The following is a 223,592-nucleotide window of genomic DNA, read 5'->3' on the forward strand; positions in this document are numbered from 1 at the left end:
GTATCACCGCCGAAGACCTGGGCCTGTGGAACGACGCACAGATCGCCCCGCTGCAACGCATCACGCGCTTTATCGCGGCCCAGGGCGCGGCGGCCGGGATTCAACTGGCCCACGCCGGGCGTAAGGCCAGCACCCATCGGCCGTGGATCGGCAAGCACGGTAGCCTCAAGCCGGAAGACGGCGGCTGGGTGCCGGTGGGGCCGTCGCCGATTGCCTTTGACCCGAACCACACGCAGCCCCGTCCGCTGGACGACGCGGGGATCGAGCAAGTGATCGCTGACTTTGTCGCCGCAGCCAAGCGCGCGTTGACCGCCGGTTTTGAAGTGGTGGAGATCCACGCCGCTCACGGTTACCTGCTGCATCAATTCCTCTCGCCCATCAGCAATCAGCGTCAGGACCAGTACGGCGGAACCTTTGAAAACCGTATCCGCCTGGTACTGCGAGTCACCGAAGCGGTGCGCGAAGTCTGGCCGCAAGACCTGCCGCTGTTTGTGCGGGTGTCGGCCACCGACTGGGTGGAAGACGGCTGGAACCCCGATGAAACCGTGGAGCTGGCGCGCCGCCTGAAAGACTTGGGCGTCGACCTGATCGACGTGTCCTCCGGCGGCACCGCCGCCAACGCCGAGATCCCCATCGGCCCCGGCTACCAGACGCGGTTTGCCGAGCGCGTGCGCAAAGAGTCGGGCATCGCCACCGGCACCGTGGGCATGATTACCGAGCCGGCCCAGGCCGAACACATCCTGCGCACCTGCCAGGCCGACATCATCTTCCTCGCCCGAGAACTGCTGCGTGACCCTTACTGGCCGTTGCATGCCGACGATGACCTGGGTGGGCGCAAGGCGACCTGGCCGGCCCAGTACCAGCGGGCGACCCATCGGGATCAGCCGATTCATGAGTCTGATCTCAGGGATTGATCCTTCATCGGCTCCAACAAAACCCACCCTGACCCGGTGGGTTTTTTTTGCCGGGAGCTGTGGGATATGGCTGTAGGTATTTATTCCTGACCCAATTATTTAAGTGAATACTCTAAAAAAATCCCACACGTCACGAGATTGTTTCTACGCTTAGGGTAAGTCTGATTTCTGGCCCAGGGAGTCAGTCGGTTTGTCTACCGAGGCATTGCGCTTCACGGCAGGCGGGTAATGGGCACACGGAGTTTTTGATCGATATCAGGAGAAACAGTCCATGGCCAAGTCCTATGGTGTAGCGGGTGTGGTGGCGTCTTTTCTGAACCGCGGGGTGTCCTTGCGCGCCCGAAGGTTGAGTTCCGATGAGGCTGAATTGGTGGCGCAGTATCGCGCCCTGACCGAGAACGATCAGGTGGCGATGCGCTATCTGATTGGGGCGATGAAAAGTGTGTCGCGGTTCTGAGCGGTCTGTGACCCATGGGGGGGCGGGCAAGGCCGCCCCCACAGTGAGGGTCAGGGTGTCAGGTGTATTTGCGCAGCGCCGGTGCCGGCGGGAAGTACTGGTACAACCAGGTTTCACTCAAGGTGCGGTCCTGGGTGCGGATAAACAGGCGCAGCTCCACCGGCTCCACGCTGTCGCTGGTTGGGTACCAGTCGAACAGGATGCGATAGCCCTTGATGTTGTCCAGCACCAGCACGCTGAAGTCTTTCACTTCACCGTTGGAGCAGGTCACCACCGGCTCGATACCGGTGCCGGGTGGCAGGCGATCCAGGCCGCCGCCCTTGAAGTCCACGGCAAACCGGCGCGCCCAGACGGGCGGGTAATGCTCGCCCGGTGCCCAACCCTCGATGAAACCGCCCATGCCTGAACGCGTGGCGTCGACTTGCGCCAACGATGTGCTCACCGGCGGCAGGGCGCTCCAGTACAACTTGTAGCCATAGTTGAGCGAATCCCCCGCGGCCACGGGTTTTTTCGGGGTCCAGAAGGCCACGATGTTGTCCAGGGTTTCACCGGTGGTCGGGATCTCCAGCAGGTCGATCGAGCCTTCGCCCCACGCGGTGGTCGGTTCGACCCACAGGCTTGGGCGCTTGCTGTACCAGTCGACGGTGTCCTGGTAGCTGGCAAATTCATGGTCGGTCTGCACCAGGCCGAAGCCTTTCGGGTCGGTGTCGGCGAACGCATTGAATTGCAGCTTGGCCGGGTTGTTCAGCGGACGGCAGATCCACTCGCCGTTGCCGCGCCACATCGCCAGGCGGTCCGAGTCATGGATTTGCGGGTGGAGGGTGTCGCACATGCGTCGTTCGTGGGTACCACAGCTGAACATGCTGGTCATCGCGGCAATGCCCAGTTGTTCGATGGCGGTGCGCGCATTGATGTTCGCGTCGATGGCCATCACCACCTGGCTGGCCTGGCAGTCGATATCGAAACGGTAGGCGCCGGTGGCGCTCGGCGAGTCGAGCAGGGCGTAGACCACAAAGCGCGTGGCGTTTTTGTCCGGGGTTTCGAACCAGAACTGCGTGAAGTCGGGGAATTCCTCGCGTTTTTTCGCGTAGGTATCAATCGCCAGGCCGCGTGCGGAAAGGCCGTACTGCCCGGTGGAATCCACCGCGCGGAAGTAACTGGCGCCGAGAAACGACAGCACGTCATGGCGATCCAGCTCCGGCGCCTTGAACAGCTTGAAGCCGGAGAAACCCAGGTCGCCGGTCAGTTGTTGGGTGTCGACCGTGGATTTTTCATAGTTGAACAGCGAAGGGCGGAAATGCACTTCGCGCGCTTCACGGGTCTTGGGGTCGACGCTGTGCATGCGCACGGGCGTCTTGAAGCCCATGCCGACGTGGAAAAACTGCACGTCCAACTGGCCGTTCAATTCCTTCCACAGCGAATGGTTGCCGTCGTAGCCGATGGCATTGAAGTTCTGCGGTGTCATGGTCGCCAAGGTTGGCGGCAGCACCTGTTTGGTGTCTTTATACGCGGTCCCGGCGAGTTGCTTGGCCTGGGCCTTCAGCGTTTCGAAATCGAACGCCACGGCCTTGCCGTCGGCGGCGCGGTTCCCGGCCCAGGCCTGCGCGGCCAATAGGCCGCTGGCCGATAAACCGGTGTAAGCCGCAATGGCCATGGACGCTTTGAGCAAATTCCTGCGGTGCATAGAGACAACCTGTCGTGAGCAAATCCCGCGCCGGCCCTGGCACGTGCTGGATCAGAAATAACGGTTCGGACCTACCTTCGGCCAAACGCAACGGACATTAAACAGACGCCGCATAGCTTAAGCGGTTCGATGGCGTAGGAAAAATGATTGATAGCGGGATGATGGCTTGGCAAATGCGACAAGACATTTCCGGGCCGTGAGTGAGCACATTACCCGGGAATTATGAAGGTCCGATGTGGGAGGGGCTTGCTCGCGACAGGCGCCTGGACACCGCGTTTAATCGGATGCCCCGCATTATCGTTGGCGTTCTTCGCGAGCAAGCTTGCTCCTACAGTCAAGGCATCAGGGCGAGGTTCAGTGCTTGAACATCACATGGCGCACGGTGGTGTAGTCCTCCAGCCCATACATGGACATGTCCTTGCCATACCCCGACAGTTTCTGACCGCCGTGAGGCATTTCGCTGACGAGCATGAAGTGGGTGTTCACCCAGGTGCAGCCATACTGCAAGCGCGCAGCCAAGCGATGGGCGCGTCCCACGTCGGCGGTCCATACGGATGACGCCAGACCGTAGTCCGAATCGTTGGCCCAGCCCAGCACCTGTGCTTCATCGGCGAACTTGGTCACCGACACCACCGGGCCGAACACCTCGCGGCGCACGATCTCATCGTCCTGCTGCGCATCGGCCAAAACCGTCGGTTCAAAGAAGAAACCGTTGCCTTCCACCGCTTTGCCGCCGGTCACCAGGCGGATGTGCGGCTGCGCCACGGCGCGTTCGACGAACCCGGCCACGCGGTCGCGGTGTTGCGCGGTGATCAGCGGGCCGAGCTCGGTGGTCGGGTCATCCTGCAAGCCGTACTTGATGCTGGCGACTGCGGCGCCGAGTTTCTCGACGAACGCGTCGTAGATCTCCGCTTGGGCATAGATGCGGCAGGCCGCGGTGCAATCCTGGCCGGCGTTGTAGAAACCGAAGGTGCGAATGCCTTCCACCGCCGCCTCGATGTCGGCGTCGTTGAAGATGATCACCGGTGCCTTGCCGCCCAGCTCCATGTGCATGCGCTTCACGCTGTCGGCGGTGCTGGAGATGATATTGGCGCCCGTGGCGATGGAGCCGGTCAGCGACACCATGCGCACTTTAGGATGGTTCACCAACGGGCTGCCCACGGTAGGCCCACGGCCGAAGACCAGGTTGAGTACGCCAGCCGGGAAAATCTCCGACGCCAGTTCGACCATGCGCAAGGCGGTCAGCGGAGTTTGTTCCGACGGCTTGAGCACCACGGTATTACCGGCGGCCAGGGCCGGGGCGATTTTCCAGGCGACCATCATCAATGGGTAGTTCCACGGGGCGATGGAGGCGATCACGCCCACCGGATCGCGGCGGATCATCGAGGTGTGGCCCGGCAGGTATTCACCGCCGGCCGAGCCGCTCATGCAGCGGCTGGCGCCGGCGAAGAAGCGGAACACATCGGCAATCGCCGGGATCTCGTCATTCAGCGCAGCGCTGTAGGGTTTGCCGCAGTTGTCCGACTCCAGTTTGGCCAGCTCTTCGCCGTGGGCTTCGATCACGTCCGCCAGTTTCAACAGCAGCAGCGAGCGATCCTTGGGCGCGGTTTGCGACCAGCTTTCAAACGCCGCATCGGCGGCACGCACGGCGGCGTCGACCTGGGCTTCGCTGGCTTCCTTGATTTCCACCAGCACACGGCCCAGCGCCGGGTTGAACACCGCTTGTGCCGGGCCTTCGCCTTCGACCAGTTGGCCGTTGATCAAAAGTTTGGTTTGCATGGTTCATTCCTCCAAAAAACTATTGTTATTGCCCTGAAGAAACCGGGTTCAATGGAAAAGTTACTTACCGCCACTGCCTGCCACGCTTTCACCGCCGCGGGTCAGGTAATAGGCACCCAGAATCGGGAACATCGTCACGATCATCACCAGCATCGCCACCACGTTGGTCACCGGCACATCCCGCGGGCGACTCAACTGGTTGAGCAGCCACAGCGGCAAGGTGCGCTCATGCCCGGCGGTGAAGGTGGTGACGATGATTTCGTCGAACGACAGTGCAAACGCGAGCATGCCGCCGGCCAGCAGCGCCGAGCCCAGGTTGGGCATGATGATGTAGCGGAAGGTCTGCCAGCCGTCGGCGCCCAGGTCCATCGAGGCTTCGATCAGGCTGTGGGAGGTGCGGCGCAGGCGGGCGATCACGTTGTTGTAGACGATCACCACGCAGAAGGTCGCGTGGCCGACGATGATAGTGAACATCCCGGGCTCGATGCCCAGCGTCTTGAAGGTCGCCAGCAGGGCGATCCCGGTGATGATCCCCGGCAGCGCGATCGGCAGGATCAGCATCAGCGACACGCCTTGCTTGCCGAAGAACTCGCGGCGATACAGCGCGGCTGAAGCGAGCGTGCCGAGGACCATGGCGATCAGGGTGGCAATGGCTGCGATCTGCAGCGACAGCTTGATCGCTTCGAGTACGTCGGGGCGGGCGAAGGCCACGCTGAACCACTTCAGGGTGAAACCCTGGGGCGGAAAGCTGAACGCCGCTTCTTCGGTATTGAAGGCATACAGGAAGATGATCAGGATCGGGAAGTGCAAAAACACCAAGCCGCCCCAGGCCGCAATCTTCAAGCCGAGTGATGATTTCTCAGAGTGCATCGAAGGCCCCCAGGCGTTTGACGATGGACAGGTAAACCGCGATCAGCACGATCGGCACCAGGGTGAACGCCGCGGCCATGGGCATGTTGCCGATGGCGCCTTGCTGGGCGTACACCATGCCGCCGACGAAGTAACCCGGCGGCCCGATCAGTTGCGGCACGATGAAGTCGCCCAGGGTCAGCGAAAACGTGAAGATCGAACCGGCCGCAATCCCCGGCACCGACAGCGGCAGGATCACTTGCATGAAGGTCTGGCGCGGCTTGGCGCCCAGGTCCGCCGAAGCCTGCAGCAACGACGGCGGCAAACGCTCCAGCGATGCCTGGATCGGCAGGATCATGAACGGCAGCCAGATATAGACGAACACCATGAACCGCCCCAAGTGCGAGGTGCTCAAGGTGCTGCCGCCCACGCCGGGAATCCCCAGCACGAACTGCAACACCGGCTCCAGGCCCAGGTGCTGCACAAACCATTGCGCCACGCCGCCCTTGGCCAGCAGTAAGGTCCAGGCATAGGCCTTGACGATATAGCTGGCCCACATCGGCATCATCACCGCGATATAGAAAAACGCCTTGGTCTTGCCCGTGGTGTAGCGCGCCATGTAATAGGCGATCGGGAAGGCGACGACGGCACTGGCGATCGACACCACAATCGCCATGCTCAGGGTGCGCAGGATGATGTCGAAGTTCGACGGCTGGAACAGCGCGGCGAAGTTGGCCAGGGTCAGGTCCGGTGTGACCGCCATGGTGAAGTCGTCGAAGGTGTAGAAGCCTTGCCACAGCAGGGTCAGCAACGAGCCCAGGTAGATCGCGCCGAACCAGATCAGCGGCGGTATCAGCAGCATCGCCAAGTAGAGGTTGGGCTTGCGGTACAGCAGGTTGGAAAACCTGCGCATCGGCGGTTGGGTCAGGGCCAGGCTCATGTCACACCTCGCCTGCGTGGTCGGTCAGGGTGGTCATGGCGGCCTGCGCCCAGCGCACGGTGATGGGCTGGCCGACCTGATAGCCGTTGCTGGTGTCCAGCCACTGGTTATTAGCCTGGCTGATGTTCAACGCCTGGCCGTTCGCCAGTTTCAGTTCATAGCGGGTGGCGCTGCCCTGGTACTGGATGTCATGCAACAGGCCGCTGATTTCCACTTCGCCGGCCGCCAGCGGGCCTTCGGCAAAGCGCACGTGCTCGGGGCGGATCGAGAACGGTTGCGGGCTGCCGCTGAGGCGCTGGGCCAACTCGCCGCGAATCACGTTGGAGGTGCCGACGAATTCGGCGACGAATGCGGTGGCCGGTTTCATATAGAGGTTGCGCGGGGTGTCGACTTGTTCGATGCGGCCCTTGTTGAACACGGCCACGCGGTCAGACATCGACAGCGCTTCGGTCTGGTCGTGGGTCACGAAGATAAAGGTGATGCCGAGCTGGCGTTGCAGCTTTTTCAGCTCGCTTTGCATCTGTTCGCGCAGCTTGAGGTCGAGGGCGCCCAGCGGTTCATCCAGCAGCAATACGCGTGGGCGATTGACCAGCGCGCGGGCCAGGGCCACCCGTTGGCGCTGGCCGCCGGAGAGCTGCACCGGCTTGCGCTCGCCGTAGCCGCCGAGGGCGACCATGGCCAGGGCCTCTTCGGCGCGGTTGAGGCGCTCGGTCTTGCCCACGCCTTTGACTTTCAGGCCGTAGGCCACGTTGTCGCGCACATTCATGTGGGGGAACAGCGCGTAATCCTGGAATACGGTGTTGACGTCACGCTGATACGGCGGCAAGCCGGCGGCTTCTTCGCCATGAATCCGGATCGAGCCGGCGCTCGGCTGCTCGAACCCGGCGATCAGGCGCAGGCAGGTGGTCTTGCCCGAGCCGGAAGGGCCGAGCATGGAAAAGAACTCGCCGTCCTGGATATCGATGGAAACCCGGTCAACGGCTTTCACTTCGCCGAACTGACGGGAAACGTGGGTGAATTGGACTGCAAGCGTCATGGTGCGGTGCTCCCAAAAGGCGCGGGTCGTCGCAGCGGCCCGGCCTGGACTTCTGAAAAAACAGAACATCTGTGAATGCGGTCAACCCTGTGGGAGGGGGCAAGCCCCCTCCCACAGGGGATCTATGCCGTCTGCAGGGTCTTACCTGCCGCCCATGATCGCGATGTAATCCTGGGTCCAGCGGCTGTACGGCACGAACTTGCCGCCTTCAGCCTGCGGGGTTTTCCAGAAGGCGATCTTGTCGAACTGGTCGAAACCGTTGGTCTTGCAGCCTTCGGCGCCGAGCAATTCGCTGCCGGTACAGGCCGCAGGCACCGCCGGCAGGGAGCCGAACCAGGCGGCGACATCGCCCTGGACCTTCGGTTGCAGCGACCAGTCCATCCACTTGTAGGCGCAGTTCGGGTGCTTGGCCTCGCTGTGCAGCATGGTGGTGTCGGCCCAGCCGGTGGCGCCTTCCTTGGGAATGGTCGAGGCAATCGGCTGTTTCTCGTTGATCAGGCCGTTGACCTGATACGGCCAGGCGCTGGAGGCGACCACGCCTTCGTTCTTGAAGTCACTCATTTGCACGGTGGTGTCGTGCCAGTAGCGGTGGATCAACGGTTGCTGCGCACGCAGCACTTCGAGCACGGCTTTGTACTGGGTTTCGGTCAGCTCATACGGGCTCTGGATGCCCAGTTCCGGCTTGGTCGACTTGAGGTACAGCGCCGCATCGGCGATGTAGATCGGGCCGTCATAGGCTTGCACGCGGCCTTTGTTCGGCTTGCCATCCGGCAGGTTCTGCGCCTCGAACAGCACGTTCCAACTGGTGGGCGCGGTCTTGAATACGTTGGTGTTGTACATCAGCACGTTCGGCCCCCACTGGTACGGAGTACCGTAGGTTTGCTGGCCGACCACGTACCACGGCGCATCTTTCAGGCGCGGGTCGATGTTCTTCCAGTTGGGGATCAACGCGGTGTTGATCGGCTGCACCCGCTTGCCGCCGATCAAGCGCAGCGACGCATCGCCTGACGCGGTGACCAGGTCGTAACCGCCCTTGGCCATCAAACTGACCATTTCGTCAGAGGTGGCGGCGGTTTTCACATTGACCTTGCAGCCGGTTTCCTTCTCGAAACCTGTGACCCAGTCGTAGGCTTTGTCGCTTTCGCCACGTTCGATATAGCCGGGCCAGGCGACGATATCCAACTGGCCTTCGCCGGCACCTACCGCCTTGAGCGGTTCGGCGGCCTGCAGGCTGGCGCTGGCCAGCAGCGCGGTGGTCAGGGCACTGAGCAGTGCGGTCTTATGCGCGGACATGGGGAATCCCTCTTCTTTAATTATGGTCGGGGCAGTTTTTGCAGCCGGTGACGCATGAGCCTAGTTGTTGTTTTAAAGGTGCTGGCCGTGGCGGGCCATGATGTGCCGCACCACGCTGTAGTCCTGTAGCGAATCGCTGGACAGATCTTTGCCATACCCGGAGCGTTTCAAGCCGCCGTGGGGCATTTCGCTGACCAGCATGAAATGGCTGTTGATCCAGGTGCAGCCGTATTGCAGACGCGCCGCCACCTGCATGGCCTTGTCCAGGTTCTCGGTCCACACCGACGAGGCCAGGCCGTATTCGGAGTCATTGGCCCAGTCCACCGCCTGCTCCAGTTCGTCGAAGCGGGTCACAGTAACCACCGGGCCGAACACTTCGCGCTGGACGATTTCATCACTTTGTTTACAGCCGGCGAGCAAGGTCGGCTGATAAAAGAAGCCCGCGCCGGAATGCACGGCGGCGCCGGTGACGCGTTCGATATGCGGTTGGCCGAGGGCGCGTTCGACAAAACTGGCGACGCGGTCGCGCTGGCGCGTGCTGATCAGCGGGCCGAGTTCGTTGTCGGCGTCGCGCTTGCCGGCAAAGCGCAGGCTGCTGACCGCCGCACCCAGGTCGGCGACCAATTTGTCGTGAATCCCCGCCTGGGCATAGATGCGGCACGCGGCAGTGCAGTCCTGGCCGGCGTTGTAGTAACCGTAGGTGCGCACGCCTTCGACCACGGCTTGCAGGTCGGCGTCGTTACACACGATCACCGGCGCCTTGCCACCCAGTTCCAGGTGCGTGCGTTTAAGGGTTTTCGAGGCGGCCTGCAGGATTTTTTGCCCGGTGACGATATCGCCGGTCAACGACACCATGCGCACCTTCGGGTGACTGACCAGATGGCTGCCGACGCCTTCGCCGCCGCCGCACAGAATGTTGATCACCCCGCGTGGCAACAATTGGCTGAGGGCCGGGGCCAGGGCGAGGATCGACAGTGGCGTGTGTTCCGACGGCTTGAACACCAGGGTATTGCCGGCGGCCAGGGCCGGGGCGATCTTCCACGCGGCCATCATCAGCGGGTAATTCCACGGCGCAATCGAGGCCACCACGCCAATCGGATCACGCCGCACCATGCTGGTGTAGCCCGGCAGGTATTCGCCGCTGAGCTGGCCGGTCTGGCAGCGCACGGCGCCGGCAAAGAAGCGGAACACATCGACGGTGGCGCTCAAGTCATCCTGGCGCGCCAGGTGCAACGGCTTGCCGCAGTTCAGGGATTCCAGGCGGGCCAGGTAGTCGGCTTGGTGCTCGATGGCGTCGGCGATGCCCAGCAGAATGTTCGAACGCTGCTGCGGCGTGGTGCGTGACCAGCCGGCAAATGCGCGGTGGGCCGCGAGGATGGCGGTTTCAACCTGTTCGGTGCTGGCTTCGGCGATCTGGGTCAGCACTTCACCCGTGGCTGGGTTGAGAATCGGTTCAACAAAGCCCTGGCCCTGGACCAGTTCGCCGTCGATCAGCAACGCAGTGAGCAGCGGGGTGGGCGCAGCGGACATTTTTCGCGATCTCTTTTCTTGTGCGGTCATGGGCGTTCTCTTACAAGGCGCCCGACCTTCTCTCATGGATGTACCGAGACTAGAGGTCAGACGCGAGGCCAACAAATACTAAATACTGAATGCAGCATTCGATTAAATAGATGGCTTGCGGGGATGGGGCTGTTCCCGCGCCACGGTCAGGAACGGGTCGACCAGCGCCGGCCGTGCCGTGCCACGGCGCCAGGCGAGGCCGACGTCGAGGGTCTGGCTGAGGTCGGCGATGGGGCGCGCTTCAATAATGTCGCCTTCCAGGGACCACGGGCGGTACGTCATGTCCGGCTGGATCGACACGCCCAGGCCCGCGGCCACCAGGCTGCGCACGGCTTCGGTGGAGGCGGTGCGCAAGGTGACGCGTGGTTGCAGGGAGGCTGCGGCCCACATGCGTTGGGCGTTGTGGCCCATTTCGTCGACGTTCAGTTGAATCAACGGCTCACGCGCCACATCGGCCAGGTTGATGCTGTCGTGTTCCAGCAGCGGATGTTGCGCCGGCAGCCACAAGCGGTGGGGCGAGTGGGTGAGTACTTCGGTCTGCAGCGCGTGGCGGTCTTCGAGGTTGGAGAGGATCAACACGCCCACATCGATCTCGCCGCTGACCAGCAAATGCTCGATGTACGGGCGCTCATCTTCCATCACGCGGATTTCCACATTGGGGTAGGCGCGCTGGAAACGGGTGAGCAGGTCGGCCAGGTAATAACCGGCCACCAGGCTGGTCACGCCGACGATCAACTGCCCGGCCACCTGATCGGTGCTCTGCTGCAGGCTGCGTTTGGCGTTGTCGACGGTGGCCAGGATCAAGTGCGCCTGGCGCAAAAACTGATGGCCCTGGTGGGTCAGGGTCATGCCCTTGGCATGGCGGTTGAACAGGTTGACGCCGATTTCCTGCTCCAGTTGCTGGATCGCCAGGGTCAGGGTGGACTGCGAAATAAACGCGGTTTGCGCCGCCGCGGAGATCGAGCCGGTCTCGGCCACGGCGATGAAGTGCCGGATTTGACGCAAGGTCATCATGCTGGAATTACCAGTGGGGTGTTTTTATCGACTGACTCGAGTGTATATCGATTTAACCGAAGGATAGCCGCGTTACATCTGGAAGCACTCTAGATCAGGGTTTTTTAGCACTTAGTTTTACGCTGGGAGCCTATTGGTCCTATGAACCCTAGTGTCTGGAGGCTACGCATGAATACCCGTGGATTACTCGATCAACTGCTCAAGTCTGGTCAGGACATGTTGCAGAACAAGGCCGGTGGCCAGGGCAAATCCGACGACAAAGGCGCCCTGGGCGGGTTGCTCGGCAGTGGCGGGCTCGGCAGTTTGCTCGGCGGCGCCGGTGGCGGAGCCCTGGCGGCCGGGGCTATGGGCCTGCTGCTGGGCAATAAAAAAGCGCGCAAGTTCGGCGGCAAGGCCCTGACCTATGGCGGGCTGGCGGCATTGGGCGTGATCGCCTACAAAGCCTACGGCAACTGGCAGGCGCAACAGGCCAGCGCGCCCCAGGGCGAGCCGCAAACCATCGACCGTCTGCCAGCGGCCCAGGTCGAGCAACACAGCCAAGCCATCCTCAAGGCATTGGTGGCGGCGGCCAAGGCCGACGGGCACGTGGACGAGCGCGAGCGCGCGCTGATCGAAGGTGAATTCACCAAGCTGGATAACGACCGCGAATTGCAAAGCTGGCTGCATGGCGAGCTGAACAAACCCCTCGACCCGGCCGACGTGGCGCGGGCGGCAAGCACCCCGGAAATGGCCGCCGAGATGTACATCGCCAGTGTGATGCTGGTGGATGAGGAGAACTTTATGGAGAAGGCGTATCTGGATGAGCTGGCGCGGCAGCTTAAGTTGGAGCCCGGTTTGAAGGTTGAGTTGGAGAAACAGGTGCGCCAGGTGACGTTTTAAGGATCGTTCCCACGGATGGGAGCGATCAGGTAGTGACGGGTCTATCGGGTACGGTTAAGGAGGCCCCCATGGCGTGGCCAGTTGCAGCGTCATGAGGTAACGCTCCTCTGTGGGGCGTCTATCGTCCTTGAATCGTCCAACCACCAGCATCACTTGATACTGGTCACTTGCTCGCCAATAGGCTGTGCCGCCTCGGTTCACATTTCGTAGCCGGGCACGCCATTCCGGGGTGTCGGCGAATGGGGGGTTGGACGCGACACGGATGGGCGCCCAACCCGCCTTGCGCCATTGCTCCTGCAAATCCAGTACGACTTTGAGGGTGTCGTCGAGCAATAGTGGCTCGATTTGAGGTGACATACGAATACTGCCAACTCGCTCATCATCGAAGCCTATCGTGAAGAAGCGGGCCAAAGGGGTTACGAATCCGTATTTTGGATCTGTGTAGCGAAGTCGAGCATCGGATTTCGGCATTCTGAACCAGTGGTGTCCGGGAATCGCCGGCCCAATGCTTGCGCTGGAGCGCTGACGCATGTCTTCCCAGGGCTCGCCAAGCATCAGTGCTATTTCCGGATCTTCCGCGCTCAGGCGTATCGCTACCCATATGAGTGATGCTGCAACGACCAGTCCCGTTCCGCCACGTCGCCAACCTATCTTCGCGATCCGATTCATCGGCCCCCCCGGCTTTCAGCGATGTCTTCTAGCTCGAGTTCGATTCGATACCGCTCAGTGCTATTTAGTAGTGTGTGAAACCGCGCTGCAGCCTTGAGCACGAATGCCATACGCTGGTCGATATCGGCTAGATTGGCGAAGGGGTTGTTACTGAAATCAATGGTCCGACCGTCATCAGCGGTGCTGCATTGGTTTGCCAGTGTCAGTTCAATGGCTTGAGCGATCCCGGACGGTATACCCGTGACGTATGAAAGATGGTTGCTACGTAGCAGAGCCACTAGTTTTGGATCACCGTACATGGTCGGTTGAAGAATGTTTCGTTGTTCGTGGTCAGCCAGATGCTCAACACTTTTAGCAATGTCTCCATCGTCAATAGCCTTGAATGCATGCAATATTTCCGGGTAATCCCCCCCAAACCTCAACTTATCCTGCCCCACCGGCCACAACACCCGCTGTAGCCCATCCTCAAAAATGTTCTGGCGCGAGGACAGGCAGGTCTCAAGCAACCCCAACCCCCGCTCCTTATAAAACGCATGCAACGGAAACACATCCAAAAACAGCGTGGTATTGCCCATCGCCATCATCTCGTACACATGTTGATAAAGCTGCTGCACGCTCGATAACGGTTCACCCTCGCGCCGCCAATCAACATCAGGCATTGGGTTATTGCGGCTGGCTTGTTCATGGTCCCGCAGGCGCCGCTCATACTCCCGCAGCTTTGCCTGCCGTTCACGTTCCTCGGCGCTGAACAACCCCCAAACCCCTTTCCGGGCACTTCTTCGTAATTGCTCCGCCGCTTCAAATTCCGCCTGAATTTTCTCGATGGATTCTGCCGCGTGCAGCAAACCGCACCCCACTTGCTTGGAGGCAAACGCCGCAAGGCCAGCCCACTGAAAACGGTTATCGAGGCGCCAGAGCTGGGCATACGCCGAGTTGATGAGCCGGTTGCGCAACCTGGGGTCGGCGATCAGCTTGCCGCCGGGGGCGATCACGTCTTCTGCCTGCTTCTGGTAGAAGCGCCAATTGCGCTCGCAGGCTGACTCGAGTATTTCGCTGAAAGCGGAAGGTGTTGAGCTCGGGGCGGGGTTTTTCGCGGGCGCTGGTGCTTCCGATGCAGTCGCGCTTCGGCGGTGTACCGCGGAGTCTTCGGCGGTAAGGGTCTGAAACCGCTCGAACTGGTCGGCCAGCAGGCGCGGGGGCGGGTCGCATTTACAGCGGCAGAGATCGTCCGAGAGCGCCACCCGTCGCCCTCGTGCCCACTGCTCCAGGCGCGGGCCAACACAGACTATGACTCCGGTGGTTTTGCATACCGGGCAAAGCACCTCATGACCTTCAAGGGCGATATCCACTTGGGTGATGCAAAAGCCCGTCAAACCGCCGACGACGGTCCCGCCAGCGGTGGTCTTGGCTCCTCGGGTAATGAAATAACGGCGCATGCCAGCCGTGTCCTTTTGTTAGCAGGGACCAGCACGCTAGGCTCGGCGAGAAAAGCCCGGTAGTCGGACGCTTCGCGGGTTTTTGTAGGTTGGTTCTGTAATTACCTTCAGGGATGTTTTTGCATTCTGTGGGCACCACATCGAAACCCATTGATAAATGACGGCTTCTGCTCAGCTATACTCCCCCCCATTTGAATGGCCCTTCGAGGAAACACTGTGAAGAATTGGACCTTGCGCCAGCGGATTATGGCGAGCTTTGCGGTCATTATCGCGATCATGCTGCTGATGGTTGTGGTGTCCTACTCACGGTTGCTGAAGATCGAAGCCAGCCAGGAATCGGTACGTGACGATGCTGTGCCGGGGGTTTACCTCAGTTCGATGATCCGCAGCGCCTGGGTCGACAGCTATTTACTGACCATCGATATCATTGGTCTGCGCGCAGATAAAACCCTTACCAGCGCAGATAAAACCGACTTCAAGTCCTTCGAAGCGCGTATTGAACAGCAGATCGCCAACTACGAAAAAACCGTCAACAGCCAGGCTGATCGCATGGAGTTCGATAACTTCAAGGCGGCGCATATCAACTACAACAAGGCCCTCGTCGAGGTGCTGGCGCGCATTGAAGCCAATGACCTGCCGGGTGCGAACGTCTTGCTCGAAGAGCAATTGACGCCGATCTGGATCGAAGGGCGCATGAAGCTCAATGACATCATCACCGAAAACAAGAGCGTGTCTGACCTCGCCACGGCGGCCATCGACGAGTCGGTCCTGTCGGCCAAGATCAGCATGGCGGTGTCGCTGATCATCGCCATCTTCGCCGCCGGCCTGTGCGGCCTGCTGCTGATGCGCACAATCATTGCGCCGATGAAGCGCATCGTCGAGATCCTCGACACCATGCGTACCGGTGACCTGAGCAAGCGCTTGAACCTTGCGCGCAAGGACGAATTCGGCGCTGTCGAAACCGGCTTCAACGACATGATGACCGAACTGACGGCCCTGGTGTCCCAGGCCCAGCGTTCGTCTGTGCAGGTCACGACCTCGGTCACCGAGATTGCCGCCACCTCTAAGCAACAACAGGCCACGGCCACGGAAACCGCCGCAACCACCACCGAGATCGGCGCTACTTCGCGGGAGATTGCCGCCACTTCCAAGGATTTGGTCCGCACCATGACCGAAGTCTCCACCGCCGCCGACCAGGCCTCGGTCGCCGCCGGTTCCGGCCAGCAAGGCTTGGCGCGCATGGAAGAAACCATGCACTCGGTGATGGGCGCTGCCGAATTGGTCAACGCCAAGCTGGCGATCCTTAACGAGAAGGCCGGCAACATCAACCAGGTGGTGGTCACCATCGTCAAGGTCGCCGACCAGACCAACCTGTTGTCCCTCAACGCCGCCATCGAGGCCGAGAAAGCCGGTGAGTACGGCCGCGGCTTTGCCGTGGTGGCCACCGAAGTGCGCCGCCTGGCCGACCAGACCGCCGTCGCCACCTACGACATCGAGCAGATGGTGCGCGAGATCCAGTCGGCGGTGTCTGCCGGGGTGATGGGCATGGACAAGTTCTCCGAAGAGGTTCGCCGGGGCATGTTCGAAGTGCAGCAAGTGGGCGAGCAACTGTCGCAGATCATCCACCAGGTCCAGGCTCTGGCGCCGCGGGTGTTGATGGTCAACGAAGGCATGCAGGCCCAGGCCACCGGTGCCGAGCAGATCAACCACGCGCTGGTGCAATTGGGCGATGCCAGCAGCCAGACGGTCGAGTCCTTGCGCCAGGCCAGCTTTGCCATTGATGAACTGAGCCAGGTTGCGGTCGGTCTGCGCGGCGGCGTGTCGCGCTTCAAAGTCTGATGAGCGACCTCGCGGCTAAACACGGCGCCGTCCCGGCAGCGAAAAAGGCGTTGTTCCTGGTGTTCCACATCGGCGACGAACGTTATGCCCTCAAGGCCACGGAAGTGGCCGAGGTACTGCCGCGCCTGCCGCTCAAACCCCTCGCCCATGCACCGCTGTGGGTGGCGGGTATCTTTGCCCATCGCGGCGCGATGGTGCCGGTTGTCGACCTCAGTGCCTTGACCTTCGGCAAGCCGGCCCAGGCGCGGACCAGTACCCGGCTGGTGTTGGTCAACTACAAACCTGAGCCCTGGCTCGAGGCGCGTTGGCTGGGGCTGATTCTGGAGCAGGCCACCGAAACCCTGCGTTGCGACCCGGCGCAATTCAAGCCATACGGTCTGGACAATCCCCAGGCGCCCTACCTGGGGCCGGTGCGTGAAGATGCCTTGGGTTTGATGCAGTGGATCGGCGTCGCGGATCTGCTCACCAACGAAGTGCGCGCCTTGCTGTTTTCTGCCGAGTCGAGCCTATGAGCGACGACCCGCGCTTCTTTGCCTTCTTGAAAGAACGCATCGGCCTGGATGTGGCCTCGGTGGGCGAAGCCATCATCGAACGCGCCGTGCGCCAGCGCAGTCAGGCCGTAGAGGCCCAGACGGCGGATGAGTACTGGCACCATCTGCAACGCTCCCACGACGAACAGCAAGCGCTGATCGAAGCGGTGATCGTGCCCGAGACCTGGTTTTTCCGTTACCCCGAATCCTTTGCGACCCTGGCCCGTCTGGCCAAGGCGCGTCTGGCCGAGATCAACCAGTTGCGCGCGTTGCGCATTCTCAGCCTGCCCTGTTCCACCGGCGAAGAACCCTATTCGATCGCCATGGCCTTGCTCGATGCCGGCCTGGCGCCGCACCAGTTCAAGGTGCAGGGCATCGACGTCAGCCCGTTGTCGGTGGAGCGTGCCCTGCGTGGCGTGTATGGCCGCAACTCGTTTCGCGGCGGTGACCTTGAGTTTCGCGACCGCCACTTCACCGAGCAGGCCGATGGCTATCGCATCGACGACCGCGTGCGCGAACAGGTGCGCCTGCAAGTCGGCAACCTGCTCGACCCAGGGTTGCTCGCCAATGAGCCGAGCTACGATTTTGTGTTTTGCCGCAACCTGCTGATCTATTTCGACCAGCCGACACAAAAACAAGTGTTCGACGTGCTCAAGAACCTGACTCACGTGGACGGCGTGCTATTTATCGGCCCGGCCGAAGGCAGCCTGTTGGGGCGGCATGGCATGCGTTCGATCGGCGTGCCGCAGTCGTTTGCCTTTAGCCGACACACCGAGCCGGTCAAGCCTGAGCCGGTCTTTGTGCCGATGCCCGTGCCCCCGCCTCGGCACAGCGTCGCACCGATCCCGCCCAAGCCGCGCCCGTTCAGCACGTTCAGCGCCCAGGTGGTGCCGATCAGCGCGCCGGCGTCGGACGCTGGCGACCTGCTCAACCAGATCGCGATCCTGGCCAACGAAGGCAAAAGCGCCGAAGCCCGCGCCGCCTGCGAACGCTATTTAAGCCAACATCCGCCGGCCGCCCAGGTGTTTTACTGGTTGGGGCTGCTCAGCGATGTGGCCGGCAGCGCCCTGGAAGCCCAGGGGTTTTACCGAAAAGCCTTGTACCTGGAACCGCAGCACCCGCAGGCCCTGATGCAACTGGCCGGGCTGCTCGAAGCCCAGGGCGACACTGCGGGGGCGCGCCGTTTGCAGGCGCGAGCCGCGCGTAGCGAGCTGACAGTGAGCAAAAACCATGAGTAGCCCCAACGCGCTCGACACTGCAGGCCTGGACCTGACGATAGCCGACGCCCAGGCCATCGACGATTGCTGGAACCGTATCGGTATTCACGGTGACAAGTCCTGCCCGTTGCTGGCGGACCATATCCACTGCCGCAACTGCTCGGTGTACTCTGCCGCCGCCACCCGCTTGCTGGATCGCTATGCGTTGCAGCACGACGATCGGCGCCCGGTCGCCGCTGCCGAAGCCGGCGAAGATATCGTCACCCGCTCCCTGCTGATATTCCGCCTCGGCGAAGAATGGCTCGGGATCGCCACCCGCTGCCTGGTGGAAGTGGCGCCGCTGCAACCGATTCATTCCCTGCCACACCAACGTTCCCGCGCATTGCTTGGCGTGGCGAACGTGCGCGGCGCGCTGGTGGCGTGCCTGTCGCTGGTCGAGCTGTTGGGCCTGGACACCACCAGCCACGGCACCCCCGGCGGGCGTATCATGCCGCGCATGTTGATCATCGCCGCGCAGGACGGCCCGGTGGTGGTACCGGTGGATGAAGTCGACGGTATCCATGCCATCGACGAGCGGACGTTGACGGCGGCGTCAGCCTCCGGCACCCAGGCCAGCGGCCGCTTCACCCAGGGTGTGTTGCAGTGGAAGGGCCGCAGCCTGCGTTGGCTGGACGAGGCTCAGTTGCTGTCTGCCGTGACCCGGAGCCTCACATGACCCCCGACCAGATGCGCGATGCCTCGCTGCTGGAGTTGTTCAGCCTGGAAGCCGATGCCCAGACCCAGGTACTGAGCGCGGGCCTGCTGGCCCTGGAACGTAACCCGACCCAGGCTGACCAGCTCGAAGCCTGCATGCGCGCTGCGCACTCGCTCAAAGGCGCGGCGCGGATTGTCGGGGTGGACGCCGGGGTTAGCGTGTCGCATGTCATGGAAGATTGCCTGGTCAGCGCCCAGGAAGGTCGCCTGTATCTGCAACCGGAGCACATCGACGCGTTGCTGCAAGGCACCGACCTGCTGATGCGCATCGCCACGCCGGGCAATACCGTGGGGCCGGCGGATGTCGACGCGTATGTGGCATTGATGGAGCGCCTGCTCGACCCGTCGCAGCCAACCGCCAAGGTTGCGCCGCAGCCCGCGCCCGCGCCTGCCCCTACGACTGCCCCTACGGCTGCGCCTGCGCCGGTGATCGAAGCGCTGCCCGCCGCCGAACCCGAGCCTGCGCCGCCCCTCGGCAGCGAGCCGCCGCGCCAGAACAAACGCATGACCGAAGGTGGCGAGCGCGTCCTGCGCGTGACCGCCGAGCGCTTGAACAGCCTGCTGGACCTGTCGAGCAAATCCCTGGTGGAAACCCAGCGGCTCAAGCCTTACCTGTCCAGCCTGCAACGCCTCAAACGTATCCAGGGCAACGGTGTGCGTGCGCTTGACCACCTCGATGGTCACCTCAAGACCGTCGGCTTGAGCCTGGAGGCCCAGGAGGCCTTGGCCGATGCCCGCCGCCTGCTCAGCGAAGCCCAGGCCCTGCTCGCGGAAAAAGCCGTCGAGCTCGATGAGTTCGCCTGGCAGGCAGGTCAGCGCGCCCAGGTGCTTTACGACACCGCGCTGGCCTGCCGCATGCGCCCGTTTGCCGATGTGCTCGCCGGCCAGGCGCGCATGGTGCGCGACCTCGGCCGTAGCCTGGGCAAGCAGGTGCGCCTGGAGATCGAGGGCGAAAAGACTCAGGTCGACCGCGACGTGCTGGAGAAACTCGAAGCGCCGCTCACCCACTTATTGCGCAATGCCGTCGACCATGGCATCGAAGCGCCCGAACAGCGCCTGCTGGCGGGCAAACCGGCCGAAGGCTTGATCCGCCTGAGAGCCTCGCACCAGGCGGGTTTGCTGGTGCTGGAGCTGAGCGATGACGGTAACGGCGTCGACCTCGAACGCCTGCGTGGCACGATCGTTGATCGGCACTTGTCGACCCAGGAAACCGCTTTGCACCTCAGCGAGGAGGAGTTGCTGACGTTCCTGTTCCTGCCGGGCTTCAGCCTGCGCGACAAGGTCACCGAAGTGTCCGGGCGCGGCGTCGGCCTGGATGCGGTGCAGCATATGGTCCGCCAATTGCGCGGCGCGGTGGTGCTGGAGCAAGCGGCGGGGCAGGGCAGTCGCTTCCATTTGGAAGTGCCGTTGACCCTGTCGGTGGTGCGCAGCCTGGTGGTGGAAGTCGGCGAAGAAGCCTATGCCTTCCCGCTGGCGCATATCGAGCGGATGTGCGACCTGGCGCCCGAGGACATTGTGCAGCTCGAAGGCCGTCAGCATTTCTGGCATGAAGGCCGGCATGTCGGCCTGGTCGCCGCCAGCCAGTTGTTGCAGCGCCCGCCGGGGCAAGGTAATGAAGAGACGTTGAAGGTGGTGGTGATCCGCGAACGCGATGCGGTGTATGGCATTGCCGTGGAGCGTTTTATCGGCGAGCGCACGCTGGTGGTGCTGCCGCTGGATGATCGGTTGGGCAAGGTCCAGGATATTTCCGCCGGCGCGTTGCTGGACGATGGCTCGGTGGTGTTGATCGTCGACGTCGAGGATATGCTGCGTTCGGTGGACAAACTGCTCAACACCGGTCGCCTGGAACGTATCGCCCGGCGCAGCCAACAGGCCGCCGAAGTCCCGCGTAAACGGGTGCTGGTGGTGGATGACTCGCTCACGGTGCGAGAGTTGCAACGTAAATTGCTGCTTAATCGGGGTTATGAAGTGGCCGTTGCGGTCGATGGCATGGACGGCTGGAACGCCTTGCGCTCCGAAGACTTCGACCTGCTCATCACTGACATTGATATGCCTCGTATGGACGGGATCGAATTGGTCACACTCTTGCGCCGTGATACTCGCCTGCAATCGTTGCCGGTGATGGTGGTGTCCTACAAGGATCGCGAAGAAGACCGACGCCGTGGACTCGACGCTGGCGCCGACTACTATTTAGCCAAAGCCAGTTTTCACGATGACGCCCTCCTCGACGCCGTGGTGGAACTGATCGGAGACGCGCGGGCATGAGGATTGCGATCGTCAATGACATGCCCATGGCTGTGGAGGCGTTACGCCGCGCGGTGAGCTTTGAACCCGCGCACCAGGTGGTGTGGGTGGCCAGCAATGGCCTGGAAGCGGTGCAGCGCTGCGCCGAATTGACCCCGGACCTGATCCTGATGGACCTGATTATGCCGGTGATGGATGGCGTGGAAGCCACTCGGCAGATCATGGCCCAGACCCCGTGCGCGATTGTGATCGTCACCGTCGACCGCCAGGCCAATGTCAGCCGAGTGTTCGAAGCCATGGGGCACGGCGCTCTGGATGTGGTGGATACGCCGGCCCTGGGCGTCGGTAATCCCAAGGACGCCGCCGCACCGTTGTTGCGCAAGATCCTCAATATTGGCTGGCTGATAGGCCAGCGCGGCAGCCGTGTGCGCGCCGAAACCGCGCCGCCGCGCAACACCGGCAAACGCCAGAGCCTGGTGGCGATCGGTTCTTCGGCCGGCGGCCCGGCGGCCCTGGAAATCCTGCTCAAGGGCTTGCCCCGGGACTTTCCCGCCGCCATCGTGCTGGTGCAGCATGTGGACCAGGTGTTCGCCGCCGGCATGGCCGAGTGGCTGACCAGCGCTTCCGGCCTGCCGGTGCGCCTGGCCCGCGAAGGTGAGCCGCCACAAAGCGGGGTGGTGCTGCTGGCCGGTACCAATCATCACATCCGCCTGTTGAAAAATGGCACGCTAGCCTATACGGCCGAGCCGGTGAACGAGATTTACCGGCCGTCCATCGATGTATTTTTCGAAAGTGTGGCCAGCCACTGGAATGGTGATGCCGTCGGCGTACTGCTGACCGGCATGGGCCGCGACGGAGCCCAGGGGCTTAAATTAATGCGGGAACAAGGATATCTGACCATCGCCCAAGACCAGCAGAGTTCGGCGGTGTATGGCATGCCCAAAGCGGCGGCGGCGATTGATGCTGCTGTTGAAATTCGCCCACTGGACAGAATTGCGCCCCGGCTGCTGGAGGTATTTACAAAATGATCGATACCCCCGGCAATGCTGGCTTGCAGGTAGTAATTCAGGTGACTGCACATGAGTGATTTACAGATCGACGGCATCAAGACCGACGAAAATGCCGCCATGGTGTTACTGGTGGACGACCAGGCCATGATCGGCGAAGCCGTGCGGCGCGGCCTGGCCCATGAAGAAAACATCGACTTCCACTTTTGCGCCGACCCGCACCAGGCCATCGCCCAGGCGATCCGCATTAAACCGACGGTGATCCTGCAGGACCTGGTGATGCCCGGCCTGGATGGCCTGACGCTGGTGCGCGAATACCGCAATCACCCGGCCACGCAGAACATCCCGATCATCGTGCTCTCCACCAAGGAGGACCCGCTGATCAAAAGCGCGGCGTTCTCGGCGGGGGCCAACGACTATCTGGTCAAGCTGCCGGACAACATCGAGCTGGTGGCGCGTATCCGCTATCACTCACGCTCCTACATGACCCTGTTGCAGCGTGATGCGGCCTATCGTGCGCTGCGCGTCAGCCAGCAGCAACTGTTGGATACCAATCTGGTGCTGCAACGCCTGATGAACTCCGACGGCCTCACCGGGCTGTCCAACCGCCGTCACTTCGACGAATACCTGGAGCTGGAATGGCGCCGGGCCATGCGTGACCAGGCCCAATTGTCGCTGCTGATGATCGACGTGGACTTCTTCAAGACCTACAACGACAGCTTCGGCCACGTCGAAGGCGATGAAGCCCTGCGCAAAGTCGCCGCCGCCATCCGCGAAGCCAGCAGCCGCCCTTCGGACCTGCCGGCGCGCTACGGCGGCGAAGAATTCGCCCTGGTACTGCCAAACACCTCGCCGGGCGGCGCGCGCCTGGTCGCCGAAAAACTGCGCATGGCCGTCGAAGCCCTGAAAATCCCGCACATCGCCCCGGCGGAGGGCGCGAGCCTGACCATCAGCATCGGCCTGTCGACCATGACGCCGGTGCAGGGCACCGATTGCCGGCAACTGATCATGGCGGCAGACAAGGGGTTGTATACGGCCAAGAACAATGGGCGCAATCAAGTCGGTATCGAGTAATCCGAGGCCAGTGCAGATCCAAATGTGGGAGGGGCGGTGCGACGACTCGACTTGCCCCCCGATGGCGGGGGGGTAGGGCTGACACACCGCCATCGGGGGCAAGCCCCCTCTCACAGTGGATATTCACTGTTCTTGAACCTGCCTTTTCGCCAAGCGGACTGCCGTTTGCGCACGTTTGTCGTTATACTCGTCGGCTTTCAAAAGTTCGCCAACGAGTGCTGCCCGCCATGGAAATCAACCCGATCCTTAACACCATCAAGGACCTGTCCGAGCGCTCCGAAACTATTCGGGGGTATCTTTGACTACGATCAAAAGCATGAGCGTCTGACCGAAGTCAATCGCGAGCTTGAAGATCCGAGTGTCTGGAACAACCCTGAATACGCCCAGGAACTGGGCCGCGAGCGCGCTGCGCTGGCGCAGATCGTCGACACCCTGGACGAGTTGAACACCGGTCTGGCCGATTGCCGCGACCTGCTGGACATGGCTGTCGAAGAAAACGACGAAGGTGCAGTGGGCGATGTCGTCGCCGAGCTGGCCCGTCTCGAGGAAAACCTCGCCAAGCTTGAATTCCGCCGCATGTTCAGCCACGAAATGGACCCGAACAACGCCTACCTGGACATCCAGGCCGGTTCCGGCGGCACCGAAGCACAGGACTGGGCCAACATCCTGCTGCGCATGTACCTGCGCTGGGCCGACAAACGCGGTTTCGACGCAACCATCATGGAACTGTCGGCCGGTGAAGTCGCCGGCATCAAAGGCGCGACCGTGCACATCAAGGGTGAATACGCCTTCGGTTGGCTGCGTACCGAGATCGGCGTGCATCGTCTGGTGCGCAAGAGCCCGTTCGACTCCGGCAACCGTCGCCACACCTCGTTCAGCGCGGTGTTTGTCTCGCCAGAGATCGACGACAAGGTCGAAATCGAGATCAACCCGTCCGACCTGCGGATCGACACCTATCGCTCCTCCGGTGCCGGTGGTCAGCACGTAAACACCACCGACTCGGCTGTACGTATTACCCACGTGCCGACCAACACCGTGGTCTGTTGCCAGAACGAGCGTTCCCAGCACGCGAACAAGGACACCGCCATGAAAATGCTGCGGGCCAGGTTGTACGAGCAGGAAATGCAGAAACGCAACGCCGCTTCCCAGGCGTTGGAAGACACCAAGTCGGATATCGGCTGGGGTCACCAGATCCGTTCTTATGTTCTGGATGCGTCGCGGATCAAGGATCTGCGCACTAACATCGAACGCAGCGACTGCGACAAGGTGCTCGACGGCGATATCGACGAATACCTGGAAGCCAGCCTCAAATCGGGGCTGTAAACCGCCAGCCCGACCTCAAGTCCCCCGTCAGTGGCGGGGGCAACGAACCTGTGATGGAAAATTTAAAGACATGAGCGACCAACAACTCGACCCGCAAGCCCTGCAACAGGAAGAAAACTCCCTGATCGCCCTGCGCAAGGAAAAGCTTGCTGCCGAGCGCGCCAAGGGCAATGCCTTCCCCAACGACTTCCGCCGCGATGCCTACTGCGAAGACTTGCAGAAGCAGTACGCGGACAAGACCAAGGAAGAGCTGGCAGAGGCTGCGATCCCGGTCAAGGTGGCAGGTCGCATCATGCTCAACCGTGGCTCGTTCATGGTGATCCAGGACATGTCCGGGCGCATCCAGGTCTATGTCAACCGCAAGACCCTGCCGGAAGAAACCCTGGCCGCCGTGAAAACCTGGGACCTGGGCGACATCATCGCCGCCGAAGGCACCCTGGCCCGTTCCGGCAAAGGCGACCTGTACGTTGAAATGACCCGCGTGCGCCTGCTGACCAAATCCCTGCGCCCGCTGCCGGACAAGCACCACGGCCTGTCCGACACCGAGCAGCGCTATCGCCAGCGCTACGTTGACCTGATCGTCAACGAAGACGTGCGCCACACCTTCCGCGTGCGTTCGCAAGTGATTGCCCACACCCGCGCCTTCCTGATGAAGCGTGACTTCCTGGAAGTGGAAACGCCGATGCTGCAGACCATCCCCGGTGGTGCCGCAGCCAAGCCGTTCGAAACCCACCACAACGCGCTGGACATGGGCATGTACCTGCGTATCGCGCCTGAGTTGTACCTCAAGCGCCTGGTGGTCGGCGGCTTTGAAAAAGTGTTCGAGATCAACCGCAACTTCCGTAACGAAGGCGTCTCGACCCGGCACAACCCCGAGTTCACCATGTTGGAGTTCTACCAGGCCTACGCCGACTATGAAGACAACATGGATCTGACCGAAGAACTGTTCCGCGAACTCGCGCAGCTTGTTCTGGGGACTACCGACGTGCCGTATGGCGACAAGGTGTTCCACTTCGGCGAGCCGTTCGTGCGTCTGTCGGTATTCGACTCGATCCTCAAGTACAACCCTGAGCTGACCGCCGACGACCTGACCGACATCGACAAGGCCCGTGCCATCGCCAAGAAAGCCGGCGCCAAGGTGCTGGGCTTCGAAGGCCTGGGCAAGCTGCAGGTGATGATTTTCGAAGAACTGGTGGAGCACAAGCTGGAACAGCCGCACTTCATTACCCAGTACCCGTTCGAAGTGTCGCCGCTGGCCCGTCGCAACGATGACAACCCGAACGTCACCGACCGTTTCGAACTGTTCATCGGCGGCCGTGAAATCGCCAACGCCTACTCCGAGCTGAACGACGCGGAAGACCAGGCTGAGCGCTTCATGGCCCAGGTGGCCGACAAAGACGCTGGCGACGACGAAGCCATGCACTACGACGCCGACTTCGTGCGCGCCCTGGAATACGGCATGCCGCCGACTGCGGGTGAAGGTATCGGCATCGACCGCCTGGTGATGTTGTTGACCAACTCGCCGTCGATTCGCGACGTGATCTTGTTCCCGCATATGCGGCCACAAGCGTAAGCGAAGCGAAATCCGAAGCCGCCTTTTATAAGGCGGCTTTTTTATGTGGCGTAAATAAGCGTCAAGCAAACAGCGCCAGGTTTTGATCTTTTCAAGGATGTGTGTCGTGAACCGCGTAATCGCTCAAGAAGGCGCCGCCGGCATTGCCGCTGCCGTGGTTGAAAGCGTCCAGTACCAGGGCCGTAAGGCCAGTCGCCGGGGTAGCGAGCAACGCCGGCAGGACATTCTCGATGCCGCCATGCGCATCGTGGTGCGTGACGGCGTGCGGGCCGTGCGCCACCGCGCAGTGGCGGCGGAGGCTGGGGTGCCCTTGTCGGCGACCACCTATTACTTCAAGGACATCGATGACCTGCTCACCGATACCTTCGCCCAATACGTCGAGCGCAGCGCCGCGTTCATGGGCAAGCTGTGGGTGCGTAACGAAGGCTTGCTGCGCGAGATGGTCGCGTATGGCGATGGCAGCCCGGAGTCACGCTCGCAACTGGCCGATGACATTGCGCGGCTGACCGCCGATTACGTGCAGCGCCAATTGAGCAATCGTCGCGAGTACCTGATGGCCGAACAGGCCTTTCGCCAGGAAGCCTTGCTCAACCCGCGCCTGGCCGAGTTGGTGCGCTCCCACCAGCAGATCCTGCTGCAGGGCACCGGGCAGTTTTTCCAGGTATTGGGCTCGCGCGAGCCGCAACAGGATGCCAAAGTGTTGACGGCGATTATCGGTCGGATGGAATATCAGGGCCTGCTGGACGGCGCTGAGCCGCTGAGCGCTGACGAAATGCTTGAGATCCTCAAGCGTTACATGCATTTGGTGTTGGCCTCGGTCTGACACCGGGAGTGTCCAATGAAAGCCTGGCGTGTCGCGGTCATCGCCTTGTCGTTCCTTTTACTCAGCGGTTGCCTGGTGACCTTCAAGGAGCCGCTGCCGGCCAGTGAGGCGGCGCCTGCTGCGCTGTTGGGCCAATGGACGAGCAAGAATGCCTGGGGCGAGCCGCTCAACCTGCAGATCAGTCGCGCCGGTGAACACCGCTACAAAGCCGTGAGCTACCCTCAGGCCAAGCCCGGCCAGCGTGATGAGTACGTGTTCAGCGTCTCGCGCCATGGCAATCGCTGGTATCTGTCGGCGCCGTTGCCGGGCAAATTCGGCGGGCATTACGTCCTGGCGGGGTTCGAGCTCGACGAAATGCACGAATTGGTGGTCTATAACCTCGACCTTGAGCAAATCCACCAGGCCATCGGGCAGCAGGCGTTGCACGGCAGCACCGTAGACACCGTGGAAGGTGCCGGCGTACTGGTCGACAGCCCCATGAACCAGGTGTTTGCCTACCTGGATGACCCGGCCAATGCCGATGTGTTCGTTGAAGCCGTGCGCTACCGGCGTGCGGATAAATAACGTTTAAAGAGGAAGTACCGGGTGGACGATTACCAGCAGACGATACGCAGCTTGTCCGATCGCATTGTGCTGGCGCAAACACCGATCCGCGTCCTCGACGCGGTGAAATGGGACGATAACATTCGCCAGGGGTTCCTCAAGGCCAAGGGCAAGTCAATGCCCGCGGTGGACCGCGATTACTACCTGAACCGGCCACTGTCGTTCGATTCGAGCGCGGTAAAGCTGGAGTTTCAGAACATCGAGCGCGACATCACCCGCCGCCTCGGCCAGTTCAGTCCCGTGGGCCAGATCATGCGCCGCATGTGCCGGGAGTACCGCATGGTGGTGCGCATGCTCGAAGCACGCGGCACCGAGGATTTCGGCCTGATTTCCCAGGAACTGTACGGCGCCGCCTCCGATGCCTTCCACGCTGGCGATCCGACCCTGGCGGACCTCGGCCTGATGCTGTCCGACTACTTGAACAATATCGACGGTCGTGGCGACCTGAAGGACGAGGCCAAGACCCTCACCGCCAAGGACGCGGTCAGCCTGCTGCAAACCCGCCTGAACAAGGTGTTTGGCGAGGCCGAGGAAACCATCCGCGTGTTCGAGTCCGACGGGATCGTCGCCGACGCGGCGGCGGGTGCCGACTACATCAAGATCCGCGCCGATGCGATGTTCAACGACCGCGACGTGCGTGCCCTCGAAGTGCATGAAGGCCTGGTGCATGTGGGCACCACCCTCAACGGCCAGAACCAGCCGATCTGCACCTTCCTGTCCAAGGGCCCGCCCTCGTCGACCGTGACCCAGGAAGGCCTGGCGATCCTGATGGAAATCATCACCTTTGCCTCCTACCCGAGTCGCTTGCGCAAGCTGACCAACCGCACCCGCGCCATCCACATGGTGGAAGAGGGCGCCGACTTCCTGCAGGTGTTCGACTTCTTCCGTGAACAAGGCTTTGAAATGGCCGAAAGCTACGGCAACGCCAGCCGGGTGTTTCGCGGCTCGGTGCCGAATGGTCTGCCGTTTACCAAGGATTTGTCCTACCTCAAGGGCTTTATCATGGTCTACAACTACATCCAGTTGGCCGTGCGCAAAGGCAAGCTGGAACAAGTGCCGTTGCTGTTCTGCGGCAAGACCACCCTGGAAGACATGCGCACCCTGCGTCAGTTGGTCGACGAAGGCCTGGTGGTGCCGCCCAAGTACCTTCCGGAGCAGTTCCGCGACATGAATGCACTGGCGGCGTGGATGTGCTTCTCCAACTTCCTCAACCATTTGAGCCTGGATCGGATCGAGGCGGATTACTCCAACATCCTGTAAAGGCTGAACTGACCCAAACGGTTCAACAAGGAGGGAGGAGGCAAGCCCCCTCCCACAGTTGGAACTGCACACGCCTGAACATTTCGACTATCAGCGAGGCTTCAACGGATGAGAATCCTCGGCATTCTTTGCCTGCTACTCACACTGAACGGCTGCAGTTCCCTGCTGTTCTACCCGGAGCCCGGCTTGCCGTTCACGCCGCAAAAGGCGCACCTGGAATATCGCGACGTCACGCTCACCACGGCCGACGGCGTCAAGCTGCATGCCTGGTGGTTGCCGGCCAAACCCGGGGTGCCGCTCAAGGGCACGGTGCTGCACCTGCACGGCAACGGTGGCAACCTGGCCTGGCACCTGGGCGGCAGTTGGTGGTTGCCGGAGCAAGGCTATCAGGTCCTGTTGCTGGATTATCGCGGCTATGGGCTGTCGCAAGGCAAGCCCTCGTTACCGGCGATCTATCAGGACGTCGACGCGGCTTTCAGTTGGCTCGACCAGGCGCCTGAGACCCAGGGCCAGCCGTTGATCGTCCTCGGCCAAAGCCTGGGCGGCGCGCTGGCCGTGCATTACCTGGCGGCCCACCCGGAGCGGCAGACCCGGCTCAAGGCCCTGGTGCTGGACGGCGTGCCTGCCAGTTATCGTGACGTAGGACAATTCGCCCTGAGCACCTCCTGGTTAACATGGCCGTTTCAAGTGCCCTTGTCTTGGCTGGTGCCCGACGCCGACAGTGCGATCAATGCCATGCCCCAGTTGACCGGGGTGCCGAAACTGCTGTTCCACAGCCTCGATGACCCCATCGTGCCGCTGTCCAATGGCATCCGCTTGTATCAGGCCGCGCCTGCACCCAGGGTGTTGCAACTGACCCGCGGCGGCCATGTGCAGACCTTTGCCGACAAGACCTGGCAAACTGTGATGCTGCGTTATCTGGATGACCCGCTGCATTTCAACGGCCTGCGCCGCCTGGGCGAAATTCCGAATTACCCTATTCCTAAAGTTGACTCATCAGAGAGCCCGCAATGAGCGAAGAACGCAACATGATCCCGCTGATCCTCACCGGCATCGGCACCATCATCGGCACCGTCGGTTGCCTGTGGTTTTATGGCTACCTGCATTTCGCCAAACCGGACGACGCGTTGCTGCTCAGCGACTTCACCATGCTCAAGACCGTGCCCGGCGAGGACTACAAGATCTCCCTGACCCCGGCGGCGCAAGTGGCGCAATGCGTCGATGGCGTGCTGGTGATGTTCGATACCGAGCAAAAAGGCCTCAGCGGTGTGCTGGTGAACAACAAAAAACAGGCCGTGCGTTGCGTAGGCCAGGAAACCCCGCAGTTGCAGCAGTAGTCAGTTGCGGGCAGCACCGTCCGGCTTGAAATTTCTGGAACCGTTTTGCGTAAGACGCCACTGATTGGCTTGTCAGCGTTGCTGATAACAATCCTTACGAAAAAATCCGGGAGAGCGGAATGGCTATCAGTGCAATCGATAGAGCGATGGGCATGGTCAATGGGCAGAACAGCCTTGATCAGGGCGGCTCGCAAGATGTTGATCAGCAGCAGGGGAAGATGGAACCTGAGCTGATCAAGAAGCTTCTGGAGATGTTGGCAGGTGCTGGTGCCGGCGGTTCTCAGGGGGCTGGCGGTTCTCAAGGTGGTGGTAGTGGCGGTGGTTCTCAGGGCTCTGGCGGTTCCGGCGGACAGCCGGATATGGAGCAACTGAACAAGATGATGAGCGGTCGCCAAGGCATGCAAGCGATGATGCCGGAGAGTGATAACGGTCGTAAGATCGGCGGTTGATAGGCAAAAAAACCCCACCGTTCAGGTGGGGCTCTTGTTTCCAGCGTCAATCAATCAGTAAGCGACGGACGAACGTGGCTTGACTGGCTGGTTGTCGTTGGAAATGGTCACTTCTACGCGGCGGTTCATGGCGCGGCCCGACACGCTGCCGTTATCGGCAACCGGGTATTCCTTGCCATAGCCCTGGGTCACGATGCGCGAAATGTCCACGCCTTGCTGGGCCAGTGCGCGCTGTACGGAGGCCGCACGGCGCTCGGACAGGCTCTGGTTGTACGAATCGGAACCGGTGCTGTCGGTGTAGCCTTCGACGATCACTTTACGGTCCGGATTATCGCGCAGGAACTGCGCCAGCTTGGTGATGTTGACCAGGCCGGTGGACTTCAGGTCGGACTTGTTGGTGGCAAACAGCACGTCACCAAAGGTCACCAGAGTGCCGCGCTCAGTCTGCTTGGCGTTCAGGCTGTCTTGCAGTTGCTTGATCTGCGCATCACGGGCATCGAGCAGGGCGCGGGCGCGCTCGTCACCGGCGTTTTTCAACTTGGCTTCGGATTCGCGCAGCGCGATGGTGTCTTTGGCCACTTCAACGCGCTGGTTGGTCAGGTAAGCCAACTGGTCGACTTTCTTCTGGTCTTCCTTGTCGCGGTAAGCCTTGTCCGCCTTGTCCAGCCATTCGCTGGCGTCCTTGGTTTCCAGGGCCGCTATCTTGGTGGCTTGCGGGTTGGCCTGCAGGGCCGAGAAGTTGGTCCGTGCATTTTCCAGGTTCGCGTTCGGCGGGGTGGAGCAAGCCGCCAGAGCAACGCTCATCGCCAGCAGGGCAGGGATCATCAATTGTTTGCGCATAGTCGTGTCGTCCTTTCAATTCGATATCAGGTGCGATGCAGCCAAGGGGCGGCGCCTTATTTCTGCTGGATAGCGGCCGGGCGCATGCCTTCCTTGCGCAGCTCGTCAACCGCTTTCTGCGAGTCCTTCACCGCCAGTTCGGCCTTGGCGGCCTGGGCTTTACGCTCAGCGACGCGGGCGTCCCACTCGGCTTGCTCGGCCAGGCGACGGGCTTCGTCATAGTTCTTGTCGTGCATGGCGATTTCGGCTTGCTTGAGCTTGTCCTGGGCCGACTTCATTTCCACGGCGGCAAACTCGGTGCCGCCAGCGCTGACGGCGCTGTTGACCGCAGACTGGGTCACGGCGTATTGCTCGGTCGGTGGGTTGCCGGCGCAGCCCGCCAGGACGAAGCTGGTGCCGATTGCCAGCGCGGCCAGTTTGAGCCCGCGCAGGTGGTTAAACGTAGATTTGGCAGTGCTGGTCTTCATCGTTTTCAACTCCATTGGATAACGCCTCAAAACATCAAAGTCCATCTCACTGGTCAGCGGCTGCGGGCCCGGCGGTAAAGCGCGAAACGCCTATTCAAACGGCCGTTCCAAGTGATGGCTTACTGGCTGTGACCTGAGGCTTTTTTCAAAAGTTCAGAGAAGATGGCGATTTGCCAAAAAAAAGACCTGACTGAACGGTCAGCGCTTTTTGGCTTGAACTTTTGCCGCGCGCAGAGGTACTCCGGGCCCTTGTGAGGCCCGGAAATATGTGGGATGCAGAGTGTTTAAGGGCTGCTGGTCAGTGCTTCGGTTCGTCGGCACTGGCCGACATGTCGTGCAGATAGCGGCGCGACAACGTCAGAAAACGCGGCGTGGGGCCAACGTCTTCATACAGCGGATCGCCCTCTTCGTCGGTGGCAATCACATGCTGGCCCTTGATATACGGAAAGCTGGCTTCCAGCTCTTCAAGGGCGGCACCGATCAACTCGCCGAGCAACTCTTCTGGGTGGCGCTTGGGGTACATCTCCGTAATGGCCGCCAGCCGCGCGGCGGATTCCACGTCCAGATGGATCGCGTACTCCGTCTTGGTCAGGTGACCCTTGGCGTTTTCTTCCCAATGCTGGGCCAGTTCTCGAATTTTCATGGCAACCTCAATAAAACCCACGATAACGGGCGGTGATGAGTGACCAGCCGCCTGTGTGGATAAACACGGCGGCTCAATATTGAGACTAGCTGCAAGCCACAAGGTTTAAAGTCGTTTGTGGTTGGCCTTGTCAGACAGTGACGCGGGCGGCACTCTGGAAGGCCTGCGCGCCCCGGATTTCTGCCTGGAGATTGGCTGATGAGTGATATTGATGCACGTTTGCGTGAGGATGTTCACCTGCTGGGTGAACTGTTGGGCAATACCATTCGAGAGCAGTACGGCGATGATTTTCTCGACAAGATCGAGCAAATCCGCAAAGGCGCCAAGGCTGACCGCCGTGGCGCGGCGGCCGAGCAGGCGGCGGGCGAGGAACTCAGCGCCAGTCTGAACCAGTTGCAGGAAAACGAACTGCTGCCCGTCGCCCGGGCCTTCAACCAGTTCCTCAACCTGGCCAACATCGCCGAGCAATATCAGTTGATTCATCGGCGCGATGAGTCGCAACCGGCGCCCTTCGAATCGCGTGTGTTGCCGGAGTTGTTGGCGCGCCTGCAACGCGAAGGCCACAGCAATGAATCCCTGGCCCGTCAGTTGGGGCGCCTGGAGATCGAGCTGGTCCTCACCGCCCACCCCACCGAAGTGGCCCGTCGCACCCTGATCCAGAAATACGATGCGATTGCCGCGCAGTTGGCACTGAAGGATCACCGTGACCTCACCACGGCCGAGCGCGAGCAGATCCGCGAGCGCCTGCAACGGCTGATCGCCGAAGCCTGGCACACCGAAGAAATCCGCCGTACCCGGCCTACGCCCGTGGACGAAGCCAAATGGGGCTTCGCGGTGATCGAGCACTCGTTATGGCAGGCGATTCCGAATTACTTGCGCAAAGCCGACCATGCGCTGCACGCCGCCACCGGCCTGCACCTGCCTTTGGAGGCGGCGCCGATTCGCTTCGCCTCGTGGATGGGCGGCGACCGTGACGGCAACCCGAATGTCACCGCGCCGGTCACCCGCGAAGTCTTGCTGCTGGCGCGCTGGATGGCGGCCGATCTGTACCTGCGCGATATCGATCACCTGGCCTCGGAGCTGTCGATGCAGCAGGCCAGCCCGGCGTTGCAAGCCAAGGTCGGCGATAGCGTCGAGCCATATCGCGTGCTGCTCAAGCAACTGCGTGATCGCCTGCGTGCGACCCGCCAATGGGCCCACGCGTCGTTGAGCGCGGGCATCCCGGCGCCGGCGGATGTGTTGCAAAGCAACCGCGACCTGCTGGACCCGCTGGAGCTGTGCTACCAGTCGCTGCATGAGTGCGGCATGGGCGTGATCGCTGATGGCCCGTTACTCGATTGCCTGCGCCGTGCGGTCACCTTTGGCCTGTTCCTGGTGCGGCTGGATGTGCGCCAGGACTCCAGCCGGCACACGGCGGCGATGACCGAAATCACCGATTATCTCGGTCTGGGTCGTTACGAAGACTGGAACGAAGAGATGCGCATCAGCTTCCTGATGAAGGAACTGGCCAATCGTCGACCGCTGCTGCCGGGCTATTTCAAACCGTCGGCCGATACCGCTGAAGTGTTGAACACCTGTAGGGAAATCGCCGCCGCACCGGCCGCGTCCCTGGGGTCGTATGTCATCTCGATGGCCGGCGCCGCGTCGGATGTGTTGGCGGTGCAACTGCTGCTCAAAGAGTCGGGCGTGCAACGGCCGATGCGTGTGGTGCCGCTGTTCGAAACCCTGGCCGACCTCGACAACGCTGGCCCTGTGATCGAAAAACTGTTGCTGCTGCCGGGTTACCGCGCGCGGCTGCAAGGCCCGCAGGAAGTGATGATCGGCTACTCGGACTCGGCCAAGGACGCTGGCACCACCGCCGCTGCCTGGGCGCAGTACCGGGCGCAGGAACGCCTGGTGGATATCTGCCGCGAGCAACAGGTGGAACTGCTGTTGTTCCATGGTCGCGGCGGTACCGTCGGGCGAGGCGGCGGCCCGGCCCACGCGGCGATTCTGTCGCAGCCGCCGGGCTCGGTGGCGGGGCGGTTCCGCACCACCGAACAAGGCGAAATGATCCGCTTCAAATTCGGCCTGCCGGACATCGCCGAGCAGAACCTCAATCTGTACCTGGCGGCGGTATTGGAAGCGACGCTGTTGCCACCGCCGCCACCGGAGCCGGCCTGGCGCCATTTGATGGATGAATTGGCAGCAGACGGTGTCAGCGCCTACCGCGCCGTGGTGCGGGAAAATCCGCAATTCGTCGAGTATTTCCGCCAGTCCACCCCGGAGCAGGAGTTGGGGCGCCTACCCTTGGGCAGTCGCCCGGCCAAACGCCGTGCCGGTGGTATTGAAAGCCTGCGGGCGATCCCGTGGATCTTCGGTTGGACCCAGACCCGCCTGATGCTGCCCGCCTGGCTCGGCTGGGAAGCGGCGCTGAGCAAGGCGCTGGAGCGCGGGGAGGGTGAGTTGCTGGGGCAGATGCGCGAGCAATGGCCGTTCTTCCGCACCCGCATCGATATGCTCGAGATGGTGCTGGCCAAGGCCGATGCCGATATCGCGCGGCTCTATGACGAGCGTTTGGTGCAGCCGGAGCTGTTGCCGTTGGGTGCGCATTTACGCGACCTATTGTCGCAGGCTTGCCAGGTGGTGCTTGGCCTGACCGGCCAGTCGCAACTGCTTGCCCACAGCCCGGATACCCTGGAGTTCATCCGTCTGCGTAACACCTACCTCGACCCCTTGCACTTGTTGCAGGCCGAATTGCTGGCGCGTTCGCGTCGCCAGGAAGCGGCGCAAGACAGCCCTCTGGAACAGGCGCTGCTGGTGTCCGTGGCTGGTATCGCCGCCGGTTTGCGCAACACCGGCTGAGGTTTTTTGCGTGTTCTCAACGGCTTGCGGATAACCCACGACGGCCGCCCTGAAAAGGGCGGTCGGCGTTTAGGGGGTCGGGTTGCACCCAGGCACACCTCTCCTATGACGCATGTGCGGTGCGGGTTTTTCCTACTTTTGGCGGCTTGTGTGGTTTGGGCCTGCTGTGTATCTTGATCAGCCTTTGGCCGTTTGGGCGGCCTGGGCCCATATTTTTACGAGATTGGCCCCACGCGGCGAATCCGAGCGTCATCTCTATAAAAAATTGAGGAGCACATCGATGCGCGTCATTCTGCTGGGAGCTCCCGGGGCCGGTAAAGGTACTCAGGCAAAGTTCATCACTGAAAAATTTGGCATTCCACAAATCTCCACCGGTGACATGCTGCGCGCTGCGGTAAAAGCAGGCACCGAGCTGGGCATTAAAGCCAAAAGCATCATGGATGCTGGCGGCCTGGTTTCCGATGACCTGATCATCGCGCTGGTCCAGGACCGTATCGCACAACCTGATTGCGCCAATGGCTTCCTGTTCGACGGCTTCCCACGCACCATTCCCCAGGCGGAAGCCCTGGTGACGGCGGGTGTCGAGTTGGATGCAGTGGTCGAAATCGCGGTTGAAGATGAAGAGATCGTCCAGCGTATCGCCGGTCGTCGCGTTCACGAGGCCTCGGGTCGCGTGTACCACACCATCTACAACCCGCCGAAAGTCGAAGGCAAGGACGATGTCACCGGCGAAGACCTGGTGCAGCGTAAAGACGACACTGAAGAAACCGTGCGTCATCGCCTGTCGGTCTACCATTCCCAGACCAAACCGCTGGTGGACTTCTACCAGAAGCTGTCGGCTGCCCAAGGCAAGCCGAAATACAGCCACATCCCTGGCGTCGGCTCGGTGGAAGCGATCACCGGCAAGGTGCTGCAAGCGCTGAGCTGATCGAATGATCGGCTTTACGCACAACGGCCCGCTTGCGGGCCGTTGTTGTTTATACTGGCGCACTTTTTTCGACTTGGACACCGACACCGATGAGCACCCTGCTGGCCCTGGACACTGCGACTGAAGCTTGCTCGGTTGCCTTGCTGCACGATGGCAAGGTAACGAGCCACTACGAGGTGATCCCGCGCCTGCACGCGCAGAAGCTGTTGCCGATGATCAAGCAACTGCTGGAGGACGCCGGCACAAGCCTGTCCGCCGTGGACGCCATCGCCTTCGGCCGTGGCCCGGGCGCCTTTACCGGTGTGCGCATCGCCATCGGCGTGGTCCAGGGCTTGGCCTTTGCGTTGCAGCGCCCGGTGTTGCCGGTGTCCAACCTCGCCGTGCTGGCGCAGCGGGCGTTGCGCGAACACGGTACACGGCAAGTGGCGGCGGCGATCGATGCACGGATGGATGAAGTCTATTGGGGCTGCTACCGCGAAACCGACGGCGAGATGCGCCTGGCAGGCGCTGAGGCCGTGCTGCCGCCCGAAGCGGCAGTGTTGCCGAGCGATGCCAGCGGTGACTGGTTCGGAGCCGGCACGGGTTGGGGCTATGGCGAACGCATCGGCGTGTCGCTGGTTGGCCAGGACGCTGCAATGTTGCCGCATGCCGAAGACTTGCTGACCCTGGCGCGCTTTGCGTTCGAGCGCGGCGAGGCGATTGCTGCCGACCTCGCAGCGCCGGTGTACCTGCGCGATAAAGTCGCGCAGACCAAGGCCGAGCGCGGGATTATTTGACGTCAAAAGTGCGGGCATTTTTGGCAAAAACGCGTCAATCGTCAGAATTTGCCCCGGTGTTTAAACCTTTTTCCATTTATGTGTTCTAGTTATCACCAGAGCATTTGCGCGTTATGGATTGCGCCACTAAAATGCCATCACCGATACCGAGTTCGCATCGATGCGTATAGACGGATTTTCCTCACAGTCCTACCCCCTCAAGCGTAAGCCGCGTAAGGCAAACGTCACGGTAGACGAATCCGTCGAGGATTCGCCGGACTTCATCGAGGTCCAGTCCGAAGCGTCGTCCAGCCCCCAAGGCGCCGCAAACGCACGTATCGGCGGTCTTCCCGCCCGTCAGCAAGACATGCTCTTCCCGCGCTCCATGAGCAAAAGCGTCGCCACCGCCCTGGCCAGCTACCTGACCACCGCCGGCTTTGTCGAATGGGATATGGAAGTGCTGGGTCTCGACATCCACATCTGATGCGCCTGCCTTATTTCATCGGTTGCCCGTCTTGGAGTGAAAACGCCTGGCGCGAGTACCTGTACCCCGTCGATGCCCGCTCCAGCGATTACCTCGCGTTGTACTCGCAGGTCTTCAATGCGGTTGAAGGCAATACCACGTTTTATGCGCGCCCGTCGGCTGCCACCGTGCAGCGCTGGGCTGAGATCATGCCCGAGGATTTTCGCTTCACCGCCAAATTCCCCGGGGATATCAGCCACGGCGGCGACCTGCGTGAGCAGTTGCCGGCGGCGCAGAGTTTCGTCGGGTTGATGAGCGCGCTGGGTGAACGCGTTTCACCGCTGTGGCTGCAACTGTCGGCGAGTTTTTCGCCGCAGCGCCTCGGCGAACTGGCCGGGTTTATCGACAGGCTGGAACGCCCCTTGGCCGTGGAAGTGCGTCACCCGGAGTTCTTCGCCAAGGGGGATGCCGAGCGGATGCTCAACCGCCTGCTGCGCGACCGTGGCGTCGAGCGGATCTGCCTTGATCCTCGCGCCCTGTTCAGTTGCACGTCGACCTCGGCGGCCGTGCTGCATGCCCAAGCGAAAAAGCCCAAAGTTCCACCGCGCCCGGCGGCGTTGACCCTGTTTCCCCAAGTGCGGTTTATCGGCCATCCCGAGCTTGAGGCCAACGACCCGTTCCTGATCCCGTGGGTGGAAAAGATCGCCGGCTGGATCGAAGAAGGGCGCACGCCCTACGTGTTCCTGCATACCTCGGATAACCGCCTTGCCGCGCAACTGGCGCTGCGTTTCCACGATAAGCTGATGGCACGTTTGCCCGGCTTACCTGCGTTGCCGACCTTGTACCGTGAACCCGCAGCCGAGCAACTGGGGTTACTCTAAGGCTCCTTTTCCCGCCAGGAGTCAGTCATGGATGCCCAAACCCTTCGCGCCGAAACCTTCAAGGCCCTGCATGAGCGCGATCATGCGTTCGTGATGCCCAACCCGTGGGACGCCGGCTCAGCGATCATGCTCGCCAGCCTCGGCTTTGAAGCCCTGGCCACCACCAGCGCCGGCTACGCGTTCAGCCTGGGGCGCCCGGATGCCGAAGGGGCGTTGTCCCTGGAAGACACCTTGGTCAATGCCGCAATGATCGCCAAGGCCACGGCGTTGCCAGTGGCCGCCGACCTGGAGAACGGCTTCAGCGACAGCCCCGACGGTTGTGCGCAGACCATTTTGCGCGCCGCTGCCTGCGGTATCGTCGGCGGCTCCATCGAAGATGCCACGGGTATCGCCGTCGACCCGATCTATTCCTTTGAGCGCTCCGTCGAGCGTGTGGAAGCCGCCGTCGCTGCGGCGCGCAGCCTGCCATTCCGGTTCATGCTGACGGCCCGCGCAGAAAACCTCCTGCATGGTCGCCTGGATTTGCCTGACACTATTCGCCGCCTGCAGGCCTACGCCGAAGCCGGTGCAGACGTGCTCTATGCGCCGGGGCTGCGCAGTGCCGAGGAGGTGCTGGCGGTGGTCAAGGCCGTGGCGCCCAAGCCGGTGAATGTGCTGATGTCCGGCGGCCTGAAACTCAGTGTGGCGCAGTTGAGCGCGATGGGCGTCAAGCGTATCAGCGTGGGCTCGGCCATGGCGCTGGCGGCGTATGGCGAGTTCTACCGGGCGGCGCGGGATGTGTATGAATCCGGCACCTTTACCTTCACCGAGCGCTCGATGCCCTACAGTCAGGCCAGTCAATTCTTCAAGGATTAAGCGGCGCGGGGTCTCAAGGCTGTTGAGGCTTACGCGGCCAGGCGCAGGTTGTTGACGATCAGCGGGCGGGCCCAGTGGTAGTCGAAGTCCAGGGCCTTTTGTTGGGCGGCCAGCTCCTCTTGCGGGAACGGCGTGGCGGCCGGTGGCAGCAGGTCCAGCTCGAATTCGGCGATTGGCAAGTGCAGTGGCCGCGGTTCCGGCGCTGGGCCGGGTTCCGGCAGCGGTTGGCCGGCGCTCAGCACGATCGGGCGCACCCAGCCGCTTTCAAAATTCTGCTGGCGCTGCTGGGCGATGATCTCTTCTTGCGGGAACGGCGTGGCGGGCGGCGGCAACAACTCGGTTTCGAATTCGGCAATCGGCAGGAACAGCGGTTCAGGCGGGGCGATCTCGGTGTCTTTCACGTCGCACTCACGCTGGGTGAGGATCTGCGACAGCAGGTCGGCACCGGCGCTGGGCTCCACCGCTGGGTCCAGCGGCGCTGGCGCCTTGGCCGCGAGCGCATCCGGCGTTTCACCGAGCTGCTCGGCCAACGCGCGGGCGAAGAAGTCCTGCCACACATGACTGACGCCGGCCAGCGCTTGAGTATTGCGCAGGCCGTAGTGGTTGTGGGTCGGCAGTACACCGATGGTTAGCGGAAGAATGTCTGACATTTTTCTCGGTCGACGCTCAGCTCTGGCAAAATACCTGATCCTTGTTTCTATCGGCCGTTATTGGCCGATCCTTAATATTTTTGAGCGTAGCGATTCATGAGCGAACAACCAGCGGCCAGCCGCATCCAGGTCGAGGCCTTGGCCGACGGCTTCCAGGCCCGTGCCGAACAGTGGGCTGCGCTGCTTGGCTTGCCGTTACAGCTGGCGGATGCGGAATTTTCCCTGCAAGTCGGGGAACAAGGCCTGCAGTTGCAACAGCTCGGACCCGACGCGCCGGGGCCGGTGCGCGTGGATTTTGTCGAAGGCGGCGCGGCGCACCGGCGTTTGTACGGTGGCGGCAGCGGGCAGATGATCGCCAAGGCCGTCGGCATCGCCCAAGGCGTGCGCCCACGGGTGCTGGACGCCACGGCCGGGCTGGGCAAGGACGCGTTCGTGCTGGCCAGCCTGGGCTGCGAGATGAGCCTGATCGAACGTCAGCCGCTGATCGGCGCGTTGCTTGAGGACGGCCTGGCGCGCGCTGCCGATGATTTTGAGGTGGCACCGATCGTGGCGCGGATGACGCTGCTCAAGGGCAATTCCATCGAGGTGATGCGCAACTGGCAAGGCGAGCCGCCCCAGGTGATCTACCTCGATCCGATGTTCCCACACCGTGAGAAAACCGCCCTGGTGAAGAAGGAAATGCGCCTGTTCCGGCCATTGGTCGGCGACGATGCGGACGCGCCGGCCCTGCTGGCGGCGGCGCTGGCCCTGGCCAGCCATCGCGTGGTGGTCAAGCGCCCGCGCAAGGCGCCGTGTATCGAAGGGCCCAAGCCGAGCCATGCGCTGGATGGTAAGTCCAGCCGCTACGACATCTACCCGAAAAAAGCACTCAAGTCCTAAGCCATACGCTACAAGCGGTCACCCGTTGCCGCTTGCAGCGGGTTCTCTGCGATAGGCCCGCATAAACAATCCCACCACATCCTGCACATGGGCTTCGGCCGCGTCCTCGCTCAACTGCCCGCCACAGCCATACAACAAGCAGAAGTTCGCGGTGCCCTTGAGCAGGCAGAAGAAGTGTTCGGCTGCGGTAAAGGGCTTGTCGATGCTCAGCGCGCCGCTCTGGTCGATGCGCCCAAGTAGACGCTCCATGCCTTGCAACATGCGCATCGGCCCGGCTTCGAAGAAGACCTGTGAGAGTTTTACGTCCTGATTGCCGGTGGTCATCATCAGGCGGTGCAGGCTCAACGATTCCTTGCTGTTGATCAGGCGATGGAAGCGTCGCCCGATATTCAGCAACACCGTCTCCACAGGCACGCCCTCGGGCAGCTCGAAGTACATCACCGGCAACTGTTCTTCGCACTTGGCCACCACGGCTGCGGTGAACAAGGTCTCTTTGTCGGTGAAGTGGCTGTAGACGGTCAGTTTCGATACGCCGGCCTCAAGGGCCACGGCATCCATGCTGGTATTTGCGTAACCGTTGTTCAAAAACAGGATTTTCGCTGCTTCGAGGATTGCCTGGCGTTTTGCCATGTCCTTGGGACGCCCAGGGCTGTTGGTGTTGACAGGATTGTAGGACATTTCCACCTTTAATACTGGACTGGTGAGTTTGGTATTAATAACATACTGTCCAGTATAATTATTCCAAGCTCCATTTGCGAAAGGTCCTTCAGCATGCGCAGCATTCTCTTGCCCCTTGCGTTGCCTGCCAGTCTGGTCGTTCTACTCGCCGCCTGCGGCCACGAAGAATCGGCCCAGACCACCCTCCGCCCGGCCATGGTGGTGCAACCACAGCCTTCGGCGCAGGCGATGGACAGCTATCCGGGCGAGGTGCGCGCCCGCTATGAGCCGGACCTGGCCTTTCGCATCGGCGGCAAGGTCAGCCAGCGGCTGGTGGAAGAGGGCGCGCGGGTCAAGGCCAATCAACCGTTGGCGGAACTCGACCCGCAGGATGTGCGCCTGCAACTGGAAGCCACTCGCGCCCAGGTGACCGCCGCCGAGGCCAACCTGAGGCTGGTACGTGCCGAGCGTGACCGCTACAAGACCCTGATGGACCGTCAGATGGTCAGCCGTTCCCAGTACGACAATGCTGAAAATCTCTACCGATCGGGTGAAGCACGCCTCAAGCAGATCAAGGCCGAGTTCGATGTGTCCAGTAACCAGGCCGGTTATGCCGTACTCCGTGCCCCGCAGGATGGTGTCGTCGCCAAACGCGCGGTGGAAGTCGGCCAGGTGGTGTCCGCCGGCCAGACCGTGTTCACCCTGGCCACCGATGGCGAGCGTGAAGTGCTGATCAGCCTGCCCGAGCAAGGCTTCGGCCGGTTCAAGGTCGGTCAGCCGGTGTCGGTCGAATTGTGGAGCCAGCCGGACCAGCGGTTCGCCGGACGTATTCGTGAACTGTCGCCCGCCGCCGATCCGAAATCGCGCACTTTCGCCGCTCGCATTGCCTTCAGCGGTGGCAAGGTTCCGGCAGAACTGGGCCAGAGCGCCCGCGTTTTCATACAGGCCGATGGCGTTATTCCGCTGTCGGTGCCGCTGTCCGCCCTGAGCTCGGAGAACGGCGCGTCCTACGTCTGGCGTGTGCAACCGGATAACACCCTTGTGCGTACCCCGGTGCGTATCGGCGCCTTTGGCGAAAAAACCGTACCCGTGCTCGAAGGCTTGAGCCCCACCGATTGGGTGATTGCCGCCGGTGTCCATGTGCTCCATGAGGGCCAACAAGTGCGCCCGGTGGATCGTTCCAACCGGGTGGTGAATCTGGCGGTCAAGGAGTAGTCCCCGATGGGTTTCAATCTTTCCGAATGGGCGTTGCGTAATCGCCAGATCGTACTGTTCCTGATGATCCTGCTGGCGGTGGTCGGCACTCTGTCCTACACCAAGCTGGGGCAAAGCGAAGACCCGCCGTTCACCTTCAAAGCCATGGTGATCAAGACCAACTGGCCCGGAGCCACGGCCCAAGAGGTGTCGCGCCAGGTCACCGAACGCATCGAGAAAAAGCTGATGGAGACCGGCGAGTACGAGCGCATTGTCTCTTTCTCGCGCCCCGGCGAGTCCCAGGTCACGTTCGTTGCCCGCGATGCCATGCGCTCGGCGCAGATTCCCGAGCTGTGGTATCAGGTGCGCAAGAAGATCAGCGATATTCGCCAGACCTTGCCGCCGGATATCCAGGGGCCGTTTTTCAACGATGAATTCGGCACCACCTTTGGCAACATCTACGCCCTGACCGGCGACGGTTTTGACTATGCGGTGCTTAAGGACTACGCCGACCGCATCCAGATTCAACTGCAACGCGTGCCGGATGTGGGCAAGGTCGAACTGCTCGGCCTGCAGGATGAGAAGATCTGGATCGAGTTGTCCAACCTCAAACTCGCCACCCTCGGCTTACCGCTGGCCGCCGTACAACAAGCGTTGCAGGAACAGAACGCCGTCTCCACCGCCGGCTTCTTTGAAACCCCGACTGAGCGCGTGCAACTGCGGGTGTCGGGCAATTTCAAGAGTGTGGAAGAGATCCGCAGCTTCCCGATTCGCGTAGGCGACCGCACCTTCCGTATTGGCGATGTGGCCGATATTCACCGTGGTTTTAATGATCCACCGGCACCGCGCATGCGCTATATGGGCGAAGACGCGATCGGTCTGGCCGTCGCCATGCACGAGGGCGGCGACATTCTGGTGTTGGGCAAAGCCCTCGAAGGTGAGTTCGCACGCCTGCAGAAGAACCTTCCGGCGGGCATGCAACTGCGCAAGGTGTCGGACCAACCGGCTGCGGTGAAAACCGGTGTCGGAGAATTCGTCCAAGTGTTGGCCGAGGCGCTGGCCATTGTCTTGCTGGTGAGCTTTTTCTCCCTCGGCGTGCGCACTGGCATGGTGGTGGCCCTGGCGATTCCGCTGGTGCTGGCAATGACCTTTGCCTGCATGTATTACCTTGGCATCGGCTTGCACAAGATTTCCCTCGGCGCCCTGGTGCTGGCCCTGGGCTTGCTGGTGGATGACGCGATCATCGCCGTGGAAATGATGGCGATCAAAATGGAACAGGGTTACGACCGGCTTAAAGCGGCCAGTTTCGCCTGGACCAGCACCGCGTTCCCGATGCTGACCGGTACGCTGATCACGGCAGCCGGCTTCCTGCCGATTGCCACCGCGCAATCGAGTACCGGTGAATACACTCGCTCGATCTTCCAGGTGGTGACCATCGCGTTGCTCGCCTCGTGGATCGCTGCCGTGGTGTTCGTGCCGTATCTGGGCGAAAAACTCCTGCCGGACCTGGCGAAAATTCATGCGGCCAAACACGGTGCCGACGGTCCCGATCCCTACGGCACACCGTTCTACCAGCGTGTCAGACGTTTGGTGGGGTGGTGCGTCACTCGACGCAAGACCGTGATCGTCCTGACCCTGCTGCTGTTTATCGGCTCGGTCGCGCTGTTCCGTTTTGTGCCGCAACAGTTCTTCCCGGCGTCCGGCCGCCTGGAGTTGATGGTCGACCTGAAACTCACCGAGGGCGCGTCCCTGAGCAACACCGCTGGCCAGGTCAAGCGCCTGGAAGCCCTGCTCAAGGAGCACGCCGGCATCGACAACTACGTGGCCTATGTCGGCACCGGCTCGCCGCGCTTCTATCTGCCCCTCGACCAGCAACTGCCGGCCGCCAGCTTTGCGCAATTTGTGGTGTTGGCCAAGTCCATCGAGGAGCGCGAAAGCCTGCGTATCTGGTTGATCCAAACCCTCAACGAGCATTTTCCCGAGCTGCGTTCACGGGTCACGCGCCTGGAAAACGGCCCTCCCGTGGGTTACCCGGTGCAGTTTCGCGTAACCGGCGAGCACATCGAAGAAGTCCGTGCCCTGGCGCGGAAAGTGGCGGCCAAGGTGCGCGAAAATACCCACGTGGTGAACGTGCATTTGGATTGGGAGGAGCCGAGCAAAGTCGTCTACCTCAATATTGATCAGGACCGCGCGCGTGCCCTCGGTGTGAGCACCGCCAACCTGTCGAAATTTCTGCAGAGTTCTCTGACCGGTGCCAGCGTCAGCCAGTACCGGGAGGACAACGAGTTGATCGAAATCCTCCTGCGCGGCACCGTTTACGAGCGCACCGAACTGTCGCTGCTGCCCAGCCTGGCGGTACCGACGGACAACGGTAAAAGCGTCGCGCTGTCGCAGATCGCGACCCTCGAATACGGCTTCGAAGAAGGCATCATCTGGCACCGCAATCGCCTGCCCACCGTGACCGTGCGCGCCGACATCTACGGCAAGGAACAACCGGCGACCCTGGTTCAGCAGATCCTGCCGACCCTCGAAGGCGTGCGCGCCGAACTGCCGGACGGTTACCTACTGGACGTCGGCGGTACCGTCGAGGATTCCGCCCGTGGGCAGAATTCGGTCAAGGCCGGCGTGCCGCTGTTTATCGTGGTGGTGCTGACGTTGCTGATGCTGCAACTACGCAGCTTCTCACGCACGGTGATGGTATTTCTCACGGCGCCCCTGGGCCTGATCGGGGTCACGCTGTTCCTGTTGGTGTTCCGCCAACCCTTCGGCTTCGTGGCCATGCTCGGCACCATCGCCCTGTCAGGGATGATCATGCGCAACTCGGTGATCCTGGTGGACCAGATCGAACAGGACATCAAGGCTGGGCTGGCGCCGTGGCAGGCGATTATTGAAGCCACCGTCCGACGCTTCCGGCCGATTGTTCTCACAGCCCTTGCGGCGGTACTGGCGATGATCCCGCTGTCCCGCAGTGTGTTCTTCGGGCCGATGGCGGTGGCGATCATGGGCGGGTTGATTGTAGCGACGGCATTGACGTTGCTGTTCCTGCCCGCGCTTTATGCTGCATGGTTTCGTGTCAGGAAGGCAGGTGACCAAGACTAAGGAAAACAGGCGTATGTATATAAGTGCCTACGCCTGAGGCACGCTGAAGAAAGTGTCAAATGAGTGGGAAATGCCTGAAACCCGACAGCGGCTAATAGCGCCTGGGTATCTCCCACAGGACTAGTCAGAGGGCCGGCAGTTTCTTTTCGACGGTTTTTATAATCGATGTATTAGTGTCGGCCAGGGGGGAGATTTTTTGTAGAGTCAGGTCCAGGTGGGCAACTGAGTCGATATAAAGATGGCAGACGAAACTGTCGTCCCCGGTGATTTTGTAGCACACCACACATTCAGCCATTTGCGCGAGCAACTGTTCAACCTGTTGGAACTTTCCAGTCAGGGGTTTAACCCTGACCAGCGCTTGCAATACAAAGCCCAGGGCCTGGGCGTCCAACTCGACGCTGAACCCGCTGATGACCCCCGACCCTTCCAGACGCTTGAGGCGTTCGCTGCAACCGGGGGCCGATAACCCCACCTGGCGGCCAAGGGCGCGAATAGACGCACGGGCGTTCTGGTGGAGGGCGACAATCAGCGCACGATCAATAGAGTCAAGTGTCTGGTCGCTCTTTGTAAGCTTTTTCATTAGATGGACCTTACGAATTTTGATGAAGCAGCATGAAAAGCTTACATACCACAGTTCGATAAAAAAAGAATGGATTTTTTCTAACCGCCTACCTATTGTTTTGCCTGCAGTCCATGCAGTACTGCGCAGTTCGCTTAACCGTGTGCTGTGAGGTTTCTATTTCAACTTGATCTATATTATCGAGGGAACGAAATGAACTACGTACTTGATGAGGCTCGCTTACAAAAACATCACGCTAATAACTTTTCTGACGAAAGAATATTTTCGTTGCGTCATGAGTTTGCCCGCAATGGGTTTATAAAGTTACGCGATATTGTCGACGATCAGTTGCGTGAATACATAACGGCTGAAGTCAATGGGTTGATTGATCGGCAACTCGAACGCCGCGACTTGCACCTGGCCACCACTGATAATACGCCTCGCTATATGAGCGTTGTGCGCAGCGAATTCATTGCTGAAAACAGCCCTTTGATCAATACGCTGTCAAAGTGCCCTGTACTGCTCGACACGTTGTCCCTGATCGCTGATGCACGAGTTGTCCCGTCCGTCTCCAAGGACGAGGAGTACCTGATCACCAAGCAGGAGCGTAAAGGCGATACCCACGGCTGGCACTGGGGCGACTACAGCTTCGCGTTGATCTGGATTATCGAAACCCCGCCCATCGCAAAAGGAGGGATGTTGCAATGTGTTCCTCACACCTCGTGGGACAAAGCCAATCCGAGGATTCACGAGCTTTTGTGCAGCAACCCGATTGCCACTTACGGCTTCAAGACGGGGGATATCTATTTCCTGCGCACGGACACCACGTTGCATCGCACCATTCCCCTTAATGAGGATGCCACCCGGATCATTCTCAACATGACCTGGGCCGCTGAAAAAGACCTCAGTCGCAACCTGCACGGCAATGACCGTTGGTGGGAAGACCAGCACGTGCAGGCCGCAAAGATTCTGACGTAAAGCGGCGATCCGGCTGTTACCTCGACTCACGGGATGATGATCATGCATGACGCTCAATGCCTCCAGCAGGCCAGTACCTTACTCAAGCAGGCGCAGTCACACGCGGCCATGGCAGATTTAGTCAGGGCTGCTGTTGCTCGAAATGAACAGTGGCGTGGCCAGCAGTGCATCAATCTCGTCGCCGCCGAGTCACCGACCAGCCCGTCCGTGCGCGCTCTACTGTCCAGTGAGGTAGGGACTCGCGCATCGGGCGGGCATATCGGGCGGGACAACCGTTTTTTTTCTGGGATGAAGAATATCGACGAGCTGGAATCACTCTGCGTGGAGTTGCTCAAAACCGCGTTTCGTGCCCAGCACGCCGATCATCGACTGATGGGCGGCATGGCGGCGGTGCTTTCGGCCTACACGGCCCTGGCTCGCCCTGAAGACAGTGTCATGACCGTACCGGTGATCAGAGGCGGGGATACCAGCAACCGAACCAACGGGCCTCCTGGCGTGCGCGGGCTCAAGGTATGGGACATTCCCTTTATCCACAAAACCGCGGATATCGATCTCACGCGGTTCAGCGAAATTGCCCAAGTCGTGAAGCCGGCAGTGATTGGCTTGGGTATGACGCTGACCCTTTTTCCCCTGCCCGTTGCCGACATCAAGGGCATCGTTTCGGCATGGGACGGCAAGGTCTATTTCGACGCTGCCCACCAACTGGGCCTGATCAGCGCGGGCCTGTTTCAGGACCCATTGGCTGAGGGCGCCGACCTGATGACCGGTTCCTCCGGGAAGACCTTCAGTGGCCCCCAAGGCGGCGTGATTGTGTGGAACGACGCGAGATTGACGTCACCTTTGCATGAGGCGATTTTCCCGACGCTCACCGGTAGCCATCAAATCAATCGGGTCGCGGCACTCGCCATGGCGGCGACGGAGATGTTGGAATACGGACAGGTTTACATGAAGCAAGTGGTGAGTAACGCGCAGGCCTTGGCGCTGCACCTGGAACACCAGGGGGTGAATGCTTTCTATCGGGAGCAGGGCTACACCCGCACTCATCAGATCGTGATCGATTCAAAACCCTTTGCCAGTGGCCGCGAGGCGGTTCAGCGGCTGGAGGCCGCCAATATCATTGCCAACGAGATGCCGCTGCCATGGGACACGGACCCCTACAGGGAAACCGGCATTCGGTTGGGCACCGTCGAAGTGACGCGCCTGGGAATGAAAGAGCGGGAGATGGCCTGGATCGCCGAGCAGATCGCCAAGGTCCTGCTGCATCGAGAGGACCCCATGGCGGTCGCCAATGGCGTGATCGACTTTATGAAAAACCACAGAACCGTCTATTACTGCCATGAACATGGGCTGCCGCGCTAAGCCGTCACGAATGTTCTTCAGGGGGAGCGTATGCCCGACATTGCACTATCCGTTTACCAGGCGATATTCACCTTTGCCGTCGCCGCCATCGCGCTGCTTGCCAGTCCAGGCCCGGCGACCCTGGCGCTGGCGGCGAGCGGGGCCGCTTATGGCATGAGGCGTTCAACCCGGTTTTTCGTGGGGATCACGTTGGGCCTGGTGATCGCCATGGCATTGGTCGCCTCCGGCCTCTATGTGGTTCTGCACAGTTTTCCGATGCTGGCGACGGCACTGACGGTCATCTCCATTGTTTATATTGTGTGGCTGGCCTACCAGATTGGTACCGCGCCGCCCATCAGGGACGAGCAGTCCGTGGTCACGCCGGGATGGGGCGCCGGGTTTGTGCTGGGTGTGGCGAATATCAAGGCCTATGCCGCATTCGCCGCGTTGCTGGGCAGTTTCACCCTGGGCGCCGCACCCGCCTGGGAGCAAGGTGCGAAAGCCTTGATTTGTCTGCTGGTGTGTGTGGTATTCGACTTTCTGTGGCTCTTTGCTGGCAGCCGAATGCGCAAGTTATTCATCCACCCTACTTGGAGCCGACGACTTAACGTAAGCTTCGCGATTTTGATGGTCGCGACGGTCGCCTGGTCAATCACGCTGACGTAATAGCGCTATCGGTGGGAAGGCCATTGAATCGTTCCGCCCGAGGATAGTTTTCATGTTTGGGACCGTGTCTGCACTGGTGTTATTACTGGTCGTGCCTGGGCCGACCAATACCCTGTTAATGCGTGCAGGGGCACTGTTTGGGTTTGCCGCGTCATGGCGCATGGCATTTATCGAATGCCTGGCGTACCTGCTTCAGGTCTCTGTTTGGGGGGCGGTGTTGTTCTATGTGTCGGCCTGGTCCCCCTGGGTCGTGAAAGTGACGCAGACGGCTGCCCTCTGCTATCTGCTCCAACTGTCCTTCACGTTGTGGCAGCGCAAGAGCACTGCAGCCGACCCTGGCTCCGACCGTTTCTCCGGGCGGTATTTTTTCTGGCTGACGGTGATGAACCCCAAGGGCCTGCTGATTGTTTCGTTTATTGCGCCGATCAGCGCATTTGCCACGCTGCAAGGGTATGCCGGGTTCATGGCCACGCTCGCGGTGGTGGTGATACCTGTAGGGTCTGCCTGGATCTTGCTGGGCAGCCGGTTCGAAGGGGGCCAAAAGACGTGGCTGACGCCGCTGAAAATCAACCGGGTAACCTCGATGGCCATCGGGTGTTTTGCCACGTTGCTACTGGGACGCCTGGCCGATTCGATTTTCAACTGACGCGAGGCAGTATTTCACACGCGGGAAGGAACCATTTTTGCCCTTGCTTCCACACAGGATTAGTCGACCGAGCGGTTCCCGCGTATGAGATGCGGCGCAGTGAGTTGGCTCTAATCTGAATAGGAAGGCATACATATGTTTATACCGTTACCGATACTGGTGATACCGAAGATACTGAACATGGCGAGCGCGATGTCCGGGCTTGGAAATATGTTTGGACAGAATCAGTCAAACACCAATCGCGATATCAATATTAATATCAACAACGATAACCATAACTTCAATGCGTCGTCGTCCAGCTCTCATAGCGCGCACATGTTTCACTCGGCCGCCCGACGAGCTTCGCACATCCACTATTGAGCCTATTCGTCAACGCCGCCGGGCGTGAGCGTGCGGCGCTTGGTTCGGGGACTTGATAGACGGTTCGGCGAAAAATAAAGGCCCTGACGATGTCAGGGCCTTTTTTCAGCTCGTGTGGCGTTAAAGCGCGCCAAATACCTTCTTCGCCAAACTGGTCGCCGCCGCCGCCGGATTTTTGCGAATCGTCTCTTCCTGCTGCGCAATCATCTTGAACAAACCATCCAGCGCTTGTTCCGTCACGTAGTTTTCGACGGTGGCACTGTTGGCATCGACCGCGCCAAACGCTGCGGCCTTGCCTGCCAGGGCGTTGTACTGCTGGGCCACGCCGACCTTGTCGGTGGCGGCCTTGACGATCGGCAGGAACTTGGCGCGGATGGCTTCGCGGCTGCTTTTGTTCAGGTACTGGGTGGCCGAGTCCTGGCCTCCGGTGAGGATGCCCTTGGCGTCGGTCACGCTCATGTTTTTCACCGCGTTGACCAGGATTGGCTGGGCCTGGGTCACGGCGGTTTCAGCGGCTTTGTTCATGCTGGTTTCGAGCTGTTCGACCTGGTCACCCATGCCGAACATCTTCAGCTTGTCGGCGACTTTGCCCAGTTTTCCCGGCAGGCCGATCTTGACGTCGGGGTTGTTGCTGAAACCACCCGGTACACCCAGTTGTTTCACGGCGATCTGCGCGCCTTGGGTCAAAGCATCCTTGAGGCCGCCGGTGGCGTCGCCCTGGGACAGGCTGCCAAGGGACAGCGCCATGGCATTGGCACCGAGCAGCAGGCCGGCGCACAGGGCAGTGAGGCGAAGGGAATTACGGAGCATGGACGCTTCCTTATGATCTGCAAATAATCAGTGTGCGACCGCGTCAACCCGCAGGCGCAGCGGTTGGGAGTCTTGACCATTGAGTTGCACGGCGTGCCGCTCGGTGGTGATAAACAGTAGCTTGCCGTCTACTTCGATGCGAGCGCTGACCGAGTAACTGTGGCCCGGCTTGACCTGGGCCGGGTCGTAGCTCAAGTGGAACGGCAGCGGCACCTGGCCTTTGACCGGGCCTTTCTGCTCGGCCAGGGTCACGGCCGGAGCGTCCATCAGCGATACGTCCTGCAGGCTGACGCTCAAGATGGCCGTCGGCGGCAGCGCGATGCGTTGCAGGTAGAACACTTCGCCATCAAGGCTGGCCTTGGGCGCGGGGTTCATCGAATGACAGGCTCCGAGCAGGGCGGTCAGGCCCAGGAGGATGATCTTTTTCATGGTGCAGCTCCTTTTCAACGGCGCCGTAACCCAACGACGCCTTATTCAATCTAGCGGCTTTCTTCAGGGTTGGGGGCTTCGACCGCGCCGTCGACGCGGTGCAGGGCAACCTGGCGGATCGACAGGCGAATCTCAGCCGGCAGCACCCGTTTCGCCGCGCCTTCAGCCAGTTCACCGAGTTGGTCGTGATAGCTCAACTTGCCGGCTTCGTCGCGGCGCAGCACATCTTGCTCCAGCAACGTCTGAATAAAATGTCGGAAAAGGCTCTTGTCGAAGAACTCCGGGGCGTTGAGGCCATGCAGGATCGATAGGCGTTGGGCCATGATCGTACACAGGTCTTCCAGCTCTTCGGCGCTGATGCTGCTCTGGCCGCTGTTGAGCAGCAGCGAGATCGCCATGTAGAAGCGTTGCAGGGTCTGGGCGATGCTTTTGGACAGCAGTGTCAGCAGCACAAAGTGCCGCGAACTTGGCGCCGGGCGCAGGTACACGTTGTTCTCGAAGCGCAGCAGGCCTTGTTCGACAAACGCCTCCAGCCACTGGTCGATCACCGTGTCCAGTTCCTCCATCGACCAGCGGATAAACAGCTCCGATTGCAGGTACGGGTACAGCGCATGGGTGTAGCGCAGAATCTGCTCACGGCTCATGCGCGAGCTGCTCTGGAAGAAACTTGCCAGCAGCGCCGGCAAGGCAAAGATATGCAGCACGTTATTGCGGTAGTAGGTCATCAGGACGGCGTTTTGCTCGTCCAGGTACAGAATCTTGCCGAGGGCATCGCTCTGTTCCGACAGCAGGTTCATGTCCTTGACGTGCTTGATCAGCGCCATGCCATCACCCTCGGGCAGGGTGGTATGGGGCGAGTAGGGCACACGGCGCAGCAGCGCCAGGTACAGGTCCAACTGGCGGGCCATGGCCTGTTCATCCAGGGCCAGGCGCGTGGTCGACAGCAACGCCAGGGCCACCAGGTTCACCGGGTTGATCGCTGCCGCTTCGTTCAAATGGCGCGCCACCTGTTCGCTGAGGCGGTTGGTGGTTTGGTTGAGCCACTCCGGTTTGTAGTGGGGCCCCAGTTCCTGGGCGCGCCAGCCCGGTTGCTCGGCGTCGAGGAATTGCGCCAGTTTGATCGGTTCACCGAAGTTGACGGCGACCTGGCCAAAACGCTGCTTGAGCGCACCGATCACCTTGAAAATATCGAAGATCGACTCTTTCTTCTTGCTCGCGCCGCGCAACTCGCCGAGGTAGGTGCGGCCTTCGAGCACTCGCTCATAGCCGATATACACCGGCACGAACACGATCGGCATACGCGAGGAACGCAGGAAGCTGCGCAACGTGATCGCCAGCATGCCGGTTTTCGGTTGCAGCATGCGCCCGGTGCGCGAGCGTCCGCCTTCGACGAAGTACTCCACCGGGAAACCCTTGGTGAACAGGGTGTGCAGGTACTCGTTGAACACCGAGGTGTACAGCGGGTTGCCCTTGAAGGTGCGCCGCATGAAAAACGCACCGCCGCGGCGCAGCAGGCTGCCGATCACCGGCATGTTCAGGTTGATGCCGGCGGCAACGTGCGGCGGGGTCAGGCCGTTCTTGAACAGCAGGTAGGACAGCAGCAGGTAGTCGATGTGGCTACGGTGACAGGGCACGTAGATCACTTCGTAACCCTGGGCAACCTTTTGCACACCCTCGATGTTATTGACCTTGATGCCGTCGTAGATCTTGTTCCAGAACCAGCTCAGCACCACTTCCAGGAAGCGGATCGCGGTGTAGGTGTAGTCCGAGGCAATTTCATTGCCGTAGCGCAGCGCCTGGGCTTTGGCTTTTTCCGGGCTGATCTTCTCGCGTTCGGCTTCATCGAGGATGGCCTGGCGCACCAGCGGCATGTTTACCAGGCCCTTCACCAGATTCCGGCGGTGCGACAGGTCGGGGCCGATCACTGCGGTTTTCAGGTTGCGAAAGTGTACGCGCAGGATGCGTTGGGCCATGCGCACGGTGCGTTCGTGGCCTTTATTGTGCTCGATCAATTCACGCAGGTTGATTGGCGCGGAGAATTGCACGCGGGTCTTGCGCCCGAGGATCAGGATGCTCAGCAGCCGGCGCAGGCGCCCGGTGACGGCCCAGCTGTCGGCGAACAGCAGTTTCCAGGGGCTGGACTCGCTGTCGGGCGACTGCCCCCAGAACACGCTGACCGGAATGATTTGTGCATTCTCTTGTGCGTGGGCGCTGAGGGTGTTGACCAGGCGGGTCAGCGTGGGCGGCGCGCCGCGTTTGTCCTGGCGGCCGAGCCAGTCGGGCTCCGGCGTGAGGTAGAAGAACGCCGCGGGTTCCAGCAACGGGCCGACCGCTACCGGCAGCACCGGGCGCGGCAGGCCGGCCTTGGTGCACTCGGTATCGACCACGGCCAATTCGGTGAGCGAGGGTGATTGCAGGACGTAGAACACCGGCCGGCTGCGGTCGAGGTTAAGGGTAAGGGACGACTGGTTGATCGTCTCTGAGCGAACCCAGAGGTACAACAGTCGACGCAAGGTGCCAAACACCAGACGGCGGAACGGGGAGCGGGTCATAGGCGAGCTGCTTCAAGTGGAAAAAACCGAGCAGGTGCTCGGGCGGGTAGTGTGCCGTATTCGCCGAAAATCGGCAAAAAAGCAGCGATGTAAAGTTGAGTTGATCGTTTTTGCGCCTGTCTTATACTCGGCAGTTCAACGCGACTGACTCAACAATAACAATCATGTGGGAGTGAACAGATGACAACGCGCGAAACCGGTAATGTGAAGTGGTTCAACGATGCCAAGGGCTATGGCTTTATTCAGCGTGAAGACGGCAAGGATGTGTTTGTACACTACCGCGCCATTCGCGGTGAAGGCCACCGTTCCCTGGCTGAAGGCCAGCAGGTGGAGTACGCCGTGGTGAGCGGCGAGAAGGGCTTGCAGGCGGAGGATGTGGTTGGTTTGTAATGCGGATTTTTGTTACACCGTAGAACCCATGTGGGAGGGGGCAAGCCCTCCCACATTTTGATTGGGTTCACACATTCAGATCAGGTGGTTTTCCAGGTGATCTGCTCTTCACCGTCTGTGCTGATGCGAATCCAGGTGTCGGCGCTTTCCTCACCTTCTTCCTCTACCCAACTGCCCGGCGCGCAACGCACTTCAACGTTCAGCGCGGCAAAGGCGGCGCGGGCGCAGGCGATGTCGTCTTCCCACGGGGTCTGGTCGCTTTCCAGGAACAGGCTGTTCCATTTGCCTACGGCCTTGGGCAGCCAGGTCACCGGCACGTCGCCGGCCTTGCACTTGTAGGTCTGGCCGCGCTGGACCCAGGCGGAGCAAGGACCCAGGGCGGCGCCCAGCCAGGCGGCGATGGCCTTGTGGTCGACGTCGGCGTCCTTCAGGTAAATCTCGATATCAGGTTGGCGCATGGATGTTCCTCGTTGCGGGATTCGAAAATCCATTCGCGGATTCAGGGTGGGCGTAGTGCCCGAAAAGTCGGTTATTGAAGCACGAAATAGTCGTAGCGCATCGATACGCTGACCAGTAGCGGTTCGACGGCCTCGATCACCTCGGTGCGGCGCTCGGCGCTGGCGCGCCAGCCGTGGGGCGTCATGGCCAGCAGGTTGGCGCGGTCCTTCGGTTCCGCCAGGCTCAGCGTGAACTCGAGGGTTTCGCTGTGCGCAAGGCTCATGCCGTCCGGCACCAGGGCCAGGTGTTTGTCGTCGGTGTACTCGCGCACTTCGTCGTACAAGCGCTCGCGCAGCTCCATCAGGTGGCCGCGGGTCGGGCCGACTTTCATCAAGCCGCCGCCGGGGCTGAGCAGGCGTTTGGCCTCTTGCCAGTCCAACGGGCTGAACACGCTGGCGAGAAACTGGCAACTGGCATCGGCCAACGGCACGCGGGCCATGCTGGCGATCAACCAGGTCAGCGCCGGGTTGCGCTTGCACGCACGCTTGACCGCTTCCTTGGAAATATCCAGGGCATAGCCGTCGGCGTGGGGCAGGGCGTCGGCGATTTGGGCGGTGTAGTAACCCTCGCCACAGCCGATGTCCACCCAGCGCTGCGGTGCTTGTTGCGCGGCCAGTTGTGCCAGGCGCTTGGCCACCGGGGCATAGTGCCCGGCGTTGAGGAAGTCGCGGCGCGCCTCGACCATGGCGAGGTTATCGCCCGGGTCGCGGCTGTTTTTATGCTGCACCGGCAACAGGTTCAGGTAACCCTGGCGCGCGCGGTCGAAACGGTGCCCGGCCGGGCACGCCACGCCATTGTCCACCGCGTTGAGCGGTGCGCTGCAAATGGGACAGGCCAGCATCAGGCGAGCAACTTGATCAGGGTCTGGTAGTAGATCTCGGTCAGCACGTCGAGGTCGCTGGCCAGAATGCGCTCGTTGACCTGATGGATCGTCGCGTTGACCGGGCCCAACTCGACCACCTGGGTGCCCAGGGTCGCAATGAAGCGCCCGTCGGACGTGCCACCGCTGGTGGACGCCTGGGTCTCGCGGCCAGTGATCGCCTTGATGCTGGCGGACACCGCATCGAGCAAGGCGCCCGGCTCGGTCAGGAACGGCAGGCCGGACAGCGCCCAGTCCACGTGCCAGTCCAGGCCGTGCTTGTCGAGGATCGCGGCGACGCGCTGTTGCAGGCCGTCCACGGTGGATTCGGTGGAGAAGCGGAAGTTGAACACCGCTGTCAGGTCGCCGGGGATCACGTTGGTGGCGCCGGTGCCGGCGTTGAGGTTGGAGATCTGGAAGCTGGTCGGCGGGAAGAAGCTGTTGCCGTCGTCCCAATGCTCGGCGGCCAGTTCAGCCAGTGCCGGGGCGGCCAGGTGGATCGGGTTCTTCGCCAGGTGCGGGTAGGCCACGTGACCTTGCACGCCGCGCACGGTCAGGGTGGCGCCGAGGGAGCCGCGACGGCCGTTCTTGACCACATCGCCGACCAGGCTGGTGCTGGATGGTTCGCCGACGATGCACCAGTCCAGACGCTCTTTGCGCGCGGCCAGGCGTTCGATCACGGCCTTGGTGCCGTGGTGCGCCGGGCCTTCTTCATCGCTGGTGATCAGAAAGGCCACCGAACCCTTGTGGTCCGGGTAGTCCTGCACAAAGCGCTCCGATGCCACCAGCATCGCCGCCAGGCTGCCTTTCATGTCCGCCGCGCCACGGCCGCAGAGCATGCCGTGGTCGTCGATCAGCGCGTCGAACGGGTCGTTCTGCCAGGCCTGCACCGGGCCGGTCGGGACCACGTCGGTGTGACCGGCAAAGCACAGCACCGGGCCGGCGTGCTTGCCGTGGGTGGCCCAGAAGTTGTCCACGTTTTCGATGCGCATCGGCTCAAGCTGGAAACCGGCGTCGCCCAGGCGCTGCATCATCAGCTTTTGGCAATCGGCGTCGATCGGCGTCACCGAGGGGCGGCGGATCAGGTCGATGGCAAGTTGAAGGGTCGGCGAAAGGTCGGCATGGGCCGTCATGGGAAACTCCGGAAATCGAGGCGGCGACGTTCTAATTGACTGTAGGAGCGAGCGTGCTCGCGAAAAACGCAAGAGCACCGCGTTCATTCAAGATGTTCGCGTGATCGTTGACGATTTTCGCGAGCAAGCTCGCTCCTACAGTGATATGTGCAAGGCTTACAAAACGGCCGTTATCTTATAGCAAAACGGCGGCCAGAGGCCGCCGTTTAGTGCATTGCGCAAGTTTTTACACGGCGGTTGCAGGCTCTGCCTTCGGCGCCGGTTTGGGCAGCGACGACAGGAACGCCATGATCAACGCCGCCACATACGGCAGCGATTGCACCAGCAGCATCACCACCCAGAAGCGCATGTCGGCGCTCGGCAGGCCCTGCACCAGGTAGATGCCCAGCGCAGCGCCCCACAACAGCAGCATGATGAACATCTCTTCGCGGGCTTCGGAAATCGCTACCCAGAAGCCGTGGTTATCCGCGTTTTTCGGTGTACGAAAGAACGGAATACTGGTGGTGAAGAAGCCATACAGCACCGCTTTGGCGATGGTGTGCGACAACGCCAACCCGGCCAGGGCCGCACAGAACGCGTCCTTGAGGTTTACCCCCACGGCGCGGCGGTACAGGAAGATGATCTTACCCACCTTGAACACGAACAACGCCAACGGCGGGATCGCGAAAATCAGCAGCGGCGGGTCGACGCGGGTCGGCACGATGATCATCGCCGCCGACCACAACAGCGCGCCGACGGTAAAGAAGATGTTCATGCCATCCGCCACCCACGGCAACCAGCCCGCGAGGAAGTGGTAGCGCTGGCCACGGGTCAGCTCGGTGTCCTTGCCGCGCAACAGGCTGGCGGTGTGACGCTTGATGATCTGGATCGCGCCGTAGGCCCAGCGGAAACGCTGTTTCTTGAAGTCGATGAAGGTGTCGGGCATCAGGCCCTTGCCGTAGCTGTCGTGGTAATACGCGGCCGACAGGCCTTTCTCGAACACACGCAGGCCAAGTTCGGCGTCTTCGCAGATGCACCAGTCGGCCCAGCCCAGCTCTTCGAGCACCGAGCGACGGGTCATGGTCATGGTGCCGTGCTGGATGATCGCGTCGCGGTCGTTGCGGGTGACCATGCCGATATGGAAGAAGCCTTTGTATTCGGCGTAGCAGAGCTTCTTGAAGGTGCTTTCGTTCTGGTCGCGGTAATCCTGCGGCGACTGCACCACGGCGATTTTCGGGTCGGCGAAGTGCGGCACCATGTGCTTGAGCCAGTTCGGCGACACGCAGTAGTCCGAGTCGATCACCGCGATCACTTCGGCATCCTTGGCGGTGTGCGGGATCAGGTAGTTCAGCGCGCCGCCCTTGAAACCGGCCAGGGGCGAAACGTGGAAGAACTTGAAGCGCGGGCCCAGGGTTGCGCAGTAGTCGCGCACCGGTTCCCACACCGCCGGGTCCTTGGTGTTGTTGTCGATGATCAGGACTTCGTAGTCCGGATAGTCGAGGGCGGCCAGGGCATCGAGGGTCTGTTTGACCATCTCTGGCGGCTCGTTGTAGCACGGCACATGGATCGATACTTTCGGACGGTAGTCCGAGTCTCCCACGACCGGCAGGAATTCACGCCGACGCTTGTGGGTCCAGACCGCTTCCGCCAGTTCATGGGCTTCGGTCAGCAGCACGATAAACACGCCCAGGGCGCCGAGTGCCAGGAGGAAACCCACCGTCAGGCTGAACCAGGTACTGTATTGCTGGCTGTAGTCGTAGCCGATCCACACCAGCACCGAACCGCACAGGAACGCGATAAAGGTCAGGAAGGTGCGGCCGCGTTGACGTAGGGCCGAGCCGTCGATCATCAGCAGGGTCAACGACAGCAGTGCAAGCACCACCGAGCCGATGGCCAGCACGCGCCATTGCGGGATCGCGACCACCGGCCCTTCGAAGTTGAATTTTTGCTGGCGTGCGGCGTTGTACACGCCCCAGTAAGCGCCGACGGAGCCTTCGTCGCTGGCTTTCCACGGTTGGTCGAAGGCCTCGATCACGAAGTAGTTGAAGCCCTGGCGGTTGAGCTTGTTGACCAGCGTGCGCAGGTAAATTGCCTGGTCGGCGGGGGACGCATCAGCACCGCCACGCATGCGGCCGTTGCTCGGCCAGCCGACTTCCGACAGCAGCAGCGGCTTTTTCGGGAAGGCCTTCTTCAGATCCCGTGTACGGTCGAGTACGAATTGGCCCGCCTGGGCCACCGGAATATGTTCCCAGTACGGCAGGATGTGCGCGGCGATCAGGTCGACGTGCTTGGCCAACTGCGGGTTGTGCTCCCAGATGTGCCACTGCTCGGAAGTGGTCACCGGCACCTTGACGGCGGCGCGCACGCGATCCAGCAGCACGATCAGTGCTTCAGGGGTGATTTCTTCACGGAACAGCGCTTCGTTGCCGACCACCACGCGCACGACGCTGCGCGAGCTGTTGGCGATCTCGATGGCGCGCTGGATCTCGCGTTCGTTGCGTTCCAGGTCCGGGCTGATCCAGATCCCCAGGGTGACGCGCAGGCCGAACTCTTCCGCCAGCTTGGGGATATCCCCCAGGGTGCCGTCGACCGAGTAGGTACGGATGTTGTCCGTCAGCTTGCTCATGATCGCAAGATCCTGACGCATCTGGTCGTCGGTCGGGTACTGGTCTTTCTGTGGGTACTGGCCTTGCTGAAACGGCGAGTAAGAAAAACCGGAGATCTGTTCAGGCCAGTTGGGGGTGGTGACCGGGCGGTTGATCAGCGCCCAGAAGCCGGTGAACAGTGCGGCAATTGCCAGCACCACTACCAGGTTGAGTCCAAATTTACGCGATGACATGGTGATTTCGGGTTCCAAAAGGTGTGGAACGAAAAGAGGTGTCGGCCTACACCGAACGGCGCGCATCCTACACTGGCCCTTCCCTGAGCGTACAGCGGACTGAGAAAAGCCGGACGTTAGTCCGCGAATGTTCAACTAAGTTCTTAACTTGCAGCTTGCAGCTTCGAACTTATGGCTACGTAGTCCATAATGCGCGCCGGTTTTTGGGGTAATGGTCATGAGTACAGAAGATCCGCGGTTTGCAGGCGTCGCCCGTTTGTATGGCATTGAAGGCCTGGAACGCTTGAAAGCGGCCCATGTGGCAATCGTCGGTGTCGGCGGCGTAGGCTCATGGGCGGCGGAAGCCATCGCCCGTTGTGGGGTGGGCGAGATCTCGCTGTTTGATTTGGATGATGTTTGCGTCAGCAACAGCAACCGCCAGTTGCATGCCCTGGACAGCACCGTGGGCAAACCCAAGGTCGACGTGATGGCTGAGCGCCTGCGCGGCATCAACCCGGATTGCACGGTGCATGCGGTGGCGGACTTCGTCACCCGCGACACCATGGCCGAGTACATCACCCCCAACATTGACTGCGTGATCGACTGCATCGACGCCGTCAACGCCAAGGCGGCACTGATCGCCTGGTGCAAGCGCCGCAAGATCCAGATCATCACCACCGGCGGCGCCGGCGGGCAGATCGACCCGACGTTGATCCAGGTCTGCGACCTGAACCGCACCTTCAACGACCCGCTCGCCTCAAAAGTGCGCTCCACCCTGCGCCGTGACTATGGCTTCTCGCGCACGGTGACCCGTCATTACAGCGTGCCGTGCGTGTTTTCCACCGAGCAACTGCGCTACCCGAAGCCGGACGGCAGCATCTGTTTGCAGAAGAGTTTTGTCGGCGACGGCGTGAAACTGGACTGCGCCGGCGGGTTTGGCGCGGTGATGATGGTGACGGCTACCTTCGGCATGGTGGCGGCGACCAAGGCGGTGGACAAGATCGTCGCCGGGGTGCGCCGGCCTTCGGAGCGGGTCAAGGCTTTATAGCGCTGCCGTCGGGCACACGACACACAGTTACCGCCGGGCAATCCTAGCCCCATGAACAATATAGGCCGCCAGGGCATCCTTTGTCCGGGCGCTCATTGTCCATGGTAAGGAAGCCCGATGACCGTTTCTCACCCAGTGGCCCCCGCCACGCCCTCGCTCCCGTTGGCGCAGATGCTCAGGGAGCACTTCAGCTCGCGCCCCTCCCTGGAGGAGGTCGCTGCCCATGTATTGCAGCGTGCCCTTGCCCAGCGTTACGGTTGGTTGCCGATCACGCCCGCCAAGCCGCTGCTGCTGGAACCGGTTTATCGCTACACCGCAGATGGTTTCACTGCGGTGGGATTTGATCGGTCAACGCTGGTCGATGCGTTGATCGAGCGCTTTGTCACGGGGCACTCCGTGGATTACTCCCAGGGGCAGATACTCACCAACAGCCCCCCCGGCTCACCCGCCGTGCCCTTGGCCGTCAACCACCAGGATTTGGAGTGGGCAGTCAATCAGTGGGGGCCTCAGTTGATCAATGCGTATCAGGAAGCGCTGGTCAGTTATTGGATGCGGCCTCACGACAACGGCCTCAGTCGTTTTCGCTGGTTGGCCGGCCAGCTCAAGCAGACATTACTCTCCACCGCCGTTCACTCAACCGCATTGACCTCCCGACAGTTGGAGATGATCCGCCAAGTCGTGTTGATTCCGGATAACGTCTTGCGTGCCTTATCCCACGGTGTGAAGGCGTATATCGTCGATCAGTGGGGAGTCAGTGGTTCTGAGACTCTGGAAATGTTGCGCGGGATTGTTTTGTACGAGCGAATGGAAACGGGTGACACCCTTATTTTGTTCACCCTCTCAGGGGGCATAAAGGTTTTTGCTTCGTACCCTGAGTTAGGGGCGCAATTGTTATCGCTGTTCAGTGCGCTGGCACCGCAGCAACGCATGCAGTGGCGGTTATACGAACCCGGCGGCAACATTTTCGAAAGCTTCAGTCTGACTTTTCTTGCCAAGCAACTGCGCGATATCCAGGACGCGGCACCCCAAGCACAACAGTTCGAGCGGCCGGGGTATGTGTTGGAGCGGGCACTGAAAGTCGCGACCGTCGACTTTGACAGCGTCACGATCCGAGGCAATACCTCGCTGGCCAAATTGCGCCAGGCTTTGCCCGCCTGGTTGGTAATGGCGGACCCTGATCGCCAGCAGGTGATGAGTCAGTTGTTGCAGGACCTGGCCAAAAGCCTGCAGGCGCCTCGCTGGAAACCCTTTGACGAAGACATCCCGGATATTCGTCGATTTGCCCGCCAGGCCCTCATGGCGCAAATGGCCAGGGACTATCCGACCAAACCGGTCCTGGACCCGGACCTGATCAAGGTGACGCTCAAGCTCAATCTGACCCAGGATCTGCCCACTATTGGCCTGTTCTGGAAAGTGCCTTGGGGTTACACCGAAAGTACCCAGACCTTGACCGAGCTGTCCCTGCGCAGCCTTACTGCGGTTGATGCTGAACTGGCCAGTATTTCGGCAGATCAGGGTGTCGACGCGACATGGTTGACGTATGAGGTCGTGCGTGACCTGATTTACGCGGTCAACGTCGGCAAGACCTACCCCGAGCTTGTCTCGCAGCAGCTTAGGGACGATGCCACTCAAGTGGCGTGGCGCAAGGCCCGGTTCGTCGAACAGGTGCGGTTGCAACTGCCCATGCTCGCGCTGGAAAACAGTCTGCGGTATCCCGGCGCGTTTTCGCAGCGTGCTTTCGAGTACGTCGCCTGTGTATTTAAGGCTGACGTTGCGCAGCGTTCGGTGGACGGTCAGGTCATCGTGCTCAGGCCGCTGGCGTTCAAGCTGCGTGCAGGTGCGACGCCGGATGTCGTGCTGAATATGTTTCTGATTGGTCCGCAGGACATTTCAGCAGGCTCATTGGTGCTGTTTCGACCCATGGCGTCGGTCAAGCTGATTGAGTTCAGCAGCCTGACCGCCTTGTTCGATGCGATCGCCGACCCCGGTCGGTTGCAATACGACGTGCTGGCCTGGATGAGCGAGTCGGCGCGCACGCGCTACACGCGCCAGGGGTTCAGGGCACCGCATATTTCAGTGCTGAACGTGATCGATTTTGCCCAGTCGCTCTGGAGCCCCTCATCGGCGCTGATAGATGATCGTGTCGTGACCGGTGACTACCTGGAGTTTCTCTACCAAAGCACTGTCGATGCACTGTTGACCTTGGCCGATCAGCAATCAGTCTCCAACCTGCAAGCGTTCTGGACATGGGTCAAGCTCAAGGGCGGCATGAGTTTGAGCGCGCTGCTGCCACTGGTCGGCGGGCCGGCGGGCCAGGTGCTCCGCTGGCTGGCGCCGGCTTGGCTGGCGGTACAGGACCTTCAGGGGATCGAGCAGGGCGATACGCCGGATAAAATGCTGGGCGTGGCTGATCTGTTGATGAATATCGCAATGCTCCTGCTTAACGCTGGCAACGCATTGCGCAAAGTGGGGCCGGTGGTACAACTGGACACCTTGTTGGATCAGGCGCAAGGCCTCATCGGTGATGAACGGGAGATCGAGTTTTCCTGGCACGAAGAAGGTGACAGCCTGCTGGGTGGCGGCACACAGAGTCATTCTTCCAGCAGTACCACGCAGTTGGATACCGTGCAGTCGACCTCCTCGCTGGTGCGCGAGCAACCGGTTTTGGAGCAACCGTGGGACGGTTTGTACCGACGTCTGTCGGCGATTCGTCAGGCTGAGATCGAGTTGTTTCGCATCAGTCGTCCCCTCAATGTTCGCCGCATTGACGCCGGTCGTACCCGAGGGCTTTATCGCAACGACGCTGGTTTGTATGCGCAGGTCGTTGAGGACTGGTATGCCGTGGAGGACTCGGGTTCGCGGGTGCTGGCAGTGGATACCGAACATCCCTTTCGAAAAGGACCGGAGCTGATCAGTGATGGCGTAGGGGGATGGTCCTTCTTGCCGGAGGATCAGCCGCCAGAGAACACCTTGATGCGTCGCTATTCACAACGTGCCGAGCAACTTGCACAAGACGCGCTGCGCCGTACAGCGCTGGAGGCGGAGTATCTCAAACTGTTTCAGGAATTTACGGATGAACAGTTATCCGACGATAGCCTTATCAAGGCGTTGAGCGGCGGGGAGGGCGATTTCGCCGCCCAGGAACAATTGATCGTCGAGCAGTTGGCCCGGATGGAGACGGCCGCCTGGCGGTCGGGGAAGTTGCTGGAGTTTTTGAAAGCGCGCCGTCGCCTTCAGGTCATCAAGGGCTTCAGCGACCTGCATAATCGGTTTTCCGCCGGCAAGGTGCTGGCCTGGCGTAATCAGGTGGAGTTGCTGAGCAGCAAGCGCAGAATCCTGCTCCAGCAGGATGTGTTTGAAGCGAAGGTATTTGACGTCATGCAACTGCCCGCTGTTGTGGGGGACGTCAAGCTGTTCGCCACGCTCTCAAAGCGGTTACCGCAGTATTCGGAGCTGCAAACCAAGGCCATTGCTCTGTGTTCAGACGCCGAGCAGACGCTTGAGCACATGCAGGCGCAGGGGCGAATCGGCGACACCACCATGCAGGGCCTGACCTCCAGCGACTGGGCGGGCAGGCGCATGTCGTTCAAGTGGCGAGAGCTTCAATTACGCACGCTAGCGTTGCAGTGTTTTGAACCCGGTGACGTGCGGATCAACCATGTGGCGTTCGACCTCATCAATGAGGTGAATCAGTTGGCCAGTCTCAGGCTGATGACCTGTGTCGAGCTATTTTCATCGCACCGCTTCACCTTGGAGCAAGAGCTGCGTGTGTTGAATGGCGCTTTTGACGGATTGGTCGTGGCCGACTACAAACTCACCTATCAACTGAATGCGTTGCCCAGTTATATCAATCGTAAGGCGCTGGATAGCTACCATGCGTTTGTCCGGTCGTTGAAGGCGCGTGTGGAGGAGCAGTTGCTCGAACACTATGGTGATTTCGATGCGGCTGGAACCGTGGCGGGGAATGGTGGACGACCGCTGAGTACCACGGTGATGCTTGCCACCCGTTTGCGGGGATTGTTGATCGGGAAGCGACGCAATGCCGCCGAAGGCGAGTCTACCGAACTTGAGTATGCCGACCTGCTTGAACCCTTCGACCATCGCGTGGTGATGTCATTTAAGCGGTTTTTGGACGACCCTCAGGGCGACTGGTCACAGATCGCCGCTCGCGAGACGGGGCCAGTCACGAAGAGCGCTTATGGCCTTTTGATTGGCGCCAATGCCGAGGCGGTTCGGTTAGTCAGCCTGGCGCCTGATAAGTTGCAAGAGGCGGCTCGCATGGCGCTCTTTTCCCAGGTATCACCTCTGGAGTTGCGTATGGATATGCTGCGATATGTGCAAAAAATGCACAGGCAGCGTGAGGTGTTGGTTGAGGCGATGGCAGCCCCCGGCATGCTCGAACGGCACCCTGAAGACTATGCGTCGGCTCAAGAAACGATGCGACGATTGGAGGCTCAAGTTGGACATTTTATTGGCGAGGCGGTGCGCAGGCGTAACGCGATGGCGTTGGCGCGGCCCCCCTCGTCCGAGGGGTTGCTACTGCTTTTCGATGCCGGGGTGATTGAAGTCGAAGAGGTCAAACTGGGACTGCGCCCGGAGCAACTGCGCGGCGGTGAGCTGCTTCGCTATTTTGAGGTCAGGGAGGCCAGCAGTGGCGCAGTGTTGTGGGTCGCACACTTTCATTACGCCAACGTACTGGCGCGCAATGCGGGCTATCAATTCTCTCGTGGGCACCTCAAGCCCTTTGCTCGGCGGTCAATCAGTTACGGAAAACTCAAGCAACAGGCGCTGACGGATGAAGAGCGCCTGAATGTCTATCGCATGAACCTCGATCATGGCATTGCAGGGAAAGTCTTTTTTGACCCCCTCGCCGACCAATAACCACTTCACTCATGAGTGCTGTGAACTCAGCACTCGCATACGTTGCAAGACCGCATTCAGGCCATTGCTGCGCGACGGCGACAACTGGCGCGACAGCCCCAGTTGATTGAACCAGTCGGGTAAGTCGACCGCCTGCAACTTGGCGGCCGACAGCCCGTTGACCCGCGCCAGCAGCAACGCCACCAGCCCGCGGATCATGCGGGCTTCGCTGCTGGCGGCGAACTGCCAATGGCCGTCGGAGAAACGCCCGACCAGCCACACCAGGCTCTCGCAGCCCTGCACCAGATTGGCCTCGACCTTGTCTTCGTCCGCCAGTGGCGGCAGCCGCTCGCCCCATTGCATCAGCAGGCGCGCGCGTTGCTCCCAACTGCCCACCGCCTGAAACGACTCAAGCGCGCTGACGGCCTCGACCGGCAGGCTCATCGCAGCATATCCAGGGCCTGGTCCAGCGCTTCAAAGAATCGCTCCAGATCATCGGAGTCGTTGTACAGCGCCAGGGATACGCGAATCGCCCCCGACAAGTGCATCGCCTTGAGCAGCGGCATTGCGCAATGATGGCCGGCGCGCACGGCAATGCCCTGTTCGGTCAGCAAGTGCGCAAGATCGGCGTTATGCACGCCTTCCACCACGAAACTGACCAACGCCACCTGCGGCGCGCCCAGCACGCGCACGCCATTACGCGCTTTCAGCCCGCGCAACAGGTAGTCGTGCAGCGCAGCTTCGTGGGCGATGACCGCCGGTTGATCCAGTGAATTGAGGTAATCCAGGCTGGCACCGAGGCCGATCACGCTGGCAATCGGTGGAGTGCCGGCCTCGAACCCCAGCGGCGCGGGGCGGAAGCTGGCGTTGTGGTAATCGGCCTGTTGCACCATTTCGCCGCCGAACTGCCAGTGGCGCAACTGATGCAGGGCTTGGGTGCGGCCATACAGCACGCCGACGCCGTCCGGGCCGTAGAGTTTGTGGCTGGAAAATACGTAGAAGTCGCAGCCCAAAGCTTGTACGTCGTGGCGGCCATGGACGATGCCCTGGGCGCCATCGACCACGGTCAGCGCGCCCTCGGCCTTGGCCATGGCCAGCAGGTGTTCCAGCGGTTGCCAGGTGCCCAGCACGTTGGACAGTTGGCTCACCGCCAGCAGGCGCGTGCGCGGGCCGATCAGCGCGGCGGCGGCCTCAAGGTCGATCATGCCGTCGTCGCCAACGGGCAGGATCACCAGTTCCAGCGCGCGACGTTTGGCCAGTTGCTGCCAGGGCAGCAGGTTGGCGTGATGTTCCAGGGCGCTGATGACAATTTCATCGCCCGCATTGAATAAGTGCTCGAGGCCATAGGCCAAGAGGTTCAGCGCCGACGTCGCGCCGTGAGTGAAGACGATGTGCCCGCTGTCTCCTGCATTCAACCACTGCGCGACCTTGCTGCGACTGTCCTCGAAGGCCTGGGTCGCGTGGGCGCCCGGTAAATGCTGGGCACGGTGAACGTTGGCGGCGCCATTGGCGTAGTAATGGCTGATCGCGTCCAGCAGGGCTTGGGGTTTTTGCGCGGTGGCGGCGCTGTCCAGATAGGTCTGGTCTTGCCGTTGCAGGGTGGCGATGGCCGGAAAGTCGACGCGCCAGGGGGAGGGCACAAGCATGGTGTTCAAGACTCGTATAAGCGAGCCCCGGTGCGGGGCTCGCTAGTGGCATCGAGTCGCTGCTTAGTTGTGAGCGTGCAGCGCTTCGTTCAGTTCGATGGCCGATTTGTGGGTTTTGCACTCCACGGCACCGGTCTCGGAGTTACGGCGGAACAGCAGGTCCGGCTGGCCGGCCAGCTCACGCGCCTTGACCACTTTAACCAGTTGGTTGCGCTCGTCGAGCAGCGCAACCTTGGTCCCGGCGGTGACGTACAGGCCCGATTCCACGGTGTTGCGGTCGCCCAGCGGGATACCGATACCGGCGTTGGCGCCGATCAGGCAACCTTCGCCGACTTTGATCACGATGTTGCCGCCACCCGACAAGGTGCCCATGGTGGAGCAACCGCCGCCCAGGTCCGAGCCTTTGCCGACAAATACGCCTGCCGAGACACGGCCTTCGATCATGCCCGGGCCTTCGGTGCCGCCGTTGAAGTTGACGAAACCTTCGTGCATCACGGTGGTGCCTTCGCCCACGTAGGCGCCCAGGCGGATACGCGCAGCGTCAGCGATACGCACGCCGCTGGGTACGACGTAATCGGTCATTTTCGGGAACTTGTCCACCGAGAACACTTCCAGCAGCTCGCCACGCAGGCGCGCTTCCAGTTGGCGTTCGGCCAGCTCATTGATGTCGATCGCGCCCTGGCTGGTCCAGGCCACGTTCGGCAGTTGCGGGAACACACCGGCCAGGCTCAGGCCGTGGGGCTTGACCAGGCGATGGGACAGCAGGTGCAGCTTGAGGTAGGCCTCAGGCGTGGAGGTCAGTGCGGCGTCTTCGGCCAGCAGGGTGGCGACCAGCGGGGTATGGCTTTCAGCCAGGCGGTTCAGCAGGGCCGCTTGGGCCGCGTCGACGCCTTTGAGTGCGTCCGCCAGTTGCAGGGCTTGGGCGACGGTGAACGTGATCGCCTGGTTGCCTTCGCTGTAACCGAGGATCGGCGCGATGGCTGCGACGATTTCCGCCGACGGGTGGAGCAAGGGTTGTGCGTAAAACACTTCCAGCCAAGCACCTTGGCGGTTCTGAGTGCCGACGCCGAAGCCCAGGCTGAACAGGGAATTGGACATGCTGTTACCTCTACAAAAATGGAATGGCTGGCCTACTTGAGGGCCGCCGAATAAGTGTCTGGCTTGAAGCCAATCAGGGTTCTGTCACCGAGATCAAGCACTGGGCGCTTGATCATCGAAGGTTGTGCGAGCATCAATTCAATGGCTTTCGACTGATCGAGATCGGCTTTGCGTTCGTCTTCGAGTTTGCGAAAGGTGGTGCCCGCACGGTTCAAAACCACCTGCCAACCGTGCTCGTTGCACCATTGGGTCAAGTGTTCGCGGTCGATACCGGCCGTTTTGTAGTCGTGGAACGCATAGCTCACGCCGTGCTCGTCGAGCCAGGTGCGGGCTTTTTTCATGGTGTCGCAGGCTTTGATGCCGAAAAGGTGCAACGTTTTGCTTGATACGGTCAAGGAATTGCCCCCCTTTGGACCAATGAAAATGAAAGGTCTGGGATTATGCCACGACCAGCGGCTTTGGGTGCCGCTCGTCTCTAGCGTGGATTGCCCTGTGCGACTATTGTGCGAAAGCCATCGCGCAGCATAGGCGGCTAATATGGCACTTCAATGGTGAGTTGTTGCCTGATGTGTGTCGTTGCAAGTCGATTGTCCGGGAAACCCGCGTTATGCAAACCGCCTACACCGTTCTTATCCTGCTGATGCTGGTCAGCGTTTCGCGGCTGGTCTGGCGAGTCATCCCGCTGCCGTTACCCCTCGTGCAGATTGCCGCCGGGGCCTTGCTGGCCTGGCCCACGCTGGGGCTGCATGTCGCGCTGGACCCGGAGTTGTTCCTGTTTTTGTTCCTGCCGCCGCTGCTGTTCTCCGATGGCTGGCGCATGCCCAAGCGCGAATTGTGGCGTCTGCGCGGGCCGATTCTGACGTTGGCGGTAGGGCTGGTGCTGTTCACCGTGGTCGGCGCCGGCTACTTCATTCATTGGCTATTGCCTTCGATTCCGTTGCCGGTGGCGTTTGCCCTGGCGGCGGTGTTGTCGCCGACGGACGCCGTGGCGGTGTCGGCCATTTCCCAGAACCGTTTACCCACGCCCTTGATGCATATGCTTCAGGGCGAGGCCTTGATGAACGATGCCACGGGCCTGGTGACGTTCAAGTTCGCCCTGGTGGCAGCCTTGACCGGGGTGTTTTCCCTGGCGGATGCCAGCCTGACCTTTGTACTGGTGGCCATCGGCGGTCTGGCGGTTGGGATTGCGTTGAGCTGGCTGGTGGGGCGCCTGCGTGTCTGGATGATTGCGCGAGGGTGGGACGACCCGGCCACCCACGTTGTGTTCATGTTGCTGCTGCCGTTTGCCGCCTATGTTCTGGCCGAACGCCTGGGCGCATCGGGCATTCTCTCGGCGGTGGCGGCGGGCATGATGCAAAGCTGGCTGGACCTGCTGCCCCGCCAGACCAGCACGCGCTTGCTCAATCGCAGTGTGTGGTCGCTGCTGGAGTTTGCCTTCAATGGCTTGATCTTCCTGCTATTGGGCCTGCAACTGCCGGACATTATCAAGGCGGTGGCGAGTCATGAAACCACGCTGTGGCCGACCCTGCTGTATCGCTGTCTGGACGTGATCGCGATCTTCCTGGTGCTGTTGGTATTGCGGTTCATTTGGGTGCAAAGCATCTGGCGTCTGTCGGGTGTGCTCCGGCGCCTGCGTGGGAAAAGCGAGCTTACCCTGGTGCCGACGGCGCGCTCCTGCTGGCTGTTGACCGTGGGCGGCGTGCGCGGGGCGGTGACGTTGGCCGGTGTGATGTCGGTGCCCTTGCTGCTGGCGCCGGGCAAGGCGTTCCCGGAGCGCGACCTGCTGATCTTTATCGCGGCCGGGGTGATCCTGCTGTCGCTCGTTGCTGCGTGTATTGCGTTGCCGCTGCTGCTGCGCGGCATTGAAAAAAGCCCCGATGAAAAACATCACAATGAAGTGCGCGAGGCTTGGAAAAAGACCGCCGTGGCCGCGATCCATGCGCTTGAGGTCGAAGATCCTACCGAGAGCGCTCCCGCGGACGCCGCTCAGGCCGCACTGGCTACCGAGTTGAAGGCGCGACTGATGTCGGAATACCGGCATCAGTTGGATGTCTTTAACGACTCCGCCGAAGCCCAGGCGCTCGCGTTGCAGATGGACCAACTGGAGCGAAAACTGCGGCTCAAGGCCCTGCGCGCGCAGCGCTTGGAGTTGTACAGCCTGAGCCGTCATCACCGAATTGGGGATGACGTGTTGAGGGAAGTGTTGAGCGAGTTGGATATGAGTGAAGCGAACCTGGGATCGCCGAAGTAGGCAATTGGCTGTCGCTGCGGCCCGTGCCCTCGACGCTGAGTGTGCAACGCCTTAAACGGTGCAGTCGAAGTCGGCATCACGAAAGCGTGGATGACGGATCACGGGGGGCATGGGCGCGGCTTGAGGGTAGGCTTTTTTGGCCCAGGCAATGTCTCCGTCACTCAGTGACCTGTTCTCGATATGCGCCCGCTTGCCATCGGTCTGGTCCGGGCTGACCGCATAGTGCATGACCGAGTCAGGGTCGTAAGGCAGCAAGTCATAAGCGCTGCTGCGCGTCAGCGGCAGGACGTTGTCCCGTACCTGATGCGGGTTGGGGCTGCGGCGGTAGGCCTGGTGGATGTGTTCACGGTTCCAGGGAATGTTGGCGTCGGGATGCTGGTGGGCGTGATGGGCGCCCAGCATGTGCCCGAATTCATGCAGGACGGTGTATTCGAATCGAGGATCGTTGTGATCCATGGGCAGGCGCATGGTTGGCATCCCAAGCGGTATGTTCCGCGCATCGGTGCCTACGGATGACGCGCCGCCGTTATCGCCTGGCGGATTCTGTGCGATACGGATATCGCCGCTGTCGCCCGAGACAAAATCAAACTTCAGGTTGATATGGGGCAGCCAATGGCTGGCGGCTTTTTTGACCGCCAGCACGTATTTATCGTCCGCTTCATACTCATACATGGCGATCGTAAGGGTCGTGTTTTGCGGCCAGTATTTGCCGGGTTCGCCGACACTGCGTCGACTTCTCGAAAGGCTGGACGTTGGCGTGGCACTACCGGCGCTTTCGCCAGGCGGCCAGTGAGTGCCAGGCTGATAAGCGGCTTCGGGGGCGAGGGTTATCATTGAATGTTTCCTGCGGCAGGTCGGGACTGGACGTTGGTTGATTCGTGCCAAAGGCAGGAAAGTTCCCGGCGGTGTTGAGTGAATACGTGAGCCTATGTTTACCCCTGTGCCCGCTACGTCGGGTTGACCGGGGGGTACAGCATTCTGATCGTTTGCTTGTCGCCTGCGGAAAGGGTTGTGTTGTGAGGAGTGGCCTGGCCGTTGTGCCTCAGTGCCGCCGGAACTTCATAATGCATCACGGACCGCTGATCGTATGGGGTGATCTGCAGACCGGGCCGGTTGTCTGGTTCAAGGACGTGTTCGCGCACCATGGCTTCGCTGAAAATATTGCTGGTGTAGTAGTCATACGCCTCGGGCTCGTTCCAATCCAGGGTGTTCTGCGGGTGCTGGTGCTCGTGCAACAACCCGAGGGCGTGGCCGAATTCGTGCAGGGCCGTACCGCGGAACTTCTTCGAGTCGTCAGTCCGGTTGAGGTGCATCGTGGGTTGATCTTCATCGATGTCCCTGGCCGCTGTGCCAATGGCGGACCAATTGCCCTTGAGCCCTTCATCGTCCGAAATGCGAATATCGCCCTTTTTGCCATCGACGATATTGAAGTGCAGTGTCGGCGTGTGGTGGGCCCATTCGCGAATAGCGTCCACCACCAGCGCTTTGCTTTTTTCGTCCTTCAGGTCGAGCGCAACGGTGACCACACCGTCCGGCCAGCGTTTGTCGTTGTCGGCGATGCCTCTTTTTGTTCGCCTGGCGGATTCGGGAGGGGAAATGCCGTTATTCGAGGGCGGCTCATAAGCGGGGGGAGGGGTGAGCGACGAGGTGATTGGGTTCATAGGCAATACTCGTAGGAAGTTTGCCTGTTAGTGGTGAGCGAGTGAAGGAGGTTCCCGCACTGTGCGACACAGTGCGGGATTTGGCGAGGTTACTTCCTGCGCTGAATGAAGTCGCTGATCCGCTCAGCCGCTTCCACGCACTCCGCCAGTGGTGCAACCAATGCCATACGCACGCGGCCGGCACCTGGGTTGACACCCTCTACATCCCGCGACAGGTACGAACCGGGCACCACGGTGACGTGTTCTTCGACGAACAAGTCCCGGCAGAAGGCGGCATCGTCACCGTCTACATTCGGCCACAGGTAGAAACCGCCGTCGGGGGCTTGCACGTCCAGTACCGGCTTGAGGATCGCCAGCACGGCGTCGAATTTTTCCCGGTACAGGTCGCGATTGGCCTGGACGTGGGCTTCGTCCTGCCAGGCGGCGATGCTTGCCAGTTGGGTTTGCACCGGCATCGCGCAGCCGTGGTAGGTGCGGTACAGCAGGAAGGCCTTGAGAATGTCGGCGTCGCCAGCCACGAAACCGGAACGCAGGCCCGGCAGGTTGGAGCGCTTGGACAGGCTGTGGAACACCACGCAGCGCTTGAAGTCCTGGCGGCCGAGTTCGACGCAGGCGCTCAACAGGCCCGGCGGCGGGCTTTGTTCGTCGAAGTACAGTTCGCTGTAGCACTCGTCGGCGGCAATCACGAAGTCATATTCGTCGGCCAGGGCGATGAGCTTTTTCAGGGTGTCGACCGGGATCAGTGCGCCGGTCGGGTTGCCGGGGGAGCACAGGAACAGGATCTGGCAGCGTTTCCAGACGTCTGGCGACACGGCGTCGAAGTCCGGGTTGAAGCCATTGGCATCCAGGCACGGCAGGTAGTACGGCTTGGCACCGGCCAGGAACGCGGCGCCTTCATAGATCTGGTAGAACGGGTTCGGGCTCACCACCAGTGCATCGTCACTGCGATTGACCACGGCTTGGGTGAAGGCGAACAGCGCCTCGCGGGTGCCGTTGACCGGCAGGATGTTGCGCGCCGGGTCCAGCCAGCCCTTGGGTACATTGAAGCGGCGTTCGCACCAGGCCGCGATGGCTTCGCGCAGCGCAGGAATGCCCAGGGTGGTCGGGTACACCGCCATCTGGTCGAGGTTATTGCTCAACGCCTCGGCGACGAATGTCGGCGATTTATGCTTGGGCTCGCCGATGGACAGCGCGATCGGGCGTTTGTCCGGGTTCGGCGTGACGCTGCCGAGCAGCGCGCGCAATTTTTCGAACGGGTAAGGCTGCAACTGGTTCAGGGCGTTGTTCATCGGTGGATCTCATGCAAGGCGTTAAAAACTGGGCGAGTATCAAATCGTCAGGCGCGTCAGCTCGACGCCGGGTTCCTGGGTCACGCTCAGTTGCTGGACGATTGCATCCTGCAGGCGGCGGCACAGCTCGGGGTCGGACAGCGGCTGGTTATCGGCGTCGGTAATGAAGAACACGTCTTCCACGCGCTCGCCAAGGGTTGCAATCTTGGCGTTCTGCAACGACAGGTCGAACTCCAGGAAAATCCCGCCGATCCGCGCCAGCAGGCCCGGGCGATCCGGTGCGCTGAGTTCCAGTACCGTCACCGGGCGCTGGGCGTCGTTGGAAATGGTCACCTGCGGCGCAAACGCAAAATGCTTGAGCTGGCGCGGCACGCGGCGTTGGATGATGGTCGGGTAGTCATCCGGGTTGCGCAACGCTTCGGTCAGGCCTTCGCGGATCTTTTTCACCCGCACCGGGTTATCGCCGATGGACTCGCCTTCGGTGTCGAGCACGATGTAGGTGTCGAGGGTGAACTGGCTGCTGGAGGTGATGACCCGGGCGTCGTGGATGTTCAGGTTGAGCTGGTCCATGGCCGCCACGGTCACGGCGAAGAAGTCATGCTGGTCGGGGGCGTAGATGAAAATCTGCGTGCCGCCTTCGAACTCGCGTTGGGTCGTCTCTTTGATCAACACCAGCGGGCCGCCGTCGGCCGGTTGCTGCAAGATCGCGTCGCTGTGCCAGGCCACGTCGCCGGCGGTGTGGCGCAGGAAGTAATCGTCGCCCAGTTGCGACCACAATTGCTCGACGTCGTCCGGGTCGTTGCCGCCGCGCACCAGGATGTCCAGGGCCGCGCTTTGGGTGCGGCGGATCTGTTCTTCGCGGTCCACCGGGTTTTCCAGGCCTCGGCGCAGGGCGCGCTTGGTCTCGGTGTACAACTGGCGCAGCAGGCTCGCGCGCCACGAGTTCCACAGCGTCGGGTTGGTGGCGTTGATATCGGAAACCGTCAGCACATACAGGTAGTCGAGGCGGGTCTCATCGCCGACGATCCCGGCGAAGTCGTGGATCACCTGCGGGTCGGACAAGTCCTTGCGTTGGGCGGTGGTCGACATCACCAGGTGGTTCTGCACCAGCCAGACAATCAGGCGGCTGTCCCACAACGGCAACTGGTGGCGCTGGCAGAACGCCTCGGCGTCGACCGCACCGACTTCCGAATGGTCGCCGTGGCGGCCTTTGCCGATGTCGTGGTACAGGCCGGCCAGGTAGATCAGTTCGGGTTTGGGCAGCTTGGCCATTAGCTTACTGGCCAGCGGGAATTTCTCTGACACCTGGCTGTACTGCAGCTTACGCAGGTGCTTGATCAGGTTCAGGGTGTGGGCGTCCACGGTGTAGATGTGGAACAGGTCGTGTTGCATCTGCCCGACGATAAAACCGAACTCCGGCAGGTAACGCCCGAGGATGCCGTAGCGGTTCATCCGCCGCAGGTTGCGGTGGATGCCGATCTTGCACTTGAACAGCTCGATAAACAGGCTGGTGTTGCGGATGTCGTTGCGAAAGTTATCGTCGATCAGGTGACGGTTTTCCCGCAGCAGGCGAATCGTGTCGGCGCGCACGCCTTTGATTTCCGGCTGTTGGGCCATCAGCACGAAAATTTCCAGCATGGCGAACGGCGTGCGGCGAAATACGTTGTCGTTGCGCGCCTCGATATAGCCGTCATGTAGCTGGAAGCGTGCGTTGATCGGCTGCGGCGGGGCTTCGTCTTCCGGGGCCAGGATCACTTCTTCGAAGTGCTGCATGATCAGGTCGCTGAGCTGGGCAATGCTCATGACCACCCGGTAGTACTGCTGCATGAAACTTTCGATGCTGGTCTTCGCGTCTTCACCTTCGAAACCCAGCAGGGTGGCGATGGAGCGCTGATGGTCGAACAGCAGGCGATCTTCGGAGCGCCCTGCGAGCATGTGCAGGGCGTAGCGCACTTTCCAGAGGAATTCCTGGGACGAGGCGAGCAGGGCGTTTTCGCTCTCCACCAGAAAGCCTTCACCGGCCAGGGCGCGCAGGTTCAGGGTGCCGTACTGGCGACGGGCGACCCACAAAATCGTCTGGATATCGCGCAGGCCTCCGGGGGAGCCTTTGACGTTGGGTTCCAGGTTGTATTCGGTGTCGTTGTACTTGTGGTGCCGGGCTTTCTGCTCGGCGCGCTTGGCCAGGAAGAAGTGCTTGCTCGGCCACATTTGCGTGGTGCTGGTGACTTCGAGCATGCGCTGACGCAGACGCTCGGGGCCGGCGATGGTGCGGCTTTCCATCAGGTTGGTGATGACGGTGAGGTCGGCGCGGGCTTCTTCGGCGCATTCGGCCACCGAACGCACGCTCTGGCCGACTTCCAGGCCGATGTCCCACAGCAGTGTCAGAAAGCGCTCGATGGAATCGCGAAAGATCTCATGGTCGGCGCTGTCCAGCAGGATCAGCAGGTCGATGTCGGAGTAGGGGTGCAACTCACCCCGGCCGTAGCCGCCGACCGCCACCAGGGCGATATCGGCGTCTTCGCTCCAACTGAACTGTTCCCAGGCCTTTTGCAGGATGTTATCGACGAACCAGGCACGGTCCTCGATCAGCCGACGGATGTCCCGGCCACTGCGAAAGCGCTCGTCGAGCACCTCGCGGGCCTGGCGGATAGCCTTCTTGAAGGCGGCGATAGGGCTGGCCTTCAGCGCCAGTTCGGCCTGGAACTGGCCACGGTCGAAGAGTTCGGGGTCCACCTGGGGCATCGTTCGGCTTTCCTTTCTAGCTATCAGTCAGTCACAACACAGTTTGGGAAAACCGGGGCAGCCGTTACGCCGAAATGCGTGGGATCGTGTCGTCCGCGCGCAGGGTGAAGATTTCGTAGCCGGTGTCGGTGACCAGCAGGGTGTGTTCCCACTGGGCAGAGAGCTTGCGGTCCTTGGTGATGGCGGTCCAGCCGTCGCCCAGTACCTTGGTGTCGGCCTTGCCCTGGTTGATCATCGGCTCGATGGTGAAGGTCATGCCCGCTTTCAGTTCCATGCCCGTACCGGCACGGCCGTAATGCAAAATCTGCGGCTCTTCGTGGAACACCTTGCCGATGCCGTGGCCGCAGAACTCGCGAACCACCGAGAAGCCGTTCTTTTCAGCGTGCTTCTGGATCACTTCACCGATATCGCCCAGGCGGCAGCCGGGTTTGACGATTTCAATGGCCTTGTACATGCATTCCTGGGTCACCTGTGACAGGCGCTCGGCCCAGACCGGCACAGTGCCGACGTGGAACATGCGGCTGGTATCGCCGTGGTAGCCGTCTTTGATGACGGTGACGTCGATGTTCAGGGTGTCGCCGTCTTTCAGCGGCTTGTCGCCCGGAATCCCGTGGCAGACCACGTGGTTGATCGAGGTGCAGATCGACTTGGGGAAGCCCTTGTAGTTCAGCGGGGCAGGGATAGCCTTTTGCACGTCGACTATATAGTCGTGGCAGATGCGGTCCAGTGTTTCGGTGGTGACGCCGGGCTTGACGTGTTCGGCAATCATTTCCAGCACGTCGGCCGCCAGTTTGCCGGCAACGCGCATGCCAGCGATGTCTTCGGCGGTTTTCAAGGTAACAGTCATACAGGCTCTCTCTAGCGCGAGGCGCTGAAATCAATACGGTTTACGGGTGTGCGGCAAAAGGTTACAGAATTCGCACAAGCCCCAAAAAACCTGATTCTACCAGACGCGGGCGGCAAATCATGAGCGTCTGGCCGTCGGTTGTCTCTATAAAGTGGGGTGATAGTGGCGCTTTTCAAAGGGTTGCGCAAAAGTCGTTGGCGGCAAATGTGATTGCGGGTTTCGTTTTTGCCCTTCGTGTGGTATAAAATGCGCCGCTTTCCGGGGATACCCCGCAGAGCTTAAATCCACACACGTGTCGACACGATGACCTGGGTGCCGGAGGCCTTGATGCCGCTGGTTGGTCATTGGGATACGTGGAGGCCAAACCCGACTTATTAAGGAACTATCATGTCCCAAGTCAACATGCGCGATATGCTGAAGGCCGGTGTGCACTTCGGTCACCAAACCCGTTACTGGAACCCGAAAATGGGTAAATACATTTTCGGCGCGCGTAACAAGATCCACATCATCAACCTTGAAAAAACCCTGCCAATGTTCAACGAAGCTCTGACTTTCGTAGAGCGCCTGGCCCAGGGCAAAAACAAGATTCTGTTCGTCGGCACCAAGCGTTCCGCTGGCAAGATCGTTGCTGAAGAAGCAGCACGTTGCGGTTCGCCGTACGTCGATCACCGCTGGTTGGGCGGCATGCTGACCAACTTCAAAACCATCCGTGCTTCCATCAAGCGTCTGCGTGACCTTGAAGTGCAAGCCGAAGACGGTACTTTCGCCAAGCTGACCAAGAAAGAGGCGCTGATGCGCACTCGCGACCTGGAAAAGCTCGATCGTTCCCTGGGTGGTATCAAGGACATGGGCGGCCTGCCTGACGCACTGTTCGTTATCGACGTTGATCACGAGCGCATCGCGATCACCGAAGCCAACAAACTGGGCATTCCTGTTATCGGCGTAGTCGATACCAACAGCAGCCCTGATGGCGTTGACTACATCATCCCAGGCAACGATGACGCCATCCGCGCTATCCAGTTGTACATGGGTTCGATGGCCGATGCTGTCATCCGTGGTCGCAACCACGTTGCTGGTGGTACCGAGCAGTTCGTTGAAGAAGCTCCGGTAGCCGCAGCTGAGTAATTGACGCCCTGGCGTTGACTCAGTAAGCAAAAAGGGGGCTTGGCCCCCTTTTTGCCCCCTCGAAAACCATTTGTCGGCAGCGCAGCTACATCATCTGTAACGTGCAGCGGCCTACAAGGGAGATTCGGGAAGAATTGATCGCCCGTTTGATCGGGTGGAATGGTTGAAAACCTATCCAAGAGGATTTTGAAATGGCAGAGATTACTGCAGCGTTGGTTAAAGAACTGCGTGAGCGTACCGGCGAAGGCATGATGGATTGCAAAAAGGCCTTGACCAAGGCCGGCGGCGACATCGAAAAAGCCATTGATGACATGCGTGCTTCGGGCGCCATCAAGGCTGCCAAGAAAGCAGGCAACGTTGCTGCTGAAGGTGCTATCGCTCTGGTTGAAGACGGTAAAGTCGCTGTTCTGCTGGAAGTGAACTCGCAGACCGACTTCCTGGCTCTGCAGGATGACTTCAAGGCATTCGTTGCTGCCAGCGTCAAGAAAGCATTCGACGACAAGCTGACTGCTGCTGAGCCGCTGATCGCCGCTCAAGAAGCTGATCGCCTGGTTCTGGTCGGCAAGGTTGGCGAAAACGTCAACATCCGTCGCCTGGCTCGCGTTGAAGGTGATGTTGTCGGCGGTTACCTGCACGGCAACAAAATCGGCGTTGTGGTTGCCCTTAAAGGCGGCAACGTTGAACTGGCCAAAGACATCGCTATGCACGTAGCGGCCAGCAACCCTGAGTTCCTGCTGCCATCGGAAGTGTCCGCTGACGCAATCGAACGTGAAAAAGCCGTGTTCCTGAGCCTCAACGCTGACAAGATCGCGGGCAAGCCAGAGAACATCGTTGAAAACATGATCAAAGGCCGTATCAGCAAGTTCCTGGCTGAAGCGAGCCTGGTTGAGCAGGCGTTCGTCAAGAACCCTGAAATCAAGGTTGGCGAACTGGCCAAGAAAGCCGGTGCTGAAATCGTTTCCTTCACCTACTACAAAGTAGGCGACGGTATCGAGAAGCCGGTCGACAACTTCGCTGAAGAAGTTGCTGCCCAGCTGGCTGCCGCCAAGCAATAAGACAGTTTTCAACTGTCGCCCGAAAGAGGCTGCCCGCTCACGCGCGCAGCCTCTTTTCAAATGGGAAGGTCGATTTTATTTGGCTTCCCCTCGGAACTGGCTTACAAAGCCGTGTTCCGATGGCGCTGTAGCAGCGTCCAGCTAGAGTGAACGCAAGCCGTAAACGGCTCGCCAAGAATTTTTAAAAATACGCCGCAGGAGAGATTCGCAATGGCTCAGCAGGGCAGTGGTTATCAGGCTCGCTATAAACGCATTCTACTCAAGCTTAGCGGCGAGGCCCTGATGGGCTCGGAAGAGTTCGGGATCGATCCCAAGGTGCTCGACCGCATGGCGCTGGAAGTCGGCCAGTTGGTCGGTATCGGCGTACAGGTCGGCCTGGTGATTGGTGGTGGCAACCTGTTCCGCGGTGCAGCACTGAGTGCGGCGGGCATGGACCGGGTCACCGGCGACCACATGGGCATGCTGGCCACTGTGATGAATGCCCTGGCCATGCGCGATGCCCTGGAGCGTGCCAACATCTCGGCGATCGTGATGTCGGCTATTTCCATGGTGGGCGTGACCGATCACTATGATCGCCGCAAAGCCATGCGCCACCTGAACTCCAAAGACGTGGTCATCTTCGCTGCTGGTACGGGCAACCCGTTCTTCACCACCGATTCGGCCGCATGCTTGCGTGCGATTGAAATCGACGCAGACGTCGTGTTGAAAGCCACCAAAGTGGACGGCGTATACACTGCAGATCCATTCAAAGACCCGCATGCCGAGAAGTTCGATCATCTGACCTACGATGAAGTGCTGGATCGCAAGCTGGGCGTGATGGACCTGACGGCAATTTGCCTGTGCCGCGACCACAAGATGCCGCTGCGCGTATTTAATATGAACAAGCCCGGTGCCCTGCTGAACATCGTACACGGCGGCGCGGAAGGGACTCTGATCGAGGAAGGCCAACAATGATCAACGAAATCAAGAAAGACGCTCAAGAGCGTATGCAGAAATCCCTGGACTCTCTGAACCACGCATTTGGTCAGATTCGTACCGGCAAGGCTCACCCAAGCATTCTGGGTAGCGTGATGGTGCCGTACTACGGCACGGACACCTCCATCACCCAAGTGGCCAATATCACCGTAAAAGACTCGCGCACCCTGCAAGTCGTAGCCTTTGAGCGCAACATGCTCGCGGCGGTCGACAAGGCGATCCAGAGCGCCGGCCTGAACCTCAACCCGACCAACCTGGGCGAGTTGCTGCTGATCTCCATGCCTGCCCTGACTGAAGAAACCCGCAAGGGCTTCACCAAGCAGGCGCGTAGCGCAGCGGAAGATGCACGTGTTGCCGTGCGCAACATCCGTCGCGATGCCCTGGGCGAGCTGAAGAAGCTGGTCAAGGACAAGGAAATCAGCGAAGACGAAGAGCGCCGTGCGGCGGCAGACATCCAGAAGCTGACCGACAAGGCCGAAGCTGATGTCGATGCGGCCACCAAGCAAAAAGAAGCGGACTTGATGGCCGTATAAGGGTCAGGGCGCTTTCATGGAAAAGACCAAGCAGACTGTGCCTTCCGTGGTGCCGCGCCATGTCGCGATCATCATGGATGGGAATAATCGCTGGGCGAAAAAACGCTTTTTGCCCGGTGTCGCCGGGCACAAAGCGGGTGTCGATGCAGTACGGGCGGTGATTGAGGTGTGCGCCGAGGCCAAGGTCGAAGTGTTGACCTTGTTCGCTTTCTCCAGTGAGAACTGGCAGCGCCCGGCCGAAGAAGTCAGTGCCTTGATGGATCTGTTCTTCAAGGCCTTGCGTCGTGAGGCCAAGCGCCTCAACGATAACAACATCACTTTGCGCATCATTGGTGATCGCTCGCGGTTCCATCCGGGGCTGCAAGCGGCCATGCGTGAGGCCGAGGCCATTACTGCTGGCAGTAACCGTTTTGTGCTGCAGATCGCCGCCAACTATGGTGGTCAGTGGGACATCGCCCAGGCTGCGCAACGGCTTGCCCGCGAAGTGCAGGCTGGCCATCTGCGGCCGGACGAGATCACGCCCGAACTGTTGCAAACCTGCCTGGTCACCGGTGACCTGCCGCTGCCGGACTTGTGCATCCGTACCGGTGGCGAGCACCGCATCAGTAATTTTCTGTTGTGGCAGTTGGCCTACACCGAGCTGTATTTCTCCGACCTGTTCTGGCCGGACTTCAAACACGATGCCATGCGTAATGCGCTGGCCGATTTCGCTTCCCGTCAGCGTCGCTTCGGTAAAACGAGCGAGCAGATCGAAGCTGGAGCCCGGGTTTAAATGCTTAAACAACGAATCATCACTGCACTGATCCTGCTGCCGATTGCCTTGTGTGGTTTTTTCCTGCTCGACGGTTCCGGCTTTGCGCTGTTCATCGGCCTGGTCGTAACACTCGGCGCCTGGGAATGGGCGCGCCTGGCGGGCTTCAGCGCCCAGTTGCCGCGCGTGGTGTATGCCGTCATCGTGGCCCTGTTGCTGTTCCTGATGTACATCCTCCCGGATCTCGCTCCTTGGGTGTTGGGCGCAGCGGTGCTGTGGTGGGCGTTGGCGACCTTCCTGGTGCTGACCTATCCGCGTACCAGCAGCCAGTGGTCCAGCGTTGCCTGCAAGCTGGTGATCGGCTTGTTGATTCTGCTGCCGGCCTGGCAAGGGCTGGTGGAGATCAAGCGCTTCCCGATCGGTAATGAGTTGATCCTGGCGGTGATGGTGTTGGTCTGGGGCGCCGATATTGGTGCCTACTTCTCCGGTCGGGCTTTGGGCAAACGCAAGCTGGCGCCGGCAGTCAGTCCGGGCAAGAGCTGGGAGGGCGTATACGGCGGCCTGGCCTTGACCTTGGTGATCACGCTCGTGGTCGGGGTTGTGCGTGACTGGTCGGTGAAAGGGCTGTGCCTGGCCTTGCTGGGGACGGCCATCGTCGTGTTCATCTCGGTCGTGGGCGACCTCACTGAAAGCATGTTCAAGCGCCAGGCCGGAATCAAGGACAGCAGTAATCTGTTGCCGGGTCATGGCGGCGTGCTGGACCGCATCGACAGTCTGACCGCTGCGATCCCGATTTTTGCCGTGCTGTTGTGGATGGCTGCTTCGTGAGCCGCCTGCAGCAGGTCACCGTGCTGGGTGCGACCGGCTCGGTAGGGTTAAGCGCCCTGGATGTGATCGCTCGCCACCCGGAACGCTATCAAGTCTTCGCATTGACCGGCTTCTCTCGCCTGACTGAGTTGCTGGCGCTGTGCGTGCGCCATGCGCCGCGTTTTGCTGTAGTGCCTGGGGCCGTTGCTGCGCGGGGCTTGCAGGATGACCTGCGCGCCGCTGGCCTTGCCACTCAGGTGCTGGTGGGCGAGGAGGGCTTGTGCCAGGTGTCGGCTGATGCCGAGGTGGATGCCGTGGTGGCGGCCATTGTCGGAGCCGCTGGCTTGCGCCCGACCCTGGCCGCTGTCGATGCCGGCAAGAAAATCCTGCTGGCTAATAAAGAAGCGCTGGTCATGTCCGGCACACTCTTTATGCAGGCTGTGCGCAAGAGCGGCGCGGTATTGCTGCCGCTCGACAGCGAGCACAACGCGATCTTCCAGTGCATGCCCGGTGATTTTGCCCGTGGCTTGAGCCAGGTCGGCGTGCGCCGGATTTTGCTGACAGCGTCCGGTGGGCCTTTCCGTAAAACTCCGCTGGCGGACTTGGAGCACGTGTCTCCGGATCAGGCGTGCGCTCATCCGAACTGGTCCATGGGGCGCAAGATCTCCGTGGATTCGGCCAGCATGATGAACAAGGGCCTGGAATTGATCGAGGCCTGCTGGTTGTTCGATGCACGGCCTGACCAGGTCGAAGTGGTGATTCACCCGCAAAGTGTGATTCATTCCCTGGTCGACTATGTGGATGGCTCGGTACTGGCGCAGTTGGGTAACCCCGATATGCGCACGCCGATCGCCAATGCCCTGGCCTGGCCTGAGCGGATTGACTCCGGTGTTGCGCCGCTGGACCTGTTCGCCATTGCGCGCCTGGACTTCGAGGCGCCGGACGAGCAGCGCTTTCCGTGCCTGCGCCTGGCGCGACAGGCAGCGGAGGCGGGCAACAGTGCGCCGGCGATGCTCAATGCGGCTAACGAAGTGGCTGTGGCAGCGTTTCTCGCACAGCGCATCCGCTTTCCGCAGATCGCGAGTATCATCGAGGATGTTCTGAGTCTTGAGCCCGTAGTGGCTGTGAATGATCTGGGGGCAGTGTTCGAGGCGGATGCCAAGGCCCGCGCCCTGGCCGAGCAATGGTTGGGCCGCAACGCGCGTTAGTCTGTGGGCGCGTTTGCGTCTTCAGGCACTGGATTGGAATGCGGAGAAATTAGATGAGTGCGCTTTACATGATTGTCGGCACCCTGGTTGCTCTGGGTGTGCTGGTTACCTTCCACGAATTCGGCCACTTTTGGGTGGCGCGTCGTTGCGGCGTCAAGGTACTGCGCTTTTCCGTCGGTTTCGGCATGCCGTTGCTGCGCTGGCACGACCGCCGCGGCACCGAGTTCGTGATCGCCGCCATCCCCTTGGGTGGCTACGTCAAGATGCTTGATGAGCGCGAAGGCGAAGTGCCGGCGGATCAACTGGACCAGTCCTTCAATCGCAAGACCGTTCGTCAGCGCATCGCTATTGTCGCCGCCGGCCCGATCGCCAATTTCCTGTTGGCCATGGTGTTCTTCTGGTTCCTGGCCATGCTCGGCAGCGAACAGATACGCCCGGTTATCGGTGCGGTTGAGGCGGACAGCATGGCGGCGAAGGCCGGATTGGTCGCCGGGCAGGAAATTGTTTCCATTGATGGCGAGCCAACCACGGGTTGGGGGGCGGTCAATTTGCAATTGGTGCGTCGCCTGGGCGAAAGCGGCACTGTCAATGTCGTGGTGCGCGAGCAGGACTCCTCGTCCGAGACCCCGCGTGAACTGACTCTCGACCATTGGCTCAAGGGTTCCGATGAGCCGGACCCGATCAAGTCCCTGGGGATTCGCCCATGGCGCCCGGCCTTGCCGCCGGTGCTCACCGAACTTGATCCGAAAGGCCCGGCCCAGGCCGCAGGTCTGAAAACCGGTGATCGCCTGTTGGCCCTTGATGGCCAGGCGCTGAGTGATTGGCAGCAAGTGGTCGACTTGGTGCGCGTGCGGCCTGATACCAGAATTGTGCTGAAAGTTGAGCGCGATGGTGCTCAAATTGACGTTCCCGTGACCCTGGCGGTACGTGGGGAGGCCAAGGCGGCCGGGGGTTACCTCGGTGCCGGGGTCAAGCGTCCGGAGTGGCCGCCTTCAATGATGCGTGAGGTCAGTTTCGGGCCGTTGGCAGCAATTGGCGAGGGCGCGAAACGCACTTGGACCATGAGCGTGCTGACTCTCGAGTCGCTCAAGAAAATGTTGTTCGGCGAGCTCTCGGTAAAAAACTTGAGTGGGCCGATAACCATTGCTAAAGTGGCGGGCGCTTCTGCCCAGTCGGGTATCGCGGATTTCCTGAATTTCCTGGCTTATCTGAGTATTAGCCTTGGGGTTCTGAATTTGTTGCCCATTCCAGTATTGGATGGGGGGCATCTGTTGTTTTATCTGGTCGAGTGGGTGCGTGGTCGCCCCTTGTCGGATCGGGTGCAGGGTTGGGGGATACAGATCGGTATCAGTTTGGTGGTCGGGGTGATGTTGTTAGCCTTGGTCAACGATCTGGGACGACTGTAACGCTTCGCTGAATTGCGAATCTGCCGCATTTTGCGGCAGTTTGTTTATTGCCAGTTGGAATAAGAAAGGACTTCATGAAACGTCTGCTGCTAACTGCGGTTCTCACCGTATTGATGATCGCCGAAGTTCACGCCGAGTCCTTCACTATCTCCGATATTCGCGTCAACGGCCTCCAGCGGGTTTCCGCGGGTAGCGTCTTTGGTGCCTTGCCGTTGAACGTCGGGGAACAGGCTGATGACCGTCGCCTGGTGGAATCCACTCGTGCGCTGTTCAAAACCGGGTTCTTTCAAGATATCCAACTGGGTCGCGAAGGCAACGTCCTGGTCATCACCGTCGTCGAGCGACCTTCCGTCGCCAGTATCGAGATCGAGGGTAACAAGGCGATCTCCACTGAAGACCTGATGAAGGGCCTCAAGCAATCCGGCCTGGCCGAGGGCGAGATCTTCCAGCGCGCCACCCTTGAGGGTGTGCGTAACGAACTGCAACGCCAGTACGTTGCCCAGGGCCGCTACTCCGCGACCGTGGAAACGGAAGTGGTCCCGCAGCCTCGTAACCGTGTCGGCCTCAAGGTCAACATCAACGAGGGCACCGTGGCGGCCATTCAGCACATCAACGTGGTGGGCAACACCAAGTTCGCTGATGAAGACCTGATCGGCCTGTTCGAGCTCAAGACCACCAACTGGTTGTCGTTCTTCAAGAACGACGACAAGTACGCCCGTGAAAAACTCTCCGGTGACCTGGAGCGTCTACGTTCCTACTACCTGGACCGTGGCTATATCAACATGGATATCGCTTCGACCCAGGTGTCCATCACCCCTGACAAGAAGCACGTGTACATCACCGTCAACGTCAACGAGGGTGAGAAGTACAAGGTCCGCGACGTCAAACTCAGCGGCGACTTGAAAGTGCCTGAAGACCAGGTCAAGTCCCTGCTGCTGGTGCAGAAAGACCAGGTGTTCTCGCGCAAGCTGATGACCACTACGTCCGAACTGATCACCCGTCGCCTGGGTAACGAAGGCTATACCTTCGCCAACGTCAACGGCGTGCCGACCCCGCATGATGATGACCACACCGTGGACATCACCTTTGTGGTCGACCCAGGCAAGCGTGCCTACGTGAACCGCATCAACTTCCGTGGCAACACCAAGTCTGCGGACGAAGTGCTGCGTCGTGAAATGCGTCAGATGGAAGGTGGCTGGGCGTCGACTTACCTGATCGACCAGTCCAAGACCCGCCTTGAGCGCCTGGGCTTCTTCAAGGAAGTCAACGTCGAAACCCCGGCTGTACCGGGCGTGGACGACCAGGTTGACGTGAACTACGCCGTCGAAGAGCAAGCCTCGGGCTCGATCACCGCCAGCGTCGGTTTCGCACAGAGTGCCGGCCTGATCCTCGGTGGTTCGATCACCCAGAACAACTTCCTCGGTACCGGTAACAAGGTTTCCATCGGCCTGACCCGCAGCGAATACCAGAGTCGCTATAACTTCGGTTATGTCGACCCCTACTGGACCGCTGATGGTGTGAGCCTGGGTTATAACGCCTTCTACCGCACCACCGACTACAAAGACCTCGACGTTAACGTTGCCAGCTATGCGATTGACAGCCTGGGTGCCGGCGTCAACATCGGTTACCCGATCAGTGAGACCTCGCGTCTGACCTTCGGCCTGACCGCGCAGCAGGATGAGATCAAGACCGGTGTGTACACCGTGGATGAGATCTTCGACTTCACCCGTCGTGAAGGCGACAAGTTCCTGAACTTCAAGGCGTCTGCCGGCTGGTCCGAGTCGACCCTGAACAAAGGCGTACTGGCAACCCGTGGTCACTCCCAGAGCGTGACCCTGGAAGCCACCACGCCGGGCAGCGACCTGTCGTTCTTCAAGCTCGACTACCGTGGCCAGTTGTTCCAGCCGCTGAGCGACAATTACACCATGCGCCTGCACACTGAGCTGGGCTATGGTGACGGTTATGGTTCGACCAACGGCCTGCCGTTCTATGAAAACTACTATGCGGGTGGTTTCAACTCGGTCCGTGGCTTCAAGGACAGCACTTTGGGACCGCGTGGTACCCCTAGCCGTGGCGCTGGCGTGACCGGTAACACCGGCACCGTGGCGGATACGGACACTAGCGCACTGCCATTCGGTGGTAACGTGCTGATCCAGGGTGGTGCCGAGATCCTGTTCCCACTGCCGTTCGTGAAAGATCAGCGGTCCCTGCGTACTTCGGTTTTCTGGGATGTGGGTAACGTATTTGACTCCAAGTGCGATCAGGTCACTAACCCGACTGGCGTGAAGTCCAATACGCAGTGTAACGAAGTAAGCCTCAGCAACCTGGCGAGCTCCGTAGGTGTTGGTGTGACGTGGGTGACTGCGCTTGGTCCGTTGAGCTTTGCTCTGGCCATGCCGATCAAGAAACCGGATAACGCTGAAACCCAGATTTTCCAATTCTCCCTCGGCCAGACGTTCTAAGCGTCTGACCCAAGATAACGACAACGGATCTGTAGGAGTACATCGTGCGTAAGTTGACTCAATTGGTTCTGCTGGCAACTGTGCTGGTAACCACCCCGGCCTTCGCCGAGATGAAAATCGCCGTCCTGAACTATCAGATGGCCCTGCTGGAATCCGATGCGGCCAAGAAGTACGCGGTGGATGCCGAGAAGAAATTCGGTCCGCAACTGACCAAGCTCAAGACGTTGGAAAGCAGTGCCAAGGGCATCCAGGATCGTCTGGTAGCCGGTGGCGACAAGATGCAGCAAGGCGAGCGCGAGCGCCTGGAGCTTGAATTCAAGCAAAAGGCCCGTGACTACCAGTTCCAGTCCAAGGAACTGAACGAAGCCAAGGCTGTTGCCGACCGCGAAATGCTCAAGCAGCTCAAGCCGAAACTCGACAGCGCTGTGGAAGAAGTCATCAAGAAAGGTGCCTTTGACCTGGTGTTCGAACGCGGCGCCGTGATTGACGTCAAGCCTCAATACGACATCACCCGCCAGGTGATCGAGCGCATGAACCAGCTGAAGTAAGCCATGACCGCGATTATCAAGCTCGGCGAGTTGGCCGAGTTCCTGGGAGCCACCTTGCGTGGTTCCCCGGAGAAAGAAATTACTGGGCTAGCCACCTTGCAGGAGGCTGGCCCATCTCAGTTGAGCTTCCTCGCAAATCCCCAATACCGTAAATACCTGGCCGACAGCCAAGCCGCAGCCCTGCTGCTGAAGGCTGCTGACGCCGAGGGTTACGCCGGGGACGCGTTGGTGGTGGCTGATCCGTACCTGGCCTATGCGCGGGTATCCCACCTGTTCGATCCGAAACCCAAGGCGGCTGGAGGAATCCATCCGTCGGCGGTCATCGCCGATGATGCCCAGGTTGACCCTGCGGCCAGCATTGGCGCTTTTGCCGTGATCGAAAGTGGCGCGCGCATTGCCGCCGGCGTCACCGTAGGCGCTCACTGCTTTATCGGTGCACGCTGTGAAATCGGTGCCGATGGCTGGCTGGCGCCCCGCGTGACCCTGTACCACGACGTGCGTATCGGGCAGCGGGTGGTTATTCAGTCGGGCGCGGTGATTGGTGGTGAAGGCTTCGGTTTTGCCAATTCGAAAGGTGTCTGGCACAAGATTGCCCAGGTCGGCGGCGTATTGATCGGCGACGATGTGGAAATCGGCGTCAATACCGCTGTTGATCGCGGGGCTTTGGCCGATACCGTGATCGGTAATGGCGTGAAGCTCGATAACCAGATCCAGATTGCCCACAACGTACAGATTGGCGATCACACCGCCATGGCGGCCTGCGTAGGCATATCCGGCAGCACCAAGATCGGCAAGCATTGCATGCTCGCCGGTGGCGTAGGGCTGGTGGGCCATATCGATATTTGCGACAACGTCTTCATCACCGGCATGACCATGGTCACCCACTCGATTACCGAGCCCGGTGCCTATTCTTCCGGTACCGCCATGCAGCCTGCGGCTGAATGGCGCAAGAGTGCGGCGCGTTTGAGACATATCGACGACATGGCTCGACGTCTCAAGCAGCTGGAAAAGCGTGTTGGGGACGTGACCCCTGGCGGTAATGCTTCATCAGAAGGCTGATACCATTTCCATATCAAGTGTGAACAGCCGCTAGACTGCCTCCTTGATTTGCTAGCGGGGCGTGCGTTTAGTCGCCCGCCCCCAATCTTTATTACAGGCTTCCCCCCGAAATGATGGACATCAACGAGATTCGCGAATACCTGCCTCACCGTTACCCGTTCCTGCTGGTGGATCGTGTAGTGGACCTGAATGTTGAGGAAAAGCGCATTCGTGCCTACAAGAATGTCAGCATCAACGAACCGTTCTTCAATGGCCACTTTCCCGCGCATCCCATCATGCCGGGCGTGTTGATCATCGAAGCAATGGCCCAGGCTGCCGGTATCCTTGGTTTCAAAATGCTCGACCTCAAGCCTGCCGACGGCACGCTTTACTATTTCGTGGGCTCCGACAAGTTGCGTTTCCGTAACCCGGTCACCCCGGGTGACCAGTTGATCCTGGAAGCCAAGTTCATCAGTTGTAAGCGCCAGATCTGGAAGTTCGAATGCCAGGCTTCGGTGGATGGCAAGCCAGTGTGCTCCGCCGAAATCATCTGCGCGGAACGCAAACTATGAGTTTGATTGACCCTCGCGCAATCATCGATCCGTCGGCCGTACTGGCCGCCGACGTTGAGGTCGGCCCTTGGTCGATCGTCGGCGCAGGTGTGGAAATCGGCGAGGGGACTGTCATCGGGCCGCACGTGATCCTCAAGGGACCGACCCGCATTGGCAAACACAATCGCATCTACCAGTTTTCCTCGGTAGGCGAAGACACCCCCGACATGAAGTACAAGGGTGAAGAAACACGCTTGGTAATCGGTGATCACAACATCATTCGTGAAGGCGTGACCATTCACCGTGGTACCGTGCAGGACCGTGCCGAGACCACGCTGGGTGATCACAACCTGGTCATGGCCTACGCGCACATCGGCCATGACAGCGTGATCGGCAACCACTGTATCCTGGTCAACAACACCGCGTTGGCAGGCCATGTACACGTTGACGATTGGGCGATCCTATCCGGTTTCACCCTGGTGCATCAGTACTGCCACATCGGCGCCCATAGTTTCTCCGGCATGGGCACTGCCATCGGCAAGGATGTTCCGGCGTTCGTCACGGTCTTCGGTAACCCTGCCGAAGCCCGCAGCATGAACTTCGAAGGCATGCGCCGTCGTGGTTTCAGCGAAGACGCGATCCACGCCCTGCGCCGCGCCTACAAGGTGGTTTACCGCCAGGGCCTGACGGTTGAGCAAGCGTTGACTGAACTGACCGAGCCTGCAGCATTGTTCCCGGAAGTCGCGGTGTTCCGTGACTCGGTCCAGGCGTCGACTCGCGGCATCACTCGCTGATCATGGCCAATCTGCGTATCGCATTGGTCGCCGGGGAAGCTTCCGGCGATATCCTGGGCGCGGGCCTGATGCGGGCGCTTAAGGCCCAGCATTCGGCGGTCGAGTTTATCGGTGTGGGTGGCCCGTTGATGCAGGCTGAAGGCCTCACGTCTTACTTCCCCATGGAACGCTTGTCGGTCATGGGGTTGGTGGAGGTGTTGGGTCGTCTGCGTGAACTGCTGGTGCGGCGCAAGTTGCTGATTCAGACCCTGATCGAAGAAAAGCCCGACGTTTTTATCGGCATCGACGCGCCGGATTTCACCCTCAATATCGAACTCAGGTTGCGTCAGGCTGGGATCAAGACCGTGCATTACGTCAGTCCTTCCGTCTGGGCGTGGCGGCAGAAGCGCGTGTTGAAGATCCGCGAAGGTTGCGACCTGATGCTGACCTTGCTGCCGTTCGAAGCCCGTTTCTACGAAGAGAAGGGTGTACCGGTGCGGTTTGTCGGACACACGCTGGCCGATACTATCCCGCTGCACGCCGACCGCGCTGCGGCGCGTGCCGAACTGGGCTTGCCCGACGGCCCGCTTGTCGCGCTGATGCCGGGCAGTCGCGGTGGCGAAGTGGGTCGCCTGGGCACATTGTTTTTTGATGCCGCCGAACGCCTGCAGGCCTTGAAGCCTGGCGTGCGCTTCATACTGCCGTGTGCCAGCCCGCAACGTCGTGCACAAATCGAAACATTGCTGCAAGGGCGCAACCTGCCGTTGACCCTGCTCGATGGTCAGTCGCACCTGGCCCTGGCGGCTTGCGATGCGGTGCTGATCGCCTCGGGCACTGCGACCCTGGAGGCGTTGCTGTACAAGCGTCCGATGGTCGTGGCTTACCGCCTGGCGCCGCTGACCTTCTGGATTCTCAAGCGCATGGTTAAAAGCCCCTACATCTCCTTGCCCAATCTGCTGGCCCAGCGCCTGTTGGTGCCAGAATTGTTGCAGGACGATGCAACGCCCGAAGCCCTGGCGCAGACGCTACTCCCCTTGATCGACGGCGGCGAAGAGCAGACTCGCGGCTTTGACGCCATCCACCGCACCTTGCGCCGTGATGCGTCAAACCAGGCCGCCGATGCCGTGCTGACGTTGATCGGCCACAAACAGGAAGCCCTATGACGACGCAAATGGGGCTGGATTTCAGCCTGGTCGCGCAAGCCCATGAACTGGTGGCCGGCGTGGATGAAGTCGGGCGCGGCCCGCTCTGTGGCGCGGTGGTCACGGCGGCGGTGATTCTTGACCCGAACCGTCCGATCCTCGGTCTCAACGACTCGAAAAAACTCACCGAAGCGCGTCGGGAAAAACTCTTCGACGAGATCTGTGAAAAAGCCCTGAGCTGGCATATCGCCCGGGCCGAAGTCGAAGAGATCGACGAACTGAATATCCTCCACGCCACCATGCTCGCCATGCAGCGCGCCGTCGAGGGCCTGCATATCACGCCCAAACTGGCGATGATCGACGGCAACCGCTGCCCGAAACTGGCGATGCCGGCTGAAGCGGTGGTCAAGGGCGATAGCAAGGTGCCTGCCATCGCGGCAGCCTCGATTCTGGCCAAGGTCAGCCGTGACCGTGAAATGGCCGCGTTCGAATTGATCTATCCGGGCTACGGCATCGCCGGCCATAAAGGCTACCCGACGCCCGTTCATCTGGAAGCGCTGGCCCGTCTTGGCCCGACGCCAATCCACCGTCGCTCGTTCGCCCCGGTGCGCCTGGCTTACGAACAGCGCGAGAGCCTCAGCGAGGTTTAGTCGCGAGGCTGATGTTTTTGCCCAGGCCCGGTACAATCCCGGGCCTTGTTGTTTCTACGTTTAAGACAGGATCACTATGCCGGCTTCATTCGTTCATCTACGCCTGCACACTGAGTACTCCCTGGTCGACGGCCTGGTACGGATCAAACCGCTGGTCAAAACCCTGGTGGGCATGAGCATGCCTGCGGTGGCGGTCACCGATCAAAACAACATGTGTTCCCTGGTCAAGTTCTACAAGAACGCCATGGGCGCCGGCATCAAGCCGATCTGCGGCGCCGACCTGTGGCTGTCGAACAAAGACCCGGATAACCCCCTGAGCCGCATCAGCCTGTTGGCGATGAACGGCGTCGGTTATCGCAACCTCACCGAACTGATTTCCCGTGGCTTCATTGACGGCCAGCGCAACGGCTCGGTGATCATCGAGCGCGAGTGGGTGGCCGAGGCCAGCGAAGGCGTGATCATGCTTTCTGCGGCCAAAGAGGGCGAGATCGGGATCGCGCTGCTGGGCGGCAACCCCCAGGAAGCCGAAGTGCTGGCCCGCGAGTGGATGGCCGTGTTCCCCGACCGCTTCTACCTGGAAGTCCAGCGCACCAACCGCCCCAACGATGAAGAACATCTGCACGCCGCCGTGGCCCTGGCCGACAAGCTGGGCGCGCCGCTGGTGGCGACCAACGATGTGCGCTTTATCAAGAAGGAAGATTTCGAAGCCCACGAAACCCGCGTGTGCATCGGTGAAGGCCGGGCCCTGGATGACCCGCGTCGCTCGAAAAACTACAGCGAAGAGCAATACCTCAAAAGCGCCGAGGAAATGGCCGAGCTGTTCAGCGACCTGCCCGAGGCGCTGGAAAATACCGTCGAGATCGCCAAGCGCTGCAACATCGAAGTGAAACTGGGCAAGCACTTCCTGCCTAACTTCCCGATTCCCGAAGGCATGACCATCGATGAGTATTTCCGCAAGGTATCGTTCGATGGCCTGGAGGAACGTCTCTCGGTCCTGCTGCCCAAGGACACCACCGACGATTACGAAGCCAAGCGCCAGGTCTACGTCGACCGGCTGAATTTCGAGCTGGATATCATCATCCAGATGGGGTTCCCCGGTTACTTCCTGATCGTGATGGACTTTATCCAGTGGGCCAAGAGCAACGGCGTACCGGTCGGGCCTGGCCGGGGCTCGGGTGCTGGCTCGTTGGTCGCCTATGTGCAGAAGATTACCGACCTCGACCCGTTGGAATATGACCTGCTGTTCGAACGCTTCCTTAACCCGGAACGGGTTTCCATGCCCGACTTCGACGTCGACTTCTGCATGGACGGTCGCGACCGCGTGATCGAATACGTGGCCGATAAATACGGTCGCAACGCCGTGAGCCAGATCATCACGTTCGGCTCCATGGCGGCCAAGGCGGTTATCCGCGACGTCGCCCGGGTGCAGGGCAAGTCCTACGGCCTGGCGGATCGCCTGTCGAAGATGATCCCGTTCGAAGTCGGCATGACCCTGGAAAAAGCCTACGAGCAGGAAGAAATCCTGCGCGACTTCATCAAGGTCGATGAAGAAGCCGCCGAAATCTGGGAGATGGCGCGCAAGCTCGAAGGCGTGGTGCGTAACGTCGGTAAACACGCCGGTGGCGTGGTGATCGCGCCGACCAAGCTCACCGACTTTTCGCCGATCTATTGCGACGAAGAAGGCGGCGGCCTGGTGACCCAGTTCGACAAGGACGACGTGGAGGCGGCCGGCCTGGTGAAGTTCGACTTCCTCGGCCTGCGGACGCTGACGATCATCGACTGGGCGCTCAAGACGATTAACCGCGAACGCGCCAAGGTCAATGAAGAACCGCTGGATATCGCGTTTATCCCGCTGGACGACAAACCGACCTACAGCCTGCTGCAAAAAGCCGAAACCACCGCGGTGTTCCAGCTTGAGTCGCGCGGTATGAAAGAGCTGATCAAAAAGCTCAAGCCCGACTGCCTGGAAGACTTGATCGCACTGGTCGCCCTGTTCCGTCCTGGCCCGCTGCAATCGGGCATGGTGGATGACTTTATCAACCGTAAGCACGGTCGCGCCGAACTGGCCTACCCGCACTCGGACTACCAGTACGAAGGCCTCAAACCGGTACTGGCACCGACTTACGGCATCATCCTGTATCAGGAACAGGTGATGCAGATTGCCCAGGTCATGGCCGGATACACCCTCGGTGGTGCGGACATGCTGCGTCGCGCCATGGGTAAGAAAAAGCCCGAGGAAATGGCCAAGCAGCGCGGCGGTTTCATCGAGGGTTGCGCCACCAACAATATCGACGCCGACCTCGCCGGTAACATTTTCGACCTGGTGGAAAAATTCGCCGGTTACGGCTTCAACAAATCCCACTCCGCCGCCTACGGCCTGGTGTCGTACCAGACCGCCTGGCTGAAGGCCCACTACCCGGCGCCGTTCATGGCCGCGGTACTCTCGGCGGATATGCACAACACCGACAAGGTCGTGACCTTGATCGAGGAAGTGCGCACCATGAAGCTGCGCCTCGACGCGCCGGACGTGAACGCCTCGGAGTTCAAGTTCACCGTGAACGACGAAGGCCGCATCATTTATGGCCTGGGCGCGATCAAGGGCGTGGGCGAGGGGCCGGTGGAAGCAATCACCGAAGCGCGCCAAAACGGCCCGTTCAAGGACCTGTTCGACTTCTGTGCACGGGTCGACCTCAAACGCATCAACAAACGTACCCTCGATGGCCTGATCCGCAGCGGTGCCCTGGACCGTCTCGGCCCGTATTTCCATGATGAACCGAAGGCCTACCAGGCGAATATCGACCGCAATCGGGCGGTGCTGCTGACCGCCATGGAAGAAGCGATCAAGGCCGCTGAACAGACCGCCCGCACCCACGACAGCGGCCATGCCGACCTGTTTGGCGGGTTGTTCGTCGAGGAAGATGCGGATGTGTACGCCAACCATCGCAAGGCCAAGGAGCTGACCCTCAAGGAACGCCTCAAAGGTGAAAAAGACACCCTGGGCCTGTACCTGACCGGTCACCCGATTGACGAATACGAAGGCGAAATCCGTCGTTTCGCCCGTCAGCGCATCATCGACCTGAAACCGGCACGCGACACCCAGACCGTCGCCGGCATGATCATCGCCCTGCGGGTGATGAAAAATAAGAAGGGCGACAAAATGGGTTTTATCACCCTTGACGACCGCTCTGGCCGGATCGAGGCGTCGCTGTTTGCCGACGCTTTCCATTCCGCCCAGTCGCTGTTGCAGACCGACGCCATGGTCGTGGTGGAAGGCGAGGTCAGTAACGACGACTTCTCCGGTGGCCTGCGCCTGCGGATCAAGCGGGTGATGAGCATGGAAGATGCGCGCACCAACCTGGCCGAAAGCCTGCGCTTGAAGGTCAAGACCGAGGCGCTCAAGGGCGATCAACTGCGCTGGTTGGGCGACTTGCTCAAACGCCACCGTGGCGCATGCCCGGTGACCATGGAATACACTGGTAACGACGCCAAGGCCATGCTGCAGTTCGGCGAGACCTGGCGAATTGATCCCGCTGATGGCTTGATTCAAGCATTGCGTGACCAGTTCGGTCGTGACAACGTCTTCCTCCAATACCGTTGACGATCAGGTGGTGGCAAATCGCCTGATCTCGACCAAACATTTAATCTCGACCTGGACGTGCCTCTCCCTTAAGGTAGGGCGCGAACAGACAACCGGCTGGCCAGGCACCCCTTGGCCGTCGACCCAAGACGGACGCTTATGAACCCGAATTTTCTTGATTTCGAACAGCCGATCGCTGACCTGCAAGCCAAGATCGAAGAACTGCGCCTGGTCGGCAATGACAATTCGCTGAATATCGGCGATGAGATCGCTCGCCTGCAAGACAAGAGCAGCACGCTCACCGAAGACATCTTCGGCAAGCTGACCAGTTGGCAGATCGCGCGCCTGGCCCGCCACCCGCGCCGTCCGTACACCCTGGACTACATTCAGCACATCTTCACCGAGTTCGACGAACTGCACGGCGACCGTCACTTCTCCGACGACGCCGCCATCGTGGGCGGTATCGCGCGCCTGGACGACCAGCCGGTGATGGTGATCGGTCACCAGAAAGGCCGTGAAGTACGCGAAAAAGTTCGCCGTAACTTCGGCATGCCGCGTCCGGAAGGCTACCGCAAGGCCTGCCGCCTGATGGAAATGGCCGAGCGCTTCAAAATGCCGATCCTGACGTTCATCGACACCCCGGGTGCCTACCCAGGTATCGACGCCGAAGAACGCAATCAGAGCGAAGCGATCGCCTGGAACCTGCGCGTCATGTCCCGCCTGAAAACTCCGATCATTGCCACCGTGATTGGTGAAGGTGGTTCCGGCGGTGCGTTGGCCATTGGTGTCTGCGACCAATTGAACATGCTGCAATATTCGACCTACGCGGTGATCTCGCCGGAAGGTTGCGCCTCGATCCTGTGGAAAACCGCCGAGAAAGCGCCGGACGCTGCCGAAGCGATGGGCATCACCGCCGATCGCCTCAAGGGCCTGGGTATCGTGGATAAAGTCATCGCCGAGCCATTGGGCGGCGCCCACCGCGACCCGGCCGCCGCTGCCGCGACCATCCGCGCCGAACTGGGTTCGCAACTGGCGATGCTCAAGAAGCTGGATACCGAAGCGCTGTTGGCCCGGCGTTACGAGCGCCTGATGAGCTACGGTCTCTAAATCGCAGCCGTAAAAAATGTGGGAGGGGGCTTGCCCCCGATTGCTGAGTGTCAGTCAACGCATCGGGTGACTGGCCCGCCGCTATCGGGAGCAAGCCCTCTCCCACATTTGCTTTGTGTATGCTTGGCCAACGTATTCCAGGTTTGCGGCGGTAACATCTGATGAAACCATTACTCTCCGCCAAACTCCTGCAAACCCTGGCCCCCTGGCGCAACGCCCCGGCCTGGCATATCGCTTTTTCCGGCGGACTTGACTCCACCGTCCTGCTGCACCTCCTGGCAAATCTCGCCAAAACTGAGAAGCTTCCTACGCTTGGCGCTGTTCATGTCCACCATGGCTTGCAAGCCGCGGCCGATGCCTGGCCCGGTCATTGCCAGTCGGTCTGTGACGCCCTTGGGGTCCCCTTGCGAGTCATGCGCGTGCAGGTGCGGGCCGGTGCAAGCCTGGAGCGCGCGGCGCGTGACGCGCGCTATCAGGCGTTCGGTGAAGTGGTCGGGGCAGGGGCGGCGTTGCTCACCGGCCAGCACCGTGACGATCAGGCCGAAACCCTGCTGTTTCGTCTGCTGCGCGGCGCGGGGGTGCAAGGGTTGGCGGCGATGCCGATGCAGCGGCCGCTGGCGGGCGGCCATCTGCTGCGACCGTTGCTGGGCAGTTCACGTGCCGAGTTGCAGGCCTACGCCCAGGCGCACGAGTTGAGGTGGATCGAAGACCCTTCCAACGCCGACCCACGCTTCTCGCGAAATTACCTGCGTCATCGTGTATTCCCGCGGCTGACCGAGCGCTGGCCGCAGGCCATTGCGAGCCTGGCCCGTGCCGCTGAGCATTTGAGCGAAGCCCAAGGCCTGTTGGATGAGTTGGCGGGCATCGATCTGCAAGCCGCCGACCAGCCTTCGCCTTTTCCGTGGCTGCCCTTGCCGTCATTGGCCCTGGCGCCGTTGTGTGAGCTTTCCGACGCGCGGCAACGCAACGCCCTGCGCCATTGGTTGAACCCGCTGACGCGCTTACCCGACAGCGACCACTGGGCCGGCTGGCATTCCCTGCGCGACGCCAAGCTCGATGCGCAACCCCTGTGGCGCCTGGCCGACGGCGATCTGCATCGTTGCGGCGAGCGTATCTGGTGGCTGCCCTCCAGTTGGTCGGAGTTTTCCGACGCATCGGTGAGCTGGGCGCAGCCGCAAAACCCACTAGAGTTACCGGGTAACGGCCAACTCCGATTGATCGGCCAGGTGCCCGAGGGCGTGCTGCAGGTTCGCTATCGCCAAGGCGGCGAAATCATCGACATCCCGGGTCGCGGTCGGCGCGATTTGAAGCGCCTGCTCAACGAAAGTGGGCTGCCGGGCTTTGTCCGTGGCAGATTGCCGCTGCTGTATCGGGGTGAGCAATTGCTGGCTGCGCCCAGCCTTGCAGGGCTTTGGAATGTGTCGAATGACGGCTGGCAATTACATTGGATGCCACAGACCTGCGATCAAGGTTTGAGCTGATAGCGCCTTTCCGGTAGACTACGCTCCCTTCTTGATACAACTTCTGTGGATTCGCCTGAATCGCAGCAGTTGCCGATTACCAAGCAGTCTTTGCTGGGCGATTCCAAAAAATGTGTAGCGATCAACGTACCGGTGTTTCATTGCTGGTCTGTCACCACGCGGCGGTTTTTTTGAAAGGTGCACTGTGATTAATGCAGGTGATCGGGGGCTTCGGCCTTCCTTCGCTTTCCCCGGCGGCTCGGACCGCTTTAACGCAGACTTCTAGGGTTTTTCATGACGCGCTACATATTCGTCACGGGCGGTGTTGTTTCTTCATTGGGGAAAGGCATTGCCTCCGCTTCATTGGCGGCCATCCTGGAGGCGCGGGGACTTAAGGTCACCATGCTCAAGCTGGACCCGTACATCAACGTTGACCCGGGCACCATGAGCCCGTTCCAGCACGGTGAAGTGTTCGTCACACACGACGGCGCAGAGACCGACCTGGACCTGGGCCACTACGAGCGGTTCATCCGCACGACCATGACCCAGAACAACAACTTCACCACCGGCCGTGTCTACGAACACGTGCTGCGCAAGGAGCGTCGTGGTGACTACCTGGGGGCAACCATCCAGGTGATCCCGCACATCACCGACGAAATCAAGCGCCGCATCATCAAGGGTGCAGGCGATGCCGACGTGGCGATGGTCGAGATCGGTGGCACCGTGGGTGACATCGAATCCCAACCGTTCCTCGAAGCCATCCGCCAGTTGCGTTTCGAAGTCGGCGCCAAGCGCGCGATGCTGATGCACCTGACACTGGTGCCGTACATCGCCACCGCCGGCGAAACCAAAACCAAGCCAACCCAGCACTCGGTCAAGGAACTGCGCTCCATCGGCCTGCAGCCGGACGTGCTGGTATGCCGTTCCGATCACCCGATCGATATTTCCTCGCGTCGCAAGATCGCGCAGTTCACCAACGTTGAAGAACGTGCGGTGATTGCCCTGGAAGACGCCGACACCATCTACAAGATCCCGGGCATCCTGCATTCCCAGGGCCTGGATGATTTTGTGGTCGAGCGTTTCGGCCTGCAATGCGGCGGCGCGGATCTGTCCGAGTGGGAAGCCGTGGTCGACGCCAAGCTCAACCCTGAGCACGAAGTCACCATCGCCATGGTCGGCAAGTACATGGAGCTGCTGGATGCGTACAAGTCGCTGATCGAAGCGATGAGCCACGCCGGTATCAGCAACCGTACCAAGGTCAACCTGCGCTATATCGATTCCGAAGACATCGAGAACCAGGGCACCGCACTGCTCGAAGGCGTTGACGCGATTCTCGTTCCAGGCGGTTTCGGCCTGCGTGGCGTGGAAGGCAAGATCACCGCCGTGCAGTACGCTCGTGAGCACAAGGTGCCGTACCTGGGGATCTGCCTGGGCATGCAAGTGGCCGTTATCGAGTTCGCCCGTAACGTGCTGGGCTGGAAAGACGCCAACTCCACCGAGTTCGATCATTCCAGCGGCCATCCGGTCGTAGGCCTGATCACCGAGTGGGAAGACGCCACCGGCGCCGTTGAAACCCGCACCGAATCGTCCGACCTGGGCGGCACCATGCGCCTCGGCGCGCAAGACTGCCTGCTGGAGACGGGGTCGCTGGTTCACGACTGCTACGGCAAGGACGTGATCGTCGAACGCCACCGTCACCGCTACGAAGTGAACAACAACCTGCTGCCGCAGATCAAAGCCGCCGGCCTGAAAGTCTCCGGCCGCTCGGGCGATGGCAAGCTGGTCGAAGTGGTCGAGGCACCGGATCATCCGTGGTTCGTGGCGTGCCAGTTCCACCCTGAGTTCACCTCGACGCCGCGCGACGGTCACCCGTTGTTCAGCGGTTTCGTTAAAGCTGCACTGACGCAACATCAGAAGAAGGCGTGAACCTGATGGCCCAGAAGATCATTCGCGTAGGCGACATCGAGATTGCCAACGACAAGCCCATGGTGCTGTTCGGCGGCATGAACGTGCTGGAAAGCCGCGACATGGCGATGCAGGTCTGTGAAGAGTACGTGAAGGTTACCCAGAAACTGGGTATCCCTTATGTGTTCAAGGCCAGCTTCGACAAGGCCAACCGTTCGTCCGTGACGTCCTATCGCGGCCCGGGCCTTGAAGAAGGCATGCGGATCTTCCAGGACATCAAGCAAGCCTTCGGCGTGCCGATCATCACCGACGTCCACGAGCCTGAACAGGCTGCCGTGGTCGCCGAGGTGTGCGACATCATCCAGTTGCCGGCCTTCCTGTCGCGCCAGACCGACCTCGTGGTCGCCATGGCCAAGACCGGCGCGGTGATCAATATCAAGAAAGCCCAGTTCCTCGCGCCCCAGGAAATGAAACACATCCTGAACAAGTGCGTGGAAGCGGGTAACGACCAGTTGATCCTCTGCGAGCGCGGTTCGAGCTTCGGCTACAACAACCTCGTGGTGGACATGCTCGGTTTCGGCATCATGAAACAGTTCGAATACCCGGTGTTCTTCGACGTGACCCACGCGCTGCAAATGCCGGGTGGTCGCGCCGATTCCGCTGGCGGGCGTCGTGCCCAGGTATTGGATCTGGCCAAGGCGGGCATCAGCCAGTCCCTGGCCGGCCTGTTCCTGGAAGCCCACCCGGACCCGGACAACGCCAAATGCGACGGTCCTTGCGCCCTGCGCCTGGACAAACTGGAGCCATTCCTGGCCCAGCTCAAGCAATTGGACGAACTGGTCAAGAGTTTTCCGACGGTAGAGACCGCGTAAACGCCATTTCTCCGTGTAGGAGCCGAGCTTGCTCGCGATGCGGCCCGAGAGGGCACTATTCCTGGCAAGTTCGTTCTAAGTATTGCAATGTGCGCGACAAATTAAATCGAGCGGTATAGAGCATTTTCGTCAACTTTGGAGTGTTTACAACAATGGCAAAAATCGTCGACATCAAAGGTCGTGAAGTTCTCGACTCCCGTGGCAACCCCACCGTCGAAGCCGACGTGCTTCTCGATAACGGCATCATCGGCAGCGCCTGCGCGCCGTCCGGTGCTTCCACAGGTTCCCGCGAAGCGCTGGAACTGCGTGATGGCGACAAGAGCCGTTACCTGGGTAAGGGTGTCCTCAAGGCGGTAGCCAACATCAACGGTCCGATTCGTGACCTGTTGCTGGGCAAAGACCCGCTGGACCAGAAAGCCCTGGACCACGCGATGATCAAGCTCGACGGCACTGAAAACAAAGGCAGCCTGGGCGCCAACGCCATCCTCGCCGTGTCCCTGGCCGCCGCCAAGGCCGCCGCCCAGGACCAGGACCTGCCGCTGTACGCGCACATCGCCAACCTCAACGGCACGCCGGGTGTGTACTCGATGCCGGTACCGATGATGAACATCATCAACGGTGGCGAGCACGCCGATAACAACGTCGACATCCAGGAATTCATGGTGCAGCCGGTTGGCGCCAAGACCTTCTCCGAAGGCCTGCGCATGGGCACCGAGATTTTCCATCACCTCAAGGCTGTCCTGAAGGCCCGTGGCCTGAGCACTGCCGTGGGTGACGAAGGTGGCTTCGCGCCGAACCTGGCGTCCAACGAAGATGCACTGAAAGTGATCTCCGAAGCCGTGGCCAACGCCGGCTACACCCTGGGCACCGACGTGACCCTGGCCCTGGACTGCGCTGCCAGCGAATTCTACGAAGACGGTAAATACAACCTGTCCGGCGAAGGCCAGGTGTTCAACTCCGAAGGGTTTGCCGAGTACCTCAAGGGCTTGACCCAGCGCTACCCGATCATCTCGATCGAAGACGGCCTGGACGAGTCCGACTGGGACGGCTGGAAAATTCTCACCGACAAGCTCGGCGAGAAGGTCCAACTGGTCGGCGACGATCTGTTCGTGACCAACACCAAGATCCTGAAAGAAGGCATCGACAAAAAGATCGCCAACTCGATCCTGATCAAGTTCAACCAGATCGGCACCCTGACCGAAACCCTGGAAGCCATCCAGATGGCCAAGGCTGCGGGCTACACCGCCGTGATCTCGCACCGCTCCGGCGAAACCGAAGACTCGACCATTGCCGACCTGGCCGTGGGCACCTCGGCCGGCCAGATCAAGACCGGCTCGCTGTGCCGTTCCGATCGCGTATCCAAGTACAACCAATTGCTGCGTATCGAAGAACAACTGGCAGGTAAAGCCAAGTACAACGGTCGCGGCGAGTTTCGCGGCTGATCAGTAAATGGTAAAAAGTCGGCAGGTTGTGTCGGAAAAATCACGAGAGTGTGAAATTCGACGCTAATCTGATGACGATCAAGCACAAGCCTGGGTCTTCCAGGCTTCGTGCTATCAGCTACTTTAAAAGTTTTGCATGGCTGTCTTTTTTCACTGGATACCCGATATTCGATGCGCAGTCCCAACTGGTTGTTCCTCGTCTTGCTCTTGTTGCTGGCTGGCCTGCAGTACCGCCTCTGGGTGGGTAATGGCAGCGTTGCGCAGGTAGAAGACCTGACCCAGCAAATTGCCGACCAGCACGCCGAAAACGAACGCCTGCTGGAGCGCAATCGCGTCCTCGATGCCGAGGTGCTTGAGCTGAAAAAAGGTACGGAGACCGTCGAAGAGCGGGCTCGTCATGAATTGGGCATGGTCAAGGAGGGCGAAACCCTCTACCAGTTGGCCCAATGAGTCACTGTTTACCGGCCTTCTGGGCCGTGATTCCTGCCGCGGGCGTCGGTGCCCGTATGGCTGCGGACCGTCCCAAGCAATACTTGCAACTGGGCGGGCGCACTATTCTCGAACACAGCCTTGGCTGTTTTCTCGACCACCCCTCGCTCAAGGGCCTGGTGGTCAGTCTTGCTGTTGATGACCCTTACTGGCCCAACCTGGCGTGTGCCGCTGACCCGCGTATTCAGCGGGCGGCCGGTGGTTTGGAGCGTTCGGGTTCGGTGCTCAATGCGCTGCTGCAGCTCAATGCACTGGGCGCCAGCGATGATGACTGGGTGTTGGTGCATGATGCGGCGCGGCCTAACCTGAGTCGTGACGATCTCGACAAACTGCTCGCCGAACTCGCGGACGATCCGGTGGGTGGCCTGCTGGCTGTGCCGGCCCGCGATACCCTCAAGCGTGTAGACAAGCATGGTCGCGTCATCGAGACCGTTGACCGCAGCTTGATCTGGCAGGCCTACACGCCGCAGATGTTCCGCCTGGGTGCGTTGCATCGTGCGTTGGCCGACAGCCTGGTGGCCGATGCGGTGATCACCGACGAAGCCTCGGCCATGGAATGGTCCGGCCAGGCGCCGCGACTGATTGAAGGGCGCTCGGACAATATCAAGGTGACCCGGCCCGAGGACCTGGAATGGCTGCGACTACGCTGGGCCAATCGGCTGTAGGAGCGAGCTTGCTCGCGAAAAACGTCAACGATAACGCGGACAATCTGGATTGAAGCGGCGCTCTCAAGTTTTTCGCGAGCAAGCTCGCTCCTACATAAACGATAAACGCCATCAATGCTCAGTACCGTACTCGGGCCGTTCGGCCAACCCTGCCTTTAAATACTCCACCAGCTTCCTGACCTTCGGCGACAAATGCCGCTGCTGCGGATACAACGCCCACACCGCCGTATTCGGCGGCTGATGCGCCTCCAGTAACGACACCAACGCGCCACTGTGCAAATGCTCCAGCACGTAATAGTCCGGCAACTGGCACAAGCCCACCCCTTGTAACGCCGCGTCCAATACCGCTTGCCCGCTGTTGCAGCGCCAGTTGCCTTGCACCCGTTGGGAAAATTCGCGCCCATCCTGGGCCAGTTGCCAGATGTCCGAGCTGCCGACCAGGCAGTTATGCCGACTCAATTCCGACAAACTATGTGGCCGCCCATACCGCGCAAGGTAGGACGGCGACGCGCACAAGTACATGCGTCGCGGCGCCAGGCGGCTGGCGACCATGCGCGAGTCTTGCAGGCGCCCCAGGCGAATTGCCAGGTCAAGGCCTTCGTGGACCAAATCCAACTGGCGATTGCTCAGCTCGATATCCACCCGCAGTTGCGGGTAAAGCCCCATGAACCGCGTCACCAGTGGCACGATAAACCGCTCGCCATACGCCACGGCGCAGGTCATGCGCAACATGCCCTTGGGCTCGCTGGCGAGGTCACCGACGGCGCGCAGGGCTTCTTCGCGGCCATCCTGCAGGCGCTGGCAGTGTTGCAGAAAGGTCTGGCCGGCTTCGGTCAGGGTCACCTTGCGGGTACTGCGATACAGCAAGCGCGTTTGCAGCCGTTCTTCCAGGCGTGCCACCTGTCGGCTGATGTGCGACGAAGACACCCCAAGGCGTTCCGCCGCCGCAGTGAATTGGCTGCATTCAGCGACGGCGACGAACTCATCGATGCCTTCCCAGCGGTTTTCCAGCATGGCGATTATCCCTGTACAGCAATAAAGTTTTGCTTTTGCCTGGATTATTAATCAGTCAGCCATGTTTTACACTCACCGCCTCAGTTTTTAACTCCCTGGAGAAACCCGGATGATCAAGTCCCGCGCCGCCGTAGCCTTCGAAGCCAAGAAGCCCCTTGAGATCGTTGAAGTGGATGTCGCCATGCCCAAGGCCGGCGAAGTGCTGTTGCGCGTGGTCGCGTCCGGCGTGTGCCATACCGACGCCTACACCTTGTCGGGCGCCGACCCGGAAGGCATCTTCCCGTCGATTCTCGGCCATGAAGGCGGTGCCGTGGTTGAAGCGATCGGCGAGGGTGTGACCTCGGTTGCCGTCGGCGACCATGTGATCCCGCTGTACACCCCGGAATGCGGCAAGTGCAAATTCTGTCTGTCGGGCAAGACCAACCTGTGCCAGGCGATTCGTGCCACCCAGGGCAAAGGCCTGATGCCGGACGGCACCACGCGTTTCTCCTACAAGGGTCAGCCGATTTTCCACTACATGGGCACCTCGACCTTTTCCGAGTACACCGTGCTGCCGGAAATTTCCGTGGCGAAGATTCCTAAAGACGCGCCGCTGGAAAAAGTCTGCCTGCTGGGATGTGGCGTCACCACCGGTATCGGTGCGGTGATCAACACCGCCAAGGTCAAGCCCGGCGACACCGTCGCCATCTTCGGCCTCGGCGGTATCGGCCTGTCGGCGGTGATCGGTGCGGTAAAAGCCAAGGCCGGTCGCATCATCGTCATTGACATCAACCCGGCCAAGTTCGAAATCGCCAAGCAACTGGGCGCCACCGACTGCATCAACCCGAAAGACTACGACCGCCCGATCCAGGACGTGATTGTCGATTTGACTGACGGCGGCGTGGACTTTTCCTTCGAGTGCATCGGCAACGTGCAACTGATGCGCGCCGCCCTTGAATGCTGTCACAAAGGCTGGGGCGAATCGGTGATCATCGGCGTTGCCGGTGCCGGCCAGGAAATTTCCACCCGTCCATTCCAACTGGTGACCGGCCGCGTCTGGCGCGGTTCGGCCTTCGGCGGCGTGCGTGGTCGGACTGAATTGCCCAGCTACGTGGAAATGGCCCAGAACGGCGAGATCCCGTTGGACACCTTCATCACCCACACCATGGGCCTGGAAGACATCAACAAAGCGTTTGAGCTGATGCATGAAGGTAAGAGCATTCGTACCGTCATCCACTTCTGAGGTCGGCCATGAGTCTGGAAAACCTGTCGTGCCAGAAGAGCTTCGGCGGCTGGCATAAACGCTACAAGCATCATTCTGACGTGCTCGGTTGCGACATGACCTTCGCCGTCTACCTGCCGCCGCAGGCGGAGCAGGGCGGCAAGCTGCCGGTGGTGTACTGGCTGTCCGGGTTGACCTGCACCGATGAAAACTTCATGCAGAAAGCCGGCGCCCAGCGCGTGGCGGCCGAACTGGGGCTGATCATCGTCGCGCCGGACACCAGCCCCCGTGGCCCCGGTGTGCCGGGCGATCCGGACAACGCCTGGGATTTCGGCCTGGGAGCCGGTTTCTATCTGAATGCCACCCAGGAACCCTGGGCCAAGCACTATCGGATGCATGACTACGTGGTGCAGGAATTGCCGGCGTTGGTTGAAGCGCATTTCCCTGCTTCGGATAAACGCGGTATCAGCGGCCACTCCATGGGCGGCCACGGTGCGCTGGTGTGTGCATTGCGCAACCCCGGGCGTTACCTATCGGTGTCGGCGTTTTCGCCGATCAACAACCCGATGGATTGCCCATGGGGCCAGAAAGCCTTCTCCCGTTACCTGGGCGAAGAACGTTCGAAGTGGCGCGAGTGGGACGCTTGCGTGCTGATCAGCGAAACCTCGGAAAAACTGCCATTGCTGGTGGACCAGGGCGACCGCGACGACTTCCTCGCGGTGCAGCTCAAGCCCGAAGCCTTGCAGCAAGCGGCGAAAGCGGCCAATCACCCGCTCGAACTGCGCCTGCAACCCGGCTACGACCACAGCTACTTCTTTATCGCCAGCTTCATCGAAGACCATTTGCGACATCATGGTCGTGCTTTGCTCGGTTAATATGCGACAAAAGTAGGTAGAATCACGCCCTGAATTAAATCGGGGCGTTTTTTATGCGTATTGGCCACGGCTACGATGTGCACCGTTTCGCTGAAGGCGATTTCATCACTTTGGGCGGTGTGCGCATTGCGCACCACCATGGGTTGCTGGCTCATTCCGACGGCGATGTCGTGTTGCACGCCTTGAGCGACGCCTTGCTCGGCGCAGCGGCGCTCGGCGATATCGGCAAGCACTTTCCGGACACCGACCCGACCTTCAAGGGCGCGGACAGCCGCGTATTGCTACGCCATGTGGTCGGACTGATCCACGCCAAAGGCTGGAAAGTCGGCAACGTCGATAACACCATCGTGGCCCAGGCGCCGAAAATGGCCCCCCACATCGAGTCGATGCGCGCGCTGATCGCCGCGGATCTGCACATTGAATTGGATCAAGTGAACGTGAAAGCCACCACCACCGAAAAGCTCGGGTTTACCGGTCGTGAAGAGGGCATCGCGGTGCACTCCGTCGCCTTGTTGCTGCGCGCATGAACGACCAGCAACTGTTGGGCCCGCGGGCCTATGGCGAGGCTTTGGGCAGCGCCGTATTGAAGGCTACCGCTGAAGATTTCCAGGTCGACGAAGTGCTCGATATCCCGCTGACCGGCGAGGGTGAGCACCTGTGGCTGTGGGTGGAAAAGCGTGGCCTCAACACTGAAGAGGCCGCCCGCCGGATCGCCAAGGCCGCCGGCGTGCCGTTGCGCACCGTCAGTTATGCCGGGCTCAAGGATCGCCAGGCGTTGACCCGCCAGTGGTTCAGTGTACAACTGCCGGGCAAGGCTGATCCGGACCTGAGCGGCGCGGAAAACGACACCCTCAAGATCCTCAAGACCGGCCGTCACAAGCGCAAGCTGCAACGCGGTGCCCATTCGGCCAACGGCTTTACCTTGCGCCTGACGCAACTGGCGGGGGATCACGCGGCCATTGATGCACGCCTGCAACTGATCGCCCAGCACGGCATTCCCAATTATTTCGGCACCCAGCGTTTTGGCCACAACGGCGGCAATGTGGTGGATGCGCGTGAGTGGGCGGCTCGCAAGGCCTTGCCGGAGCAGCGCAATGTGCGTTCGCGGTTGCTGTCGACGGCGCGCAGTTTCCTCTTCAACAAAGTGTTGGCAGCGCGTGTCGCGGACGGTTCCTGGCAGCGTGCCCAGGTCGGCGATCTTCTGGCCTTCACCGACAGTCGCAGTTTTTTTCCGGCGGGGGAGGCTGAATGCAGCGACCCGCGCCTGGCGATCCTGGACCTGCACCCCACCGGACCGCAGTGGGGCGAAGGCGATTCGCCGGCTACCGGTGCAACCCATGCACTGGAGCAGGCGGTTGCCGCCAGTGAAGCCGACCTGCGCGATTGGCTGGTGAATGCCGGCATGAGCCAGGAACGTCGCATTCTGCGACTGCCCATTGGCGGGTTGACGTGGCATTATCCCGGGCCTGACATTCTGCAATTGGAATTCGTCCTACCGGCCGGATGCTTCGCCACTGTCTTGGTGCGCGAGCTTGTTGATCTGGTGCCGGTGGGGCAGACGGACAGCCCATGCGTATTCTGATATCAAATGACGACGGTGCCACCGCACCTGGCCTCGCCGCGCTTCATGCTGCGCTGGCGGATTACGCCGAGTGCGTGGTGGTTGCCCCCGACCAGGACAAGAGCGGCGCCAGCAGTTCGCTGACGCTCGACCGTCCGCTGCACGTGCACGTTCTGGCCAATGGCTATATCAGCGTGAACGGCACCCCCACCGACTGCGTACACCTGGCGATCAACAGTTTGTTGGATCAGGAGCCGGACCTGGTGGTGTCGGGCATCAACCTCGGCGCCAACCTGGGAGATGACGTGCTGTATTCCGGCACCGTGGCGGCCGCCCTTGAAGGGCGTTTCCTGGGGCGGACCTCGTTCGCCTTCTCGTTGGCCTCGCGCCAATTGGATAACCTGCCGACTGCCGCCTATTTCGCGCGCAAGCTGGTGGAAGCCCACGGTTCCCTCGATCTGCCGCCCCGGACGGTGCTTAACGTCAATATCCCCAATTTGCCCATCGAGCATATTCGCGGCATCCAGCTCACGCGCCTGGGCCATCGCGCCCGTGCGGCGGCGCCGTTGAAGGTGGTCGACCCACGTGGCAAGGAAGGTTATTGGATCGCCGCCGCAGGCGATGCCGAAGACGGCGGCCCGGGCACCGATTTTCATGCGGTGATGCAAGGCTATGTCTCGATTACCCCGTTGCAACTCGATCGCACCTTCAGTGATGCCTTCAGTAGTCTCGATGGCTGGCTGGAGGGCTTGCGCTGATGGCTCGTGAACAAGACGACCTGCTGCGTCGCGGTATAGGGATGACTTCCCAGCGTACCCGCGAGCGTCTGATCCAGCGCCTGTACGAAGAGGGCCTGTCCAATGCCCAGGTGCTGGAAGTGATCCGGCGCACGCCTCGGCACCTGTTTGTCGATGAGGCCCTGGCCCATCGCGCCTATGAAGACACGGCGTTGCCGATCGGGCATAACCAGACCATTTCCCAGCCGTACATGGTAGCGCGCATGAGCGAACTGCTGCTGGAGGCGGGCCCGTTGGACAAGGTGCTGGAGATCGGCACCGGTTCCGGCTACCAGACTGCCGTGCTGTCGCAACTGGTGGAGCGTGTGTTCTCGGTGGAGCGCATCAAGGTGCTGCAGGATCGCGCCAAGGAACGTCTGGTGGAACTGAACCTGCGCAACGTGGTGTTCCGCTGGGGCGATGGCTGGGAAGGCTGGCCGGCGCTGGCGCCCTACAACGGCATCATCGTCACCGCAGTCGCCACCGATGTGCCGCAGGCGTTGCTCGATCAACTGGCCCCTGGCGGCCGGCTGGTGATCCCGGTGGGTTCCGGTGAAGTGCAACAATTGATGCTCATTATCCGTGAAGAGGAAGGCTTTTCGCGGCATGTGCTCGGCGCTGTGCGTTTCGTGCCGTTGCTCAATGGCCCGCTCGCCTGATCATTTATTCGCGCGCAGTGAATTCTGTTGGCGGGGATGTGTCTTACGGCGGGGTCTATAGAGTCAACATGATTGGTCGTTGGTTTTAAACGCGATGAATTTTTCGTTTCAGTCGTGTGCCAGTAAAAAGCCAATGCCCAGTTATACTTACGACATATTTCAAGCCTGATACAGGCATTCATGTTCAGCCACCACAAAGGGAGCGGCGGGTGAGTCTCACAGGTCTTGCGCAGCGTATGAGTAAAACAAGCTTTCAGCGACTGGTGCTTGGCCTTGTCTTGAGTTCCTTATTGGCAGCTTGTTCGAGCACGCCTTCCGGGGGCGCGAGGGTGGTTGACCGCACCAACGCGGCACCGCAAAAACCGACCGTGACCACGGGGCAATATGTAGTGCGTAAGGGCGATACGATGTTTTCGATCGCCTTCCGTTATGGCTGGGACTACAAGGCGCTCGCCGCGCGTAACAATATTCCTGCGCCCTACACGATACATCCGGGTCAGACCATTCGCTTCGATGGACGCACCGGTTCAACGTCGACGGCAGTTGTGACAAACACCGGATCTTCGCCCTCGTCTTCGAGCAAAACCACGATCATTACGCGGCCTGCGGGCACCGCCGCGCCTACGGTTGCGAGCAAGCCGGCAGCCGCGCCGCTGCCGCCTGCGGGGCCTGCACCGAGCGGTTGGGGATGGCCTTCAAACGGTGTATTAATTGGAAAATTCTCTTCAAACGGCAGTTTGAATAAAGGCATTGATATCGCCGGGGATTTGGGACAGCCTGTTTTAGCTGCGTCTGATGGGACAGTGGTGTACGCCGGGAGTGGTTTGCGGGGCTACGGCGAGCTGGTCATCATCAAACACAGCGATACCTACGTCAGTGCTTACGGCCACAACCGTAGGCTGTTGGTTCGGGAGGGGCAGCAGGTCAAAGTCGGACAGACAATTGCCGAAATGGGGTCAACTGGTACAGACCGGGTGAAACTGCACTTTGAGATTCGCCGCCAAGGGAAGCCTGTAGATCCGCTGCAATTTCTACCCCGTCGTTGATGTGTTGCCAGCCTGTTCCCTCGCGTAGAAGGAACAGGCTCCAGCGTTGCCAAGGATAAAGGCGTCGCTTGAGCTTGAGGTCGAACTCACCAAAGGACTATAACAATGGCTCTCAGTAAAGAAGCGCCGGAGTTTGACATCGACGATGAGGTTCTCCTTATGGAGACCGGCATCGCTACGGAATCGATGTCGAATGAGGGATTAGCTGTACCTTCAGTTCGCACCAAATCCAAGAACTCCACTGCGTTAAAACAGCACAAGTACATTGACTACACGCGGGCGCTCGATGCGACCCAGCTGTACCTCAATGAAATCGGCTTTTCCCCTCTGCTGACTCCCGAAGAAGAAGTCCATTTTGCGCGCTTGTCGCAAAAGGGCGATCCGGCTGGGCGCAAGCGCATGATTGAAAGCAACCTGCGCCTGGTGGTGAAAATCGCCCGACGCTACGTCAATCGAGGGCTGTCCCTGTTGGACCTGATCGAGGAGGGCAACCTCGGCTTGATTCGGGCGGTGGAGAAGTTCGACCCTGAGCGGGGCTTCCGCTTCTCGACCTACGCCACCTGGTGGATTCGTCAGACCATCGAACGGGCGATCATGAATCAGACCCGCACGATCCGGTTGCCGATCCATGTGGTCAAGGAGCTCAACGTCTACCTGCGGGCTGCGCGTGAGCTGACCCAAAAACTCGATCATGAACCCTCGCCCGAAGAAATCGCCAACCTGCTGGAAAAGCCGGTAGGCGAGGTCAAGCGCATGCTCGGTCTTAACGAGCGCGTGTCCTCGGTCGACGTCTCGCTGGGCCCGGATTCGGATAAAACCCTGCTGGACACCCTGACGGATGATCGCCCGACGGATCCTTGCGAGCTGTTGCAGGACGATGATCTTTCCCAAAGCATTGACCAGTGGCTGTCGGAACTTACCGACAAGCAGCGCGAGGTGGTGATTCGCCGCTTCGGCCTGCGCGGTCATGAGAGCAGTACCCTGGAGGATGTAGGCCAGGAGATCGGCCTGACCCGTGAGCGGGTGCGCCAGATCCAGGTAGAAGGGCTCAAGCGCTTGCGTGAGATCCTGGAGAAGAATGGCTTGTCGAGTGAGTCGTTGTTTCAATAACGACGCAGCATGAATGTGGGAGGGGGCTTGCCCCCGATGGCAGTGGTTCAGTCACTGGATGTATCGACTGACCCACCGCTATCGGGGGCAAGCCCCCTCCCACATTATTTATGTATGCCCAAATCCCAGGCATAAAAAAACCCCGCTTTTAAGGGCGGGGTTCTTTCGACTAAGTCAGTACAAGTTAGATAACTTGAACTTCTTCAGCTTGCATGCCTTTCTGACCGCGGGTAGCGATGAAAGAAACCTGTTGGCCTTCTTTCAGGCTTTTGAAGCCGTCGGATTGGATAGCTTTGAAGTGAACGAACAGGTCGTCACCGGATTGTGGAGTGATGAAGCCGAAGCCTTTTTCATCGTTGAACCACTTAACGGTACCAGTTTGGCGATTAGACATGGTGTATCTCCTTGGACAAAGTTAACTGCGACTCAGGAAAAGCCCTGGCCGAGACTGAGTGCAAAGAGCAGGAAAAATTCTTGGAGATGGTTGGATCGAAATTCAACATATCGTGTAGAGATTCTCAGTGACACAAGCAGCACAGTGGCGCCACCTTAACCCTTTTTCCGGAACGTGCCAATGGTATTTCCGAAGGTTTCTCTATTTTCGTGACTGGCGGTGGTATTTACGTTGATTGCGCACGCCGATTTGGGGCCTGGCCCCGCTGGCTGCGGCTTATACAAGGCGGGCATTGATCAAGACATTCATTAACAAAAGTCCCACGCCCTTTGAACCCCAACGCCCACCCCGGTAAGATGCCCAACAGAATTTTTCCACCTCGCTATTCAGGACACCCGCCATGAGCATCAAATCGGACAAGTGGATTCGCCGCATGGCGCAAGAGCACGGCATGATCGAACCGTTCGTTGAGCGCCAGATCCGTGGTGAAGGCGCTGATCGTGTGATTTCGTATGGTGTTTCCAGCTACGGCTACGACGTGCGTTGTGCCGATGAATTCAAGGTGTTCACCAACATCAACTCGGCCACCGTCGATCCGAAAAACTTCGACGAAAAGAGCTTCGTCGACGTCAAGAGCGACGTGTGCATCATCCCGCCCAACTCCTTCGCCCTGGCGCGCACCGTGGAATTTTTCCGCATTCCCCGCGACGTGCTGACCATCTGCCTGGGTAAAAGCACTTATGCGCGCTGTGGCATTATCGTCAACGTAACGCCGCTTGAGCCAGAGTGGGAAGGCCACGTCACCCTGGAATTCTCCAACACCACCACCCTGCCGGCGAAGATCTACGCCAACGAAGGCGTGGCGCAGATGCTGTTCCTGCAGTCCGATGAGGCCTGTGAAGTGTCCTACAAAGACCGTGGCGGCAAGTACCAGGGCCAGCGCGGCGTCACCCTGCCACGCGCCTGATCGAAACGTCCTACGCGTAAAGGGAATTAGTCTGGGGAAAGTGACTCTATTGGGTGTACTGCCTCGGTGCGTGCAAAACGCGCCGAGCCACGCTTGAGGAGTACCTTATGAAGATCGACCCGCGAATCAGCGCCGAACTCGCCCGGCTTGAACCCAACCAGATTGGTGTTCTGGCCTGGTCCCTGATGGCCGACCCTGCTTATGCGGGTGGTATCCCCGGTCAACCTGAGCCCGATTCCCCGTACCCTACCGAACCCGACGAACCTGGCGAACCGACCCTTCCGGACGAGCCGCTACCCGTGCCGATGGCCTGATGCCTGCAGGTTGGGAAATGGTCAGTTCTCCAACCGACTGGCCATGGTTCCTGGCGGCCGGTCACAAAAGTTCGCCGTTGGTCGTCCTGTTCCACTGAATATCCCCAGCAAAAGCCCCAAACACCGGCAGCAGGCCGCTTGCGGGTTTTGCCGCGATCAAGTTCATGCGTCGGCTCGGCAGGCCCTCAGCGCGCTCAGGCGGGGCTGGGGGGGGGGGGCGAGTAGGGCGCTTGCGGTAACGCTCAGCAAAAATTCACTTCAAATTGCCACTCAGGAATTGTTGCAGGCGCTCACTCTTCGGGTTGCCCAGCACATCCTCTGGCGTGCCTTGCTCTTCCACCAAGCCCTTGTGCAGGAACAGCACCTGGCTCGACACCTTGCGCGCAAAGCTCATCTCGTGGGTCACCATGATCATGGTGCGGCCTTCCTCGGCCAGGCCCTGGATCACCTTCAGCACTTCGCCCACCAGCTCCGGGTCGAGGGCCGAGGTGGGTTCGTCGAACAGCATCACCTCCGGCTCCATCGCCAAGGCGCGGGCGATGGCCACGCGTTGTTGCTGGCCACCGGAGAGAAACGCCGGGTATTGATCGGCCACGCGGGCCGGCAGGCCGACTTTGTCCAGGTAACGGCGGGCACGGTCCTCGGCGTCTTTCTTACTGCAGCCCAGCACCCGGCGCGGAGCCATGGTGATGTTTTCCAGCACGCTCATGTGGCTCCACAGGTTGAAGTGTTGGAACACCATCGCCAGGCGTGTGCGCAGGCGCTGCAGCTCGGCGTCGTCGGCCACGCGCATGCCGTGGCGGTCGCTGACCATGCGGATCGGCTTGTCGTCGAGGGTCATCGCGCCGTCGTTGGGGGTTTCCAGAAAGTTGATGCAGCGCAGGAAGGTGCTCTTGCCCGAGCCGCTGGCGCCGATCAGGCTGATCACGTCACCGGTCTTGGCCTTGAGCGAGACGCCTTTGAGCACTTCATTGTCGCCATAGCTTTTATGCAGGCCTTCAACGGTCAGTTTGTACATGGGGCGTGCATCCTCAAGGCGAAAGTAGGTAGCCGCTGCGGTAGGCCTCTGAGCCTGCAACATGGCCGATGACCATCCCAGCAGTGGCCATGCGCCGCAGCGAACGGGCGTAAAGCAGGCCGGCGCTTTTGCAATGCACAGGCGTTACGCGGTCAGTAATGGGGTCGATGATTTCGGCGATCAGTTGCCCGGCTTCGAGGTATTCGCCGGGCAAGGCGCTGAACACCAGCAAGCCGCCGACCGGCGTCGCTACCGGTTCGACGCCCGCCAACGGGGTGGCCGGGTAGGGCAGGTCGGGCAGGGGGGGCACGTCGCCGGCAATCGCGCCGAAGTGAATCAGGTAGTCGATGATCGCCTGGCAGTCGAGGCCGGCCAGGCCATGGTTGACGTCGCCCTGGCCGCGCAGTTCGACGGTCACCGAAAAACAGCCCATAGGGATCGGGAAGCGCTCGCCGAAGCGTTGCTGCAACTGCCACCACATCAGGGTGAAGCACTCATCGAAGGATTGCCCGCCGGAATCGGTGGCCAGCAAGTTGGCCTCAGAGCCGATATACCGCGCCAGCGGCTCCACCTGCGGCCAGGCCTCGGGCGTGGTGTACAGGTGCGCCACGGCTTCGAAGTCGCAATGCAGGTCCAGCACCATGTCGGCATCACAGGCCAGGCGTTGCAGTACCAGGCGTTGGGATTGCAACTGAGTCGTGACGGTTTGCTCCGCCAGGGCGGTGGACAGCGCCGCGCGGATCAGTTCGACGTTGCGCTGGGGATCGTCTCCGAGCACATCCTTGACCTGATCACCCACCTCTTCACTGAGGTCGACAAACAGACGGTTGAAGTTCTGCCCGCTTTCCAACTCATAGCGGCCCAGTGGGATGTCCATCAACACTTGTTCGAGGCCCGCCGGGTTGGCGATGGGCACCAGCACAATCTCGCTGCGCAAGCGCCCGGCGGCGGCCAGTTGCGCCAGGCGCGCCTTGAGGTGCCAGGCCACCAGCATGCCCGGCAGTTCATCGGCATGCAGCGACGCCTGGATGTAGATCTTGTGTTCGGTCTGCTCCGGGCCGAAGTGGAAGCTGTGAATCTGCCGCGCCGTGCCTGGCACCGGCGCGATCAGTTCATGGATCTGATGACGCATGAAGGCTCCTTAGTGGCTCGGCCCGAGGAAAGCCAGCCAGCGGCGCTCCGCCAGACGAAACAGACCGACCAGGGCAAAGGTCACGGTCAGGTAGATCAGCGCAGCGATACCGAATGATTGAAAGGTCATAAAGGTGGCCGAGTTGGCGTCCCGGGCCACTTTGAGAATGTCCGGGATCGTCGCGGTAAACGCCACCGTCGTCGAGTGCAGCATCAAAATCACTTCATTGCTGTAGTACGGCAATGAACGGCGCAGGGCCGACGGCATGATCACATAGGCGTACAGCTTCCAGCCGCTGAGGCCGTAGGCTTTGGCCGCTTCGACTTCGCCGTGGGCCATGCTGCGGATCGCCCCGGCGAAAATCTCCGTGGTGTAGGCGCAGGTATTGAGGGCAAAGGCCAGGACCGTGCAGTTCATCGCATCGCGAAAGAACGCATCCAGCACCGGTTGGGCGCGCACGGCGGCGATGCTGTAGATGCCGGTGTAACAGATCAGCAATTGGATATAGAGCGGCGTGCCACGAAACAGGTAGGTGTAGAACTGCACCGGCCAGCGCACCAGGGGGTTACGCGATACTCTGGCGATGGACAGCGGGATCGACACCAGAAAACCGATCACCAGTGAGGCGCTGAGCAGCCACATGGTCATGGCCAGGCCGGTGATGTGCTGGCCGTCGCTGTAAAGGAATGGACGCCAGTATTCCTGCAAGAGTTCGATCATCGCACGGCCTCCCGGGAGCCTGCCGAATAGCGACGTTCAAGACGGCGCAGGACAAAGTTGGACGCACTGGTGATCAGCAGGTAGATCAATGCGGCGACCACCAGGAAGTAAAACAGTTGATAGGTGCTCTTGCCGGCATCCTGCGCGGCCTTGACCAGGTCTGCCAGGCCGATGATCGACACCAGTGCGGTGGCCTTGAGCATCACCATCCAGTTGTTGCCGATGCCCGGTAGGGCAAAGCGCATCATTTGCGGGAAGGTCACGTAGCGAAACCGCTGCCCGCGTTTGAGGCCGTAAGCCGTGGCGGCTTCCAGTTGGCCACGGGGTACCGCGAGGATCGCGCCGCGAAAGGTTTCGGTGAAGTACGCACCGTAAATAAAGCCCAGGGTGATCACCCCGGCGCTGAATGGGTCGATCTCGATGTATTCCCATTCCATGAAGTCTGTAAGACCGGTCAGCCAGGTTTGCAGGCTGTAGAAAATCAGCAGCATCAGCACCAGGTCGGGCACGCCACGAATCAGCGTGGTGTAGAGCTGGGCGGGAATGCGCAGGAAGGGCAGGCTGGACAGTTTGGCGCTGGCGCCGAGCAGGCCCAGCAACACGCTGACGGCCAGGGACAGCACCGACAACTTGATGGTCATCCAGGTGCCTTGTAGCAACAGCGGGCCGAAACCCTTCAAACTGAGCGCGCTCAGCCCGAGGGTTTGCAACAGTTCTTCGAACATAAATCAGGACCTATGGCGATAAAAAAGCGCCCCTCGCGGGAAGGGGCGCCCCAGGCATTATTTGCCGCTGTACAGGTTCAGATCGCCAAAGTGTTTCTTCTGGATGCTGGCGTAGGTGCCATCATCGTGTAACGCTTTGATACCTTTATCCAAAAAGGCCTTCAGCTCGGTGTTACCTTTTTTGATACCGATCGCTGTTTTCGACGGCAGCAGTGGGTCGTCGATGGCCGCGCTGACTTCATAACCGGCACCGGCCGGCGACTTCAGAAAGCCCAGTTCAGCTTGCAGCATGTCCTGCACGGACGCGTCGAGACGGCCGGAGGTCAGGTCAGCGTACACCTGGTCCTGGTTGGCGTAGGCCTTGGTGGTCACACCGGCTTTATCCAATACGGCCTTGGCATAGGCTTCCTGGATGGTGCCTTGCTCGTAGCCCACGGTTTTGCCCTTGAGGGACTCAGGCGTCGAGTAACCGGCGCCCTTCTTGAAGACCAGCGAAGTCGGGCCGGAGAACAGCTCGTTGGAGAAGTCGATGGCCTTCATACGGGTTTCGGTGACGGTCATGGACGAAATCACGCCGTCGAATTTGTTGGCTTTGAGGCCTGGAATCATGCCGTCGAAGTCGCTTTCGACCCACTTGCACTTGACCTTCAGCTCGGCGCAGATCGCATTGCCCAGGTCGATGTCGAAGCCCACCAGGCTGCCGTCAGCGGCTTTGGACTCAAACGGTGCGTAGGACGGATCGACACCAAAACGCAATTCCTTGTATTCCTTGGCCAAGGCGGAACCAGCGGCCATGCACAGAGCCAGTGCAGAAAGGGTCAGCAATGCTTTTTTCATTATGTAATCCCTGGAAACCAAGATAAGCGCTTGTGGCGCGTTTAGGACTGTTACTGAACGGTGTCAGACGGATCACAAGTAGCAATTTCTGCACCATAGTTCCGAATGTCACTCCGAATGATCGTTTTAAAAGGTGGGAAGAGGGAGCTATTAGTGTAGGAGATGCCCGAAAGTGGGCATTGAAAATCGGCTGCACTATTTTGGATCGAGCGCAGATTAAAAAATGTGGGAGCAGGCTTGCCTGCGATGAAGCTGTGTCAGTCACCCTTTCAGTGACTGATCCGCCGCTATCGCAGGCAAGCCTGCTCCCACCTGTTGGTACGGTTATTTGCCGGGCGTGAGGGTCAACCTGGCTTTCCCATACACCTTGTCAAAGTTCTGCGGCTGCATCGGGAAGCTCAGGTATTGCGCCTTGAGCGACGGATCGATGCCATTGACGTAGTTCGGGCTGACCGGGTTGCCGGACTGGCCGATACCGCCCTGGCCCGTCATCGGTTCTGCCTGGCCGAAGTCGACAATCATGCGCAGTGCCGGCACTTGGGTGGTGTCGAAACTCTCTCCCCAGTTGTACGGGGCCGGGTTCAGGGTGTTGTGGTCACCGCCGCTGGCCAGCGGGCCGCGAATCACCTGGCCGTTGCGGTTCTTCCAGGTGGTGCTGTGCAGTTTGCCCCACTGCCAGGCCTTGTGATCGGCACCCAACTGGCTGTCGCCGGCAGTGATCGCGGCGGCCAGGCTGCGGGCGAGGATTGCTGGTTTGTCTTCTTTCTGCGGGGTGCGTATATCGTCCCAGAATGGGCTGTCTTCACGGCCCAGCAGGTGGTCGGCTTGGGCGGCGTAGGACAGGTTGGCGTTGCTGATAAAGGCTTTCCAAGTGGCGCTGTTTTCCGGGCCGAGTTCGTCGAGGAAGATCTGTTTGCTGCTTTCCTGCAGGAACAGCTCGTAAATCGCCGCGTCGGCGGACGTCGGCGCCAAGCGGCCGTCAAACGCCATCAGGCGATTCAGCGCTTCACGGGCCTTGGTCTGTTCGGCCGCGGGCAGCGCAGCGATTGCCTGTTTCAGCGGCTGCGCCATGCCCGGCGCCTGGAACATGTTCTTGAGCTTGGCGGCGAACGTGGTGGTCTGGTCGTATTGCATGGCGATCATGCTGCGGCTGTCATGCTTGCCGGCATTGGCCAGTTGCGCCAGGCGCTCACTGCGCTCCGGGGCATCCCACGAGTTGGACAGTTGCATGCCATAGCCGCGCGGCGCGGTGCGCTGGTTGGCGGTGCCGATCCAGCCTTGGGCCGGGTCCTGGTCATAGGGGTGCAGCATTGCGTCGGCGTAACCGTCCCAGTCAAAGCGTGCATCCCAGCCCGGTGAGGGCAGCAGGCCTTCGCCTTCGCGGCGGTTGGGGAAGCGTCCGGTCACTTGCCAGCCGATGTTGCTCGCGTCGGCGAACACCATGTTCAAGGCGATGGCGCGGATTTCCCGGGTCGCGTCCGAGGCTTTGCCGGCGCTTTGCGCGCGGGACAGGTCGAAGAATGCATCCAGGCTCTTGTCGTCCTTGAAGTCCGCCGTTTGCAGGGCCAGGCCCAGTCCCGTTGTCAGCGCCTGGCTACTGTTGAGCAGGGCGCCGTGGCGGGTTTCGTACACCACTTCGCGAATCGAGCGTTGGCCTTTGATGAAAAAGGTCTCGTTACGCACACCGGCCGGTAGCCATTTGCCGTTGCTCTCGTAGTACAACGCGCTGCCCTGGCGTTTGACCTTTTCCAGGAACAGGTCCTGGGTGTCGCCCTTGACCGTGCTCATGCTCCACGCCACTTTGCCGTTGAAGCCGGACAACAGGGTCGGCAGGCCGGCAATCGAGGCGCCGACGGCCTGGTATTTCGGGGCGCGGATCTGTACGTAGTTCCATGGCGACGGGGCTTGCGGCTGGGCGGCGAGGTCGTTGGCCAGCAGGCTTTTGCCGCTGCGGCTGCGTTGCGGGCCAATCGCCCAGTTGCTCGAGGTGGTGATCGCCAGTGAGTTGAGGCTGCTCAGTTGCTGGCTGACCGTCTCTAGCCCAGCCAGGCCGGTGATCTGGCCCAGGTTCACGCCCTTGAGTTTGTCGGCTTCGGCCAGCGGGATCGGCTCATCCGGCGCACTTGGGGTGAGCCAGGCGAGTTTGTCGACGCCGACCTTTTGCCCCAGTACCAGGGATGACAATTCTTCCTGCAGGTTGGCCGACTCGCTGAAATTCAGCAGGCAGAACAACAGCGCCGAATCTTCCGGCTTCCAGTACTCGGGTTTGTAGCCGGTCTGGGCGAGGTCCGGTGGCAGCTTGTCGCGGTAGCGGAACAGGTAGGCGTTGACGCCACGGGCATACACTTCAAAGAAGCGCTTGAGCCGCGGCGACGAGGCGTTGTACAGCTCGCCGGCGCTTTTCTTGAGATTGACCGCGCGCATGAAACGGTCGACATCCAGCACCTCGGGGCCGGACATTTCCGCCAGGCGGCCTTGGGCCAACAAGCGCAACGTGACCATCTGCGTAATGCGGTCGCTGGCATGCACATAACCGAGGCTGAACAGCGCATCGTGGAAGGTGTTGCTTTCAATCAGCGGCATGCCCTGGGCATTGCGGCGTATCGAAACATTCTGCGCGAGGCCCTTGATCGGCTGTACGCCGGCAACGGGTGGTAGGGTGTCCTGGGTGCTCTGGAGCTGGCAACCAGCCAGGCTTAACGCACTGGCCACTGCCGCGGCAACGCCGAACCGGGGAAGAAAATGTGAGAGGGCTGGCGAGGCCATGGCAAAGCTCCTGCGGGGGGTGGCGTCAGTAAAGGCGCTACGTTAGTGAGCGCGGTGAAACGACGCAAGCAGGAGCTAAGGCTTATTTTCAGACGCCAGGTATCAAGCGCCGTGGCACTTCTTGAATTTCTTCTCGCTGCCGCATGGGCATGGATCGTTGCGGCCAACGTCCTTCAGGGCATTGCGCACCGGCTCCTGGTGAGCATGGCCGCAGTTCGGGCCGTGGACATGGCCGTGGTCGTGATCATGGTGATCGTGATCGTGGTTGCAGTCAGGACCATGGACATGGGGTTGTTGAGTCATCGATGTCGCTCCGGAATAAAATCGCCGGGGATTATCTCGCCATTGTGGTCCACGCGCACGTCATTACCGATGAATAATCCGGTTTTCAGTTCGCCTTCCAGCCGATAAGGCACGGGCCGGTCGGGGTTTTTCAGCATCTGCACCACATCACGGATCTGCGGCCAGAGGTTGGTGCGCACCGAGATCTTGAAAAAGGCGTGGCTACGCGGCGGCACGGTGAACCATTCGTTGGATTCGCCTTCGGTCAGCAGCAGGTTGCCCAGGCTGACCTTGTAGATCAGGCCCCGCACCGTCAGGTCGGCGTCGTCGCGGTTGTCCACGCGAAAATACAGCTTGAACTTCTGCTCCAGTAACTTGGCCCGTACCACTTCGACTTTCACCAGCGAGACGTGGGGCGGGGGCGTGTCGTCCTCGAACCACGAGGCGCAGCCGCTCAAACCAAGGGTCAACGCCAGCAACAAGCTGTAAGTCCGGAGCATGGCGTGATCCCTGTCAGGTGATTAGAGGTAGCTGGAGCAGCACTTCTTGAACTTCTGCCCGCTCCCGCAGAGGCACGCGTCATTGCGTCCGGCCTTCATCTCCACTGTCGGGTCGATGAAGTACCAGCGCCCCTCATTCTGTACGAAAGAAGACTGTTCGCGGTGGCTATGTTCGCCGGTGCTGTCATGCCAGCGTGCAGTAAAGGTCACGAACGCATGTTCCGGCTGGCCGCCGAACACCTCGGAGCTTTCCACCTCCAGGCCAAGCCAGGTGCTCTGGGCACTCCAGGCGGCAATGGCGTCACGGTCCAGGGCGGCCTGTTGCGCGGGCAGGGTGGTGGCCACCAGATAGTCCACCAGGCCCAGCACGTAGGCGCTGTAACGCGAACGCATCAGTGCGGTGGCGCACGGCGCCGGGTGGCCGGCGTGATAATGGCCGCAGCAGGCATCCAGCAGGTTGCCGCTGCCGCAGGGGCAAATGGCTGTCGTCATTGGGTTACCACCAATACTTTCCGAAGTTTTCCGGGTTGGCCCAGAAGCGGGCGTTGAGCCAGTCCGGCACCTGTTTATAGTCAAGCAGATCATAGGTAAACAGCGTCAGCACCTGCTCTTCGCGCTGGAAGCGCTCGCCGGCCTGCAGGGCCAGGGAGAAGAAGTCAGTGTCCTTCCAGTCGCAGGCTCCCAGGTCCACCAGCACCGCAATACGGCTGGCATTGAGATTGCGAATGCCGCCCAACAGGGTCAGGCCTTGTGGTTTTGACAGGTGCTCCAGGCAATCGACCACCAGCGCCAGGTCAAAACGCTGCGCCGCCAGTTCCGCCGGCAACGCGCCAGGCGCCGCGACGGACACCTGGGTCTCAGGGTGCGCCTTTTGAAAGGCTTCCAGTGCCGGGAACTGGCTGGCACCCAACAGCAACAGGCGTTTGGGCTGCTGCAAATCGAGCAAGGCAGCCAGAGCTTGCTGGGGTGTACGAGAAGAAATACCAGCGGTCATCAGAGATCCTCACATCAGGACCCTAGAGACTAGCGCGGCTGAGCGTGCGGGCCTAGAGCGGGTGGCTGAGAAAAGTCCCTCAAGTGCAGCCGTCCTCAATGAATACGGGGGTGTGGCGTACTGGCGCAGTTGAAAAGAGCGGTCTTTACTCCACCCATCGGCCCCCGCCGATCCCCCCCAGGAGAAATCAGATGAGCATCATGCGGACAGCTCTACCCTTGGTTCTGCTAACCGGAGTATTGACAGGTTGCGCAGGTTTGCAAAAAACCGATTGGCCCACCTGCGCCGCCGTTGGCGGTGTGACCGGCGCGGCGATCGGTGCGACGGAAAGCTCAGCCTATGCCGGCTACGGCGCGTTGTTGGTCGGCGGCATGGCCGGTGCCTATTGCTGGGTACACGGCGATGGCGACGAAGACGGCGATGGCGTGCCGGACAGCCGTGACAAGTGCCCCGGCACGCCGAAAGGCGTGCAGGTCGATGCCAATGGTTGCCCACCTGCGCCACCCGCCGCGGTGGTTGAAGAGGTGGTTGTGGTCAAGGAAGAAACCATCGTGATTCGCGACGTCCACTTCCAGTTCGACTCGGCCAAGCTGACGGCGGCGGACAAAACCAAGCTCGACACCATCGCCACCCGCCTGAAACGCGAAGCCCCGAGCGCCCAGTTGCGCGTCAGTGGGCATACCGACAGCGTCGGCAAGGACGCCTACAATCAGAAACTCTCGGAAAAACGCGCCCACTCGGTGACGGAATACCTGATCGGCTCCGGCGTGCCTCGCAGTAACTTTGTGTCGGTGACCGGCGCGGGCGAAAGCCATCCGGTGGCGGACAACAAAACCGCTGAAGGCCGTGCCCTGAACCGCCGCGTAGAAATCCAGATCAACCGCTGACAGCCCTTGCCCCTGTGGGATTCCGCAGGGGCATCGTTGGCGATCCTCGCTGAAACTGCCGCCTTCTCAAGTTTTTTGATCCTTCACTGGCAAATCGCCTGTAGAAGTCGTTACTGTGCGCCCAAAGAAAAATTTGCAATAACAAATTCCAAAACACTCAGGAGCCCCATGATGCGTAAGGTTTTTCTGTTGGCCCTGTTGGTCAGCCCCGTTGCCCTGGCCCAGAACGTCAGTGTCGAAACCAACTCGTTGATGCGCTTGCCCAACAGCACCAGCGTATTGCAACTGGAACGCCTGGACGTGGCGGACTACGGCACGTTGCTTATCCCCGCCACGATCAGCCAGGTCTCGGTGGATGAGTTGCACCTGGGCCGCGACGCACGCATCGCCATCGCTCCCGGTAACACCGCGCTGCAATTGCAGGTGCGTCAGGCGCAACTGGAGCACGGCAGCCAAATCACCTCGCGGGGTGCTCCCGGGACCCATGAAAAACCAGCCAAGGCCGGGCGTGACCTGACCTTGCGCATCAATGCCCTGACGGCGCAGGAACTGTCGGTGGATGCCCGTGGTGGCGCCGGCGCCCAAGGGTATGCCGGGTTGGATGGCGCCAACGGCGAAGACCCGGGTTGCACTTGGGGTTCCGCCGGGCGCGGTGCCAACGGCGATAACGGTGGCGACGGGTTGCCCGGCGCGGCGGGCGCGCAGGTGCGGGTCGAGCTGCCGCAGGACTTCCCTAGCGACAAGATCAAGGTCTGGGTCGATGGCGGCGCGGGCGGCTTGGCAGGGACGGCGGGCAAGCCCGGAAGGGGTGGGCAATCCAAGGGTTGCCTGGTGTACCGCGCCGATGGTGGTGACAAAGGCCGGCCAGGGCTGGAAGGGCAACCGGGGCCGGCGGGTCCTGCGGGAACTGTGACCATTCAGCGACTTTGAGTCATTCGATCTGACGCCATCGGGAGCAAGCTCCCTCGCACATTTTGAATGCATTTCAAGTGTGGGAGGGAGCTTGCTCCCGATGGCCGTTTAAGGCGCGCCTCAGAACATCGGCCGAGCCGAAGCAATCGCGACCAGCACCAACCCCACGATCAGGTTAATGCCCACCAACTTGCGAATCTGCCCCAGTGCAGCCGCACCCGCCGGCCAATCCTCTGCCGCTAGCGCTGTGCGCAATTCAGGGAGCTTCAACGCCTGGATGCGGATGAACAGCGCGGTCATCACCACATACAAACCCATCATCACCTGCACGTAACGCGGCGCGGTTTCAAACCCGCTGAAGCGCAGTTGCAGCAGGCCGACACCGCTGATCGGCAAAATCAGTACCGCCACCCAGACCCACACGAAAAAACGTTGAAACACATTTGCCCACAGCTTGAGCCGGGCAGGGCCCTCAAGCGCCGCCACAGCGGCGGGGCGCAGGATCATCCAGGCGAAAAACATGCCGCCGACCCAGATCAGGGCGGCCAATACATGCAGGGTGTAAACGAGGCTGAACACGGTCATTGCGGTACTCCGTTCTGCGCGGGATTAATTAGCGAGGTATGATAGCTGCCGATCCGAACCACTGAAAATTTATCCAGCGTTTTTGCGCCCGACTATCCATGATCAGCACTGAACTCAAAACCACGATCCAGGGCGCTTATTCGCGTTTTCTCGAAGCCAAGAGCTTGAAACCGCGCTACGGCCAACGCCTGATGATCGCCGAAGTGGCCAAGGTCCTCGGGGATATCGACACCGACGACGAAGGCCGGCGCAGCGGTGACCCTGCGGTCGTGGCCGTCGAGGCCGGCACCGGCACCGGCAAGACCGTGGCCTACAGCCTGGCGGCGATTCCCACCGCCAAGGCCGCCGGCAAGCGCTTGGTGATCGCTACCGCCACCGTCGCCCTGCAGGAGCAGATCGTCTACAAAGACCTGCCCGATCTGATGCGCAACAGTGGCCTGAACTTCACCTTCGCCCTGGCCAAGGGCCGTGGCCGCTATATGTGCCTGTCCAAGCTCGACGTGCTGCTGCAGGAAGGCCACGCGCAAACCGCCACGGCGTCGCTGTTTGAAGAAGAAGGCTTCAAGATCGAAGTCGATGAAGTCAGCCAGAAGCTGTTTACCAGCATGATCGAGAAACTGGCCGGCAATAAATGGGACGGCGACCGCGACAGCTGGCCCACCGCCCTGGAAGACGCCGATTGGGCGCGGCTGACCACCGACCACAGTCAATGCACCAACCGACATTGCCCCAACTTCGGCCAGTGCGCCTTCTATAAAGCGCGCGAAGGCATGGGCAAGGTCGACGTGATCGTCACCAACCACGACATGGTCCTGGCCGACCTGGCCCTGGGCGGCGGCGCCGTGCTGCCGGACCCGCGAGACACCCTTTACGTATTCGACGAAGGCCACCACCTGCCCGACAAGGCCATCGGCCACTTCGCCCACTACACGCGCTTGCGCTCCACCGCCGACTGGTTGGAGACCACCGCCAAGAACCTCACCAAACTGCTGGCCCAGCATCCGCTGCCCGGCGACCTGGGCAAGCTGATCGAGCAGGTACCGGAGCTGGCGCGGGAGATCAAGACCCAGCAGCAGTTCATGTTCAGCGCCTGCGAGCAGGTCGCCGACTTCAAGCCCGGCGAAGACGTCGAAGGCCGCGAGCGCCCGCGCCATCGCTTTGTCGGCGGACTGATTCCCGAGCACATGCGTGAAATGGGCGTCGAGCTGAAGAAGGGCTTTTCGCGCCTGACCGACCTCTTCACCCGCCTGACCGACCTGCTCAAGGAAGGCATGGACGGCGAGGTCAACATCGGCATCGCGAGCAACCAGGCCGAGGAGTGGTACCCACTGTTCGGCAGCCTGTTGTCCCGTGCCCAGGGCAACTGGGAGTTGTGGACGGCCTTCACCGTCGAAGACCCGGAAGACAACCCGCCCATGGCGCGTTGGCTGACCCTGTCGGAAAGCGGTGCGCTGTTTGACATCGAGGTCAACGCCAGCCCGATCCTCGCGGCTGAAATGCTGCGGCGCAACCTGTGGAACGTGGCCTATGGTTGCCTGGTCACCTCGGCCACGCTGACCGCCCTGGGCACCTTCGACCGCTTCCGCATGCGTGCTGGCCTGCCGAAAAAGGCTGTCACCGCCGTGGTGCCGAGCCCGTTCCATCACGCCGATGCTGGCGTGCTGCGCGTCCCCGACCTCAAGGCCGACCCCCGGGATGCGCCGGCCCACACGGCGGCGATCATCCGTGACTTGCCGGAGCTGGTGGAAGGTTCGCGCGGCACACTGGTGCTGTTCTCGTCGCGCAAACAGATGCAGGACGTGTTCGACGGCCTTGACCGCGACTGGCGCAAGCAGGTGTTTATCCAAGGCAACCTGTCCAAGCAGGAAACCCTGAACAAGCACAAGGCGCGGGTCGATGGCGGAGATTCCAGCGTGCTGTTCGGCCTGGCGAGCTTTGCCGAAGGCGTGGATTTGCCCGGTGCCTATTGCGAACACGTGGTGATCGCCAAGATCCCGTTCTCGGTGCCGGATGATCCTGTCGAGGCCGCCCTGGCCGAGTGGATCGAAGCGCGCGGTGGCAACCCGTTCATGGAAATCTCGGTGCCGGATGCGTCCCTGAAACTGGTGCAGGCCTGCGGGCGCTTGCTGCGTACCGAAGAAGACCGGGGCACCATCACCTTGCTCGATCGCCGCCTGGTCACCCAGCGCTATGGCAAGGCTATCTTGAATGCCTTGCCGCCGTTCCGGCGCGAAATTTCTTAAGCCTCAGTGGGCGAATTCGCCCACTTCGTGGTCTATCTCACTGCCTCGCTCTATGTCATCAGGCCATTTATCGGCCGTTTGGGAGAACCTTGCTCGTATGATTCGCACGCTGCCCGCCCTTTTTGCCCTGCTGTTCGCTGCGCCGCTGCTGGCCGCGCCCGCCGGGCAACAAACGCTGTTCAACTTCGTCCGGCCTGCCGATGTGGTCAAGGTGGCGACCCAGGACGCCAGCCTGCCGCAATACAACGCCGAACAAACCCCTGAAGGCGAAGTGCTGCGCCGCATCACCTTCAACCCAGCCGCCGAACCGAGCCTGGTGCTCAGCCCGCAGACCGGCGCCTGGGACTGGTCGCAATCCAGCGCCATGAGCCTGCGAATCCAGAGCGCCATGGACTGGGCGTTGACCCTGTACGTCAAGGTGCAGAGCAATGACGGCAAGACCCTGGTCAGCCGCATCGACTTGCCAGCCGGTCCAGCCCAGACCCTGTTGATCCCCCTGCAAGCCAACTCGCCGTTGAGCCAGGGCATGAAGGCCGGCCCGCCGATGCCGATCAGCGTCGACGGCCAGCGCGTGTTGCTGGCCAGCAGTGCCGGTGAAATCGACCGCAGCCAGGTGGTGTCGGTGACCCTGTCGATGATCAAGCCGAATGTCGCCCAAAGCATTCTGCTGGAGCGCTTTGGCGTGCAGGACAGCGAGCCGGTGCTCAAGGCGGCCTATAGCGAACTGGTGGACGCCTATGGCCAGTCCACCCGCGCGCGCTGGCCGGAAAAGGTCAGCAGCGACGAGCAGCTCAAGGCCGCCGCTGCCAAGGAGCAGCAACAACTCAAGGTTTGGTTGGCCGAGCGGGATAAGTCCTCCCTGGACCAGTACGGCGGTTGGAACAAAGGCCCGGCGTTCGACGCCAGCGGCTTTTTCCACACCGAGAAGCGCGACGGTCGCTGGTATTTGGTGACGCCTGAGGGGCATCCGTTCTATTCCCTGGGCGTCAACACCGTGGCGTCGGATAACAACCCGACCTACGTGGCGGGTCGTGAATGGATGTTCGCGGCGCTGCCCAAGGCCGGTGAACCCTTCGACCAATACTACGGCAGCGCTGACAACCGCACCGGCAACGGTGCCGGCGAAGGGCGCAGCTTTGGTGCGGGGCGTTGGTACGATTTCTACCGCGCCAACCTGCAGCGCACGTATGACACTGACGGTTTCGACCAGAAGCGCTGGGTCAGCCACACCCTCGACCGCCTGCAGGCCTGGGGTTTCAACACTGTGGGCAACTGGAGTGCTGCGCAACTGGCCAGCGCGGACCGCGTGCCATACACCTTGCCGCTGTCGATCGTCGGCGATTACGCCAGCATCAGTACCGGCACCGACTGGTGGGGCGGCATGCCCGACCCGTTCGACCCGCGTTTCGCCATGGCCACCGAGCGTGCCGTGGCCATCGCCGCCCGTGATCACCGCGACGATCCGTGGTTGATCGGCTTCTTTGCCGACAACGAACTGGCATGGGCCGGTCCCGGTGAGGATGCAAAATCCCGCTACGCCTTGGCCTACGGCACCCTGCGCATGACCACCGACGTATCCGCCAAGCGTGCGTTCCTCAAGCAATTGCGCGACAAATACCGCAACGAAGAAGGCCTGTCGAAAGCCTGGGGCATCCAGCTGGCGGGCTGGGAGTTGATGGAAGACCCGGGCTTCGAGCCGCCGATGCCCAACCCCGAGCATCCGGAAATCGAAGCCGACTTCAAATACTTCCAGAAGACCTTTGCCGATACCTACTTCAAGACCATCTCCGATGCGCTCAAGTGGCACGCGCCCAACCAGTTGCTGCTGGGCGGGCGTTATGCGGTGAGTACTCCGGAAGCGGTGGCGTCCTGCGCGCAGTATTGCGACGTGTTGAGCTTCAACATGTACACCCTCAAACCTCAGGACGGCTACGACTTCGCCGCCTTGCGCGCACTGGACAAACCGGTGTTGATCACCGAGTTCAACTTCGGCTCGGCTGACCGCGGCCCGTTTTGGGGCGGTGTAACGCAGCTGGCCAGGGAAGAGGATCGCGGCGCCGCGTATGCCAACTTCCTTAAGCAGGCCATGGCCGAGCCGTCGATTGTCGGTGTGCACTGGTTCCAGTATCTGGACCAGCCGGTGACCGGTCGCTTGCTGGACGGCGAAAACGGCCATTTCGGTCTGGTCGGTATGACCGATGTGCCGTTCCAGGGCTTTGTCGACAGTGTGCGTAGAAGCAACCTGGCGGCGGTCGACCAACTGGGCAAGGAGGCCGAAAAAGCCAAGGCAGCCCGTGCGGTTCGTGAGCATGAAGGGAGCAAACCGGGGCATGACGGCAAAGGTACGGGGCAGGGCGCAGGACATGCCGGTGGGCATTCCGGAAATGGTCATTGATTCAGCGTTGACGGGTTCACAAATCCTACAAGGGCTGGAACAATGTCGGCCACTTTTTACAGCGTTTTCCGAGGGGGCTTAGGTGCAGGTTCAGGGTCATTACGAGCTCCAGTTCGAAGCGGTACGTGAAGCGTTCGCCGCGTTGTTCGATGACCCGCAAGAGCGTGGTGCGGCGCTGTGCATCCAGATCGGCGGGGAAACCGTGGTCGACCTGTGGGCCGGCACCGCCGATAAGGATGGGGCGCAAGCGTGGCACAGCGACACCATTGTCAACCTGTTCTCCTGCACCAAAACCTTCACCGCCGTCGCGGCCCTGCAATTGGTGGCCGAAGGCAAGCTGCAACTGGATGCGCCAGTGGCCAACTACTGGCCGGCGTTTGCCGCGGCCGGTAAAGAAGCCATCACCTTGCGCCAGTTGCTCTGCCACCAGGCCGGGTTGCCGGCGATCCGTGAAATGCTGCCCGCCGAAGCGCTGTACGACTGGCCATTGATGGTCGACACTTTGGCGGCCGAAGCCCCGTGGTGGACGCCGGGCCAGGGCCACGGCTACGAGGCGATCACCTATGGCTGGTTGGTCGGGGAATTGCTGCGCCGTGCCGACGGACGCGGGCCGGGCGAGTCCATCGTGGCGCGGGTTGCACGCCCGTTGGGGCTGGACTTTCATGTGGGCCTGGCGGACGAAGAATTTTATCGCGTGGCCCATATAGCGCGCGGCAAAGGCAACATGGGCGATGAAGCCGCGCAACGTTTACTGCAAGTAATGATGCGAGAACCTGCGGCCATGACGACACGGGCATTTGCCAATCCGCCGTCTATTCTGACCAGTACTAATAAACCGGAATGGCGGCGTATGCAGCAGCCAGCGGCGAATGGTCACGGTAATGCGCGCAGCCTGGCGGGCTTTTATAGTGGTTTATTGGACGGTAGTTTGCTGGAAAGCGACATGCTCGAACAGTTGACCCGTGAACACAGTATCGGGCCCGATAAAACCTTATTGACCCAAACCCGTTTCGGCCTGGGCTGCATGTTGGATCAACCGCAACTGCCGAATGCGACCTTCGGCCTTGGCCCGCGTGCATTTGGACATCCAGGTGCGGGTGGTTCGGTGGGGTTTGCCGACCCTGAACATGATGTAGCGTTCGGTTTTGCGACTAATACATTGGGGCCCTATGTACTTATGGACCCGCGGGCGCAGAAGTTGGTCAGAATATTGGCCGGTTGTCTGTAAACCCCTTGCTGTTTCACGTTTTTTTGTTACAAATGCAAGTATAAGAAGGCGCGAAGCGAAATATTGTAACTTTAATGTTCCGGACGCGTCTGTTTAACGGGTCGTTCAGACCCCCGGTTTTTTCTCATTTTGTGGATATCTCATGTTATCGAACAAGTCCTTGGCACTGGCGCTGTGCCTCACTATTACTGGCTGCGCACAAACACCACAAAATGATGCCGAGGGCGGGCATTGGTGGTCATTTGGATCTGACAAGGCTGCTACCAAGGACGCAGTGACCCAAACCGACGCCAAACCGGACGCCAAACTCGCCGCCGGGGCCAAGCCTGCTGCACCGGTAGCTGCTGCCAGCGCCAAGCCTGCTGCACCGCTAGCTGCTGCCAGCGTCAAGCCTGCCGCGCCGGTAGCCGCCGCTCCTGCTCCAGCCCCGGTGGCCAAAGCGGATACCGGCTCCAGTTGGTGGCCGTTCTCCTCCAAGAGCGCCGACGAAAAGGCCGCCGATGCCAAGGCTGACCTGAAGGCCGACCTTAAGGCTGCAACCCCGGCGCCAGCTGCTCCTGCTGCCGCCGTCGTCGCCAAGACCGACTCCGAAACCCATTGGTGGTGGCCGTTCGAAAGCACGTCCAAGCCTAAGCCATTGGCCAAGGTCGACGTGACCAACGTGCCGATGCCCGACCCGAAAATTACCCAAGCCTGGCTGGACGACTATGAGCCGCGCCTGCGCGCCGCCATCAAGGACAGCAACCTGCAACTGGAACGTCGCGACAACGTACTGGTGGTGATTGCCCCGGTAGACGGTTCCTACAACCCGAAACGCCCGACGATGTTGCTGCCGGTTACCCTGGGCCCGTTCACTCGCGTCGCCAAGGCTGTTGAAGCTGACCCGAAGACCGCCGTACTGGTCCTCGGTCACGTTGACGCCACCGGCAGCGCTCCGGCGAGCCAGGCGTTGACCAAAGAGCGCGCGGTGTCCATCGCATCGATTTTCAGTCTCAGCGGCCTCAAGCAAGACCGTCTGATGTTGCGCGGTATGGGCGACATGATGCCACGTGCCGCCAACGACAGTACCCAGGGCCGTGCGCTGAATCGTCGCATGGAAATTATGTTTACTCAGCGTACAACTATGTTGGCCTTGCTGAGCAAGTACAACTCGGGCAAGACGCTGCCTGTGGCTGAAATGGTTGCCGTGCAGGACGTTCCCGCGCCGGCCGCAGCCGCAAAAGCCCCAGCGAAAAAGGCGGTCGCGAAGAAATCCGCAGCTAAGCCAGCCGCGAAAAAGGCCCCGGCCAAGCCAGCTGCCAAGAAACCAGCACCGGCCAAAGCCAAAGCCAAGGCTGCTGCACCGGTTGCGAACGACCAGGCAAAAAACTGATCCGTTGAACCAGAAGGATAAAGTCGCATGACCCAGGCAGTGGCGGATATGCGCCGTGACTACACACGGGATGGTTTGAGCGAGGCCCAGGCCCCGAGCGAGCCGTTCGCCTTGTTCCACCAATGGTTTGGCGATGCGGTGAAGACCGAGCAGCCGCCGGTGGAGGCCAATGCGATGACCCTGGCCACGGTCGATGAGGACGGTCGCCCGCACTGTCGCATCCTGCTGCTCAAGGGCCTGGATGCACAGGGCTTTACCTTCTTCACCAACTATCAGAGCGCCAAGGGCGATCAGCTCGCGACGCAGCCCTTCGCGGCCATGACCTTTTTCTGGCCGACCCTGGAGCGCCAGGTGCGCATCGAGGGCCGGGTGGTCAAGGTCACGCCCGAAGAGTCGGACGCCTATTTCCAGGTGCGCCCCTTGGGTAGCCGCCTGGGCGCGTGGGCCTCTCCGCAGAGCAAGGTCATCCGTGACCGCGAAGAATTGCACGACTTGCTCAAGGTCACCGAAGAGCGTTTTAGCGACACTCAGCCGCACTGCCCCGAGCACTGGGGCGGCTATCGCTTGTTGCCCGAGCGCATCGAGTTCTGGCAAGGCCGCGCTAGCCGCTTGCATGACCGCCTGAACTACCGCTTGCAAGGGGCCGACTGGACCCGTGAGCGTCTGGCACCCTGATCGTCGTCTTTCGTCACCCCACCTGACTGTTGTTTGTCACCCCGAAGCCTCTCTTCAAGAGGCCTCGGGCGTATACTGCTGCGCCGCGTTTTTCAACCAGGCCGGCAAATCGCGGCGGTTGATCTTCAGGGTGCGGGCTTTTTCCAGTTGTTGCAGCATAAACGCCCGCTTGTGCAGGTCGCTGCCCGCCAGGGAGAGCGCCAGGTCGCGGTCGATCCAGCGTCGGATGCGCAGGTACAACCAGCCATGAAAATACAAGCCGGCTACGGTAGTGACTACAATGATGAAATAATCCATGAGCGTCCTGTTTACGAAATGAGTGCTACCGTTTGTCGAGTCTTCTGGTGCTGGCACTCTGTACTAGGGCTGAATGAAAGCAATTTTCTGCGGGGCTTGCCGTGACAGGCGTCAAGCCGCAGCGTCTAATGAACACCTGTCCTTTGGAGTTGATGCTATGCGTAAGTCCGTTTTACTAGTTGCCTGCTTTACTACCCTGTCGTTGTTGTTGGGTGGCTGCGCCTCGAGTCTGACCGGCGACTCGTACTCCCGTGACGAAGCGCGTCGTGTGCAGACCGTTCGCATGGGCACCATTGAATCCCTGCGTCCGGTGAAAATCGAAGGCACCAAGACCCCAATCGGCGGCGCGGCCGGTGCCGTCATTGGCGGCGTGGGCGGCAGCGCCATCGGCGGCGGCCGTGGCAGTATCGTGACCGCCGTGATCGGCGCCGTCGCCGGCGGCCTGTTGGGTTCGGCCACCGAAGAAGGCCTGACCCGCACCCAGGGCGTGGAAATCACCGTTCGCGAAGACGACGGCAGCATGCGCGCCTACGTGCAGGCCGTGCAGGAAAATGAAATCTTCCGCATCGGTGATCGCGTGCGCATCATGACCGTTGATGGTACCAGCCGCGTGACTCGCTAAGCGTTAAGCCGCGAGCAAAGAAAAACCCCAGCCGGGTGACCGGCTGGGGTTTTTTGTGTGCGGTGTTTGCGCGGGTCAGGCTTTCTTGCGACTCGCCATTGCCGTCACCGCATAACCGATACACGCCGCGAGTATCGACCCGGTCAGAATCCCCATTCGATCCTCCCCGGCAAACTCACTGGCGCCCGGCACGAACGCCAGTGAACCGACAAACAGGCTCATGGTAAAGCCGATGCCGCACAGGATCGCGACGCCGAACACCTGACCCCAGTTGGCGCCGCTGGGCAGCGCGGCGAGGCCGGTCTTGATGGCCAGCCAGGTGAGGCCGAATACGCCGATAGTCTTGCCGATCAACAGGCCGGCGGCGATACCCAGGGGCACGTGGTGGGTGAAGCTCTCGAGGCTGACCCCGGTCAGGGACACACCGGCGTTGGCAAACGCGAACAGCGGCAGGATGCAGTAGGCCACCCACGGATGGAGGGCATGTTCGAGCGTCAACAGCGGAGAGGTTTCGGCGTTTTTGGTGCGCATCGGTATGCAGAACGCCAGGGTCACGCCGGCCAGGGTGGCATGCACGCCACTTTTCAGCACGCAGACCCACAGGATCAGGCCGATGATCAGGTAAGGCCCGAGCTTGATCACGCCCAGCCGGTTCATCGCAATCAAGGCAATCAAACAGGCGCCTGCGCCCGCCAGGGCTGCGCCGGACAGATCGCTGGAATAGAACACGGCGATCACGATGATAGCGCCCAGGTCATCGATAATGGCCAGGGTCATCAGGAACAGTTTCAGCGACACCGGCACGCGCTTGCCCAGCAGCGCCAGGACGCCCAATGCGAAGGCGATATCGGTGGCCATGGGGATTGCCCAGCCGGAAAGCGCCGCAGGGTAATCCTTGTTGATTGCCCAGTAGATCAGTGCCGGCACCACCATGCCGCCGATCGCCGCAGCGCCTGGCAGGACGACTTGCGAGGGCTTGGACAGGTGGCCGTCGAGCAACTCGCGCTTGACCTCCAGGCCGATCAGCAGGAAGAACAGGGCCATCAGGCCGTCATTGATCCACAACAACGCGGGCTTGGCGATCTTCAGCGCGCCAATCTGCGCCACTACGGGCACGTCGAGAAACGCGCTGTAGAGGTGCGACAACGGTGAGTTGTTGACGATCAGCGCCAAGGCGGCTGCGGCGATCAACAACAGACCGCTGGCGGCTTCCAGCTGGAAAAAACGGGTGAACGTGCTACGCAGAGCCAAGGTGTGCTCTCCAATCCGGATTCAATAGGTGCGTACCCTAACCCGTACCGTTAGTTGTTAAAACAAAAGTTATATTCTTATTTGTTATAAGAATGGGGCGCGGTCGGGGTTGCGCCAGAGCCTAGCAATTGTGTGTCCAATTGAGTCGCTACTGTATCTGTGTGAGGTGTGGGAAACATCCTAAGATTGCGACTGAAATCCTTAGAGATTCCCTCATGAGCGACCACCGTCCCTGGGCCCGCGAAGCCATTCGTATTATTGAAGCAGACTTCCAGCGCAGCGCCGACACCCACCTGATCCCTTTAGCGCTGCCGGGCTTGCCGGGTATCGAGTTGTACTTCAAGGATGAGTCCAGCCATCCCACCGGCAGCCTGAAACATCGGCTGGCTCGCTCGCTGTTCCTGTATGCGCTGTGCAATGGCTGGCTGAAACCGGGGGCGCCGGTGATCGAAGCCTCCAGCGGTTCGACGGCGATCTCCGAAGCCTACTTCGCACGCTTGCTCGGCCTGCCGTTTATCGCGGTGATGCCAGCCACCACTTCCAAGGAAAAGATCGCCCAGATCGCTTTCTATGGTGGCAAGAGCCATCTGGTACAAGATCCGACGCAGATCTACGCCGAATCCGAACGTCTCGCGCAGGAAAGTGGTGGTCACTTCATGGACCAGTTCACCTACGCCGAACGCGCCACCGACTGGCGGGCGAATAACAACATCGCCGAGTCGATCTTCCAGCAGATGCGCTTCGAGCGTCATCCCGAGCCGAGCTGGCTGATTTCCAGCCCCGGCACGGGGGGTACCACCGCGACCCTGGGACGCTATGTGCGTTATCGCCAGCATTGCACCCGCGTATTGTGTGCCGATGCCGAGCGCTCGGTGTTCTTTGACTACTACCTGAGCGGCGATGCCGGCTTGCGCCTGGAGTGCGGCTCGCGGATCGAAGGCATTGGCCGACCGCGGGTCGAAGCGTCGTTTTTGCCCAAGGTCATCGATGCGATGGTCAAGGTGCCGGATGCGCTGTCGCTGGCGGCCATGCATTACCTGGCCGAGCGGCTGGGGCGACGGGTCGGCGGGTCCAGCGGGACCAACCTGATCGGTGCCTTGATGGCGGCGCAGCAGATGAAAGCGGCGGGGGAGTCGGGGTCGATCGTGGCGATCTTGTGTGATGGGGGCGAGCGGTATGCCACCACCTATTACGATCAGGCGTGGCTGGCGGGGCAGGGGTATGAACTGCCGGGGTTGATCGCTGCGGTGGCGGCCAGCGTCGAGCGCGGTGAGCCGCTGCCCGATAACATCCTGCGCGCGAATATCTGACACGCCACGAAAAACACCGTGGGAGCGCGCTTGCTCCCACATCTGGATGGCGGTTTTTTCAGGCCTCGATACCCAACATATCCCGCGCCAACGCCTCGGCAATCCGAATGCCGTCGACACCCGCCGACAGAATCCCACCGGCATAACCGGCGCCTTCACCGGCCGGGAACAGGCCTTTGACGTTCAAGCTCTGCATCGATTCGTTACGGGTAATCCGCAATGGCGATGAGGTGCGCGTCTCGATACCGGTCAAGACTGCATCGTGCAGCGAGTAGCCCTTGATCTGCTTCTCGAACGCCGGCAAGGCTTCACGGATCGCTTCGATGGCGAAGTCCGGCAGCGCCAGGGCCAGGTCGCCCATGGACACCCCAGGTTTGTAGGACGGCTCCACGCTGCCGATGGCCGTGGACGGTTTGCCAGCGATAAAGTCGCCCACCAGTTGCGCCGGGGCCTCGTAATTGCTGCCGCCGAGGACGTAGGCGTGGGACTCCAGGCGCTCCTGCAGCTCGATGCCGGCGAGCGGGCCGCCCGGGTAATCGACCTCAGGCGTGATGCCGACCACGATGCCGGAGTTGGCGTTGCGTTCGTTGCGCGAGTACTGGCTCATGCCGTTGGTCACCACGCGATGCAGCTCGGAAGTCGCGGCCACCACGGTGCCGCCGGGGCACATGCAGAAGCTGTAGACCGAGCGGCCATTCTTGGCGTGGTAGACCAGTTTGTAGTCGGCGGCGCCGAGTTTCGGGTGCCCGGCGTATTTGCCCAGGCGCGCGGCATCGATCAGCGACTGCGGGTGTTCGATACGGAAACCCACGGAAAACGGCTTGGCTTCCATGTACACGCCACGGCCGTGGAGCATGCGGAAGGTATCGCGGGCGCTGTGGCCGAGGGCGAGGATCACGTGCTTGGAAAGGACCTGCTCGCCGCCATCGAGGACCACGCCGTTCAGTTGACCGTCTTCGATCAACACGTCGGTCACCCGTTGCTCGAAGCGCACTTCACCGCCCAGGGCGATGATTTGCTCGCGCATGTTTTCCACCACGCCGGTCAGACGGAACGTACCGATGTGCGGCTTGCTGACGTAGAGGATTTCTTCCGGTGCACCGGCCTTGACGAACTCGTGCAGCACTTTGCGCCCGTGGAATTTCGGGTCTTTGATCTGGCTGTAGAGCTTGCCATCGGAAAAGGTCCCGGCGCCGCCCTCACCGAATTGCACGTTGGACTCCGGGTTGAGCACACTTTTGCGCCACAGGCCCCAGGTGTCCTTGGTGCGCTGGCGCACTTCCTTGCCGCGTTCCAGGATGATCGGCTTGAAGCCCATCTGCGCCAGCAGCAGCCCGGCGAAAATCCCGCACGGGCCAAAACCGACGACGACCGGACGTTCAGCCAGGTCCGCAGGCGCCTGGCCCACTACCTTGTAGCTGACGTCCGGCGCCGGGTTGATGTTGCGGTCATCGGCAAACTTGAGCAGCAGGGCGGCTTCACCCTTCACGGTCACGTCGACGGTGTAGATGAAGCACAGCTCCGAGGATTTTTTGCGGGCGTCATAGCTGCGCTTGAACAGGGTGAAATCGAGCAGGTCATCACTGGCGATGCCCAGGCGCTGCACAATGGCGGGCCGCAGGTCTTCTTCGGGATGGTCGATGGGCAGCTTGAGTTCGGTGATTCGTAACATGACAGGGTCCGGTGTGCGGCGTTTGGTGGGGCCGGCGGTTTTGCAAACCGGTGATTATAAGCCCCAAGCGCAGTTTGCCGTCATGTTAAAACATCACAGGAGCAAATCAATCGTCCCGCGAACCACCGAAAGCCGCGCAGCCACGCTGGACTTGACCGTTGACCCGCAACTCGGCGGTCATGTGTTGCAGGCTGCCGCTGGCACTGTCGACACAGCGCTGCGGGGCTACCCACAGTTCGATGTGCTGGTTATTGGCTTCGGTCATCAGGTTGAAACGCCCGTCACCCAGTTGTTCCTCGACATAGGGAACCGGCAGCGGTGGCTGGCCTTCGCGCTCCAGCACCATGCCCTTGGCGGTGACGTTCAGCGCCCAGGCCGGCTTGTGGCCGTTGGCGCGCAGAATCGTGCGCTTGAAGTCGGGATCATCGCAGGCCGAGACGGAGCGCTCGACGCGGTACAGCTGTTGCAGCTCCACTTCGCCCTGGGTGCCGGTGGCGACGCCGGAGAACTTGCCGCGCAGGTCGGCAAACAGCACGCCTTGCTGGCCGGCCAGGGAGGCGGCTTCCTGCAGGATGCTGGTGCCGCCGGTATCCTTGACCACGTAGTTACGCTGGTCTTGGCACGGTTGGAACAACAGCTTGCCTGCGACAGCCGTGAGTTCGCCCTGCATGCGGGTCAGCCCGACGGTGGACGGTTTGGCCGGCTCGCTTTCGAACAACTGGCAGGCGGTGAACAGCGGGAGCAAGGCAAACAGCATGAGGGTACGGGCGGCACGCATTATCGGGTCTCCTGACAAGTGCCGCCACGTTACGCAGGCTGGCGGTGCATCACAAGCCCACGTGCGAGCTTCAGGCATTTCTTACAGCCTTGAAGTTCAACCTACGATAAAGGTTTGACCGGTCTGCAAGCCCTCGACGCTTTTCGCGTAGGCCAGTGCCACATCGGCGCCCGCCGCCGGTTTGTACCCGCGAAAGTACGGTGCGTAGCTGCCCATGGCTTCCAGCAGCACCGTCGGGCTCACGGAGTTGACGCGCAGGCCCCGTGGCAATTCGATTGCCGCGGCTTTCACAAAGGCATCCAGTGCGCCATTGACCAGTGCCGCCGAGGCACCGGTGCGAATCGGGTCGCGGTTGAGGATGCCGCTGGTAAAGGTGAACGAGGCGCCGTCGTTGGCGTACTCGCGGCCGATCAGCAGCAGGTTGACCTGGCCCATCAATTTGTCGCGCAGGCCCAGTTCAAAATCGCTTTCGCTCATCTCACCCAGCGCGACGAAATTCACACTGCCTGCGGCGCAGACGAGGGCATCGAACCGGCCGGTCTGCTCGAACAGCCGGCGGATCGAGGCGCCGTCGCTGATATCCACCTGGAAGTCGCCGCTGCTGCGACCAATACTGATTACCTCGTGACGCTGCGCCAGTTCCGCCTTGACCGCTGAGCCCACGGTGCCGCTGGCACCAATCAATAGGATTTTCATCGTGCTGTTTCTCCAGTGGGGTAAGTGAGGGTTCAGTCTAGTGTGGCTTTTCAAGTGGATAAACGCGCTAATAGGCAACCTTTGGTTTTCAAATGGAAACAATCCATGAGTGAGATGGATGACCTGGCGGCGTTTGCCGTATTGATCGAAGCCGGCAGTTTTACCGTAGCGGCTGAGCAGTTGGGTTGCAGCAAAGGGCAATTGTCCAAGCGCATCAGCCAGTTGGAGGCGGGGTATTCGGTGGTGTTGCTGCACCGCACCACGCGCAAGCTCAGCCTGACCGCTGCCGGCGCGGCGTTGTTGCCTCAGGCGCAGGCGTTGGTAGTGCAGGTCGAACGGGCGCGTCAGGCACTGGCCCGGCTCAAGGACGATTTGGCCGGGCCGGTGCGTATGACGGTTCCGGTGTCATTGGGCGAAACCTTCTTCGATGGCTTGTTGCTGGAGTTTTCCGAGCACTATCCGCAGGTGCAGCTCGAACTGGAGCTGAACAACAGCTACCGCGACCTGGCGCGGGATGGCTTTGACCTGGGGGTACGCTCGGGTGCCATCGAAAATGAGCGGCTGGTGGCCAAGCCACTGCTAGCCTGGCACGAGATGACCTGTGCCAGCCCGGCCTACCTGGAGCAGCACGGCGAACCGCTGACCCCGGCTGATCTGGCGTCCCACACCTGCCTGCTCAACAGCCACTACAGCGGCCGCGAGGAGTGGCTGTACCACCAGCAGCACGAACTGTTGCGTGTGCGGGTGAGCGGGACCTTCGCCTCCAATCACTACAACCTGTTGAAAAAGGCCGCCCTGGTGGGCGCCGGTATTGCGCGGCTGCCTTCCTACGTTTTACCGGCGGAACTGGCTGACGGCCGATTGCGCTGGCTGCTGCGGGATTATCAGACGCGGAGCCTGCCGATGTACCTGGTGCATCCCTATCAGGGCGGCTTGCCGCGACGCACCCTAGTGTTGGCCGACTACCTGGTGGACTGGTTCAAGCGCAGCGGCGAAGCCCTCGACCGACTCTAGCGATAACGGCGGGCGATCAGGTAGTCGACGGAGAGGCGACCCGGGCCTTTGGCCACTAACAGCAGTAGGACGGCCAGCCAGGTGCCGTGGGTCGGGTAGGCATCGGGGTACACGAACAGTTGAATGGTCAGGGTCATGGCAATCAGCGCCAGGGCCGAAAAGCGCGTGGCCAAGCCCAGCAGGATCAGCACGGGGAAGAAGTGTTCGGCAAATGCCGCCATGTGCGCGGCCACTTCCGGTGACAGCCAGGGCAGCTTGTATTCGCTGCGAAACAGCGGCAGCGTCGAGGCGGCGAGGCGCGGCGCGCCCAGTTGGAAGGTGCCGCTGATCAAGTCGATGGCAAAGCCTTCGACTTTGGTTTGCCCGGACTTCCAGAACACCGCAGCGATGGAGAAGCGTGCGAGAAAGGCGATCAAGCTGTAGGGGATTTGTTCAAAAAGTTGGATGGCCCGTTTAATCAGGCACGGTGATTGAGGGTTCATGACGATACCTTGTGTTCCAGAGACAGATGAGTGATGGCGGCTTGATTGATCAGCAACGCCAGGCATTGGTGCAGGTCGAACTCGGCCGACGCCTCCAGTGCGTGCGTGAGCGCGTCCTCCAGCATCGCGCCCTGGTTCAGGCTGTCGATAAACGCCACCGAGCCGCTGTCGATGGCGAACACCTTGACCTCCAGGCCCCGGCGCAACACCAGGGCGCCTTGGGCGTGCCAGGGATTCAACGTGGCAATCGCGCCCTCGGTGTGGTGCGCCGCCCACACGGCGACGACGGCGTAGCGGGAGTTCAACGTGGCCAGGGATGGGTGCAATTGCAGGCGCAATGTGCCCAGTTCGGTGTGTGCTTGCAGTTGCTGCAGAACAGCCTGCGGTTCCAGCGCCGGGGCATCCGCCGCGTGATAGGCACGGACCCGCAAGCGCTCCAATCGCGCGACATCCGCCAGGTAAGGCACGCTCGCGGCCGGTTCAAAGCCCTGGATAAAGTCGGAAAATGTAGCGCCGTACTCACTGATCACCGGGCTGCTGGGCGGGCTCACCTGTACGTAGCAGCCGGCCATGGCGCGGAAAAACTCATCGCCTACCAGTTGCAACGTCACCGGGTAAGCGCTCGCCAGCGCATTGATCAATGAGCTGTGGACATTGTTGCGATACACCGCAAAGCGGCTGGCCGGGTCGGCGCCGTTGCTGCTGAACAGGCCGTCGGGGCAGGCCTGGTCCGGCGCGAGCAGGGCGGCGGAAAAGTCTTCGAGGAGGCTCATGGGCGCACCTGCAACAAGTGCCGTTCGGCCTGTTGAGCCTCGGCCAGCAGCACGCTGAAGGCCGGTACCTGGTTATCCCTTTCGATCAACGTGGCCACCGGGCCGGTACGCGCGAGTACGTGCTCGTACAACTGCCAGACGGCGTTATCGATGGGCGCGCCGTGATCATCGATCAGCAGGCGCTCGCCCAGGCTGTCGGTGTCTTCGGCAAAGCCTGCCAGATGAATCTCAGCCACGGCGTGCAAGGGCAGGGCGTCGATGTAGGCCAACGGGTCACGCTGATGGTTGATACACGACACGTAGACGTTATTGACGTCCAGCAGCAGGCCGCAGCCGGTGCGGCGGATGATTTCGCCGATGAAGTCCGTTTCGTCGAGGGTCGAGCGCTGGAACTGCAGGTAGGTCGAGGGGTTCTCCAGCAGCATTGGGCGCTTGAGGGTGCTCTGGACCTGATCAACGTGTTCGCACACTCGATTGAGGGCGGCGACATCGTAGGCCAGGGGCAGCAAGTCGTTGAAAAACACCGGGCCGTGGGTCGACCAGGCCAGGTGTTCGGAAAAGGCGCGGGGTTGATAGCGCTCAATCAGCGTCGCGAGCCGTGCCAGGTGCTCACGGTCCAGCGGGCCTTCGCCGCCGATGGACAGGCCCACGCCGTGCAGCGACAGCGGGTACTGCGCACGAATCAAACTCAGGTAGTGATGAAACGGGCCGCCGGCCACCATGTAGTTTTCGGCATGCACTTCAAAAAAACCGATATCGGGGCAGGTGTCGAGCACTTCGGCGAAGTGCTCGTGCTTCAGCCCCAGCCCGGCCCGCAAGGGGAGGCCGGGTACCTGAGCCGCTGAGGGCGTTTGCAGGAACGGAAGCGTCATCATCAGTACTCAGGCTGGGGGCTGTTTCAGGACTTGGCGGTAAAGGCGGCTTCCTGGCCGAAACCGCTCGGCGAGGTGGTGCTTGGGGTTTGGGTGCAGGTGCCGGCCGGGACCAGTTTCCAGGCATTCGCCTGATCCTTGGTTTTGGACGTGCCGGCGCAGGAAGTGCCAGCGCCGGCGGCGCAATCGTTCTTGCCGGCTTCAGCGACGCCGAAGCATTTCTGCATGTCGTCGGCAGCGTGGGCGCTGGTGGTCAGGGCGGACAGGCTCAGCGCGGAACCCAGGGCCAGGACGAGGGAAGCGGCGGACAGCGAACGGGTTTTTACGGTCATGGTGTATCTCCAGCAGTGGGTTGAGTTGGCGGGCATGATTGCCTGCTTGTACCACTAGAGGCTGGACGCTGGAATTCGTTACAAGTCGTTTGAAAAATATTTCAGCGATCACCCGAAACAAATGTGGGAGGGGGCTTGCCCCCGATGACGGTATATCAGTCACATGTTCTGTGCCTGACATGGCGCCATCGGGGGCAAGCCCCCTCCCACATTTAGCAACCGGGTGTTAACCGCCGAGGTACGCCTCACGCACCTTCGGATCGGTCAGCAACTGCTCACCCGTGCCCTGCATCACCACCCGGCCGTTTTCCAGCACATAGGCGCGGTCGGCGATTTTCAGCGCCTGGTTGGCGTTCTGTTCGACCAGGAACACCGTCACACCGTCCTTGCGCAGCTGTTCGATGATGTCGAAGATCTGCTGGATGATGATCGGTGCCAGGCCCAGGGAGGGTTCGTCGAGCAGCAACAGCTTGGGCTTGCTCATCAGTGCGCGGCCGATGGCGAGCATTTGCTGCTCGCCGCCGGACATGGTGCCGCCGCGCTGGCTGAAGCGTTCCTTGAGCCTGGGGAACAGGTGCAGCACCTTGTCCATCTGCTCCTGGTAGTCGCCCTTGTCGGTGAAGAACCCGCCCATGGCCAGGTTCTCTTCGACGGTCAGGCGCGAAAACACCCGTCGGCCTTCCGGCACCACGGCAATGCTTTTACGCATGATGTGCGACGACTGCTGGCCCACCAGCTCTTCGCCCATGTAGCGGATGCTGCCGCTGTGGGCCTGCGGCGAACCGCACAGGGTCATCAACAAGGTCGACTTGCCGGCACCGTTGGCGCCGATCAGCGTGACGATCTCACCCTGGCGCACTTCGACGTTGACGCTGTGCAGGGCCTGGATCTTGCCGTAGAAAGTGGAAACGTTTTCGAATTGCAGCATTTTACGCTTCCCCCAGATAGGCTTTGATCACTTCAGGATTGTCGCGGATCTGCTCCGGCGTACCGTCGGCCAGGGGCGTGCCCTGGTTGATCACCACGATGTGGTCGGAAATGCTCATGACCAGTTTCATGTCGTGTTCGATCAACAGCACCGTGGCGTTGTTTTCCTCACGCAACACGCCGATCAGCGCCTTGAGGTCTTCGGTTTCCTTGGGGTTCAAACCGGCGGCCGGTTCGTCGAGCATCAGGATCCGCGGGCGGGTCATCATGCAGCGGGCGATTTCCAGGCGACGTTGCTGCCCATAGGCCAGGGTGCCGGCGGGGCGGTTGGCGAACTCGGTGAGGTTGACCTTGTCCAGCCAATACTCCGCGTATTCCATGGCCTCGCGCTCGCTCTTGCGGAACGCCGGGGTCTTGAACAAGCCAGCGAAGAAGTTGGTGTTCAAGTGACGGTGCTGAGCGATCAGCAGGTTTTCGACCGCCGTCATGTCTTTGAACAACCGCACGTTCTGGAAGGTCCGCACCACGCCCTTGCGGGCGATCTCGTGACCGGCCAGGCCCTGGATCGGCTGGCCGTCGAGCAGGATGCTGCCACCGCTGGGCTTGTAGAAACCGGTGAGGCAGTTGAACACCGTGGTCTTGCCGGCGCCGTTGGGGCCGATCAGCGCAACCACTTGTTTTTCCTTCACGGTCAGGGCCACGCCATTGACCGCCAGCAAGCCGCCGAAGCGCATGCTCAAGTTTTCGACTTTCAGGATTTCGCGGCTCATTTGCGCAGCTCCATGTGTGGACGTTGCATGGGCAGCAGGCCTTGAGGACGCCAGATCATCATCAGCACCATCATGGCGCCGAACATCAACATGCGGTATTCGCTGAACTCACGCATCATTTCCGGCAGCAGGATCATCACGATCGCCGCGAGAATCACGCCCAACTGCGAGCCCATGCCACCCAGTACCACGATGGCGAGGATGATCGCCGACTCGATAAAGGTGAACGACTCCGGCGTCACCAGGCCTTGGCGAGCGGCGAAGAAGCTGCCGGCAAAACCGGCGAACGCAGCGCCCAGGGTGAACGCGGACAGCTTGATGATGGTCGGGTTCAGGCCCAGGGCCCGGCAGGCGATTTCATCTTCGCGCAGCGCTTCCCACGCACGGCCGATCGGCATGCGCAGCAGGCGGTTGATCACGAACAATGCGGCCAGGGCCAGCAACAGCGCTACCAGGTACAGGAACACCACTTTGCTCACCGGGTTGTAGGCAATCCCGAAGTACTCGTGGAAGGTCTGCATGCCTTCGGCGGCGGAGCGCTCGAACGACAGCCCGAAGAACGTCGGCTTGGGAATGCTGCTGATGCCGTTGGGGCCACCGGTGATGTCGGTCAGGTTACGCAGGAACAGTCGGATGATTTCCCCGAAGCCCAGGGTCACGATGGCCAGGTAGTCACCGCGCAGGCGCAGTACCGGGAAGCCCAGCAGGAAGCCGAACGTCGCCGCCATCAGACCGGCGAGGGGCAGACAAACCCAGAAGCTCCAGCCCAGGTAGTGCGAGAGCAGCGCGTAGGTGTAGGCACCCACGGCGTAGAAGCCCACATAACCCAGGTCGAGCAGGCCGGCCAGACCGACCACGATGTTCAGGCCCAGGCCCAGCAACACGTAGATCAGGATAAGGGTGGCGATGTCGACCGCACCGCGCGAGCCGAAGAACGGCCAGATCAGCGCGGCCACGATCAGGCCGATGATGATGTAGCGCTGGGTGCGCGGCAGGGTCAGGAATTGGCTGACCTTGGGCGATACCAGCGGGCCACGGTTGCCCTTGAACAAGGCGCCGACCTGCCGCGTGAACAGCACGCGCAGGAACATCAGCACCGAACACAGGGCAATGATGGTCAGGGTCACGGGACCGGTGCCATGCACTTCCAGGTTGATGCCGACAATGCTCAGCTTGAGGCCGAGTACCGGAAAGGCCACGGCCCACACCAACAGGGCGCTGAAAAACGCCGATTTAAGATATCTGCTCATACTTTCTCAACCTCCGGACGGCCGAGGATGCCGGTCGGACGGAACAACAGCACCAGAACCAAAAGGCCAAACGCGACGACGTCCTTGTACTGGTCGCCGAAGATATCGGCACCAAACGCCTCGGCCACACCCAGCACCAGCCCGCCGAGCATGGCGCCCGGAATGCTGCCGATGCCGCCCAATACCGCTGCGGTAAAGGCCTTGAGGCCGACCAGGAAACCGGCGTTGGGGTTGATCACGCCGTACTGCATGCTCAGCAACACGGCAGCGACGGCCGCCAGCGCGGCACCGATGACGAAGGTCAGGGCGATGATGTTGTTGGTGTTGATGCCCAGCAGGTTGGCCATCTTGATGTCTTCGGCGCAGGCCCGGCAGGCGCGCCCCAGACGGGAGCGGGAAATGAACAGGGTCAGGCCCAGCATGGCCACCAGGGTGACGACGAAGACCAGGATCTGCATGTACGAAATCAGCACTTCTTGTGCGCCGCCTGGGCCGAAGGAGAAACTCCCCGGGATCAGGTTGGGAATGGACTTGTCCTTGGAGTCCTGGGACAGCAATACGGTGTTCTGCAGGAAAATCGACATGCCGATGGCGGAAATCAGCGGGATCAAACGGTTGCTGCCACGCAAGGGACGATAGGCAACCCGTTCGATACTGTAGCCATAGGCACTGGTTACGACGATCGACGCCAGGAACGCGGCGGTCATCAACAACGGCAGGGAGTGGATACCCAGCATGGCCAGCCCGGCAAGGGCAATGAAGGCCACGTAGGAACCAATCATGTAGACCTCGCCATGGGCGAAGTTGATCATTCCAATGATGCCGTAAACCATTGTGTAGCCAATGGCTATCAAGGCATAGGTGCTGCCAATGGTCAGGCCATTAACCAGCTGTTGGAAAAAATGATAGATCTCAGGCATTACAACGCTCCTAAAAACCCGATACGCATTTCACTGGTGGAGTCATGTTCCGGCCCTGCGCTGTGTTCTGTGAGCACATTTGCGCAAAGCGTTTGCCAGCGAACCGCTGGTGACGGTTTTAAGATTTTCAGGTGAGCCAGCGCCCGGATCGCGGGTGACAGGCCCATAAACCTCGTAAAACAAAGCCCACTGCTCTCACAGTGGGCTTGTTGACCAGTAACGCCTGGCTTACTGAGGGGAAACTTCGGTTTTCGGTTTGCCGAAGTGCCATTCGTAGACCACGAACTTGAAGTCCTTCAGGTCGCCCTTGGCGTCGAAGCTCAGATCGCCGGTAGGGGTCTTGAAGGTGCCCGCGTGGATGGCTTCGGCCACTTTGGCGGTGTCTTCGCTTTTCGCGGCTTTGATACCACCGGCGATGACTTCAATGGCCGAGTAGGCCGGGAACACGAACGGACCGGTTGGGTCCTGCTTGTTCTTGGTGAACTCTTCAACGATCGCCTTGTTGGCCGGATCGGTGTCGAAAGACTTCGGCAGGGTCACCAGCAGGCCTTCGGAAGCGCCCTGGGCGATTTGCGAGATAGAGTCGTTGCCGACGCCTTCTGGGCCCATGAACTTGGCGTTCAGGCCTTTTTCCTTGGCTTGGCGCAGGATCAGGCCCAGCTCAGGGTGGTAGCCGCCGTAGTAGACGAAGTCGACGTTGGCTTGCTTGAGGGTCTGGATGATCGAGGAGAAGTCCTTGTCACCGGCGTTCAGGCCTTGGAAGACGGCAGCCTTGATGCCTTTCTTCTCGAGGGTCTGTTTAACGGCAGTGGCGATGCCTTCACCGTATTGCTGCTTGTCGTGCAGCACGGCAACGATCTTCGGCTTCACGTGGTCGGCGATGTAGTTGCCGGCCGCGGGGCCTTGGGCGCTGTCCAGGCCGATGGTGCGGAAGATCAGCTTGTAGCCGCGGGCGGTGATTTCCGGGCTGGTGGCAGCCGGGGTAATCATGATCACGCCTTCGTCTTCATAAATGTCGGACGCTGGCTGAGTGGAGCTGGAGCACAGGTGACCGACCACGAACTTGACGCCGTCGTTGACCACTTTGTTGGCGACCGCAACGGCTTGCTTGGGATCGCAGGCGTCGTCGTATTCCTTGGCTTCGAGCATTTTGCCATCGACGCCGCCTTTGGCGTTGATGTCGGCGATCGCCTGTTTGGCGCCCATGAACTGCATGTCGCCATATTGTGTGACAGGACCGGTTTTAGGGCCGGCGATGCCGATCTTGATGGTGTCGGCTGCGAACGAATGGCTGGCAACCCCGGCCAGGACCATAGCGGCAAACAGTTTGGAAATCTGCTTAGTAGCCTTATTCATAGTGCTCCACTCTTACTGTTGTATTTTTTATAGTTCTAGCGGCCTTGTGAGCTGCAGAACCGGATCAGATATCTCGAATATCCCCCCGGCAGTGCCCTGGCAACTGTACCGGTACAGTGTAGAGCGCCGGTTGATCGCTTGAAAAGCTGGCTGCTGGGGGCAATATACGGGCGTGTCGCTTAAATGAAAGAAAAAGACAGAATTGCGGCGGGTGGCTGCCGCAGTGGCGGGCAATCCGTGGCTTTCCTGACGCTTTCAATCGCTCACTCATTTGCAACTGGGTTTTTCTACGAGAGACACGACGTTATGATTGCGCCGATTTTTTCCCAAGGTGAATTCCCATGACGCAAGAACCTAGCACCCTCTATGCCAAGCTGCTCGGTGAAACCGCCGAAATCTCCTGGAAGGAGCTTGAACCGTTCTTTGCCAAGGGTGCCCTATTGTGGGTCGACGCCGGCCTGGATTTGATCGAGGCGGCCGAGGGCATGGCCGAGGATCAGCGCGATAAAGTCGCTGCCTGGCTGGCCTCGGGTAGCCTTGGCGAAGTGTCTGCGACGCGGGCATTGGACCTGCTGGAGCGCGATCCGAGCTTGTGGGCGGTGGTGGTTTCGCCGTGGATTCTGATCCAGGAAAGGGCAGCGTAAGAAACGTCTGCGCGAAAATGGTGCGTTGTTTGCGCCGCTGTAAGTGTGTAGCGGAGTAACCGCGGATGCGGTGATGGCATCTTGCCGTGGAGAAAGGTCACAGGTGCGGGTGACGTGCGCGTCACGGGAACAGTTTTGCTGACGGCGAAATGCTGGGGGAATTGTTTCGGGGTGTGAGCCGATCGCCATGGCGAGGGAGCAAGCTCCCTCGCCACATAAGCCTAGGCTGTCTTGCCGGTATGGTTGTTCAACGAAATAATCTTGGTCTTGCCGATCCGATGACGGTAAATCTCGCGCAGGTACTTGATCGCCTTCTTCACGCAATCCCGTGATAGGCGAATGTCATTGATCGAGACAAACTTATCTTTGTCATTGATCAACTCGCGGTACTTCTTCTCATACATCGGCTTGATCGCGTACCAGTTGGTATCGAGGATCTTTGCCGGGTTTTCAAACTCGTTGAGCAGTTCGTCGATACGGTCTTCGTCGAAGTCCTCGTGGATGATGAAGTCCAGGATCGAGTTGTCCAGCGTGTCATCGAAACGGTACGGGTTGCGCGCAAAGCAGCGTTTGATGAACGCCACGATCAGCGTCAGGAAATCATCCGACAGGCACGGGCTCTTGGCGATCAGGGTGGTCAGCGACAGGTTGGCCGACGCGCCGATCACCAGGGCGTAGCGCTTGAGCGTGGTGTTGGGGAACAGGCTGTTGAGGTGGGTCTTGAGGCGGTTCAGGTCCATGTAGGACAGTTTGTAGTCCTTGGGCAGCGACACGATCGACACCACCGACGAGCAGTTCTTGAAGAAGTGCAGGTCGTGCAGCGCCGCCGCGTCATAACCGGAGTTCTTGTACTGCTCCAGGGAGGCTTTGTAGCGCTTGGACTCGATCGGCAGCAGGCTGATGCCTTCGATGGCCTGGGTGACTTTGTTGAAGTGCGGCAGGTCGATGGAGCGGAAGAACAGGTCGTCGATGTTCAGGCGCTGCGGCTCTTTGTCGAACACCTTGAACTTGTCACTCGACGGCGCCGGGGTTTCCGGGACCACCGATTCGGCGTAGGCAATCGCCACCGGGCCGGCCAGGCTCATGAACAGGTCGTTGGCATCCAGGCGGATGGTTTCGCCGATGTCGATACCGGCGCGACGGAAGTAGTTCTGATCGTAGTCGGTGGTGACCGCCTGGGCGGTAAGAATGTTGAAGATCTGTTGTGAGATGTACTGGTTGGCGTGCTTTTCCATGGCATTGACATCAATGTTCTGGATATTGCCGTCATCGCTCTCTTCGGCGTAACGCATGATGTCGTTGGAGATCAGCATCATCGCGTTCCACGGGCGGATACGCCCCTTGACGCTGGCTTCGCTGCTGTCTTCATTGGCGAAGTTGTACGAGAAATCCCATTCTTCCGACAGATACTTGCACAGCAGCCGCCCGGCGTTGATGTGCAGCGCCTCGGACATTTCGCTGCGGTGGTCGGAGATGTTCGGCAGCACGCAGATGCCGCTGGTGAAGATCGGTTCGAAGACGAAGGCGTGGCCGCTTTTGCTGTCGTGCTCGTCGGCCGGCTTGGTGTCGAACGTCTTGTTCATGTACGAATGCTGCTGGGCCAGGCCGAACTCCGACGCCATGCCCGAGCCGGTGCCGCCGCCGGCGCTGAAGATCGAGAAGTACAGGCGCGACTGGTTGGCCTTGATGCCGCAGGAGTCGATCAGGTACGAATGGATCATCTTCCAGTCGGGGCTGGAAAAACGCTGGGTGTCTTTATTGAGGATGATCTTGGCCAGATACTGGCCAAGGATCGGCGCGTTACCGGCGCCGCCGGCATGGACTTCCGAGAGGTCCATGATTTTCATCTTGCTGTAGTCGCGCAGGAAGCCGCTTTTTTCACCCTTGCGCGAGAAGCGGATGCGCCCGGCGATGTCCTTGTCCAGGTCGCCCAGCATCACCAAGGGTTCCACCAGGAACACCGGTTTGCTGGCTTTGCCGCTGCCCAGGCGCAGGTTGTTGCGAATCCACTGGGCCGGGCTGTAGCCCTTGTCTGTCGACTTGTCTTCGGTACTGAACTCGTTCAGGTAGAACTTGCGTGCGTTGTAGACCAACTCGGCCACGTCCAGCGCAATGTTCGAACCGCAGCGGCCCAGGCCGATCAGGCACACCGAGGGAAATTCCTGCTCGCTGCGCGGCTCGCCGTCGACTTCCTGGTGGGGCAGGCGCGGGAACACCATGTCGCGCAGGCCGTCGAGGTTGTCGAGGATGCGGTCGGTATTGGTCTCGGTGAAGTACAGGTATTGCTGGGTTGCCGCCGGACGCGGGCTGCTCAATGACTTTGAACCTGAAGGTTTTTCCGCAGGAGCTGTCGGCAACACATCGGAGACCACGGTGGCAGGGTTATTTTTAGAAGTCATTGTGCGCCATGTACCTGGGCGGATGGCTGTGAAATATTAAAAAGCCATCACTGAGTGGGAGTTCGCGACTTTACAGTGCGTCCGGGTCCGGGACGATAGGTTTACCCCTAGTGATTCAAGGGGAAATCCCGGCCCGACTCTGATGAATCGGCCGTTTATCGAAGTTCTTTAGATAAATGATGGCGAAATGCCAAAGATTAGACGTCAGTGACTCGGCCTGATGATGCCGGTGAGGCCGCTGCGGCCACGGGAAGTGTCTCTCGACGCTGGCGCCTCCTTGGATCACGTTCATGATCTCGCCGGCAGGCACCGCAAGGCTCAACAGCTAATCTTGACGAAATCCCCCCTGTTTGAGCGCCAGCTTGATGCTAAGCGCTGATGGGCAGGTCCAGCTCGAAGGGCGGTGCCTCCAGCGGCGCCAGGCCGAATGCTGCGCGAGCGGCATCGCAATCGGTGCTTTGCACGCCTTGGCTCCAGGATGAGTCGAACTCTCGGCACACGCTGGAGCGCTGCTCATAGATGGTGCAACGGGTGCCTTTGCCCACCTCGCCCTCAAGGCTGCAGCAGCGCGCGGGTTTCTGGTCGGTGCCGATCATTGCCACGCGGGTGTGGTTGATCTGCACCACCAGGTCATCGGGCACCGTGCCCCCCGACGAGGCGCACTCCCCCCAGAAGAAAGACACACGGAAGTGTGAACAGCAGGCACCGCAATTCAGACACGGACTGGCTTCGGACATGGGCGTCATCGATAAGGAAAGTAAGAGGGGGTGCTACAGGACGGCTCACCATTCTAATCGCGTCATGGCCGTTGGGAAGAGGGGAGCACACTTATATCTTTCGTAGGAAAAGCCTCGTAGTTTCGGGTGAAATCATGCCCTATCAGCTTTACGAATCATTACAGACAACCGCTGCCGGCCTGACTATGTTGCAGGGACCAGAGCAGGATGCATCGGGCATCACAGCTCTCATAACAATAAAAGAGACGGACCCATGCAGAACTCGACCCAAGCGACGAATGCCTGGCGCATTCTGTTCCTGCTGTTCCTCGCCAACCTGTTCAACTTCTTCGACCGCACCATTCCGGCGATCATCATCGAGCCGATCCGCATGGAATGGCACCTGAGCGACTTCCAGCTCGGCATCATCGGCACCGCCTTCACCATCGTCTACGCCATTGCCGGTCTGCCGCTCGGGCGCCTGGCCGACACGGGTTCGCGCAGCAAACTCATGGGGTGGGGCCTGTTCGCCTGGAGCGGGCTGACGGCGATCAACGGCATGGTCGGCAGCTTCTGGGCCTTCCTGCTGGTACGCATGGGCATCGGTATCGGCGAAGCCAGCTACGCGCCAGCGGCCAACTCGCTGATTGGCGATCTGTTCCCGGCCCACCGTCGTGCGCGGGCCATGGGCATTTTCATGCTGGGCTTGCCGTTGGGCCTGTTGCTGGCGTTCTTTACCATTGGCGCGATGGTCAAGGCGTTCGACAGCTGGCGCGCGCCGTTCTTCATTGCTGCCGTGCCGGGACTGATCCTCGCGGTCTTCATGTTCTTTATCAAGGAACCCAAGCGCGGCGCGGCAGAAACCGTGCAAGTCTCCCAGGAACCCGTCGACCGCCCGATCCGCCGCGTGCTGGCAGTGCCGACCTTCCTCTGGCTGGTGCTGGCCGGGCTGTGCTTCAACTTCGCGACCTATGCGTGTAACTCGTTCCTGGTGCCGATGCTGCAGCGCTATTTCCTGATGCCGTTGCAGGAAGCGGCTGTGGCCACCGGGGTGATCGTCGGGTTGACCGGCCTGGTCGGCCTGACGTTGGGCGGCTGGGTTGCCGACAAGATCCATCAACGGGTTGCCAATGGCCGGCTGCTGTTTGCCGCGTGCAGCCTGATCATTTCCACCGCCACCACCGCCTGGGCCTTACATGCAGGGCGTATCGAGATTGGGGTGTTTGTCGCGTTGTTCAGCGTGGGCTGGTTGTTTGCCTACAACTTCTACACCTGCGTATACACGGCGATCCAGGACGTGGTCGAACCGCGCCTGCGGGCCACGGCGATGGCGCTGTTCTTTGCCGGCTTGTACTTGCTGGGCGGCGGCATGGGGCCGGTGGTGGTGGGGGGCTTGTCCGATCATTTCGCCCATTCGGCGATGTATGCCGCCGGGGCGGAGCAGATGACCGAGGCTTATAAAGCGGTGGGGTTGCATGACGCCATGTACCTGATTCCGGTGGCGCTGTTCTTGACCATGCTGTTTCTGTTCCAAGCCTCGCGGACCTTCGTGCGCGATGCCAAGCGGATGAAGGAGGGGTTGGTGGCTGTTGAGGTGCCGGCGGCGGTCATAGCTTGAGGCCTGTGTGACGCCATCGCAGGCAAGCCAGCTCCCACATTGATCGGAGATCGACATGACAACTCGGCCAAATGTGGGAGCCGGGCTTGCCCGCGATGACGCCTTCAAAGCCAACGATAGGCTCAAGTGCATAAAAAAGGCCCGCATTGCGCGGGCCTTCTTTATTAGCAGAGCAGCGCAGCAATCAACCCGCCACCAACACCCGAATCGCTTCCAGGCGCAGCGCGGCCTTGTCGAGCATGGCCAGGCCTTGCTCGCGCTGTTGGCGCAGGGCAACCAGTTCGCTGTCGCGCACGGTTGGGTTGACGGCTTGCAACGCGGTCAGGCGCGCCAGTTCTTCGTCGGTGTCCGCTGCCAGGCGACGCTTGGCCTCGGCCACACGCTCGGCATGGCGCGGGGTGATCTTCTCTTCACCGGCGTTGATGCGCGGCGTCAACTGGTCGCGCTGGGCCTGGACGAATTTGTTGGCGCTGGCCCGTGGCACGCTTTCCAACTGGTCGTTCAAGGTTTCGAACGACACCCGGCCGGACAAGTCATTGCCATTGGCGTCCAGCAGGCAGCGCAGGGCGGCCGGTGGCAAGTAGCGGCCCAGTTGCAGCGAGCGCGGGGCGACCACTTCGCTGACGTAGAGCAGCTCCAGCAGCACGGTGCCGGCCTTGAGCGCCTTGTTCTTGATCAGCGCCACGGCGGTGTTGCCCATGGAACCGGACAGCACCAGGTCCATGCCGCCCTGTACCATCGGGTGTTCCCAGGTGATGAACTGCATGTCTTCGCGCGACAGCGCCTGGTTGCGGTCGTAGGTGATGGTCACGCCTTCGTCGTCGCCCAGGGGGAAGCTGGCATCGAGCATTTTTTCGCTGGGCTTGAGGATCAGCGCGTTTTCCGAGTGGTCTTCGCTGTCGATGCCGAACGCGTCGAACAGGGTTTCCATGTAGATCGGCAGGGCAAACTGGTCGTCTTGTTCCAGGATGTCTTCCACCAGCGCATCGCCTTCACCCGCACCGCCGGAGTTGAGCTCCAGCAAGCGGTCGCGGCCGGTGTGCAGTTCCTGTTCCAGGCGCTCGCGCTCGGCACGGGCTTCGTTGATCAGGGCTTGCCACTCGTCGTCGTCGGCGTTTTCCAGCAGCGGCAGCAGGCGCGGGCCGAACTGATGCTGCAAGGCGTTGCCGGTCGGGCAGGTGTTGAGGAACGCGTTCAGCGCTTCGTGGTACCACTGGAACAGGCGCTCTTGCGGGCTGGTTTCCAGGTACGGCACGTGCAGTTCGATCACATGTTTCTGGCCGATCCGGTCCAGACGGCCGATCCGCTGTTCGAGCAGGTCGGGGTGGGACGGCAGGTCGAACAGCACCAGGTGGTGGGAGAACTGGAAGTTGCGGCCTTCACTGCCGATTTCCGAACAGATCAGCACCTGGGCGCCAAATTCTTCATCGGCGAAGTAAGCGGCGGCGCGGTCACGCTCGAGGATGTTCATGCCTTCGTGGAACACCGTGGCCGGGATGCCGGAGCGCACGCGCAGGGCGTCTTCCAGGTCCATCGCGGTCTCGGCGTGGGCGCAGATCACCAGGACCTTGGTGCGCTTGAGCATTTTCAGCTGGTCGATCAGCCATTCGACCCGTGGGTCGAAGCGCCACCAGCGATTGTCTTCCTCGATATCCGGCTGCGACTGGAAGCTGACTTCCGGGTACAGCTCGGCGTGTTCGCCCAGCGGCAATTCGAGGTATTCGTCCGGGTTCGGCAGCGGGTAGGCGTGCAGCTTGCGCTCCGGGAAGCCTTGCACCGCGGCGCGGGTGTTGCGGAACAGCACGCGGCCAGTGCCGTGGCGGTCGAGCAGCTCACGCACCAGGCGTGCGCTGGCTTCGGTGTCGCCATCGTTGACGGCGGTGAGCAGCGCTTCACCTTCGTTGCCGAGGAAACCCTGGATGGTGGTGTGCGCGGCCGGGGAGAGGCGGCCCTTGTCCAGCAGCTCCTGCACCGCTTCGGCCACCGGGCGATAGTTTTCGCTTTCGGCGCGGAAGGCTTGCAGGTCGTGGAAGCGGTTCGGGTCCAGCAGGCGCAGGCGTGCGAAGTGGCTGTCCTGGCCCAGTTGTTCCGGGGTGGCGGTGAGCAGCAGCACGCCAGGGATGACCTCGGCAAGCTGTTCGACCAGCGAGTATTCGGCGCTGGCGTTGTCTTCATGCCAGACCAGGTGATGCGCTTCGTCGACCACCAGCAGGTCCCAGCCGGCGGCGAACAGCGCGTCCTGGGCCTTCTCGTCGTCCACCAGCCACTCCAGGGCCACCAGGGCCAACTGGGTGTCTTCGAACGGGTTGGCGGCATCGCTTTCGATGAAGCGTTCTTCGTCGAACAGCGCCACTTGCAGGTTGAAGCGGCGGCGCATTTCTACCAGCCACTGGTGCTGCAGGTTTTCCGGGACCAGGATCAGCACGCGGTTGGCGCGGCCGGACAGCAACTGGCGATGGATCACCAGGCCGGCTTCGATGGTCTTGCCCAGGCCCACTTCGTCGGCCAGCAATACCCGTGGCGCGATACGGTCGGCGACTTCACGGGCGATGTGCAATTGGTGAGCAATGGGTTGCGCACGCACGCCGCCCAGGCCCCACAGCGAAGATTGCAATTGGCGGCTGGTGTGTTCCAGGGTGTGGTAGCGCAGCGAGAACCAGGCCAGCGGGTCGATCTGCCCGGCGAACAGGCGGTCACTGGCCAGGCGGAACTGGATGAAGTTCGACAGTTGGGTTTCCGGCAGGGTGACCTGCTCGTTCTGCCCATTGAGGCCGTGGTAGACCAGCAGGCCGTCGACGTCGTCGACTTCTTGCACGGTCATTTTCCAGCCTTCGAAATGGGTGATGCTGTCGCCCGGCGAGAACCTCACGCGGGTGAGGGGCGCATTCCGTAGCGCATACTGGCGCGTGTCGCCAGTGGCCGGATAGAGCACGGTCAACAAGCGGCCGTCCTGTGCCAGAACGGTGCCTAACCCCAGCTCTGCTTCGCTGTCACTAATCCAGCGTTGCCCCGGTTGATACTGCTGCGCCATGCTGCCTGACTCCCGCCGTGAAAAAGCCGACTATCTTAACGGAACAAGGCCCTCATCCAAAGGACTCTGACAAAAACTCCGCGGTTTGCGCAGTGCATCGAGTGCTGAATCGACGGGTGGCGGGCACTTGCGAGTGTCGATTGGGTCACAGGTTGGCAAGCCTGCGCTCAAGTCGCCGCGCCGCCCGCCGACAGCCTGCTGACAGGAGAACAACTATTATGCTGCCACCCATGCTGCCCGTCAGCGTTGTGCCGGTCACGTCGCAACTCGACCCGGTGCGTCAAAAACCGGATATTCCGCCCGTGGTGCCCGTGCAAGCGAGTTCCAACGAGAGCACGATCGACCTGAAAAATGGCGATGCCGAGCAGTCGGCTCTTTTGCTGCGCGAGGAGCAACGCCGCGAGCAGGAACAGCAGAAACGCCGGCGTGAAGCCGATGACGACCCGCAGGCGCACTTGGCGATCCCGGGCGACGAGCTCAACGCCGACAACACCGTGCCCGTGGCGCCGCTGATCGAAGACGCGCCGCGCCAGGGGTTGTGGGTGGATGTCGAGGTTTAAGCGCGCAGTTCGCGCAAGGCCACCATCAGCCGTTCAATGTCCTGATCGGAGTTGAGCGGGCTGACGGAGATTCGCGCAATGCTGACCAGGCCTCGTGCCTGCATATCCAATGGGGTATACGCCACATCGTTGGCGCCGATATTGATGCGCTTGAGCGCCAGGCGACGCTTGAGTTCGAAGGCGTCCCAGCCGGCGAGGTTGAAGGCGATCAAGCCTGATTGGCTGGCGCCCAAGTCATGCAGGGACATCCCGGGAGTCTGACGCAAGGTCTCGCGGATTCGCGCGCTGGTCTGCCGGACACGGTTCCACACCCGCTCAATCCCCAGTTGATTGAGTTCCTGCAACGCATTGCCCAAGCCCGCCAATAAGGCGTAGGACGTTTCGCTGGTTTCAAAGCGTCGGGCATCGTTGCGCAGGGCGAAACCCTGGGCGCTCCACGGCGCTGAAAACACATCGCGCTGCGCGGGGTTCAGCCGCGCCAGAAAGTCCGGCCGCACGTACAACAGCGCTGTACCTCGCGGCCCGCGCAGGTGCTTGCGGCCTGCCGACTTGAGCACGTCGCAGTGCAGCGCCTGCACATCCACTGGCACCTGGCCGATGGCCTGGCCGGCATCGATGAAGTAAGGGATGCCATGCCGCCTGGCCACTTCACCAATCGCCTGGGCGGGGTTGATCAGGCCGCCATTGGCGGGGAGCCAGGTCAGGTCGATCAGCTTCACGCTTGCGTCGATCATCGCTTCCAGGGCTACCGGGCAGACTGCGCCGGTTTCATCGCAAGGGATCACCTCGATTCGCGCACCGGCCTGCACGGCCAGTTCCATGCTCGCCAGGTTGCCGCCCCATTCGTGGCGCCCCACCAGAATCCTGTCGCCCGGCTGCCACCGGCCCAGCGCCTGGAACGCCAGGCTCCACGCGGTCGAGCCGCTGCCGGCAAAGGCAATCGACGCGGCGGGTGCATTGAGCAACTGGCCGGCGGCGCAGCGGGCTTTTTCCACCAGGATGGCGCCATGCTCGCTGGCCTCCATTGGGCCGTCGCACGCTTCGCGTTGCAGTTGTTCGATGATGGTGTCGAGGGTCGCCTGGCTCGGCAATGCAGCACCGGCCGTGTTGAAGTGCACGAGACCGGACCGACAACCCGGCGTGGCCTCGCGCAGGCGTTGGACGTCGAGCGGGCTCATGGCTGCAACTCGAACACTGCGTCAACTTCCACCGCTACGCCCCCCGGCAGGCTGGACACGCCGACAGCCGTGCGTACATGCCGGCCTTTGTCGCCAAGAACGTTGACCAGCAGGTTAGAGGCACCATTGGCCACCACGCTCTGGCGCTGGAAGTCGTCACTGCAGGCGATAAACACGCCCAGGCGCAGGGTCCGCACCAGGCGTGACAGGTCATCGCCCAGTGCATCGCTCAATTGTGCGAGCAGACCCAGCGCGGCCAGTTCGGTCGCCTGGGCGCCGTCTTCTTCACTGAGGGATTCGCCCAGGCGGCCGACATAGGCCGGTTTGCCGTCCAGCAATGGGATTTGCCCGGAGATAAACAGCTGATTCCGGCTGACCACGTGGTTGATGTAATTGGCAATCGGCTGGCTGGGCGTCGGCAGCGTGAGGCCGAGGGCCTGCACGCGTTGGCGGATGGAATCGCGCATGTTGAATCCTCTGGGTTGAGAGGTTTCAGCATGTTGATCAAGGCGATGGACGACAAACGGATAGATATCATCCGACGTATCGAAATAACTCACGCGTCGGCGCAGGCAGCCTTCAACCACGCGCTGAAACATTCGGCCGCCGCGCTAGCGGGGCCTTGGGGCGCGATCAGCCAGTAGCCGATTTCGCTGCGATACGGCGGCCAGTCGAAGGCTTCTACCAGGCTGCCGTCCTGGAGCCGGCGCTCGATCAAACGGTGACGGCCCATGGCGATACCTTGGCCGGCTACGGCGGCTTCGACCACGATGTTGTAGTCATGCAGCATCACGCGCGGATGCGGGGTGAGGTCGACTTGATAATGGTCGGACCAATCCGTCCATTCGAACGGGCGGTGCGAGGTGGCCATCAGCAGTGCGCCGTTGTGCTGCCGGCTGGCCTTGAACGCCGGGCTGCACACGGGGGAGAGCACTTCCGGCATCAGCCGTGTGGCCTGCACGTCGGGCCAGTCACCCTTGCCATAGCGGATGGCCAGGTCGACCTCGGCCGCCGCGACATTCGCCAGTTGAATTGCTGGCACCAGCTCCACCTGGATCTGCGGATAGCATTGCAGAAAACCGGCCAGGCGCGGCGCCAGCCATAAGGTGGCAAAGGACGCGAGCAAGCCGATGCGCAACACCGTGACGCTGGGCGCCACCCGTTGGCTGCGGGTGGCGGCGGCGATGAGGTCGAGGGCAGGGCGGATTTGCTCGTAGTAGAGTTGGCCGTCTGCGGTCAGATCAATCGCGCGGGTGCGTCGGACAAATAACGGTTTGCCCAGGTACTGTTCGAGCTTGTGTACCTGATGGCTGAGCGCGCTCTGGGTCACTGACAACTCATGGGCCGCCTTGATAAAGCTCAAGTGCCGCGCCACGGCCTCGAAGGCGCGCAAGGCCAGCAACGGCGGAAGGTCCTTGTGCAGTGCCACCTGTGTGCGCCTCTTGGGTAAGGGGGAAGTGCCGATTTTGGGTGATGAGCTGCATTTTGTCGCCCGCTGATTTGCTGTCGGGCAAGTGAGGCCGCATTATTAAGCGATCCCCTCCACGACATAAGCCAAGCCATGAGTGATGACGACAAACTGATTGACCTGAACGCCGAACGCGCTAAACGGGTGCATGACCTCAACGACAAACGTCTAAATGAAGTTCGCCAGGCGTTCGAACAAGCGATGCCGCTCGGAAAAGTTAAGAAAAAACCGAAAAACAAACCGAAAAAACGTTGAAACAGCCTGTATCTATTGATGCAGGTCAGTTATTTCCCTTCTTTACGCCCCGTCGCGGGCGACATTGATCCTTGTCAATTTTCCATCCCGCCTTCTCCTTTAACTTAGCCCTATCGCAACAAGGCAAGAGCAGGAGGCCAGTCATGTTTTTCGATAATGTGGTGTTTGCCGGAGTGCTGACGGTTGGCCTCATGGTGCTGTTCTTCGTAGGGTTTGGATTTTTTATCTGGAAAGACGCAAACAAGCGTAAAAAGCCATAGGGTTTTCCAGGTTACATGAGCACGCAAGGCATTTTGGGCGACTTCGGTCGCCCTTTTTTTTGCCTGCGATTTAATCAACACCACGGGATTTATGTGGGCGCGGGGCATCGGCATAAAAAAAGGTGCGAGCCTCGCGGATCGCACCTTTTTTATGGCCAGCGGGCTATCAGCTGCCCAGCGCCTTGGATGCCAACCAGAACAACCCGGCCGACAGGCCTACGGTCGCCGGCAGGGTCAACACCCAGGCCATCAGGATGGTCTTCACTGTGCCGCTTTGCAGGCCGCTCTTGTTGGCAACCATGGTGCCGGCAACACCGGACGACAGCACGTGCGTTGTCGACACCGGCAGGCTGAAGATGTTGGCCAGAGCGATCATGCTGGCGGTGGTGATTTGCGCCGACATGCCTTGTGCATAGGTCATGCCCTGCTTGCCGATCTTCTCGCCGATGGTCAGTACCACGCGCTTCCAGCCGACCATGGTGCCCAGGCCCAGGGCGAGTGCGACCGCGATAATCACCCAGAACGGTGCGTATTCGGTGGTGGCGGTCAGGTCTTTGCGCAGCTTGTCGAGGTCGGATTTCTCACGGGCCTCCAGGCCTGGCAGCTTGCCGACTTTCTTCGCGGTGTCGTCCAGGCACAGCAGGTAGCGGCGTACCTCGATGCGCTGGTCGGACGTCAACGAATGGTAGTCGGAAACACCTTTCAAGGTGTCGAGCAGCGCATTGATGGTCGGTTCAGTCTGCTGTGGGTTGCAGCGGAACTTGCCCGGCAGGTCGTCCTTCACGCTTTTGCCCAGGGCCAGGAATTCGCCCAGGGTTTCCTGGTTGCGCTGGTAGAACTGGTTCAGGTGCAGGGTGGCGTCGCGGGTACGCTCGATCTGGTAAGTGGTGCTGCCCAGGTCGAGAACGAACTGCGCCGGCACGATACCGATCAGTACCAGCATGATCAGGCCGATACCTTTTTGCCCATCGTTGGAGCCGTGGACGAAACTCACGGCCATGGCGGAAATCACCAGAACCAGGCGGTTCCAGAACGGCGGGCGCTTCTTCTCGTCGACCTTGCGGCGCTCGTCCGGAGTTTTATGCATCTTGGACAGCGGACGCCACCACTTCAGGCCGATCAGCAACAGGGCTGCGACCAGAAAGCCGGCCATGGGCGAGAACACCAGGGACGCCCCGATATCGATCGCCTTCTGCCAGTTCACCCCGTCAGCCAGGGGAATGTCGTTGATCAGCGCATTCGCGAGGCCGACACCCAGGATCGAGCCGATCAGGGTGTGAGAGCTGGAGGCGGGAATACCGAAGTACCAGGTGCCCAGGTTCCAGGTGATCGCCGCCGCCAATAAAGAGAAAACCATCGCCAGACCATGGCCGGTGTTCACATTGATCAGCAACTCCACCGGCAGTAAATGCACGATGGCGTAGGCGACACCGACACCACCGAGCAACACGCCAAGGAAGTTGAACACCCCGGAGAAGAACACGGCCAGATGCGGTGGCATGGCTTTGGTATAGATGACTGTGGCCACCGCGTTAGCGGTGTCATGAAAGCCATTGATGAACTCGAAGGCGAGGACAAAGGCCAGGGCGAGCAGCAGGCTCACGAGAACCCAAGCATCCAGTCCGCTGAATAAATCGATCATGAAGGTTTTCTGACCCGGTCGTAAGGGGGCGCGATTATGCCAGAAAACCTCGGTAATCGATGCACTAGCTGCTCATCGGTAACAATCTTCATTGAAAAAAAACCAGGCAAAGGCGCGCATCCCAGGGTTTTCGGGGGCTCGGCAAGTCTTTGATTTACAAAGCGCGGTGCCGTAAAGGTGCGTTTTTGTCACCTAAACGCCATGGCTGAAACATTTGTACGAAATTTCGTTGGTCGCAGCAGGACGCTGACTAATGGGTCCACAAGCGAATGCCCTCCGCCGGCGGTGAGCCGGCGGAGACAGCAGAACCCTGAGGCCTCAAACCTTGGTGCTTATGGCTCTTCGGCTTTGAGTTCCTGCTCAATCTTTTGGATTTCCTGGGCAAAGGCCTGATCGAGCAAACTCGCTCGTTTGCGCCATGGCTTGCGTTCTGGCTCAGGCTGAGCGGCGTAGGTGGTGACTTCCCCGCCGTATACGTCCTTGTAACGTTGCTCCTGGCGCTCAAGTTCCGCGCGCAGTTCATCTTTCGTCACAGTGTTACCTAATTTGAGTTGAGTTTAATTAGCGTGCAGCGCCACACCAGAATATCGCCCTCGGCATGTTTTAAGTTGAACAGGTGAACCGCTCAACTTTGAACGAACTGCCAACGATGACTTCCTTGAACCGGTATTTATAACCGGCAGCATAATCAACATACGCCGCCTGGCGAGCTCCGATCCCGATATTGATACCGGGCTGACCTCCGCACAGATTGCATTATAGCGGCGCATTTTAATAACACTATCATCATATAGTTAAAAAGCGTCCACTTTGTGTGAGGCTTTTGTTACATGCACACGTCAGTATTGGCTGTGAAGTGGCCGCCATAAATGCCGCCGTCTGCCTGATCCCGTCGTGCGATCCGTTTTTATGATCGCGCCTGCCGAATTGCGATAATCGCATGATCGTCCGATAATCGCCCGACGTTGCTGCTCTAACCTTGTGTATCCCGGTTGGCGTGGCTCTCAATAGCGACCACCTTTCCCGGTTGTCGATAAGCGCCAGCGGTTGAAAATAATAACGAGGATCTTGAAATGAACGATCAATTGCGCAACTCCTTCGCGTCAGTGGCGCCGCCGATCGTGGCTTCACCGGCCAAACGCATCCAGGCCTTTACCGGTGATCCGGACTTCATGACCTCCCTGGCCCGGGGCCTGGCCGTGGTGCAGGCATTCCAGGAGCGCAAGCGTCACCTGACCATCGCCCAAATCAGTCATCGCACCGAAATTCCCCGCGCCGCCGTGCGCCGTTGCCTGCATACCTTGATCAAACTCGGCTACGCCACCACCGACGGGCGCACCTATTCGCTGCTGCCCAAGGTCCTGACCCTGGGCCATGCCTATTTATCCTCGACACCGTTGGCGGTCTCCGCCCAACCGTACCTGGACCGTATGAGCGAACAGCTTCACGAAGCCTGCAACATGGCCACCCTGGAAGGCGATGACATCCTCTATATCGCCCGGTCGGCCACCACGCAGCGCCTGATTTCCGTGGACCTTTCGGTAGGCGGGCGGTTGCCGGCGTATTGCACCTCCATGGGCCGCATCCTGCTGGCGGCGCTGGACGATGCCTCGCTGCAGGACTACCTCGACCACGTCGACCTGCAAATCAAGACCAGTCGTACCCTCACCACGCCCGAAGCCTTGTTCGAGTGCCTGCAACAAGTGCGTCAGCAGGGCTGGTGCATCGTCGATCAGGAATTGGAACAAGGCCTGCGCTCCATCGCGGTGCCGGTGTATGACGCGTCCGGCCAGGTGCTGGCTGCGCTCAACGTCAGTACCCATGCCGGTCGTGTCAGCCGCAGCGAACTGGAACAGCGCTTCCTGCCGAGCATGCTCAGTGCCAGCCGTGAGTTGAGTGCGCAACTGTTTGCCTAAGCTGTTCGGTGACCGCACAGATCCCGGCTCGATCAATTGACGTTGTTTCCCTTGGCTTATTACTGTGCGGCAGCGCTCTGAGCGCTGCCCAATAATAATGACGACCCCAGGTCGTTGGCCCGCCATCGGTGTGGAATAACAATAATGAATCAGCCTTCTGTTGTCGGTACCACCCTGGACGTGCAGTCCTTCATCAATGCCCAGCCACTGTCACGCTATCAGTGGCGCGTGGTGATCCTGTGTTTCCTGATTGTCTTCCTCGATGGCCTCGACACCGCCGCCATGGGCTTCATCGCGCCCGCACTGTCCCAGGACTGGGGCATTGACCGCGCCAGCCTCGGCCCGGTGATGAGCGCCGCGCTGATCGGCATGGTGTTCGGCGCCCTGGGTTCCGGCCCGTTGGCGGACCGTTTCGGACGCAAGGTGGTGTTGGTGGGTGCGGTACTGGTGTTTGGTGCCTTCAGCCTGGCCTCGGCCTACAGCAGCAACGTCGACCAGTTGCTGGTGTTGCGCTTTCTCACCGGGCTGGGGCTGGGTGCCGGTATGCCGAATGCCACCACGCTGCTGTCCGAATACACCCCCGAACGTCACAAGTCGTTGCTGGTGACCAGCATGTTCTGCGGCTTCAACCTGGGCATGGCCGGTGGCGGGTTTATCTCGGCCAAATTGATCCCGGCGTTCGGCTGGCACAGCCTGCTATTGATCGGCGGCATCCTGCCGTTGATCCTCACGGTGGTGCTGTGGGTGTGGCTGCCGGAATCGGCGCGCTATCTGGTGGTGCGCAATCGCGGCACCGACAGGGTACGCAAAGCCCTGTCACCCATCGAGCCCGGTATCGTCGCCCAAGCCAGCAGCTTCAGCGTGCCCGAGCAAACAACCGTGAAGGCGCGCAACGTATTCGCGGTGATCTTCTCCGGCACCTACAGCGCCGGCACCTTGTTGCTGTGGCTCACCTACTTCATGGGCCTGGTGATTGTGTACCTGCTGACCAGTTGGCTGCCTACGCTGATGCGCGACAGTGGCGCGAGCATGGAGCAGGCGGCGTTTATCGGTGCGTTGTTCCAGTTGGGTGGCGTATTGAGTGCAGTCGGCGTGGGCTGGGCGATGGACCGGTTCAACCCGCACAAGGTCATCGGCACGTTCTACCTGCTGGCCGGGGTATTTGCCTACGCGGTAGGGCAGAGCCTGGGCAATATCACGCTGTTGGCGACCTTGGTGCTGATCGCCGGGATGTGTGTCAACGGTGCGCAATCGGCGATGCCGTCCCTGGCCGCACGCTTCTACCCGACCCAAGGCCGCGCCACCGGCGTGTCATGGATGCTCGGCATCGGCCGCTTCGGCGCGATCCTCGGTGCATGGATGGGCGCCACCTTGCTCGGCCTGGGCTGGAACTTCGAGCAGGTGCTCAGCGCGCTGGTGATTCCGGCCGCATTGGCCACGGCCGCCGTGGTGATCAAAGGGATGGTCAGCCATGCCGACGCAACCTGAAGACGAACCCAATTCCTGCGTGAGCAGGAAAGAATAGCTAGGCAACAATTGGTTCGATAATCGAACACTGTGTCGATTATCGGATTGTTTGCCCCGTTGCCCCGGCTTAACCTTCAAGCACTTCGGCGCCACCCTCGCGCCTTTTTCGATCCACACCGGGAGCCCGACCCCATGGCTGAAATTCTTGCGCTGCGTGACGCGGTGAAGCGATTCGTGAACGACGGCGATACCGTCGCACTGGAAGGCTTCACCCACCTGATCCCTACAGCAGCGGGTCATGAAATCATTCGTCAGGGCAAGAAAGACCTGACGCTGGTGCGTATGACGCCTGACCTGATCTACGACCAGTTGATCGGCGCCGGCTGCGCCCGCAAGTTGATTTTTTCCTGGGGTGGCAATCCCGGCGTGGGCTCCCTGCATCGCCTGCGTGATGCGGTCGAAAAACACTGGCCGCAGCCCCTGGAGATCGAAGAACACAGCCACGCCGACCTGGCCAATGCCTACGTCGCTGGCGCCTCCGGCCTACCGTTCGCGGTGCTGCGCGCTTACGCCGGTTCCGATTTGCCCAAGGTCAACCCGCTGATCAAAACCGTCACCTGCCCGTTCACCGGCGAAGTGTTGGCGGCGGTGCCATCGGTACGTCCGGACATCAGCGTGATCCACGCGCAAAAGGCCGACCGCAAGGGCAACGTGCTGCTCTGGGGCATTCTTGGCGTGCAGAAGGAAGCGGCCCTGGCGGCCAAGCGTTGCATCGTCACCGTCGAAGAAATTGTCGACGACCTCAACGCGCCGATGAACAGCTGCGTGCTGCCGACCTGGGCGCTGACCGCCGTGTGCCATGTGCCTGGCGGCGCGCATCCGTCCTACGCCCATGGCTATAACCAACGCGACAACCGCTTCTACCAGGCGTGGGACGCGATCGCTCGCGACCGTGGGACGTTTACTGCCTGGATCGATGAATACATCCACGGCACAGCCGATTTCAGTGAATACCAGGCCAAGCTGGCCGCCGCGAAGGAGGCCAAGTAATGGCTTACTCGACCAATGAAATGATGACCGTTGCCGCCGCGCGCCGCCTGAAGAATGGCTCGGTGTGTTTTGTCGGCATTGGCCTGCCGTCCAAGGCGGCCAACCTGGCGCGCCTGACCTCGTCGCCGGACGTGGTACTGATCTACGAGTCCGGCCCGATTGGCTCCAAGCCCAGCGTACTGCCGCTGTCCATTGGTGACGGCGAGTTGGCGGAAACGGCCGACACTGTCGTCCCCACCGGTGAGATCTTTCGCTACTGGCTGCAGGGCGGGCGCATCGACGTCGGCTTTCTCGGTGCGGCCCAGGTCGACCGTTTCGGCAATATCAACACCACCGTGGTCGGCGATTATCACCAGCCCAAAGTGCGCCTGCCGGGTGCCGGTGGCGCGCCGGAAATCGCCGGTTCGGCCAAGAGCGTACTGATCATTCTCAAGCAGTCGGCGCGTTCGTTTGTCGACAAGCTGGATTTCATCACCTCCGTCGGCCACGGCGAAGGCGGCGATTCACGCAAGCGCCTGGGCCTGCCCGGTGCCGGTCCTGTCGGGATTATTACCGACCTGTGCATCATGGAGCCGGAAGAGGGCAGCCATGAGTTTGTGGTCACCGCACTGCACCCCGGCGTCACCCGCGAGCAAGTGGTCGCGGCCACCGGCTGGGCGATTCGCTTTGCCGACCAGGTGAGTACCACCGAGGAACCGACGGCGGTCGAGCTGACCGCGCTGCGTGATCTCGAAGCCCGCACGGCGGCCGCCCACGGCCAAGCACCCGGAGAAGCCTGATGCGCGACGTATTTATCTGTGATGCGATTCGCACCCCCATCGGCCGTTTCGGCGGTGGCCTGTCCACCGTGCGCGCCGACGACCTGGCGGCGCTGCCGATCAAGGCACTGATCGAGCGCAACCCGTCGGTGGATTGGCACGCGGTCGATGAAGTGTTCCTCGGCTGCGCCAACCAGGCCGGTGAAGACAACCGCAACGTCGCGCGCATGGCGCTGTTGCTGGCGGGCCTGCCTTCGAGCATTCCCGGCGTGACCCTCAACCGTTTGTGCGCCTCGGGTATGGATGCGATCGGCACCGCTTTCCGTGCGATTGCCAGCGGTGAAATGGAATTGGCGATTGCCGGCGGCGTCGAGTCGATGTCCCGCGCGCCGTTCGTGATGGGCAAGGCTGACGCGGCGTTTTCGCGCAACATGAAGCTGGAAGACACCACCATCGGCTGGCGCTTTATCAACCCGTTGATGCAGGCCCAGTACGGCGTCGACGCGATGCCGCAGACCGCCGATAACGTCGCCGACGACTACCACGTGTCCCGCGCCGATCAGGACGCTTTTGCCCTGCGCAGTCAGCAACGCACTGCCGCCGCCCAGGCCGCCGGCTTCTTTGCCGAAGAAATCGTGCCGGTGCGGGTCGCCCATAAAAAAGGCGAAACCGTGGTGGAACACGATGAGCATCCACGGGCCGACACCACCCTGGAAACCCTGGCTCGGCTCAAGCCGGTCAATGGCCCGGACAAGACCGTCACTGCCGGCAATGCGTCGGGCGTGAATGACGGCGCGGCGGCGCTGATCCTGGCGTCTGCCGAAGCCGTGAAAAAACACGGCCTGACCGCCCGCGCCCGCGTGCTGGGCATGGCCAGTGCCGGTGTCGCGCCACGGGTGATGGGCATCGGCCCGGTGCCGGCGGTGCGCAAGCTGGTAGAACGCCTGGGCCTGGCCGTCAGCGATTTTGACGTGATCGAACTCAACGAAGCCTTCGCCAGCCAGGGTCTGGCGGTGCTGCGTGAATTGGGCATTGCCGACGACGCGCCCCAGGTCAACCCGAACGGCGGCGCCATCGCCCTCGGCCATCCCCTGGGCATGAGCGGTGCGCGGCTGGTGCTGACGGCCCTGCATCAACTTGAAAAAACCGGTGGCCGCAAAGGTCTGGCGACCATGTGCGTCGGTGTTGGTCAAGGCTTGGCCCTGGCGATTGAACGCATCTAATAAGAGAGGACCGCTCCATGAGTGACAAGCCCGGTTACCGGCGCCCGCAAGCGGGCACTCAACCTGATTACCTGCACCCGGCCTACCAGTCGACGAACCTGCGTTCGCCGTCTCAGCCGTTGGTGTTCCTGCCCCATTCCCTGTCGGAAATCACCGGCCCGACCATCGGCGCCGAGCGCATCAACGAGAAGGACAACGACCTGACTGCACAGCACGACGGCGAGCCGCAAGGCGAACGCATCATCGTTCATGGCCGCGTGCTCGATGAAAACGGCCTGCCGGTGCCGGGCATCCTCGTGGAGATCTGGCAGGCCAACGCGGCCGGCCGCTACAACCACGCGCGCGATCTGCACGACGCGCCGCTCGACCCGAATTTCACCGGCACCGGGCGTACCGTCACCGACGCGGAGGGCTGGTACCAGTTCCAGACCATCAAGCCCGGCGCCTACCCGTGGGGTAACCACCACAACGCGTGGCGCCCGGCGCATATCCATTTTTCGCTGTTCGGGCCAAGCGTGCTGACGCGCCTGGTCACGCAGATGTATTTTCCTGGCGACCCGCTGCTCGAATACGACCCGATCTACAACTGCGTGCCCGACACGTCGGCCAAGCAACGCCTGATCGCCACGTTCGACCTGGAAAAAACCATTCCTTCCTATGCCCTCGGCTACCGCTGGGACATCGTCCTGCGCGGCCGCGATGCCACGCCGATGGAGAAATGAGATGACACTCAATGCGACCACATCCCACACCGTCGGGCCGTATTACCACATCGGCCTGACCTGGCTGAACCGCGAAGCCCTGGCCAACGCCGCCACCCTCGGCGAGCGCGTGGCGATCAGCGGGCAAGTGGTGGACGGCAACGGTGATGTCGTCAACGACGCCATGCTGGAAGTCTGGCAGGCCAATGCCGCCGGCAAGTACGACCACCCCGAGGACGAGCAGGACAAAGCGCTGGACCCGAACTTCGAAGGCTTCGGCCGGGTGCCGGTGGATGGCGAAGGGCGCTTCCGCTTTACCACCATCAAGCCGGGCAGCGTGCCGGGGCTGGCGGGCACGACCCAGGCGCCGCACCTGGTGGTGCTGGTGTTTGCCCGTGGTCTGGTGAAGCACTTGCTCACGCGGATTTATTTTGACGGTGAGATGCTGAATGCGGATGACCCGTTGCTCGCGTGTGTGCCCACAGAGCGGCGCAGTACCTTGATTGCCAAGCCGGATGCGGACGGTGTGCATCAGTGGAATGTGGTGTTGCAGGGGACAGATAAGGAAACGGTGTTCTTCGATTACTGAGTTGGCTTGAAAACCTATCGGGGGCAAGCCCCCTCCCACACTTGAATGTATTCACACATCAAAGGTGGGAGGGGGCTTGCCCCCGATGAGGCCATTTCAGGCCACACCTGTGTAAATCTCTGCATGCGGAACGTGGCTGTTGCAAAGTGTGTCTAGGCTATAACCGTTCCCACTGAGTGAAAAAAACATGACAACAACAACGAGTCACTACACCGGAGAAGAACGCAGCAAACGGATTTTTGCGATTGTCGGTGCTTCCTCCGGCAACCTCGTCGAATGGTTCGATTTCTACGTCTACGCCTTCTGCGCCATTTACTTCGCCCCGGCGTTTTTCCCGTCGGACGACCCCACGGTGCAACTGCTCAATACCGCCGGCGTGTTCGCTGCCGGGTTCCTGATGCGGCCCATTGGCGGCTGGCTGTTTGGCCGGGTGGCCGATAAGCACGGGCGCAAAAATTCGATGATGATCTCGGTGCTGATGATGTGCGCCGGTTCCCTGGTCATCGCCTTCCTGCCCACCTACCAAGACATCGGCGCCTGGGCCCCGGCGTTGTTGCTGGTGGCGCGGCTGTTCCAGGGCTTGTCGGTGGGCGGCGAATACGGCACCACCGCGACCTACATGAGTGAAGTGGCGCTCAAGGGCCAGCGTGGGTTCTTCGCTTCCTTCCAGTACGTGACCCTGATCGGCGGGCAATTGCTGGCGGTGTTGGTGGTGGTGATCCTGCAACAGATCCTCAGCGAAGACGAACTGCGCGCCTGGGGCTGGCGGATTCCGTTCGTGATCGGCGCCATCGCGGCGGTGATCTCCCTGCTGCTGCGTCGCACCCTGAAAGAAACCACCAGCAAGGAAATGCGCGAAGACCAGGACGCCGGCAGCATCAAAGCGCTGTTCCGTGACCACAAGGCGGCGTTTATCACCGTGCTCGGCTACACCGCCGGCGGCTCGCTGATTTTCTACACGTTTACCACCTACATGCAGAAGTACCTGGTGAACACCGCCGGGATGCACGCCAAGACCGCCAGCTACATCATGACCGGTGCGCTGTTCCTCTACATGTGCATGCAGCCGCTGTTCGGCATGCTGGCCGACAAGATTGGTCGGCGTAATTCGATGCTATGGTTCGGCGCGCTGGGCACCGTGTGTACGGTGCCGATCCTGCTCAGCCTGAAAACCGTCAGCAGTCCGTTCCTGGCGTTTGTGCTGATCACGCTGGCGTTGGCCATCGTCAGTTTCTACACCTCCATCAGCGGCCTGGTGAAAGCGGAAATGTTCCCGCCCCAGGTGCGCGCCCTGGGTGTGGGCCTGGCGTATGCGGTGGCCAACGCAATCTTCGGCGGCTCGGCGGAATACGTGGCCTTGGGCTTGAAGTCCCTGGGCATGGAAAACACCTTTTATTGGTATGTCACCGGCATGATGGCGGTGGCCTTCCTGTTCAGCCTGCGCCTGCCGAAACAGGCGGCGTACCTGCACCACGATCTATAAGGGAGGCGTTATGACGCTGCGCACGAGCAACCAATTGTTCGACGCTTACTTCAGTGCTGACAGCATGGCCGAGGTGTTCTGCGACCAAGGGCGCTTGCAGGGCATGCTGGATTTCGAAGCCGCGCTGGCGCGGGCCGAGGCCCAGGTCGGGTTGATCCCGCAGGCCGCCGTCGCACCGATTGCCCAGGCGTGCCTGGCGTCGCTGTATGACGTCGATGCCCTCGGCGTGGCGATCGCCACGGCGGGCAATTCGGCGATTCCATTGGTGAAGGCGCTGGGCAAGCTGATTGCCGACGAAGACGCCAGCGCCGAACGCTATGTGCATTTGGGCGCGACCAGCCAGGATGTGATGGACACCGGCCTGGTGCTACAGCTACGGCGCGCGCTGGCGTTGATCGAAGCCGACCTGGCGCGTCTTGGCGATATTCTGGCGGCCCAGGCCCAGCGCTATTCGGCTGTACCGATGGCCGGACGGACCTGGTTGCAGCACGCCACGCCGGTCACCCTCGGCATGAAAATCGCCGGTTGGTTGGGCGCGGTAACCCGCAGTCGCCAGCGTTTGATCGAGCTGAAACCGCGCTTGCTGGTGCTGCAATTCGGCGGCGCCTCCGGCACGCTGGCGGCGCTTGGCGAACAGGCAATGCCGGTTGCCCAAGCGTTGGCGGCGCAGTTGCAACTGACCTTGCCCGAGCAACCCTGGCATACCCAGCGTGATCGCCTGGTGGAGTTCGCCAGCGTGTTGGGGCTGATCGCCGGCAGCCTCGGCAAGCTGGGCCGCGATATCAGCCTGCTGATGCAGACCGAAGCGGCGGAAGTATTCGAGCCGGCGGCGCCCGGCAAAGGCGGCTCGTCGACCATGCCGCACAAGCGCAACCCGGTGGGCGCCGCCGTGCTGATCAGCGCCGCGACCCGCGTGCCCGGCCTGGTGGCGACGCTGTTCAGTGCCATGCCCCAGGAACACGAACGCAGCCTGGGCCTGTGGCATGCCGAATGGGAAACCCTGCCGGAGATTTGCCGCTTGGTCTCTGGCGCATTGCAACAGGCGCTGCTGGTGAGCGCGGGGCTGGAAGTCGACCCTGAGCGCATGGCGCACAACCTCGACCTGACCCAAGGCCTGGTGCTGGCCGAAGCCGTCAGCATTGTGCTCGCTCAACGCCTGGGCCGTGACACCGCGCACCACCTGCTGGAGCAGTGCTGCAAACGTGCGGTGGCCGAACAGCGCCATTTGCGCGCCGTCCTCGCCGACGAACCGCAGATCACCGCCGAGTTGTCGGCGGCAGATCTGGACCGCCTGCTCGACCCGGCCCACTACCTGGGCCAGGCCCAAACCTGGGTCAGCCGCGCTGTAACCGAACACTTTGCACTGACTGCCTGAGGAGATTGCTGTGGCTTTTGTACAACTCGCCGAGGGCGAACTGCATTACCAACTGGATGGCCCCATCGATGCACCGGTGCTGGTGCTGTCCAATTCGCTGGGCACCGACCTGCATATGTGGGACACCCAGGTCCCGGCCTTTGCCGAGCACTTTCGCGTGCTGCGCTTCGATACCCGTGGCCACGGCCAATCCCTGGTGAGCGAAGGTCCCTACAGCATCGAACAACTCGGTCACGACGTGATTGCGCTGCTGGACGCACTGGACATCCCACGCGCGCATTTCTGCGGGCTGTCCATGGGCGGGCTGATCGGTCAATGGCTGGGGATTAACGCGGGGGATCGTTTGCTGCGCCTGGTGGTGTGCAACACCGCGGGCAAGATCGGCACATCAGACGTGTGGAACCCGCGTATCGAGATGGTCCTGCGCGACGGTGCGGCGGCGATGGTGGCGCTGCGCGATGCGTCGATTGCGCGCTGGTTCACTGCCGATTTCGCGGCGACCGACCCGGATCAGGCCAAGCGCATTACCGACATGCTCGCGGCCACATCGCCCGAGGGTTACGCCGCCAATTGCGCAGCGGTGCGCGATGCGGACTTCCGTGAGCAACTGTCGGCGATCCAGGTGCCGACCCTGGTGATCGCGGGTACTGAAGACGCCGTCACAACGCCCGCCGACTGCCACTTTATCCAGAGCCATGTGCAGGGGGCCGAGTACGCCGAGTTCTACGCCGCCCACCTGTCCAACGTGCAAGCCGGTGCCGCGTTCAGCGACCGGGTCATTCAATTCCTGCTGGCCCGCTGAGGAGTCTTTTGTGGACGAGAAACAACGTTACGTCGATGGCCTGAAAGTGCGCCGTGAAGTGCTGGGCGACGCGCATGTCGACCGCAGCCTGAATGCCTTGACCGAGTTCAACAGCGAGTTCCAGGAAATGATCACCCGCCACGCCTGGGGTGATATCTGGACCCGCCCCGGCCTGCCCAGGCATACCCGCAGCTTGATCACCATCGCCATGCTGATCGGCATGAACCGCAACGAAGAGCTCAAATTGCACCTGCGTGCCGCCGCCAGCAATGGCGTGACCCGCGCCGAGATCAAGGAAGTGCTGATGCAAAGCGCAATCTACTGCGGGATACCGGCGGCGAATGCGACGTTTCACCTGGCCGAGTCGGTGTGGGATGAGCTGGGGGTCGAGTCGCGCGCTTAGTGCGACTCGGCACTGCACTCCCGGCAAGAGGCAACACGTTGTCGAGGAGTGGTCGCTGACCGTCACGGAGCTGAGCGGTCAGGCCGACTCATAGTGCGTCGTAGCTTTTTCTCAAGGGCAGGCCCATTTCGTCTCGTAATGCGTTTTCGGTAAGTGGGTAAGGATTTGACGTGGTTGGCGCGGTGGTGGGGTCATTGTCGAAGTCGAAGGGTGGCTTGGCAGTTTCCAGGCCGACGACCTGGCGTTCATTGTTGGGCTCACGGGTGTGTGTGCCGTCCGGGTGGATAATTTCCGTATCGCCGGCAAGCATGCTGCCTGTGGTTGCGTTATATGCGTGGCCCAGTTCGTGGTACAGGGTCGTGGTGGGCGGCAGAAAGACACGCGACTCATCCGAGGCTTCTCTGGGGGTGACCGGGTTATAGGTCACAGACAAGTCTGTCGCGCCCGCGCCACGGGTTCCCTCGCGGATGAACGTGGGGTCTCGCCATTCCGCCAGGGGAACGCCCTCCGGGAGCTTCTGGGTGACGATGTGACTATCAATGGGCCCTTTCTTTATCGTGACCTTGGCGCCGGTGCGCTCTGCGACGGCGTCCAGTTCTTTCAACATGTGCTGGCTGTTGGGAGAACCTCGGTAAAACTCCAGATCATCCTCAACCCGTTGCTTGAACTCTGGGGAACCTTCGATATCAATCGCCTTGCTCCCTGTATTTTCGGGCAATGGCACGGTCTCGATAAACTTGAATCCAAATGGCAACCCCAGGTGGTCGCTGCGTTTACCGTACACAACGTCGTCACTTGAAGTGGAATAGACGCTGTCTTGACCTCTACCCGTGTAGATATGGCTTCGGCCATAAGCGTTTATCTGATCATTGCCTTTGCCACCGTGCATGATGTTATGGCCACTTCCGCCATACATCAGGTCGTCATCGTTGCCCCCGTCCATGTAGCTGGTTTTGCTGTCAGGACCGTAACCCGAGTACATGCGGTCCTTGCCGTTTCCGCCATACATGCTGTGGTTGCCTGTGCCGCCCATCATGGTGTCATCGCCGTCGTTACCTTCGGCGTAACTGCTTGCGCTACCCAGTTTGATGGTGTCGTTGCCTGCGCCGCCGTAAACGTGGCTTTTACCGCCTCCCGTCTGTATATGATCGTTACCTTCGCCTCCATGGATTTCTGCGTGAACCATCACATCAGGATCAATTCGAACGGTGTCATCACCCTTGTTCGTCTTGATGGTTATCAATGTTGCATCGCTGTTAGCTGCGGGTAGTAAATAACTTTTGCCATTTATCACGGCATTGAGTTGGCCGCGTTCGCCTGTGCTGATGTGTATGTCGTCCGCGCCATCGCCAGTATCGATTTCTAGAAAGGTCAGATTTTCTCCGCCGCCTCCCCCTTGATACGACGTGGTTGTCAGTGTGATATCGACATTTTTGTCACTGACAATCTTGCTGGTCTGGGGGGGAGGGATGTTTATGAATGCAGCGGCGCCTGGAGCTGGCGATCCGCCGGGGAGGGCATTGGGCTCGATGGGAAGAATGGGCGCTATAGGTGCAACGGAAGAGGTTTGCATCGTCAATACTCTTTCTTGTGAACGTCGGTGACTTACCGACGATCAGTGGTGAAAAAGTAGGAGGGGTTCCCGAATGACGATGACGACTTCATTACAGTGTGTATGAAAAAATACAACGCACTGCCCGATAACGCACATCAGTTGGAATCAGCGTCCCACACCCAATTCCATACCCCCGGCAGATGCACTTCTTCACTCGCGTCTTTCACCGTGCGGGCCAATGCCGCGCGCTCCAGCGCGGTGCGGTCGGTGTAGAACGGCTCGGCAGCGGTCTTCAGGCCGTTGTCCCGGGCACTGTCCATCAGGATCTGCAGGTATTCCTGCATATGCCGGGCGGTGTAGCGGTTGATGTCGTGGAAGGTCACCACCACCGGTATCACGCCGTCCACCGTCGGCAATTCCCCCAAGGCGATGCGTTCGCGCACGACCGACAGCTGTCGGACCAGGTTTGCGCGGCGCCGTGGGCTGGCGTTGAAGCCCCAGATCTTGCCGTCGTTGGCGCTCAGGTCGGTCAACAATACCTGCATGCCGTGGCGTTGGTAGGCGGCGAAGGTGCGGCGGTCGTAGTTCCAGAAGGGCGGGCGTACCAGCGTCGGCGGCATGCCGGTGATCGAGGCGATATCCGTCGCGCCCTGGCTGACGGTACGTTCAAGCTCGGCATCACTCAGCCAGCGATGGTTGGTATGAAACGCCGTGGCGGTGTGAAACGCCAGCACATGCCCGCCCGCGAACTCACGCTCCATGGTCTTGCGGCCACGCGAGCTGCCACCGGAGCGGCCGGCTTCGGTCTGTAAAAAGAACACCGCCTTGATGCCCGGCAATACCGGGTTGTTCGCCAGGTCGGCAATCACCGAGCGGCTCGGGTTGTTGTACCCCGACGCGCTGGGACCGTCATCGAAGGTCAGCAGAAAGCGGATCGGCGCCTGGTTTTGCAGGCGTTGCTCGGTCTGTGGGGTCAGCGCGATGGGCGCGCTGATGCAGCCGCTGAGGCTCAAGGCCAGAGCAAGCACGGCAGACGCGACGGCGAAAAATTTCATGTGTGTGCAGGCTCGAATAGAGGCCGCTGCTGGGCGGGTCAGCAGCGGCAGGCGCGCACCATACAACAAGATGCTCGACGTGGGGTCACTGGCTGACAAACGCGATCTGGTTCAGCCCACGTACTGCGTTCGCGGTGGCCTACCCATTTCTTCGTTCAGGGCGTTTTCAGTGAAGGGTTTGGGGTTGGTCGTGGTGGCCGGCGTGGCGGGGTCGTTGTCGAAATCAAAAGCGGTTGCGCTGCTCTCCAGGCCGACTGCCTGACGTTCACTGTTAGGCACTTCGTGGGCCTCCCCCTCCACGACTTCCCGCGTGGAACCCGTCAAGGCGGTGCCATTGGCGGCGTTATAGGCGTGGGCCATTTCATGGTAGAGCCCAATGATGGGCGCGTAAGTCGTGCCTGCCATGCCATTAAGTTGGGAGCGGTTATATTCAATGTGCGCACGATCAGCCCGAGACCCCGGTACACCGTCGACCATGAAGCCCCACTTGGGATCATCGCCGACCACCGGCGCGCGTTCGTTTTGCAGCAGTGCCTTGAGTTCCTGGCTGCCATAGATGTACCCGCTGCCGGCCTCCAGTCGATCCTCGACAAGGGTTACCGGCGCGCCGTTGCGCTGGGCGGCAGCGGCCATCTCGGCGAGCATTTGCTGGCCTTGGGGAGAACTGCGTAGCAACGTCAGGTCGTCTTCGACCCGTTGGATGAACGCGGGAGACCCTTTGATCACAAAACCCTTGATCGGGCCGGCGTGGACAGACACGGCGGTCAATACCGAGCCGTTGAGGTGTTTGATCGAGTCGCCAGGCTTGGCGTAGATCCGGTCGCCCGGTCGATTGGCGATGACCGTGTCGCAACCCTTGCCGCTGTAGAAGGTGCTTCGATCGTGGCCGATCAGCCGATCGTTCCCGGCGCCGCCATGCAGCACCGTATGGCCGGAGCCGGCGTACAGCCGGTCATTGCCGTTGCCGCCATCCAGATAGCTGGTTTTTCGGCTTGATCCGGCGCCGGCATAGAGGCGGTCATTGCCGTTGTTGCCATAGAGGACACTGTCACCGGTGCCGCCCATGAGCAGGTCGTCACCGTCATTGCCTTCGGCGTAGCCAAGGCCGCTGCCAAGGCGCACGACGTCATTACCGTTGCCGCCGAATACGCGGGTGTAACCACCGCCGGCCTGCACCCGGTCATCGCCGTTCCCCGCTTCAATCACGATGGGCTGCATGACGTTGGCATCAATGCGCACGTTGTCATTACCACCGTGGGTCTTCACGTGCAGGGGCAGCGGTTTGCCGTCGTTGTCGAGGCTGGCAAAGCGATACAACCGGCCATTGATCCGAACGTTCAATTGATCGTCAGAAGCCTGGCTGATGTGGATCTGGTCCGCACGGTCGCTGGTTTCAAGAATTAGGCTGTTGTTCAGGCTGAAGGAGTAGCCGTGCTCCCATACCGAGTGCCCACTGGCTTTTAGATTGCCATCATTGAGAAACGTGTGCTGATGGGCCTGGATCGGCGTGGCGGGGTTCAATTTCAGATGGGCAGGTTTGGTCAACCCGTAGTGGCTGTTGTCAAAAGTTGCCGCAGTGCCCGGCGCTGCGCGTACCGCCAGTAAGGGCGGTGCGCTATTTGGGGGGCGCGGGAGCGGGTGGGAAATACCGTTCGAAACGTCCATGTGTGGTCCTTATTTAAGCGCCAGGTATCAGCCCTGGCGCTTAACAGTGACCGCTCGTGCCCAATCGTTCCCTCGAAGCTGTAATACGGCTTTACAGCAGACTGATCGGGTAGCTGACGATCAACCGATTTTCATCGAACTCATTGTTGCTGTAGTCGCGCCTCATGCTCGAATTGCGCAAGCGCAGCGTGAGGTTTTTCAGGGCGCCGCTTTGCAGCGTGTAGCCCAATTCGCTTTCGCGGCCCCACTCCTTGCCGTCGGTGATGGTGCCGGTATGCACGTTGCTACCGCTGATATAGCGGTTCATCAGGGTCAGGCCCGGCACGCCGAGGGCGGCAAAGTTATAGTCGTGACGCACTTGCCAGGATTTTTCCTCGGCGTTGTCGTAGCTGGAGTTGTAACTATCGTTGGCCAGGGTGCCGCCGCTGGTGCCGTTGACGCGCATCCAGGCGCTGTTGCCGGTGAGTTTTTGCAGGCCGACGTAGAAGGTGTTGCCGCCGTACTTGGCCGAGAACAGGCCGGACCAGGTTTTGTTGTCCAGCTCGCCTGCGCGGGCGCTGCCGTCGTCCTTGCCGTAGAAGAACCCGAGGTTGGCGCCCAGGGTCCAGTCGCCCACGGGCTGGCTGTGGATCAGGTTGACGAACTGCTGGCGGTAGATGTCCTTGAGCTGGGCATTCCACAGGCCGACCTGGGTGCGTTTGTCATTGAACGCGTATTCGGCGCCCTGGAAGTTGAAGCGGTCAGAAGTGAAAGCGGCTTTGCCGGACATCGACATGTCCGACATGCTGCTGTCGTCCCGTGGGCTGTTGGCGCGGAACTGGCCGCCGTAGAGCGTCAGGCCGTCGATTTCCTTCGAGGTGATCTGCCCGCCGCGCAGGGTTTGCGGCAGGGAGCGGCCGTCGTCGGCGCGCAGGATCGGCAGCGCTGGCATCCATTCGCCGACCTTCAGTTCTGTCTTCGAAATCCGCGTCTTGAACGCCACACCCAGGCGCCCGAAATTGTCGGCGGGGCGGCCATTGTGGTCCAGCGGCAATAACTGTGTACCGCCGGTGCCGCGCCCGCCATCCAGTTTGAGCGAGTACATCCCCAGTACATCCACGCCAAACCCCACGGTGCCTTGGGTGAAGCCGGACTTGGCGTCGAGGATGAAGCTTTGCGTCCACTCCTGCGCGCCGCCCTGGGCTTTGGTCGGGTTGGTGAAGTTACGGTTGATGAAAAAATTGCGCAGGTTGAGGTTGGCGCTCGCGTCTTCCAGGAAGCCGTGTTCTTCGGCGACGACGGGAAGCGCAAGGCTGGCGACTGCGGTGGCCAGCAATAGCTGGCGAGGGTGAAAGGTGCTCATGGCGTTGGACCTGTTGTTATTGGGGTTATGCAGGTGGCGGCCATGGTGCGGGGCAGTGTGGGGGTGGTTCAATCGGGGGAGGGCGGGTTTTGGGCGATGATCGAACGCAACTTGTCTTGGCGCGGTGGGTACAGGTCAGGCGTAAAAAAACCGCTTCCGGTGAGGGAAGCGGTTTGGTTTACCGCGCGACTATCAGAACAACTTCATCTTTGGCGCTTCTTCTTTCAACGGCTGGTTATTCGCCGTCTGTTCATTCCAGCCACCGCCGAGGGCCTTGTACAGGGTGACCTCGCTGGTCAACTGCGCCAGGCGGTCGGTGATCAGCGATTGCTGGGCACTGAACAGTTGGCGCTGGGCGTCGAGGAACGTCAGGTTGCTGTCGACGCCAATGCGGTAGCGACGCTCGGCCAGGCGGTAGTAATCCTGGTTGGCGGCGACGAAACCACGCTGGGCTTCCAGTTGCTCCTTGTAGGTCTCACGCGCGGCGAGGCCGTCGGAGACTTCCTGGAAGCCGGTCTGGATGGCCTTCTCATAGTTGGCCACGTTGATCTCTTTCTGGATCTTCGAGTAGTCCAGGCTGGCGCGCAGGCTACCGGCGTTGAAGATCGGGATGTTGATCTGCGGGGCGAACGACCAGGTGCCCGAGCCGCCTTTGAACAGGCCGCCCAGGTCCGGGCTCATGGTGCCGGCGTTGGCCGTCAGGCTGATGCTCGGGAAGAACGCTGCACGGGCTGCGCCGATGTTGGCGTTGGCCGCCTTGAGGTTGTACTCGGCCTGCAGGATGTCGGGACGACGTTGCAGCAGGTCCGATGGCAACCCGGCCGGCACTTCGCTGAGCAGGTCATCCGACAGCGGTTTGCTGGCGAGATTCGCCGGCAGGCCGGTGCCGAGCAGCAGGGTCAGGCTGTTTTCGTCCTGGGCCACCTGGCGGGTATAACGTGCCAGGGCCACCCGGGCGTTTTCCACCGAGGTGCGCGCTTGGCTCAGGTCGAGGGCCGAGGACACGCCGACTTCGTTGCTGCGCGAGGTGAGCTTGTAGCTCTGCTCGTATGCGCCCAGGGTTTCCTGGGTCAGCTTGAGCAGTTCCTTGTCGGACTGCCAGGTCAGATAGGCAGTCGCCACACTGGCCACCAGGCTGATCTGGGTACTGCGCCGCGCTTCTTCGGTCGCGAAGTATTTCTGCAGCGCTTCCTCGCTCAGGCTGCGTACACGGCCAAACAGGTCCAGCTCATAGGAGCTGATACCCAGGGTGGCCGAGTATGAACTGCTGATGCTCTCTTTACCGGTTTGCGACGAGCGTGCCGGTACGCGCTGGCGGCTGCCGCTGCCAGTGGCCGACACGGCCGGGAACAGGTCGGCGCGCTGGATGTTGTACTGCGCCGCGTAGGCATCGATGTTCAAGGCCGCGACGCGCAGGTCGCGGTTGTTCTCCAGCGCGGTCTGGATCAGCTGTTGCAGGGCCGGGTCATGGAAAAACTGCTTCCAGCCCTGTTCGGCGGCGGCCTGGCTCGGTGCCTGGTTCGACGAATACGCCGGGCCCTGCGGGAACTGTGCGGCCACCGGCGCTTCGGGGCGCTGATAGTCAGGTATCAGCGAGCAGCCACTGAGCACGAATGCCGTGACGGCTAAGGAAAGTAGCGACTTGCTCATTGGCCAGCCTCTTTAGGAGTTTGCTTGGGTTCAGTCTTTTTGCGTTCGCCCATGGCGGACACGGTTGCGAAGAACAGTGGCACCCAGAAAATCGCCAGGACCGTGGCCGTGATCATACCGCCAATAACGCCGGTACCGATCGCATGCTGGCTGCCTGAGCCGGCGCCGGAGGAGATCGCCAGCGGCAATACGCCGAGGATGAACGCCATGGACGTCATGATGATCGGTCGCAGACGCATGCGTGACGCTTCGATCGCCGACTCGACAATGCCTTTGCCTTGTTCGTGGAGCTCTTTGGCGAACTCCACGATCAGGATGGCGTTCTTCGCCGCCAGGCCCACCGTCACCAGCAAGCCCACCTGGAAGAACACGTCGTTGGACAAGCCGCGCAGGCTGGTGGCCATCAACGCACCCACCACACCCAACGGCACGACGAGTACCACCGCGATCGGAATCGACCAGCTTTCGTACAGCGCCGCGAGGCAGAGGAACACCACCAGCAGCGACAGAGCGTACAGCGCAGGCGCCTGGGAGCCGGACAGACGTTCTTCATACGACAGGCCCGTCCAGGCATAGCCGACACCCGCCGGCAATTGCTTGGCGATGCGTTCGACTTCGGCCATGGCTTCACCGGTACTGTAGCCCGGTGCCGGGGTACCGAGGATTTCCATCGCCGCCACACCGTTATAGCGCGAGAGTTTCGGCGAACCGTAGATCCACTTGCCCGACGCGATGGCCGACAACGGCACCATCTTCCCGGAGTCGCTGCGCACGTACCATTTGTTCAGGTCTTCCGGCGACATCCGGCTGGCGGCGTCACCCTGCACGTACACCTTCTTCACTCGACCACGGTCGATGAAGTCGTTGACGTAGCTGCCACCCAGGGCGATGGCCAGGGTCTGGTTGATGTTCGACAGCGTGATGCCTTGGGCGCTGGCCTTTTCGTCGTCGACGGTGAGCTCGTACTGCGGCTCATCGTTCACGCCGTTGGGGCGCACACCGGCGAGGATCTTGCTCTGGGCGGCCATGCCCAGGAACTGGTTGCGCGCAGCCATCAACTTATCATGGCCGACGCCGCCCTGGTCTTGCAGGAACACGTCGAAACCGGTGGCGTTACCCAACTCCAGTACAGACGGTGGCACGATGGCAAACACCATGGCGTCCTGGAACGTCTGCATGAAGTAACCTTGGGCGCGCTTGGCGATCTCGAACACCGAGGTGGAGGCGTCACGCTCATCCCACGGTTTGAGCATCACGAATGCCAGGCCCGAGCTTTGACCACGACCCGCGAAGTTGAAGCCGTTTACGGTAAAGACCGATTTCACGCCCTTGCCTTCGCCGGGTTCGCCTTCCTTGTCGTTGAGCAGGAAGATGCGCATGTCGTCGATGACTTTCTGCGTGCGTTCAGCCGTTGAGCCGACCGGCGTCTGCACCTGGGCAAAGATCACGCCCTGGTCTTCGTCGGGCAGGAAGGCGGCAGGGATACGCATGAACAGCCAGATCATGCCAGCAAAGATCAGCGCGTAAACGAGGAACGCCGGAATCTTGTGCCTGAGCATGTTCCCCACGCCGCGCTCGTAGCTCAGTACGCTACGGTCGAAGTTGCGGTTGAACCAGCCGAAGAAGCCACGCTTGGGTTGGCCGTGCTTCTCGGGGTCGATCGGCTTGAGCATGGTGGCGCACAGGGCCGGGGTGAAGATCAGCGCAACCAGTACCGACAACGCCATGGCCGAAACGATGGTGATGGAGAACTGTTTGTAGATCACACCGGTGGAGCCGCCGAAGAACGCCATCGGCAACAGTACCGCCGACAGCACCAGGGCAATACCCACCAGGGCGCCCTGGATCTGGCCCATGGACTTGACCGTCGCCTCTTTCGGCGACAGATGCTCCTCGGCCATCACCCGCTCGACGTTTTCCACCACCACGATGGCGTCGTCCACCAGCAAGCCGATGGCCAGGATCATGCCGAACATGGTCAGGGTGTTGATGGTGAAGCCGAACGCGGCCAGGATCCCGAAGGTACCCAGCAATACCACCGGTACGGTCATGGTGGTGATGATGGTGGCGCGAAAGTTCTGCAGGAACAGGAACATCACCAGGAACACCAGGACGATCGCTTCGACCAGGGTGTCAACCACACCGGAGATCGACTCGGTCACCACCGGGGTGGTGTCATACGGCACCACCGCCTTCATGCCAGGCGGGAAGAACGGTTCCAGGGACGCCACGGTGGCACGGATGGCCTTGGCGGTGTCCAGGGCGTTGGCGCCTGCAGCGAGCTTGATCGCCATACCAGAGGCCGGTTTGCCGTTGAACTGCGCGGCGACGCTGTAGTTCTGGCCGCCCAGTTCGATACGGGCGACGTCACGCAGGCGCACTTGCGAACCGTCGGTATTTACCTTCATCAGGATTTTGCCGAACTCTTCGGCAGTCTGCAGACGGGTCTTGCCGATGATGGTCGCGTTCAACTGCGTGCCGGGCAGGGCAGGCAGGCCGCCCAATTGGCCGGTGGCCACCTGTACGTTCTGGGCCGAAATCGCGGTGCTGACGTCTACCGGGGTCAACTGGTAGTTGTTCAGCTTGGCCGGGTCGAGCCAGATACGCATGGCGTACTGCGAACCAAATACCTGGAAGTCACCTACACCCGCAGTACGGGAAATCGGGTCCTGGATGTTGGACACGATGTAGTTGGACAGGTCGTCCTTGGTCATGCTGCCGTCTTCCGACACCAGACCAATCACCATCAGGAAGTTCTTCACCGACTTGGTCACGCGGATACCCTGCTGCTGCACTTCTTGCGGCAGCAGCGGGGTTGCCAGGTTCAGCTTGTTCTGCACTTGAACCTGGGCGATGTCCGGGTTGGTACCCTGGTTGAACGTCACGGTGACGGTCATGCTGCCGTCGGAGTTACTGTCCGATGACACATAACGCAGGTTGTCGATACCGTTGAGCTGTTGTTCGATCACCTGCACCACGGTGTCCTGCACGGTTTGTGCGGATGCGCCTGGGTAGGTCACCTGGATATCGATGGCGGTTGGCGCAATGGCCGGGTACTGGTTGATGGGCAACTTCAGGATCGACAGTGCCCCGACCAGCATGATCACCAGGGCAATTACCCAGGCGAAAATGGGACGGTCGATAAAAAATTTCGACATGGATTACTCCCCTTTGCCAGCAGCAGCGGCAGCAGGAGCGGCGGTACCGGCAGGCTGGGCGTTGTCGGCGTCCTTGACCTTGACCTGAGCGCCCGGCTTGACGTACTGCAAGCCTTCGGTGATCACACGGTCACCGGCGTTCAAGCCTTTTTCCACCAGCCAGTAAGCGCCGGCGGTGCGGTTGGCGACCAGCACGCGCTGCTCAACTTTGTTGTCCGCGTTGACCACCAACGCCGTCGGGATACCCTTGAGGTCTCGGGTCACGCCTTGCTGCGGTGCCAGGATCGCCTTGCTGTTCACACCGGCTTGTAACTGGGCGTGTACGAACATGCCGGGCAGCAGGGTGTGGTCAGGGTTGGGGAACACGGCGCGCAGAGTGACCGAACCGGTGGTCTGGTCAACCGACACTTCGGAGAACTCCAGCTTGCCTTCCTTGCCGTAGTCGCTGCCGTCTTCCAGGGTCAGCTTGACCTTGGCGGCGTTGGCGCCGGCTTTCTCCAGTTGGCCGCTTTCCAGGTCGCGGCGCAGTTTCAGCATTTCAGCCGAAGACTGCGTGACGTCGACGTAGATCGGGTCCAGTTGCTGGATCACGGCCATGGCATCGGCCTGGCCATTGCTGACCAACGCGCCTTCGGTGACCGAGGAACGCCCGATACGCCCGGAGATCGGCGCGAACACCTTGGTGTAACGCACGTTGATCTGGGCGGTTTGCACGTTGGCTTCGGCGGTCATGCGGTTGGCCACGGCCGTGTCGTATTCCTGACGGCTGACGGCTTGCTCATCGACCAACTGCTTGTAGCGGTCGGAGATCGACTTGGTCTGGGACAGGCTGGCCTGCGAGCTCTTCAGGGTGGCCTCATAGACCGACGGATCGATCTGATAAAGCTGCTGGCCTTCCTTCACATCCCCGCCTTCCTTGAACAGGCGCTTGAGGATGATGCCATTGACCTGCGGACGGACTTCCGCGATGCGGTAGGCGGTGGTGCGGCCTGGCAGCTCGGACGTCAGGGTAAAGGCTTGCGGTTGAAGGGTGACCACGCCGACCAGAGGAGTTTGCGCGGGCGGAGCCGCCTCTTCCTTTTTGCATCCGCTGAGCAGCGATGCCAGGGCGACGGCAGTGACCAGAGCGGTAACAGCTGGCTTAAGTTGCATGAAGATCCTCGGGTCAGGCGCGCAGACTGCGCACAAGAAGTGTGGAAGGGTAAAAAACAAGCTGTGAGTAGATAAGTAGCTTGCTACGCAATATACTTACGTTCATGGTTGTTTGTAAACTCTTGACAGGCTTCGCGGATTGTTGGCAAAGCAACGCGCCAAGTCGCGATTTTAGTACGTTCGGCGCCCATGACGGTGTCGTCCCACAATTATTCAGATGATCGTTACCGCCTATTAAAGCAGCGTTACCGATAGTCCCACGTGTTCTGATTGAGGTTTTATTGCCATGGTTCGTCGCACCAAAGAGGAAGCTCAGGAAACGCGCAGCCAAATTCTCGACGCCGCTGAGCAGGCCTTTTATGAGCGCGGTGTCGCGCGGACCACGCTGGCGGACATCGCCGGGCGGGCGGGCGTAACGCGTGGCGCCATCTACTGGCACTTCAGCAATAAGTCCGATCTGTTGCAGGCATTGCTCGACACGCTGCACGAACCCCTGAACGAGCTGGCCAGGGCCGGTGAAAGCGAGGATGAAGTCGACCCGCTGGGGTGCATGCGCAAGCTGTTGATTCATCTTTTTCATCAAGTGGTCCTGGACCCGAAAACCCGGCGCATCAACGAGATCCTGTTTCATAAGTGCGAGTTCACCGATGAAATGTGTGACATGCGTCGCCAGCGCCAGACCCACAGCCTGGAGTGCAACCTGCGTATCAGCCTGACCTTGCGTAACGCGGTTCATCGCGGGCAACTTCCGGAAAACCTCGACACCACGCGCGCAGCGGCGTGCATTCATGCCTACATCAATGGCTTGCTGAGCCAGTGGCTGCTGGTACCGGACAGTTTTGAGCTGCACCAGGATGCCGAGCGTTGGGTCGATGCAGGGCTGGACATGCTGCGCTTGAGCCCTAGCCTGCGCAATTAAGTCAAAATGTGTAATTGCTTCAAATTATGTCAACAGTAAAGCCTAAGGAAGCACAACCGTCCTTCTGACTTATTGGTGGGAAGACTTTATATACGGGCTGGCGGGCGGTTGACAGGTAGCCGCCTAAGTATTTTGTAGCGATTTTGTTGCAAGGCTGTGAAGGAATGTTTCCCGGCCCTATTGAAAAAGCCCCGACGCTTGCGCATCGGGGCTTTTTCGTTTCAGCACATTACATCACAGCGCCAGCGTCGGGTAGTCGATGTAACCGACCGGGCCTTTGGCGTAGAAGGTTTCCGGGTGCGCCTGGTTCAGCGGCGCATCGGCTTTCAAGCGTGCCGGCAGGTCCGGGTTGGCAATGAACGGTACGCCAAAGGCCACCGCATCCGCCTTGCCCGAGGCCAGCCAGGCGTTGGCGCTGTCCTTGGTAAAGCGTTCGTTGGCGATGTACACGCCGCCGAAGGCTGCTTTCAGTTGCGGGCCGAGGCTGTCAGCGCCTTCCTTTTCACGCGAGCAGATAAAGGCGATGCCACGTTTGCCCAGTTCGCGGGCGACGTAGGTGAAGGTTTCGGCCAGGTTGTCGTCACCCATATCATGGGAGTCGGCGCGTGGTGCCAGGTGGACCCCGACGCGGCCGGCGCCCCAGACGTCGATGGCGGCGTCGGTCACTTCCAGCAGCAGGCGCGCGCGGTTTTCCAGGGAGCCGCCGTAGTTGTCGGTGCGATGGTTGGTGCTGCTTTGCAGGAACTGGTCGAGCAGGTAGCCATTGGCCCCGTGGATTTCCACGCCGTCGAAACCGGCGGCCTTGGCGTTCTCGGCACCGGTGCGGTAGGCGTCGACGATGTCGGCGATTTCAGCGGTTTCCAGGGCGCGCGGGGTCGGGTAGTCGGCCAGCGGGCGCACCAGGCTGACGTGGCCTTTAGGTTGGATCGCACTTGGCGCCACCGGGGTTTCGCCGTTCAGGTACGACGGATGGGAGATCCGGCCGACGTGCCACAGTTGCAGGAAAATCTTGCCGCCCGCCCCGTGAACGGCCTTGGTTACATTGGCCCAGCCGCGTACCTGATCGTTGGACCAGATGCCCGGGGTGTCCGGGTAGCCCACGCCCATCGGCGTCACGGACGTGGCTTCGCTGAGGATCAGCCCGGCGGAGGCGCGTTGTACGTAGTACTCGGCCATCAGCGCATTGGGCACGCGACCGGCGTCGGCACGGCAGCGGGTCAGCGGCGCCATGATGATGCGGTTCGACAGTTGCAGGTCGCCCAGTGTGATCGGATCGAAAATAGTCGTCATGGGATAACACCCTTCTCTTTTAAGTTGATCAGTGGGTCGCAGGGGCCAGGTCGGCATCGCCGCTCTGACGGAAAGTAATCAAGGTCACCAGCAGCGCGAGGATCGCCAGGGCTGCGGCAGCCAGGGGCACGCTGGTCAGGCCGAAACCGTGGGCGATCACGCTGCCGCCGACCCAGGCACCGAGGGCGTTGCCGATGTTGAAGGCGCCGATGTTCAAGGTGGACACCAGGTTCGGCGCGGCCTTGCCGAAGGTCACCACGTTGATCTGCAGCGCGGGCACGGCGGCGAACGAGGCGGTGGCCCAGAGGAACAGGGTGATCTCGGTCGGGATCAGCGCGATGCTGGTCCAGGTCAGCGCGGTGGAGACCACCGCCATGCTGATGAATACGCCGATCAGGGTGGCGGCCAGGCGTTTGTCCGCCAGCTTGCCGCCGATGATGTTGCCCACGGTGAGGCCCAGGCCGATCAGCAGCAGGGTCCACGTCACGCCTTTGGGCGACACGCCGGTGACGTCGCCAAGCAGCGGCGCGACATACGTGAAGAGGGTGAACATGGACGCGGCGAACAGCGCGGTCATGCTCAGCGACAACCAGATGCCGGCGCCCTTGAGCGCGGCCAGTTCGGCGCGCATGTCGAGTTTTTCTTCATCGCGCTTGGCCGGCAGGAAGCGGATCAGGCCGATCAACGCGATCACGCCGATCACGGTCACCGCCCAGAAGGTCGAACGCCAGCCGGCTTCCTGGCCCAGCGCGGTACCCAAGGGCACACCCAGTACGTTGGCCAGGGTCAGGCCGGTGAACATCAAGGCCACGGCGGACGCACGCTTGTTGGCCGGCACCAGGTTGGCGGCGACCACCGAACCGATCCCGAAGAACGCCCCGTGGCACAACGCAGTGATCACGCGGGCAAACATCAGCACGTTGTAGTCGCTGGCCAGGGCGCAGAGCAGGTTGCCGATAATGAAGATGCCCATCAACGCTACCAGCGCGGCCTTGCGTGGCAGCCTGGCGGTGGCCAGTGCCATGAACGGCGCGCCGATGGCCACGCCGAGGGCGTAGCCGGTCACCAGCCAGCCGGCGCCGGGAATCGACACGCCCAGGTCCGCCGCCACATCGGGCAGCAGGCCCATGATGACGAACTCGGTGGTACCGATGGCGAAGGCGCTCAGGGCCAGGATGAGGAGCGAGAGGGGCATGTGCGTGTCCTTGTTACAGTGGTGCGCGGATTTCAGAACTGAGCTCAGTAATGAGCGCAGTGAGGAAGGCTTGGATCGTTTCTTCGTTGCGTTTGAAAAAGTGCCACTGCCCGGCCTTCTGGCTGCTGATCAATCCCGCCCGTTGCAAGGTGGCCAGGTGGGCCGACACGGTCGACTGGGACAAGCCGCAGCGCTGGTCGATCTGCCCGGCGCAGATGCCGTATTCGTGGTTGTGCAGTTGCTCGGGGAATTGCACTTTCGGGTCTTTCAGCCAAGTGAGGATGTCTCGCCGTACTGGGTGCGCCAGGGCTTTTATTATTTCGTCGAGGTCGATGGACATGGCAGTTGCTCGGTGTCGTAAAGCGTTATATCGCGATGAGGCGAACTTTAAATCGGTATATCCCGATATTCCAATATGATTTTGATCTGAGATCAGGCTAAATCGGTATATCGGGTTATAACGATATGTTGGCGGCAGTGATAGACTGCACACCATGAATTATCTCGCACATCTGCACCTGGGCGGCCAACTTCCTGCACAACTGCTGGGCAGCCTGTATGGCGACTTCGTCAAAGGCCGCCTGCAGGGCCAGTTCAGTCCGTCCATCGAAGCGGCCATCCAGTTGCACCGCTCAATCGACCGCTTCACCGACAGCCATCCGCTGGTCGGTGAAGCGCTGTCGCGCTTCAGCCTGACCCGCCGACGCTATGCCGGGATCGTCCTCGATGTGTTTTTCGATCACTGCCTGGCGCGGGATTGGCAGCGCTATGCCGACCAGCCTCTGGAGCATTTCACTTCACAGGTGTACCGCGTGCTCGCGGCTGAACCGCAACTGCCGGGGCGGCTGGCGCAGATTGCGCCGTACATGGCGGCAGATGATTGGCTGGGCTCATACCGCGAGTTTGGGGTGATGGAGCAGGTGTTGCGGGGGATCTCGCGGCGGTTGACGCAGCCTGAGGCGCTGGGCCATGCGATGCAGGAATTGCGCACGTTATACGAGCCGCTGAGTGAAGACTTCCGGCTGTTTTATCCTGAGTTGCAACAATTTGCACACGCTCAACTGACCACTGAGATCTAACTGAGATCTAAATGTGGGAGGGGGCTTGCCCCCTCCCACATTGTTGACCGTGCCCGCTTCAGGCGGCGAATGCCGGCCGAACCGCAATCTGCTCAGCTTCCGGCAGCGGCCCGAACAACGCCTTCTGCACCGCCTGCTGCGCCTGGAACGCCAGCGCCGCGCGTTCCTGCCCGGCACAGGCAATCGGCTGGAGCACATGGATTTCCACATCGCCCTGGTCGTTGGCAAACAAGCGCATCAGGTGCGAGAGCAAATCATCATCGCCAATAAACGGCGCCAGCGGGTCTACTTGCCCGTCGCGCAGATAACGAATCGCCACCGGTTGCAGCGACACCTGCGCGTCGATCGCACTGGCCAGCAAGCGCCCGTGGAAGGTACGCAGGCTGCGCCCGTCGGTGGTGGTGCCTTCGGGGAACATCAGCAGCGGGTGCTGTTGCTCCAGGTGACGGGTCATCTGTTTGCGGATCAACTGGCTGTCGCCCGCACCCCGGCGAATAAACAGGCTGCCGGCCTTGGCCGCCAACCAGCCGGCCACCGGCCAGGTGCGCACTTCGGCCTTGGACAAAAACGACATCGGCGCGACCATGCCCAGCAGCGGAATGTCGGTCCAGGACACGTGATTGCTCACCCACAGCATCGGCGTTTGCGGCAATTCACCCAGCACCGTCACGCGAAAGGGCAGGGCGTTGGTCAGCCGCGCCATAAAGAACCGCGACCAACGCTGACGGCGCACCATCGAGTTCGCCACCCCCAGGCGCTCGAACAGACCAAACACACCGGCCATGCTCAAGCCCAGCGCCACCACCAGCAGCACGCGGGCGATCCGCGCGTACACGCGCAGGCGGCCCATCACATCGCCGCCTTGAAGTGGCGGGCGTAACGCGGGCACAACTCATCGCGCTTGAGCAGGATGAACACGTCGGCCACCTGAAAATCTTCATCCCAGCACGGCTCGCCGCAGATCTTCGCGCCCAGGCGCATATACGCCTTGAGCAGAGGCGGCATTTCCGCGATGACGTTGGACGGCAGGTCCAGCGCCGGCAGCGGTTTTTTCGGCTCGGCGCGCAGGTGTTCGTTGCACAGGTAGCGTTCGCGCAGGCGCTGCATGATCGCGTGGGCCTGGATGCCGCCATCGTGCATCGGGATGCTTGCGCACCCCATCAGGTAGCTGTAGCAGCCCTCGTTGAGCACTTCGGCCAACTCGCCCCAGAGCACCGCGATGGTGCCGCCGTTGCGGTAGGCCGGGTCGACGCAGGTGCGGCCGATTTCCAGGATCGGGCCCTGCAAGTGCAGCAGGCCATGCAGGCTGAATTCTTCTTCGCTGTAGAACCGGCCCAGGGTGCTGGCGGCCTGGTGATCGAGTAAACGGGTGGTGGCCACCAGTCGACCGCTGTTCAAATCCCGCACGCCGATGTGGCTGCAGTGAACATCATAGTCATCCATGTCCAGGCCCAGTTCCGCGCCTTTCAGCTTGGCGTTGAACTCGCCGCTGAACACGTTGAACCGCAGGGCCTGTGCTTCTTGCAAAGCCTGGGCGCCGATCAGGCGTTCGGCTTGCAGGCGGCGTTCATTGCCGGTGTCGCTGATGCGGGCGATCTGAGTCATGGCGAATCTCCGAGTGCCAGCCACGTTCCGGCCGGTCGACTTGTTTGTCCAAACTCAGGCTATGTAGGCTCGGTGTCATCTCCATGAAGTTACGGTGACGCTTAGATGACACGCCCCTGTGTCGCCAATCTGTCATCGGCCTCGGCTAGGCTCGCGGGCTTGAATGCCCCCTTGAGTGCGTGTCATGGTCAGAGGCTTGCTGTGCGTTGCCCTGTTGTTCGTCACCGTTACCGCCTATGCCGAAACCTGGCCTGACAAAGACTGGGCCAAGGGCACGCCTATCGAAGGTCCCGCTGTCGATGCCCTGAACGCCTACGCTTTCCCTGCGCGTGACGACGCCACCCGCCAAGGCATCCGCACCGACGCGTTGCTGGTGATCCGCGATGGCGAAGTCATCTACGAGCGCTACGCCGCGCCCACCACCGCCCGCACGCCGCACTTGACGTGGTCCGTGAGCAAAAGCCTGATGGCGACGGTGCTGGGCGTGGCCTACGGCGAAAACCGCTTCAAATTGAGCGACCCCGCCGCACGTTTCTACCCGCCGATGAAACAGCATCCCACCGTGACGATGGCCGACTTGCTGCACTGGGCCTCGGGCCTCGATTGGCAGGAGGATTACGAATATGCCCCGCTGAAATCCTCGGTCGTCGCGATGCTTTACACCCGCGGCCACGCCGATATGGCTGCGTTTGTCGCCGGTATGGACGCCGCCCGCGCGCCGGGCGAGGCTTTCCGTTATTCCAGCGGCGACAGCAACCTGCTCTCCGCCGCGCTCAAGGGCATGCTTGGCCACAAGGCCTACATGAGTTACCCGTGGGACGCGCTGTTCAAGCCGCTGGGCATTCGCAACGCCACCTGGGAAACCGATGCCGATGAAACCTTCGTCGCCTCGTCCTACGCCTACCTCACCGCCCGCGATCTGGCACGCGTCGGCCTGCTGATGGCGCGCGACGGTCGCTGGGGGGAGCAACAACTGGTGCCCAAAGCCTGGGTCGACTTCAATCGCCAACCCTTCGATAAATACACGCCCGGCCAGGACGAAGCCGTGCCTGGCGGCCAGTGGTGGCTCAACCAAGGCACCCCAAGACCCTGGCCCGACGCCCCCGCCGACACTTTCGCCGCCCTCGGCCACTGGGGGCAGGCGCTGTACGTGATGCCCGATGAACACCTGGTGATCGTGCGTTACGGCGATGATCGCGACGGCAGCTATCGCCATAATGAACTGCTCAAACGCGTGCTGGCGGCGGTGCAGCCATGATCCGCCGTCGGCCGTTTACCAGCCTGTTTCTGCTGCTGTTGCTCGCCCTGCTGGGTTGGATCTGGCATGAGCGCGTCAACCTGCAAGCCTTCCCCGACATCATCGCGGCCTACACCGCCAAGGAGTATTGCTCGTGCCGGTATGTGGCAAATAACCCGGCGGAGTATTGCCGGGGCTATGTGAAGCAGTACGTGTCGATCAGCGCGTTCACCGATGACCCGGAGCGTAGTGAAGTGACGGCCAGTGGATTGGGGCGTACCCATACGGCCAGATGGTTGGGCGAACATCAGGGCTGCCGTCTCAACCCCTGAAACGCCGCTTCCAATGCAGGGGCGGCGTTGTCAGTTAGATTGCACAGGGCAAGCGGCACAGTTAAGGTTCGTTCAGGTTTTTCCGCCCCACGAGTCTTTAATGTTCAACGCGTCTGTCATCAAACCCCTGGCCTTCGCCCTGCTGGCCACCGCTGCCGTGCCTGCCCACGCCGACTGGTACCTGGACAACGAGTCCTCGCGGCTGTCGTTCGTTACCACCAAAAACACCGAGATTGCCGAAGTGCAGCGCTTCCTGGTGTTGCACGGCAAGGTCGACCGCAACGGTGCGGCGCAGGTGGAAGTGGAGCTGGAGTCGGTCAACAGCGGCATCCCGCTGCGCGATGAGCGCATGCGCAATCAGTTGTTCGCGATCAAGACCTTCCCCGAAGCGCTGATCAATACGCAAATCAACCTGCAACCGATCAACGACCTGGCCCCCGGCGCGCAGTTGGAGTTGCGCCTGCCATTAAGCGTCACGCTGCATGGCAAGACCCAGACCTACAGCGCCGAGTTGTTGGCCACGCGTTTGGATGATCGGCGTTTCCAGGTGGTGACCCTGGAGCCGGTGGTGTTGCATGCCGAGGATTTCGAGTTGGTGCCGGGAGTGACGGCGTTGCGCAAGGCGGCTGGGCTGGCGTCGATCAGTTTGTCGGTGCCGGTGGGTGCGGTACTGATTTTTACGGCGCGCTGACGTGAGCGGCGCAGTGTTCCCGTGGCGCAGCGCCAACCGTTTCGAGTTGTTGATCGACGGGCCGAGCTTTTTCCCGCAGATGCTGGCGTGCATTGCCCAGGCGCAGCGGCAGGTGGATCTGGAGTTGTACCTGGTGGAAGCCGGGGCCTGCGCCGACGCCATGGTGCAGGCGCTGGTGCTGGCGGCGGAGCGGGGCGTGCAGGTGCGCTGCCTGTTCGATGATTACGGCAGCCTGGCGTTTACCCTCGGGCTGCGTAAGCGCCTGACCGACGCCGGTGTGCAATTGTGCTTTTACAATCGCCTGAACTGGCGGCGCTGGATGCGCAACCTGTACCGCGACCACCGCAAGTTGTTGCTGGTCGATCAAGACATTGCCGTGGTCGGCGGCACCGGCGTTACCGATGAATTCTGGACACCGGGGCAGGACAGCGCCGACTGGCACGAAGTGATGGTGCAGATCAGCGGCCCGCTGGTGCTGGATTGGCAGGCGCTGTTCGACCGGCAATGGTTGGCCAACGACGACCGTCGAGCCTGGAAACCGGCCACCCACTTCGGCTTGCCGCGCTTGCCCAAAGTGCCGGCGACCGGGTCCGGTCTTGGTCGCGTCGCTTATGCCGACGCGCGCCAGCACCGCGATATTTTGCACTCGCTGATCCGCGCGCTGAGCAGCGGCCAGCGGCGCATCTGGTTGGCGACCCCGTATTTCCTGCCCACCTGGAGCGTGCGCCGGGCCTTGCGCCGAGCGGCGGGGCGCGGGGTGGATGTGCGCTTGCTGCTGACCGGCCCGCGCACCGATCATCCGTCGGTGCGCTATGCCGGGCACCGTTATTACCCGCGCTTGCTGCGCTCGGGCGTGCAGATATTTGAGTACCAGCCGTGCTTTTTGCACCTGAAAATGGTGCTGGTGGACGATTGGGTCAGCATCGGTTCATGCAATTTCGACCACTGGAACCTGCGCTTCAACCTCGAAGCCAACCTCGAAGCGCTGGACCCTACATTGACGCAGGCCGTGGCGGGCAGTTTCGAGCGGGATTTTGCCCAGAGCCAGGCGGTCAGCCTGGAGGCGTGGAAGTCGCGGCCGTTGTGGCGGCGGGTGAAGCAGCGGGTGTGGGGGTGGATCGATCGGTTGGTGGTCAACCTTCTGGATCGACGCGGATAGACATGTGGGAGGGGGCTTGCCCCCGATAGCGGAGTGTCAGTCAATTGATTCATTGGCTGACCCACTGCTATCGGGGGCAAGCCCCCTCCCACATGGTTTACAGCGTCAGGTGTTAGAGCAGTTCGAAGGTCTGCTGCTGCACATCCTGGGAGTCCAAGCCGATCTGCACATTGAACTCACCCGGTTCCGCCGCGAACTTGAGCTGGGTGTTGTAGAACTTCAAGTCCTCTTCGGTAATGGTGAAGTGCAACGTGCGCTCTTCGCCGGCCTTGAGCATGACTTTCTGGAAGTTCTTCAGCTCCTTGATCGGGCGGATCATCGAGCCGGCCACGTCTTGGATATACAGCTGCACCACGGTTTCGCCGTCGACCTTGCCGGTGTTTTTCACGGTGACGCTGGCGTCGAGCTTGCCGGTTTTGTTCAGGGTGGTGGACGACAGCGCCATGTCCGACAGGCTGAAGCTGGTGTAGCTCAGGCCATAGCCGAACGGAAACAGCGGCCCGGTGGTGTCATCGAAGTACTGCGACGTGTAGTTGCCCGGCTTGCCTGGGGTAAACGGCCGGCCGATGGTCAGGTGGTTGTAGTAGGTCGGAATCTGCCCCACCGAGCGTGGGAACGTAATCGGCAGCTTGCCCGACGGGTTGTAGTCACCAAACAGCACGTCGGCGATGGCGTTGCCGCCCTCGGTGCCGGCGAACCAGGTTTCCAGGATCGCGTCGGCTTGCTGGTTTTCTTCGAGAATCGACAGCGGCCGGCCGTTCATCAGCACCAGCACCAGCGGCTTGCCGGTGGCTTTCAGCGCCTTGATCAGGTCGCGCTGGCTTTGCGGCAGGTTCAGGTCGGTGCGGCTGGAGGACTCGTGGGACATGCCGCGGGACTCGCCCACCGCAGCGACCACCACGTCGGCATCCTTGGCGGCCTTGACCGCTTCGTCGATCATCACCTGGGCTGGGCGGGGGTCATCCACCACTTCCGGGGCATCGAAGTTGAGGAAGTTAAGGTAGTCGACCACGGCCTGGTCATTGGTGATGTTGGCGCCACGCGCATAGATCACTTTGCCTTTTTCGCCGATCACCGCGTTGAGGCCATCGAGCAGGGTCACCGATTGTGCCGGCTTACCGGCAGCGGCCCAACTGCCCATCATGTCGATGGGGGCTTTGGCCAGTGGGCCGACCAGGGCGATGGTCGCGGATTTTTTCAGCGGCAGGGTGTCGTTCTGGTTCTTCAGCAAGACCATGCTGCGGCGTGCCACGTCACGCGCGTCGGCGCGGTGCAGGCGGCTTTCGGCGTCGGTGTCGGCCGGGTCGTCCTCGGCCTTGCCGATGCGCAGGTACGGGTCTTTGAACAGGCCCATGTCGTACTTGGCGCCGAGCACTTCGCGCACGGCGTTGTCGATGTCGCTCTGCTCGATCTCGCCGGACTTGAGCAGCCCCGGCAATTCCTTGCCATACAGCGAGTCGTTCATGCTCATGTCGATGCCGGCCTTGATCGCCAGCTTGGCGGCTTCACGCCCGTCCTTGGCCACGCCGTGCTTGATCAGCTCGAAGATCGCGCCGTGGTCGCTGACGGCCAGGCCCTTGAAGCCCCAGTCCTTGCGCAGCAGGTCGTTCATCAGCCAGGTGTTGGCGGTGGCGGGCACGCCGTTGATCGAGTTGAGCGCGACCATCACACCGCCGGAACCGGCCTTGATCGCCGCGTGGTACGGCGGCAGGTAGTCCTGGTACATCTTGACCGGGCTCATGTCGACCACGTTGTAGTCGCGACCGCCTTCCACCGCGCCGTACAGGGCGAAGTGCTTGACGCTGGCCATGATGCTGTCGGCATTCGCCGCGCTGGTGCCCTGGAAGGCCTTGACCATCACTTCGGCGATGCGCGACACCAGGTACGTGTCTTCGCCGAAGCCTTCGGAGGTCCGGCCCCAGCGCGGGTCGCGGGAGATGTCGACCATCGGCGCAAAGGTGATGTCGAGGCTGTCGGCCGCGGCTTCCTGTGCGGCAATGCGCCCGGAGCGGCCGATGGCGTCCATGTCCCAACTGGAAGCCAGGGCCAGGCTGATCGGGAAAATCGTGCGGTGGCCGTGGATCACGTCATAGGCGAAGAACATCGGGATCTTCAACCGGCTGCGCATGGCCGCGTCCTGCATCGGACGGTTTTCCGGGCGGGTGATGGAGTTGAAGGTGCCACCGATGCGGCCGGCGGCGATTTCCTTGCGGATCAGCTCGCGGGGCATTTCCGGGCCGATGCTGATCAGGCGCAATTGGCCGATCTTTTCATCGAGGGTCATCTGCTTGAGCAGATCGCTGACGAAGGCGTCCTTGCCTTTAAGCGCAGCAGGCTTTGTTTCTGCCCAGACGGGGTGGGTGGCCAGAGTGGCAACAAGGCCGAGCAAACACAGCTTTTTCATGAATTTCCTTTTTCGGCGCACTGCACAGCGGTTAGGCTGATCGGCCAAAATGTGGGGAGCGTCTATTGTTGTTCGGGTGTCGTTCAGATAAATGCAGCACACTCTGAACTCTTTATCGCGCTGGGCATCTTTTTAGCTGATTGGCTCGATGCATTCCAGTAGTGGGGGCGGATTATGCCCCATGCGCGCGGTTTATAGGGCGAGTCGTCAAATTCCATCAAAGTTGGGCAGGAGAAACACCATGCAAGCAGCACAAGGTTACCGCTGGGGCTTGAAAGCCGCGGCTTTGTTATTGATCAGCACGGTGCTGAGCGGTTGCGGCATCAACACCATTCCGACCCTGGATGAACAGGCCAAGGCGGCCTGGGGCCAGGTGCAGAACCAGTATCAACGGCGTGCCGACCTGATCCCCAACCTGGTGGAAGTGGTCAAGGGCTACGCGACCCATGAACAAGACACCCTCACCGCCGTGATTGAAGCGCGGGCCAAGGCGACTTCGATCCAGGTCGACGCCAGCACCCTCGACAACCCGGAAAAACTCAAGCAGTTCCAGCAAGCCCAGGACGGTTTGAGTGGTGCTCTCAGCCGCTTGATGGTGGTGTCCGAGCGCTACCCGGACCTGAAGGCCAACCAGAACTTCCTGGCCCTGCAATCTCAGCTGGAAGGCACGGAAAACCGCATCGCCGTGGCCCGTCGCGACTTTATCCAGGCCGTGCAGGCCTACAACACCGAGCTCCGCACGTTCCCAGGGCGTCTGTGGCACAGCGTGATGTACAGCGATTTGCCGATCCGCGCTACGTTTGAAGCCACCAGTGCCGATGCCGATAAAGCGCCGCAAGTGAAGTTCAAATAAGGCTGCACTGAGGTGTCGATGCGTTTATTACGGATAGGCCTGGCGCTGTGGCTGTTGGCCTGCGCGGGCGTGGCCCAGGCGGCGTTGACCTTCCCGGCGTTGACCGGGCGGGTGGTGGACACCGCGCAGATGATCGACCCGGCGGTGCGCGCGCAGTTGACCCAGCAATTGCAGGCGCTGGAGCAAAGCCGTGGCGACCAGATCGTGGTGGTCACCGTGCCTGACCTGCAGGGCGTGCCGATTGAAGACTACGGTTATCAATTGGGGCGCCAGTGGGGCATCGGCCAGAAAGGCAAGGACAACGGCGCGCTGTTGATCGTCGCTCGCGATGAGCGCAAATTGCGCATCGAAGTCGGCTACGGCCTGGAAGGCACGCTGACCGATGCGCAGTCGTGGGTGATCATCAATCAGGTGATTGCGCCCAAGTTCAAGGCCGGCAACTTCAGCCAGGGCATCAGCGACGGCGTCGCCGCGATGATCCAGGTGGTAGGCGGCGAGCCGCTGGCGGTGCCAGCTCACGTGGCGGATGCCAACTTCGCCAAGGATAATCCGGGGTTTTCCATCGGCTTGTTCATCCTGCTGATCGGCGTGTTGTGGCTGTGCAATCGCCTGGGCCTGCCGGTGTGGGCGATCCTGCTGGCGATTCTCAGCAGCAGCGGCCGTGGCGGTGGGGGCGGCGGCGGTGGCGGTGGTTTTCGCGGCGGCGGTGGCGGTTTCGGCGGTGGCGGGGCTTCGGGTGGCTGGTGATGACAACAACTAAAAACGAGCGTTTACAACCATGGCACTACTGACTGAACACGAACAACGCCAGGTCGCCGAAGCGATTGCCCGGGTCGAGCAACAGACCGACGCCGAACTGGTGACCGTGCTGGCCGCGCGTGCCGATGATTACGCCTATATCCCGTTGCTGTGGGCCAGCCTGATTGCGTTGGTGGTGCCGGGAGTGGTGCATTACTTGTCGGGCTACCTGAGCATGTACGCCTTGTTGTTGGCGCAGTGGTCGACGTTCATCGTGCTGTGCCTGGTGTTTCGCCTGCCTAAAGTCACCACCCGCTTGATCCCTCGCTCAGTACGCCATTGGCGTGCCTCGAACCTGGCGCGCCGGCAGTTCCTCGAGCAGAACCTGCACCACACGCTGGGCGGCACCGGGGTGTTGATTTTTGTCAGCGAGGCCGAGCGCTATGTGGAGATCCTGGTGGATGACGGGATTTCCAAGCGCCTGGATGACAGCAGTTGGGATGGCATCGTCAAGGCGTTTACCCAACAGGTGAAACAGGGGCAAACGTTGGCCGGGTTCATTGCCTGCATCGAAGCCAGCGGTGAGTTGCTCAAGGTGCATGTACCGGTGACGCAAACCCGTAATGAACTGCCCAATCGCCTGATCGTGCTCGAATAACCCAACCAGTGCCGAACCCAATGTGGGAGGGGGCTTGCCCCCGATGGCGGTGCATCAGCTGCAGATGAGCTGACTGACACACTGCTATCGGGGGCAAGCCCCCTCCCACATTTGGATCTGCGGTTGGAGGCGCCAATCTTACCGTTGATCAAATAACCCCGTGCCCTCAGCCCCCATCCCCCCTAAAATGCCCGGCATTCCCAGCCCGAGGCGTTTTGTTCATGTCCGTCACCGCTCAACCTGCCCGCCCTGCGCCGGATCATCACGCCCAGTTCATCGAACTGCTGAGCGCAAGCCTTGCGCACAACGCCTTTATCAAACTGGTGCTGGCCAAGTACGTCGGCGAGGAAGCCGAGCTGCAACGGCTGATCATCAAGGCGGTGACGGTCAAGGAGCAGCCCTGCCTGTCCTTCGTCTACCGCTACAAAACCCGCGACATCACCAAGAACTTCGCGGTGGCCGACGGCGTGGCGGCGATTGCCGAGTTGTTGCCGACGACGTTCAAGAACGCACACTTGCTGGCGCTGACCGACGAAGCCCAGCTGGAATACAGCAAGAAGAACAAAAGCTCGCTGTTCAAAAGCAAGCCGCAGCAATTGCGTGAAGCGCCGTCGGCCGAGCACAACCGCGAGAAGAATCGCTTCCTCGACCTGAGCCGGCCGTTCCTCGCCGACCTGGGCGTGACCGACGCCAAGCACGCGCTGATCCCGTCGATGTCGCGCAAGTGGAAGCAGATCAACAAGTTCATCGAAGTGTTCAGCCATGCGTTGATCGCGTCACCGCTGAGGCTGGACCAACCCGTGCGCGTCGCCGATTTCGGCTCGGGCAAGGGCTACCTGACCTTCGCCATCCACGACTACCTGCGCAATACCCTCAATGTCGAGGCCGAGGTCACCGGCGTTGAATTGCGCGAAGACATGGTTGCCCTGTGCAACACCGCCGCCGCCCGTCTCGAACACCCGGGGCTGGTGTTCACCTGCGGCGACGTGCGCAGCGTCGCGCCCAGCGAGCTGGACGTGATGATCGCCCTGCATGCCTGCGACATCGCCACCGACTATGCGATCCACACCGGCATCCGCTCCGGTGCGTCGATCATCATGTGCTCGCCGTGCTGCCACAAACAGATCCGCCTGCAAATCCAGAGCCCGCTGCTGTTGAAGCCGATGCTGCAATACGGTTTGCACCTGGGCCAGCAGGCCGAAATGGTCACCGACAGCCTGCGCGCCTTGTTCCTGGAGGCCTGTGGTTATGAGACCAAGGTGTTCGAGTTCATCTCCCTGGAGCACACCAACAAGAACAAGATGATCCTCGCGGTCAAACGCGCGGAGCCGGTGGACAACACGCAGTTACTGGACAAGATTCAGGCACTCAAGGACTTCTATCACATCACCGAGCACTGCCTGGAAACCCTGCTGCGCACCGACGATTACCTAGGCTGAACACGAAGCCAATGTGGGAGGGAGCAAGTCGAATCGTCGCACCGCCCCTCCCACCGTTAAATCGCATTGGCCTTTGAGATTGGCGCCGGCTGCACCGCCGTCTTGCGCCCCAGCATCACCGTTACGATCACCCCACAGGCGAACAGCCAGGTGATCGGTTCGATGTGCTCACCAAAGAACAGCGCCGAAAACGCGATGGTGAAGAAGATCTGCAACAGTTGAATCTGGCTGACCCGCGCAATGCCGCCCATGGCCAACCCGGCGTACCAGGCGAAGAACCCCAGGAACTGCGAGAACAGCGACACATAACCGAACGCCCACCAGGTGCGCATGGAAATCGCGCCTTGATGCTGCGCCGCAAGGTAAGCCACCGGGCCGATCAACAGCGGCGTCGACAGTACCAGCGCCCAGCAGATCACCTGCCAGCCGCCCATCTCCTTGGCCAGGCGCCCGCCTTCGGCATAACCCAGGCCGCCCACGGCAATCGCACCGAGCATCAACAGGTCCCCCGCTTGAATACTGCCGGCGCCGGTGATCAACGCATAACTCAACACCAGCGCACTGCCCAACGCCGCACAGGCCCAGAAGGCTTTCGACGGGCGCTCATGGGACAGCCACGCGGCGTACAGCGCAACGCACAGCGGTTGCAGGCCATTGACCAACGCGCCGTGGGACGCCGGCAGCGTCTGCATGGCCCACGCCGACAACACCGGAAAGCCCAAGATCACCCCGGCAATCACCAGGCACAGGCCGCGCACCTGGCGCCAGCTCGGCCAGCGCTCGCGGCGCCACAGCAACAGCACCGCCGCCGGGATCGCGGCGAACAACGCACGGCCCAGGCCGTTGAGCAACGGGTGGATTTCCTGCACCACGATACGCGTGAAGGGCAGGGTCAGGCTGAAGATGATGACGCCCAGCAGGCCGAGGGCCATGCCAGTGTTTTCGCGCGAACTCATGGCGGGAACCGGAATCGAGGGGGCGGAGGTGAACGCTCATCTAGCCACAGCCTCCCGGAATCGGGGGCCTACAGCTGGGTGCAGATTGATCCGTACAGTTGTAGTAGCGGGGGATTACCCGCACCGTCGGCACGCGCCTATCTTGGCTACTCTTGTCTGCCCAACCGTTGAACTGGAGAAATGTCCCATGGCCGCGAAAAAGATCCTGATGCTGGTCGGCGATTACGTCGAAGACTATGAAGTGATGGTGCCTTTCCAGGCGCTGCTGATGGTCGGTCACATCGTCCATGCGGTGTGCCCCGACAAGACGGCCGGCCAGACCGTGCGCACGGCGATCCATGACTTTGAAGGCGACCAGACCTACAGCGAAAAGCCCGGTCACCTGTTCGCCCTGAATGCGGATTTCGCCGAGGTCGAAGCCGCCGACTACGACGCGCTACTGGTGCCCGGTGGTCGTGCGCCGGAATACCTGCGCCTGAATGAAAAAGTCCTGCGACTGGTGCGCGCCTTCGATCAGGCCGGCAAGCCGATTGCGGCGGTGTGCCATGGCGCGCAACTGCTGGCGGCGGCGGGTATCCTTGGCGGCCGCGAGTGCAGTGCCTATCCGGCCTGTGCCCCGGAAGTGCGCCTGGCAGGCGGTTCGTTCATCGATATTCCAGTGACCCACAGCCACGTTCAAGGCAATCTGGTCACGGCACCGGCCTGGCCGGCGCATCCAAGTTGGCTGGCAGGGTTCCTTGGCCTGCTGGGCACGAAAATCACCTTGTAAGCAACGGAGGTCATCGCCATGTGCGAGCTGTACGTCAAGGCCGACCCGATTCTCTATGAGTCTCGCTCGCGCTCCCTGCGCATCTGCGGTGTCGTCACCACCGTGCGCCTGGAAAACCAGTTCTGGGACATCCTCAGCGAAATCGCCAGCGTGGATGGCATGACCACCAATCAACTGATCACCAAGCTGTACGAGGAAGTCATGGACTACCGCGGCGAGGTGGTCAATTTTGCCTCGTTTCTGCGCGTCAGCTGTACCCGCTACTTGAGCAAGCAGCGCACACAGACGGCCGAGTTGAGCCTGGTGCGCAACCGCTAGGCCGGCGTCAGAAGAACCGTGTCACGCTGATTTTTGCGTCGCGCCCCTTGGTGTAGGCGCGGTCGCCGCTCAACGCCGGACGGAAGTTGTTGTTGAACAGGTTGTCCACGGTGAAGTTCACCTCGGTGCCTTTCAGGTAAGCCTGTTGCGGGGTCCATTTGGCGAACAGGCCCTGGGTGTTGTAGCGCTTGTTGCCGTACTGGTCGTAGAACGAATCGCCGACGCTGGAACCCGGGCCGCCGGAGTATTTATCGCTGGGTAGGCGATCTGTCGCGCCGATGAATTGCCCCATCCATCCCACCTGGGCATTCCACGCCGGAATGTGGGTGCCCATCACCAGCACCCATTTGGTCGGCGGAATGTCGCGAGCCGACACGTCCGGGCCCCATGGGTTGGTGTAGGCGCCTTCGTGCTTGCCGGTGGTGTAGGCAAACGACACCGAACCGAACAGGTAGGTGGAGTTATAGAACGATTCCACCTCGAAACCCTTGATGGTCAGGCCGCCGATGTTGCGGTAATTGGACCTCGCTCCCGGCGGGCAAGCGGTGGCGATGGTGCCGCCGTTGATCGCCTGGTTCTGGCAGCCCACGCCCGTGGCCTTGAAGATTTCGTCTTCGACTTTGTTGTGGAACAGGGTGGTGCGCAGTTGCAGGTTATCGTCCTGGGCGATCAGGTTGTCGAAGTGGGTGATGTTGCCCACGCTGATCGAGGTGATGCGTTCCGGGTCGAGGTCGACGCTGGTGGCGGTGCGGCTGCCCAGGCCCTGCACTTCGTACTGCTCGTCGATCACCGGGGCGCGCCAGGTCTGGCTCCAGTTGGCGAACAGCGCGACGTTCGGGGTGACGGTCCAGAACAGCGCCAGGCGCGGCGACCAGCCGGTGTAGGTGCGATCGCTGTAGTCGTGGCCGACGGCCGGGTCGGGGTTGCTGTAGTACGGCGCATCGTTGGCCTCGCCGCGGTTGCGCACATGGTCGTAGCGCAGCGATGGCGTGACGGTCACGTCGCCCAGGGTCAGCGCATCCTGGATGAAGAAACTGTTGGTATCCACCTTGCCATGGGGCATGAAGCCCGGCTGGAAATGTCCGTAGTTGTAGTTCGGCGTGTTGTAGGTGGCGCCGGGCATCCACATCTCGGTTTCGCGGGTGTGCTTGCGGATTTGCCCGCCGACTGTCAGCGCGTGTTGCAACGGCCCGGTGTCGAACAGGCTGACGTTGCGGATGTCGAGATTCTTGTCGGTGTAGGCGGTGTCCATCTTGCGCCCGCCGGTGGCCAGCTGGAAAAACGCGGTGGCGTTGCGCTCGTCGGTCTGCTCGGTGTCGGACTGTGAGTATTTGACGGTCAGGTCCACCAGCGGGTTGTCCAGGGGCTGGTATTCATACTTGCCCGACCAAGTGGTGTCGACCGTGTCGCGGTTGGCCAGGAAACGCTTCAACGCGCCTTCGTAGCCGTAGCGGTCGATGTTGGACTGGGTCGGTGGCGTCGGGTAGCTCGCGGCGGAGAACGGCGTCCAGCGGTTGCTGTGGGAGCGTGAGTAAGACAGGCCGACACTGTGCTCATCGGTGAAGTGTGCGTTGACCTTGAACAGCTTGCCGTCCACGTCCTGGGCGGTGTTGGGCAGGCGCTGGGGGTTGATCGGGTACTGATTGTTCTCATTGGGCAGCTTGGCGGCCACCTTCATGTCGCCGCCGTCGCGTTGGGTCAGGTAGGCCAGGGCATCGAACCGGCCATCGTCGGTGCGGCCATACACGGCGCTGCTGTAGACCTGTTCGTGGTCGTTGCTGGAATAACCGTACTTGAGCATCGCGCCGCTGTTGCGGCCGTCCGCGAGCAGGTCCGGGGCATCCTTGGTGGTCATGTTCACCGTGCCGCCAAAACCGCCGTTGCCGCTGAACGGCGAGTTGGGGCCTTTCTCCACTTCGATGCTCTTGATCAGCTCGGGCTCGATGAACACTGTGCCTTGCTGGTAGCGCTCGAAACCGCTCTTGGTGGCGCCGTCGACGGTCAGCGGGACGTCTTCGGCATCGCCGAAACCGCGGATGTTGATGGTCTGGCCACCGGGTTTGAGCGAACCGCCCTGGCTGACCCCAGGCAACGTCTGGAGCAGGCTGGGGATGTTGTTGGCCTGGTAGCGGTCGATGTCGGCCTGGCTCAGGGTCGAGCGGCCGACGGTGCTGGAGTCGACTTGATTACCGGTGCCGATCACGCTCAGGGTGTCCAGCTGGATCACGCTGCTGCTGGTGGTCTTGCCCTCATCGGGGCGCACGACGTAGGTGCTGCCGACCTTGATCAGGGTGAACTCGCCATTGTTCAGCAGGCTGCGAATCGCCACTTCCGCGGTGAAGTCACCGTTGAGCGCCGGTGCCTGGACGTTCTTGAGCTGCTTTTCATCGAACAACAACTGGATTTTCGTCTGTTGCGCGACCTGGCTCAGGGACGTGGCCAACGTCTGGGCGGGCAGTTGCAGTGTGAACGACTGCGCGTGGGCGCTGAGGCTGAAGGCCAGGCACGTGGCAATAAGGCTCGGTCGAAGCAACAGGTGAGAAGCGTGGCAAGGCGTGCGAAACATGAAATCCCCCCGGAGTGGCCAAATAGCCAAAAAGGTGTGCGTATCAAACACAATCAGGAGGAAGACGGGGCAGGCGAAAAAAACCACACATGCGAATGAAAAATATTCTCATGTGTACTGTTTCGGGGTTATTTCCGCGGTTCGATTCTGACAATGCCCTCGGCCGAGGTCACGGTTTTCACCGGCAACAAGGCGGGCAGGGCGTTGAGCAGGGCATCCGGGTCATTCACATCCAGATTGCCCGACACCTTCAGATGCGCCACGGCGTGACTCACCTGCAGCGGAGGTTGGGGGCGGTACAAACTCAATTCATCGATCAGGCTGACCAGTTCGCGATTGCGGAACGACAAGTGCCCGCTGCGCCAGTCGGCGACCTCCTCGGCGATGAGGGATTGCTGTTGCACGGAGCCATTGGCGTAGCTGAAGGTGGCGCGTTGCTGGGCGTCGAGCAATGCCACCGGGTTTTTCGCATCCGGCGCAAACGCCACCTGGCCGTGGGCGACACTGACCACCAGTTGCTGCTGGCTGCGTCGCACGTCAAAAGCGGTGCCCACCACGCGCACCGTCGCTTCGCCGGCTTGCACGTACAGGGGGCGTTCCTTGTCGGCGGCCACTTCGATATACAGCTGGCCCTTGTCCAGGTGAACGATGCGTTGGTGGGCGCTGAAGTCCACGCGCAGGCGGGTGTTGGCATTCACGTAGAGGTGGCTGCCATCGGGCAGGTTCAGGGTGCGCATGCCCTTGGCGTGGGCGGCGACCTGGGTGTGATACAGCTCGCGCGGGGCGCCGACGGGTGCGGCCAGTACGGCGCAGAGCAAGGCGGCAGCCACGGCGAGGGCCGGGCGCCAGATCGCGGTTTTGCGCTTGGGCAGCGCCACGGGGGTGTTCAGTTGCTGCAACTGGCCAAGGTCGGCCCACAGCTGTTCGAATTCGGCGTAGGCACGGGCATGGGCCGGCACGGCCTGCCAGGCGGCAAAGGCCTTGCGGTCGGCGCGTCCCATGGCGTTGCGGTTACGTGCAAACCAGCTGGCGGCTTGGGCATCGACGGCGTCGCTCGCGTCGATGTCCAGGGCGTCGATGTCGCTCAGGCGGTTCATACTGGCTGCTCCGTGCCGGGGTCAGGTTGAAGGCGTCGCTTGCAATGCAGCAGGGCAAACGCGATGTGCTTTTCCACCATGCTGGTCGAAATGCCCATGCGCTCGGCGATCTGCGCCTGGCTCATACCTTCGAAGCGATGCAGCATAAGGGCTTCTCGCCTGCGGGGCGAGAGTTCGGCGAGGACTTCTTTCAACTGTTCCAGGCGTTGCAGACGAAGCGCTGCGGCCATGGGCTCGTTCTGCTCGTCAATGACCGGCTCGGCATCCCTTTCGGCTTGATCGGCGTGGACGCTCTGCCGCACCTTCTGTTTGCGCCAGTGATCGCGCAACAGGTTGCGCGCCATCTGGAACAGAAACGCCCGCGGCTGCTCAACCTTGGCCCGGTCGCGGTAGTCCAGCCATTGGGTGAAGACATCCTGGGTCATGTCCGCTGCGTCGCTGGCGTTGTCCGTGCGCTTGCGCAGGAAATACAGGATATCTGCATAAAACCCGCGAAAGGCATCGGCCGACAGCGGGTCGGGCTTGGGACGCGACATGGATATCCTTCTTGACGAAGCACGACGTAGAAAAGTCGTAAATGATATCGAGAATTATTGTCGTTTGTCTCCAGGCAAATACATTGACCCTGTGGAAGCCGCTCAGGACCTCAGCGTTCGACCGGCACCGACAGTGCAGGATTACCCAGCGCATGGGTGCGCGCGGCAAAGAATCTCAACGCCACGCCGCTGCCATCAAACAACTGCGAATACCGCCGCTTCTGCTGGCGGATAAACCCATCACTGCGCCCCGATACCGCGATCGCGAGGGTCGTCACCCTGGCCTGGCGAATCGCATCCACCAGGTGTTTATCCTGCGGCCCCAGGTCATGGCCGAAGATGCACAGCGCCCCCTCATGGCCGAGCAACTGCTCATAGCAGAACGACAGATAATCCGAACTGCGGATGGTCTTGAGCTTCTCCTCCACCTTGCCCTCACTGACAAACAACGGCACATCGTCCAGGGTCTTGATCGTGTTGTTGATCGCAAAACTGCTGAGCAAGGTGCTGTCGGTGGTGGGCAATTTACGTGCGGTGCCGTCGAGGTTGCGCACCAGGTGCAGGCCGCCGTGCAGGTAGAGGATGCGCGTGGTGTCGGTGCGGGTGTCACGCAGGTCGAAGCTGGCGTCGGCGCTGCGGAACAGGTCATCGATGCCGGGGGTGTGCAGGATCGCCCAGTAGTTGAGCAAGTCGTAGTTGCTGGTGAATACCGTGGAGTAGTTGGCCAGCTCCGCGTTGATCGTCGCCAGCGTCGACGGCTGCACCAGGCGCCACGGAATGTGTACGGCGTGGATGGTGTTGATCAACGCTTCCTTGATCGCGTAGTAGCGATTGCGCGGTGCCGCTGAACTGACTGCCAGGGCTTTGTTGACCCGGCTGGTGGTTTTCAACGCGCTCAGGGCCTGCTCGAAACTGCGGGTTTGCAGGGCGTCGAACACGCTCAGTTCGGATTGGCTCAAGGGTTTTTCTTCAACGGTGCGCGCGTTTTCGAACAGCGAGTCGTAGGCAAAGTCTTCCCAAATCGCCCGGCTGGCGCCGTTTCCGATCAGAATCCCATTGAAATCGATAGCGCTGCGCAGTGCGCTCCAGTCTTCAAGGTGGGCGTCAATATCCTGGAAATCCTTCATTGCGGCGGGTCTACTCAAAATCGGCGGGGCGGTGACTTTATCACGAGCGAGGGTTGATCCTGATCAAGGTGGGCCCTGTGATGAACGTTGATGCTGTCGGCATAACGCCTCTGAGGATTCGCCATGAGCAGCACCTTCTTCATCCCCGCCGTCAACATCATGGGCACAGACTGCCTTGACGACGCGATGGTCGCCATTCGCAACTACGGTTTTCGCAAGGCCCTGATCGTCACCGACGCCGGCCTGGCCAAGGCGGGCGTGGCCAGTATGATCGCCGAGAAACTGGCGATGCAGGACATCGATTCGGTGATCTACGACGGTGCCAAGCCCAACCCCAATGTGGACAACGTCGAGAAAGGCCTCGCGCTGCTGCAGCAGAGCGCCTGCGATTTCGTGGTGTCCCTGGGCGGCGGTTCGCCCCATGACTGCGCCAAGGGCATCGCACTGTGCGCGACCAACGGCGGGCATATCGGCGACTATGAAGGTGTCGACCAATCCAGCAAGCCACAACTGCCGTTGGTGGCGATCAACACCACCGCTGGCACCGCCAGTGAGATGACCCGCTTCTGCATCATCACCGACGAAACCCGCCACGTGAAAATGGCCATCGTCGACCGCAACGTCACGCCGCTGCTGTCGGTCAACGACCCGTCCCTGATGGTCGGCATGCCCAAGGGCCTCACCGCCGCCACCGGCATGGACGCCCTGACCCACGCCATCGAAGCCTACGTGTCCACCGCCGCCACGCCGATCACCGACGCCTGCGCGATCAAGGCCATCGAACTGATCAGCGCCAACCTGCGCCTGGCGGTCCGCGACGGCAGCGACAAGGCCGCCCGGGAAAACATGGCCTACGCACAGTTCCTCGCTGGCATGGCGTTCAACAACGCCTCCCTGGGCTTCGTGCATGCCATGGCCCACCAACTGGGCGGCCTGTATGACTTGCCCCACGGCGTGTGCAACGCGGTGCTGCTGCCCCATGTGCAAAGTTTCAACGCCAGCGTCAGTGCCAAACGCCTGAGCGACGTCGGCCGTGCGCTGGGTGCGGACATCACCGGCAACTCGCCAGAAGAAGGCGCCCAGGCCGCCATCGCGGCCATTCGTGCTTTGTCTAAGGACGTTGAAATTCCCGCTGGCCTGCGTGAACTGGGCGCCAAGTTGCAGGACATTCCACTGCTCGCCACCAACGCGCTGAAGGACGCGTGTGGGCTGACCAATCCGCGGCGGGCGGATCAGCGTCAGATTGAGGAGATTTTCCGCAGCGCGTTCTGATCCGACCGGCAGCGTGCGACGCACACAAACGCGCCGCCCGCCAGAGCCACACACAACAGCGCCAACGGCCATGCCTGCTGACTCACCAGCAGGCTTGCCACGCCACCGATCAACGCCGCCATCAACTGATGTATAAAACCACTCAACGCCATGGCATAGGAGCCGCTGACCGGTGACTCATCATTGGCCACGGACAAACTGATGGGGTAACTCATCGACTGCCCCAGTACCGCCAGGCAATACGGTAACCACAGCAGCAATGCGAGCCCGCTGGCAAACACACTGCCAAGCAGCATGATCGCGGTACCGAGCAACACCAACGCCACGCCCCAGCCCATCATCGTCAACCGTCCCGTGTGCGCGACGAAGCGATTGACCATCAACGCTCCCGCCAGATACGCCGCGCTGATCGGCCAGCCCAGCCAGCCATATTGCGCGGCACTCCACTCGAAATGCCCCTGCAAAATCAGCGGCGCGCAGGTGTTGAACGCAATGATCACTCCATAGCCCAATCCGCCGGCCAACGCCGCATGCAGGAAGGCGGGGTGTCGCACAATTTGGGTGTAAATGCGCCAGGCTGACGCCGACGAATCGGCCTTCACCAGTGTCGGAAAAATCACGCGCGGCAACACCAGCATCAACATGACGGCGCCGATCGCCAGACCATAAAAGATCGCCTCCCAGCCAAACGCTATCTGCAATAACGAGCCCACGAACTGGCCGATGCCGAGCGCGATCACAAAGGTCATCCCCAGCCAAGAAAGGCCCTTGGCCAACAGCGCACCGCTGAAACTGTCCCGCACCAACACCCGTGCCATCACCGATACGCCGCCCGCGCCCAGGCCTTGAATCAGGCGCAACGCCAGAAAAGATTCAACATTGAACGCCGACGGAATCGCGGCACTCGCCGAGGCATACACCGCCAGCGCCGCCAGCAACACCGGCTTTCTGCCAAAGCGTTCGCCCAGGCTTCCCCACAGCAACATCGGAAGCGCCATACCCAACAGGTACACTGCCAAGGCCAGGGCAACGTGGTCTTCGGCCGCCGGTAGGGACTGGGCAATGGCCGGGACCGCCGGCAAATAGCTGCTGATACCGACTTGGGAAAGGAAGGCGGCGCTGCAGGCGAGGGTGAGGGTAGTGGAGTTTTTCAAAGGCGCAGATCTCTTCTTTGGACGCTAAGCTACTGGCGGCACGCTACAAGCTGTTAGTGTATTTGTCTTTAGCGTGCCGCTCAGGGCAGGCCATTGAAGGTAAAACCTTATGAGAGTTCTGTTATTCGGTGCCACCGGCATGGTCGGCCAGGGCGTTCTGCGCGAGTGCCTGCTGGCCGCTGACGTGCAGGAAGTCGTCGCCGTCGGCCGCACGCCGTTGACGCAGGAGCACGGCAAACTGCATCAGGTGCTGCACGCGGACATGCTGGATTTCCAACCTCTGGAGAACCTGCTGCAAGGCTTCGATGCCTGTTTCTTTTGCCTCGGTGTTTCATCGGCGGGGATGAATGAAACCCGCTACACCCATCTCACCTATGATCTGACCCTTGTCGCCGCCAGCACCCTGGCGCGGCTCAATCCGCAGATGACGTTTATCTATGTGTCCGGCGCCGGCACCGACAGTTCCGAAGCGGGCCAGTCGATGTGGGCGCGGGTCAAGGGCAAGACCGAGAATGCCTTGCTGCGCCTGCCGTTCAAGGCGGTGTATGTGTTCCGGCCGGGGGTGATTCAGCCGTTGCACGGCGTGCGTTCGAAGACGCCGTTGTACCAGTTGTTCTATACGGTATTCGGGCCGTTGCTCTCGTTGGTGCGTCGGATAAAGCCAGGCTGGGTAGTCAGCACCGAGACCATCGGCCGTGCGATGTTGGCTGCGGTGCGTAACGGCGCGCCGCAGCCGGTGGTGGAGCAAGCCGAGATCCATCGGCTGGCGGCCGGCAATTCCTGAATAACGGCTGATCAGTTCGCCGTCGCCAGTGCGCGGGCGGGTGTGGCGCTGAATTGAATCAACGCGACGCCGCCGATCAACAGCAACGCGCCCAGTACCCGGGGCGTTGTCAGTCGGCGTTCCCCCAGGCCGAACAGACCGAAGTGATCGAGCAGCAGCGAGGCGAGAAGTTGCCCGGCCATGGCCAGTGCGATAAAACCCGACGCGCCGAGCCTGGGCAGCAGCATCAACGCCAACGAGATAAAGCACACGCCAAATGCGCCACCGGCCCACATCCACAGCGGCGCCTTGCTGATAAACGTCAGGCTCGGCAACGGCAGGCGCAGGGCGATGATCACTGGCAGCAGCACGATAATGCTCACCAGCAACGACGCCAGCGTTGCCCACAACGGGTGACCGAGCCCGCGCCCGAGGTTGGCATTGATCGCGCTTTGAAACGGCACCACCGCCCCCGCAATCACCGCCAAAAGCAATAAACCTGCCCACTGCAACGTCGTCATGTTGAATCTCCCAGAGGTTTTGCTGGACTCTAGGCTATTCGTCACGCAAATTTAAATTCCCGTTTTTTATACAGGGCATGCAGCTAATGAATGATCTGCGCCGCATCGATCTCAATCAGTTGGTGATCCTCGATGCCTTGCTCAGCGAGCAGCACGTCACTCGCGCCGCTGCGCGTTTGCACCTGAGCCAGCCGGCGGTCAGCCACGCCCTGGCGCGCCTGCGCGACATGCTCGGTGATCCGCTGCTGGTGCGTCACGGCGGCAGGTTGCTGCCGACTGCCCGCGCGCTGGAGTTGGCGACGCCGTTGGCGCAGGCTTTGGCCCAGGTGCAGGCGCTGCTGGCACCGAATCGCTTTGATCCGGCATCGGCCACGCGCAAGTTTCGCGTGGCAATGTCGGACTACAGTGCGGCGATTTTCCTGCCGAGGCTGGTGCGCACCTTGCGCCGTGAAGCGCCCGGCATCGATCTGCAGATCATCCAGGCCAGCCGCGAAGGCATGGTGGATGGCGTGCTCAATGGCGATATCGACCTGGCCGCCGGGGTCTTCCCTGACATGCCTGCCGAATTGCGTACTACGCCGTTATTCGAAGAGCATTACACCTGCCTGGTCGACCGCGCCAGCCTGCCACCCAGCGGTACGCTCGACCTGCCCACCTACCTGTCGCGGCCCCATGTGCTATTGGAAATGCGTGGCAGCGGCACCCCGGAAATCGAGCGCGCGTTGACCGCGATCCGTGAGCGGCGGCATGTGGCGATCAGTCTGCCGCATTGGGGCGTGGCGCCACAGTTGATCGAGGGTACGGACCTGATCCTGACCGTGTCGTCGAGGGGCGTGCTCAACGTCGACCGTGAGCAACTGTCGACGGTGCCGCCGCCGTTTCATATTCCGTCGTTTGCGTTTGAGCTGGCATGGCATGTGCGGCGGGGTGGAGATCCGGGGTTGCTGTGGTTGAAGGCGCAGGTGCAGGGTGTATTGTCCGAAGGTTGCCATTAACAGGAACGACCACATGCTCACCGGCCTCAACCACCTGACCCTGGCCGTCACCGATCTGCCGCGCAGCGTCAGCTTCTACCATGACCTGCTGCAACTTCGCCTCGACGCCACCTGGGACCACGGCGCCTACCTGTCATTGCCCGGGTTGTGGCTGTGCCTGTCCCTTGACCCGCTACGCCCCTCGGCGCCGGCGGCTGAATACACCCACGCTGCCTTCACGGTCGGCGCGGACGACTTCGCCGCGCTGGTGCAACGCCTGCGAGCTGCTGGCGTAGTGGAGTGGCGCGACAACCGCAGCGAGGGCGCCTCGTTCTATTTTCTCGACCCCGATGGCCACAAGCTCGAAGCCCATGTCGGTGATCTGGCCTCGCGCCTGCAAGCGTGTCGCGCCAAGCCTTATGCCGGTATGCAGTTTTACCCGTAGCGCGGGAACGTGCAGAATCCCTCCACCTCTCAACCGTTTGTCAGAGTCGCGCCCATGACCCCGTCCTTACTGTTCGCTGTCCTTGCTTCGGGTTTTATCTACGGCATTACGCCTGGCCCGGGGGTGTTGGCCGTGTTCGGTATTGGCGCGGCCCGGGGCCGTCGCGCCGGGGCCGGTTTTCTGTGCGGGCATTTGCTCGGCGATGTGCTGTGGTGCAGCACCGCGCTGATTGCGATCGTGGGGGCGCGGGAAGTCGGCAGCAGCGCGTTTGATGTGCTGGGCGTGCTCAGTGGCACGTACCTGTTCTGGCTGGGCTGGCGCGCGATCCGTACCCAGCGCCGCAGTAGCGACGCCCCCCAGGGCGCGGCGCGGCATCCGTTCTGGCACGGCATCCTGTTTGGCCTGACCAACCCCAAGGCGTACCCGGTGGCCGTCGCCACGTTTACCGCGTTGCTGTCCAGCCGTGCCGAGTTGCTGACCTGGGCAATGCTGCCGTCGTTGATCTTGCTGAGCTTTATCGGTGGGCTGTTGGCCTACGCGATTCTGATCGGCGTGGTGGGCGCACAGCGGGTGCGCACGGTGTATCAGCGTCACGAAATCCTGATCACCAAGCTCTGCGGGGTGATGTTTATCGGCTTCGCCATCAATGCGCTGGCCCACGCGTTGCCGGGCCTGTTCGGCAGTAAACCGGCCTGAGGCGGCCACAACCGTTCGTCGCACAGGTAAGTTTTTTCTAAACCTTTGCGGCTGTTAAAATTCGAATTCAGAGCGGGGTGTCTGTCCCCGCACCTATTTTTGCCCTGGAGGAACCCATCATGAGCCGCATGGCTATCCGGTTACGCACCGCCAGTTTCGCGATGCTGCTGGGCCTCGGCGCCAGCAATGCTTTCGCCCAGTCGCCGGCTGAGTTCATCGAGCAGGCGTCGGCCAAAGGCATGGCCGATATCGAAACCAGCCGCATGGCCCACGCCAAAACCTCGTCCCAGGAAATCAAGGACTACACCATCGAGGTGATCAACGAGCGCACCTTGGCCAACCAACACCTGGCGGCCATCGCCAAGAAGCTCGACCTGCCTGTGGCGCCGCGTGAGAAGATCGTCGATAAAGCCGAAACCCTGATGCCCGAGCTCAAGGACGGTGACTCCTTTGACGCCGCCTACACTGCGCAGCAGGTCAAGGAAAACGAAGACGCTATCGCCCTGTTCAAACAGGAAGGGGCCGCGTCGGATGTTCCGGAAATAAAGGCGCTGGTGGATGAGACGCTGCCCAAGCTGGAAGAGCGTCTGCAAAAGGCTCGCGCCCTGGCCTCTACCTACGGTAAAGGCCGTCAAGGCGACGGTTGAGGCCTGTACTTGATATGGACAACGGCGGTTGGAGCTCATCCCATCGCCGTTTTTTATGCCGGGTTCTGGTCGGTCGCTGGCGTACTCAGAACCGCAGTTCTGCCTGGCTTGTTCCTTCCAGTGCGAGCAGATACTGCTTGGCCGCAAGCCCGCCGGCAAACCCGGTCAAGCTGCCCGACGCGCCAATGACCCGATGGCACGGCGCAATGATCGAGATCGGATTACGCCCATTGGCCGCGCCCACGGCGCGCACGGCTTTCGGGTTGCCGATCTGCCGGGCGATCTGGCTGTAGCTGCGGGTTTCGCCAAAGGGGATGGTCAGCAGTGCCTGCCAGACTTGCTTCTGAAAGTCGGTGCCGGTGAAGTCCAGTTCCAGCTCGAAATGATGACGGGCACCGGCGAAGTACTCCTGCAACTGGCGCTCGGTTTCCCGCAACACGGGGTTGTCTTTCACCTCGCGCAATTCCCCCAGGCGTACTCGATTGGCGCGCTCGCATTCCCATAGGATGGCGTTGAGTTTGCCATTGCGCGCCACCAGGGTGAGCTCGCCGACGGGGGAGGGCATGAGTGTGTATTCGTAGGGCATGAGCGGGCTCCTGGGCGGGTGGGTGATGGCTCAGTCTAAAACAACCCATTCCACTGGAAACTGCGTTTCTTGCGGTTGAATTCTCCGCCACTTTAGACGTTCCAGTAAATCCAATCGGCAAGATAGGGATACCAATAGAGCCTTGAAAGGTAATAAAGCGCCATGAGTGGCGAGGCGGTTCCCAGCGCAACCATCGAGACGATGTTAAGCAGGGTGCCGGTCAACGCCAGCACCATCACACGCCGGCTGGCATGGCGCCTGGCAAACCATGCGCCATATGCGGACGCGACGATCGACCCGAGCGCCAGGGCTAGTCCCAGGGGGAATGGGAGCCTCACCAGAGCGACCAGCAACGGCAATACCAGCACCCAGCCGAGCACTTGGCGCAGTACGGGTTTTGGCGTGGGGTGTTCAGGTTCAAGCATGGCAAGCATCCCGGTCTTGCAGGTTGGACAGGGCGACATCATCCCGCTACGCAGGCGCTGCTGCATTCAGACTTTGCTTGAGTTGTAGCTATCGATCCTGTTGCAGCACCTTGAGCGCCGCGGACGCGAGGAAGCCCGAACGGCTTTTTTCCTCCGGATGGTGCAGCACATATTCATCGATGCGATTGAGCAAATAGCCAGGCAAGGTGATGTTGAGTTTCTGCGCCTTGCCCAGGTATTTGGTGACATCGATGTCCACCACTGCCCAGGTGCAGCCGGCGTACTGTGGATTGGCTGCATGCAGCGTGACCTTCTGCGCACTGGGAATTGGCGCGCCGTCTTCGGCGAGAATCTCGAAATGCCCTTCGATGGCTTCTCGCGCCATTGCCATGGCGTCGTCCAGGTCGTCGCCGGCAGAGTAGCAACCAGGAATATCCGGGACTTCCACGCCCCAGGCATGGTCTTGGTCACCGGTTGAAATGGCGATGGGATACAGCATGTTTGTTGTCCTCCAGGGACGGTTAACTCAACAGAGCTTGTTTCAGGATGCTCTTGGCGGTGTTGTCCAACAGGTCCTTCTTGGGATGGGGAATCGTCACCAGCCCAGGTTTTGTCGGATGCTTGAAGTGGTGGTGGCTACCCCTGATGCGCACGAGGTACCCGCCGTCCGCGACGATATGACCTATCAAATATCGGCTATCCACAGCACCTCCTTGTGGTGTGTGTTGGTGGTTACTATAACCACTAGAATTGAATTATCAACACTCTACCCACCGTCATTCGATGACTGGTATCGCGACAGGTGGTTGATGAAGTGTATGAGTGCGCAGGCGGCATGCAGCCGAGAGGTATTGCCAGGTTTTTCCGGCTATTCAGCGAGCGTATGACTCGTCTTCAATCAATCCAAGAAATGCGTCGACCAGGCCACTTCGCCGTTCAGTTGGGGTCAGCACGAGCAACGGCGCGCAAGCATCCACCTCGACCAGCGGCCGATACGTTACCCCCTTGTTCATCAAACTCTGCGTACAGGCCGGCACCAGCGCCACCCCTTGCGCGGCCGCCACCAGCGCGATGATCGAGGTGATCTGCCGTCCGGTTGGCCCCGCGCGCAGGGGCACGCCGTGGTGGCGGTACAACTGCTCGATGGCCTGGTTCAGTCCTGACCCATAGTCGGGTGGAAACAGAATCAGCGGGTACGCACTGAGCTGCGCCAAACTGACGGTAACCTGGCTGGCCAGTGGGCTGTCACTGGACACCGCCGCCACCAGCCGCTCTTCGCCCAGCGATAGCGCCTGCACGTCGTCGTTTTGCGGTAACAGCCGGCTCAAGCCGATATCCAGCCGCCCATCCGCGACCTGCGCACCCAGGCTGCCGGAGGCGCATTCCACCAGGGTCAATTGCACATCGGGAAAGCGTTGGGCGAACGCCCGGATCGCCTGGCTGAACAGATCCGACAGGGCGATTGAACTGACATACCCCAACGCCAATTGCCCGGCCGTTCCGGCTGCCAGTTTGCCAGCGATGACGTGGGCCAACTCGACCTGTTCCAACACCCCTCGGGCATACGGCAAAAACGCACGGCCCTGGGCGGTGAGGGATACCGTGCGGCTGGTGCGATCGAACAGTTTGAAACCCAGTTCCGTTTCCAGCGCTGAAATCTGCCGGGTCAGTGGCGGCTGAGCCAGGTGCAGGCGCAGGGCGGCACGACCGAAATGCAGTTCTTCGGCGACCGTCAGAAAGTAACGCAGCTTGCGTAGGTCGAGCATCCTGATCCTTGGGTATCAATCGGTGCGAATTCGGTATTGGTTTAAGCCCCGCCCGCCATTCTATAAAGACCTTTCAAAATAAGACGAGAGGTTTCATGAAAGCGCGCCTGCATTGTGCCCGTCTAGCCCTGTTCCTGTGTGGCTGCGCGGCGTTTCTCAACCTCTATGCCACCCAGAGCATCCTGCAGACGTTTGCCGCGCACTTTCAAATCAGCGCCAAGGCGGCGGGTTGGAGCATTACCGTGACCACGCTGGCGGTGGCGATCACCGCGCCGTTTGTCAATCGGCTGACCGGGCGCTTCGAACCGCGCAGCGTGATCAGCCTGGCTGCGCTGCTGCTGGCGCTGCCGACGTTGATGACGGCCTATGCCGATAGCTTCGCCGAAGTGCTGGTCTGGCGCTTTGTCGAAGGCATGTTGATTCCGGTGGTGTTCGCGACCAGCGTGGCCTATATCGGCGACCGCTGGCGTGGCGGGACGGTGACTGAAGTCACCAGCCTGTATGTCGCGGGCACTGTGTTGGGTGGGTTCGCCGGGCGGTTTGTCACCGGTGTGATGACCGAGTATGTGGGCTGGCGCGAGGCCTTTGAGTTGCTGGCGGTGTTGAGCCTGATGGTGGGCGGGTTTATCCAGTTTCTGCTACCCGTCGGCCGGCCACGAGCGATGCAGGTTAAAGCGTCTTCGGCGGGCCTGTTTCGCAAACCCCTGGTGGCGGCGTATGCCGTAGGTTTTTGCGTGCTGTTTTCCCAGGTTGCGGCGTTTACCTACGCAGGTTTGTACCTCGGCCTACCGCCTTTTAACCTTGGGCCTGCGGCCTTGGGTACGTTGTACATGGTGTTCCTGTTGGCCCTGGTCGTGATCCCCATCGCCGGGCGCCTGAGCAAAGCCCGCCCGCCCGCCGAGCTGCTGAGTGTCGCGGCGGTGCTTGGCATCAGCGGCTCGGCGCTGACCCTGCTGCCGTCGCTGTGGTGCATCGTGGTCGGGTTGGCACTCAGTTCCACCGGCGTCTTTCTCGCCCAGGCCGCCGCCAATGCCTTCATTGCCGGCAGCGCTCGCGACAACAAGGCGGGCGCCGTGGGGGTCTATCTCACTGCTTACTACCTGGGCGGCAGTTGCGGGGCCGTCGTCCCGGCGCTGATCTGGCAGCGCTGGGGCTGGGCCGGGTGTGTGGCGCTGATCATCGCTTTCCAACTGCTGACCTTGCTGATCGCGTTGACGGGTTGGAAGCCTCCTAAACCTCAATTGATCCGCACACCATGAACGACACCGTCGCTTTGCCTGCACCTGACACATCCACCCGCCGCCGCGCGCTCATCGCCGGCTGCAGCGCCCATGCCGTACACGATGGCCTCACCGATGTGATCTACGTTCTGCTGCCTATCTGGCAAGCTCAATTCGCTTTGTCCTACGCCCAGATCGGCCTGTTGCGCGGCGCCTATTCCGGGATGATGGCGGTGTTCCAACTGATGGCCAGCCGCGCCGCGACACGCTGGGGGCGTATACCGATGCTGGTGGGCGGCACCGCGCTGGCGGGTGTCGCTTACCTGTTGGCCGGGCAAGCCAGCGGGTTGACCGTGCTGTTGCTGGCGCTGCTGCTCGGCGGCCTGGGCGCCAGCACCCAACACCCGCTGGCGTCCTCGATGATCACCGACGCGTATGAGGACGGTGGAGGGGTCAAGCAGGCGCTGTCCCACTACAACTTTTCCGGTGACATCGGCAAAACCCTGATCCCCGGCCTGATTGGCCTGCTGCTCACGTTGATCAGTTGGCGGGCCAGCGCCACCCTGTTGGGGCTGCTCGGCCTGGCGGCGGCGGGGGTGCTGTGGTGGCTGATCCCCGCTCAGCCCCGCGCTGCCATAGCGACACCCAAGACCCAGCCTTGCACCGCAATCGGTTCCGCCACCGGCCTGCGCGCCTTGATCCTCACCGGCATCCTCGACAGCGCCGTGCGCATGGGTTTTCTCACCTTCCTGCCGTTCCTGCTGCAAGCCAAAGGCGCGGGCACGGCGGGCATCGGCCTGGCGCTGACGCTGCTGTTCATCGGCGGCGCATTCGGCAAGCTGTTCTGCGGCTACCTCGGCGTGCGCATCGGCATGATGAAAACCGTCTGGCTGACGGAAACCTGCACGGCGCTGCTGATCGTTACCGCACTGTATCTGCCGTTGGCTGGGTTGATGCTGATGTTGCCGGTGCTGGGGCTGGTGCTCAATGGCACCTCGTCGGTGCTGTACGGCGCCGTGCCGGACCTGGCCAGCGCCGGCCAACGGGAGCGGGCGTTTGCGCTGTTCTACACCGGCACCATTGGCGGCGGCGCGCTGGCGCCGGTGCTGATGGGCGGCGTGGGGGATGCGCTGGGCGTGCCGGTGGCGGTGATGGTGTTGGCGGGGATGTTACTGGTGACATTGCCGTTGGTGTGGGAGGTGCGAAGAGGGTTGGAGATGGACGATTGATTGCCTCTTTTCGGATGGAAAACTCAGTTGCGTCCTACGTCATGACATTGGCTGCCTGGTTATAGAGTTTGCGCTTCATAAATCTCGGTGCATGTTTCGTATGCCTATCAATGAGTGACGGGTGGTTGTTGCGTGATAGGAAACGATCAGAACAAGCTGTTTGTACGCCAATGACGTATAGGCGTGAGCATGATATTTATAGAGTCGATCGCATTTACAGAGGATTTGGCAGAGCTTCTAAGTGAAGAAAGCTACAGTGAATTCCAAGAGTTTCTGGCGGAAAATCCCACTGCCGGTGATGTTATTCAAGGGACCAATGGCCTGAGGAAGATCCGCTGGGCTTCGCAGGGTAAGGGGAAAAGTGGTGATGTCAGAGTGATCTACTACTACCTCTGTATGGCCTATCAAATTAGATTGATCCTGATCTATCGAAAGGGCGTCAAAGATGATCTTTCGTCGGCGGAAAAGAGAATCCTCAGCGAGATAAACCGAAGGTGGGAGTGATGGAGAAAAAATTGTTCAATCGTCTGGTAGAAAGCATGACCCAGATGGACGAGATTGTCCGGGGTGAACGCCCCCCATCCCGCGAATTTTTTGTTGATGCCCTGAAGATAAAAGAGATTCGACAAGCCACGGGGCTTTCGCAAGCGCGCTTTGCGAAGGCGATTGATGTGCCCGTGGGAACGCTTCAGAACTGGGAACAGGGGCGACGTGAACCTGAAGGACCGGCAAGGGCATTATTGCGTGCCCTCTACAATGATCCTGGTCACGTATTGGCGGCCCTGGAGCATAGATAACCGTCTGTGATGACCGTGTGGATTAAGCCGCGTAAGTTCTTTCGCGCAAGGCGCTAGGCTGATCTTCCCTGGCCGGGAAGGTCAGCCAAAGAATGAAACGCGCCTTAGAAGGACTGGGCCAACGTAAACGGAATACGCAACGCACCGATGGGGCCTTCACGTGTACCGCACATTTCATCGTGGACGCAGTGCTGCACCAGCACACAAGGAAACGCCGGAACCCGTTGCAACAGGTCGCGCAAATGCGTGGTGGAGCCGATGCGCATCGGCTTCGCATCCTCGTCCAGCAGCGTCATCGCCGTATGCTCGAGGCTGACGCGCGCGATGTAGAAACCGCCCTCCAGCGACAGCAGTTCCAACTCGCGTACTTCACCCTTCACGGCCAGTTCGGTCAGCATTTGCATATTCATGATTCACCCTCGCAGTGGGTCGTTCATTGGCGACGAAAGAACAGCGTGACCTGGCCCCATTCGACGCCAAACTTGGACATGCTCGAACGGTTGATCAACGTGTCTTCGTCCATCAAGTACATCCAATCGTCAAAACTGACTTCGTAAATCGAGCCATCCACCGCCAGGTTGAGGCGGTAGCGCCAACGCAATGCGTTGCCGGCGACCTCGCCAATCGCCTCGCCAACTACGTCCCCCGCGCGCCCGCGCCAGCGCCCGGGGCCATCCGGTGTCAACGTCCACACCCGCTGCTGGCGCGTGCCGTCGCTGTAGAGAAAACGCTCGTCGAGAATCAAAGCATCGCCCTCGCGTCGGCTGGCGATATCCACCTCAAAGCGCTTGGCCACTTCCCCCGAACGCTTCTGGAATATGCCCCAGGCCTTGACGGGTTTGCTGAAGAAACGCTCCAGGTCCAACTGCGGTTGCTGGTCGGCGTAGTGGTCGACCTCGACGTTGCCGCAACTGCACAGGCTCAATACCAGAAACAGTGAAACCAGTAGGCGTGCCATGGACCGGCTCCTTGATCGTGTGGGGCGGAGTGTCGACGTTCAAGGGGTGATAGTTGTACATAAAAATATATTTGTACAGGTTTTTAGTGGGCGCTATTTTGGAGATTGGAGAGGTGTGGAAGCGCTGAACCCAAATTTCACTCATAAAAAAACGGCCACTCAGGACCGGTTTTTTACATCCCCGTCAAAACCATCCTGACGCGAGACCTATATCTGAGCGGAGCGGGTGAAGGGAATCGAACTGGTCAGAAACAGCGTGGTCTCCGTGGTATCTGACCTTCTCGACATACACGTCACCATACACGCTGCTGATTGCTGGAAAATTCACATACAAACAGCAGTCGACGCTACTTGAAGCGGCTTTTAATTTGATCGACGACCCAGGACACAAAGCTTGCCAATGGCATATCTTCCCAGGCGCTATGCTGTTTTTTCTCTTCGGGGCTCACTGCATTGCTAGCTAAAACACTTCGTAGCATAACTATCAAAATGGTAGTTATCGAGATGATAAGCGTTCCACCAAGCACGAGAATGTGCCAATCCATCGTTTTTACCATCAAGACGGGAGCGCTCTTAAAGTACACCGCCTGTTTAAACAGGTCGCTAAGGCCTGTCATGAAGTTGGCGAGAATTGATACGAGTTTATAGACGACCCAAACGGTTATACCGATGACCAAATACTCCTTCAACAGCTTGCTGGTGAGGGAGTACGCGAGCCAGTTAAATCGTGGCTGATCTGGGGTAGGTCCGGAAGGCAGCGCTCCATTACTACTGCTAGGTAAAGGGGCAAGCCCATCCTGGGCCTCAGGTGGTGTGAACTGTTGAGATCCTGCAGCTGTACCTTCGTTTGAATCTTGAGTTGTAGACAATGGGGCTTTCCTATAGACCTAGGTTACGAAGCCGGTAGCCCATTGCTGCTTCAGAAACTGAAAATTGCTGGGCCAGAATACTGGTTTTTTGCGCAGGCGGTACCTGCTCGACAAGATGTTGAGCTACGTGTGCAGGCATCAACAATTGCGCGGCAAAACGATTGGCATCTACCTCTCGAGTATCAACGACGGCGTAAGGATCGCTTGGATCTCGATGTGCTAACTCTCCAGGTTGCACATGCCCCAAAATCCAGTGGGCAATTTCATGTGCGACTGTGAAACGCTGGCGAGCTGGCGGGTCGTATGCATTCACCTTGATCAAGGGGCCATAGCTGTCGTATTCGAATGAACCGCTTATTCCTTCGCGATCCAAACTTGAGTCAAAGACAACCCTCGCTCCCATTTTTTGAGCAAGCTGAACGGGGTCAATCGGGAGGTAACCGTCCCAGAGCTCCCTGAGCACCTGAGAGGCCTTGGCGAAAGCCATGTCATTATTCATAAACATATGCGGCGCCCTCCTTTGGTTTCGGGCTGAGAGTGGTATTTTTTGACTGTATATGATCCCACATCGACCCCTATCATTCCATAACTCGCGAAAAGGGGGGCAAACTGACTTTGTAACTTAAGGCTAGAAACGCCAATTTCAATCCCTGCCATACAAGGGCGCGCTATGGTTGAGCAACAGGCGTGGGTTGACGTGCCTCATCTTTCTTTCTAGAGATCCATTGACCATCATTGGGTTTACCGCCGTCCTTCTTCAAGGTCTCTGATTGCCTTGACTGAAACCCCGGACCGGAATGAAAGTGCCTCTACTGACCAGTTCAGCATGGCGCGGGCGGCGGCGCAGTGGACTGCCCGAAAGGACGGCGGCAGGTCATCCATGAATGGGGCAGGTCCGCATTCGACTCCCGCCTCCTTTAACGCTCTGATCTGTTCAAGGTTGATAATTTTCGCCGTCATCACACAATCTCCCGAGTGCTGT

The 223,592-nt window shown here is 61.0% G+C and carries 213 protein-coding genes (1 of these 213 cut by a window edge); 117 read left to right on the forward strand and 96 right to left on the reverse strand.

The window, feature by feature from the left end; genetic code table 11:
* Nucleotides 1-914, forward strand: partial view of an NADH:flavin oxidoreductase/NADH oxidase gene (locus J2Y83_RS05555; protein WP_253393671.1) — the 3' portion only. 193 nt of this gene lie to the left of the window's left edge; the window shows 914 of its 1,107 coding nt (coding positions 194-1,107); the start codon falls outside the window, past its left edge; it ends in the stop codon at nt 912-914.
* 271 nt (nt 915-1,185) lie between these two features.
* A complete protein-coding gene (locus J2Y83_RS05560; RefSeq protein ID WP_253393673.1) occupies nt 1,186-1,371 on the forward strand; it encodes a hypothetical protein in 186 nt (61 codons plus the stop codon).
* 58 nt (nt 1,372-1,429) lie between these two features.
* Here the strand turns inward: J2Y83_RS05560 and J2Y83_RS05565 are convergent, their stop codons facing one another.
* The 8 genes from J2Y83_RS05565 to J2Y83_RS05600 form a co-directional block, all read right to left on the reverse strand.
* The gene (locus J2Y83_RS05565; protein ID WP_253393674.1) at nt 1,430-3,055 is read right to left on the reverse strand and encodes a glucan biosynthesis protein D; all 1,626 of its coding nucleotides are present in this window, start codon (nt 3,053-3,055) and stop codon (nt 1,430-1,432) included.
* A gap of 354 nt (nt 3,056-3,409) precedes the next feature.
* Nucleotides 3,410-4,834 carry a gamma-aminobutyraldehyde dehydrogenase gene (locus J2Y83_RS05570; protein ID WP_253393676.1) on the reverse strand — a complete coding sequence of 475 codons (1,425 nt, stop codon included), beginning with the start codon at nt 4,832-4,834 and terminating at the stop codon, nt 3,410-3,412.
* Between the two features lie 60 nt (nt 4,835-4,894).
* Entirely contained in the window at nt 4,895-5,704 is an 810-nt protein-coding gene (locus J2Y83_RS05575; protein ID WP_150292796.1) for an ABC transporter permease, read from the reverse strand.
* Nucleotides 5,694-6,623, reverse strand: coding sequence for an ABC transporter permease (locus tag J2Y83_RS05580; RefSeq protein ID WP_253393678.1), 930 nt, complete (start codon nt 6,621-6,623; stop codon nt 5,694-5,696). Before J2Y83_RS05580 ends, J2Y83_RS05575 begins: the two co-directional genes overlap by 11 nt.
* 1 nt (nt 6,624) lies before the next feature.
* Nucleotides 6,625-7,659: an ABC transporter ATP-binding protein gene (locus tag J2Y83_RS05585; protein WP_253393680.1), complete on the reverse strand. Its 1,035-nt coding sequence runs from the start codon at nt 7,657-7,659 to the stop codon at nt 6,625-6,627.
* A 141-nt stretch (nt 7,660-7,800) separates the two neighbouring features.
* Entirely contained in the window at nt 7,801-8,952 is a 1,152-nt protein-coding gene (ydcS, locus tag J2Y83_RS05590) for a putative ABC transporter substrate-binding protein YdcS (RefSeq protein ID WP_247407787.1), read from the reverse strand.
* 72 nt (nt 8,953-9,024) lie between these two features.
* Nucleotides 9,025-10,482, reverse strand: coding sequence for a gamma-aminobutyraldehyde dehydrogenase (locus J2Y83_RS05595; protein WP_247407789.1), 1,458 nt, complete (start codon nt 10,480-10,482; stop codon nt 9,025-9,027).
* Nucleotides 10,483-10,614: 132 nt separating this feature from the next.
* On the reverse strand, nt 10,615-11,526 hold the full coding sequence (locus tag J2Y83_RS05600; protein WP_253393681.1) for a LysR family transcriptional regulator: 912 nt from the start codon (nt 11,524-11,526) through the stop codon (nt 10,615-10,617).
* A 168-nt stretch (nt 11,527-11,694) separates the two neighbouring features.
* On the opposite strand from J2Y83_RS05600, the gene J2Y83_RS05605 reads away from it, so the two are divergent.
* On the forward strand, nt 11,695-12,405 hold the full coding sequence (locus tag J2Y83_RS05605; protein WP_253393682.1) for a tellurite resistance TerB family protein: 711 nt from the start codon (nt 11,695-11,697) through the stop codon (nt 12,403-12,405).
* Nucleotides 12,406-12,459: 54 nt separating this feature from the next.
* Here the strand turns inward: J2Y83_RS05605 and J2Y83_RS05610 are convergent, their stop codons facing one another.
* Together J2Y83_RS05610 and J2Y83_RS05615 are read right to left on the reverse strand one after the other, a co-directional pair.
* On the reverse strand, nt 12,460-13,074 hold the full coding sequence (locus J2Y83_RS05610; RefSeq protein WP_253393683.1) for a hypothetical protein: 615 nt from the start codon (nt 13,072-13,074) through the stop codon (nt 12,460-12,462).
* Nucleotides 13,071-14,510 carry a PAAR domain-containing protein gene (locus J2Y83_RS05615; RefSeq protein ID WP_253393684.1) on the reverse strand — a complete coding sequence of 480 codons (1,440 nt, stop codon included), beginning with the start codon at nt 14,508-14,510 and terminating at the stop codon, nt 13,071-13,073. Before J2Y83_RS05615 ends, J2Y83_RS05610 begins: the two co-directional genes overlap by 4 nt.
* 216 nt (nt 14,511-14,726) lie before the next feature.
* On the opposite strand from J2Y83_RS05615, the gene J2Y83_RS05620 reads away from it, so the two are divergent.
* The 15 genes from J2Y83_RS05620 to J2Y83_RS05690 all read left to right on the forward strand — a co-directional run bounded on the left by J2Y83_RS05620 (nt 14,727) and on the right by J2Y83_RS05690 (nt 30,542).
* Complete coding sequence (locus tag J2Y83_RS05620) at nt 14,727-16,349, forward strand: methyl-accepting chemotaxis protein (RefSeq protein ID WP_253393685.1); 1,623 nt, start codon at nt 14,727-14,729, stop codon at nt 16,347-16,349.
* On the forward strand, nt 16,349-16,861 hold the full coding sequence (locus J2Y83_RS05625) for a chemotaxis protein CheW (RefSeq protein ID WP_247405126.1): 513 nt from the start codon (nt 16,349-16,351) through the stop codon (nt 16,859-16,861). Before J2Y83_RS05620 ends, J2Y83_RS05625 begins: the two co-directional genes overlap by 1 nt.
* A complete protein-coding gene (locus J2Y83_RS05630) occupies nt 16,858-18,117 on the forward strand; it encodes a CheR family methyltransferase (protein ID WP_253393686.1) in 1,260 nt (419 codons plus the stop codon). Before J2Y83_RS05625 ends, J2Y83_RS05630 begins: the two co-directional genes overlap by 4 nt.
* Nucleotides 18,110-18,811: a chemotaxis protein CheW gene (locus tag J2Y83_RS05635; protein WP_253393688.1), complete on the forward strand. Its 702-nt coding sequence runs from the start codon at nt 18,110-18,112 to the stop codon at nt 18,809-18,811. The genes J2Y83_RS05630 and J2Y83_RS05635 overlap by 8 nt, the downstream gene beginning before the upstream one ends.
* The gene (locus J2Y83_RS05640; protein WP_253393690.1) at nt 18,808-21,114 is read left to right on the forward strand and encodes a hybrid sensor histidine kinase/response regulator; all 2,307 of its coding nucleotides are present in this window, start codon (nt 18,808-18,810) and stop codon (nt 21,112-21,114) included. The genes J2Y83_RS05635 and J2Y83_RS05640 overlap by 4 nt, the downstream gene beginning before the upstream one ends.
* Nucleotides 21,111-22,121 carry a chemotaxis response regulator protein-glutamate methylesterase gene (locus J2Y83_RS05645; RefSeq protein WP_253393692.1) on the forward strand — a complete coding sequence of 337 codons (1,011 nt, stop codon included), beginning with the start codon at nt 21,111-21,113 and terminating at the stop codon, nt 22,119-22,121. The genes J2Y83_RS05640 and J2Y83_RS05645 overlap by 4 nt, the downstream gene beginning before the upstream one ends.
* A 51-nt stretch (nt 22,122-22,172) precedes the next feature.
* The gene (locus J2Y83_RS05650) at nt 22,173-23,174 is read left to right on the forward strand and encodes a response regulator (RefSeq protein WP_247402806.1); all 1,002 of its coding nucleotides are present in this window, start codon (nt 22,173-22,175) and stop codon (nt 23,172-23,174) included.
* 227 nt (nt 23,175-23,401) lie between these two features.
* A protein-coding gene (prfB, locus tag J2Y83_RS05655; protein WP_247402803.1) for a peptide chain release factor 2 occupies nt 23,402-24,497 on the forward strand; the annotation gives its coding sequence in 2 pieces (ribosomal slippage) (nt 23,402-23,473 and nt 23,475-24,497; 1,095 coding nt in all).
* A gap of 70 nt (nt 24,498-24,567) precedes the next feature.
* Nucleotides 24,568-26,070 (forward strand): lysine--tRNA ligase, encoded by a 1,503-nt coding sequence (gene lysS / locus J2Y83_RS05660; protein WP_253393694.1) that lies wholly within the window; start codon nt 24,568-24,570, stop codon nt 26,068-26,070.
* A gap of 106 nt (nt 26,071-26,176) precedes the next feature.
* Nucleotides 26,177-26,893: a TetR/AcrR family transcriptional regulator gene (locus J2Y83_RS05665; RefSeq protein ID WP_253393696.1), complete on the forward strand. Its 717-nt coding sequence runs from the start codon at nt 26,177-26,179 to the stop codon at nt 26,891-26,893.
* Nucleotides 26,894-26,908: 15 nt separating this feature from the next.
* Nucleotides 26,909-27,457: a hypothetical protein gene (locus tag J2Y83_RS05670; RefSeq protein WP_253393698.1), complete on the forward strand. Its 549-nt coding sequence runs from the start codon at nt 26,909-26,911 to the stop codon at nt 27,455-27,457.
* A gap of 21 nt (nt 27,458-27,478) precedes the next feature.
* Nucleotides 27,479-28,756, forward strand: coding sequence for a flavohemoglobin expression-modulating QEGLA motif protein (locus tag J2Y83_RS05675; protein WP_253393700.1), 1,278 nt, complete (start codon nt 27,479-27,481; stop codon nt 28,754-28,756).
* 108 nt (nt 28,757-28,864) lie between these two features.
* A complete protein-coding gene (locus tag J2Y83_RS05680) occupies nt 28,865-29,770 on the forward strand; it encodes an alpha/beta hydrolase (RefSeq protein WP_253393702.1) in 906 nt (301 codons plus the stop codon).
* A complete protein-coding gene (locus J2Y83_RS05685) occupies nt 29,767-30,093 on the forward strand; it encodes a hypothetical protein (RefSeq protein ID WP_247402792.1) in 327 nt (108 codons plus the stop codon). The genes J2Y83_RS05680 and J2Y83_RS05685 overlap by 4 nt, the downstream gene beginning before the upstream one ends.
* 119 nt (nt 30,094-30,212) lie before the next feature.
* The gene (locus J2Y83_RS05690) at nt 30,213-30,542 is read left to right on the forward strand and encodes a hypothetical protein (RefSeq protein ID WP_253393704.1); all 330 of its coding nucleotides are present in this window, start codon (nt 30,213-30,215) and stop codon (nt 30,540-30,542) included.
* 54 nt (nt 30,543-30,596) lie between these two features.
* Here J2Y83_RS05690 and J2Y83_RS05695 read toward each other — a convergent pair whose 3' ends face one another.
* The 3 genes from J2Y83_RS05695 to J2Y83_RS05705 form a co-directional block, all read right to left on the reverse strand.
* On the reverse strand, nt 30,597-31,382 hold the full coding sequence (locus tag J2Y83_RS05695) for an OmpA family protein (protein ID WP_253393706.1): 786 nt from the start codon (nt 31,380-31,382) through the stop codon (nt 30,597-30,599).
* 56 nt (nt 31,383-31,438) lie between these two features.
* Complete coding sequence (locus J2Y83_RS05700) at nt 31,439-31,864, reverse strand: DUF4398 domain-containing protein (protein ID WP_247402785.1); 426 nt, start codon at nt 31,862-31,864, stop codon at nt 31,439-31,441.
* Nucleotides 31,865-32,147: 283 nt separating this feature from the next.
* Complete coding sequence (locus tag J2Y83_RS05705; protein ID WP_253393708.1) at nt 32,148-32,492, reverse strand: pilin assembly protein; 345 nt, start codon at nt 32,490-32,492, stop codon at nt 32,148-32,150.
* A gap of 198 nt (nt 32,493-32,690) precedes the next feature.
* On the opposite strand from J2Y83_RS05705, the gene ppc reads away from it, so the two are divergent.
* The 6 genes from ppc (at nt 32,691) to J2Y83_RS05735 (ending at nt 39,218) form a co-directional block, all read left to right on the forward strand.
* Nucleotides 32,691-35,336 carry a phosphoenolpyruvate carboxylase gene (gene ppc / locus J2Y83_RS05710; RefSeq protein WP_253393710.1) on the forward strand — a complete coding sequence of 882 codons (2,646 nt, stop codon included), beginning with the start codon at nt 32,691-32,693 and terminating at the stop codon, nt 35,334-35,336.
* Nucleotides 35,337-35,616: 280 nt separating this feature from the next.
* Complete coding sequence (adk, locus tag J2Y83_RS05715) at nt 35,617-36,264, forward strand: adenylate kinase (protein WP_017844708.1); 648 nt, start codon at nt 35,617-35,619, stop codon at nt 36,262-36,264.
* 89 nt (nt 36,265-36,353) lie between these two features.
* Entirely contained in the window at nt 36,354-37,040 is a 687-nt protein-coding gene (gene tsaB, locus J2Y83_RS05720) for a tRNA (adenosine(37)-N6)-threonylcarbamoyltransferase complex dimerization subunit type 1 TsaB (RefSeq protein WP_253393713.1), read from the forward strand.
* A 160-nt stretch (nt 37,041-37,200) separates the two neighbouring features.
* On the forward strand, nt 37,201-37,503 hold the full coding sequence (locus J2Y83_RS05725; RefSeq protein WP_247407821.1) for a hypothetical protein: 303 nt from the start codon (nt 37,201-37,203) through the stop codon (nt 37,501-37,503).
* Nucleotides 37,503-38,363, forward strand: coding sequence for a DUF72 domain-containing protein (locus tag J2Y83_RS05730; protein ID WP_253393715.1), 861 nt, complete (start codon nt 37,503-37,505; stop codon nt 38,361-38,363). The genes J2Y83_RS05725 and J2Y83_RS05730 overlap by 1 nt, the downstream gene beginning before the upstream one ends.
* A 27-nt stretch (nt 38,364-38,390) precedes the next feature.
* Entirely contained in the window at nt 38,391-39,218 is an 828-nt protein-coding gene (locus J2Y83_RS05735; protein WP_253393716.1) for an isocitrate lyase/PEP mutase family protein, read from the forward strand.
* A 29-nt stretch (nt 39,219-39,247) separates the two neighbouring features.
* On the opposite strand, the gene J2Y83_RS05740 is transcribed toward J2Y83_RS05735, so the two are convergent.
* Nucleotides 39,248-39,868 (reverse strand): energy transducer TonB, encoded by a 621-nt coding sequence (locus J2Y83_RS05740; protein ID WP_253393718.1) that lies wholly within the window; start codon nt 39,866-39,868, stop codon nt 39,248-39,250.
* A gap of 96 nt (nt 39,869-39,964) precedes the next feature.
* Between J2Y83_RS05740 and J2Y83_RS05745 the strand changes: the two genes are divergently transcribed.
* Entirely contained in the window at nt 39,965-40,747 is a 783-nt protein-coding gene (locus tag J2Y83_RS05745) for a class I SAM-dependent methyltransferase (RefSeq protein WP_253393720.1), read from the forward strand.
* A gap of 18 nt (nt 40,748-40,765) precedes the next feature.
* On the opposite strand, the gene J2Y83_RS05750 is transcribed toward J2Y83_RS05745, so the two are convergent.
* Nucleotides 40,766-41,425 carry a TetR/AcrR family transcriptional regulator gene (locus tag J2Y83_RS05750; RefSeq protein ID WP_253393722.1) on the reverse strand — a complete coding sequence of 220 codons (660 nt, stop codon included), beginning with the start codon at nt 41,423-41,425 and terminating at the stop codon, nt 40,766-40,768.
* Nucleotides 41,426-41,518: 93 nt separating this feature from the next.
* On the opposite strand from J2Y83_RS05750, the gene J2Y83_RS05755 reads away from it, so the two are divergent.
* Both J2Y83_RS05755 and J2Y83_RS05760 read left to right on the forward strand, forming a co-directional pair.
* A complete protein-coding gene (locus J2Y83_RS05755; protein WP_253393724.1) occupies nt 41,519-42,619 on the forward strand; it encodes an efflux RND transporter periplasmic adaptor subunit in 1,101 nt (366 codons plus the stop codon).
* Between the two features lie 6 nt (nt 42,620-42,625).
* Complete coding sequence (locus J2Y83_RS05760) at nt 42,626-45,697, forward strand: efflux RND transporter permease subunit (protein ID WP_253393726.1); 3,072 nt, start codon at nt 42,626-42,628, stop codon at nt 45,695-45,697.
* A gap of 124 nt (nt 45,698-45,821) precedes the next feature.
* Here J2Y83_RS05760 and J2Y83_RS05765 read toward each other — a convergent pair whose 3' ends face one another.
* Complete coding sequence (locus tag J2Y83_RS05765) at nt 45,822-46,277, reverse strand: Lrp/AsnC family transcriptional regulator (RefSeq protein ID WP_253393728.1); 456 nt, start codon at nt 46,275-46,277, stop codon at nt 45,822-45,824.
* 192 nt (nt 46,278-46,469) lie between these two features.
* On the opposite strand from J2Y83_RS05765, the gene J2Y83_RS05770 reads away from it, so the two are divergent.
* From J2Y83_RS05770 to J2Y83_RS05785, 4 genes are all read left to right on the forward strand, one after another.
* The gene (locus J2Y83_RS05770) at nt 46,470-47,234 is read left to right on the forward strand and encodes a HalD/BesD family halogenase (protein ID WP_253393730.1); all 765 of its coding nucleotides are present in this window, start codon (nt 46,470-46,472) and stop codon (nt 47,232-47,234) included.
* Between the two features lie 42 nt (nt 47,235-47,276).
* A complete protein-coding gene (gene glyA, locus J2Y83_RS05775) occupies nt 47,277-48,593 on the forward strand; it encodes a serine hydroxymethyltransferase (RefSeq protein ID WP_253393732.1) in 1,317 nt (438 codons plus the stop codon).
* 30 nt (nt 48,594-48,623) lie between these two features.
* The gene (locus J2Y83_RS05780; protein WP_253393734.1) at nt 48,624-49,238 is read left to right on the forward strand and encodes a LysE family translocator; all 615 of its coding nucleotides are present in this window, start codon (nt 48,624-48,626) and stop codon (nt 49,236-49,238) included.
* A gap of 64 nt (nt 49,239-49,302) precedes the next feature.
* A complete protein-coding gene (locus J2Y83_RS05785; protein ID WP_253393736.1) occupies nt 49,303-49,884 on the forward strand; it encodes a LysE family translocator in 582 nt (193 codons plus the stop codon).
* A 480-nt stretch (nt 49,885-50,364) separates the two neighbouring features.
* On the opposite strand, the gene J2Y83_RS05790 is transcribed toward J2Y83_RS05785, so the two are convergent.
* The 3 genes from J2Y83_RS05790 to plsB are packed head-to-tail and all read right to left on the reverse strand — an operon-like array spanning nt 50,365 to nt 54,035.
* Nucleotides 50,365-51,054 carry a DUF4197 domain-containing protein gene (locus J2Y83_RS05790; RefSeq protein WP_253393738.1) on the reverse strand — a complete coding sequence of 230 codons (690 nt, stop codon included), beginning with the start codon at nt 51,052-51,054 and terminating at the stop codon, nt 50,365-50,367.
* 27 nt (nt 51,055-51,081) lie between these two features.
* Nucleotides 51,082-51,483, reverse strand: a complete 402-nt coding sequence (locus tag J2Y83_RS05795) for a YbaY family lipoprotein (RefSeq protein ID WP_247397912.1) — start codon at nt 51,481-51,483, stop codon at nt 51,082-51,084.
* 50 nt (nt 51,484-51,533) lie between these two features.
* Nucleotides 51,534-54,035, reverse strand: a complete 2,502-nt coding sequence (gene plsB, locus J2Y83_RS05800) for a glycerol-3-phosphate 1-O-acyltransferase PlsB (protein ID WP_253393740.1) — start codon at nt 54,033-54,035, stop codon at nt 51,534-51,536.
* A 180-nt stretch (nt 54,036-54,215) separates the two neighbouring features.
* Here plsB and J2Y83_RS05805 point away from each other — a divergent pair, with 180 nt between their 5' ends.
* Nucleotides 54,216-54,425 carry a cold-shock protein gene (locus J2Y83_RS05805; RefSeq protein WP_017844724.1) on the forward strand — a complete coding sequence of 70 codons (210 nt, stop codon included), beginning with the start codon at nt 54,216-54,218 and terminating at the stop codon, nt 54,423-54,425.
* A gap of 80 nt (nt 54,426-54,505) precedes the next feature.
* Here J2Y83_RS05805 and J2Y83_RS05810 read toward each other — a convergent pair whose 3' ends face one another.
* The 4 genes from J2Y83_RS05810 to J2Y83_RS05825 form a co-directional block, all read right to left on the reverse strand.
* The gene (locus J2Y83_RS05810) at nt 54,506-54,883 is read right to left on the reverse strand and encodes a hypothetical protein (protein ID WP_253393742.1); all 378 of its coding nucleotides are present in this window, start codon (nt 54,881-54,883) and stop codon (nt 54,506-54,508) included.
* Between the two features lie 71 nt (nt 54,884-54,954).
* Nucleotides 54,955-55,764, reverse strand: a complete 810-nt coding sequence (locus J2Y83_RS05815) for a putative RNA methyltransferase (RefSeq protein ID WP_253393744.1) — start codon at nt 55,762-55,764, stop codon at nt 54,955-54,957.
* Nucleotides 55,764-56,915, reverse strand: coding sequence for a succinyl-diaminopimelate desuccinylase (gene dapE, locus J2Y83_RS05820; protein ID WP_253393746.1), 1,152 nt, complete (start codon nt 56,913-56,915; stop codon nt 55,764-55,766). The genes J2Y83_RS05815 and dapE overlap by 1 nt, the downstream gene beginning before the upstream one ends.
* 226 nt (nt 56,916-57,141) lie before the next feature.
* Nucleotides 57,142-59,733: a glycosyltransferase gene (locus J2Y83_RS05825; protein WP_253393748.1), complete on the reverse strand. Its 2,592-nt coding sequence runs from the start codon at nt 59,731-59,733 to the stop codon at nt 57,142-57,144.
* A gap of 217 nt (nt 59,734-59,950) precedes the next feature.
* On the opposite strand from J2Y83_RS05825, the gene tcdA reads away from it, so the two are divergent.
* Nucleotides 59,951-60,760, forward strand: coding sequence for a tRNA cyclic N6-threonylcarbamoyladenosine(37) synthase TcdA (gene tcdA / locus J2Y83_RS05830; protein WP_373423730.1), 810 nt, complete (start codon nt 59,951-59,953; stop codon nt 60,758-60,760).
* Nucleotides 60,761-60,877: 117 nt separating this feature from the next.
* Nucleotides 60,878-65,641 carry a dermonecrotic toxin domain-containing protein gene (locus tag J2Y83_RS05835; protein WP_253393752.1) on the forward strand — a complete coding sequence of 1,588 codons (4,764 nt, stop codon included), beginning with the start codon at nt 60,878-60,880 and terminating at the stop codon, nt 65,639-65,641.
* Nucleotides 65,642-65,650: 9 nt separating this feature from the next.
* Here J2Y83_RS05835 and J2Y83_RS05840 read toward each other — a convergent pair whose 3' ends face one another.
* The 4 genes from J2Y83_RS05840 to J2Y83_RS05855 form a co-directional block, all read right to left on the reverse strand.
* Nucleotides 65,651-66,064 carry a SufE family protein gene (locus J2Y83_RS05840; RefSeq protein WP_253393754.1) on the reverse strand — a complete coding sequence of 138 codons (414 nt, stop codon included), beginning with the start codon at nt 66,062-66,064 and terminating at the stop codon, nt 65,651-65,653.
* A complete protein-coding gene (locus J2Y83_RS05845; RefSeq protein WP_253393756.1) occupies nt 66,061-67,266 on the reverse strand; it encodes an aminotransferase class V-fold PLP-dependent enzyme in 1,206 nt (401 codons plus the stop codon). The genes J2Y83_RS05840 and J2Y83_RS05845 overlap by 4 nt, the downstream gene beginning before the upstream one ends.
* Before the next feature lie 63 nt (nt 67,267-67,329).
* Nucleotides 67,330-68,364: a 2,3,4,5-tetrahydropyridine-2,6-dicarboxylate N-succinyltransferase gene (gene dapD / locus J2Y83_RS05850; RefSeq protein WP_253393758.1), complete on the reverse strand. Its 1,035-nt coding sequence runs from the start codon at nt 68,362-68,364 to the stop codon at nt 67,330-67,332.
* A 32-nt stretch (nt 68,365-68,396) separates the two neighbouring features.
* The gene (locus J2Y83_RS05855; RefSeq protein WP_276196841.1) at nt 68,397-68,759 is read right to left on the reverse strand and encodes an ArsC family reductase; all 363 of its coding nucleotides are present in this window, start codon (nt 68,757-68,759) and stop codon (nt 68,397-68,399) included.
* Nucleotides 68,760-68,971: 212 nt separating this feature from the next.
* Between J2Y83_RS05855 and J2Y83_RS05860 the strand changes: the two genes are divergently transcribed.
* Nucleotides 68,972-70,615: a Na+/H+ antiporter gene (locus J2Y83_RS05860; protein ID WP_253393759.1), complete on the forward strand. Its 1,644-nt coding sequence runs from the start codon at nt 68,972-68,974 to the stop codon at nt 70,613-70,615.
* 51 nt (nt 70,616-70,666) lie between these two features.
* Here J2Y83_RS05860 and J2Y83_RS05865 read toward each other — a convergent pair whose 3' ends face one another.
* From J2Y83_RS05865 to map, 5 genes are all read right to left on the reverse strand, one after another.
* Nucleotides 70,667-71,449, reverse strand: coding sequence for a M12 family metallopeptidase (locus J2Y83_RS05865; protein WP_253393760.1), 783 nt, complete (start codon nt 71,447-71,449; stop codon nt 70,667-70,669).
* A 113-nt stretch (nt 71,450-71,562) separates the two neighbouring features.
* The gene (locus tag J2Y83_RS05870) at nt 71,563-72,276 is read right to left on the reverse strand and encodes a M12 family metallopeptidase (protein WP_253393761.1); all 714 of its coding nucleotides are present in this window, start codon (nt 72,274-72,276) and stop codon (nt 71,563-71,565) included.
* Between the two features lie 89 nt (nt 72,277-72,365).
* Nucleotides 72,366-73,565, reverse strand: a complete 1,200-nt coding sequence (gene dapC / locus J2Y83_RS05875; protein WP_253393762.1) for a succinyldiaminopimelate transaminase — start codon at nt 73,563-73,565, stop codon at nt 72,366-72,368.
* Between the two features lie 39 nt (nt 73,566-73,604).
* On the reverse strand, nt 73,605-76,307 hold the full coding sequence (locus J2Y83_RS05880) for a [protein-PII] uridylyltransferase (RefSeq protein ID WP_253393763.1): 2,703 nt from the start codon (nt 76,305-76,307) through the stop codon (nt 73,605-73,607).
* Nucleotides 76,308-76,371: 64 nt separating this feature from the next.
* Nucleotides 76,372-77,154, reverse strand: a complete 783-nt coding sequence (gene map / locus J2Y83_RS05885; RefSeq protein ID WP_017844739.1) for a type I methionyl aminopeptidase — start codon at nt 77,152-77,154, stop codon at nt 76,372-76,374.
* Between the two features lie 387 nt (nt 77,155-77,541).
* Here map and rpsB point away from each other — a divergent pair, with 387 nt between their 5' ends.
* The 23 genes from rpsB to ispD all read left to right on the forward strand — a co-directional run bounded on the left by rpsB (nt 77,542) and on the right by ispD (nt 103,695).
* On the forward strand, nt 77,542-78,279 hold the full coding sequence (gene rpsB, locus J2Y83_RS05890; protein ID WP_048719953.1) for a 30S ribosomal protein S2: 738 nt from the start codon (nt 77,542-77,544) through the stop codon (nt 78,277-78,279).
* Between the two features lie 191 nt (nt 78,280-78,470).
* Complete coding sequence (gene tsf, locus J2Y83_RS05895) at nt 78,471-79,334, forward strand: translation elongation factor Ts (RefSeq protein WP_253393765.1); 864 nt, start codon at nt 78,471-78,473, stop codon at nt 79,332-79,334.
* A gap of 210 nt (nt 79,335-79,544) precedes the next feature.
* Nucleotides 79,545-80,288, forward strand: a complete 744-nt coding sequence (gene pyrH, locus J2Y83_RS05900) for a UMP kinase (RefSeq protein ID WP_095077480.1) — start codon at nt 79,545-79,547, stop codon at nt 80,286-80,288.
* Entirely contained in the window at nt 80,285-80,842 is a 558-nt protein-coding gene (gene frr, locus J2Y83_RS05905; RefSeq protein ID WP_253393767.1) for a ribosome recycling factor, read from the forward strand. Before pyrH ends, frr begins: the two co-directional genes overlap by 4 nt.
* A gap of 16 nt (nt 80,843-80,858) precedes the next feature.
* Nucleotides 80,859-81,614, forward strand: coding sequence for a polyprenyl diphosphate synthase (uppS, locus tag J2Y83_RS05910; RefSeq protein ID WP_247399509.1), 756 nt, complete (start codon nt 80,859-80,861; stop codon nt 81,612-81,614).
* A complete protein-coding gene (locus J2Y83_RS05915; protein WP_253393768.1) occupies nt 81,615-82,421 on the forward strand; it encodes a phosphatidate cytidylyltransferase in 807 nt (268 codons plus the stop codon).
* The gene (gene ispC / locus J2Y83_RS05920) at nt 82,418-83,608 is read left to right on the forward strand and encodes a 1-deoxy-D-xylulose-5-phosphate reductoisomerase (RefSeq protein ID WP_253393769.1); all 1,191 of its coding nucleotides are present in this window, start codon (nt 82,418-82,420) and stop codon (nt 83,606-83,608) included. The genes J2Y83_RS05915 and ispC overlap by 4 nt, the downstream gene beginning before the upstream one ends.
* Nucleotides 83,609-83,661: 53 nt before the next feature.
* A complete protein-coding gene (rseP, locus tag J2Y83_RS05925) occupies nt 83,662-85,014 on the forward strand; it encodes a sigma E protease regulator RseP (protein ID WP_253393770.1) in 1,353 nt (450 codons plus the stop codon).
* A gap of 74 nt (nt 85,015-85,088) precedes the next feature.
* Nucleotides 85,089-87,476 (forward strand): outer membrane protein assembly factor BamA, encoded by a 2,388-nt coding sequence (gene bamA, locus J2Y83_RS05930; RefSeq protein ID WP_253393771.1) that lies wholly within the window; start codon nt 85,089-85,091, stop codon nt 87,474-87,476.
* A gap of 44 nt (nt 87,477-87,520) precedes the next feature.
* The gene (locus tag J2Y83_RS05935; protein ID WP_003172279.1) at nt 87,521-88,024 is read left to right on the forward strand and encodes an OmpH family outer membrane protein; all 504 of its coding nucleotides are present in this window, start codon (nt 87,521-87,523) and stop codon (nt 88,022-88,024) included.
* Between the two features lie 3 nt (nt 88,025-88,027).
* Complete coding sequence (lpxD, locus tag J2Y83_RS05940) at nt 88,028-89,083, forward strand: UDP-3-O-(3-hydroxymyristoyl)glucosamine N-acyltransferase (protein WP_247403880.1); 1,056 nt, start codon at nt 88,028-88,030, stop codon at nt 89,081-89,083.
* 110 nt (nt 89,084-89,193) lie between these two features.
* Nucleotides 89,194-89,634: a 3-hydroxyacyl-ACP dehydratase FabZ gene (gene fabZ, locus J2Y83_RS05945; RefSeq protein WP_003172281.1), complete on the forward strand. Its 441-nt coding sequence runs from the start codon at nt 89,194-89,196 to the stop codon at nt 89,632-89,634.
* Nucleotides 89,631-90,407: an acyl-ACP--UDP-N-acetylglucosamine O-acyltransferase gene (gene lpxA / locus J2Y83_RS05950; RefSeq protein WP_247403883.1), complete on the forward strand. Its 777-nt coding sequence runs from the start codon at nt 89,631-89,633 to the stop codon at nt 90,405-90,407. Before fabZ ends, lpxA begins: the two co-directional genes overlap by 4 nt.
* A gap of 2 nt (nt 90,408-90,409) precedes the next feature.
* Nucleotides 90,410-91,549: a lipid-A-disaccharide synthase gene (gene lpxB / locus J2Y83_RS05955; RefSeq protein WP_253393772.1), complete on the forward strand. Its 1,140-nt coding sequence runs from the start codon at nt 90,410-90,412 to the stop codon at nt 91,547-91,549.
* Entirely contained in the window at nt 91,546-92,178 is a 633-nt protein-coding gene (rnhB, locus tag J2Y83_RS05960; RefSeq protein WP_017844751.1) for a ribonuclease HII, read from the forward strand. The genes lpxB and rnhB overlap by 4 nt, the downstream gene beginning before the upstream one ends.
* 76 nt (nt 92,179-92,254) lie before the next feature.
* Nucleotides 92,255-95,776, forward strand: a complete 3,522-nt coding sequence (gene dnaE, locus J2Y83_RS05965; protein WP_253393773.1) for a DNA polymerase III subunit alpha — start codon at nt 92,255-92,257, stop codon at nt 95,774-95,776.
* Nucleotides 95,777-95,914: 138 nt separating this feature from the next.
* A complete protein-coding gene (locus J2Y83_RS05970) occupies nt 95,915-96,862 on the forward strand; it encodes an acetyl-CoA carboxylase carboxyltransferase subunit alpha (RefSeq protein ID WP_253393776.1) in 948 nt (315 codons plus the stop codon).
* A gap of 161 nt (nt 96,863-97,023) precedes the next feature.
* On the forward strand, nt 97,024-98,343 hold the full coding sequence (gene tilS, locus J2Y83_RS05975) for a tRNA lysidine(34) synthetase TilS (protein WP_253393777.1): 1,320 nt from the start codon (nt 97,024-97,026) through the stop codon (nt 98,341-98,343).
* Between the two features lie 273 nt (nt 98,344-98,616).
* Complete coding sequence (locus tag J2Y83_RS05980; protein ID WP_247402490.1) at nt 98,617-100,248, forward strand: CTP synthase; 1,632 nt, start codon at nt 98,617-98,619, stop codon at nt 100,246-100,248.
* Between the two features lie 5 nt (nt 100,249-100,253).
* Complete coding sequence (gene kdsA, locus J2Y83_RS05985; protein ID WP_010563535.1) at nt 100,254-101,099, forward strand: 3-deoxy-8-phosphooctulonate synthase; 846 nt, start codon at nt 100,254-100,256, stop codon at nt 101,097-101,099.
* Nucleotides 101,100-101,251: 152 nt separating this feature from the next.
* Entirely contained in the window at nt 101,252-102,541 is a 1,290-nt protein-coding gene (gene eno / locus J2Y83_RS05990) for a phosphopyruvate hydratase (protein WP_253393778.1), read from the forward strand.
* A 171-nt stretch (nt 102,542-102,712) separates the two neighbouring features.
* Nucleotides 102,713-102,991, forward strand: coding sequence for a cell division protein FtsB (gene ftsB, locus J2Y83_RS05995; RefSeq protein WP_247402486.1), 279 nt, complete (start codon nt 102,713-102,715; stop codon nt 102,989-102,991).
* Nucleotides 102,988-103,695: a 2-C-methyl-D-erythritol 4-phosphate cytidylyltransferase gene (ispD, locus tag J2Y83_RS06000; protein WP_253393779.1), complete on the forward strand. Its 708-nt coding sequence runs from the start codon at nt 102,988-102,990 to the stop codon at nt 103,693-103,695. Before ftsB ends, ispD begins: the two co-directional genes overlap by 4 nt.
* Before the next feature lie 111 nt (nt 103,696-103,806).
* Here the strand turns inward: ispD and J2Y83_RS06005 are convergent, their stop codons facing one another.
* A complete protein-coding gene (locus J2Y83_RS06005; RefSeq protein WP_253393780.1) occupies nt 103,807-104,709 on the reverse strand; it encodes a LysR substrate-binding domain-containing protein in 903 nt (300 codons plus the stop codon).
* A gap of 109 nt (nt 104,710-104,818) precedes the next feature.
* Here J2Y83_RS06005 and J2Y83_RS06010 point away from each other — a divergent pair, with 109 nt between their 5' ends.
* The 8 genes from J2Y83_RS06010 (at nt 104,819) to rpoS (ending at nt 111,937) form a co-directional block, all read left to right on the forward strand.
* Nucleotides 104,819-105,931, forward strand: coding sequence for an S-(hydroxymethyl)glutathione dehydrogenase/class III alcohol dehydrogenase (locus J2Y83_RS06010; RefSeq protein WP_253393781.1), 1,113 nt, complete (start codon nt 104,819-104,821; stop codon nt 105,929-105,931).
* Nucleotides 105,932-105,939: 8 nt separating this feature from the next.
* Nucleotides 105,940-106,785: an S-formylglutathione hydrolase gene (gene fghA, locus J2Y83_RS06015; protein ID WP_253393783.1), complete on the forward strand. Its 846-nt coding sequence runs from the start codon at nt 105,940-105,942 to the stop codon at nt 106,783-106,785.
* Nucleotides 106,786-106,838: 53 nt separating this feature from the next.
* Nucleotides 106,839-107,312 carry a 2-C-methyl-D-erythritol 2,4-cyclodiphosphate synthase gene (gene ispF / locus J2Y83_RS06020; protein WP_025855145.1) on the forward strand — a complete coding sequence of 158 codons (474 nt, stop codon included), beginning with the start codon at nt 106,839-106,841 and terminating at the stop codon, nt 107,310-107,312.
* Nucleotides 107,309-108,367 (forward strand): tRNA pseudouridine(13) synthase TruD, encoded by a 1,059-nt coding sequence (truD, locus tag J2Y83_RS06025; protein ID WP_247402477.1) that lies wholly within the window; start codon nt 107,309-107,311, stop codon nt 108,365-108,367. The genes ispF and truD overlap by 4 nt, the downstream gene beginning before the upstream one ends.
* Nucleotides 108,355-109,104, forward strand: a complete 750-nt coding sequence (gene surE, locus J2Y83_RS06030; protein WP_253393785.1) for a 5'/3'-nucleotidase SurE — start codon at nt 108,355-108,357, stop codon at nt 109,102-109,104. Before truD ends, surE begins: the two co-directional genes overlap by 13 nt.
* Before the next feature lie 41 nt (nt 109,105-109,145).
* Nucleotides 109,146-109,781, forward strand: a complete 636-nt coding sequence (locus J2Y83_RS06035) for a protein-L-isoaspartate(D-aspartate) O-methyltransferase (protein WP_247402496.1) — start codon at nt 109,146-109,148, stop codon at nt 109,779-109,781.
* Nucleotides 109,782-109,990: 209 nt separating this feature from the next.
* Nucleotides 109,991-110,827 carry a peptidoglycan DD-metalloendopeptidase family protein gene (locus tag J2Y83_RS06040; protein WP_253393787.1) on the forward strand — a complete coding sequence of 279 codons (837 nt, stop codon included), beginning with the start codon at nt 109,991-109,993 and terminating at the stop codon, nt 110,825-110,827.
* Nucleotides 110,828-110,932: 105 nt separating this feature from the next.
* Nucleotides 110,933-111,937, forward strand: coding sequence for an RNA polymerase sigma factor RpoS (gene rpoS / locus J2Y83_RS06045; RefSeq protein ID WP_253393789.1), 1,005 nt, complete (start codon nt 110,933-110,935; stop codon nt 111,935-111,937).
* A 184-nt stretch (nt 111,938-112,121) separates the two neighbouring features.
* Here rpoS and J2Y83_RS06050 read toward each other — a convergent pair whose 3' ends face one another.
* Entirely contained in the window at nt 112,122-112,331 is a 210-nt protein-coding gene (locus J2Y83_RS06050) for a cold-shock protein (protein WP_002554837.1), read from the reverse strand.
* 400 nt (nt 112,332-112,731) lie between these two features.
* Between J2Y83_RS06050 and dcd the strand changes: the two genes are divergently transcribed.
* Together dcd and J2Y83_RS06060 are read left to right on the forward strand one after the other, a co-directional pair.
* Nucleotides 112,732-113,298 carry a dCTP deaminase gene (gene dcd, locus J2Y83_RS06055; RefSeq protein WP_058412395.1) on the forward strand — a complete coding sequence of 189 codons (567 nt, stop codon included), beginning with the start codon at nt 112,732-112,734 and terminating at the stop codon, nt 113,296-113,298.
* Nucleotides 113,299-113,405: 107 nt separating this feature from the next.
* Nucleotides 113,406-113,612, forward strand: a complete 207-nt coding sequence (locus tag J2Y83_RS06060; RefSeq protein WP_253393791.1) for a hypothetical protein — start codon at nt 113,406-113,408, stop codon at nt 113,610-113,612.
* A 253-nt stretch (nt 113,613-113,865) separates the two neighbouring features.
* On the opposite strand, the gene J2Y83_RS06065 is transcribed toward J2Y83_RS06060, so the two are convergent.
* From J2Y83_RS06065 to J2Y83_RS06110, 10 genes are all read right to left on the reverse strand, one after another.
* Nucleotides 113,866-114,630 (reverse strand): ABC transporter ATP-binding protein, encoded by a 765-nt coding sequence (locus J2Y83_RS06065; protein ID WP_010563548.1) that lies wholly within the window; start codon nt 114,628-114,630, stop codon nt 113,866-113,868.
* 13 nt (nt 114,631-114,643) lie between these two features.
* The gene (locus J2Y83_RS06070; protein ID WP_253393793.1) at nt 114,644-115,762 is read right to left on the reverse strand and encodes a succinylglutamate desuccinylase/aspartoacylase family protein; all 1,119 of its coding nucleotides are present in this window, start codon (nt 115,760-115,762) and stop codon (nt 114,644-114,646) included.
* 9 nt (nt 115,763-115,771) lie between these two features.
* On the reverse strand, nt 115,772-116,482 hold the full coding sequence (locus tag J2Y83_RS06075) for an ABC transporter permease (protein ID WP_247407182.1): 711 nt from the start codon (nt 116,480-116,482) through the stop codon (nt 115,772-115,774).
* Complete coding sequence (locus J2Y83_RS06080) at nt 116,479-117,207, reverse strand: ABC transporter permease (protein WP_247407180.1); 729 nt, start codon at nt 117,205-117,207, stop codon at nt 116,479-116,481. Before J2Y83_RS06080 ends, J2Y83_RS06075 begins: the two co-directional genes overlap by 4 nt.
* 57 nt (nt 117,208-117,264) lie before the next feature.
* The gene (locus J2Y83_RS06085) at nt 117,265-118,044 is read right to left on the reverse strand and encodes a transporter substrate-binding domain-containing protein (RefSeq protein WP_253393795.1); all 780 of its coding nucleotides are present in this window, start codon (nt 118,042-118,044) and stop codon (nt 117,265-117,267) included.
* Between the two features lie 324 nt (nt 118,045-118,368).
* On the reverse strand, nt 118,369-120,810 hold the full coding sequence (locus J2Y83_RS06090) for a penicillin acylase family protein (RefSeq protein WP_253393796.1): 2,442 nt from the start codon (nt 120,808-120,810) through the stop codon (nt 118,369-118,371).
* 102 nt (nt 120,811-120,912) lie between these two features.
* A complete protein-coding gene (locus J2Y83_RS06095) occupies nt 120,913-121,113 on the reverse strand; it encodes an SEC-C metal-binding domain-containing protein (RefSeq protein ID WP_003189235.1) in 201 nt (66 codons plus the stop codon).
* The gene (locus J2Y83_RS06100; protein ID WP_253393799.1) at nt 121,110-121,592 is read right to left on the reverse strand and encodes an LEA type 2 family protein; all 483 of its coding nucleotides are present in this window, start codon (nt 121,590-121,592) and stop codon (nt 121,110-121,112) included. The genes J2Y83_RS06095 and J2Y83_RS06100 overlap by 4 nt, the downstream gene beginning before the upstream one ends.
* 21 nt (nt 121,593-121,613) lie before the next feature.
* On the reverse strand, nt 121,614-122,084 hold the full coding sequence (locus tag J2Y83_RS06105) for a YchJ family protein (RefSeq protein WP_253393801.1): 471 nt from the start codon (nt 122,082-122,084) through the stop codon (nt 121,614-121,616).
* 4 nt (nt 122,085-122,088) lie between these two features.
* Complete coding sequence (locus J2Y83_RS06110; RefSeq protein ID WP_253393803.1) at nt 122,089-122,586, reverse strand: DUF6231 family protein; 498 nt, start codon at nt 122,584-122,586, stop codon at nt 122,089-122,091.
* A gap of 191 nt (nt 122,587-122,777) precedes the next feature.
* Here J2Y83_RS06110 and J2Y83_RS06115 point away from each other — a divergent pair, with 191 nt between their 5' ends.
* Both J2Y83_RS06115 and J2Y83_RS06120 read left to right on the forward strand, forming a co-directional pair.
* Nucleotides 122,778-123,473: an OmpA family protein gene (locus tag J2Y83_RS06115; RefSeq protein ID WP_253393805.1), complete on the forward strand. Its 696-nt coding sequence runs from the start codon at nt 122,778-122,780 to the stop codon at nt 123,471-123,473.
* A gap of 171 nt (nt 123,474-123,644) precedes the next feature.
* A complete protein-coding gene (locus tag J2Y83_RS06120; RefSeq protein ID WP_253393808.1) occupies nt 123,645-124,403 on the forward strand; it encodes a collagen-like protein in 759 nt (252 codons plus the stop codon).
* A 102-nt stretch (nt 124,404-124,505) separates the two neighbouring features.
* Here J2Y83_RS06120 and J2Y83_RS06125 read toward each other — a convergent pair whose 3' ends face one another.
* On the reverse strand, nt 124,506-124,970 hold the full coding sequence (locus J2Y83_RS06125; RefSeq protein WP_253393810.1) for a CopD family protein: 465 nt from the start codon (nt 124,968-124,970) through the stop codon (nt 124,506-124,508).
* Nucleotides 124,971-125,068: 98 nt separating this feature from the next.
* Here J2Y83_RS06125 and dinG point away from each other — a divergent pair, with 98 nt between their 5' ends.
* The 5 genes from dinG (at nt 125,069) to pdxH (ending at nt 132,883) form a co-directional block, all read left to right on the forward strand.
* Nucleotides 125,069-127,213, forward strand: a complete 2,145-nt coding sequence (dinG, locus tag J2Y83_RS06130; RefSeq protein ID WP_253393811.1) for an ATP-dependent DNA helicase DinG — start codon at nt 125,069-125,071, stop codon at nt 127,211-127,213.
* A gap of 97 nt (nt 127,214-127,310) precedes the next feature.
* Nucleotides 127,311-129,608 carry a beta-galactosidase gene (locus tag J2Y83_RS06135; protein ID WP_253393813.1) on the forward strand — a complete coding sequence of 766 codons (2,298 nt, stop codon included), beginning with the start codon at nt 127,311-127,313 and terminating at the stop codon, nt 129,606-129,608.
* A gap of 82 nt (nt 129,609-129,690) precedes the next feature.
* Nucleotides 129,691-130,836 carry a serine hydrolase domain-containing protein gene (locus J2Y83_RS06140; RefSeq protein WP_253393816.1) on the forward strand — a complete coding sequence of 382 codons (1,146 nt, stop codon included), beginning with the start codon at nt 129,691-129,693 and terminating at the stop codon, nt 130,834-130,836.
* 142 nt (nt 130,837-130,978) lie between these two features.
* The gene (locus J2Y83_RS06145; RefSeq protein WP_253393817.1) at nt 130,979-132,208 is read left to right on the forward strand and encodes an OmpA family protein; all 1,230 of its coding nucleotides are present in this window, start codon (nt 130,979-130,981) and stop codon (nt 132,206-132,208) included.
* Nucleotides 132,209-132,235: 27 nt separating this feature from the next.
* A complete protein-coding gene (pdxH, locus tag J2Y83_RS06150; protein ID WP_253393818.1) occupies nt 132,236-132,883 on the forward strand; it encodes a pyridoxamine 5'-phosphate oxidase in 648 nt (215 codons plus the stop codon).
* Nucleotides 132,884-132,937: 54 nt separating this feature from the next.
* On the opposite strand, the gene J2Y83_RS06155 is transcribed toward pdxH, so the two are convergent.
* A complete protein-coding gene (locus J2Y83_RS06155) occupies nt 132,938-133,180 on the reverse strand; it encodes a hypothetical protein (RefSeq protein ID WP_253393819.1) in 243 nt (80 codons plus the stop codon).
* A gap of 157 nt (nt 133,181-133,337) precedes the next feature.
* On the opposite strand from J2Y83_RS06155, the gene J2Y83_RS06160 reads away from it, so the two are divergent.
* On the forward strand, nt 133,338-133,802 hold the full coding sequence (locus J2Y83_RS06160) for a glycine zipper 2TM domain-containing protein (RefSeq protein ID WP_003189251.1): 465 nt from the start codon (nt 133,338-133,340) through the stop codon (nt 133,800-133,802).
* Nucleotides 133,803-133,877: 75 nt separating this feature from the next.
* Here the strand turns inward: J2Y83_RS06160 and nhaA are convergent, their stop codons facing one another.
* Complete coding sequence (nhaA, locus tag J2Y83_RS06165; protein ID WP_253393820.1) at nt 133,878-135,053, reverse strand: Na+/H+ antiporter NhaA; 1,176 nt, start codon at nt 135,051-135,053, stop codon at nt 133,878-133,880.
* 215 nt (nt 135,054-135,268) lie between these two features.
* On the opposite strand from nhaA, the gene J2Y83_RS06170 reads away from it, so the two are divergent.
* On the forward strand, nt 135,269-136,363 hold the full coding sequence (locus tag J2Y83_RS06170; RefSeq protein WP_253393821.1) for a PLP-dependent cysteine synthase family protein: 1,095 nt from the start codon (nt 135,269-135,271) through the stop codon (nt 136,361-136,363).
* 58 nt (nt 136,364-136,421) lie between these two features.
* Here the strand turns inward: J2Y83_RS06170 and J2Y83_RS06175 are convergent, their stop codons facing one another.
* The 3 genes from J2Y83_RS06175 to J2Y83_RS06185 form a co-directional block, all read right to left on the reverse strand.
* A complete protein-coding gene (locus tag J2Y83_RS06175) occupies nt 136,422-138,035 on the reverse strand; it encodes an NAD(P)/FAD-dependent oxidoreductase (RefSeq protein WP_253393822.1) in 1,614 nt (537 codons plus the stop codon).
* A 106-nt stretch (nt 138,036-138,141) separates the two neighbouring features.
* A complete protein-coding gene (locus J2Y83_RS06180; RefSeq protein ID WP_253393824.1) occupies nt 138,142-138,813 on the reverse strand; it encodes a COG3650 family protein in 672 nt (223 codons plus the stop codon).
* A gap of 96 nt (nt 138,814-138,909) precedes the next feature.
* The gene (locus tag J2Y83_RS06185; protein ID WP_253393826.1) at nt 138,910-139,509 is read right to left on the reverse strand and encodes a short chain dehydrogenase; all 600 of its coding nucleotides are present in this window, start codon (nt 139,507-139,509) and stop codon (nt 138,910-138,912) included.
* Nucleotides 139,510-139,614: 105 nt separating this feature from the next.
* Here J2Y83_RS06185 and J2Y83_RS06190 point away from each other — a divergent pair, with 105 nt between their 5' ends.
* Nucleotides 139,615-140,523 carry a LysR family transcriptional regulator gene (locus tag J2Y83_RS06190; RefSeq protein ID WP_253393828.1) on the forward strand — a complete coding sequence of 303 codons (909 nt, stop codon included), beginning with the start codon at nt 139,615-139,617 and terminating at the stop codon, nt 140,521-140,523.
* Here the strand turns inward: J2Y83_RS06190 and J2Y83_RS06195 are convergent.
* From J2Y83_RS06195 to J2Y83_RS06235, 9 genes are all read right to left on the reverse strand, one after another.
* Nucleotides 140,520-141,005, reverse strand: a complete 486-nt coding sequence (locus J2Y83_RS06195; protein ID WP_253393830.1) for a DoxX family protein — start codon at nt 141,003-141,005, stop codon at nt 140,520-140,522. The genes J2Y83_RS06190 and J2Y83_RS06195 overlap by 4 nt on opposite strands.
* Nucleotides 141,002-141,778, reverse strand: a complete 777-nt coding sequence (locus J2Y83_RS06200) for an HvfC/BufC N-terminal domain-containing protein (RefSeq protein WP_253393832.1) — start codon at nt 141,776-141,778, stop codon at nt 141,002-141,004. Before J2Y83_RS06200 ends, J2Y83_RS06195 begins: the two co-directional genes overlap by 4 nt.
* Entirely contained in the window at nt 141,775-142,653 is an 879-nt protein-coding gene (bufB, locus tag J2Y83_RS06205) for an MNIO family bufferin maturase (protein ID WP_253393834.1), read from the reverse strand. Before bufB ends, J2Y83_RS06200 begins: the two co-directional genes overlap by 4 nt.
* 23 nt (nt 142,654-142,676) lie before the next feature.
* Nucleotides 142,677-142,982, reverse strand: a complete 306-nt coding sequence (locus tag J2Y83_RS06210) for a BufA1 family periplasmic bufferin-type metallophore (RefSeq protein ID WP_247397957.1) — start codon at nt 142,980-142,982, stop codon at nt 142,677-142,679.
* A 226-nt stretch (nt 142,983-143,208) separates the two neighbouring features.
* The gene (locus J2Y83_RS06215) at nt 143,209-143,910 is read right to left on the reverse strand and encodes an ABC transporter ATP-binding protein (RefSeq protein WP_017844798.1); all 702 of its coding nucleotides are present in this window, start codon (nt 143,908-143,910) and stop codon (nt 143,209-143,211) included.
* 1 nt (nt 143,911) lies between these two features.
* Nucleotides 143,912-144,679 (reverse strand): high-affinity branched-chain amino acid ABC transporter ATP-binding protein LivG, encoded by a 768-nt coding sequence (gene livG / locus J2Y83_RS06220; RefSeq protein ID WP_012722652.1) that lies wholly within the window; start codon nt 144,677-144,679, stop codon nt 143,912-143,914.
* Nucleotides 144,676-145,929, reverse strand: coding sequence for a high-affinity branched-chain amino acid ABC transporter permease LivM (locus tag J2Y83_RS06225; RefSeq protein WP_253393836.1), 1,254 nt, complete (start codon nt 145,927-145,929; stop codon nt 144,676-144,678). The genes livG and J2Y83_RS06225 overlap by 4 nt, the downstream gene beginning before the upstream one ends.
* Nucleotides 145,926-146,849, reverse strand: a complete 924-nt coding sequence (gene livH, locus J2Y83_RS06230) for a high-affinity branched-chain amino acid ABC transporter permease LivH (protein ID WP_253393838.1) — start codon at nt 146,847-146,849, stop codon at nt 145,926-145,928. Before livH ends, J2Y83_RS06225 begins: the two co-directional genes overlap by 4 nt.
* A gap of 228 nt (nt 146,850-147,077) precedes the next feature.
* Nucleotides 147,078-148,205 carry a branched-chain amino acid ABC transporter substrate-binding protein gene (locus J2Y83_RS06235; protein ID WP_253393840.1) on the reverse strand — a complete coding sequence of 376 codons (1,128 nt, stop codon included), beginning with the start codon at nt 148,203-148,205 and terminating at the stop codon, nt 147,078-147,080.
* A 183-nt stretch (nt 148,206-148,388) separates the two neighbouring features.
* On the opposite strand from J2Y83_RS06235, the gene J2Y83_RS06240 reads away from it, so the two are divergent.
* Both J2Y83_RS06240 and J2Y83_RS06245 read left to right on the forward strand, forming a co-directional pair.
* Nucleotides 148,389-148,550: a hypothetical protein gene (locus J2Y83_RS06240; RefSeq protein ID WP_253393842.1), complete on the forward strand. Its 162-nt coding sequence runs from the start codon at nt 148,389-148,391 to the stop codon at nt 148,548-148,550.
* Nucleotides 148,547-148,849 carry a DUF2288 domain-containing protein gene (locus J2Y83_RS06245; RefSeq protein WP_017844802.1) on the forward strand — a complete coding sequence of 101 codons (303 nt, stop codon included), beginning with the start codon at nt 148,547-148,549 and terminating at the stop codon, nt 148,847-148,849. The genes J2Y83_RS06240 and J2Y83_RS06245 overlap by 4 nt, the downstream gene beginning before the upstream one ends.
* Before the next feature lie 221 nt (nt 148,850-149,070).
* On the opposite strand, the gene J2Y83_RS06250 is transcribed toward J2Y83_RS06245, so the two are convergent.
* Together J2Y83_RS06250 and J2Y83_RS06255 are read right to left on the reverse strand one after the other, a co-directional pair.
* Nucleotides 149,071-151,248 (reverse strand): hypothetical protein, encoded by a 2,178-nt coding sequence (locus J2Y83_RS06250; RefSeq protein ID WP_253393844.1) that lies wholly within the window; start codon nt 151,246-151,248, stop codon nt 149,071-149,073.
* Nucleotides 151,249-151,616: 368 nt separating this feature from the next.
* Nucleotides 151,617-151,985 (reverse strand): YkgJ family cysteine cluster protein, encoded by a 369-nt coding sequence (locus tag J2Y83_RS06255; RefSeq protein WP_253393846.1) that lies wholly within the window; start codon nt 151,983-151,985, stop codon nt 151,617-151,619.
* Nucleotides 151,986-152,238: 253 nt separating this feature from the next.
* Here J2Y83_RS06255 and J2Y83_RS06260 point away from each other — a divergent pair, with 253 nt between their 5' ends.
* Nucleotides 152,239-153,582, forward strand: a complete 1,344-nt coding sequence (locus tag J2Y83_RS06260; protein WP_253393848.1) for a spinster family MFS transporter — start codon at nt 152,239-152,241, stop codon at nt 153,580-153,582.
* Nucleotides 153,583-153,766: 184 nt separating this feature from the next.
* Here the strand turns inward: J2Y83_RS06260 and rapA are convergent, their stop codons facing one another.
* Entirely contained in the window at nt 153,767-156,613 is a 2,847-nt protein-coding gene (gene rapA / locus J2Y83_RS06265; RefSeq protein WP_253393849.1) for an RNA polymerase-associated protein RapA, read from the reverse strand.
* 218 nt (nt 156,614-156,831) lie between these two features.
* Between rapA and J2Y83_RS06270 the strand changes: the two genes are divergently transcribed.
* A complete protein-coding gene (locus J2Y83_RS06270) occupies nt 156,832-157,173 on the forward strand; it encodes an aspartate-semialdehyde dehydrogenase (RefSeq protein ID WP_253393850.1) in 342 nt (113 codons plus the stop codon).
* On the opposite strand, the gene J2Y83_RS06275 is transcribed toward J2Y83_RS06270, so the two are convergent.
* The 3 genes from J2Y83_RS06275 to J2Y83_RS06285 all read right to left on the reverse strand — a co-directional run bounded on the left by J2Y83_RS06275 (nt 157,170) and on the right by J2Y83_RS06285 (nt 159,780).
* Nucleotides 157,170-158,351 carry an aminotransferase class V-fold PLP-dependent enzyme gene (locus J2Y83_RS06275; RefSeq protein WP_253393851.1) on the reverse strand — a complete coding sequence of 394 codons (1,182 nt, stop codon included), beginning with the start codon at nt 158,349-158,351 and terminating at the stop codon, nt 157,170-157,172. The genes J2Y83_RS06270 and J2Y83_RS06275 overlap by 4 nt on opposite strands.
* The gene (locus tag J2Y83_RS06280) at nt 158,348-158,818 is read right to left on the reverse strand and encodes a RidA family protein (protein WP_253393852.1); all 471 of its coding nucleotides are present in this window, start codon (nt 158,816-158,818) and stop codon (nt 158,348-158,350) included. Before J2Y83_RS06280 ends, J2Y83_RS06275 begins: the two co-directional genes overlap by 4 nt.
* 89 nt (nt 158,819-158,907) lie before the next feature.
* Entirely contained in the window at nt 158,908-159,780 is an 873-nt protein-coding gene (locus J2Y83_RS06285) for a LysR substrate-binding domain-containing protein (RefSeq protein ID WP_253393853.1), read from the reverse strand.
* Between the two features lie 132 nt (nt 159,781-159,912).
* Here J2Y83_RS06285 and J2Y83_RS06290 point away from each other — a divergent pair, with 132 nt between their 5' ends.
* Both J2Y83_RS06290 and ccoM read left to right on the forward strand, forming a co-directional pair.
* The gene (locus tag J2Y83_RS06290; protein ID WP_017844811.1) at nt 159,913-160,074 is read left to right on the forward strand and encodes a hypothetical protein; all 162 of its coding nucleotides are present in this window, start codon (nt 159,913-159,915) and stop codon (nt 160,072-160,074) included.
* A gap of 143 nt (nt 160,075-160,217) precedes the next feature.
* Nucleotides 160,218-160,334, forward strand: a complete 117-nt coding sequence (ccoM, locus tag J2Y83_RS29565) for a cytochrome c oxidase subunit CcoM (RefSeq protein ID WP_029297086.1) — start codon at nt 160,218-160,220, stop codon at nt 160,332-160,334.
* A gap of 166 nt (nt 160,335-160,500) precedes the next feature.
* Here ccoM and J2Y83_RS06295 read toward each other — a convergent pair whose 3' ends face one another.
* On the reverse strand, nt 160,501-161,976 hold the full coding sequence (locus tag J2Y83_RS06295; protein ID WP_247397969.1) for an inorganic phosphate transporter: 1,476 nt from the start codon (nt 161,974-161,976) through the stop codon (nt 160,501-160,503).
* 332 nt (nt 161,977-162,308) lie between these two features.
* Nucleotides 162,309-162,509 carry a hypothetical protein gene (locus tag J2Y83_RS06300; RefSeq protein WP_003172389.1) on the reverse strand — a complete coding sequence of 67 codons (201 nt, stop codon included), beginning with the start codon at nt 162,507-162,509 and terminating at the stop codon, nt 162,309-162,311.
* Between the two features lie 540 nt (nt 162,510-163,049).
* Here J2Y83_RS06300 and pcaR point away from each other — a divergent pair.
* The 11 genes from pcaR (at nt 163,050) to pcaC (ending at nt 173,743) form a co-directional block, all read left to right on the forward strand.
* The gene (gene pcaR, locus J2Y83_RS06305) at nt 163,050-163,892 is read left to right on the forward strand and encodes a pca regulon transcriptional regulator PcaR (protein WP_247397971.1); all 843 of its coding nucleotides are present in this window, start codon (nt 163,050-163,052) and stop codon (nt 163,890-163,892) included.
* 144 nt (nt 163,893-164,036) lie between these two features.
* Nucleotides 164,037-165,380, forward strand: coding sequence for an MFS transporter (locus J2Y83_RS06310; RefSeq protein WP_253393854.1), 1,344 nt, complete (start codon nt 164,037-164,039; stop codon nt 165,378-165,380).
* Nucleotides 165,381-165,551: 171 nt separating this feature from the next.
* Nucleotides 165,552-166,409 carry a CoA transferase subunit A gene (locus J2Y83_RS06315; protein WP_253393856.1) on the forward strand — a complete coding sequence of 286 codons (858 nt, stop codon included), beginning with the start codon at nt 165,552-165,554 and terminating at the stop codon, nt 166,407-166,409.
* The gene (locus tag J2Y83_RS06320; protein ID WP_253393858.1) at nt 166,409-167,188 is read left to right on the forward strand and encodes a CoA-transferase subunit beta; all 780 of its coding nucleotides are present in this window, start codon (nt 166,409-166,411) and stop codon (nt 167,186-167,188) included. The genes J2Y83_RS06315 and J2Y83_RS06320 overlap by 1 nt, the downstream gene beginning before the upstream one ends.
* Nucleotides 167,185-168,390 carry a 3-oxoadipyl-CoA thiolase gene (gene pcaF / locus J2Y83_RS06325; RefSeq protein ID WP_276197908.1) on the forward strand — a complete coding sequence of 402 codons (1,206 nt, stop codon included), beginning with the start codon at nt 167,185-167,187 and terminating at the stop codon, nt 168,388-168,390. The genes J2Y83_RS06320 and pcaF overlap by 4 nt, the downstream gene beginning before the upstream one ends.
* A 17-nt stretch (nt 168,391-168,407) precedes the next feature.
* Nucleotides 168,408-169,112 carry a protocatechuate 3,4-dioxygenase subunit beta gene (gene pcaH, locus J2Y83_RS06330; protein WP_017844819.1) on the forward strand — a complete coding sequence of 235 codons (705 nt, stop codon included), beginning with the start codon at nt 168,408-168,410 and terminating at the stop codon, nt 169,110-169,112.
* A 1-nt stretch (nt 169,113) separates the two neighbouring features.
* Nucleotides 169,114-169,680: a protocatechuate 3,4-dioxygenase subunit alpha gene (gene pcaG, locus J2Y83_RS06335; RefSeq protein ID WP_253393862.1), complete on the forward strand. Its 567-nt coding sequence runs from the start codon at nt 169,114-169,116 to the stop codon at nt 169,678-169,680.
* A 187-nt stretch (nt 169,681-169,867) separates the two neighbouring features.
* Nucleotides 169,868-171,163 carry an MFS family transporter gene (locus tag J2Y83_RS06340; protein WP_253393864.1) on the forward strand — a complete coding sequence of 432 codons (1,296 nt, stop codon included), beginning with the start codon at nt 169,868-169,870 and terminating at the stop codon, nt 171,161-171,163.
* 10 nt (nt 171,164-171,173) lie between these two features.
* Nucleotides 171,174-172,538 (forward strand): 3-carboxy-cis,cis-muconate cycloisomerase, encoded by a 1,365-nt coding sequence (locus J2Y83_RS06345; protein WP_253393866.1) that lies wholly within the window; start codon nt 171,174-171,176, stop codon nt 172,536-172,538.
* Between the two features lie 10 nt (nt 172,539-172,548).
* On the forward strand, nt 172,549-173,340 hold the full coding sequence (pcaD, locus tag J2Y83_RS06350) for a 3-oxoadipate enol-lactonase (RefSeq protein WP_253393868.1): 792 nt from the start codon (nt 172,549-172,551) through the stop codon (nt 173,338-173,340).
* Between the two features lie 10 nt (nt 173,341-173,350).
* Complete coding sequence (gene pcaC, locus J2Y83_RS06355) at nt 173,351-173,743, forward strand: 4-carboxymuconolactone decarboxylase (RefSeq protein ID WP_253393871.1); 393 nt, start codon at nt 173,351-173,353, stop codon at nt 173,741-173,743.
* Nucleotides 173,744-173,831: 88 nt separating this feature from the next.
* On the opposite strand, the gene J2Y83_RS06360 is transcribed toward pcaC, so the two are convergent.
* From J2Y83_RS06360 to J2Y83_RS06390, 7 genes are all read right to left on the reverse strand, one after another.
* On the reverse strand, nt 173,832-175,316 hold the full coding sequence (locus tag J2Y83_RS06360; protein ID WP_253393873.1) for a M91 family zinc metallopeptidase: 1,485 nt from the start codon (nt 175,314-175,316) through the stop codon (nt 173,832-173,834).
* A 137-nt stretch (nt 175,317-175,453) separates the two neighbouring features.
* A complete protein-coding gene (locus J2Y83_RS06365) occupies nt 175,454-176,353 on the reverse strand; it encodes a polysaccharide deacetylase family protein (protein WP_253393875.1) in 900 nt (299 codons plus the stop codon).
* Between the two features lie 111 nt (nt 176,354-176,464).
* Nucleotides 176,465-178,018, reverse strand: coding sequence for a M91 family zinc metallopeptidase (locus J2Y83_RS06370; RefSeq protein WP_253393877.1), 1,554 nt, complete (start codon nt 178,016-178,018; stop codon nt 176,465-176,467).
* Nucleotides 178,019-178,109: 91 nt separating this feature from the next.
* Nucleotides 178,110-179,360 (reverse strand): OprD family porin, encoded by a 1,251-nt coding sequence (locus J2Y83_RS06375; RefSeq protein WP_253393879.1) that lies wholly within the window; start codon nt 179,358-179,360, stop codon nt 178,110-178,112.
* 192 nt (nt 179,361-179,552) lie between these two features.
* Nucleotides 179,553-181,010, reverse strand: coding sequence for an AdeC/AdeK/OprM family multidrug efflux complex outer membrane factor (gene adeC, locus J2Y83_RS06380; protein WP_253393880.1), 1,458 nt, complete (start codon nt 181,008-181,010; stop codon nt 179,553-179,555).
* Nucleotides 181,007-184,168 carry an efflux RND transporter permease subunit gene (locus tag J2Y83_RS06385; RefSeq protein ID WP_253393882.1) on the reverse strand — a complete coding sequence of 1,054 codons (3,162 nt, stop codon included), beginning with the start codon at nt 184,166-184,168 and terminating at the stop codon, nt 181,007-181,009. The genes adeC and J2Y83_RS06385 overlap by 4 nt, the downstream gene beginning before the upstream one ends.
* A gap of 3 nt (nt 184,169-184,171) precedes the next feature.
* Nucleotides 184,172-185,320, reverse strand: coding sequence for an efflux RND transporter periplasmic adaptor subunit (locus tag J2Y83_RS06390; protein WP_253393885.1), 1,149 nt, complete (start codon nt 185,318-185,320; stop codon nt 184,172-184,174).
* Nucleotides 185,321-185,606: 286 nt separating this feature from the next.
* Between J2Y83_RS06390 and J2Y83_RS06395 the strand changes: the two genes are divergently transcribed.
* Complete coding sequence (locus tag J2Y83_RS06395) at nt 185,607-186,239, forward strand: TetR family transcriptional regulator (protein ID WP_253393887.1); 633 nt, start codon at nt 185,607-185,609, stop codon at nt 186,237-186,239.
* A gap of 234 nt (nt 186,240-186,473) precedes the next feature.
* Here the strand turns inward: J2Y83_RS06395 and J2Y83_RS06400 are convergent, their stop codons facing one another.
* From J2Y83_RS06400 to J2Y83_RS06410, 3 genes are read right to left on the reverse strand one after another with little or no spacing between them, the layout of a single operon-like run.
* Nucleotides 186,474-187,529, reverse strand: a complete 1,056-nt coding sequence (locus tag J2Y83_RS06400; protein ID WP_253393889.1) for an alkene reductase — start codon at nt 187,527-187,529, stop codon at nt 186,474-186,476.
* A 28-nt stretch (nt 187,530-187,557) separates the two neighbouring features.
* Complete coding sequence (locus J2Y83_RS06405; protein WP_253393891.1) at nt 187,558-188,724, reverse strand: MFS transporter; 1,167 nt, start codon at nt 188,722-188,724, stop codon at nt 187,558-187,560.
* Between the two features lie 13 nt (nt 188,725-188,737).
* Entirely contained in the window at nt 188,738-189,064 is a 327-nt protein-coding gene (locus tag J2Y83_RS06410) for an ArsR/SmtB family transcription factor (protein WP_017844838.1), read from the reverse strand.
* A 154-nt stretch (nt 189,065-189,218) separates the two neighbouring features.
* Between J2Y83_RS06410 and J2Y83_RS06415 the strand changes: the two genes are divergently transcribed.
* Nucleotides 189,219-189,803 (forward strand): ACP phosphodiesterase, encoded by a 585-nt coding sequence (locus J2Y83_RS06415; RefSeq protein WP_247406395.1) that lies wholly within the window; start codon nt 189,219-189,221, stop codon nt 189,801-189,803.
* A gap of 58 nt (nt 189,804-189,861) precedes the next feature.
* Here J2Y83_RS06415 and J2Y83_RS06420 read toward each other — a convergent pair whose 3' ends face one another.
* Nucleotides 189,862-190,653: a lysophospholipid acyltransferase family protein gene (locus J2Y83_RS06420; protein ID WP_253393893.1), complete on the reverse strand. Its 792-nt coding sequence runs from the start codon at nt 190,651-190,653 to the stop codon at nt 189,862-189,864.
* The gene (gene olsB, locus J2Y83_RS06425) at nt 190,653-191,408 is read right to left on the reverse strand and encodes an L-ornithine N(alpha)-acyltransferase (protein ID WP_017844841.1); all 756 of its coding nucleotides are present in this window, start codon (nt 191,406-191,408) and stop codon (nt 190,653-190,655) included. Before olsB ends, J2Y83_RS06420 begins: the two co-directional genes overlap by 1 nt.
* A gap of 184 nt (nt 191,409-191,592) precedes the next feature.
* Between olsB and J2Y83_RS06430 the strand changes: the two genes are divergently transcribed.
* The 4 genes from J2Y83_RS06430 to J2Y83_RS06445 all read left to right on the forward strand — a co-directional run bounded on the left by J2Y83_RS06430 (nt 191,593) and on the right by J2Y83_RS06445 (nt 194,827).
* Complete coding sequence (locus tag J2Y83_RS06430; protein ID WP_253393895.1) at nt 191,593-192,666, forward strand: serine hydrolase domain-containing protein; 1,074 nt, start codon at nt 191,593-191,595, stop codon at nt 192,664-192,666.
* Nucleotides 192,663-192,977, forward strand: a complete 315-nt coding sequence (locus J2Y83_RS06435) for an amidase (RefSeq protein WP_253393897.1) — start codon at nt 192,663-192,665, stop codon at nt 192,975-192,977. Before J2Y83_RS06430 ends, J2Y83_RS06435 begins: the two co-directional genes overlap by 4 nt.
* A gap of 100 nt (nt 192,978-193,077) precedes the next feature.
* Nucleotides 193,078-193,668 (forward strand): YceI family protein, encoded by a 591-nt coding sequence (locus J2Y83_RS06440; RefSeq protein WP_253393900.1) that lies wholly within the window; start codon nt 193,078-193,080, stop codon nt 193,666-193,668.
* 1 nt (nt 193,669) lies between these two features.
* Complete coding sequence (locus tag J2Y83_RS06445) at nt 193,670-194,827, forward strand: phospholipase D-like domain-containing protein (protein ID WP_253393902.1); 1,158 nt, start codon at nt 193,670-193,672, stop codon at nt 194,825-194,827.
* Nucleotides 194,828-194,939: 112 nt separating this feature from the next.
* On the opposite strand, the gene bglX is transcribed toward J2Y83_RS06445, so the two are convergent.
* Complete coding sequence (gene bglX / locus J2Y83_RS06450) at nt 194,940-197,231, reverse strand: beta-glucosidase BglX (RefSeq protein ID WP_253393904.1); 2,292 nt, start codon at nt 197,229-197,231, stop codon at nt 194,940-194,942.
* Between the two features lie 241 nt (nt 197,232-197,472).
* Here bglX and J2Y83_RS06455 point away from each other — a divergent pair, with 241 nt between their 5' ends.
* The 4 genes from J2Y83_RS06455 to J2Y83_RS06470 all read left to right on the forward strand — a co-directional run bounded on the left by J2Y83_RS06455 (nt 197,473) and on the right by J2Y83_RS06470 (nt 200,919).
* A complete protein-coding gene (locus J2Y83_RS06455) occupies nt 197,473-198,084 on the forward strand; it encodes a LemA family protein (RefSeq protein WP_247407416.1) in 612 nt (203 codons plus the stop codon).
* Between the two features lie 18 nt (nt 198,085-198,102).
* On the forward strand, nt 198,103-198,831 hold the full coding sequence (locus J2Y83_RS06460) for a TPM domain-containing protein (protein ID WP_253393906.1): 729 nt from the start codon (nt 198,103-198,105) through the stop codon (nt 198,829-198,831).
* A gap of 31 nt (nt 198,832-198,862) precedes the next feature.
* Nucleotides 198,863-199,480 carry a TPM domain-containing protein gene (locus tag J2Y83_RS06465; RefSeq protein ID WP_253393908.1) on the forward strand — a complete coding sequence of 206 codons (618 nt, stop codon included), beginning with the start codon at nt 198,863-198,865 and terminating at the stop codon, nt 199,478-199,480.
* 221 nt (nt 199,481-199,701) lie between these two features.
* Complete coding sequence (locus J2Y83_RS06470) at nt 199,702-200,919, forward strand: class I SAM-dependent methyltransferase (protein WP_253393910.1); 1,218 nt, start codon at nt 199,702-199,704, stop codon at nt 200,917-200,919.
* Between the two features lie 56 nt (nt 200,920-200,975).
* Here the strand turns inward: J2Y83_RS06470 and J2Y83_RS06475 are convergent, their stop codons facing one another.
* Nucleotides 200,976-201,875: a DMT family transporter gene (locus J2Y83_RS06475; RefSeq protein ID WP_253393912.1), complete on the reverse strand. Its 900-nt coding sequence runs from the start codon at nt 201,873-201,875 to the stop codon at nt 200,976-200,978.
* 187 nt (nt 201,876-202,062) lie between these two features.
* Here J2Y83_RS06475 and J2Y83_RS06480 point away from each other — a divergent pair, with 187 nt between their 5' ends.
* Nucleotides 202,063-202,644 (forward strand): DJ-1/PfpI family protein, encoded by a 582-nt coding sequence (locus J2Y83_RS06480; protein WP_253393914.1) that lies wholly within the window; start codon nt 202,063-202,065, stop codon nt 202,642-202,644.
* 18 nt (nt 202,645-202,662) lie between these two features.
* Nucleotides 202,663-202,962, forward strand: coding sequence for a ribbon-helix-helix domain-containing protein (locus J2Y83_RS06485; RefSeq protein WP_247408489.1), 300 nt, complete (start codon nt 202,663-202,665; stop codon nt 202,960-202,962).
* Between the two features lie 7 nt (nt 202,963-202,969).
* Here the strand turns inward: J2Y83_RS06485 and J2Y83_RS06490 are convergent, their stop codons facing one another.
* From J2Y83_RS06490 to J2Y83_RS06505, 4 genes are all read right to left on the reverse strand, one after another.
* Nucleotides 202,970-205,528: a TonB-dependent receptor gene (locus J2Y83_RS06490; protein ID WP_253393916.1), complete on the reverse strand. Its 2,559-nt coding sequence runs from the start codon at nt 205,526-205,528 to the stop codon at nt 202,970-202,972.
* Nucleotides 205,529-205,656: 128 nt separating this feature from the next.
* Entirely contained in the window at nt 205,657-206,625 is a 969-nt protein-coding gene (locus J2Y83_RS06495; RefSeq protein WP_253393918.1) for a FecR family protein, read from the reverse strand.
* The gene (locus tag J2Y83_RS06500; RefSeq protein ID WP_253393920.1) at nt 206,622-207,161 is read right to left on the reverse strand and encodes an RNA polymerase sigma factor; all 540 of its coding nucleotides are present in this window, start codon (nt 207,159-207,161) and stop codon (nt 206,622-206,624) included. Before J2Y83_RS06500 ends, J2Y83_RS06495 begins: the two co-directional genes overlap by 4 nt.
* 110 nt (nt 207,162-207,271) lie before the next feature.
* A complete protein-coding gene (locus tag J2Y83_RS06505) occupies nt 207,272-208,288 on the reverse strand; it encodes a DUF4917 family protein (protein ID WP_253393921.1) in 1,017 nt (338 codons plus the stop codon).
* Between the two features lie 123 nt (nt 208,289-208,411).
* Between J2Y83_RS06505 and yiaY the strand changes: the two genes are divergently transcribed.
* Nucleotides 208,412-209,560 (forward strand): L-threonine dehydrogenase, encoded by a 1,149-nt coding sequence (gene yiaY, locus J2Y83_RS06510; RefSeq protein ID WP_247406975.1) that lies wholly within the window; start codon nt 208,412-208,414, stop codon nt 209,558-209,560.
* Here yiaY and J2Y83_RS06515 read toward each other — a convergent pair.
* Nucleotides 209,527-210,714 carry an MFS transporter gene (locus J2Y83_RS06515; RefSeq protein ID WP_253393923.1) on the reverse strand — a complete coding sequence of 396 codons (1,188 nt, stop codon included), beginning with the start codon at nt 210,712-210,714 and terminating at the stop codon, nt 209,527-209,529. The genes yiaY and J2Y83_RS06515 overlap by 34 nt on opposite strands.
* Nucleotides 210,715-210,823: 109 nt before the next feature.
* Between J2Y83_RS06515 and J2Y83_RS06520 the strand changes: the two genes are divergently transcribed.
* A complete protein-coding gene (locus tag J2Y83_RS06520; protein ID WP_253393925.1) occupies nt 210,824-211,498 on the forward strand; it encodes an NAD(P)H-binding protein in 675 nt (224 codons plus the stop codon).
* A gap of 11 nt (nt 211,499-211,509) precedes the next feature.
* On the opposite strand, the gene J2Y83_RS06525 is transcribed toward J2Y83_RS06520, so the two are convergent.
* On the reverse strand, nt 211,510-211,998 hold the full coding sequence (locus J2Y83_RS06525; protein ID WP_253393927.1) for a DMT family transporter: 489 nt from the start codon (nt 211,996-211,998) through the stop codon (nt 211,510-211,512).
* A gap of 77 nt (nt 211,999-212,075) precedes the next feature.
* Between J2Y83_RS06525 and J2Y83_RS06530 the strand changes: the two genes are divergently transcribed.
* The 4 genes from J2Y83_RS06530 to J2Y83_RS06545 all read left to right on the forward strand — a co-directional run bounded on the left by J2Y83_RS06530 (nt 212,076) and on the right by J2Y83_RS06545 (nt 214,760).
* On the forward strand, nt 212,076-212,993 hold the full coding sequence (locus tag J2Y83_RS06530) for a LysR family transcriptional regulator (protein WP_253393929.1): 918 nt from the start codon (nt 212,076-212,078) through the stop codon (nt 212,991-212,993).
* Between the two features lie 13 nt (nt 212,994-213,006).
* Nucleotides 213,007-213,417 carry a fosfomycin resistance glutathione transferase gene (fos, locus tag J2Y83_RS06535; protein ID WP_253393931.1) on the forward strand — a complete coding sequence of 137 codons (411 nt, stop codon included), beginning with the start codon at nt 213,007-213,009 and terminating at the stop codon, nt 213,415-213,417.
* Between the two features lie 54 nt (nt 213,418-213,471).
* Nucleotides 213,472-214,113, forward strand: coding sequence for a LysE family translocator (locus tag J2Y83_RS06540; RefSeq protein ID WP_247405292.1), 642 nt, complete (start codon nt 213,472-213,474; stop codon nt 214,111-214,113).
* Between the two features lie 119 nt (nt 214,114-214,232).
* Complete coding sequence (locus J2Y83_RS06545; protein ID WP_017844866.1) at nt 214,233-214,760, forward strand: DUF4142 domain-containing protein; 528 nt, start codon at nt 214,233-214,235, stop codon at nt 214,758-214,760.
* A gap of 85 nt (nt 214,761-214,845) precedes the next feature.
* Here J2Y83_RS06545 and J2Y83_RS06550 read toward each other — a convergent pair whose 3' ends face one another.
* The 5 genes from J2Y83_RS06550 to J2Y83_RS06570 form a co-directional block, all read right to left on the reverse strand.
* The gene (locus tag J2Y83_RS06550) at nt 214,846-215,346 is read right to left on the reverse strand and encodes a methylated-DNA--[protein]-cysteine S-methyltransferase (RefSeq protein ID WP_253393933.1); all 501 of its coding nucleotides are present in this window, start codon (nt 215,344-215,346) and stop codon (nt 214,846-214,848) included.
* Nucleotides 215,347-215,438: 92 nt separating this feature from the next.
* Entirely contained in the window at nt 215,439-215,771 is a 333-nt protein-coding gene (locus J2Y83_RS06555; protein ID WP_253400349.1) for a hypothetical protein, read from the reverse strand.
* Nucleotides 215,772-215,859: 88 nt separating this feature from the next.
* Nucleotides 215,860-216,270 (reverse strand): type II toxin-antitoxin system HicB family antitoxin, encoded by a 411-nt coding sequence (locus J2Y83_RS06560; RefSeq protein ID WP_253393935.1) that lies wholly within the window; start codon nt 216,268-216,270, stop codon nt 215,860-215,862.
* A 22-nt stretch (nt 216,271-216,292) separates the two neighbouring features.
* Nucleotides 216,293-216,475: a type II toxin-antitoxin system HicA family toxin gene (locus J2Y83_RS06565; protein ID WP_253393937.1), complete on the reverse strand. Its 183-nt coding sequence runs from the start codon at nt 216,473-216,475 to the stop codon at nt 216,293-216,295.
* A 168-nt stretch (nt 216,476-216,643) separates the two neighbouring features.
* On the reverse strand, nt 216,644-217,537 hold the full coding sequence (locus J2Y83_RS06570) for a LysR family transcriptional regulator (RefSeq protein ID WP_253393939.1): 894 nt from the start codon (nt 217,535-217,537) through the stop codon (nt 216,644-216,646).
* Between the two features lie 95 nt (nt 217,538-217,632).
* Between J2Y83_RS06570 and J2Y83_RS06575 the strand changes: the two genes are divergently transcribed.
* The 4 genes from J2Y83_RS06575 to J2Y83_RS06590 all read left to right on the forward strand — a co-directional run bounded on the left by J2Y83_RS06575 (nt 217,633) and on the right by J2Y83_RS06590 (nt 220,783).
* The gene (locus tag J2Y83_RS06575) at nt 217,633-218,796 is read left to right on the forward strand and encodes an MFS transporter (RefSeq protein WP_253393941.1); all 1,164 of its coding nucleotides are present in this window, start codon (nt 217,633-217,635) and stop codon (nt 218,794-218,796) included.
* Complete coding sequence (locus J2Y83_RS06580; protein ID WP_253393943.1) at nt 218,793-219,986, forward strand: MFS transporter; 1,194 nt, start codon at nt 218,793-218,795, stop codon at nt 219,984-219,986. Before J2Y83_RS06575 ends, J2Y83_RS06580 begins: the two co-directional genes overlap by 4 nt.
* A gap of 189 nt (nt 219,987-220,175) precedes the next feature.
* Complete coding sequence (locus tag J2Y83_RS06585; RefSeq protein WP_253400350.1) at nt 220,176-220,490, forward strand: hypothetical protein; 315 nt, start codon at nt 220,176-220,178, stop codon at nt 220,488-220,490.
* The gene (locus J2Y83_RS06590) at nt 220,490-220,783 is read left to right on the forward strand and encodes a helix-turn-helix domain-containing protein (protein WP_253393945.1); all 294 of its coding nucleotides are present in this window, start codon (nt 220,490-220,492) and stop codon (nt 220,781-220,783) included. The genes J2Y83_RS06585 and J2Y83_RS06590 overlap by 1 nt, the downstream gene beginning before the upstream one ends.
* A gap of 104 nt (nt 220,784-220,887) precedes the next feature.
* Here J2Y83_RS06590 and J2Y83_RS06595 read toward each other — a convergent pair whose 3' ends face one another.
* The 4 genes from J2Y83_RS06595 to J2Y83_RS06610 form a co-directional block, all read right to left on the reverse strand.
* Nucleotides 220,888-221,193, reverse strand: coding sequence for a DUF6482 family protein (locus J2Y83_RS06595; protein WP_253393947.1), 306 nt, complete (start codon nt 221,191-221,193; stop codon nt 220,888-220,890).
* 23 nt (nt 221,194-221,216) lie between these two features.
* Complete coding sequence (locus tag J2Y83_RS06600) at nt 221,217-221,741, reverse strand: DUF3833 domain-containing protein (protein ID WP_253393949.1); 525 nt, start codon at nt 221,739-221,741, stop codon at nt 221,217-221,219.
* 347 nt (nt 221,742-222,088) lie between these two features.
* Nucleotides 222,089-222,610 carry a hypothetical protein gene (locus tag J2Y83_RS06605; RefSeq protein ID WP_253393951.1) on the reverse strand — a complete coding sequence of 174 codons (522 nt, stop codon included), beginning with the start codon at nt 222,608-222,610 and terminating at the stop codon, nt 222,089-222,091.
* 10 nt (nt 222,611-222,620) lie between these two features.
* A complete protein-coding gene (locus tag J2Y83_RS06610; protein ID WP_253393954.1) occupies nt 222,621-223,115 on the reverse strand; it encodes an ImmA/IrrE family metallo-endopeptidase in 495 nt (164 codons plus the stop codon).
* Between the last annotated feature and the right edge of the window lie 477 nt (nt 223,116-223,592).

The organism is Pseudomonas marginalis, assembly GCF_024169655.1.
GTDB lineage: Bacteria > Pseudomonadota > Gammaproteobacteria > Pseudomonadales > Pseudomonadaceae > Aquipseudomonas > Aquipseudomonas paraveronii.

What these genes read in the sequence shown, in the direction of transcription:
- J2Y83_RS05860 (WP_253393759.1), top strand. Translation starts at nt 68,972, where the DNA reads ATGCAAACCGCCTACACCGTTCTTATCCTGCTGATGCTGGTCAGCGTT.
- J2Y83_RS06520 (WP_253393925.1), top strand. Translation starts at nt 210,824, where the DNA reads ATGAGAGTTCTGTTATTCGGTGCCACCGGCATGGTCGGCCAGGGCGTT.
- J2Y83_RS06440 (WP_253393900.1), top strand. Translation starts at nt 193,078, where the DNA reads ATGTTCAACGCGTCTGTCATCAAACCCCTGGCCTTCGCCCTGCTGGCC.
- uppS (WP_247399509.1), top strand. Translation starts at nt 80,859, where the DNA reads ATGGAAAAGACCAAGCAGACTGTGCCTTCCGTGGTGCCGCGCCATGTC.
- ftsB (WP_247402486.1), top strand. Translation starts at nt 102,713, where the DNA reads ATGCGCAGTCCCAACTGGTTGTTCCTCGTCTTGCTCTTGTTGCTGGCT.
- map (WP_017844739.1), bottom strand. Translation starts at nt 77,154, where the DNA reads ATGACTGTTACCTTGAAAACCGCCGAAGACATCGCTGGCATGCGCGTT.
- tcdA (WP_373423730.1), top strand. Translation starts at nt 59,951, where the DNA reads ATGAGTACAGAAGATCCGCGGTTTGCAGGCGTCGCCCGTTTGTATGGC.
- J2Y83_RS05565 (WP_253393674.1), bottom strand. Translation starts at nt 3,055, where the DNA reads ATGCACCGCAGGAATTTGCTCAAAGCGTCCATGGCCATTGCGGCTTAC.
- J2Y83_RS05765 (WP_253393728.1), bottom strand. Translation starts at nt 46,277, where the DNA reads ATGAAAAAGCTTACAAAGAGCGACCAGACACTTGACTCTATTGATCGT.
- J2Y83_RS05650 (WP_247402806.1), top strand. Translation starts at nt 22,173, where the DNA reads ATGAGTGATTTACAGATCGACGGCATCAAGACCGACGAAAATGCCGCC.
- J2Y83_RS05865 (WP_253393760.1), bottom strand. Translation starts at nt 71,449, where the DNA reads ATGATAACCCTCGCCCCCGAAGCCGCTTATCAGCCTGGCACTCACTGG.
- J2Y83_RS06315 (WP_253393856.1), top strand. Translation starts at nt 165,552, where the DNA reads ATGGCTGAAATTCTTGCGCTGCGTGACGCGGTGAAGCGATTCGTGAAC.
- dapE (WP_253393746.1), bottom strand. Translation starts at nt 56,915, where the DNA reads ATGACGGCCCATGCCGACCTTTCGCCGACCCTTCAACTTGCCATCGAC.
- J2Y83_RS05580 (WP_253393678.1), bottom strand. Translation starts at nt 6,623, where the DNA reads ATGAGCCTGGCCCTGACCCAACCGCCGATGCGCAGGTTTTCCAACCTG.
- bamA (WP_253393771.1), top strand. Translation starts at nt 85,089, where the DNA reads ATGAAACGTCTGCTGCTAACTGCGGTTCTCACCGTATTGATGATCGCC.
- surE (WP_253393785.1), top strand. Translation starts at nt 108,355, where the DNA reads ATGCGTATTCTGATATCAAATGACGACGGTGCCACCGCACCTGGCCTC.
- rseP (WP_253393770.1), top strand. Translation starts at nt 83,662, where the DNA reads ATGAGTGCGCTTTACATGATTGTCGGCACCCTGGTTGCTCTGGGTGTG.
- J2Y83_RS05585 (WP_253393680.1), bottom strand. Translation starts at nt 7,659, where the DNA reads ATGACGCTTGCAGTCCAATTCACCCACGTTTCCCGTCAGTTCGGCGAA.
- J2Y83_RS06235 (WP_253393840.1), bottom strand. Translation starts at nt 148,205, where the DNA reads ATGAATAAGGCTACTAAGCAGATTTCCAAACTGTTTGCCGCTATGGTC.
- J2Y83_RS06545 (WP_017844866.1), top strand. Translation starts at nt 214,233, where the DNA reads ATGAGCCGCATGGCTATCCGGTTACGCACCGCCAGTTTCGCGATGCTG.
- J2Y83_RS06120 (WP_253393808.1), top strand. Translation starts at nt 123,645, where the DNA reads ATGCGTAAGGTTTTTCTGTTGGCCCTGTTGGTCAGCCCCGTTGCCCTG.
- dapD (WP_253393758.1), bottom strand. Translation starts at nt 68,364, where the DNA reads ATGTCCAATTCCCTGTTCAGCCTGGGCTTCGGCGTCGGCACTCAGAAC.
- J2Y83_RS06550 (WP_253393933.1), bottom strand. Translation starts at nt 215,346, where the DNA reads ATGCCCTACGAATACACACTCATGCCCTCCCCCGTCGGCGAGCTCACC.
- lpxA (WP_247403883.1), top strand. Translation starts at nt 89,631, where the DNA reads ATGAGTTTGATTGACCCTCGCGCAATCATCGATCCGTCGGCCGTACTG.
- J2Y83_RS06135 (WP_253393813.1), top strand. Translation starts at nt 127,311, where the DNA reads ATGATTCGCACGCTGCCCGCCCTTTTTGCCCTGCTGTTCGCTGCGCCG.
- J2Y83_RS06190 (WP_253393828.1), top strand. Translation starts at nt 139,615, where the DNA reads ATGAGTGAGATGGATGACCTGGCGGCGTTTGCCGTATTGATCGAAGCC.
- J2Y83_RS05835 (WP_253393752.1), top strand. Translation starts at nt 60,878, where the DNA reads ATGACCGTTTCTCACCCAGTGGCCCCCGCCACGCCCTCGCTCCCGTTG.
- J2Y83_RS06460 (WP_253393906.1), top strand. Translation starts at nt 198,103, where the DNA reads ATGCGTTTATTACGGATAGGCCTGGCGCTGTGGCTGTTGGCCTGCGCG.
- livH (WP_253393838.1), bottom strand. Translation starts at nt 146,849, where the DNA reads ATGCCTGAGATCTATCATTTTTTCCAACAGCTGGTTAATGGCCTGACC.
- J2Y83_RS06465 (WP_253393908.1), top strand. Translation starts at nt 198,863, where the DNA reads ATGGCACTACTGACTGAACACGAACAACGCCAGGTCGCCGAAGCGATT.
- J2Y83_RS06385 (WP_253393882.1), bottom strand. Translation starts at nt 184,168, where the DNA reads ATGTCGAAATTTTTTATCGACCGTCCCATTTTCGCCTGGGTAATTGCC.
- J2Y83_RS05980 (WP_247402490.1), top strand. Translation starts at nt 98,617, where the DNA reads ATGACGCGCTACATATTCGTCACGGGCGGTGTTGTTTCTTCATTGGGG.
- J2Y83_RS05805 (WP_017844724.1), top strand. Translation starts at nt 54,216, where the DNA reads ATGACAACGCGCGAAACCGGTAATGTGAAGTGGTTCAACGATGCCAAG.
- J2Y83_RS06505 (WP_253393921.1), bottom strand. Translation starts at nt 208,288, where the DNA reads ATGAAGGATTTCCAGGATATTGACGCCCACCTTGAAGACTGGAGCGCA.
- J2Y83_RS06200 (WP_253393832.1), bottom strand. Translation starts at nt 141,778, where the DNA reads ATGAGCCTCCTCGAAGACTTTTCCGCCGCCCTGCTCGCGCCGGACCAG.
- J2Y83_RS06260 (WP_253393848.1), top strand. Translation starts at nt 152,239, where the DNA reads ATGCAGAACTCGACCCAAGCGACGAATGCCTGGCGCATTCTGTTCCTG.
- J2Y83_RS06005 (WP_253393780.1), bottom strand. Translation starts at nt 104,709, where the DNA reads ATGCTGGAAAACCGCTGGGAAGGCATCGATGAGTTCGTCGCCGTCGCT.
- J2Y83_RS06310 (WP_253393854.1), top strand. Translation starts at nt 164,037, where the DNA reads ATGAATCAGCCTTCTGTTGTCGGTACCACCCTGGACGTGCAGTCCTTC.
- J2Y83_RS05760 (WP_253393726.1), top strand. Translation starts at nt 42,626, where the DNA reads ATGGGTTTCAATCTTTCCGAATGGGCGTTGCGTAATCGCCAGATCGTA.
- pcaR (WP_247397971.1), top strand. Translation starts at nt 163,050, where the DNA reads ATGAACGATCAATTGCGCAACTCCTTCGCGTCAGTGGCGCCGCCGATC.
- dapC (WP_253393762.1), bottom strand. Translation starts at nt 73,565, where the DNA reads ATGAACAACGCCCTGAACCAGTTGCAGCCTTACCCGTTCGAAAAATTG.
- dcd (WP_058412395.1), top strand. Translation starts at nt 112,732, where the DNA reads ATGAGCATCAAATCGGACAAGTGGATTCGCCGCATGGCGCAAGAGCAC.
- J2Y83_RS06370 (WP_253393877.1), bottom strand. Translation starts at nt 178,018, where the DNA reads ATGGACGTTTCGAACGGTATTTCCCACCCGCTCCCGCGCCCCCCAAAT.
- J2Y83_RS05560 (WP_253393673.1), top strand. Translation starts at nt 1,186, where the DNA reads ATGGCCAAGTCCTATGGTGTAGCGGGTGTGGTGGCGTCTTTTCTGAAC.
- adeC (WP_253393880.1), bottom strand. Translation starts at nt 181,010, where the DNA reads ATGAGCAAGTCGCTACTTTCCTTAGCCGTCACGGCATTCGTGCTCAGT.
- lysS (WP_253393694.1), top strand. Translation starts at nt 24,568, where the DNA reads ATGAGCGACCAACAACTCGACCCGCAAGCCCTGCAACAGGAAGAAAAC.
- J2Y83_RS06475 (WP_253393912.1), bottom strand. Translation starts at nt 201,875, where the DNA reads ATGAGTTCGCGCGAAAACACTGGCATGGCCCTCGGCCTGCTGGGCGTC.
- J2Y83_RS06570 (WP_253393939.1), bottom strand. Translation starts at nt 217,537, where the DNA reads ATGCTCGACCTACGCAAGCTGCGTTACTTTCTGACGGTCGCCGAAGAA.
- J2Y83_RS06340 (WP_253393864.1), top strand. Translation starts at nt 169,868, where the DNA reads ATGACAACAACAACGAGTCACTACACCGGAGAAGAACGCAGCAAACGG.
- pcaG (WP_253393862.1), top strand. Translation starts at nt 169,114, where the DNA reads ATGACACTCAATGCGACCACATCCCACACCGTCGGGCCGTATTACCAC.
- J2Y83_RS06530 (WP_253393929.1), top strand. Translation starts at nt 212,076, where the DNA reads ATGCAGCTAATGAATGATCTGCGCCGCATCGATCTCAATCAGTTGGTG.
- kdsA (WP_010563535.1), top strand. Translation starts at nt 100,254, where the DNA reads ATGGCCCAGAAGATCATTCGCGTAGGCGACATCGAGATTGCCAACGAC.
- J2Y83_RS06480 (WP_253393914.1), top strand. Translation starts at nt 202,063, where the DNA reads ATGGCCGCGAAAAAGATCCTGATGCTGGTCGGCGATTACGTCGAAGAC.
- J2Y83_RS06195 (WP_253393830.1), bottom strand. Translation starts at nt 141,005, where the DNA reads ATGAACCCTCAATCACCGTGCCTGATTAAACGGGCCATCCAACTTTTT.
- J2Y83_RS06485 (WP_247408489.1), top strand. Translation starts at nt 202,663, where the DNA reads ATGTGCGAGCTGTACGTCAAGGCCGACCCGATTCTCTATGAGTCTCGC.
- J2Y83_RS06320 (WP_253393858.1), top strand. Translation starts at nt 166,409, where the DNA reads ATGGCTTACTCGACCAATGAAATGATGACCGTTGCCGCCGCGCGCCGC.
- J2Y83_RS05645 (WP_253393692.1), top strand. Translation starts at nt 21,111, where the DNA reads ATGAGGATTGCGATCGTCAATGACATGCCCATGGCTGTGGAGGCGTTA.
- J2Y83_RS05795 (WP_247397912.1), bottom strand. Translation starts at nt 51,483, where the DNA reads ATGAAAAAGATCATCCTCCTGGGCCTGACCGCCCTGCTCGGAGCCTGT.
- J2Y83_RS06595 (WP_253393947.1), bottom strand. Translation starts at nt 221,193, where the DNA reads ATGAATATGCAAATGCTGACCGAACTGGCCGTGAAGGGTGAAGTACGC.
- J2Y83_RS05845 (WP_253393756.1), bottom strand. Translation starts at nt 67,266, where the DNA reads ATGCTTGTGCCCTCCCCCTGGCGCGTCGACTTTCCGGCCATCGCCACC.
- J2Y83_RS06155 (WP_253393819.1), bottom strand. Translation starts at nt 133,180, where the DNA reads ATGGATTATTTCATCATTGTAGTCACTACCGTAGCCGGCTTGTATTTT.
- dnaE (WP_253393773.1), top strand. Translation starts at nt 92,255, where the DNA reads ATGCCGGCTTCATTCGTTCATCTACGCCTGCACACTGAGTACTCCCTG.
- J2Y83_RS06500 (WP_253393920.1), bottom strand. Translation starts at nt 207,161, where the DNA reads ATGTCGCGTCCCAAGCCCGACCCGCTGTCGGCCGATGCCTTTCGCGGG.
- J2Y83_RS06095 (WP_003189235.1), bottom strand. Translation starts at nt 121,113, where the DNA reads ATGACTCAACAACCCCATGTCCATGGTCCTGACTGCAACCACGATCAC.
- J2Y83_RS05825 (WP_253393748.1), bottom strand. Translation starts at nt 59,733, where the DNA reads ATGTCATCGCGTAAATTTGGACTCAACCTGGTAGTGGTGCTGGCAATT.
- J2Y83_RS05970 (WP_253393776.1), top strand. Translation starts at nt 95,915, where the DNA reads ATGAACCCGAATTTTCTTGATTTCGAACAGCCGATCGCTGACCTGCAA.
- J2Y83_RS05770 (WP_253393730.1), top strand. Translation starts at nt 46,470, where the DNA reads ATGAACTACGTACTTGATGAGGCTCGCTTACAAAAACATCACGCTAAT.
- J2Y83_RS06085 (WP_253393795.1), bottom strand. Translation starts at nt 118,044, where the DNA reads ATGAAAAAAGCATTGCTGACCCTTTCTGCACTGGCTCTGTGCATGGCC.
- J2Y83_RS05570 (WP_253393676.1), bottom strand. Translation starts at nt 4,834, where the DNA reads ATGCAAACCAAACTTTTGATCAACGGCCAACTGGTCGAAGGCGAAGGC.
- J2Y83_RS05815 (WP_253393744.1), bottom strand. Translation starts at nt 55,764, where the DNA reads ATGCTGGCCTGTCCCATTTGCAGCGCACCGCTCAACGCGGTGGACAAT.
- J2Y83_RS05695 (WP_253393706.1), bottom strand. Translation starts at nt 31,382, where the DNA reads ATGCGCAAACAATTGATGATCCCTGCCCTGCTGGCGATGAGCGTTGCT.
- J2Y83_RS06185 (WP_253393826.1), bottom strand. Translation starts at nt 139,509, where the DNA reads ATGAAAATCCTATTGATTGGTGCCAGCGGCACCGTGGGCTCAGCGGTC.
- J2Y83_RS06540 (WP_247405292.1), top strand. Translation starts at nt 213,472, where the DNA reads ATGACCCCGTCCTTACTGTTCGCTGTCCTTGCTTCGGGTTTTATCTAC.
- J2Y83_RS06345 (WP_253393866.1), top strand. Translation starts at nt 171,174, where the DNA reads ATGACGCTGCGCACGAGCAACCAATTGTTCGACGCTTACTTCAGTGCT.
- J2Y83_RS06470 (WP_253393910.1), top strand. Translation starts at nt 199,702, where the DNA reads ATGTCCGTCACCGCTCAACCTGCCCGCCCTGCGCCGGATCATCACGCC.
- rpoS (WP_253393789.1), top strand. Translation starts at nt 110,933, where the DNA reads ATGGCTCTCAGTAAAGAAGCGCCGGAGTTTGACATCGACGATGAGGTT.
- J2Y83_RS05605 (WP_253393682.1), top strand. Translation starts at nt 11,695, where the DNA reads ATGAATACCCGTGGATTACTCGATCAACTGCTCAAGTCTGGTCAGGAC.
- J2Y83_RS06290 (WP_017844811.1), top strand. Translation starts at nt 159,913, where the DNA reads ATGAGTGATGACGACAAACTGATTGACCTGAACGCCGAACGCGCTAAA.
- rapA (WP_253393849.1), bottom strand. Translation starts at nt 156,613, where the DNA reads ATGGCGCAGCAGTATCAACCGGGGCAACGCTGGATTAGTGACAGCGAA.
- J2Y83_RS06580 (WP_253393943.1), top strand. Translation starts at nt 218,793, where the DNA reads ATGAACGACACCGTCGCTTTGCCTGCACCTGACACATCCACCCGCCGC.
- J2Y83_RS06180 (WP_253393824.1), bottom strand. Translation starts at nt 138,813, where the DNA reads ATGCGTGCCGCCCGTACCCTCATGCTGTTTGCCTTGCTCCCGCTGTTC.
- J2Y83_RS06010 (WP_253393781.1), top strand. Translation starts at nt 104,819, where the DNA reads ATGATCAAGTCCCGCGCCGCCGTAGCCTTCGAAGCCAAGAAGCCCCTT.
- J2Y83_RS06555 (WP_253400349.1), bottom strand. Translation starts at nt 215,771, where the DNA reads ATGCTTGAACCTGAACACCCCACGCCAAAACCCGTACTGCGCCAAGTG.
- J2Y83_RS06430 (WP_253393895.1), top strand. Translation starts at nt 191,593, where the DNA reads ATGGTCAGAGGCTTGCTGTGCGTTGCCCTGTTGTTCGTCACCGTTACC.
- J2Y83_RS06255 (WP_253393846.1), bottom strand. Translation starts at nt 151,985, where the DNA reads ATGTCCGAAGCCAGTCCGTGTCTGAATTGCGGTGCCTGCTGTTCACAC.
- J2Y83_RS05790 (WP_253393738.1), bottom strand. Translation starts at nt 51,054, where the DNA reads ATGCTCCGTAATTCCCTTCGCCTCACTGCCCTGTGCGCCGGCCTGCTG.
- J2Y83_RS06225 (WP_253393836.1), bottom strand. Translation starts at nt 145,929, where the DNA reads ATGAGCAGATATCTTAAATCGGCGTTTTTCAGCGCCCTGTTGGTGTGG.
- J2Y83_RS06270 (WP_253393850.1), top strand. Translation starts at nt 156,832, where the DNA reads ATGCTGCCACCCATGCTGCCCGTCAGCGTTGTGCCGGTCACGTCGCAA.
- J2Y83_RS05755 (WP_253393724.1), top strand. Translation starts at nt 41,519, where the DNA reads ATGCGCAGCATTCTCTTGCCCCTTGCGTTGCCTGCCAGTCTGGTCGTT.
- J2Y83_RS06245 (WP_017844802.1), top strand. Translation starts at nt 148,547, where the DNA reads ATGACGCAAGAACCTAGCACCCTCTATGCCAAGCTGCTCGGTGAAACC.
- J2Y83_RS06525 (WP_253393927.1), bottom strand. Translation starts at nt 211,998, where the DNA reads ATGACGACGTTGCAGTGGGCAGGTTTATTGCTTTTGGCGGTGATTGCG.
- J2Y83_RS06075 (WP_247407182.1), bottom strand. Translation starts at nt 116,482, where the DNA reads ATGATCGAACTCTTGCAGGAATACTGGCGTCCATTCCTTTACAGCGAC.
- J2Y83_RS06250 (WP_253393844.1), bottom strand. Translation starts at nt 151,248, where the DNA reads ATGACTTCTAAAAATAACCCTGCCACCGTGGTCTCCGATGTGTTGCCG.
- ppc (WP_253393710.1), top strand. Translation starts at nt 32,691, where the DNA reads ATGAGTGATATTGATGCACGTTTGCGTGAGGATGTTCACCTGCTGGGT.
- truD (WP_247402477.1), top strand. Translation starts at nt 107,309, where the DNA reads ATGAACGACCAGCAACTGTTGGGCCCGCGGGCCTATGGCGAGGCTTTG.
- J2Y83_RS05670 (WP_253393698.1), top strand. Translation starts at nt 26,909, where the DNA reads ATGAAAGCCTGGCGTGTCGCGGTCATCGCCTTGTCGTTCCTTTTACTC.
- ccoM (WP_029297086.1), top strand. Translation starts at nt 160,218, where the DNA reads ATGTTTTTCGATAATGTGGTGTTTGCCGGAGTGCTGACGGTTGGCCTC.
- J2Y83_RS05880 (WP_253393763.1), bottom strand. Translation starts at nt 76,307, where the DNA reads ATGCCCCAGGTGGACCCCGAACTCTTCGACCGTGGCCAGTTCCAGGCC.
- J2Y83_RS05740 (WP_253393718.1), bottom strand. Translation starts at nt 39,868, where the DNA reads ATGTCAGACATTCTTCCGCTAACCATCGGTGTACTGCCGACCCACAAC.
- lpxB (WP_253393772.1), top strand. Translation starts at nt 90,410, where the DNA reads ATGGCCAATCTGCGTATCGCATTGGTCGCCGGGGAAGCTTCCGGCGAT.
- tilS (WP_253393777.1), top strand. Translation starts at nt 97,024, where the DNA reads ATGAAACCATTACTCTCCGCCAAACTCCTGCAAACCCTGGCCCCCTGG.
- tsf (WP_253393765.1), top strand. Translation starts at nt 78,471, where the DNA reads ATGGCAGAGATTACTGCAGCGTTGGTTAAAGAACTGCGTGAGCGTACC.
- J2Y83_RS05630 (WP_253393686.1), top strand. Translation starts at nt 16,858, where the DNA reads ATGAGCGACGACCCGCGCTTCTTTGCCTTCTTGAAAGAACGCATCGGC.
- J2Y83_RS06060 (WP_253393791.1), top strand. Translation starts at nt 113,406, where the DNA reads ATGAAGATCGACCCGCGAATCAGCGCCGAACTCGCCCGGCTTGAACCC.
- J2Y83_RS05780 (WP_253393734.1), top strand. Translation starts at nt 48,624, where the DNA reads ATGCCCGACATTGCACTATCCGTTTACCAGGCGATATTCACCTTTGCC.
- rpsB (WP_048719953.1), top strand. Translation starts at nt 77,542, where the DNA reads ATGTCCCAAGTCAACATGCGCGATATGCTGAAGGCCGGTGTGCACTTC.
- J2Y83_RS05680 (WP_253393702.1), top strand. Translation starts at nt 28,865, where the DNA reads ATGAGAATCCTCGGCATTCTTTGCCTGCTACTCACACTGAACGGCTGC.
- rnhB (WP_017844751.1), top strand. Translation starts at nt 91,546, where the DNA reads ATGACGACGCAAATGGGGCTGGATTTCAGCCTGGTCGCGCAAGCCCAT.
- dinG (WP_253393811.1), top strand. Translation starts at nt 125,069, where the DNA reads ATGATCAGCACTGAACTCAAAACCACGATCCAGGGCGCTTATTCGCGT.
- bufB (WP_253393834.1), bottom strand. Translation starts at nt 142,653, where the DNA reads ATGATGACGCTTCCGTTCCTGCAAACGCCCTCAGCGGCTCAGGTACCC.
- J2Y83_RS06240 (WP_253393842.1), top strand. Translation starts at nt 148,389, where the DNA reads ATGAAAGAAAAAGACAGAATTGCGGCGGGTGGCTGCCGCAGTGGCGGG.
- J2Y83_RS05575 (WP_150292796.1), bottom strand. Translation starts at nt 5,704, where the DNA reads ATGCACTCTGAGAAATCATCACTCGGCTTGAAGATTGCGGCCTGGGGC.
- adk (WP_017844708.1), top strand. Translation starts at nt 35,617, where the DNA reads ATGCGCGTCATTCTGCTGGGAGCTCCCGGGGCCGGTAAAGGTACTCAG.
- J2Y83_RS06100 (WP_253393799.1), bottom strand. Translation starts at nt 121,592, where the DNA reads ATGCTCCGGACTTACAGCTTGTTGCTGGCGTTGACCCTTGGTTTGAGC.
- plsB (WP_253393740.1), bottom strand. Translation starts at nt 54,035, where the DNA reads ATGACCCGCTCCCCGTTCCGCCGTCTGGTGTTTGGCACCTTGCGTCGA.
- J2Y83_RS06600 (WP_253393949.1), bottom strand. Translation starts at nt 221,741, where the DNA reads ATGGCACGCCTACTGGTTTCACTGTTTCTGGTATTGAGCCTGTGCAGT.
- J2Y83_RS06490 (WP_253393916.1), bottom strand. Translation starts at nt 205,528, where the DNA reads ATGTTTCGCACGCCTTGCCACGCTTCTCACCTGTTGCTTCGACCGAGC.
- J2Y83_RS06295 (WP_247397969.1), bottom strand. Translation starts at nt 161,976, where the DNA reads ATGATCGATTTATTCAGCGGACTGGATGCTTGGGTTCTCGTGAGCCTG.
- J2Y83_RS06090 (WP_253393796.1), bottom strand. Translation starts at nt 120,810, where the DNA reads ATGGCCTCGCCAGCCCTCTCACATTTTCTTCCCCGGTTCGGCGTTGCC.
- J2Y83_RS05915 (WP_253393768.1), top strand. Translation starts at nt 81,615, where the DNA reads ATGCTTAAACAACGAATCATCACTGCACTGATCCTGCTGCCGATTGCC.
- J2Y83_RS06160 (WP_003189251.1), top strand. Translation starts at nt 133,338, where the DNA reads ATGCGTAAGTCCGTTTTACTAGTTGCCTGCTTTACTACCCTGTCGTTG.
- J2Y83_RS06175 (WP_253393822.1), bottom strand. Translation starts at nt 138,035, where the DNA reads ATGTTACGAATCACCGAACTCAAGCTGCCCATCGACCATCCCGAAGAA.
- fghA (WP_253393783.1), top strand. Translation starts at nt 105,940, where the DNA reads ATGAGTCTGGAAAACCTGTCGTGCCAGAAGAGCTTCGGCGGCTGGCAT.
- frr (WP_253393767.1), top strand. Translation starts at nt 80,285, where the DNA reads ATGATCAACGAAATCAAGAAAGACGCTCAAGAGCGTATGCAGAAATCC.
- J2Y83_RS05745 (WP_253393720.1), top strand. Translation starts at nt 39,965, where the DNA reads ATGAGCGAACAACCAGCGGCCAGCCGCATCCAGGTCGAGGCCTTGGCC.
- J2Y83_RS06170 (WP_253393821.1), top strand. Translation starts at nt 135,269, where the DNA reads ATGAGCGACCACCGTCCCTGGGCCCGCGAAGCCATTCGTATTATTGAA.
- J2Y83_RS05750 (WP_253393722.1), bottom strand. Translation starts at nt 41,425, where the DNA reads ATGTCCTACAATCCTGTCAACACCAACAGCCCTGGGCGTCCCAAGGAC.
- J2Y83_RS06390 (WP_253393885.1), bottom strand. Translation starts at nt 185,320, where the DNA reads ATGCAACTTAAGCCAGCTGTTACCGCTCTGGTCACTGCCGTCGCCCTG.
- ispF (WP_025855145.1), top strand. Translation starts at nt 106,839, where the DNA reads ATGCGTATTGGCCACGGCTACGATGTGCACCGTTTCGCTGAAGGCGAT.
- J2Y83_RS05810 (WP_253393742.1), bottom strand. Translation starts at nt 54,883, where the DNA reads ATGCGCCAACCTGATATCGAGATTTACCTGAAGGACGCCGACGTCGAC.
- J2Y83_RS06215 (WP_017844798.1), bottom strand. Translation starts at nt 143,910, where the DNA reads ATGCTGCAATTCGAAAACGTTTCCACTTTCTACGGCAAGATCCAGGCC.
- J2Y83_RS06375 (WP_253393879.1), bottom strand. Translation starts at nt 179,360, where the DNA reads ATGAGCACCTTTCACCCTCGCCAGCTATTGCTGGCCACCGCAGTCGCC.
- J2Y83_RS06495 (WP_253393918.1), bottom strand. Translation starts at nt 206,625, where the DNA reads ATGAACCGCCTGAGCGACATCGACGCCCTGGACATCGACGCGAGCGAC.
- J2Y83_RS06410 (WP_017844838.1), bottom strand. Translation starts at nt 189,064, where the DNA reads ATGTCCATCGACCTCGACGAAATAATAAAAGCCCTGGCGCACCCAGTA.
- olsB (WP_017844841.1), bottom strand. Translation starts at nt 191,408, where the DNA reads ATGACTCAGATCGCCCGCATCAGCGACACCGGCAATGAACGCCGCCTG.
- livG (WP_012722652.1), bottom strand. Translation starts at nt 144,679, where the DNA reads ATGAGCCGCGAAATCCTGAAAGTCGAAAACTTGAGCATGCGCTTCGGC.
- eno (WP_253393778.1), top strand. Translation starts at nt 101,252, where the DNA reads ATGGCAAAAATCGTCGACATCAAAGGTCGTGAAGTTCTCGACTCCCGT.
- J2Y83_RS06435 (WP_253393897.1), top strand. Translation starts at nt 192,663, where the DNA reads ATGATCCGCCGTCGGCCGTTTACCAGCCTGTTTCTGCTGCTGTTGCTC.
- J2Y83_RS06280 (WP_253393852.1), bottom strand. Translation starts at nt 158,818, where the DNA reads ATGCGCGATTCCATCCGCCAACGCGTGCAGGCCCTCGGCCTCACGCTG.
- pcaH (WP_017844819.1), top strand. Translation starts at nt 168,408, where the DNA reads ATGAGTGACAAGCCCGGTTACCGGCGCCCGCAAGCGGGCACTCAACCT.
- J2Y83_RS06035 (WP_247402496.1), top strand. Translation starts at nt 109,146, where the DNA reads ATGACTTCCCAGCGTACCCGCGAGCGTCTGATCCAGCGCCTGTACGAA.
- J2Y83_RS06590 (WP_253393945.1), top strand. Translation starts at nt 220,490, where the DNA reads ATGGAGAAAAAATTGTTCAATCGTCTGGTAGAAAGCATGACCCAGATG.
- J2Y83_RS05700 (WP_247402785.1), bottom strand. Translation starts at nt 31,864, where the DNA reads ATGGAGTTGAAAACGATGAAGACCAGCACTGCCAAATCTACGTTTAAC.
- pdxH (WP_253393818.1), top strand. Translation starts at nt 132,236, where the DNA reads ATGACCCAGGCAGTGGCGGATATGCGCCGTGACTACACACGGGATGGT.
- lpxD (WP_247403880.1), top strand. Translation starts at nt 88,028, where the DNA reads ATGACCGCGATTATCAAGCTCGGCGAGTTGGCCGAGTTCCTGGGAGCC.
- J2Y83_RS06365 (WP_253393875.1), bottom strand. Translation starts at nt 176,353, where the DNA reads ATGAAATTTTTCGCCGTCGCGTCTGCCGTGCTTGCTCTGGCCTTGAGC.
- J2Y83_RS06415 (WP_247406395.1), top strand. Translation starts at nt 189,219, where the DNA reads ATGAATTATCTCGCACATCTGCACCTGGGCGGCCAACTTCCTGCACAA.
- yiaY (WP_247406975.1), top strand. Translation starts at nt 208,412, where the DNA reads ATGAGCAGCACCTTCTTCATCCCCGCCGTCAACATCATGGGCACAGAC.
- J2Y83_RS05640 (WP_253393690.1), top strand. Translation starts at nt 18,808, where the DNA reads ATGACCCCCGACCAGATGCGCGATGCCTCGCTGCTGGAGTTGTTCAGC.
- fos (WP_253393931.1), top strand. Translation starts at nt 213,007, where the DNA reads ATGCTCACCGGCCTCAACCACCTGACCCTGGCCGTCACCGATCTGCCG.
- J2Y83_RS06420 (WP_253393893.1), bottom strand. Translation starts at nt 190,653, where the DNA reads ATGGGCCGCCTGCGCGTGTACGCGCGGATCGCCCGCGTGCTGCTGGTG.
- J2Y83_RS06080 (WP_247407180.1), bottom strand. Translation starts at nt 117,207, where the DNA reads ATGTTCGAAGAACTGTTGCAAACCCTCGGGCTGAGCGCGCTCAGTTTG.
- J2Y83_RS05870 (WP_253393761.1), bottom strand. Translation starts at nt 72,276, where the DNA reads ATGAACCCAATCACCTCGTCGCTCACCCCTCCCCCCGCTTATGAGCCG.
- J2Y83_RS05840 (WP_253393754.1), bottom strand. Translation starts at nt 66,064, where the DNA reads ATGAGCCTGCCGGTCGAGGCCGTCAGCGCGCTTGAGTCGTTTCAGGCG.
- J2Y83_RS06275 (WP_253393851.1), bottom strand. Translation starts at nt 158,351, where the DNA reads ATGAGCCCGCTCGACGTCCAACGCCTGCGCGAGGCCACGCCGGGTTGT.
- J2Y83_RS05685 (WP_247402792.1), top strand. Translation starts at nt 29,767, where the DNA reads ATGAGCGAAGAACGCAACATGATCCCGCTGATCCTCACCGGCATCGGC.
- J2Y83_RS05600 (WP_253393681.1), bottom strand. Translation starts at nt 11,526, where the DNA reads ATGATGACCTTGCGTCAAATCCGGCACTTCATCGCCGTGGCCGAGACC.
- J2Y83_RS06115 (WP_253393805.1), top strand. Translation starts at nt 122,778, where the DNA reads ATGAGCATCATGCGGACAGCTCTACCCTTGGTTCTGCTAACCGGAGTA.
- J2Y83_RS06395 (WP_253393887.1), top strand. Translation starts at nt 185,607, where the DNA reads ATGGTTCGTCGCACCAAAGAGGAAGCTCAGGAAACGCGCAGCCAAATT.
- J2Y83_RS05595 (WP_247407789.1), bottom strand. Translation starts at nt 10,482, where the DNA reads ATGTCCGCTGCGCCCACCCCGCTGCTCACTGCGTTGCTGATCGACGGC.
- J2Y83_RS05615 (WP_253393684.1), bottom strand. Translation starts at nt 14,510, where the DNA reads ATGCGCCGTTATTTCATTACCCGAGGAGCCAAGACCACCGCTGGCGGG.
- J2Y83_RS06360 (WP_253393873.1), bottom strand. Translation starts at nt 175,316, where the DNA reads ATGCAAACCTCTTCCGTTGCACCTATAGCGCCCATTCTTCCCATCGAG.
- J2Y83_RS05610 (WP_253393683.1), bottom strand. Translation starts at nt 13,074, where the DNA reads ATGAATCGGATCGCGAAGATAGGTTGGCGACGTGGCGGAACGGGACTG.
- pyrH (WP_095077480.1), top strand. Translation starts at nt 79,545, where the DNA reads ATGGCTCAGCAGGGCAGTGGTTATCAGGCTCGCTATAAACGCATTCTA.
- J2Y83_RS05635 (WP_253393688.1), top strand. Translation starts at nt 18,110, where the DNA reads ATGAGTAGCCCCAACGCGCTCGACACTGCAGGCCTGGACCTGACGATA.
- J2Y83_RS06070 (WP_253393793.1), bottom strand. Translation starts at nt 115,762, where the DNA reads ATGCGTCATCAGATCCATGAACTGATCGCGCCGGTGCCAGGCACGGCG.
- J2Y83_RS06575 (WP_253393941.1), top strand. Translation starts at nt 217,633, where the DNA reads ATGAAAGCGCGCCTGCATTGTGCCCGTCTAGCCCTGTTCCTGTGTGGC.
- ydcS (WP_247407787.1), bottom strand. Translation starts at nt 8,952, where the DNA reads ATGTCCGCGCATAAGACCGCACTGCTCAGTGCCCTGACCACCGCGCTG.
- J2Y83_RS05730 (WP_253393715.1), top strand. Translation starts at nt 37,503, where the DNA reads ATGCGCCTGCCTTATTTCATCGGTTGCCCGTCTTGGAGTGAAAACGCC.
- J2Y83_RS06110 (WP_253393803.1), bottom strand. Translation starts at nt 122,586, where the DNA reads ATGACCGCTGGTATTTCTTCTCGTACACCCCAGCAAGCTCTGGCTGCC.
- ispD (WP_253393779.1), top strand. Translation starts at nt 102,988, where the DNA reads ATGAGTCACTGTTTACCGGCCTTCTGGGCCGTGATTCCTGCCGCGGGC.
- J2Y83_RS06610 (WP_253393954.1), bottom strand. Translation starts at nt 223,115, where the DNA reads ATGTTTATGAATAATGACATGGCTTTCGCCAAGGCCTCTCAGGTGCTC.
- J2Y83_RS06400 (WP_253393889.1), bottom strand. Translation starts at nt 187,529, where the DNA reads ATGACGACTATTTTCGATCCGATCACACTGGGCGACCTGCAACTGTCG.
- J2Y83_RS06125 (WP_253393810.1), bottom strand. Translation starts at nt 124,970, where the DNA reads ATGACCGTGTTCAGCCTCGTTTACACCCTGCATGTATTGGCCGCCCTG.
- J2Y83_RS05725 (WP_247407821.1), top strand. Translation starts at nt 37,201, where the DNA reads ATGCGTATAGACGGATTTTCCTCACAGTCCTACCCCCTCAAGCGTAAG.
- J2Y83_RS06105 (WP_253393801.1), bottom strand. Translation starts at nt 122,084, where the DNA reads ATGACGACAGCCATTTGCCCCTGCGGCAGCGGCAACCTGCTGGATGCC.
- J2Y83_RS05735 (WP_253393716.1), top strand. Translation starts at nt 38,391, where the DNA reads ATGGATGCCCAAACCCTTCGCGCCGAAACCTTCAAGGCCCTGCATGAG.
- glyA (WP_253393732.1), top strand. Translation starts at nt 47,277, where the DNA reads ATGCATGACGCTCAATGCCTCCAGCAGGCCAGTACCTTACTCAAGCAG.
- J2Y83_RS05625 (WP_247405126.1), top strand. Translation starts at nt 16,349, where the DNA reads ATGAGCGACCTCGCGGCTAAACACGGCGCCGTCCCGGCAGCGAAAAAG.
- J2Y83_RS06585 (WP_253400350.1), top strand. Translation starts at nt 220,176, where the DNA reads ATGATATTTATAGAGTCGATCGCATTTACAGAGGATTTGGCAGAGCTT.
- J2Y83_RS06050 (WP_002554837.1), bottom strand. Translation starts at nt 112,331, where the DNA reads ATGTCTAATCGCCAAACTGGTACCGTTAAGTGGTTCAACGATGAAAAA.
- J2Y83_RS06455 (WP_247407416.1), top strand. Translation starts at nt 197,473, where the DNA reads ATGCAAGCAGCACAAGGTTACCGCTGGGGCTTGAAAGCCGCGGCTTTG.
- J2Y83_RS06210 (WP_247397957.1), bottom strand. Translation starts at nt 142,982, where the DNA reads ATGACCGTAAAAACCCGTTCGCTGTCCGCCGCTTCCCTCGTCCTGGCC.
- bglX (WP_253393904.1), bottom strand. Translation starts at nt 197,231, where the DNA reads ATGAAAAAGCTGTGTTTGCTCGGCCTTGTTGCCACTCTGGCCACCCAC.
- J2Y83_RS06065 (WP_010563548.1), bottom strand. Translation starts at nt 114,630, where the DNA reads ATGTACAAACTGACCGTTGAAGGCCTGCATAAAAGCTATGGCGACAAT.
- J2Y83_RS06405 (WP_253393891.1), bottom strand. Translation starts at nt 188,724, where the DNA reads ATGCCCCTCTCGCTCCTCATCCTGGCCCTGAGCGCCTTCGCCATCGGT.
- J2Y83_RS06145 (WP_253393817.1), top strand. Translation starts at nt 130,979, where the DNA reads ATGTTATCGAACAAGTCCTTGGCACTGGCGCTGTGCCTCACTATTACT.
- J2Y83_RS06560 (WP_253393935.1), bottom strand. Translation starts at nt 216,270, where the DNA reads ATGCTGTATCCCATCGCCATTTCAACCGGTGACCAAGACCATGCCTGG.
- fabZ (WP_003172281.1), top strand. Translation starts at nt 89,194, where the DNA reads ATGATGGACATCAACGAGATTCGCGAATACCTGCCTCACCGTTACCCG.
- J2Y83_RS05705 (WP_253393708.1), bottom strand. Translation starts at nt 32,492, where the DNA reads ATGAAAATTCGAGAACTGGCCCAGCATTGGGAAGAAAACGCCAAGGGT.
- J2Y83_RS05690 (WP_253393704.1), top strand. Translation starts at nt 30,213, where the DNA reads ATGGCTATCAGTGCAATCGATAGAGCGATGGGCATGGTCAATGGGCAG.
- tsaB (WP_253393713.1), top strand. Translation starts at nt 36,354, where the DNA reads ATGAGCACCCTGCTGGCCCTGGACACTGCGACTGAAGCTTGCTCGGTT.